The sequence below is a fragment of the Nakamurella multipartita DSM 44233 genome, from assembly GCF_000024365.1.
GTDB classification, from domain to species: domain Bacteria; phylum Actinomycetota; class Actinomycetes; order Mycobacteriales; family Nakamurellaceae; genus Nakamurella; species Nakamurella multipartita.
Map to the genome: position 1 here is coordinate 1 of NC_013235.1, position 230,686 is coordinate 230,686.

General features: G+C 71.2%; 199 protein-coding genes, 3 tRNA genes, 3 pseudogenes and 2 riboswitches (1 of these 207 cut by a window edge). Of the genes and pseudogenes, 123 read left to right on the forward strand and 82 right to left on the reverse strand.

The annotated features are described in order from the left end of the window. Positions 1 to 175: 175 nt before the first annotated feature. From dnaA to NAMU_RS00030, 5 genes are all read left to right on the forward strand, one after another. On the forward strand, positions 176 to 1,849 hold the full coding sequence (dnaA, locus tag NAMU_RS00010) for a chromosomal replication initiator protein DnaA (protein WP_012813914.1): 1,674 nt from the start codon (positions 176 to 178) through the stop codon (positions 1,847 to 1,849). Positions 1,850 to 2,435: 586 nt separating this feature from the next. Beyond that, positions 2,436 to 3,662 carry a DNA polymerase III subunit beta gene (dnaN, locus tag NAMU_RS00015; RefSeq protein ID WP_012813915.1) on the forward strand — a complete coding sequence of 409 codons (1,227 nt, stop codon included), beginning with the start codon at positions 2,436 to 2,438 and terminating at the stop codon, positions 3,660 to 3,662. A gap of 84 nt (positions 3,663 to 3,746) precedes the next feature. Continuing rightward, positions 3,747 to 4,652 (forward strand): phosphogluconate dehydrogenase (NAD(+)-dependent, decarboxylating), encoded by a 906-nt coding sequence (gene gnd / locus NAMU_RS00020; protein WP_012813916.1) that lies wholly within the window; start codon positions 3,747 to 3,749, stop codon positions 4,650 to 4,652. A 75-nt stretch (positions 4,653 to 4,727) separates the two neighbouring features. Continuing rightward, positions 4,728 to 5,870, forward strand: a complete 1,143-nt coding sequence (gene recF, locus NAMU_RS00025; protein ID WP_012813917.1) for a DNA replication/repair protein RecF — start codon at positions 4,728 to 4,730, stop codon at positions 5,868 to 5,870. A gap of 56 nt (positions 5,871 to 5,926) precedes the next feature. Continuing rightward, positions 5,927 to 6,493 (forward strand): DUF721 domain-containing protein, encoded by a 567-nt coding sequence (locus NAMU_RS00030; protein ID WP_012813918.1) that lies wholly within the window; start codon positions 5,927 to 5,929, stop codon positions 6,491 to 6,493. 66 nt (positions 6,494 to 6,559) lie between these two features. Here NAMU_RS00030 and NAMU_RS00035 read toward each other — a convergent pair whose 3' ends face one another. After that, positions 6,560 to 7,174: a hypothetical protein gene (locus NAMU_RS00035; RefSeq protein ID WP_012813919.1), complete on the reverse strand. Its 615-nt coding sequence runs from the start codon at positions 7,172 to 7,174 to the stop codon at positions 6,560 to 6,562. Positions 7,175 to 7,831: 657 nt separating this feature from the next. Here NAMU_RS00035 and gyrB point away from each other — a divergent pair. The 7 genes from gyrB (at position 7,832) to NAMU_RS00065 (ending at position 14,735) form a co-directional block, all read left to right on the forward strand. Next, complete coding sequence (gyrB, locus tag NAMU_RS00040) at positions 7,832 to 9,844, forward strand: DNA topoisomerase (ATP-hydrolyzing) subunit B (protein ID WP_012813920.1); 2,013 nt, start codon at positions 7,832 to 7,834, stop codon at positions 9,842 to 9,844. Between the two features lie 230 nt (positions 9,845 to 10,074). Continuing rightward, complete coding sequence (gyrA, locus tag NAMU_RS00045) at positions 10,075 to 12,510, forward strand: DNA gyrase subunit A (RefSeq protein ID WP_052308100.1); 2,436 nt, start codon at positions 10,075 to 10,077, stop codon at positions 12,508 to 12,510. Then, entirely contained in the window at positions 12,507 to 13,046 is a 540-nt protein-coding gene (locus NAMU_RS27970) for a DUF3566 domain-containing protein (protein ID WP_083785573.1), read from the forward strand. Before gyrA ends, NAMU_RS27970 begins: the two co-directional genes overlap by 4 nt. A 78-nt stretch (positions 13,047 to 13,124) precedes the next feature. Next, on the forward strand, positions 13,125 to 14,000 hold the full coding sequence (locus tag NAMU_RS00055; protein WP_012813923.1) for a bile acid:sodium symporter family protein: 876 nt from the start codon (positions 13,125 to 13,127) through the stop codon (positions 13,998 to 14,000). A 271-nt stretch (positions 14,001 to 14,271) separates the two neighbouring features. Continuing rightward, positions 14,272 to 14,345 (forward strand) — tRNA-Ile (locus tag NAMU_RS00060). 124 nt (positions 14,346 to 14,469) lie between these two features. Continuing rightward, positions 14,470 to 14,616 carry a DLW-39 family protein gene (locus NAMU_RS29675; protein ID WP_012813924.1) on the forward strand — a complete coding sequence of 49 codons (147 nt, stop codon included), beginning with the start codon at positions 14,470 to 14,472 and terminating at the stop codon, positions 14,614 to 14,616. Positions 14,617 to 14,659: 43 nt separating this feature from the next. Next, a tRNA-Ala gene (locus NAMU_RS00065) sits at positions 14,660 to 14,735 on the forward strand. Positions 14,736 to 14,766: 31 nt separating this feature from the next. On the opposite strand, the gene NAMU_RS00070 is transcribed toward NAMU_RS00065, so the two are convergent. Next, the gene (locus NAMU_RS00070) at positions 14,767 to 15,525 is read right to left on the reverse strand and encodes a triose-phosphate isomerase family protein (RefSeq protein ID WP_012813925.1); all 759 of its coding nucleotides are present in this window, start codon (positions 15,523 to 15,525) and stop codon (positions 14,767 to 14,769) included. 36 nt (positions 15,526 to 15,561) lie between these two features. Next, positions 15,562 to 16,848 carry a RuBisCO large subunit C-terminal-like domain-containing protein gene (locus tag NAMU_RS00075; protein WP_012813926.1) on the reverse strand — a complete coding sequence of 429 codons (1,287 nt, stop codon included), beginning with the start codon at positions 16,846 to 16,848 and terminating at the stop codon, positions 15,562 to 15,564. An 87-nt stretch (positions 16,849 to 16,935) separates the two neighbouring features. Between NAMU_RS00075 and NAMU_RS00080 the strand changes: the two genes are divergently transcribed. From NAMU_RS00080 to NAMU_RS00090, 3 genes are read left to right on the forward strand one after another with little or no spacing between them, the layout of a single operon-like run. Continuing rightward, complete coding sequence (locus NAMU_RS00080) at positions 16,936 to 17,670, forward strand: glutamine amidotransferase (protein ID WP_012813927.1); 735 nt, start codon at positions 16,936 to 16,938, stop codon at positions 17,668 to 17,670. Between the two features lie 3 nt (positions 17,671 to 17,673). Beyond that, the gene (locus tag NAMU_RS00085) at positions 17,674 to 18,018 is read left to right on the forward strand and encodes a hypothetical protein (RefSeq protein WP_012813928.1); all 345 of its coding nucleotides are present in this window, start codon (positions 17,674 to 17,676) and stop codon (positions 18,016 to 18,018) included. 49 nt (positions 18,019 to 18,067) lie between these two features. Beyond that, the gene (locus tag NAMU_RS00090) at positions 18,068 to 19,756 is read left to right on the forward strand and encodes a glycerol-3-phosphate dehydrogenase/oxidase (protein WP_012813929.1); all 1,689 of its coding nucleotides are present in this window, start codon (positions 18,068 to 18,070) and stop codon (positions 19,754 to 19,756) included. Positions 19,757 to 19,820: 64 nt separating this feature from the next. Here NAMU_RS00090 and NAMU_RS00095 read toward each other — a convergent pair whose 3' ends face one another. Further along, positions 19,821 to 21,164, reverse strand: coding sequence for an amidase (locus NAMU_RS00095; RefSeq protein WP_012813930.1), 1,344 nt, complete (start codon positions 21,162 to 21,164; stop codon positions 19,821 to 19,823). A gap of 292 nt (positions 21,165 to 21,456) precedes the next feature. Between NAMU_RS00095 and NAMU_RS00100 the strand changes: the two genes are divergently transcribed. From NAMU_RS00100 to NAMU_RS00120, 5 genes are all read left to right on the forward strand, one after another. After that, entirely contained in the window at positions 21,457 to 21,855 is a 399-nt protein-coding gene (locus tag NAMU_RS00100) for a hypothetical protein (protein WP_138179856.1), read from the forward strand. A 21-nt stretch (positions 21,856 to 21,876) separates the two neighbouring features. Further along, on the forward strand, positions 21,877 to 23,046 hold the full coding sequence (locus NAMU_RS00105) for a winged helix DNA-binding domain-containing protein (protein WP_012813932.1): 1,170 nt from the start codon (positions 21,877 to 21,879) through the stop codon (positions 23,044 to 23,046). An 85-nt stretch (positions 23,047 to 23,131) separates the two neighbouring features. Next, a complete protein-coding gene (locus NAMU_RS00110; protein WP_012813933.1) occupies positions 23,132 to 25,150 on the forward strand; it encodes an alpha/beta-hydrolase family protein in 2,019 nt (672 codons plus the stop codon). Positions 25,151 to 25,255: 105 nt separating this feature from the next. Beyond that, the gene (locus tag NAMU_RS00115; RefSeq protein WP_012813934.1) at positions 25,256 to 26,371 is read left to right on the forward strand and encodes a WD40/YVTN/BNR-like repeat-containing protein; all 1,116 of its coding nucleotides are present in this window, start codon (positions 25,256 to 25,258) and stop codon (positions 26,369 to 26,371) included. Next, positions 26,368 to 26,676, forward strand: coding sequence for a MoaD/ThiS family protein (locus NAMU_RS00120; protein WP_012813935.1), 309 nt, complete (start codon positions 26,368 to 26,370; stop codon positions 26,674 to 26,676). Before NAMU_RS00115 ends, NAMU_RS00120 begins: the two co-directional genes overlap by 4 nt. 46 nt (positions 26,677 to 26,722) lie before the next feature. On the opposite strand, the gene NAMU_RS00125 is transcribed toward NAMU_RS00120, so the two are convergent. Beyond that, positions 26,723 to 27,106, reverse strand: coding sequence for a hypothetical protein (locus NAMU_RS00125; RefSeq protein ID WP_012813936.1), 384 nt, complete (start codon positions 27,104 to 27,106; stop codon positions 26,723 to 26,725). Positions 27,107 to 27,215: 109 nt separating this feature from the next. On the opposite strand from NAMU_RS00125, the gene NAMU_RS00130 reads away from it, so the two are divergent. The 5 genes from NAMU_RS00130 (at position 27,216) to NAMU_RS26860 (ending at position 34,202) form a co-directional block, all read left to right on the forward strand. Beyond that, positions 27,216 to 28,115, forward strand: coding sequence for an AEC family transporter (locus tag NAMU_RS00130; protein ID WP_012813937.1), 900 nt, complete (start codon positions 27,216 to 27,218; stop codon positions 28,113 to 28,115). A gap of 84 nt (positions 28,116 to 28,199) precedes the next feature. After that, a complete protein-coding gene (locus NAMU_RS00140; RefSeq protein WP_281023790.1) occupies positions 28,200 to 29,090 on the forward strand; it encodes a neutral zinc metallopeptidase in 891 nt (296 codons plus the stop codon). A gap of 234 nt (positions 29,091 to 29,324) precedes the next feature. Next, entirely contained in the window at positions 29,325 to 31,796 is a 2,472-nt protein-coding gene (locus NAMU_RS00145) for a glycogen/starch/alpha-glucan phosphorylase (protein WP_052307715.1), read from the forward strand. A gap of 72 nt (positions 31,797 to 31,868) precedes the next feature. Beyond that, on the forward strand, positions 31,869 to 33,005 hold the full coding sequence (locus NAMU_RS00150; protein WP_012813940.1) for an OmpA family protein: 1,137 nt from the start codon (positions 31,869 to 31,871) through the stop codon (positions 33,003 to 33,005). A 354-nt stretch (positions 33,006 to 33,359) separates the two neighbouring features. Continuing rightward, a complete protein-coding gene (locus tag NAMU_RS26860; RefSeq protein ID WP_012813941.1) occupies positions 33,360 to 34,202 on the forward strand; it encodes a hypothetical protein in 843 nt (280 codons plus the stop codon). A gap of 50 nt (positions 34,203 to 34,252) precedes the next feature. Here the strand turns inward: NAMU_RS26860 and NAMU_RS00160 are convergent, their stop codons facing one another. The 3 genes from NAMU_RS00160 to NAMU_RS00170 form a co-directional block, all read right to left on the reverse strand. Further along, positions 34,253 to 34,924: an acetate uptake transporter gene (locus NAMU_RS00160; protein ID WP_012813942.1), complete on the reverse strand. Its 672-nt coding sequence runs from the start codon at positions 34,922 to 34,924 to the stop codon at positions 34,253 to 34,255. Positions 34,925 to 35,174: 250 nt separating this feature from the next. Beyond that, positions 35,175 to 36,800 carry an AMP-binding protein gene (locus NAMU_RS00165; protein ID WP_012813943.1) on the reverse strand — a complete coding sequence of 542 codons (1,626 nt, stop codon included), beginning with the start codon at positions 36,798 to 36,800 and terminating at the stop codon, positions 35,175 to 35,177. Between the two features lie 223 nt (positions 36,801 to 37,023). After that, the gene (locus tag NAMU_RS00170) at positions 37,024 to 38,223 is read right to left on the reverse strand and encodes an acyl-CoA dehydrogenase family protein (protein WP_012813944.1); all 1,200 of its coding nucleotides are present in this window, start codon (positions 38,221 to 38,223) and stop codon (positions 37,024 to 37,026) included. A 221-nt stretch (positions 38,224 to 38,444) separates the two neighbouring features. Between NAMU_RS00170 and NAMU_RS00175 the strand changes: the two genes are divergently transcribed. The 3 genes from NAMU_RS00175 (at position 38,445) to NAMU_RS00185 (ending at position 41,938) form a co-directional block, all read left to right on the forward strand. After that, positions 38,445 to 38,987, forward strand: coding sequence for a MarR family winged helix-turn-helix transcriptional regulator (locus NAMU_RS00175; protein ID WP_217180678.1), 543 nt, complete (start codon positions 38,445 to 38,447; stop codon positions 38,985 to 38,987). After that, positions 38,984 to 40,609 (forward strand): DHA2 family efflux MFS transporter permease subunit, encoded by a 1,626-nt coding sequence (locus NAMU_RS00180; RefSeq protein WP_012813946.1) that lies wholly within the window; start codon positions 38,984 to 38,986, stop codon positions 40,607 to 40,609. Before NAMU_RS00175 ends, NAMU_RS00180 begins: the two co-directional genes overlap by 4 nt. 234 nt (positions 40,610 to 40,843) lie before the next feature. Then, positions 40,844 to 41,938: an IS110 family RNA-guided transposase gene (locus tag NAMU_RS00185; protein ID WP_052307717.1), complete on the forward strand. Its 1,095-nt coding sequence runs from the start codon at positions 40,844 to 40,846 to the stop codon at positions 41,936 to 41,938. Positions 41,939 to 42,021: 83 nt separating this feature from the next. On the opposite strand, the gene NAMU_RS00190 is transcribed toward NAMU_RS00185, so the two are convergent. Beyond that, positions 42,022 to 42,525 carry a hypothetical protein gene (locus NAMU_RS00190; RefSeq protein ID WP_012813948.1) on the reverse strand — a complete coding sequence of 168 codons (504 nt, stop codon included), beginning with the start codon at positions 42,523 to 42,525 and terminating at the stop codon, positions 42,022 to 42,024. A 127-nt stretch (positions 42,526 to 42,652) separates the two neighbouring features. On the opposite strand from NAMU_RS00190, the gene NAMU_RS00195 reads away from it, so the two are divergent. Then, positions 42,653 to 42,910, forward strand: a complete 258-nt coding sequence (locus NAMU_RS00195; RefSeq protein ID WP_012813949.1) for a hypothetical protein — start codon at positions 42,653 to 42,655, stop codon at positions 42,908 to 42,910. 25 nt (positions 42,911 to 42,935) lie between these two features. Here the strand turns inward: NAMU_RS00195 and NAMU_RS00200 are convergent, their stop codons facing one another. The 4 genes from NAMU_RS00200 to hutU form a co-directional block, all read right to left on the reverse strand. Continuing rightward, positions 42,936 to 43,958, reverse strand: a complete 1,023-nt coding sequence (locus NAMU_RS00200) for a sensor histidine kinase (RefSeq protein WP_138179858.1) — start codon at positions 43,956 to 43,958, stop codon at positions 42,936 to 42,938. Further along, the gene (locus NAMU_RS00205; RefSeq protein ID WP_012813951.1) at positions 43,955 to 44,626 is read right to left on the reverse strand and encodes a response regulator transcription factor; all 672 of its coding nucleotides are present in this window, start codon (positions 44,624 to 44,626) and stop codon (positions 43,955 to 43,957) included. Before NAMU_RS00205 ends, NAMU_RS00200 begins: the two co-directional genes overlap by 4 nt. A gap of 107 nt (positions 44,627 to 44,733) precedes the next feature. Then, a complete protein-coding gene (locus NAMU_RS00210) occupies positions 44,734 to 46,053 on the reverse strand; it encodes a formimidoylglutamate deiminase (RefSeq protein WP_012813952.1) in 1,320 nt (439 codons plus the stop codon). A gap of 52 nt (positions 46,054 to 46,105) precedes the next feature. Beyond that, positions 46,106 to 47,761 (reverse strand): urocanate hydratase, encoded by a 1,656-nt coding sequence (hutU, locus tag NAMU_RS00215; RefSeq protein ID WP_012813953.1) that lies wholly within the window; start codon positions 47,759 to 47,761, stop codon positions 46,106 to 46,108. Between the two features lie 478 nt (positions 47,762 to 48,239). Here hutU and NAMU_RS00225 point away from each other — a divergent pair, with 478 nt between their 5' ends. The 19 genes from NAMU_RS00225 to NAMU_RS00315 all read left to right on the forward strand — a co-directional run bounded on the left by NAMU_RS00225 (position 48,240) and on the right by NAMU_RS00315 (position 72,055). Further along, positions 48,240 to 49,703, forward strand: a complete 1,464-nt coding sequence (locus NAMU_RS00225; RefSeq protein ID WP_012813954.1) for a multicopper oxidase family protein — start codon at positions 48,240 to 48,242, stop codon at positions 49,701 to 49,703. Then, positions 49,700 to 51,337, forward strand: a complete 1,638-nt coding sequence (locus NAMU_RS00230) for an FAD-binding oxidoreductase (RefSeq protein ID WP_012813955.1) — start codon at positions 49,700 to 49,702, stop codon at positions 51,335 to 51,337. The genes NAMU_RS00225 and NAMU_RS00230 overlap by 4 nt, the downstream gene beginning before the upstream one ends. A 72-nt stretch (positions 51,338 to 51,409) precedes the next feature. After that, positions 51,410 to 52,216, forward strand: a complete 807-nt coding sequence (locus tag NAMU_RS00235; RefSeq protein ID WP_012813956.1) for an IclR family transcriptional regulator domain-containing protein — start codon at positions 51,410 to 51,412, stop codon at positions 52,214 to 52,216. A gap of 152 nt (positions 52,217 to 52,368) precedes the next feature. Next, complete coding sequence (locus tag NAMU_RS00240) at positions 52,369 to 53,544, forward strand: CaiB/BaiF CoA transferase family protein (RefSeq protein ID WP_012813957.1); 1,176 nt, start codon at positions 52,369 to 52,371, stop codon at positions 53,542 to 53,544. Next, positions 53,537 to 54,397, forward strand: coding sequence for a citryl-CoA lyase (locus NAMU_RS00245; RefSeq protein WP_012813958.1), 861 nt, complete (start codon positions 53,537 to 53,539; stop codon positions 54,395 to 54,397). The genes NAMU_RS00240 and NAMU_RS00245 overlap by 8 nt, the downstream gene beginning before the upstream one ends. After that, positions 54,390 to 55,253, forward strand: coding sequence for a DODA-type extradiol aromatic ring-opening family dioxygenase (locus NAMU_RS00250; RefSeq protein ID WP_012813959.1), 864 nt, complete (start codon positions 54,390 to 54,392; stop codon positions 55,251 to 55,253). Before NAMU_RS00245 ends, NAMU_RS00250 begins: the two co-directional genes overlap by 8 nt. A 1-nt stretch (position 55,254) precedes the next feature. Continuing rightward, complete coding sequence (locus tag NAMU_RS00255; RefSeq protein WP_012813960.1) at positions 55,255 to 55,614, forward strand: hypothetical protein; 360 nt, start codon at positions 55,255 to 55,257, stop codon at positions 55,612 to 55,614. 24 nt (positions 55,615 to 55,638) lie between these two features. Next, a complete protein-coding gene (locus NAMU_RS00260; RefSeq protein WP_052307719.1) occupies positions 55,639 to 57,132 on the forward strand; it encodes an amidohydrolase family protein in 1,494 nt (497 codons plus the stop codon). Between the two features lie 217 nt (positions 57,133 to 57,349). Next, a complete protein-coding gene (locus NAMU_RS00265) occupies positions 57,350 to 58,327 on the forward strand; it encodes a quinone oxidoreductase family protein (RefSeq protein ID WP_012813963.1) in 978 nt (325 codons plus the stop codon). Between the two features lie 47 nt (positions 58,328 to 58,374). Beyond that, a complete protein-coding gene (locus NAMU_RS00270) occupies positions 58,375 to 58,629 on the forward strand; it encodes a type II toxin-antitoxin system VapB family antitoxin (protein ID WP_012813964.1) in 255 nt (84 codons plus the stop codon). Next, a complete protein-coding gene (locus NAMU_RS00275) occupies positions 58,626 to 59,027 on the forward strand; it encodes a type II toxin-antitoxin system VapC family toxin (protein WP_012813965.1) in 402 nt (133 codons plus the stop codon). The genes NAMU_RS00270 and NAMU_RS00275 overlap by 4 nt, the downstream gene beginning before the upstream one ends. A 397-nt stretch (positions 59,028 to 59,424) precedes the next feature. Continuing rightward, positions 59,425 to 62,850: a DEAD/DEAH box helicase gene (locus NAMU_RS00280; RefSeq protein WP_012813966.1), complete on the forward strand. Its 3,426-nt coding sequence runs from the start codon at positions 59,425 to 59,427 to the stop codon at positions 62,848 to 62,850. Between the two features lie 333 nt (positions 62,851 to 63,183). Beyond that, entirely contained in the window at positions 63,184 to 64,722 is a 1,539-nt protein-coding gene (locus tag NAMU_RS00285) for a PTS mannitol transporter subunit IICB (protein WP_012813967.1), read from the forward strand. Positions 64,723 to 64,951: 229 nt separating this feature from the next. After that, complete coding sequence (locus NAMU_RS00290; protein WP_012813968.1) at positions 64,952 to 65,389, forward strand: PTS sugar transporter subunit IIA; 438 nt, start codon at positions 64,952 to 64,954, stop codon at positions 65,387 to 65,389. 13 nt (positions 65,390 to 65,402) lie between these two features. Beyond that, positions 65,403 to 66,557, forward strand: coding sequence for a mannitol-1-phosphate 5-dehydrogenase (locus NAMU_RS00295; RefSeq protein WP_012813969.1), 1,155 nt, complete (start codon positions 65,403 to 65,405; stop codon positions 66,555 to 66,557). A gap of 102 nt (positions 66,558 to 66,659) precedes the next feature. After that, positions 66,660 to 68,906, forward strand: coding sequence for a 6-phosphofructokinase (locus tag NAMU_RS00300; RefSeq protein WP_012813970.1), 2,247 nt, complete (start codon positions 66,660 to 66,662; stop codon positions 68,904 to 68,906). A 68-nt stretch (positions 68,907 to 68,974) separates the two neighbouring features. Beyond that, positions 68,975 to 70,141 (forward strand): ATP-binding protein, encoded by a 1,167-nt coding sequence (locus NAMU_RS00305; RefSeq protein ID WP_012813971.1) that lies wholly within the window; start codon positions 68,975 to 68,977, stop codon positions 70,139 to 70,141. Then, complete coding sequence (locus tag NAMU_RS00310) at positions 70,138 to 71,208, forward strand: hypothetical protein (RefSeq protein WP_041368272.1); 1,071 nt, start codon at positions 70,138 to 70,140, stop codon at positions 71,206 to 71,208. The genes NAMU_RS00305 and NAMU_RS00310 overlap by 4 nt, the downstream gene beginning before the upstream one ends. Positions 71,209 to 71,269: 61 nt before the next feature. After that, positions 71,270 to 72,055, forward strand: coding sequence for a deoxyribonuclease IV (locus NAMU_RS00315; RefSeq protein ID WP_012813972.1), 786 nt, complete (start codon positions 71,270 to 71,272; stop codon positions 72,053 to 72,055). Positions 72,056 to 72,297: 242 nt separating this feature from the next. Here the strand turns inward: NAMU_RS00315 and NAMU_RS00320 are convergent, their stop codons facing one another. The 3 genes from NAMU_RS00320 to NAMU_RS00330 form a co-directional block, all read right to left on the reverse strand. After that, the gene (locus NAMU_RS00320) at positions 72,298 to 73,722 is read right to left on the reverse strand and encodes an FAD-binding oxidoreductase (RefSeq protein ID WP_012813973.1); all 1,425 of its coding nucleotides are present in this window, start codon (positions 73,720 to 73,722) and stop codon (positions 72,298 to 72,300) included. A gap of 154 nt (positions 73,723 to 73,876) precedes the next feature. Beyond that, a complete protein-coding gene (locus tag NAMU_RS00325; protein ID WP_012813974.1) occupies positions 73,877 to 74,155 on the reverse strand; it encodes a hypothetical protein in 279 nt (92 codons plus the stop codon). Between the two features lie 402 nt (positions 74,156 to 74,557). After that, positions 74,558 to 75,064, reverse strand: a complete 507-nt coding sequence (locus NAMU_RS00330; protein WP_012813976.1) for an NUDIX domain-containing protein — start codon at positions 75,062 to 75,064, stop codon at positions 74,558 to 74,560. 144 nt (positions 75,065 to 75,208) lie between these two features. Here NAMU_RS00330 and NAMU_RS00335 point away from each other — a divergent pair, with 144 nt between their 5' ends. Further along, the gene (locus NAMU_RS00335; RefSeq protein ID WP_012813977.1) at positions 75,209 to 76,198 is read left to right on the forward strand and encodes a cation diffusion facilitator family transporter; all 990 of its coding nucleotides are present in this window, start codon (positions 75,209 to 75,211) and stop codon (positions 76,196 to 76,198) included. Positions 76,199 to 76,212: 14 nt separating this feature from the next. On the opposite strand, the gene NAMU_RS00340 is transcribed toward NAMU_RS00335, so the two are convergent. Beyond that, positions 76,213 to 76,626, reverse strand: a complete 414-nt coding sequence (locus NAMU_RS00340; RefSeq protein WP_012813978.1) for a Fur family transcriptional regulator — start codon at positions 76,624 to 76,626, stop codon at positions 76,213 to 76,215. Positions 76,627 to 76,817: 191 nt separating this feature from the next. Here NAMU_RS00340 and NAMU_RS00345 point away from each other — a divergent pair, with 191 nt between their 5' ends. The 3 genes from NAMU_RS00345 to NAMU_RS00355 are packed head-to-tail and all read left to right on the forward strand — an operon-like array spanning position 76,818 to position 78,970. Continuing rightward, the gene (locus NAMU_RS00345) at positions 76,818 to 77,432 is read left to right on the forward strand and encodes a DUF2020 domain-containing protein (RefSeq protein WP_012813979.1); all 615 of its coding nucleotides are present in this window, start codon (positions 76,818 to 76,820) and stop codon (positions 77,430 to 77,432) included. A 58-nt stretch (positions 77,433 to 77,490) separates the two neighbouring features. Further along, complete coding sequence (locus tag NAMU_RS00350) at positions 77,491 to 78,027, forward strand: peptidylprolyl isomerase (RefSeq protein WP_012813980.1); 537 nt, start codon at positions 77,491 to 77,493, stop codon at positions 78,025 to 78,027. A gap of 28 nt (positions 78,028 to 78,055) precedes the next feature. Continuing rightward, entirely contained in the window at positions 78,056 to 78,970 is a 915-nt protein-coding gene (locus NAMU_RS00355) for a rhomboid family intramembrane serine protease (protein ID WP_052308103.1), read from the forward strand. Here the strand turns inward: NAMU_RS00355 and NAMU_RS00360 are convergent. Continuing rightward, the gene (locus tag NAMU_RS00360; RefSeq protein WP_012813982.1) at positions 78,948 to 79,400 is read right to left on the reverse strand and encodes a PH domain-containing protein; all 453 of its coding nucleotides are present in this window, start codon (positions 79,398 to 79,400) and stop codon (positions 78,948 to 78,950) included. The two genes, NAMU_RS00355 and NAMU_RS00360, sit on opposite strands and share 23 nt — an antisense overlap. 83 nt (positions 79,401 to 79,483) lie before the next feature. Then, the gene (locus tag NAMU_RS00365) at positions 79,484 to 79,771 is read right to left on the reverse strand and encodes a cell division protein CrgA (protein ID WP_012813983.1); all 288 of its coding nucleotides are present in this window, start codon (positions 79,769 to 79,771) and stop codon (positions 79,484 to 79,486) included. A gap of 181 nt (positions 79,772 to 79,952) precedes the next feature. Between NAMU_RS00365 and NAMU_RS00370 the strand changes: the two genes are divergently transcribed. From NAMU_RS00370 to NAMU_RS00380, 4 genes are read left to right on the forward strand one after another with little or no spacing between them, the layout of a single operon-like run. Continuing rightward, positions 79,953 to 80,681, forward strand: a complete 729-nt coding sequence (locus NAMU_RS00370) for a DUF881 domain-containing protein (protein ID WP_012813984.1) — start codon at positions 79,953 to 79,955, stop codon at positions 80,679 to 80,681. Further along, positions 80,678 to 81,538: a class E sortase gene (locus tag NAMU_RS00375; RefSeq protein WP_012813985.1), complete on the forward strand. Its 861-nt coding sequence runs from the start codon at positions 80,678 to 80,680 to the stop codon at positions 81,536 to 81,538. Before NAMU_RS00370 ends, NAMU_RS00375 begins: the two co-directional genes overlap by 4 nt. Before the next feature lie 11 nt (positions 81,539 to 81,549). Further along, the gene (locus tag NAMU_RS29680; RefSeq protein ID WP_012813986.1) at positions 81,550 to 81,705 is read left to right on the forward strand and encodes a hypothetical protein; all 156 of its coding nucleotides are present in this window, start codon (positions 81,550 to 81,552) and stop codon (positions 81,703 to 81,705) included. A 39-nt stretch (positions 81,706 to 81,744) separates the two neighbouring features. Next, entirely contained in the window at positions 81,745 to 82,389 is a 645-nt protein-coding gene (locus NAMU_RS00380) for an aminodeoxychorismate/anthranilate synthase component II (protein WP_041369534.1), read from the forward strand. 78 nt (positions 82,390 to 82,467) lie between these two features. Here the strand turns inward: NAMU_RS00380 and NAMU_RS31300 are convergent, their stop codons facing one another. The 12 genes and pseudogenes from NAMU_RS31300 to NAMU_RS00435 all read right to left on the reverse strand — a co-directional run. Further along, positions 82,468 to 84,075, reverse strand: coding sequence for a S1C family serine protease (locus NAMU_RS31300; RefSeq protein WP_281023791.1), 1,608 nt, complete (start codon positions 84,073 to 84,075; stop codon positions 82,468 to 82,470). A gap of 137 nt (positions 84,076 to 84,212) precedes the next feature. Next, a complete protein-coding gene (gene pknB / locus NAMU_RS00390; RefSeq protein WP_012813988.1) occupies positions 84,213 to 86,243 on the reverse strand; it encodes a Stk1 family PASTA domain-containing Ser/Thr kinase in 2,031 nt (676 codons plus the stop codon). Positions 86,244 to 86,394: 151 nt separating this feature from the next. Next, positions 86,395 to 87,543 carry a serine/threonine-protein kinase gene (locus NAMU_RS00395; RefSeq protein WP_012813989.1) on the reverse strand — a complete coding sequence of 383 codons (1,149 nt, stop codon included), beginning with the start codon at positions 87,541 to 87,543 and terminating at the stop codon, positions 86,395 to 86,397. An 18-nt stretch (positions 87,544 to 87,561) separates the two neighbouring features. Beyond that, positions 87,562 to 89,043 (reverse strand): peptidoglycan D,D-transpeptidase FtsI family protein, encoded by a 1,482-nt coding sequence (locus NAMU_RS00400; RefSeq protein WP_012813990.1) that lies wholly within the window; start codon positions 89,041 to 89,043, stop codon positions 87,562 to 87,564. Beyond that, entirely contained in the window at positions 89,040 to 90,503 is a 1,464-nt protein-coding gene (locus NAMU_RS00405; protein ID WP_012813991.1) for an FtsW/RodA/SpoVE family cell cycle protein, read from the reverse strand. The genes NAMU_RS00400 and NAMU_RS00405 overlap by 4 nt, the downstream gene beginning before the upstream one ends. Beyond that, a complete protein-coding gene (locus tag NAMU_RS00410) occupies positions 90,500 to 92,059 on the reverse strand; it encodes a PP2C family protein-serine/threonine phosphatase (RefSeq protein ID WP_012813992.1) in 1,560 nt (519 codons plus the stop codon). The genes NAMU_RS00405 and NAMU_RS00410 overlap by 4 nt, the downstream gene beginning before the upstream one ends. A gap of 79 nt (positions 92,060 to 92,138) precedes the next feature. Further along, a complete protein-coding gene (locus NAMU_RS00415; protein ID WP_012813993.1) occupies positions 92,139 to 92,609 on the reverse strand; it encodes an FHA domain-containing protein FhaB/FipA in 471 nt (156 codons plus the stop codon). Positions 92,610 to 92,645: 36 nt separating this feature from the next. Beyond that, positions 92,646 to 93,830: a DUF3662 and FHA domain-containing protein gene (locus tag NAMU_RS00420; RefSeq protein WP_012813994.1), complete on the reverse strand. Its 1,185-nt coding sequence runs from the start codon at positions 93,828 to 93,830 to the stop codon at positions 92,646 to 92,648. Positions 93,831 to 94,026: 196 nt separating this feature from the next. Further along, on the reverse strand, positions 94,027 to 94,665 hold the full coding sequence (locus NAMU_RS00425) for a YigZ family protein (protein ID WP_012813995.1): 639 nt from the start codon (positions 94,663 to 94,665) through the stop codon (positions 94,027 to 94,029). Positions 94,666 to 94,799: 134 nt separating this feature from the next. Beyond that, positions 94,800 to 95,996, reverse strand: coding sequence for a pyridoxal phosphate-dependent decarboxylase family protein (locus tag NAMU_RS00430; RefSeq protein ID WP_217180680.1), 1,197 nt, complete (start codon positions 95,994 to 95,996; stop codon positions 94,800 to 94,802). After that, entirely contained in the window at positions 95,972 to 96,166 is a 195-nt protein-coding gene (locus tag NAMU_RS30275) for a hypothetical protein (protein ID WP_217180682.1), read from the reverse strand. The genes NAMU_RS00430 and NAMU_RS30275 overlap by 25 nt, the downstream gene beginning before the upstream one ends. 5 nt (positions 96,167 to 96,171) lie before the next feature. Further along, positions 96,172 to 97,104, reverse strand: a pseudogene (locus tag NAMU_RS00435) (APC family permease); the annotation flags it as partial. Positions 97,105 to 97,346: 242 nt separating this feature from the next. On the opposite strand from NAMU_RS00435, the gene NAMU_RS00440 reads away from it, so the two are divergent. Then, complete coding sequence (locus NAMU_RS00440; protein WP_041368276.1) at positions 97,347 to 98,744, forward strand: IS110 family RNA-guided transposase; 1,398 nt, start codon at positions 97,347 to 97,349, stop codon at positions 98,742 to 98,744. A 76-nt stretch (positions 98,745 to 98,820) separates the two neighbouring features. Here NAMU_RS00440 and NAMU_RS00445 read toward each other — a convergent pair. From NAMU_RS00445 to NAMU_RS00450, 3 genes and pseudogenes are all read right to left on the reverse strand, one after another. After that, positions 98,821 to 99,354: pseudogene (locus tag NAMU_RS00445) on the reverse strand (APC family permease); the annotation flags it as partial. 284 nt (positions 99,355 to 99,638) lie between these two features. After that, positions 99,639 to 99,794: a hypothetical protein gene (locus NAMU_RS29685; protein WP_012813997.1), complete on the reverse strand. Its 156-nt coding sequence runs from the start codon at positions 99,792 to 99,794 to the stop codon at positions 99,639 to 99,641. A 118-nt stretch (positions 99,795 to 99,912) separates the two neighbouring features. Then, entirely contained in the window at positions 99,913 to 100,707 is a 795-nt protein-coding gene (locus tag NAMU_RS00450) for an SDR family NAD(P)-dependent oxidoreductase (protein WP_012813998.1), read from the reverse strand. A gap of 85 nt (positions 100,708 to 100,792) precedes the next feature. On the opposite strand from NAMU_RS00450, the gene NAMU_RS00455 reads away from it, so the two are divergent. Continuing rightward, the gene (locus NAMU_RS00455; protein WP_041368278.1) at positions 100,793 to 101,410 is read left to right on the forward strand and encodes a TetR/AcrR family transcriptional regulator; all 618 of its coding nucleotides are present in this window, start codon (positions 100,793 to 100,795) and stop codon (positions 101,408 to 101,410) included. Positions 101,411 to 101,477: 67 nt separating this feature from the next. After that, positions 101,478 to 101,560: transfer RNA gene (locus tag NAMU_RS00460), tRNA-Leu, on the forward strand. Between the two features lie 279 nt (positions 101,561 to 101,839). On the opposite strand, the gene NAMU_RS29010 is transcribed toward NAMU_RS00460, so the two are convergent. Further along, a complete protein-coding gene (locus tag NAMU_RS29010; RefSeq protein WP_138179860.1) occupies positions 101,840 to 102,958 on the reverse strand; it encodes a competence protein CoiA family protein in 1,119 nt (372 codons plus the stop codon). Between the two features lie 233 nt (positions 102,959 to 103,191). Here NAMU_RS29010 and NAMU_RS00465 point away from each other — a divergent pair, with 233 nt between their 5' ends. Beyond that, positions 103,192 to 104,178, forward strand: coding sequence for an alpha/beta hydrolase (locus NAMU_RS00465; RefSeq protein WP_012814001.1), 987 nt, complete (start codon positions 103,192 to 103,194; stop codon positions 104,176 to 104,178). A 4-nt stretch (positions 104,179 to 104,182) separates the two neighbouring features. Here the strand turns inward: NAMU_RS00465 and NAMU_RS27975 are convergent, their stop codons facing one another. After that, on the reverse strand, positions 104,183 to 105,820 hold the full coding sequence (locus NAMU_RS27975) for an ATP-binding protein (RefSeq protein ID WP_012814002.1): 1,638 nt from the start codon (positions 105,818 to 105,820) through the stop codon (positions 104,183 to 104,185). Between the two features lie 171 nt (positions 105,821 to 105,991). Next, entirely contained in the window at positions 105,992 to 106,969 is a 978-nt protein-coding gene (locus NAMU_RS00470; RefSeq protein WP_012814003.1) for a helix-turn-helix transcriptional regulator, read from the reverse strand. Positions 106,970 to 107,099: 130 nt separating this feature from the next. On the opposite strand from NAMU_RS00470, the gene NAMU_RS00475 reads away from it, so the two are divergent. The 6 genes from NAMU_RS00475 (at position 107,100) to NAMU_RS00500 (ending at position 112,648) form a co-directional block, all read left to right on the forward strand. After that, on the forward strand, positions 107,100 to 108,101 hold the full coding sequence (locus NAMU_RS00475) for an ATP-binding cassette domain-containing protein (RefSeq protein ID WP_012814004.1): 1,002 nt from the start codon (positions 107,100 to 107,102) through the stop codon (positions 108,099 to 108,101). After that, a complete protein-coding gene (locus tag NAMU_RS00480; protein WP_083785584.1) occupies positions 108,098 to 108,934 on the forward strand; it encodes an ABC transporter permease in 837 nt (278 codons plus the stop codon). Before NAMU_RS00475 ends, NAMU_RS00480 begins: the two co-directional genes overlap by 4 nt. 89 nt (positions 108,935 to 109,023) lie before the next feature. Further along, positions 109,024 to 109,998 carry an SDR family NAD(P)-dependent oxidoreductase gene (locus tag NAMU_RS00485; RefSeq protein ID WP_012814006.1) on the forward strand — a complete coding sequence of 325 codons (975 nt, stop codon included), beginning with the start codon at positions 109,024 to 109,026 and terminating at the stop codon, positions 109,996 to 109,998. 213 nt (positions 109,999 to 110,211) lie between these two features. Continuing rightward, entirely contained in the window at positions 110,212 to 111,048 is an 837-nt protein-coding gene (locus tag NAMU_RS00490) for a DUF2786 domain-containing protein (protein ID WP_012814007.1), read from the forward strand. Continuing rightward, positions 111,020 to 111,550, forward strand: a complete 531-nt coding sequence (locus NAMU_RS00495) for a TIGR04338 family metallohydrolase (protein ID WP_012814008.1) — start codon at positions 111,020 to 111,022, stop codon at positions 111,548 to 111,550. Before NAMU_RS00490 ends, NAMU_RS00495 begins: the two co-directional genes overlap by 29 nt. Before the next feature lie 90 nt (positions 111,551 to 111,640). Next, entirely contained in the window at positions 111,641 to 112,648 is a 1,008-nt protein-coding gene (locus NAMU_RS00500; protein WP_012814009.1) for a pirin family protein, read from the forward strand. Between the two features lie 137 nt (positions 112,649 to 112,785). On the opposite strand, the gene NAMU_RS00505 is transcribed toward NAMU_RS00500, so the two are convergent. After that, on the reverse strand, positions 112,786 to 112,971 hold the full coding sequence (locus NAMU_RS00505; protein WP_012814011.1) for a hypothetical protein: 186 nt from the start codon (positions 112,969 to 112,971) through the stop codon (positions 112,786 to 112,788). Positions 112,972 to 113,235: 264 nt separating this feature from the next. Next, complete coding sequence (locus NAMU_RS00510) at positions 113,236 to 113,610, reverse strand: ArsR/SmtB family transcription factor (protein WP_012814012.1); 375 nt, start codon at positions 113,608 to 113,610, stop codon at positions 113,236 to 113,238. A gap of 90 nt (positions 113,611 to 113,700) precedes the next feature. On the opposite strand from NAMU_RS00510, the gene arsM reads away from it, so the two are divergent. Beyond that, complete coding sequence (gene arsM, locus NAMU_RS00515) at positions 113,701 to 114,483, forward strand: arsenite methyltransferase (protein WP_012814013.1); 783 nt, start codon at positions 113,701 to 113,703, stop codon at positions 114,481 to 114,483. A 4-nt stretch (positions 114,484 to 114,487) separates the two neighbouring features. Here the strand turns inward: arsM and NAMU_RS00520 are convergent, their stop codons facing one another. Then, positions 114,488 to 115,168 carry an arsenate reductase/protein-tyrosine-phosphatase family protein gene (locus NAMU_RS00520; RefSeq protein ID WP_012814014.1) on the reverse strand — a complete coding sequence of 227 codons (681 nt, stop codon included), beginning with the start codon at positions 115,166 to 115,168 and terminating at the stop codon, positions 114,488 to 114,490. Positions 115,169 to 115,256: 88 nt separating this feature from the next. On the opposite strand from NAMU_RS00520, the gene NAMU_RS00525 reads away from it, so the two are divergent. Together NAMU_RS00525 and NAMU_RS00530 are read left to right on the forward strand one after the other, a co-directional pair. Next, positions 115,257 to 115,664 (forward strand): arsenate reductase ArsC, encoded by a 408-nt coding sequence (locus NAMU_RS00525; protein ID WP_012814015.1) that lies wholly within the window; start codon positions 115,257 to 115,259, stop codon positions 115,662 to 115,664. A 226-nt stretch (positions 115,665 to 115,890) separates the two neighbouring features. Beyond that, on the forward strand, positions 115,891 to 118,062 hold the full coding sequence (locus NAMU_RS00530; RefSeq protein ID WP_012814016.1) for a glutamine synthetase III family protein: 2,172 nt from the start codon (positions 115,891 to 115,893) through the stop codon (positions 118,060 to 118,062). A 162-nt stretch (positions 118,063 to 118,224) separates the two neighbouring features. Here NAMU_RS00530 and NAMU_RS00535 read toward each other — a convergent pair whose 3' ends face one another. Together NAMU_RS00535 and NAMU_RS00540 are read right to left on the reverse strand one after the other, a co-directional pair. Then, positions 118,225 to 120,639: a HelD family protein gene (locus tag NAMU_RS00535; RefSeq protein WP_012814017.1), complete on the reverse strand. Its 2,415-nt coding sequence runs from the start codon at positions 120,637 to 120,639 to the stop codon at positions 118,225 to 118,227. A 92-nt stretch (positions 120,640 to 120,731) separates the two neighbouring features. Next, positions 120,732 to 121,712 (reverse strand): NADPH:quinone reductase, encoded by a 981-nt coding sequence (locus NAMU_RS00540; protein ID WP_012814018.1) that lies wholly within the window; start codon positions 121,710 to 121,712, stop codon positions 120,732 to 120,734. A gap of 595 nt (positions 121,713 to 122,307) precedes the next feature. Here NAMU_RS00540 and NAMU_RS00545 point away from each other — a divergent pair. Next, positions 122,308 to 122,601 (forward strand): GlsB/YeaQ/YmgE family stress response membrane protein, encoded by a 294-nt coding sequence (locus NAMU_RS00545; protein WP_012814019.1) that lies wholly within the window; start codon positions 122,308 to 122,310, stop codon positions 122,599 to 122,601. A 260-nt stretch (positions 122,602 to 122,861) separates the two neighbouring features. Here NAMU_RS00545 and NAMU_RS00550 read toward each other — a convergent pair whose 3' ends face one another. Next, positions 122,862 to 124,415, reverse strand: a complete 1,554-nt coding sequence (locus tag NAMU_RS00550) for an IS1182-like element ISNml3 family transposase (protein ID WP_012814020.1) — start codon at positions 124,413 to 124,415, stop codon at positions 122,862 to 122,864. A gap of 99 nt (positions 124,416 to 124,514) precedes the next feature. Here NAMU_RS00550 and NAMU_RS00555 point away from each other — a divergent pair, with 99 nt between their 5' ends. The 3 genes from NAMU_RS00555 (at position 124,515) to NAMU_RS00565 (ending at position 127,602) form a co-directional block, all read left to right on the forward strand. After that, a complete protein-coding gene (locus NAMU_RS00555) occupies positions 124,515 to 125,414 on the forward strand; it encodes a Gfo/Idh/MocA family protein (protein ID WP_012814021.1) in 900 nt (299 codons plus the stop codon). Positions 125,415 to 125,447: 33 nt separating this feature from the next. Then, a complete protein-coding gene (locus NAMU_RS00560; RefSeq protein ID WP_012814022.1) occupies positions 125,448 to 126,965 on the forward strand; it encodes a dihydrolipoyl dehydrogenase family protein in 1,518 nt (505 codons plus the stop codon). A 73-nt stretch (positions 126,966 to 127,038) separates the two neighbouring features. After that, the gene (locus NAMU_RS00565) at positions 127,039 to 127,602 is read left to right on the forward strand and encodes an SHOCT domain-containing protein (protein WP_012814023.1); all 564 of its coding nucleotides are present in this window, start codon (positions 127,039 to 127,041) and stop codon (positions 127,600 to 127,602) included. Positions 127,603 to 127,642: 40 nt separating this feature from the next. On the opposite strand, the gene NAMU_RS00570 is transcribed toward NAMU_RS00565, so the two are convergent. Further along, complete coding sequence (locus NAMU_RS00570) at positions 127,643 to 127,864, reverse strand: heavy-metal-associated domain-containing protein (RefSeq protein ID WP_012814024.1); 222 nt, start codon at positions 127,862 to 127,864, stop codon at positions 127,643 to 127,645. A gap of 125 nt (positions 127,865 to 127,989) precedes the next feature. On the opposite strand from NAMU_RS00570, the gene NAMU_RS00575 reads away from it, so the two are divergent. Then, positions 127,990 to 129,945 (forward strand): M13 family metallopeptidase, encoded by a 1,956-nt coding sequence (locus NAMU_RS00575; protein ID WP_012814025.1) that lies wholly within the window; start codon positions 127,990 to 127,992, stop codon positions 129,943 to 129,945. Between the two features lie 36 nt (positions 129,946 to 129,981). Here the strand turns inward: NAMU_RS00575 and NAMU_RS26865 are convergent, their stop codons facing one another. The 5 genes from NAMU_RS26865 to NAMU_RS00600 all read right to left on the reverse strand — a co-directional run bounded on the left by NAMU_RS26865 (position 129,982) and on the right by NAMU_RS00600 (position 136,021). Further along, positions 129,982 to 131,313, reverse strand: coding sequence for a GGDEF domain-containing protein (locus NAMU_RS26865; protein WP_012814026.1), 1,332 nt, complete (start codon positions 131,311 to 131,313; stop codon positions 129,982 to 129,984). Positions 131,314 to 131,470: 157 nt separating this feature from the next. Then, the gene (locus NAMU_RS00585) at positions 131,471 to 132,532 is read right to left on the reverse strand and encodes an MBL fold metallo-hydrolase (RefSeq protein ID WP_012814027.1); all 1,062 of its coding nucleotides are present in this window, start codon (positions 132,530 to 132,532) and stop codon (positions 131,471 to 131,473) included. Positions 132,533 to 132,687: 155 nt separating this feature from the next. Then, entirely contained in the window at positions 132,688 to 133,944 is a 1,257-nt protein-coding gene (locus NAMU_RS00590) for a TerD family protein (RefSeq protein ID WP_012814028.1), read from the reverse strand. A 71-nt stretch (positions 133,945 to 134,015) separates the two neighbouring features. Beyond that, on the reverse strand, positions 134,016 to 134,234 hold the full coding sequence (locus tag NAMU_RS00595) for a cupin domain-containing protein (RefSeq protein WP_138179862.1): 219 nt from the start codon (positions 134,232 to 134,234) through the stop codon (positions 134,016 to 134,018). Positions 134,235 to 134,623: 389 nt separating this feature from the next. Next, entirely contained in the window at positions 134,624 to 136,021 is a 1,398-nt protein-coding gene (locus tag NAMU_RS00600) for an IS1380-like element ISNml2 family transposase (RefSeq protein ID WP_012814030.1), read from the reverse strand. Positions 136,022 to 136,196: 175 nt separating this feature from the next. On the opposite strand from NAMU_RS00600, the gene NAMU_RS00605 reads away from it, so the two are divergent. The 3 genes from NAMU_RS00605 to NAMU_RS00615 all read left to right on the forward strand — a co-directional run bounded on the left by NAMU_RS00605 (position 136,197) and on the right by NAMU_RS00615 (position 140,053). Further along, entirely contained in the window at positions 136,197 to 138,017 is a 1,821-nt protein-coding gene (locus tag NAMU_RS00605) for an amino acid permease (protein WP_012814031.1), read from the forward strand. Positions 138,018 to 138,074: 57 nt separating this feature from the next. Then, entirely contained in the window at positions 138,075 to 138,665 is a 591-nt protein-coding gene (locus NAMU_RS00610; RefSeq protein ID WP_012814032.1) for a hypothetical protein, read from the forward strand. Between the two features lie 68 nt (positions 138,666 to 138,733). Next, positions 138,734 to 140,053, forward strand: coding sequence for an ATP-dependent 6-phosphofructokinase (locus NAMU_RS00615; RefSeq protein WP_012814033.1), 1,320 nt, complete (start codon positions 138,734 to 138,736; stop codon positions 140,051 to 140,053). Between the two features lie 7 nt (positions 140,054 to 140,060). Here the strand turns inward: NAMU_RS00615 and NAMU_RS00620 are convergent, their stop codons facing one another. After that, positions 140,061 to 141,089, reverse strand: a complete 1,029-nt coding sequence (locus NAMU_RS00620) for a glutathione S-transferase family protein (protein ID WP_407669268.1) — start codon at positions 141,087 to 141,089, stop codon at positions 140,061 to 140,063. Positions 141,090 to 141,221: 132 nt separating this feature from the next. Here NAMU_RS00620 and NAMU_RS00625 point away from each other — a divergent pair, with 132 nt between their 5' ends. Further along, a complete protein-coding gene (locus NAMU_RS00625; RefSeq protein WP_012814035.1) occupies positions 141,222 to 142,319 on the forward strand; it encodes a carboxylate-amine ligase in 1,098 nt (365 codons plus the stop codon). Positions 142,320 to 142,338: 19 nt separating this feature from the next. Here the strand turns inward: NAMU_RS00625 and ku are convergent, their stop codons facing one another. Further along, entirely contained in the window at positions 142,339 to 143,292 is a 954-nt protein-coding gene (ku, locus tag NAMU_RS00630; RefSeq protein ID WP_012814036.1) for a non-homologous end joining protein Ku, read from the reverse strand. A 57-nt stretch (positions 143,293 to 143,349) separates the two neighbouring features. Between ku and NAMU_RS00635 the strand changes: the two genes are divergently transcribed. After that, positions 143,350 to 145,845, forward strand: coding sequence for an ATP-dependent DNA ligase (locus tag NAMU_RS00635; RefSeq protein WP_012814037.1), 2,496 nt, complete (start codon positions 143,350 to 143,352; stop codon positions 145,843 to 145,845). A 188-nt stretch (positions 145,846 to 146,033) separates the two neighbouring features. Here the strand turns inward: NAMU_RS00635 and NAMU_RS00640 are convergent, their stop codons facing one another. Next, on the reverse strand, positions 146,034 to 146,342 hold the full coding sequence (locus NAMU_RS00640) for a DUF1272 domain-containing protein (protein ID WP_012814038.1): 309 nt from the start codon (positions 146,340 to 146,342) through the stop codon (positions 146,034 to 146,036). A gap of 99 nt (positions 146,343 to 146,441) precedes the next feature. On the opposite strand from NAMU_RS00640, the gene NAMU_RS00650 reads away from it, so the two are divergent. The 4 genes from NAMU_RS00650 to NAMU_RS29015 all read left to right on the forward strand — a co-directional run bounded on the left by NAMU_RS00650 (position 146,442) and on the right by NAMU_RS29015 (position 148,907). Beyond that, positions 146,442 to 147,631 (forward strand): IS3 family transposase gene (locus NAMU_RS00650; RefSeq protein WP_086008611.1). Its coding sequence is split into 2 segments (ribosomal slippage): positions 146,442 to 146,720 and positions 146,723 to 147,631, totalling 1,188 coding nucleotides; the frame shifts between segments, so codons are not numbered across the junction. 171 nt (positions 147,632 to 147,802) lie between these two features. Continuing rightward, positions 147,803 to 148,243 carry an SRPBCC family protein gene (locus NAMU_RS00655; RefSeq protein WP_012814041.1) on the forward strand — a complete coding sequence of 147 codons (441 nt, stop codon included), beginning with the start codon at positions 147,803 to 147,805 and terminating at the stop codon, positions 148,241 to 148,243. 19 nt (positions 148,244 to 148,262) lie between these two features. Continuing rightward, positions 148,263 to 148,661, forward strand: a complete 399-nt coding sequence (locus NAMU_RS00660; RefSeq protein ID WP_012814042.1) for a hypothetical protein — start codon at positions 148,263 to 148,265, stop codon at positions 148,659 to 148,661. A gap of 90 nt (positions 148,662 to 148,751) precedes the next feature. After that, the gene (locus tag NAMU_RS29015; protein WP_138179865.1) at positions 148,752 to 148,907 is read left to right on the forward strand and encodes a fumarylacetoacetate hydrolase family protein; all 156 of its coding nucleotides are present in this window, start codon (positions 148,752 to 148,754) and stop codon (positions 148,905 to 148,907) included. Here the strand turns inward: NAMU_RS29015 and NAMU_RS00665 are convergent, their stop codons facing one another. Beyond that, complete coding sequence (locus NAMU_RS00665) at positions 148,908 to 150,110, reverse strand: FAD-dependent monooxygenase (RefSeq protein WP_012814043.1); 1,203 nt, start codon at positions 150,108 to 150,110, stop codon at positions 148,908 to 148,910. A 284-nt stretch (positions 150,111 to 150,394) separates the two neighbouring features. On the opposite strand from NAMU_RS00665, the gene NAMU_RS00670 reads away from it, so the two are divergent. After that, on the forward strand, positions 150,395 to 150,598 hold the full coding sequence (locus NAMU_RS00670) for a hypothetical protein (RefSeq protein WP_012814044.1): 204 nt from the start codon (positions 150,395 to 150,397) through the stop codon (positions 150,596 to 150,598). Positions 150,599 to 150,634: 36 nt separating this feature from the next. On the opposite strand, the gene NAMU_RS00675 is transcribed toward NAMU_RS00670, so the two are convergent. Beyond that, positions 150,635 to 151,072 (reverse strand): VOC family protein, encoded by a 438-nt coding sequence (locus NAMU_RS00675; protein ID WP_012814045.1) that lies wholly within the window; start codon positions 151,070 to 151,072, stop codon positions 150,635 to 150,637. Positions 151,073 to 151,149: 77 nt separating this feature from the next. Here NAMU_RS00675 and NAMU_RS00680 point away from each other — a divergent pair, with 77 nt between their 5' ends. Beyond that, entirely contained in the window at positions 151,150 to 152,610 is a 1,461-nt protein-coding gene (locus NAMU_RS00680; protein ID WP_012814046.1) for a cobyric acid synthase, read from the forward strand. Between the two features lie 53 nt (positions 152,611 to 152,663). Here the strand turns inward: NAMU_RS00680 and NAMU_RS00685 are convergent, their stop codons facing one another. The 3 genes from NAMU_RS00685 to NAMU_RS00695 all read right to left on the reverse strand — a co-directional run bounded on the left by NAMU_RS00685 (position 152,664) and on the right by NAMU_RS00695 (position 154,887). After that, complete coding sequence (locus tag NAMU_RS00685) at positions 152,664 to 153,377, reverse strand: DUF305 domain-containing protein (RefSeq protein WP_012814047.1); 714 nt, start codon at positions 153,375 to 153,377, stop codon at positions 152,664 to 152,666. Positions 153,378 to 153,454: 77 nt separating this feature from the next. After that, positions 153,455 to 153,877 (reverse strand): DUF6153 family protein, encoded by a 423-nt coding sequence (locus tag NAMU_RS00690; RefSeq protein ID WP_012814048.1) that lies wholly within the window; start codon positions 153,875 to 153,877, stop codon positions 153,455 to 153,457. A 23-nt stretch (positions 153,878 to 153,900) separates the two neighbouring features. Beyond that, a complete protein-coding gene (locus NAMU_RS00695) occupies positions 153,901 to 154,887 on the reverse strand; it encodes a Vgb family protein (protein WP_012814049.1) in 987 nt (328 codons plus the stop codon). A gap of 57 nt (positions 154,888 to 154,944) precedes the next feature. On the opposite strand from NAMU_RS00695, the pseudogene cobF reads away from it, so the two are divergent. Further along, positions 154,945 to 155,628, forward strand: a pseudogene (gene cobF / locus NAMU_RS30745) (precorrin-6A synthase (deacetylating)); the annotation flags it as partial. 47 nt (positions 155,629 to 155,675) lie between these two features. Here the strand turns inward: cobF and NAMU_RS00700 are convergent. Continuing rightward, entirely contained in the window at positions 155,676 to 156,896 is a 1,221-nt protein-coding gene (locus NAMU_RS00700) for an MFS transporter (protein WP_012814051.1), read from the reverse strand. 120 nt (positions 156,897 to 157,016) lie between these two features. On the opposite strand from NAMU_RS00700, the gene NAMU_RS00705 reads away from it, so the two are divergent. Beyond that, a complete protein-coding gene (locus NAMU_RS00705; protein ID WP_012814052.1) occupies positions 157,017 to 157,469 on the forward strand; it encodes a MarR family winged helix-turn-helix transcriptional regulator in 453 nt (150 codons plus the stop codon). Between the two features lie 219 nt (positions 157,470 to 157,688). Here the strand turns inward: NAMU_RS00705 and cobN are convergent, their stop codons facing one another. Further along, positions 157,689 to 161,327 carry a cobaltochelatase subunit CobN gene (cobN, locus tag NAMU_RS00710; RefSeq protein ID WP_012814053.1) on the reverse strand — a complete coding sequence of 1,213 codons (3,639 nt, stop codon included), beginning with the start codon at positions 161,325 to 161,327 and terminating at the stop codon, positions 157,689 to 157,691. A 240-nt stretch (positions 161,328 to 161,567) separates the two neighbouring features. Here cobN and NAMU_RS00715 point away from each other — a divergent pair, with 240 nt between their 5' ends. The 3 genes from NAMU_RS00715 to NAMU_RS00725 are packed head-to-tail and all read left to right on the forward strand — an operon-like array spanning position 161,568 to position 164,903. Next, positions 161,568 to 162,581, forward strand: a complete 1,014-nt coding sequence (locus NAMU_RS00715; RefSeq protein WP_012814054.1) for a protein kinase family protein — start codon at positions 161,568 to 161,570, stop codon at positions 162,579 to 162,581. Positions 162,582 to 162,609: 28 nt separating this feature from the next. After that, positions 162,610 to 163,584, forward strand: coding sequence for a hypothetical protein (locus NAMU_RS00720; protein WP_012814055.1), 975 nt, complete (start codon positions 162,610 to 162,612; stop codon positions 163,582 to 163,584). Continuing rightward, the gene (locus NAMU_RS00725; protein WP_012814056.1) at positions 163,581 to 164,903 is read left to right on the forward strand and encodes an adenylosuccinate synthetase; all 1,323 of its coding nucleotides are present in this window, start codon (positions 163,581 to 163,583) and stop codon (positions 164,901 to 164,903) included. Before NAMU_RS00720 ends, NAMU_RS00725 begins: the two co-directional genes overlap by 4 nt. 148 nt (positions 164,904 to 165,051) lie before the next feature. On the opposite strand, the gene NAMU_RS00730 is transcribed toward NAMU_RS00725, so the two are convergent. After that, on the reverse strand, positions 165,052 to 165,669 hold the full coding sequence (locus NAMU_RS00730) for an NUDIX hydrolase (protein WP_012814057.1): 618 nt from the start codon (positions 165,667 to 165,669) through the stop codon (positions 165,052 to 165,054). 160 nt (positions 165,670 to 165,829) lie between these two features. Here NAMU_RS00730 and NAMU_RS00735 point away from each other — a divergent pair, with 160 nt between their 5' ends. From NAMU_RS00735 to NAMU_RS00765, 7 genes are all read left to right on the forward strand, one after another. Further along, positions 165,830 to 166,744: a hypothetical protein gene (locus tag NAMU_RS00735; RefSeq protein ID WP_012814058.1), complete on the forward strand. Its 915-nt coding sequence runs from the start codon at positions 165,830 to 165,832 to the stop codon at positions 166,742 to 166,744. A 48-nt stretch (positions 166,745 to 166,792) separates the two neighbouring features. Beyond that, positions 166,793 to 168,019: a nitrite/sulfite reductase gene (locus NAMU_RS00740; protein ID WP_012814059.1), complete on the forward strand. Its 1,227-nt coding sequence runs from the start codon at positions 166,793 to 166,795 to the stop codon at positions 168,017 to 168,019. After that, positions 168,016 to 168,663 carry a precorrin-8X methylmutase gene (locus NAMU_RS29020; protein ID WP_012814060.1) on the forward strand — a complete coding sequence of 216 codons (648 nt, stop codon included), beginning with the start codon at positions 168,016 to 168,018 and terminating at the stop codon, positions 168,661 to 168,663. The genes NAMU_RS00740 and NAMU_RS29020 overlap by 4 nt, the downstream gene beginning before the upstream one ends. Before the next feature lie 53 nt (positions 168,664 to 168,716). After that, positions 168,717 to 170,201, forward strand: a complete 1,485-nt coding sequence (locus NAMU_RS00750; RefSeq protein ID WP_052308107.1) for a precorrin-2 C(20)-methyltransferase — start codon at positions 168,717 to 168,719, stop codon at positions 170,199 to 170,201. Further along, positions 170,191 to 170,553, forward strand: coding sequence for a YidH family protein (locus NAMU_RS00755; RefSeq protein WP_012814062.1), 363 nt, complete (start codon positions 170,191 to 170,193; stop codon positions 170,551 to 170,553). Before NAMU_RS00750 ends, NAMU_RS00755 begins: the two co-directional genes overlap by 11 nt. Positions 170,554 to 170,578: 25 nt before the next feature. Next, positions 170,579 to 170,914 (forward strand): DUF202 domain-containing protein, encoded by a 336-nt coding sequence (locus NAMU_RS00760; protein WP_012814063.1) that lies wholly within the window; start codon positions 170,579 to 170,581, stop codon positions 170,912 to 170,914. Positions 170,915 to 171,176: 262 nt separating this feature from the next. Then, a complete protein-coding gene (locus tag NAMU_RS00765; RefSeq protein ID WP_138179867.1) occupies positions 171,177 to 171,971 on the forward strand; it encodes a hypothetical protein in 795 nt (264 codons plus the stop codon). A gap of 11 nt (positions 171,972 to 171,982) precedes the next feature. Here the strand turns inward: NAMU_RS00765 and cobM are convergent, their stop codons facing one another. Next, positions 171,983 to 172,744 carry a precorrin-4 C(11)-methyltransferase gene (gene cobM, locus NAMU_RS00770; protein ID WP_012814065.1) on the reverse strand — a complete coding sequence of 254 codons (762 nt, stop codon included), beginning with the start codon at positions 172,742 to 172,744 and terminating at the stop codon, positions 171,983 to 171,985. Next, complete coding sequence (locus NAMU_RS00775) at positions 172,741 to 173,997, reverse strand: bifunctional cobalt-precorrin-7 (C(5))-methyltransferase/cobalt-precorrin-6B (C(15))-methyltransferase (protein WP_012814066.1); 1,257 nt, start codon at positions 173,995 to 173,997, stop codon at positions 172,741 to 172,743. Before NAMU_RS00775 ends, cobM begins: the two co-directional genes overlap by 4 nt. A gap of 138 nt (positions 173,998 to 174,135) precedes the next feature. Continuing rightward, positions 174,136 to 174,271: riboswitch (cobalamin riboswitch) on the forward strand. Positions 174,272 to 174,339: 68 nt separating this feature from the next. Here NAMU_RS00775 and NAMU_RS00780 point away from each other — a divergent pair. The 8 genes from NAMU_RS00780 (at position 174,340) to NAMU_RS00815 (ending at position 183,793) form a co-directional block, all read left to right on the forward strand. Continuing rightward, on the forward strand, positions 174,340 to 176,418 hold the full coding sequence (locus NAMU_RS00780; protein ID WP_041369569.1) for a magnesium chelatase subunit D family protein: 2,079 nt from the start codon (positions 174,340 to 174,342) through the stop codon (positions 176,416 to 176,418). After that, positions 176,418 to 177,035, forward strand: coding sequence for a cob(I)yrinic acid a,c-diamide adenosyltransferase (cobO, locus tag NAMU_RS00785; RefSeq protein WP_012814068.1), 618 nt, complete (start codon positions 176,418 to 176,420; stop codon positions 177,033 to 177,035). The genes NAMU_RS00780 and cobO overlap by 1 nt, the downstream gene beginning before the upstream one ends. A 4-nt stretch (positions 177,036 to 177,039) precedes the next feature. Then, a complete protein-coding gene (locus NAMU_RS00790) occupies positions 177,040 to 179,586 on the forward strand; it encodes a cobyrinate a,c-diamide synthase (RefSeq protein ID WP_012814069.1) in 2,547 nt (848 codons plus the stop codon). A gap of 60 nt (positions 179,587 to 179,646) precedes the next feature. Then, positions 179,647 to 180,804, forward strand: coding sequence for a uroporphyrinogen-III C-methyltransferase (gene cobA, locus NAMU_RS00795; RefSeq protein ID WP_012814070.1), 1,158 nt, complete (start codon positions 179,647 to 179,649; stop codon positions 180,802 to 180,804). 5 nt (positions 180,805 to 180,809) lie between these two features. Further along, positions 180,810 to 180,939: riboswitch (cobalamin riboswitch) on the forward strand. A 29-nt stretch (positions 180,940 to 180,968) separates the two neighbouring features. Further along, positions 180,969 to 181,190 (forward strand): CbtB domain-containing protein, encoded by a 222-nt coding sequence (locus NAMU_RS00800; RefSeq protein ID WP_012814071.1) that lies wholly within the window; start codon positions 180,969 to 180,971, stop codon positions 181,188 to 181,190. A gap of 13 nt (positions 181,191 to 181,203) precedes the next feature. Further along, on the forward strand, positions 181,204 to 181,995 hold the full coding sequence (locus NAMU_RS00805) for a CbtA family protein (RefSeq protein ID WP_012814072.1): 792 nt from the start codon (positions 181,204 to 181,206) through the stop codon (positions 181,993 to 181,995). After that, positions 181,992 to 183,029: a nicotinate-nucleotide--dimethylbenzimidazole phosphoribosyltransferase gene (gene cobT, locus NAMU_RS00810; protein ID WP_012814073.1), complete on the forward strand. Its 1,038-nt coding sequence runs from the start codon at positions 181,992 to 181,994 to the stop codon at positions 183,027 to 183,029. The genes NAMU_RS00805 and cobT overlap by 4 nt, the downstream gene beginning before the upstream one ends. Further along, complete coding sequence (locus tag NAMU_RS00815; RefSeq protein WP_012814074.1) at positions 183,026 to 183,793, forward strand: adenosylcobinamide-GDP ribazoletransferase; 768 nt, start codon at positions 183,026 to 183,028, stop codon at positions 183,791 to 183,793. Before cobT ends, NAMU_RS00815 begins: the two co-directional genes overlap by 4 nt. On the opposite strand, the gene NAMU_RS00820 is transcribed toward NAMU_RS00815, so the two are convergent. From NAMU_RS00820 to NAMU_RS00850, 7 genes are read right to left on the reverse strand one after another with little or no spacing between them, the layout of a single operon-like run. Next, positions 183,783 to 185,042, reverse strand: a complete 1,260-nt coding sequence (locus NAMU_RS00820; protein ID WP_012814075.1) for a TIGR02679 family protein — start codon at positions 185,040 to 185,042, stop codon at positions 183,783 to 183,785. The genes NAMU_RS00815 and NAMU_RS00820 overlap by 11 nt on opposite strands. Positions 185,043 to 185,050: 8 nt before the next feature. Then, a complete protein-coding gene (locus NAMU_RS00825; protein ID WP_012814076.1) occupies positions 185,051 to 189,280 on the reverse strand; it encodes a TIGR02680 family protein in 4,230 nt (1,409 codons plus the stop codon). A 29-nt stretch (positions 189,281 to 189,309) separates the two neighbouring features. Further along, on the reverse strand, positions 189,310 to 190,710 hold the full coding sequence (locus NAMU_RS00830) for a TIGR02678 family protein (protein ID WP_012814077.1): 1,401 nt from the start codon (positions 190,708 to 190,710) through the stop codon (positions 189,310 to 189,312). After that, entirely contained in the window at positions 190,707 to 192,260 is a 1,554-nt protein-coding gene (locus NAMU_RS00835) for a TIGR02677 family protein (protein ID WP_012814078.1), read from the reverse strand. The genes NAMU_RS00830 and NAMU_RS00835 overlap by 4 nt, the downstream gene beginning before the upstream one ends. A gap of 29 nt (positions 192,261 to 192,289) precedes the next feature. Continuing rightward, entirely contained in the window at positions 192,290 to 192,832 is a 543-nt protein-coding gene (gene cobU / locus NAMU_RS00840; RefSeq protein WP_012814079.1) for a bifunctional adenosylcobinamide kinase/adenosylcobinamide-phosphate guanylyltransferase, read from the reverse strand. A gap of 16 nt (positions 192,833 to 192,848) precedes the next feature. Then, on the reverse strand, positions 192,849 to 194,024 hold the full coding sequence (locus tag NAMU_RS00845) for an amidohydrolase family protein (protein ID WP_012814080.1): 1,176 nt from the start codon (positions 194,022 to 194,024) through the stop codon (positions 192,849 to 192,851). Further along, on the reverse strand, positions 194,021 to 195,379 hold the full coding sequence (locus tag NAMU_RS00850) for a type I glutamate--ammonia ligase (RefSeq protein WP_012814081.1): 1,359 nt from the start codon (positions 195,377 to 195,379) through the stop codon (positions 194,021 to 194,023). The genes NAMU_RS00845 and NAMU_RS00850 overlap by 4 nt, the downstream gene beginning before the upstream one ends. Before the next feature lie 80 nt (positions 195,380 to 195,459). Here NAMU_RS00850 and NAMU_RS00855 point away from each other — a divergent pair, with 80 nt between their 5' ends. Further along, positions 195,460 to 196,410, forward strand: coding sequence for a cobalamin biosynthesis protein (locus NAMU_RS00855; protein WP_012814082.1), 951 nt, complete (start codon positions 195,460 to 195,462; stop codon positions 196,408 to 196,410). A 24-nt stretch (positions 196,411 to 196,434) separates the two neighbouring features. Then, positions 196,435 to 197,328: a DUF427 domain-containing protein gene (locus NAMU_RS00860; protein ID WP_012814083.1), complete on the forward strand. Its 894-nt coding sequence runs from the start codon at positions 196,435 to 196,437 to the stop codon at positions 197,326 to 197,328. Positions 197,329 to 197,334: 6 nt separating this feature from the next. On the opposite strand, the gene NAMU_RS00865 is transcribed toward NAMU_RS00860, so the two are convergent. From NAMU_RS00865 to NAMU_RS00885, 5 genes are all read right to left on the reverse strand, one after another. Beyond that, positions 197,335 to 198,081 (reverse strand): cobalt-precorrin-6A reductase, encoded by a 747-nt coding sequence (locus tag NAMU_RS00865; RefSeq protein ID WP_012814084.1) that lies wholly within the window; start codon positions 198,079 to 198,081, stop codon positions 197,335 to 197,337. 16 nt (positions 198,082 to 198,097) lie between these two features. Then, positions 198,098 to 199,426 carry an MATE family efflux transporter gene (locus NAMU_RS00870; RefSeq protein WP_012814085.1) on the reverse strand — a complete coding sequence of 443 codons (1,329 nt, stop codon included), beginning with the start codon at positions 199,424 to 199,426 and terminating at the stop codon, positions 198,098 to 198,100. Positions 199,427 to 199,442: 16 nt separating this feature from the next. Then, the gene (locus tag NAMU_RS00875) at positions 199,443 to 200,831 is read right to left on the reverse strand and encodes a pyridoxal phosphate-dependent decarboxylase family protein (protein ID WP_012814086.1); all 1,389 of its coding nucleotides are present in this window, start codon (positions 200,829 to 200,831) and stop codon (positions 199,443 to 199,445) included. 43 nt (positions 200,832 to 200,874) lie between these two features. After that, the gene (locus tag NAMU_RS00880) at positions 200,875 to 201,324 is read right to left on the reverse strand and encodes an Hsp20/alpha crystallin family protein (RefSeq protein ID WP_012814087.1); all 450 of its coding nucleotides are present in this window, start codon (positions 201,322 to 201,324) and stop codon (positions 200,875 to 200,877) included. A gap of 239 nt (positions 201,325 to 201,563) precedes the next feature. Continuing rightward, entirely contained in the window at positions 201,564 to 202,778 is a 1,215-nt protein-coding gene (locus NAMU_RS00885) for an ROK family transcriptional regulator (protein ID WP_012814088.1), read from the reverse strand. A 71-nt stretch (positions 202,779 to 202,849) separates the two neighbouring features. On the opposite strand from NAMU_RS00885, the gene xylA reads away from it, so the two are divergent. The 8 genes from xylA to NAMU_RS00925 all read left to right on the forward strand — a co-directional run bounded on the left by xylA (position 202,850) and on the right by NAMU_RS00925 (position 213,225). Then, complete coding sequence (gene xylA / locus NAMU_RS00890; RefSeq protein ID WP_012814089.1) at positions 202,850 to 204,043, forward strand: xylose isomerase; 1,194 nt, start codon at positions 202,850 to 202,852, stop codon at positions 204,041 to 204,043. 185 nt (positions 204,044 to 204,228) lie between these two features. Next, entirely contained in the window at positions 204,229 to 204,630 is a 402-nt protein-coding gene (locus NAMU_RS00895) for a hypothetical protein (protein ID WP_012814090.1), read from the forward strand. A 313-nt stretch (positions 204,631 to 204,943) separates the two neighbouring features. After that, positions 204,944 to 205,978: a LacI family DNA-binding transcriptional regulator gene (locus NAMU_RS00900; RefSeq protein WP_012814091.1), complete on the forward strand. Its 1,035-nt coding sequence runs from the start codon at positions 204,944 to 204,946 to the stop codon at positions 205,976 to 205,978. 146 nt (positions 205,979 to 206,124) lie between these two features. Continuing rightward, a complete protein-coding gene (locus tag NAMU_RS00905) occupies positions 206,125 to 207,477 on the forward strand; it encodes an ABC transporter substrate-binding protein (RefSeq protein ID WP_012814092.1) in 1,353 nt (450 codons plus the stop codon). A 128-nt stretch (positions 207,478 to 207,605) separates the two neighbouring features. Continuing rightward, positions 207,606 to 208,553, forward strand: coding sequence for a carbohydrate ABC transporter permease (locus tag NAMU_RS00910; protein WP_012814093.1), 948 nt, complete (start codon positions 207,606 to 207,608; stop codon positions 208,551 to 208,553). Continuing rightward, on the forward strand, positions 208,550 to 209,464 hold the full coding sequence (locus NAMU_RS00915; RefSeq protein WP_012814094.1) for a carbohydrate ABC transporter permease: 915 nt from the start codon (positions 208,550 to 208,552) through the stop codon (positions 209,462 to 209,464). Before NAMU_RS00910 ends, NAMU_RS00915 begins: the two co-directional genes overlap by 4 nt. A gap of 15 nt (positions 209,465 to 209,479) precedes the next feature. Then, positions 209,480 to 211,807 (forward strand): alpha-xylosidase, encoded by a 2,328-nt coding sequence (gene yicI / locus NAMU_RS00920; protein ID WP_012814095.1) that lies wholly within the window; start codon positions 209,480 to 209,482, stop codon positions 211,805 to 211,807. Beyond that, positions 211,807 to 213,225, forward strand: a complete 1,419-nt coding sequence (locus tag NAMU_RS00925; protein ID WP_012814096.1) for a GH1 family beta-glucosidase — start codon at positions 211,807 to 211,809, stop codon at positions 213,223 to 213,225. The genes yicI and NAMU_RS00925 overlap by 1 nt, the downstream gene beginning before the upstream one ends. 39 nt (positions 213,226 to 213,264) lie before the next feature. Here the strand turns inward: NAMU_RS00925 and NAMU_RS26870 are convergent, their stop codons facing one another. From NAMU_RS26870 to NAMU_RS00940, 3 genes are all read right to left on the reverse strand, one after another. After that, positions 213,265 to 214,209: an alpha/beta hydrolase gene (locus tag NAMU_RS26870; RefSeq protein WP_012814097.1), complete on the reverse strand. Its 945-nt coding sequence runs from the start codon at positions 214,207 to 214,209 to the stop codon at positions 213,265 to 213,267. A gap of 231 nt (positions 214,210 to 214,440) precedes the next feature. After that, on the reverse strand, positions 214,441 to 215,229 hold the full coding sequence (locus NAMU_RS00935) for an LLM class F420-dependent oxidoreductase (RefSeq protein WP_041369587.1): 789 nt from the start codon (positions 215,227 to 215,229) through the stop codon (positions 214,441 to 214,443). Positions 215,230 to 215,308: 79 nt separating this feature from the next. Further along, complete coding sequence (locus NAMU_RS00940) at positions 215,309 to 216,961, reverse strand: FAD-binding dehydrogenase (protein ID WP_012814099.1); 1,653 nt, start codon at positions 216,959 to 216,961, stop codon at positions 215,309 to 215,311. Between the two features lie 305 nt (positions 216,962 to 217,266). On the opposite strand from NAMU_RS00940, the gene NAMU_RS00945 reads away from it, so the two are divergent. The 5 genes from NAMU_RS00945 to NAMU_RS00965 all read left to right on the forward strand — a co-directional run bounded on the left by NAMU_RS00945 (position 217,267) and on the right by NAMU_RS00965 (position 222,895). Beyond that, positions 217,267 to 218,706, forward strand: coding sequence for a GGDEF domain-containing protein (locus NAMU_RS00945; RefSeq protein WP_169312456.1), 1,440 nt, complete (start codon positions 217,267 to 217,269; stop codon positions 218,704 to 218,706). 14 nt (positions 218,707 to 218,720) lie between these two features. Continuing rightward, a complete protein-coding gene (locus NAMU_RS26875; protein ID WP_138179871.1) occupies positions 218,721 to 220,055 on the forward strand; it encodes a GGDEF domain-containing protein in 1,335 nt (444 codons plus the stop codon). An 88-nt stretch (positions 220,056 to 220,143) separates the two neighbouring features. Next, positions 220,144 to 220,485, forward strand: a complete 342-nt coding sequence (locus NAMU_RS27985; protein WP_012814102.1) for a GNAT family N-acetyltransferase — start codon at positions 220,144 to 220,146, stop codon at positions 220,483 to 220,485. After that, complete coding sequence (locus tag NAMU_RS00960; protein WP_012814103.1) at positions 220,485 to 221,945, forward strand: AI-2E family transporter; 1,461 nt, start codon at positions 220,485 to 220,487, stop codon at positions 221,943 to 221,945. Before NAMU_RS27985 ends, NAMU_RS00960 begins: the two co-directional genes overlap by 1 nt. Next, entirely contained in the window at positions 221,942 to 222,895 is a 954-nt protein-coding gene (locus tag NAMU_RS00965; RefSeq protein WP_012814104.1) for an SDR family NAD(P)-dependent oxidoreductase, read from the forward strand. The genes NAMU_RS00960 and NAMU_RS00965 overlap by 4 nt, the downstream gene beginning before the upstream one ends. A 19-nt stretch (positions 222,896 to 222,914) precedes the next feature. On the opposite strand, the gene NAMU_RS26880 is transcribed toward NAMU_RS00965, so the two are convergent. The 3 genes from NAMU_RS26880 to NAMU_RS00980 all read right to left on the reverse strand — a co-directional run bounded on the left by NAMU_RS26880 (position 222,915) and on the right by NAMU_RS00980 (position 225,084). Next, positions 222,915 to 223,649: a copper resistance CopC family protein gene (locus tag NAMU_RS26880; protein WP_012814105.1), complete on the reverse strand. Its 735-nt coding sequence runs from the start codon at positions 223,647 to 223,649 to the stop codon at positions 222,915 to 222,917. Between the two features lie 43 nt (positions 223,650 to 223,692). Beyond that, positions 223,693 to 224,244, reverse strand: a complete 552-nt coding sequence (locus NAMU_RS00975) for a DUF6474 family protein (protein ID WP_012814106.1) — start codon at positions 224,242 to 224,244, stop codon at positions 223,693 to 223,695. Positions 224,245 to 224,322: 78 nt separating this feature from the next. Beyond that, the gene (locus NAMU_RS00980) at positions 224,323 to 225,084 is read right to left on the reverse strand and encodes an SDR family NAD(P)-dependent oxidoreductase (protein WP_012814107.1); all 762 of its coding nucleotides are present in this window, start codon (positions 225,082 to 225,084) and stop codon (positions 224,323 to 224,325) included. Positions 225,085 to 225,144: 60 nt separating this feature from the next. On the opposite strand from NAMU_RS00980, the gene NAMU_RS00985 reads away from it, so the two are divergent. The 3 genes from NAMU_RS00985 to pruA all read left to right on the forward strand — a co-directional run bounded on the left by NAMU_RS00985 (position 225,145) and on the right by pruA (position 228,415). Then, positions 225,145 to 225,654 (forward strand): hypothetical protein, encoded by a 510-nt coding sequence (locus NAMU_RS00985; RefSeq protein ID WP_012814108.1) that lies wholly within the window; start codon positions 225,145 to 225,147, stop codon positions 225,652 to 225,654. A gap of 126 nt (positions 225,655 to 225,780) precedes the next feature. After that, on the forward strand, positions 225,781 to 226,728 hold the full coding sequence (locus tag NAMU_RS00990) for a proline dehydrogenase family protein (protein WP_041369600.1): 948 nt from the start codon (positions 225,781 to 225,783) through the stop codon (positions 226,726 to 226,728). 58 nt (positions 226,729 to 226,786) lie between these two features. Next, a complete protein-coding gene (pruA, locus tag NAMU_RS00995; protein WP_012814110.1) occupies positions 226,787 to 228,415 on the forward strand; it encodes an L-glutamate gamma-semialdehyde dehydrogenase in 1,629 nt (542 codons plus the stop codon). Between the two features lie 68 nt (positions 228,416 to 228,483). Here the strand turns inward: pruA and NAMU_RS01000 are convergent, their stop codons facing one another. Further along, positions 228,484 to 230,463 carry a putative bifunctional diguanylate cyclase/phosphodiesterase gene (locus tag NAMU_RS01000; protein WP_012814111.1) on the reverse strand — a complete coding sequence of 660 codons (1,980 nt, stop codon included), beginning with the start codon at positions 230,461 to 230,463 and terminating at the stop codon, positions 228,484 to 228,486. Between the two features lie 20 nt (positions 230,464 to 230,483). Further along, positions 230,484 to 230,686 carry the end of an Rv1355c family protein gene (locus NAMU_RS01005; protein ID WP_012814112.1) on the reverse strand. The gene runs 1,933 nt beyond the window's last position, so the window shows 203 of its 2,136 coding nt (coding positions 1,934-2,136); its start codon lies off the right edge, out of view; it ends in the stop codon at positions 230,484 to 230,486.

Below are 230,686 nucleotides of genomic sequence, written 5' to 3' on the forward strand. Positions count from 1 at the left end.
AAAGTTGTTAGCGTCCCTGCCGCAACGGCTCGGAACCACCGAGTCCCCCGGATGCAGACCTATCCCCGCGACGGTCGGTCGTGTGGGCCGTTTACCGTTCTCCCGGGTTGCCCACATCTGTGGACAATCGCTGTGGATGGCGTACGGGGGCGGCATAGGTGCAAGGGGTTAGCGAGTGAGTCATGAGGAAACCGACAACCAGCTTCTGCCGGTCTGGCGGTCGGTCGTGGCGGACCTGGAGCCCACCCTCTCGCAGCAGCAACGCGCCTGGCTCTCGTTGACCCAGCCGGTCGGGCTGCTCGGCTCGACCGCGCTGCTGGCCGCACCGTCGGAATTCGCCAAGGAAGCCATCGAGCGCAGCCTGCGGGATGCGATCGCCACCGCCCTGTCCCGCCATCTGGGTCAGCCGATCAAGCTGGCGGTCACCGTCTCCGAGGAGATGGAGCCCGTCGTCGAACCGGCCGATCGACGCTATCCCCGGGACCGGCCCCCGGCCGCGCCGACCGATTCCTTCCCCGGGCCGGTGAACGGATCGATCCATGGGGGCGGACCCGGGACGCCGAACGGCTCGGGCCTGAACGGGTCGACCGGCGGCGTCGGGATCAACGGGCGTCCGGGCGGATTCCGCGACCAGGGCGGCTTCGGCGGCCCGCATCGCGTCGGCTTCGACGGCAACGGCGCGACCGACACCGGTTTCGACGGCCCCGACGAGGACGAGGACGACGATCTGGACGCCGGCGACGCCGTCGCCACGGTCACCGAGATCTGGCCGACCTACTCCACCCGCCGAGACCAGGCCCCGCCGAACGCGGCCCAGAGCCGGCTGAACGAGAAGTACAGCTTCGAGACCTTCGTCATCGGCGCCTCCAACCGCTTCGCGCACGCGGCCGCGGTGGCCGTCGCCGAGGCCCCGGCGGTGGCCTACAACCCGCTGTTCATCTGGGGAGACTCCGGTCTGGGCAAGACCCACCTGCTGCACGGCATCGGGCACTACGCGCAACGGCTCTTCCCCGGGATGCGGGTCCGGTACGTCTCCAGCGAAGAGTTCACCAACGACTTCATCAACTCGCTGCGTGACGACCGCAAGGTCGCCTTCCAGCGCCGCTACCGCGACGTCGACGTGCTGCTGGTCGACGACATCCAGTTCTTGGAGGGCAAGGAAGGCACCCAGGAGGAGTTCTTCCACACCTTCAACACCCTCTACAACGCCAACAAGCAGATCGTCATCTCCTCGGACCGGCCGCCCAAGCGGCTGGAGACCTTGGAGGACCGGATGCGCACCCGGTTCGAGTGGGGGCTGATCACCGACATCCAGCCGCCCGAGCTGGAGACCCGGATCGCCATCCTGCGCAAGAAGGCCGCGTTGGACCGGATGAACGCCCCGGACGACGTGCTGGAGTTCATCGCCAGCCGGATCGAGCGCAACATCCGCGAGCTGGAGGGTGCGCTGATCCGCGTGACCGCGTTCGCCTCGCTCAACAAACAGGCCGTCGACCTCGCCCTGGCCCAGATCGTGCTGCGCGACCTGGTCCGCGACGCCGTGTCCAACGACATCGACGCGGCCACGATCATGGCGGTGACGGCGGAGTACTTCAACGTCACCCTGGACGAGCTGTGCGGGCCGGTGAAGACCAAACAGATCGCCATGGCCCGGCAGATCGCGATGTACCTGTGCCGCGAGCTCACCGACCTGACGCTGCCCAAGATCGGCGCGACGTTCGGCGGCCGCGACCACACCACCGTCATGCACGCGACCAAGAAGATCCGCACCGAGTTGGCCGAGCGTCGCCAGACCTACGACCACGTGCAGGAGCTGACCGCGCGCATCCGTGACCGCGCCCGTCGGTGACCTTTCCCTGCCGCTCTGTCCGATTCATCACCGCCGGCCGTCGCGCCGCCGCGGGTCCTGTGGGCACCCCGGATAACCATGCACAATCTGTGGACAACTCTGTGGACAGCTCGGCTCGCCACGGGGACAACATCCGGACCCGCTCCGGGCTCCACAATGCCGACCAGCTGTGCCCCCTGGTGTCCCCGGGCTGTCCACGCCGGCGACACGCCAGCCCGCCTGCGGCGACAGGCTCCCGTCCACACCATCCACACCGCCTACTACTGGTACTGGATTTATCTCTAGAAGAGATCCTTCAAACAACAGGGTTGGGGATGAACCGGAACGTGTGGTTCGGGACCGGCTCGGGCATCGGCCACCGCGGCGGTCCCTGGACCGCCGCCCGCGGTGCCGACCGGCCGGCAGCGCCCGGACCCGGTGACGGGAGCTCGGATCGGTGGTCGTACGGTGGACGCCCCTGCCTGCGCCGGTGCGCGGACACGGCGATCCGACCCCCGATCGCCTGCCCGACCGCCGACCGGCAGGTTCCGCCCCGCCAGCTCGCGCCCTCACCCCGGCGTCTGGGACTCGACCCATGGAGGTCCCGATGAAGTTCCGCGTCGCCCGCGACGATCTCGCCGACGCCGTCGCCTGGGTCGCCAAGTCGTTGCCGGCTCGTCCGCCGGTTCCGGTGCTCGGCGGGATCCTGCTCGAGGTCAGCGGCTCGACCCTGACCGTGGCCGGCTTCGACTACGAGGTCTCCACCCGGGCCACCCTCACCGTGGACACCCTGGACGAACTAGAACCGGACGCCCCCGGCGGCCCGGCCGGCACCGACCGGGTGCTGGTCTCCGGCCGGCTGCTCGCCGAGATCACCCGCTCCCTGCCGGCCAAGCCGGTCGACCTGGCCGTGCTCGGCCCCAAGGTCAGCATCGTGGCCGGGTCCGCCCGGTTCACCCTGCCGACCATGCCGGTCGAGGACTACCCGCCGTTGCCGCAGATGCCGGCCGCCTCCGGCACCGTGGACAGCGCCGAATTCGCCGAGGCCGTCGCCCAGACCGCGATCGCCGCCGGTCGCGACGACACCCTGCCGATGCTGACCGGGATCCGGGTCGAGATCGACGGCGACCGGTTGACCCTGGCCGCCACCGACCGGTTCCGGCTGGCCGTGCGTGAGCTGGGCTGGCACCCGGACCAGGAGAACCTCTCGACCGCCGTGCTGGTACCGGCCCGCACCCTGGCCGACGCGGCCAAGACGCTGGGCGGAGCCAAGCAGGTGACGGTCGCGCTCGGCGAGGGGCTGCTCGGCCTGGACGCCGGCGATCGGCGTACCACCGTGCGCCTGCTGGACGTCGAGTTCGTCAAGTACCGCTCGCTGCTGCCGACCTCGCACACCACCACCGTCGAGGTGCCGGTCGCGGCCCTCGGCGAGTCGATCAAGCGGGTCGCCCTGGTCACCGACCGCGGTCATCACCTACGGCTGCAGGTCGGCGAAGGGGCGCTGACGCTGACCGCCGGCGGCGACGACGAGGGTCGCGCCGAGGAAGACCTGCCGGCCGAGGTGGACGGCGAGGAACTGCTCATCGCGTTCAACCCGTCGTACCTGCTGGACGGCCTGGGCGTGGTGCACGCCGACACGGTCCGGCTCTCGTTCACCACCCCGGCCCGCCCGGCGCTGCTGGTGCCGATCGTCAAATCGGACGAGCCGGCCGAATCAGCCGAGGCCGCGGCCGAGGCCGCGGCGACGCCGGACATCGACGCCGATGGGGTCGGCTCCGACGAGGACACTCCGGCCTATCGCTACCTGGTGATGCCCGCCCGCCTGCCCGGCTGACCCTGCGCCGGACCTGGTTCGGCCCGACACTGTTCGTCACACACGATCCAGCCGTTGCTCTCGTCCTCTGGGGAAGGAACTCACATGCAGCTCGGTCTCATCGGTCTTGGCAAGATGGGCGCCAACATGGCCGAACGGCTTCGCCGGGATGGTCATCAGGTGGTCGGATTCGATCGCAGCCCGCAGGCCCCGCGGGACGTCGACTCGCTCGAGGGCCTGGTCGCGGCGCTGACCACGACCCCGCGGGTGGTGTGGGTGATGGTGCCCTCCGGTGAGCCGACCCGGGCCACCGTCGCCGCCCTCGGTGAGCTGCTCTCGCCGGGGGACATCATCATCGACGGCGGCAACTCCGAGTACGTCGACGACAAGGCCCATGCCGCCGCGCTCGCGCCCAAGGGAATCCGGTACCTGGACTGCGGCGTCTCCGGCGGGGTCTGGGGCATCACCGAGGGCTACGCCCTGATGGTCGGCGGCGACGCCGACGCGGTGGCCGTCGCGCAGCCCATCTTCGACTCGCTCAAGCCGCCGACCGGGGGCTTCGTGCATGCCGGACCGGTCGGGTCCGGGCACTTCGTCAAGATGATCCACAACGGGATCGAGTACGGGATCATGCAGGCCTACGGCGAGGGCTACGAGCTGATGAAGGCGGTCGACTGGGTGACCAACCCGGACGAGGTGATGGCCTCCTGGCAGAACGGCACGGTCATCCGGTCCTGGCTGCTGGACCTGCTGGTCCGGGCCTTGGACGCGGACCCGGGGCTGAGCCAGATCCGCGGCTACGCCCAGGACTCCGGCGAGGGCCGGTGGACCATCGAGGCGGCGATCGAGAACGCGGTGCCGATGCCGGTGATCACCGCCGCGCTGTTCGCCCGCTTCGCCTCGCGGCAGACGGACTCGCCGACGATGAAGGTGGTCGCCGCGCTGCGCAACCAGTTCGGTGGGCATCCGGTCGGCACCGAGGGTTCCGACGCCTCGGTCCCGATCGCCTGAGCGCCGGATCCGGCGCGCCCGTTCGCCTGAGCGCCGGATCCGGCGCATTGGCGCCGCTCCGGAAAGGGTGACGCGATGTATGTGCGCCACCTGGCGCTGACCGACTTCCGGTCCTGGCCCGCAGTCGACGTTCCCCTGCAACCCGGGGTCAACGTGCTGGTCGGTCGCAACGGGACCGGCAAGACGAACCTGATGGAGGCGTTGGGGTACCTGGCCACCCTCGGTTCGCACCGGGTGGCCACCGACGCCCCGCTGGTCCGGTCCGGCTGCACCCGGTCGATCCTGCGGGCGGCGGTGGTCTCCGGCGATCGTGAGCTGCTGCTGGAGATGGAGATCGCCCGGGACCGGCGCAACACCGCACGGATCAACCGGGCGCCGCTCACCCGGCCGCGGGACCTGCTCGGCGTGCTGCGCACGGTGCTGTTCGCGCCGGAGGACCTGGCCCTGGTCCGGGGCGATCCGACCGAGCGGCGCCGGTTCCTGGACGAGGTGCTGATGATGCGGGCGCCCCGGCTGGCCGGGGTCAAGGCCGACTACGACCGGGTTCTCAAACAGCGCAACGCCCTGCTCAAGACCGCCGGCGCGGCCCGCCGGACGGGCGATCTGTCCACCCTGGACGCGTGGGACGAACACCTGGTCGCCGCCGGCGCCGAATTGATCCACGCCCGGCTGGCCCTGGTCGCGCAGCTGCGGCCGCCGGTGACCGCGGCCTACGCCGACGTCGCCGGCGCCGATCAGGTGGTGGACCTGGTCTACCGCTCGACGGTTCCGCTGGGTCCGGACCCGGCGTCGGCGGCCGGCACGATCGCGGTGCCCGACCGGGCCGCGCTGGCCGAGGCGATGCTGGCCGAGCTCGGCCGGATGCGGAGCAAGGAACTGGAACGCGGCATCTGCCTGGTCGGTCCGCACCGCGACGACCTGGAGCTGCTGCTGGGCACCGACCCGGCCAAGGGATACGCCTCGCACGGGGAGTCGTGGTCGTTCGCGTTGGCGCTGCGCCTGGCGTCGTTCTCGTTGCTGCGTTCGGACGGGGTCGATCCGGTGCTGATCCTGGACGACGTGTTCGCCGAGCTCGATGCCGGCCGCCGCGGCCGGCTGGCCGAGCTGGTCGCCGGCGCCGAGCAGGTGCTGATCACCGCGGCGGTGGGCGCCGACGTGCCCGGCGCGCTGGGCGGGGTGCGGCTGGCCATCGGCGACGGGACCGTCGGGCCCGGCTGAACCCGACCGGCTCGTCGGGTACCGGCGCGTCGGCACGGCCGGGGGACAATGGTCCGATGCCCGAGGACCCCGCACCGCGCGTCCCCTCCGGTTCGGGACCGTCCGGTTCGGCCGGGCGCGGCTCGGACCTGGCCCGCGAGGCGCTGGCCGCGGCCCGGGCCAGCAACGCGGCCCGGCGCAAGGCGGCCGGCCGGACCCCGCGGACCGGATCCGGGTCGGCCGGCAATCTGCGCCGCCGCCGCTGGTCGGGCTCCGGCCCGGACGCCGCCCGCGATCCGCAGCCGCTCGGCCTGACCATGCGGTCCTGGGTGAAGGCGGCGGGCACCGGTGCCGATCTGACCAAGGCCACGCTCTTCGGCCGCTGGGAGAAGATCGTCGGTGACGAGGTCGCCCAACGATGCTCGCCGACCTCGCTGGTCGACGGCGAGCTGGTGGTGCAGGCCGAGTCCACCGCCTGGGCCACCCAGATCCGGATGCTCGCGCCCCAGTTGCTGGTCAAGATCAACGCCGAGCTGGGTCCCCGGACCGTGATCCGGATCCGGGCCAAGGGCCCGGCCGGCCCGTCCTGGCGGTTCGGCGAGCGGCACGTGCGCGGCCGTGGCCCTCGCGACACCTACGGCTGAGCGCTCGCGGTGCTGGTCGCCGGTCGCCGGCCGGCGGCGCGACGCCGCGGCGCGGTCACCGTGTGGTCATAGAGCGGGGCCGGTGCCCCCGCCGAACCACATCAGGTAGGCGCGGCGGTTGTACCCGCCGCTGAGCACGTTGCGCAGCACCCAGCGCACAGACCCGCGGTACCGGCCGACCACCGTCGCTGCGGCCGCCGGCGGCAGCTCGTCCAGCAGCCAGAAGTAGCGGTAGGCCAGCGCCGTCGGGTGCTGCGTGGGCAGATCACGCAGGGCGATCGGTGGCGCCGGGTCTGGTCGGCCGGTCGGCGGCGGGACGTCCGACCGGGCGGCGATGGCCGGGCCCAGGGCGGCCGCCGCCTGGCGCACGGTGCCCAGCAACGCCTCCCGGCGGCCCGGCTCTCGCGACCAGCAGCGCGATTCGTGACGCAGCCGGGACAGCGGGCCGGCCTGCCGTTCAGCGAGATCGGGGTCGGCCACCCGGATCTGGTCGACCAGGAAGCCGATGTGCGCGACCAGCGCGGCCCGGCGCACCGCGGTGACCGGCTCGGCCAGCACCCGGCTGAGCCGGTCCAGATCCCGTCCCACTGCGGCCAGCCCGACCGCTCGCAGCGCCGGGGCGCTCGGCGCGGATGGCGGGACGGACGGCGAGGCGGACGAAACGGTCAGGTCCAGGCTCACGTCGGGTGCGGTCCTTCCACGGATCCGGCGACGCCGGAGGGATGCTTGCTGGCGATGTAACTGGGTGCGGCTGTTCGAGCCGGGGAGGCGCACCGCTGATACGCCGAAGTTGGCCGCCGGGGCGATCCCACCATCGATCCGGAAAGTCGATCCGGTTCCGATCCGGCGGGGATTTCGGTAGGGATCGGACGGTCGATCCGATGGTGATCCGGCCGCCTTGGGGCCGGATCCGGCCCGCGCTCGACGGCCGGGCCGGGCCGACCCGAGCGGGTCGCCGCCAATGGCTCGATGCGCCATTGCCGGCCCGCCCACCGGCCAGTCACTATCAGCCCCTCGCGCCGGGCCCGCCACGGCATCCACAGATGCCGGTATTGCCGTCCTGGCCGCCCGCGTACCGGTAGACTCGGGAGGGTTTCGTCCGCAAAGGGCTCTCAGATCGCCGCTGACGGATCGAGCAGTTTCCTCGATCCGGGCCGGCCGACCGTCGTCGGCAGGTCGCCGGCGCGTCGGAGCCTTGCGCATGCGGGGCCTCCCGAGCGCTTGCGCCGGCCGATCGGAATCGCCTCCGGGCCCGACATTGGGTGCGGTGGCGGGCTCCGAGCGTCGACCGACCTTCCGTGCCCGGGCAGAGCGAGCACAGGAGCAACGGGTAGATCCGTGACGACGAAGAAGAACGAATACGGTGCGTCTTCGATCACCGTCCTGGAGGGTCTGGAAGCGGTCCGTAAGCGGCCCGGCATGTACATCGGGTCCACCGGCGAGCGGGGTCTGCACCACCTGGTCCAAGAGGTCGTCGACAACTCGGTCGACGAGGCCATGGCCGGGTACGCCGACCGGGTCGAGGTGATCCTGCGGGCCGACGGCGGCGTCACCGTCATCGACAACGGTCGGGGCATCCCGGTGGAGATGCACCCCAAGGAGAAGAAGCCGACCGTCGAGGTCGTGCTCACGGTGCTGCACGCGGGCGGCAAGTTCGACTCCGACTCCTACGCGGTCTCCGGCGGCCTGCACGGCGTGGGTGTCTCGGTGGTCAACGCCCTGTCCACCCGGCTCGACGTGGAGATCCACCGAGACGGCCACGCCTACCGGCAGTCCTACCGGTACGCCAAGCCCGGACCGCTGGAGACGATCGGGCCGAGCTCGCGGACCGGGTCGTCGGTCACCTTCTGGCCCGACGGGGAGATCTTCGAGACCGTCGAATTCAAGCTGGAGACCATCTCCCGCCGGTTGCAGGAGATGGCGTTCCTGAACAAGGGCCTGACCATCACCCTGCGCGACGAGCGCCGGACCGACGTCGAGCTGGAGGAGATCGCCGAGAGCGGTGCGAATGCCGTTCCGGTCGAGGCGGAGCCGACGACGCCGGCCAAAGCCTGGAAGCCGCTGGAGCGGACCTTCCACTACCCGGGCGGCCTGGTCGACTACATCAAGCACCTCAATCACACCAAGGACCCGATCCACCCGTCGATCGTCGGATTCGAATCCAAGGGCGAGACGATGGAGGTGGAGGTCGCGATGCAGTGGAACTCCTCCTACAACGAGTCCGTGCACTCCTTTGCCAACACCATCAACACCCACGAGGGCGGCACCCACGAAGAGGGCTTCCGCTCGTCGCTGACCTCGGTGGTGAACAAGTACGCGACCGACAAGAAACTGCTGAAGGAAAAGGACGACAAGCTTTCCGGCGAGGACGTCCGCGAGGGGCTGGCCGCGATCATTTCGATCCGGCTGCGCGAACCGCAGTTCGAGGGACAGACCAAGGGCAAGCTGGGCAACACCGAGGCCAAGTCGTTCGTCCAGAAGGCCTGCAACGAATGGATCGCCGACTGGTTCGAGCGCAATCCCAGCGAGGCGAAAACCATCATCAGCAAGGCGGTTTCCTCGGCCCAGGCGCGGGCGGCCGCCCGCAAGGCGCGGGACCTGGTCCGCCGGAAGGGGGCCCTGGAAATCGGCGGCCTGCCGGGGAAGCTGGCCGACTGCCGGTCCACCGATCCGAGCAAGTCCGAGCTGTACATCGTCGAGGGCGACTCGGCCGGCGGTTCGGCCAAGTCGGGCCGGGACTCGATGTTCCAGGCGATCCTGCCGATCCGCGGCAAGATCATCAACGTGGAGAAGGCCCGGATCGACCGGGTGCTGCGCAACACCGAGGTGCAGTCCCTGATCACCGCGTTGGGCACGGGCATCCATGACGACTTCGACCTGGCCAAACTGCGCTATCACAAGATCGTGCTGATGGCCGATGCCGACGTCGACGGCCAGCACATCCGCACCCTGCTGCTGACCCTGCTGTTCCGCTTCATGCGGCCGCTGGTCGAGGCCGGCCACGTCTACCTGGCCCAGCCGCCCCTGTACAAGATCAAGTGGAGCAAGGGTGCGCACGAGTTCGCCTATTCCGACCGCGAGCGTGACGGCCTGATCGCCGAGGGTGAGCGGGCCGGGCGCCGGATGATCAAGGACGAGGGTGTCCAGCGGTACAAGGGTCTGGGCGAGATGAACGCCAAGGAGTTGTGGGAAACCACCATGGACCCGGCCAACCGGTTGCTGCTCCAGGTGACCCTGGAGGACGCGGCCACCGCGGACGAACTGTTCTCGGTGCTGATGGGCGAGGACGTCGAGGCGCGGCGGGCATTCATCACCCGAAACGCCAAGGACGTCCGGTTCCTGGATCTGTGAGTCGGCGAAGGCGGCGCGGTATCGATTGTGTGAACGAGATGCGATCCCGGTCACAGCAGATGAGTCCCGCCGCCTCCCATTCGGGTTATTCGAAGCTATGCACAGTAATCATCCACATGTGGATATGTCCCCCGTCAGCGTGACGGTTTCGTGATATTCGGAGGTCGCACGTGACAGGACCCAACAGCGGCGAACACGATCGCACCGAGCCGGTCGATATCCAGCAGGAGATGCAGCGCTCGTTCATCGACTACGCGATGAGCGTGATCGTCTCCCGCGCGCTGCCCGACGTGCGGGACGGGCTCAAGCCCGTGCACCGTCGGGTGCTCTACGGGATGTACGACTCGGGTTTCCGGCCGGACCGCTCGACGGTGAAGTCCTCCCGGGTGGTCGGCGACGTGATGGGTAACTATCACCCGCACGGTGACTCCCCGATTTACGACACCGTTGTCCGGATGGCCCAGCCGTGGTCGCTGCGCTACCCGATGATCGACGGGCAGGGCAATTTCGGGTCGATGGGCAATGACCCGCCCGCGGCCATGCGGTACACCGAATGCCGGCTGACCCAGCTGGCGATGCTGATGCTCGACGGCATCGGTGAGAAGACCGTCGACATGGTGCCCAACTACGACAACAAGACCGTCGAGCCGACGGTCCTGCCGGCGCGCATCCCCAACCTGCTGGTCAACGGCTCGTCCGGGATCGCGGTCGGCATGGCCACCAACATCCCGCCGCACAACCTGCGCGAGGTGGCCTCGGCCGTCGTCTGGTTCCTGGAGAACCCCGAGGCCAGCCCCGAGGAGCTGCTCGAAGCGTCGATGGAGCGGATCCAGGGGCCGGACTTCCCGACCGGCGCCCTGATCGTCGGCAAGGACGGCATCGCGGATGCCTATCGCACCGGCCGCGGCTCCATCCGGATGCGGGCCGTGGTGAACATCGAGGAGGACGCCAAGGGGCGCACCATCCTGGTGGTCACCGAACTGCCCTATCAGGTGAACCCGGACAACCTGGTCGAGGCGATCGCCGGCCTGCACAAGGACGGCAAGATCGCCGGCATCGCCGACATCGCCGACGAGTCGTCCGACCGGATCGGCATGCGGCTGGTCATCACCCTCAAGCGGGACGCGGTGGCCAAGGTCGTGCTGGCCAACCTGTTCAAGCACACCGCGCTGCAGACCTCGTTCGGCGCAAACATGCTGGCCATCGTCGACGGGGTGCCCCGCACCCTGCGGCTGGATCAGATGATCAGCCTGTACGTGGCCCATCAGGTCGAGGTCATCGTCCGCCGGACGCAGTACCGCTTGGACAAGGCCGAGGAACGGGCCCACATCCTGCGCGGCCTGGTCAAGGCCCTGGACATGCTCGACGAGGTCATCGCCCTGATCCGTCGCTCGCCCTCGGCCGAGGAGTCCAAGGCCGGCCTGATGGAGTTGCTGGACGTCGACGAGATCCAGGCCACCGCCATCCTGGACATGCAGCTGCGCCGGCTGGCCGCCTTGGAGCGGCAGCGGATCATCGACGAGTTGGCCGAGCTGGAGCGGGTCATCGCCGACCTCAAGGACATCCTGGCCAAACCCGAGCGGCAGCGGGCGATCATCCGTGACGAGCTGACCGAGGCTGTGGACAAGCACGGCGACGACCGGCGCACCCGGCTGGTGCCCTACGACGGTGACGTCTCCGTCGAGGACCTGATCGCGGTCGAGGACGTGGTGGTCACCATCACCCGGACCGGTTACGCCAAGCGGACCAAGACCGATCTGTACCGGGCCCAGCGGCGCGGCGGCAAGGGCGTGCAGGGCGCGGCGCTCAAGCAGGACGACATCGTCGCCCACTTCTTCGTCTGCTCCACCCACGACTGGATCCTGTTCTTCACCAACAAGGGGCGGGTCTACCGGGCCAAGGCCTACGAGCTGCCGGAGGCGAACCGCAACGCGCGCGGCCAGCACGTGGCCAACCTGCTGGCCTTCCAGCCGGACGAGCGGATCGCCGAGGTCATCCAGATCCCGCACTACCAGGCCGCGCCGTACCTGGTCCTGGCGACCAAGGGCGGGCTGGTCAAGAAGAGCGAGCTGGCCGCGTTCGACTCCAACCGGGCCGGCGGGATCGTGGCAGTCAACCTCCGCGACGACGACGAGCTGGTCGGAGCGGTGCTCTGCGACGCGAATGCCGATCTGCTGCTCATCTCGGCCGAGGGTCAGTCCATCCGGTTCCACGCCACCGACGAGACGCTGCGACCGATGGGTCGGGCCACCTCGGGCGTGCTGGGGATGCGATTCAACGCCGGCGATGAACTTCTGTCGATGTCAGTCGTCTATGAAGGGGCGCAGGTGCTGGTCGCGACCGAACGCGGCTACGCCAAGCGCACCGATATCGACGAATACCCGGTCCAGGGCCGCGGCGGAAAGGGCGTCTTGACAATTCAATACGACCGCCGTCGTGGCAAGCTGGTGGGCGCCCTGATCGTCGATCTGGATACCGAGGTGTACGCCATCACCTCCGGCGCCGGGGTCATCCGGACGCAGGCGCGCGAGGTGCGCAAGGCGAAACGACAGACCATGGGAGTGCGCTTGATGAACCTGTCCGAGGGGGACAGCCTGGTGGCCATCGCCCGGAACGCCGACGACGCCGACACCGTCGACAGCGGCCCGGCCGGGGGTTCGTCGTGACCGCGCCGTCCGGTTCCGGTTCGGCACCGGCGGGCTCACCCGCCGGTACGGCGCCCGGCCCCAGCAGTTCGGGGCCGGCCGCGGGGGCGCGCTCCGGCTCGCCCACGCCGCCCCCGCGCCGGGCCGGCTCCGAGGCGGCCCGCCGGGCGAAGGCCCCGCGCCGTCCCCCGCGCCTGGCGTCGCTGCAGCTCAAGCGGGTCGACCCGTGGACAGTGCTCAAGATCAGCCTGATCGTGGCCATCGTGATGTTCTTCGTCTGGATGATCGCCGTCGGCATCCTGTACCTGACGATGGGCGGGATGGGGGTCTGGTCGCGGATCAACGACACCTTCTCCACCCTGACCTCGTCCCCGGATGTGCAGGCCGCGGGCAAGACGGACCTGATCACCGCAGGCCGGGTGTTCGGGGTGACCGCCATCGTCGGTGCCATCAACATCGTGCTGTTCACCGCGCTGGCCACCGTCGCGGCGTTCATCTACAACGCCGCGGCCGCCATGTCCGGCGGTGTCGAGCTGACCCTGGGCGAACGCGACTGACGTGAGACCGGTGCGAGTTCACGCCTAGTCTGTTGGCAGTTGCGAACTTCGACCGTTTCATAAGGCAGACTCTCGGGCATGGGTTCGATCTTCACCACGATCGCTCTGCCGGTCGCCCTGGCCATCGTCATGTTCGGACTTGGCCTGGGGCTGACCCGGCAGGACTTCGGGCTCATCCTCAAACACCCCAAGGTCACGCTGGTCGCCCTGGCCTGTCAGGTGATCGTGATGCCGGTGGTCTGTTTCGGTCTGGTGCTGGCGTTCGGCCTGCCGCCGGAACTGGCCGTCGGCATGATGCTGCTGGCCGCAGCGCCGGGCGGGACCTCGGCCAACCTGGTCAGCCACGTCTTCCGCGGTGACGTCGCCCTCAACATCAGCCTGACCGCGGTCAATTCGGTGCTGGCCCTGGTCACCCTGCCCGTCATGGTCAACCTGTCCGCGCAGTACTTCGACGTGCAGAGCGTGCAGATGGGTTCGCCGTTCCAGGTGGTCCGGGACGTCTTCGTGATCGTCCTGCTGCCGGTGATCCTGGGCATGCTCACCCGGGCCTGGCGTCCGGGCTGGGCGCAACGGATGGACCGTCCGGTGCGGCTGGTCTCGGCCGTCATCCTGGTGCTCGTGCTGCTCGGCGCCATCGCCGCGAACTGGGACCTGCTCCGGGTCGAGTTCGGCCGGCTCGCCATGATCACCGTGTTGTTCTGCCTGATCAGCTTGAGCGTGGGGCTGCTGGTCCCGCGCTGGTTCGGCGCCACCCGCCGGCAGTCGATAGCCACCTCGTTCGAGATCGGCATCCATAACGCCACCCTGGCGATCGTCGTCGCGCAGACGGTCCTGAACTCGGTCGAGCTCTCCCTGCCGGCCGCCGTCTACGGCGTGCTGATGGTGCCGTTGGCCCTGGGTTTCGGTGCCCTGCTGCGCACCCGCGTGCGGCTGCGCCCCGATCCCGTCGTCTGACTCGGGGTGGGCCCGCGGATGACGCCGTCGCGTTGATCAAAGTGTCGTTTCCCTGGTCATTTTGTCCGGTTTCTTGAGCCTTCGATCAGCGCGGCCGCGGCGTGGCCAAGGTACGGGCAAGGTGCCGTCCCAGCCCGGCCCAGGGGTCGGGCGACCTCTGACCGGAAGCGATTTGGGACGTTCCCGCCGGTGCGGTAAGTTGTAAGGCCGCGGTGCCGGTCGGATTTTGACGCGAACCTGGTGCCGCGATTGTGTGTCACAGCAGTGCAGCGGGCCTATAGCTCAGACGGTTAGAGCGCTTCCCTGATAAGGAAGAGGTCGGAGGTTCAAGTCCTCCTAGGCCCACCCTGGCACCCCCCGCCGGCGGCTGTCCCGCCTGGTCACTTGTCCGGTGCGCTACGGTCGACACCGGCGCCCGGTGATGTCGGGTCCGGCGTTTCCGTGTCGAGCCCCGTGATGGATGGTGGATATGAAGAAGATCCTGCTGCTGCTGGCGGTTCTCGGCGGCATCGCGTTCCTCGTCCAGCGGCGCCGGCAGGCGGCCGCGGCGGAGGCGGCGCTGTGGGACGAGGCGACCAAGCCCACCAGCACCGGCTACCCCGGTCCGGCCAGCTAAACTTCCGACTCGCCGGGTCGGTCCGGATGGACCCGGCAAGCCCGGGGACGTAGCTCAATTGGCAGAGCACCGCCTTTGCAAGGCGGGGGTTGAGAGTTCGATTCTCTTCGTCTCCACCACGCGATCACCGGCTCGGCGAGCCGGCCGCTCTCAGCGTTCGACTTCGTCCAGCACGGCCCGCACGGCCTGTGGATCGTGCGCGAACCGGCCCAGGAACATCCCGTCGACCGCGTCGACGATGGTGGGCAACAGACCGGGTCCGGCGCTGCCGCCGTAGATCACCGCGGCGTCCGGGAACAGCGGGTCGGCCCGCAGATGCTCGCGCAGCGCGCCGCAGACCGCCCGAACGTGCTCCGGCGGGGCCGGGGTCGGCGCGCCGATGGCCCAGACCGGCTCGTAGGCCACGATCAGCCGGCCGCCGGTGCCGGCCGCCCGCGCCGGGGCCAGGGCCCGTTCCAGCTGATCCAGGCACACCTGGACGGCGAGCTCGGCCGGCCCCTGGTCGGGCTCGCCGACGCATTCCACCGGCGCCAGCCCGTGCCGCAGCGCCGCATGGGTCTTGCCGGCCACCATCTCGTCGGTCTCACCGAACAGCGACCGGCGTTCGGCGTGCCCCACCTCGGCCAGCGTGCAGCCGAGCTCGGCCAGCTCGGCCGCGCTGACCTCGCCGGTGAACGGTCCGGAGTCGGCCCAGTGCAGATCCTGGGCCCCGACCGCGATCCCGGCCGGCCGGGCGATCTCGACCACGGCCGGGATGCTGGGGAACGTCGGGATGACGAAGAACTCGACGGCCCCGCTCACGGTCGCGGGATGCTCGGTGCAGATCGCCGCGACGGCCCGGACCCAGTCCAGGGTTTGCCGGTGCCCGAAGTACATCTTCAGGCTGGAGCCGATGAGCAGCCGCGCCATGAGCGTTTCCCTTCCTCGGATCGGACGGTGACCGGGTCAGACGGTGGTGCCGAACCGGTCCAGGGCGCGACCCAGCGCCGGGTGTTCCTGCCCGGCCTCCACGACCGATCGTCCGGCCATCACCGCGTCGATCGCCTGGCGCATGGCGTCGGCCCCGGCCGCCGCGCCATCCGGATGCCCCTGGATCGCCCCGCCGGCACCCAGGATGATGTCCGGGCCCAACTCGTCGACGTAGGTCTGCACGGTCCCCGGGTGCACGCCACCGCCGACCACCGGGAAGGCCGGCGCGATGTGCGGTCGGCTCAGCTGCAGCTGCTGGACCATCTTCAGGTACTGCAACCGGCGCAGCGGGTAGCCGCCGTAGGGGGTGATGGTCAGCACCATGTCGCCGCCGGCCAGCCGCGGCAGCATGCCCAGGGCGATCGGCGCGGACAGGCCGGTGCCCGGGCCCTCGAAATACGGGGTCACCCCGGCGTAGTGGGCCAGGATGGGCACCCCGATCGACTCGGCCAAGCTCTGCAGGGAGCCGAAACCCGCACTCGCGTAGGCGATCATCACGGCCCGGGCGCCGGCATCGACGGCCCGCCGGGCGGTGTCGAGCATCCGGTCGGGCCGATCGGTGACGTTGGGGATGTAGACCACGTCGCGGCCGGTGACGTCGCGGGCCCGGTCGGCGGCGGCCAGGTAGGCCTTGACCCGGTCGACCACCGGCGAGAACGGCGGGTTGCCCAGCAGCTCGTCGTCCTTGATCAGGTCGACCCCGCCCAGGGCGGTGTCGTAGAAGATCGCCGCGCCCTGCTCGGGGGTCAACCCGGTACAGGGCTTGATCATGTTCAGCACCAGCGGTCGGTCCCGCACCCCGACGAGCTCGCGGACGCCCTCGATGCCGAACCGCGGGCCGACCAGCTCCTGGGCCAGCGAGTCCGGGATCTCGATGTCGACCAGCTTGGCCTGGACCGAGGTGGAGATGTCGTTGCCGATGCAGGTGGCCAGCATCATCGGGATGGACGCGCCGAAATTGACCGTCGGCAGGGCGATCTGGATGAAGTAGCCGCTGGTAGCCTCGGCCTGGGTGGACAGGTCGACCGGTGGGGCCTCGAGCACCTTGACCACCCGGCCGCGGTGCCGGTCGCGCATCTCGTCGGTCACCCCGGGCACCTCGATCCAGGTGCCGATCGTCTGGCCGACCGCGTACCCGGCCGCCTTGCCCAGCACGTCCGCCTCGGCCGGCATGGACAGGTAGTAGGTGGCCAGCAGGTAGTCCGCCCCGCGGATGGTCTCGCTGAGGCTGAACATGTCCCCGAACTTGCTGCGCGCAGGCACGACGGTGCAGTTCCCTTCGTTGATTCCCGTTGGCCAGACATGTCTAGCCATGTCTAGACAGATAGCCTATCGATATCTTCGTCTCTCGTGAAGCCCTTCCTGCTCCTGGCCATCCGCGCCGAGCACGTCGCCGCCGACGACGAGTATGCGGCGATGCTGCGCCGGACCGGCCTGCCCGAGCACGAGCTGGTCCGGATCCGGCTGGAACGTCAGCCGTTGGGCGGGATCGACCTGGACGACTGGTCCGGCGTGATTCTGGGCGGCGGGCCCTACCAGGCCAGCGATCCGCCGGAGACGAAATCGGCCACCCAGCACCGGGTGGAGGCCGAGCTCAGTGCCCTGCTGGACGAGGTCGTCGCGCGCGACTTCCCTTTCCTGGGTTGCTGTTACGGGATCGGCACGCTGGGCCGGCACCAGGGGGCCGTGGTCGACCGGACCTTCGGCGAACCCATCGGCGGGATCCGGGTGCGCGTCAACGACGCGGGCCGCAGCGATCCGCTGCTGGCCGGCGCCGGTCCCGAATTCGGCGCCTACGTCGGGCACAAGGAGGCCATCCGCGAGTTGCCAACGCACGCGGTGCCGCTCGCGTCCTCGGCTGATTGCCCGGTGCAGGCGTTCCGGGTCGGCACCCGCGTCTACGCCACCCAGTTCCACCCCGAGCTGGACCTGGACGGACTGGCCACCCGGATCGAGGCGTATCGCTATGCCGGCTACTTCCCGCCCGAGGAGGCGGACGCGGTGCTGGCCGCCGCTCGGGCCAGCGGCATCACCCAGACCCCCAACCTGCTGGGCCGATTCGTCGAACTCTTCGCCCGGGACTGACCGATGGACCTGGCCGAACGGGTGGACCGGGCGGTGCGCCGGATGCCGCCGGGCGTGCGCGCGCTGACCGCCAGCCAGGGCGATCGCACCGTTGCCCACCACTGGTCGCCGCCGGAACCGACCGATCTGCGTTCGCTGACCAATGGGTATGGAATCTGGAGTTGCGGGGACGGACGGTACTTCGGTGACGGAACCGGCGGCCAGTACCTGGTCGTCGATCCGGAGCGGGAGCTCGCGGTCACCGTGCTGTCCGGCGATTCGCACATGGACGCCATCCAGGACGCTCTCGCCCCGCTGGTGCGGCGGGCGGCGCCGGCCGTCTCCCGCCCGCCCGGCGACGGTGGTTGACTGGCCGGGCAGCTGACCCAGCAAGGCCACCGACGTCCGAGGACGAGTCATGTCTGACCCCATGAGCACCACCGATCCCAGCCGCCTGAACCGGGCTCAACGCCGGCGCAGCCTGGACCGGGCCACCGGCGACCAGTACGACGTGCTGGTCATCGGGGCGGGGGTGACCGGTGCCGGGTGCGCCCTGGACGCCGCGACCCGCGGCCTGCGGGTGGTGCTGGTCGAGGCCGGGGACATCGCCATCGGCACCTCGTCGCGGTCCGGCAAGATCTTCCACGGCGGGCTGCGCTATCTCGAGCAGTACAACTTCGGCCTGGTCGCGCACGCCATCGTCGAGCGGGACCTGCAGGTCAAGACCCTGAGCCCGCACCTGACCCGGCCCGAGCCGTTCCTGTATCCGCTGAGCAAGCACTGGGAGCGCCCGTACGCCGGGGCCGGGATCCTGCTGTACGACATCTTCGGCCTGCGCGGCCGCGGCGTGCCGCGGCACCGGCACCTGACCCGCGGCGGGGTGATCCGGCACGCCCCGTCGATGGATCCGGACGTGATCACCGGCGGCATCCAGTACTACGACGTGCGGATGGACGACGCCCGGCACACCCTGACCGTCGTGCGCACCGCGGCCGCCTTCGGCGCCGAGGTCATCACCGACGCACCGGTCGTCGAGCTGCTCACCGCCGGCGACCAGGTCGTCGGCGCGGTGATCACCGACGGGCCGGGCGGGGCCCGGCACGAGATCCGGGCGAAGGTCGTCGTCAACGCCGCCGGCTCGTGGGCCGCCGACCTGCAACAGCTGGCCGGGCGGCACACGTTCGACGTGCAGCCGTCCAAGGGCGTGCACCTGCTGCTGCGGGGCGACGCCATCGACGCCGCCACCGGGATCCTGGCCCGGGCCAGCGATTCGGTGATCATCGCCCGCCGCTGGTGGGACTACTGGCTGGTCGGCACCACCGACACGCCCTGGGACGGTGATCGGGGCTCGCCCCGTCCCGAGGTCGACGACGTCGAGTACCTGCTGCGCGAGCTCAACCACTTCCTGCGCCGCAAGGTGCAGCCGGACGATGTGCTCGGGGTCTACGCCGGGGTCCGGCCGCTGCTCCGGCCGGTGGCGACGGGCGCCGACACCGACACGACGTCGGCGCTGTCCCGGGACCACTCGGTGATGCCCGGCCCGGACGGCCTGATCACCATCGTCGGCGGCAAGTACACGACCTACCGGTTGATGGCCCAGGACACCATCGACGCGGCGGTGGCCACCGGCCGGCTCGGTGACGTCCCGGCCGGCATCACCACGACGACCCCGCTGCTCGGCGCGGCCGGCTGGGCCGGGTTGCGCAACCGGGTCGGCGCCCTGGCCGCCGAGCACGGCCTGAGCGCCGCGCAGATCGAGCGGCTGCTGAGCCGGTACGGCAATCAGATCCACGACGTGCTGGCCGCGGGCGCCGACGACCCCGCGCTGATCGTCCCGCGGCCGGACTGGGCCGGGTACCTGCCGGCCGAGCTGCGGTATGCGGTGACCGCCGAGGGCGCGCTGACCCTGACCGACGTGATGATGCGGCGGACGCACCTGGCCATCGAACTGCCCGACGGCGGCCACGACGCCGCACCGGCGGTGGCCGAACTGCTGCGGCCGGTGGCCGGCTGGGACGGGCCCGCGGCGGACCGCCAGGTGGCCGCCTACCGGGCGGCGGTCGCGGCCGACCGAGAGGCGCTGCACACCGTGCAGGCCGGCCGCTGACCGGACCTGAATCGGGAACCTGAATCGGAGTCCGACCGGTCACCGATGGGTCCGGCGCCGCCGGTCAGGCGGGCCGCCAGGCTCGTTCCAGGGCCGCGGCGACGTCCAGCACGCCGCGCTCGGCCACCCGAACGCCGACGACCTGCACGCCGATCGGCAGCCCGTCCACCGGCGCCGGGACCGACACCGCCGGCCAGCCGGTCAGGTTGAACGGGGAATTGAGGGCGAGCAGGGCCGGCCGGACCGGCACGTCGGTCCCGTCGATCCGGGTGGTCGGGGCGCCGATCGGGGTGGCCCGGATGCGGGTGGTCGGGAGCACCAGCACGTCGACCCCACCCCCACCGGCCCCCCCGCCGGCGCCGTCGAGCGCGGCCCGCAGCGCAGCCACCAGCCGGTGGCGCGTGCGCTGCGCCCCGATGTACTCCCGGGCCGGCCGGTCGGCGAAGCCGAGCAGCCGTTCGCGGATGAGCGGCTGGTAGTCCTGTCCTCGCTCGGCCAACCATCCGGCGTGCGTGGTGTAGGCCTCGTTGCCGACGATCACCGGGTAGGCCGCGACCAGCTCCTCGATCATCGGGGTGCGCACCGCCACCGGTTCGGCGCCGGCCGCGGCCAGCACCTCGACCGCGGCCGTGGCCCACGGGTCGATGGCCGGATCGGCCGCCCGCCAGTAGTCGTCGACGAGCACGCCGACCCGCAGTCCGGCGATCCGGGCCCCGGCGTCCGCGGTTCCGCCCAGCACCGACCAGGCCAGCTGCGCCGCGGCGACGTCGGTGGTCAGGAACCCGACGTGGTCCAGGGACTCGGCCAGCGGGAACACCCCGTGGGTGCTCAACCGGCCGTACGTCGGCTTGAGCCCGACCACGCCGCACAGCGCGGCCGGCGTCCGGACGCTGCAGCCGGTGTCGGTGCCCAGCGCCAGCGGCAGGTAACCGGCGGCCACCGCGGCCGCCGATCCGGACGACGAGCCCCCGGTGATCCGGGTCGGATCGTGCGGGTTGTGCGCGGGCCCGGTGGCGGCCGCGTCGCCGGTGGGACCGTGCGCGAACTCCTGGGTGTGCATCTTGGCGACGACGATCGCACCCGCCGCCCGCAGCGCCGCGACCACCGGGGCGTCGGCGTCGGCCGGCGGTGCGTCGTCGAGCACGTGCGACCCGCAGCGCGTCGGCAGGCCCTGCACGTCAATGAGATCCTTGACCCCGACGGCGATTCCGTGCAGCGGGCCACGCCAGTGCCCCTGGGCCGCCTCATCGGCCAGCCGGCTCGCCTGGGCCCGGGCCCGGTCGGCGTTCAGGGTGATCACCGTGTTCAACCGGTCCCCGGACAGGCGAGCGAGCACGTCGTCGACGTGCTCGGTCGGTGACAGCTCACCGGAGCGGAAGGCGGCCCCGAGGCCGACGAGGTCGTTCATGGCCCCCACTGTGCCCGATGGTCCCCGGGCTGGTCCCGCGTGGGCCCGATCGCTGGGCGCCGTGTTCATCGTGAAACATCGTGAAACGGTTCGCCCCGGACTGGTTCGCCCGGCCGGCGCCCGCCCGGGCGGGGGCCCTCCGTCGCCGCACATCCGCACCGCCGACCCGGCCACAGGTTGCTGTGACGAGGGCAACAGGCGGTTCACCCAGGAGAAACATTCCCGTATTCGTCCGAAAGCGATTCTCGTTCACTCTGAATCGGAAGACGAGATGTCACGAAAGGGGCAACCCGTGAACGTGCCGGAGAATTCGAACGAGCAAGGTCTTCCGTCGATGGTCGCCGAGCCGATCGGTGAGGCAAAAAGCAGTGGGCTCAGCGCCTTTGGTCGTTCCGTCCCCGGTTCGACGAGCCCGGTCCCGGCCGCGGAATCCGCGACCGGACGGCCGGCCGACCGGCCGCGCCAGTTACGCATCGGGGACCGGGTTCGGTCATTCGTCGACGATGTCTGCGTGAGTGTCGGGCTGACCGGATTGGTGGTCAATGTGGCCCCCCCGCGTTATGGCGCGCCGGCCCGGGCCCGAATCCTGTGGGACAACGAGACCGTCTCCATGGCCGATGCCCACACCTTCGAGGTCCTCGTCGAGGGCGAGGCGACCGCGGCCCAGGACGACGACTCCCGCGTCGCCTGACCCCACAGGTAGCGTCGGGCGGTGGCCCTGACCCACCGCCAGCTCAACCGCGCCACCCTGGCCCGGCAACTGCTGCTCGGCCGGGAGCGGTGCGGCGTCGCCGACGCGGTCGGCCGGGTCGTGGCGTTGCAGGCGCAGGACGCCGCCTCGCCCTACCTGGCTCTGTGGAACCGGATCGAGGCTTTCGACCCCGACGATCTGACGGCTGCGTATGCCGACCATCGGGTGCTCAAGGCCCCGCTGATGCGGATCACCCTGCACGCCGTGCGGGCCGAGGACTATCCGGCGTTCCGGCGGGCCATGATCAGCTCCCTGCGCGCCTCCCGCGTCGGCGACCGGCGCTTTCGCGGGCTCGGCATCGCCGTGGAGCAGGCCGACGCGCTGGTGCCCGACTTGCTGACCTTTTTGCGCGAACCGCGCACCAACGCCGAGATCGACGGTTGGGTGCGGCAGCGGTGCGGCGAGCTGCCGGCGCCCGGGGTGTGGTGGGCGCTGCGGACCTACGGACCGTTCGTGCATGCCCCGACCGGCGGCCCGTGGTCGTTCGGGCCGCGCCCGGCGTACCGCGCGGCCCCGGCCGTCCCTCTCGGCCGTCATCTCGGCGGAACCGATCAGGCCGGCGATCGCACCGGTGAACAAGCCGCGATCCGGTCGCTGATCGGCCGTTATCTGGACGGTTTCGGACCGGCCGCGATCGCCGACATCGCCCAGTTCACGCTGCTGCGGCGCAGCGTCATCCGGGACGCGGCGGCCACCATGGACGACCTGGTGGCGATGACCGGGCCCGAGGGCGGTGCGCTGCTGGACCGGCCGCCGGGCCCGCTCCCGGATCCCGACACCGTGGCCCCGCCGCGCCTGCTGGGCATGTGGGACAACGTGTTGTTGGCCTACGCCGACCGCAGCCGCCTGATCCCGCCGGCCTACCGGCGCCACGTGATCAAACAGAACGGTGATGTGTTGCCTACCGTGCTGATCGACGGTCAGGTCGCCGGGACCTGGCGGCCGGTCGACGGCCGGATCGAGATCGGAGCCTTCCACCCGCTGACCGAACCGGACTGGGCCGCCCTGGAGGTCGAGGCCGCCGCCCTGCACGCGATGCTGGCCGACCGCGAACCGCCGATCTACCGGCGCTTCGCGCACTGGTGGGTCAAGGGTCTGCCGATCGAGCAGACCCGCCGATTGGCCGGATGACCCGATTCGAACGGTGCCGACGCGCCGCGGACCCGAGAGGATGCCCGAGCCACCTCGGGCACCGAGCGTTCGGAACGGGAGCGTCATGGGACTGCAGCAGTGGGCGGCCAAGCTGGCCGGGCCGGGCGATCAGACCGGCCTGCTGGTCGCGGCGGCCATCGCGCCGGGCACGTTCGAGCCGTCCCTGGTCCCGCGCAGCCTGCCGGACCAGGCGATCGTCACCGGTATCGGCACCACGCTGTCCTACGTCCTGACCGTCGCCACCCAGGACAGCATCGAGGCGTTGGCCTCGGGCCTGGCCGGCCGGGTGGGTCGCGGCAGCGCGCCCACCCGGCAGCGGCGGGCCGCGCTGCTGATCGACCTGGCCGTCATCCCTGTCGGGCTGGCCGCCGCCGGGGCGCTGCGCCGCCGGCCGCAGGAGTCCACCCTGCGCGGGGTGGCCCGGCAGGTCGCCTGGCGGACCGGCGTCACCGGCCTGGGCGCGAGCCTGTTCACCCTGACCGAACTGGGCCTGACCGCCGCGGACGGCGCGCTGGGCGCCGGCGGCCGGATCGCCCGGATCCCGCTCGGTGCGCCGGTCGGTCTCGGTGTCGGGCTGGCCCTGGAGGCCTACCGGCGGCGCGGCCTGCCGGCCGAGCCGGTCACCACCGACGCGCCGGCGACCGAGCCGCTGCGGGCGGCGGTGGCCAGCGTGGGCGTGGTCGGGATCGTCTCGGTCGGCGCGCTGGCCCAACGGCTGCTGGCCGACGGCACCGCCGCCCTGCTGGCCGGCGTGCTGCCGGGCGGCCGGGTGGTGTGGCGGCCGATGGGACACGTGCTGACCCTGGCCGCGGTGGCCGGGGCGGGCACCGTCCTGTGGCACCGGGCGATCCGGTCGATCGAGGCCGGCACCAACGTGATCGAGCCGATCATCGACGACGAGGGCGGCCGGCGATGGGTCGGCGAGCACGCCAGCGGGTCGGCCAACAGCCTCATCCCGTGGGCCACGCTCGGCCGCGAGGGTCGCCGGCACGTGCTGCTCTACCCGCGGCCGCAGCCGGTCCGGGACCTGCCGGTGAGCCTGCCCGACCTGGCCATCAGCTCGGTGATGGGCGAGCCGGCCGCCGCCGAACCGGCCCTGGTCTACGTCGGGCTGGACAGTGCGCCGACCGCCCAGGCCCGGGTCGACCTGGCCCTGGCCGAGATGGATCGGGTCGGCGCCTGGGACCGGTCGCTGATCATGCTCTGCTCGCCCACCGGCTCGGGCTACCTGAACTACTGCGCGACCGCCGCGGCGTCCTACCTCACCCGCGGCGACCTGGCCATCGTGACGATGCAGTACTCCAAGCGGCCGTCGCCGCTGTCGCTGTTCAAGGTCAAGGATGCCCGCGAGCAGAACCGGTTGCTCTGGCTGGCGATCAGCGCCCGGCTGCGGGAGCGGTCCGGTCCCCGACCCCGGGCGGTGCTCTTCGGGGAGAGCCTGGGTGCTCACACCAGCCAGGACGTGCTGCTGCACTGGGGCACCCTGGGACCGCAGGCCCTGGGCATCGATCGGGCGTTGTGGATCGGCACGCCGTACGGCAGCGGCTGGATGCACCAGGTGACCGGCGAACCCCGACCCGACGTCGACCCGAACCTGGTCGCCATGGTGAACGACTTCGAGCAGCTGCAGGCGCTGCCCGAGAGCCATCGGGCCACCCTGCGGTATGTGATGGTCAGTCACGACAACGACGGCGTGACCAAGTTCGGCGCCGACCTGCTCACCCGCCGCCCGGCCTGGCTCACCGACGCGCGGCCGGCGGTGCAGATCGTGCCCGGGGCCAGCCCCCGCGGGATTCCGGCCCGGCTGCGATGGCGGCCGATCACCTCGTTCCTGCACGGGCTGATGGACATGAAGAACGCCCAGAAGATGCAGGGTTACCGGGCCTGGGCCCACGACTACCGTCCCGACATCGCCCGATTCGTCGCGCAGGTCTACGACCTGCCGGCCACCCCGGCGCAGCTCGCGCGGATCGAGACCGCGCTGCAGGCCCGCGAGGAGATCCGGGACCGGCTGCTCTCCCAGCATCTGGACGCGATGACCCCATCCCCCGATCGGTTCGTTCCTCCGGCGCCCGAGCGATGAGAACGAGCTCCCGTCGGGGTCTATGGGAGGGGCCGGCCGACGGCTAGCCTCGATCGTGGACAACGACGCCTGCCCGGTTCGGCCCGGGCGGTAAAGGAGAGTCCGATGACCGGAGTACGAGTCCTGGTCGGCACCCGCAAGGGCGCCTTCGTGCTGACCGCCGACGGGTCGCGCCGCGACTGGCAGGTCAGTGGGCCGCATTTCGCCGGCTGGGAGATCTATCACGTGGCCGGGTCGCCGGCCGAACCGAACCGGCTCTACGCCTCCCAGTCCAGCGGCTGGTTCGGCCAGGTCGTGCAACGCTCCGACGACGGCGGCCGGACCTGGGCCCCCCAGCCCGGCACCTTCAGCTACGAGGGCGAAGTGGGCCCGCACCAGTACTACGACGGCACGCCCCGGCCCTGGTCGTTCACCAGGGTCTGGCACTTCGAACCCACCCGGGAGGACCCGGACACGGTGTACGCCGGCGTCGAGGACGCCGCGCTGTTCCGGACCACCGACGGCGGTGCGAGCTGGCAGGAACTACCCGCCCTCCGGCAACACCGGACCGGCCCCGACTGGGCCCCCGGCGCCGGCGGGATGTGTTTGCACACGATCATTCTCGACCCGAAGAAGGCGGATCGGATCTACGCGGCGATCTCCGCGGCCGGGGTCTTCCGCAGCGACGACGCCGGCGCGAGCTGGCGGCCCATCAACCAGGGCCTGCATTCGGAGGGGATCCCGGACCAGCAGGCCGAGGTCGGCCACTGCGTGCACCATGTCGCCCAGCATCCCGACCGGCCGGACGTGCTGTACATGCAAAAGCACTGGGACGTCATGCGCAGCAATGACTCCGGTGAGTCATGGACCGAGATCAGCGGAAACCTGCCGACCGACTTCGGCTTTCCGATCGCCGTGCACGCCCACGAGCCGGACACCGTCTACGTGCTGCCGATCACCAGCGATGCCAACCACGTCGTGATGGACGGCAAGCTGCGGGTCTACCGCAGCCGCACCGGCGGCCACGAGTGGGAGCCGCTGACCGCCGGGCTGCCCCAGCAGAACTGCTACGTCAACGTGCTGCGGGACGCGATGGCCGTCGACACCCTGGACGAGTGCGGGCTGTACTTCGGCACCACCGGCGGGCAGGTCTACGCCTCGGCCGACTCCGGCGACAGCTGGGCTCCGATCGTCCGCGACCTGCCGGCGGTGCTGTCGGTGGAGGTGCAGACGCTGCCATGACCACCACCGCGATCAGAGTGATCCTGCCCGCCCATCTGCGGGAGCTGGCCCATGTGCACGGCGAGGTCGAACTCGACGTCGACGGACCGGTCACCCAGCGCAGCGTGCTGGATGCGTTGGAGGCCCAACTGCCGGTGCTGGTCGGCCGGGTGCGCGATCACCAGACCCAGCAGCGTCGGGGCTTCGTCCGCTTCTACGCCTGCCAGGAGGATCTGTCCCACGAGCCGCCGGACGATCCGTTGCCGGCGGCCGTCGCCCAGGGCCAGGAGCCGTTCATGATCGTCGGTGCGATGGCCGGCGGCTGAGCGCACCGAGCGGCCGGCCATCGCCGCGCTCACCCGAGACCGGCCGTCACAGCAGGCGGGGCTGGCTCTCGGCCGGGTCGGCGGGACGCTCCGCGCCGGCCGCGGTGGCGGCCTCCAGCAGGTGCCGGGCGCGCCGGCCCAGGTCGCCGAGGTCGACCCGACCGGCCTCGGCGGCCTTGGCCAGGCGTTCGGCCAACTCCAGGGCCTCGTCCAGCAGGTACGACTGGGCCGCGCGTTCCTGGCCCATGTCGCCCAGGATCGTGCGCTCGGTCCGGGACGCGATGATCGGGTTGCCCAGGCCGTCGACCCAGACCTGCGTGCGCCGGCCCTCGCCCCGGTCCTCACCGCGGATCGGTTCGAGCGCGAAGATCTTGTCCGATCGGGCGTACTTGCCGAAGCCGAGAAACACCATGTGCGGGTCGGTCGCCATGACTCAGCGTATCGGCGGGCCGGATCGCCCACCCAGCGGAACTCGGTCGGCGTCCGGGCGGCCTCGTCCACGATGATCGACCGGTGACGGTCGGGACGGGTCCACGCTAATGGGCGAGACCCTGCTCAAGGTCCTGCCGGTCATGCTCGGCTTCGTCGGGGGCTTCCTGCTGCGCCGATTCCGGGTCGCCGAGCCGCGCGACGGTGACTTCCTGTTCCGGCTGGTGTTCTACGTCTGCGTGCCGGCGCTGATGTTCGCCTCGCTGTCCACGGTGCAGATCACCGCCGCGCTGGCCGTGTTCCCGCTGTCGTCGGCCCTGTTCACGCTGGTCGGGTTCGTGCTGGCCCTGCTGACCGCGCGCCGGCTGCACTGGGACCCGACCCGGTCGGCGGTGCTGATGTGCGGCTGCATGATCGCCAACAGCGGCTTCGAACTGCCGTTCATCCAGGCCCTCTACGGCGCCGAAGGGGTCGTCCGGATCGCCGCCTTCGACGCGATGAATACGGCCCTGACCTTCAGCTTCGCCTACCTGGTGGCCGTGCGCGGCAACCCGAACCGGCGCCGCGGCGGCGGGGCCATGATCGGCCGGTTGGCCCGCAGCCCGGCCCTGTGGGCGATCGCGCTGGGCCTGGCGGTCAACCTGATCGCGGTGCCGGTGCCCGCGCCGATCCACGACTCGCTGGCGGTGTTCGGGGCGGCGACCGGGTTCATCATCCCGTTGGCCGTCGGCATCCTGTTCCAGCCCTCGGGCGGTCAGGTGGGCAAGGCGGCGGTGATGGTCGGCGTCCGGCTGGCCGCCGGCCTGCTGGTCGCGGTCGGCCTGGTCCTGGCCTTCGACCTGCAGGGGCTGGACCGCACGATCATGCTGCTGCTCGGGATCGCCCCGATCGGGTTCTCGACCGTCACCTTCGCCTCCCTGGAAAAGCTCGGCGAGAAGCTCGCGGTCACCGCCTTGTCGTTGTCCCTGTCGCTGAGCCTGGTGCTGTCGATGGTCGTGACGGTGATCTGAACGGCCTCGCGGCCGATCACCACCACTCTTTCGGATGAAGAAGCCACGTTCAGACGCAGCGAACCACTACTGCCCGATCATTCATTGCAGCGGTGCGGGTCGATCGGGGGTGCATCGGTGGGACGTCCCAGACTGATGGCAACAGTGCTGCCGAGGGGGCTGGCGCTGAGCGTGGTGGCGATCGTGGGCCTGGCCGGATGCAGCCAGTCGACGACCGGAACCCCCGCGGCCGGTGCACCCGCGACGTCGTCGTCGGCCGGCCCGACGAGCAGCTCGGATCCGACCACGAGTGCCGCGGTGGGGGTGGCGGTGGACGCCGGCGTCGTCGAGACCTCCGTCCTGCGGCCGATGCAGGTCGAGTCCGACGACTTCTGGGAGGAGATCCTCGCTCTGGCCGGCTCGTCGGCCGGCGTCAGTGCGCCGATGTCGTTCCTGGCCGAATCGGAAACGCTCGACTGCGGCGGCGTCGCCCTCAGTGGCACCGACCACTTCGGCCCCACGTATTGCGCGGCGCAGGATGAGATCGTCGTCTCGGCGACGTTCATGGCCGATCTCGGTGCTTCCCAGGTCCTGCAGGCCGACGGGACGTTCGTCGACCCGGCGGATGACGTCGGGGTCTACTTCCTGCTCGCCCACGAGTGGGGCCACAACATCATCGGCGAGTTGGTCGCCGAGAAGCAGGCCGATCTCACCCTGGTTCCGTCCCAGCAGGTCGAGCTGGCCGCGGACTGCCTGGCCGGGCTGATGATCGCGGGGGTGCCGCGGGTGTTCGCGGTGAAGGACACCGAGGCCGTGCTCGGGTACGTGCCGGTCGTCGGGGAGCGCTTTGCCGGGATCTCCGGCTCGCCGGCCGCGCGCCAGGCGGCCATCGAGGTCGGGCTGGCGCCCGACTACGAGGACCGGGCGCAGTTCGTGACCGGTCTGGACCAGTGCCTGTCCAGCCAGGCACCCCAGCTGGCCAAGGCGCTCGGGTAGCCCGTCCGCTCAAACGGTCGCGCCGACCAAAACCGTGGCCCTCGTCACACCGACGAGTGTCCCCACCCACGGGGCGACCTCCGGCGCACCGCGCGGGACCGGCCCGCGACCACCCGGTCGGCCGGCCAGTGTCGCCGGTGACGACGACGTGCGCGTGCCGGCGACCCGAATTCGACGCCCGGATCGGGTCGTTGTTACCGCACGCGTCACAAACCATGGCTACTATCCGCGCTCGTGACTAAATCGAGTCGACCCGCGATCGTGCCGTCCGACCTCGACGATGTCGAGCGGTTCACGGAGGAGTTCCTCAAGCGCCTGCAGTTCGGGCAGGGCGTCGCGCTGCCGCGGGCGACCAAGAACGATCTCTATTACGCGCTCGCTCGTACGGTTCGCCAGCAGCTGATGGCCCGCTGGTTGGAGACCGTGCAGCGACAGATGCAGGCCAAGGCCAAGGTCGTGGTCTACCTGTCCGCCGAGTACCTGCTCGGCCGGCAGCTGGACAACGCCCTGCTGGCCTCCGGGCTCACCGACACCGCCGAGGCGGCGATCGACGGCCTGGGCCTGGACATGCAGACCATCCGGGACACCGAGGTCGAGCCGGGCCTGGGCAACGGTGGCCTGGGCCGCCTGGCCGCCTGCTTCATCGACTCGCTGGCCACCCTGCGGATCCCGGCCATCGGTTACGGCATCCGCTACGAGTACGGCATCTTCCGGCAGACCTTCGAGGACGGCCACCAGGTCGAGCAGCCCGACTCGTGGCTGACCCTGGGTTCGCCCTGGGAGTTCCCGCACCCGGAAATGGGCGTCAAGGTCCCCTTCGCCGGCCACACCGAGAAGTACCTGGGCGAGGACGGCCGGGAGCGCACCCGGTGGGTCAACGACTGGGAGGTCATCGGGGTCCCCTACAACTACATGGTCCCCGGCTACCGCACCGGCAACGTCAACACGCTGCGGCTGTGGAGCGCACGCGCCACCCAGGCGTTCGACCTGCACGTGTTCAACAACGGTGACTACCTGCAGGCGGTCCGCTCGCAGGCCTTTGCCGAGAACATCAGCAAGGTGCTCTACCCGGAGGACTCCACCCCGCAGGGCAAGGAGCTGCGGCTGCAGCAGCAGTACTTCTTCGTCGCCTGCTCGCTGCGCGACTTCCTGACCAACGTCATGGGCCCCGGGTTCGACCCGCGCAAGCTGCCCGAGCGGGTGATCTTCCAGCTCAACGACACCCACCCGGTGATCGCCATCCCCGAGCTGATGCGCATCCTGGTCGACGAGAAGGACATCCCCTGGGACGAGGCGCTGGACATCTGCCGCCAGTGCTTCGCCTACACCTGCCACACCCTGCTGCCCGAGGCGCTGGAGGTCTGGCCGGTCGAGCTGCTGGGCCGGCTGCTGCCGCGGCACCTGGAGATCATCTTCCGGATCAACGACGACTTCCTGGCCGAGCTGCGCGAGGCGTACCCGGACGACGAGCTGCGGGTCCGCAGCATGTCGATCATCCAGGAGCACCCGGAGCGGGCCGTGCGGATGGCCTACCTGGCCACGGTCGTCGGCGCCAAGGTCAACGGCGTGGCCGAGCTGCACAGCCAGCTGCTGCGGGACAAGGTGCTCTCGGACTTCTCGGCGTACTGGCCGGACAAGTTCACCAACGTGACCAACGGGATCACCCCGCGCCGCTTCATCGGCCTGGCCAATCCGGCCCTGACCGAGCTGATCACCGACACCATCGGCGACGGCTGGCTGCGCGATCTGGGCCGGCTGGTCGAGCTGGAGCCGCACGCCGACGACCCGGCCTTCCTGGACGCCTTCGCCGCCATCAAGGTCGGCAACCGCAAGCGGCTGGCCGGCCTGCTGGAGCGGCGGGACGGCATCGTGCTGCCGCAGGACGCCATGTACGACGTGATGGTCAAGCGACTGCACGAGTACAAGCGGCAGACACTCAAGCTGCTGCACATCGTCACGCTCTACCAGCGGCTGCAGGAGAATCCGGACCTGGACATCGTGCCCCGGGTGTTCCTGTTCGGGGCCAAGGCGGCCCCCGGATACTGGATCGCCAAGCAGACGATCGCGCTGATCAACGCGGTCGGCCGGGTCATCGACAACGACCCGATCGTGGCCGGGCGGCTCAAGGTCGCCTTCCCGGCGAACTACAACGTGACGCTGGCCGAGACGCTGATCCCGGCGGCCGACCTGTCCGAGCAGATCTCGCTGGCCGGCAAGGAAGCCTCCGGCACCGGCAACATGAAGCTGGCCCTGAACGGGGCGCTGACCATCGGCACCCTGGACGGCGCCAACGTGGAGATCCTGCAGGCGGTCGGCGAGGAGAACTTCTTCCTCTTCGGGCTGACCGAGCCGCAGGTGCATGCCATCTACGAATCCGGATACCAGCCGCGCGAGTATTTCCAGAACAATCCGGAATTGCGCAAGGCCCTGGGGGCGATCGCCTCGGGCGCGTTCTCCGACGGCAATCGGGAGGCGTTCGCGCCGATCGTCGACTCGCTGTTGCACGAGGACCGGTTCCTGGCCCTGGCCGACTACCAGAGCTACATCGAGGCGCAGGATCGGGTCGATCTGGCCTACCGGGACACCCGGGCGTGGAACCGCAGTGCGGTGCTCAATGTGGCCCGTTCCGGCTTCTTTTCCAGCGACCGGTCGATCCAGGATTACCTCGACCGGATCTGGAATGCCTCACCCGTGGACGCCAGCTGACGGAAGGTTCATTGCGGTTGAGGGATCTCTCAACTCCGGTTCCGGGCCCCCATTCGTGGCTAGCCTGAGGCCATGAGCCGGAGACGAACGCCCCCGACCCTGCCCGTACGCCTGCCCATCCTGGCCGCCGCGGTCGCCTTGCTGACGCTCACCGCGTGCAGTTCGGGCGGCTCGAGCGGATCCGGCGAGTCGTCGGCGGCGCCGACCAGCGCGGCGCCGGTGACGGTGGCCGGCAGTGTGGTCAGCACCGCCGGCTCCTCGAACGAGGCGCAGATCGTGGTGCCCGAGGTGGTGGCCGCCCAGTGGGCGGCCCTGGGCTCGGGCAACGGCGTCGAGTGGGTCGCGGTGGCCGGTGACGGCACCACCAGCACCACGCCGGTGGCCGTCGCGGACGCGGACGCCACCTCGGCGTTCACCGCGCAGCTCAACGCCCTGCAGGCCGCGTCCCCGGGCCGGGATGCCCTGGCCGGCCTGGATGCCGTGGCCTCGCCGGCCGGCTCCCCGGTCTGGGTCTTCTCGCCGCTGCTGGACACCCAGGGCGCGTTGGACATGAACCTGCTGGCCTTCGACCAGTCGCCGCCCGATGTGGTGAGCGCCGCGACCGCGTCCGGGGCTCTGCCCGACCTGACCGGCCGTGAGGTCAACTTCGTCGTCACCCCGGTCGCCGGGCAGCAGAACGCGCTCTCCGACGTCCAGGTGGGCTACCAGCACGCCATCTGGGAGGGCATCGCGACCGCCGCCGGCGCGTCCACCGTCACCTTCTACGACGGCACCGGGACCGGCGCCGGGACCGGCACCATCCCCGCGGTCGCCACCCCGGACCCGACCGACAAGATCTCCTCCGAGGGCTCCGGCCCGACCCGGACCTGCACCCTGCCCACCCCGGCGCTGTTCCTGCCCAACCAGGCCGCGCTCATCGACAAGGCGGCCACCCTGACGGCGCTGAGCGAGTGTGTCGGCACCGTGGACCCGAGCACCAAGATCAGCGTCGAGGGGCGCACCGCGGCCGTCCCCGGTGGGGATCCCCAGGGCGCGATCGACCTGTCCACCCAGCGGGCCACCGAGGTGGCCGTGCTGCTGCAGGAGGTCGGGGTGCCGGGCGAGAACATCACCTCGGTGGTCGGCCTGGGCGACTCCTCGCCGCTGGTGCAGCCGGCCAGTGATCCGGAGAACCGCTCCGTGGTGGTCACCTTCACCTCCACCGGCTGATCGCCGGAAAAACACCGATCAACGGTCCGGCACAATCGCCGGCGGGGCGGATGCATTCGCGAGAATGCATCCGCCCCTCTTTTCTGTCCCCGACAGGCGCATCGGCGAACGGGTGGCCACAGCCCATCCGGCGCCAATAATCGGGGATCAATGGGCGATGGCCGATTACTGCGCGTGGTCCGAGCCGAACCCGTCCGGCCCCAAAGCGTGAAACCGTTCGACGCGACTTCCCGGATGGGCGACCTGGCTGCATTGGATTGCATATCATCACCGCCGGCCCCCGTGGCCGTCGCTGCACCAGTGCACCACGGTCCCAACGGAGGGAATGAAAGTGCTCAGGATTTCGCCTGCCGGGTGGCAACCCGGGAATTCGAGGTCGATTCGACGTGCGCGGCCGGCGCGGGCGTCCGGTCGACCGACGCGAACGGCCTGATGGGGTACCCGCCCGTCGAGACCGCCCGCCGCGCTGGCGGCGACCGCGGTCCGACGCCCCCGGCGAGCACCCGATCGCCGGCGAATCCGGCGCCGGCGGCTCGGCCCGCCCGCCCGGGCAACCGGGGCGAGAAACTGCGGCTGACGGTCGCCCTGCTGCTCACCGTCGGTGCCGTCGTGCTGCTCGGCACGATGGACGACTCGTCGGACTCCGCGCAGGCCGGTGCGGTCCGGTGCGAATCGAGCGACCCGGTGGCCGACCTGAGCCCGGTGCAGAGCCGCAACGCGCGGATCGTCACCGGGGTCGCCCGGGAGCGCGGACTGGATCAGCCGGCCGCCGAGATCGCGGTGGCGACCGCCCTGGCCGAGACCGGCCTGATCAACTTCGCCAACGACGGCACCTCCGAGCTGTACGCCTCGGAGATCAACCGTCCACTCACCGACATCGAGCGGGAGGTGGCGCGGCGGTCATTGGACTACCCGCACGACGAGGTCGGCAACAACCTGGACTCCATCGGCCTGTTCCAGCAGCGCCCGACCACCGGGTGGGGGGCGCCGGAGAAGCTGATCGACCCGGCATCGGCGGCCGGCCTGTTCTACGACAAGCTGCTGCGGATCGAGAACTGGCCGTCCGGGGTGCCCTGGCAGGTTGCCCAGAAGGTGCAGAGCTCGCCGTCGGCCAACGGCGAGATCTACCAGGCCGCCTACGCCCGTGCGGTGACCGTGGTCGGCGCCCTGTGGGCCGAGTCCGGCTGTCCGGCCTGACCGGGCGGCGCCCCGATGGTTCCGGTGCGCCGCCCGGGCCCATGGTGCGCTCAGCCCACCAGTGACTTGTTGGGCAGGACCGGCCGGCCGAAGGTGGAGCTGAGCACGCCGGCCAGGCACAGGTACCAGGCCATCGCTCCGGCCAGCAGGCCGGCGAAGCCACCGGCCCGGGTCAGGCCGGTGATGCCGTTGAGCGCGCCGAATCCGAGCAGGAAGAACGCCACCACGACGACCGCGAACAGGGCGGCCAGCACCGCGGTGGTCCGCAGCGAGCCCAGGAACATCAGCACGGTGAAGATGCCCCAGCAGATCAGCAGCCAGCCGGCGGCGACACCGTGCTGCTCGGCCGGGATGCCCCCGGCGTAGAAGGTCAGGTAGGCCCAGAACGAGAGCCAGAAGGCGCCGTAGGACGTGAACACCGTCGCGCCGAAGACGTTGCCCTTCTTGAATTCCCACATGCCGGCCAGCAGTTGGGCGAGGCCGCCGTAGGCCAGGGCCACGCCGAGCACGACCGGTTCGGCGGCCACCGGCATCAGGCCGGAATTGGCCAGGCTCAGCAGGAACGTGGTGAGCGCGAAGGCGGCCAGCCCCAGCGGGGCGGGGTCGGCGATCAGTTGGACCTGGGCCGAGGCCATCTCCCGGGCCTGGGCGACCCGTCCGGCGGTCGGGTCGGCGAGGTCGGGCATCAGGTCGGCATTGGGGTGGTCGACGATCGTGGTCATGAGCTGACTCCTGGGTTGGGGGGAGCTGCGGATGGGGTGCGGCCCGGATCGGGCCGGTCTTGGCGAGCGCTCGAGTGTCGCGCGGATCAACTGCGGCTGCGCGGATGAAACAGCAGTGCTTGTGACGCCTGGGACGGGAGTCGACGACTTGATCCGCGCAGGGGGTCTGTCGGCGCCGCCGCCAATGCGGTGGATGGGCCGGATCGGCCGGAGTTCGGCCCGCGGCGCCGCTGGGGCGCCGCGGCAGCGGCTACGGGGCGGTGGCGAGCACGCGAGCGGCCGGGTCGGTCGCCCGCAGCTCGTTCTTGCGGATCTTGCCGGTGGCGGTCCGGGGCAGGACGTCGACGAAGATCACCTCGTCCGGCACCTTGAACTTGGCGATCAATCCCTTGACGTGGTCCAGGATCGCGGCCGAGCTGACCTCGACGCCCGGCCGCACGACGACGAACGCCCGCGGCCGTTCGCCCCACTTCACGCTGGGCATGCCGATCACCGCGGCCTCGGCCACGGCCGGATGGGAGAGCACGGCGTTCTCGACCTCAATGGTCGAGATGTTCTCGCCACCGGAGATGATGATGTCCTTGGCCCGGTCCTTGAGCTCGATGTACCCGTCGGGGTGCATCACGCCCAGGTCGCCGCTGTGGAACCAGCCACCGCGGAACGCCTGCTCGGTGGCCGCGTCGTCCTTGAAGTAGCCGGCCATCACATTGTTGCCGCGCAGGACGATCTCGCCGATCGTGATGCCGTCCGCGGGCACGTCGACAAGTTGCTCGTCGACCACCCGGGCCGACTCGGCCTGCAGCATGCCCACGCCCTGCCGGGACAGTCGCCGGGCCCGATCGGCCGGCGGCAGGTCGTCCCACTCCCGCTGGTACTCGCAGATGGTGAACGGCCCGTAGACCTCGGTGAGCCCGTAGACGTGCACCACGGTCACGCCCAACCGGTCGAGCTTCTCGATGACCGTCGGCGACGGCGGTGCCCCCGCGGTGGTGATCCGCATCGGCCGGTCCAGCGGATGGGCCTGCCCGGCGTCGGCGATGATGCTGCACACCGTCGGAGCGCCACACAGGTGGGTCACGCCGAGCCCGTCCAGGGCCGACCAGACGGCGTCCGCCCGGACGGCGCGCAGGCACACGTGAGTGGCGCCGGCGCCGGTGACCGCCCAGGGGGTGCACCAGCCGTTGCAGTGGAACATCGGCAGCGTCCACAGGTAGACCGAGTCCCCGGTGAACTGGTTGTGCACGATCTCGCCGAACGAGTTCAGGTAGGCGCCGCGGTGGGTGTACATGACGCCCTTGGGTTTTCCGGTGGTCCCCGAGGTGTAGTTGATCGAGATGACGGTCCGTTCGTCGGCCACCGTCCACGGCAGCGGGGCGGCGGCCGGGTCGGCCTCGGCCAGGAACGAGGCGTACGACTGCTGGCCGACATCCAGGCCGCTGGCGGCCAGACCGAATTCGGCGTCGGCGATCTCGATCACCCCGGTCAGGGCGGGCGCGGCGGCCAGCGAGTTGCCCACCGTGGCGACCAGCTCGGCGTCCACGAACAGCAACTTGGCCTCGGAATGGTTGAGGATGTAGTCGATCTCGGCCTTGGCCAGCCGGGAGTTCAGGGCCACCAGCACTCCACCGGCCAGCGGCACCGCGAAGTGCGCGATGAGCATCTCGGGCACGTTGGGGGCCAGGAACACCACCCGGTCGCCCGGCTCGATCCTGGCCCGCAGCGCCTGCGCGAGACGTTGGGCGGCGTCGGCAAATTCGGCGTAGCTGTAGCGGCGGGCGCCGTAGACGATGGCCGGTTTGGTCGGATACACCTCGGCCGAGCGCTGCAGGAAACGCAAGGGGGTGAGCGGGGAATCGTTGGCGGTGGAGCTGATCATGACGGGACTCCTTTGTCGGGCTGATCGTCGGTCGGGCTGATCGTGTGGTCGGGCCGATCGGTCGGGGGACCGGTCGGGATCGGTCAGGGGATCGGTCGGGAGATCAGGACTGCGCGGATGAAGTCGTTGACTCAAGGCCCATGCGTCACATCCGGGGCCGGATGATCCGCGCGGCGGTAGTTGATCCGCGCGGTCAGGCGAAGGCGGTCGTTGATCCGCGCGGTCAGGCGAAGGCGCTGATGCCGGTCAGGTCGCGACCGATGAGCAGGGCCTGGATGCTCTCGGTGCCCTCGTAGGTGTGCAGGGACTCGACGTCGGCCATGTGCCGGATGACGTGGTTCTCCAGCAGGATCCCGTTGCCGCCGAGCATGTCCCGGGCGATCGCGGCCAGCTCGCGGGCGCCGCGGGTGTTGGTGTACTTGGCCAGCGCGGCCTGGGTGGGGGTGAGGGTGCCGGCCTGGTCCAGGGCGGCCAGGTGCCGGCAGGTCAACTGCATGGTGGTCAGGGTGGCCAGCATCCGGGTCAGCCGTTCCTGCACCAGCTGGAACGAGGCCAGCGGTTTGCCGAACTGGATGCGGGTCCGGGAGTAGGTCAGCGCCGCCTCGAACACCGCGGTGGCGTGCCCCAGCGCGGCCCAGGCGACTCCCAGGCGGGTGGCCAGCAGCACCCGGGAGGCGTCCTTGAAGCTGTGCGTGCCGGGCAGCACCGCGTCCAGCGGCACCCGCACGTCGGTCAGCGTGATGTGGGCCTGATGGATGGCCCGCAGCGAGGCCTTGCCCCGGATCGTCTCGCCCCGGTACCCGGGGGTGTCCTGCTCGACCAGGAAGCCGCGGACGTGACCCTGCTCGTCGCGGGCCCAGACCACGGTGACGTCACCGACCGAACCATTGCCGATCCAGCGCTTGCACCCGTTGATCACCCAGCCGTCACCGTCACGGACCGCGGTCGTCTCCAACGCCACCGAGTCCGAACCGTGAGTCGGTTCGGTGAGGGCGAACGCGCCCAACTTCTCCCCGCGGGCCAGCGGGACCAGCCACCGCGCCTGCTGCTCGGCGCTACCGAACAACGCGATGGAGCGCAGGGCCAGACCGCCCTGGACGGCAATGACGGTGCCCATCGACCCGTCTCCGCGGGAGATCTCCATGTTGACCAGGCCGGCGGCCAGCGGCGACATCGGCGTCAGGCCGGGTCCGACCACCCCGTCGGTGAGCAGGTCCAGCTCGCCCAGCCGGCGGGCCAGGTGAAGCGGGTACTCGCCCTGGTCCCACGCCTGGTTGACCTCGGCCAGGGTGTCCTCGGCGAAGGTCCGGGCCCGCTTCCAGAACAGCCGATCCGCCTCGGGAACGTCGGCGAAGACCGCGTAGTAGTCGGTGTCCAGGGCGGTCGGGGGGCTGTCGTGGTCGGGCGCCGTCGGCATGGTCATCAGCGGGATCCTCGTCGTCGAGTGGGAGTGAAGCGGGGGAGCGGCTGGACTTCTCTATAGTGACTGAGACTGAGTGCCAAGACAATGGAATCGCGTCTCATGTGAGCAGACCCACGTGGGTACCGATGAGTGCCGGGGGGTGGCCGAGTCGACTACGGGTGCGGATCAGTGGCCCGATCGTGATTGACGTCAATAGTTGCGTGGGTGATACCTTCACGTCCGTGAAAGCAACCTGTGCCGAGGTGCTGCTGGACGTCCTGGAGGCGTTCGTCGGGCATCTGCACTGCGGCGCCCAGAACGGGGGCATCGACGCCCTGCGGACCGCGGACCTGACGTTCTCGCAGATCCGCACGCTGCTCACGCTCACCCAGAACCCGGAGCCGGTGCCGATCCACGAGATCGCCACCAGCCTGGAGCTGTCCGTGGCCACCGCCGGTCGCAACGTCGATCAGCTGGTGCGGGCCGGCCTGGTCGAACGGCACGAGGACGATCTCGATCGCCGGATCAAACGGATCTCGCTGAGCCCCGCGGGGCTCGACCTGATCGCCACCTTCAAAGCCGGGCAGCGCCGCTCGGCCCTGCGCATCCTGTCCGCCGTCGGCGTCGACGAGACTCGACGGCTGATCGATGCCCTGCGGCCGGTCGTGGAAAAACTCGGTTGCCCGAGCCGGCCCCACCCGGAAGCCTCGCTCCCGGAAACGCCGCGGCCGCAGACCCCGCAGCCATCCCCGTTCCCCCCGTTACGGCAGGAGATCCCTGTATGAGTCCCAAGCATGCCGCCCCCGAACCCGGGGCGGTCGACGGGAGCGCCCCGCCCCCCCAGTTGACCAAGAACCAGTTGACCAAGAACCCGGCCCCCACCCCGGTCGCTGCCGACGACGACAAGCTGGACGGCACCGTCTGGCGGATCGCCGGCGTCGTGGTCCTGGGCGCGATCATGTCCATCCTGGACGTGACCGTGGTCAGCGTTGCGCTGCCGACGTTCCAGACCACCTTCGACGCCAGCTACGCCACCGTCGCCTGGACGATGACCGGCTACACGCTGGCCCTGGCCACCGTTATCCCGCTGACCGGCTGGGCGGCCGACCGGTTCGGCACCAAGCGCCTGTACATGCTGGCGTTGACGTTGTTCCTGCTCGGCTCCATCGCCTGCGGTCTGGCCTGGAGCATCGAGTCGCTCATCGCCTTCCGGGTCCTGCAGGGCCTGGGCGGCGGCATGTTGATGCCGCTGGGCATGACGATCATGACCCACGCGGCCGGCCCGCACCGGATCGGCCGGGTGATGGCCGTGCTGGGCGTGCCGATGCTGCTCGGCCCGATCTTCGGCCCGATCCTGGGTGGCTGGCTGATCGAGACCGCCAGCTGGCATTGGATTTTCTTCATCAACGTGCCGATCGGCATCGTCGCGCTGATCGCCGCCTGGCGGGTGCTGGCCAAGGACGAACCGTCGCCGTCGGAATCGTTCGACTTCGTCGGCATGCTGCTGCTCTCGCCCGGTCTGGCGCTGTTCCTGTTCGGCGTCTCGACCATTCCCGAGGAAGGCACCTTCGCCTCGGCCAAGGTGATCATCCCATTGGTGGTCGGGCTGCTGCTGATGACCGGCTTTGTCTTCCACGCCCTGCGCCGCCAGGATCACCCGTTGATCGACCTGCACCTGTTCAAGCGCAAGCAGATGTCGGTCTCGGTCATCACCATGTCGCTGTTCGCCATCGCGTTCTTCGGCGCGATGCTGCTGCTGCCCACCTATTTCATCCAGGTCCGGGAGGAGAGCACGCTGACCGCGGGGCTCCTGCTGGCTCCGCAGGGCATCGGCGCCATGCTGACCATGCCGATCGCCGGTCGCCTGACCGACAAGATGGGTCCGGGCAAGTTCGTCATCACCGGCCTGTTCCTGATCCTGATCGGGATGAGCGTGTTCACCCAGATCAGCTCGACCACGCCGATTCCGCTGCTGCTCGGGGCGCTGTTCATCAACGGCCTGGGCATGGGCATGACGATGATGCCGATCATGACGGCGGCCCTGGCCACCCTGCGGCACGCCGAGGTGGCCCGGGGCTCGACACTGATGAACATCGTGCAGCAGTCGGCCGCCTCGGTCGGTACCGCGGTGATGTCGGTCATCCTGACCAACCAGTTCCTGAGCAAGCCGGCGATTCAGGCGGCCAAGGCCGCTCAGGAGAATCCGGCGGCGATGGCCAACGTGCCGCCGGACGTGCTGGCCCAGGCCAAGGCCCAGGTGCAGGAGCAGATGGCCGAGGCCTTCGGCACCACCTTCTGGGTGGCGCTGGCCATCCTGGTGGTCACCCTGATCCCGGCGTTCATGCTGCCCCGCAAGGCCCGGGAGACCGTCGGCGAGGAGCCGGCGGCGCCGGTGGTCCTGCACTGACAGTGAGGATGTAGGGGTGGATCGCCGTCGAGCTTCGGCTTGACTCGTGCCCTGACTGACCGTGGTGTCCTGAACGGGATGTGTCGGCCGGGGTTCGGCGGCGATCTCGGCACCTGCCGGACGGGCGTCGTGACCTTATAGGAGCCTGGCCAGAGGCCCCGTCACTGTCTTGTCCGCCCGCCCGACCGGCGCGTGCCGCCCTTCCCGGTTCAGCGACAGGACGGCAGGTCAACGATGACAGCAGTACAAGCGGAGCGACAAGCAGACTCATCGGCGGTCGAGGTGGTCGGCGGTGTGGACACCCATAAGGACACCCACACCGCGGCAGCGGTGGACACCGCGGGGCGGGTGTTGGGGTCGGCCCAGTTCCCCACCGACGCCGCCGGCTACCGGGCGTTGCTACGGTGGCTGCGCGGGTTCGGGACGCTGCTGCTGGTCGGTGTCGAGGGCACCGGTGTCTACGGGGCCGGCCTGGCCCGATTGCTGGCCGCCCAGGGCGTGGCCATGGTCGAGGTCGACCGGCCCGACCGCAAGGCCCGCCGGTGGCAGGGCAAATCCGATCCCGTCGATGCCGAGGCTCCGGCCCGGGCCGCGTTGGCCCGGGTGCGCACCGGGCTGCCCAAGCATCGAGACGGTCGTGTCGAGGCGCTGCGGGCATTGCGGGTGGCGCGCCGTTCGGCCGTCGGGCAACGCGCTGACGTGCAGCGACAGATCAAGGCGCTGATCGTCACCGCACCGGAATCGCTGCGCGCCCAGCTGCGGGCGTTGCCCGACCGAGAACTGATCAAGGTCTGCGCCGACCAGCGGCCGGACCGTGCCGGTGCCGGCGATCCGGGCACGGCCACCAAGATCGCGCTGCGCTCTCTTGCTCGGCGCCACCGGGCGCTCAGCGTCGAGATCGCCGATCTCGACGAGCTGCTCGGTCCGCTCGTGGCCCAGATCAACCCCGGGCTGCTCGCACTCAAAGGCATCGGTCCCGACGTGGCCGGGCAGATGCTCGTCACGGCCGGCGAGAATGCCGACCGCCTCACCAACGAGGCCGCCTTCGCGATGCTGTGCGGCGTGGCGCCCTTGCCTGCTTCGTCGGGCAGGACGACCCGGCACCGGCTCAACCGCGGCGGAGACCGAGCCGCCAATAGCGCACTCTGGCGCATCGTCATCACCCGCATGGCCACCGACCAGAGAACCAAGAACTACATCGCCCGACGCACCGCCCAGGGGCTGACCAAGCCCGAGATCATCCGCTGCCTCAAGCGATATGTCGCCCGAGAAGTCTTCCTCGCGCTTACGTCCGCGTCCGCAGAAAAACGACCCGCCAAAGCAGCTTGACAACCATAGGAGCATCCCCCGATCCGGATCGCCGGCGGCGGGCCCGTTCCCAGTGGGGGCGGGCCCGCCGTCGTCCACCGCTGTCAGCGCTTGATCTCCACCAGCAATACCCAGGCGTTGGTCATGCAGGCGAAGGTGCCGGTGACGAACGTGGCGGCCAGCCAGTACAGGCCACCGCCGGCCTCGACGGCCAGGCTGATCCCGGCCACGATGAGGGTCGCGCACGGGATCAGCATGACGAGCAGCGGCTGCACCCGGTACATGAAGGCGTTGAGCTGCGGGTCGGCGTCGTTCCGGGGCCGCAGCGCGGTCGCGCTGAAGATCGTGACCGTGACGCCCATCAGCGCGATCTCGGCTCCGAGCAGCCACAACGGCTGGCCGGGCACCAGCACGACCATGCCGGCCAGCAGCAGGACGCCCAGCATCACCACGGTCGACGCGGCTCGACCGGGCAACCGGCGCATCCGGACGATCTCGTCGACGTTGATCGACAGGGCGACGAAGAACAAGCCGGCCAGTGCGGCCATCGCGCCGACGACGGCGACCATCAGCTCGGTCCAGGGTTCCACGTCGTAGGCGACTGACATCGGCTCATTCTCGACCACCGGCCGGTGCCCGGCCGGACCGGACAGGGCTCCAGCGGCCAGCGGTCTGAGAATCCTCTGATCCCATCGGTGCCACCATGGTGGGAGCGACCGACGGAGGGTGCAGGACATGGCAGCAACGGTGACCCGACGGTCCCTGCGTCGGGTCCGCTCCGCCGGCCGCCACACCTACCGGTCGCTGCGCCGACACCGGATGGTGACCCTGGTCGCCGCGGTCTGCGCGGCCCTGATCCTCACCGCCTTCGCGGCCACCGCCGTCGGGCCCGGGGGTCCGCCGGGACCCTGGGGTCCGCCGGCCGCGCAAGCTCCCGGGCACGGTCCGATGATGGGCGGCGGGCCCGACGGCATGGGTCCGCACCGGCACTGACCGCCTCGGTCCGAGCCCGAACGAGTCAGGATCGAATCGGCAGGACGAGTTCGGCCCGGGCCCCGCCGGTCGGGGCGGGCCCCAGCGTCAGAGTTCCGCCGTGCGCGCTGGCGACCTCCTGGACCAGGGCCAGCCCGAGGCCGAAGCGCCGTCCGCCGGGGCCGTCCGCGGCGCGCGGCCCGCGGGCAAATCGCCGGGTCAGCTCGGCCGGGTCCAACCCGGCCAGGCCCTCCCCGGAATCGGTGACGGCCAGCACGACATGCTCGCCGCGGACGTCGACCGCGAGCTGCACCCAGCCGCCCGGCGGGGTGTGCCCGAGGGCGTTGTCGACCAGGGCGGCCAGCGCCCGGCGCAGCGCGACCCGCGATCCGGTCACCCAGACCCCCGGCGGCCCGGCCACCGAGATCTGCACCTCACGGGCCTGCGCGAGCACGGCCATGGACCGGGCGATCTCGTCCAGCAGCGCGCGGACCTCGATCGGTTCCCCGCGACCGGGATCGGCGGTCAGCACGGCGCTGGCCAGCAACTCGTCGACGATCTCGCCCAGGACCCGGCTGTCGTCGAGCAGTTGGCGCATCGCCGGCAGCGCCGGATCCTGCGGCTCCATCCGGCGGGCGATCAGCTGAGCGCGGGTGTGCATGACGGTCAGCGGGGTGCGCAGTTCGTGTCCGGCGTCGGCGACGAACCGGCGTTGCCGGGCCAGTGCCTCACCCAGCGGCGCGACCGCCCGGCGCGCGATCAGGAACCCGGCGACGCCGGCGATCGCCACTCCGATCACTCCCGCGACCAGCAGGGTGCTGCGCAGGATCTCGTCGTCCCGGTCGGGGCCGCCGCCGTGTTCGGGGCGGCCGCGGCCCAGCAGCGGGCTCAGGGCCAGGGTGGTCAGCCCGGCGAGCACCACGACCACCGCGCTGGCCGCGGCGATCTGCCACCCCATACGCAGGGTGGCCGACCGCAACAGGGCCTGGTCGGGATCACGAGGTGGGCGCGACCGGACCGGCGGGGTCGAGGACGACGACGGGGGTGGGGGTGGGGGTGGGGCGGTCACGAGATCGTGCCCAACCGGTAGCCGACGCCGTGCACGGTGGTCACGCAGTCGCGTCCGAGCTTGCGCCGCAGGTAGTAGACGTAAGTGTCGACGCTGCCCGGGTCGTCGGCCGGGTCGAACACCGCGGCCAGCAGCTGCGGCCGGGTGAATACCTGCTGCGGACGGCGGGCCAGCACCTCCAGCAGCGCCGCCTCTCGCCCGGACAGGTCGACCACCTGCCCGCCGCCCACGACCCGGCGGCCAGTGACGTCGAGCCGGCGCCCGCCCAGGTCAAGTTCGGTGGCCTCGTCGACGGTGCGCCGCAGCAGTGCCCGCAACCGGGCCAGCAGCTCGTCCACCTCGAACGGCTTGACCAGGTAGTCCTGCGCGCCGGCGTCCAGGCCCTCGACCCGGTCGGCGACCGCGGCCCGGGCGGTCAGGATCAGCACGGGCGCGGCCACCCCGCGCTGCCGCAGCCGGCGCACCAGATCGACGCCTTCGATGGCCGGCAGGCCCCGGTCGATCACCATCAGCGCGTAGTCCCGGGTCAACCCGGCGTGCAGCCCGGCCTGTCCGTCCCGGGCCAGATCGACCGTGTAGGCCTCGTCCAGCACCTCCTGCAGCAGCGGGCCGAGTTGACTGTCGTCCTCCACCAGCAGCAGCCGCGGCTTGTCGCCGGTCGCCGTCATCGTGCGCGCCACCCTCCGCCGGCCGCCGATCGGCCCCGCCGGGTCCACTGTGCCTCGTCCGAATCAGAAGCATCTCAGGATCGGACCGGCTCGCACCGGCCAGGAGGTCACCGCCAGAGGGGCTCGATGGCGGCGCCCAGCAGCGCGCCGACATCGCCGAGCCGATGCCGGCCGCCGGTCACCACCGGTTGTCCGTCCACCACCACGGTGTCCACGTCGGCGGCGGTCGCGGCCAGCAGGATCTGCGCGGGGTCGGCGCCGGCAGTGCGGGCGGTGTCGGTCCGGACGGCGACCAGGTCGGCCCGCCCGCCGACGGCCAGGCTTCCGGCGTCGGTCCAGCCCAGGCTGTCGTGGCGAGTGGCCGCGGTCAGCAACTGCTCCGGACTGAACCGGCCGCGATGAAGGGTGGCCAGCCGCTCGTGCATCTCCAGCGCGCGGGCCTCCTCGATCAGGTCGATCACCGCGTGCTGGTCCGACCCGAGACTGAGCGGTGCGCCGGCATCGAGCAGGGCGCGGGCCGGGCCGATCCCGTCGGCCAGGTCCCGTTCGGTGGTCGGGCACAGGCAACAGGTGGTCCCGGTCCGGCCGAGCGCGGCGATGTCGGACGCCGTCAGGTGGGTGGCGTGCACCGCCGAGGTCAGTGGGCCGAGAACCCCGGCCTCGTCGAGCAACTCGGTCGGTGTGCGGCCGTAGAACGCCAGGGCGGCCTGGTTCTCGGCCGGCTGCTCGGACAGGTGCACGTGCAGCGGCCGTCCGTGTGCGGCCGCGGCCACCACCGGCAGCGCCGCCCGCGGCACGGCCCGCACCGAGTGCACCGCCGCGCCGATCCGGACCGACTCGGCGTCGGCCAGCCGGGCCACCCGGGCGGCCCACCCGTCGGCGTCGCCGTCGGTGAACCGCAGCTGCTCCGGCCCTAGCTCCAGGTGCCCCGGGGGCCCCAGACCGCCGGCCAGGTAACAGGTGTCGAGCAGGGTCAGCCGGATTCCGGCCTCCGCGGCGGCCTGGATCAACGCCGCGCCCATCGCGTTCGGGTCGGCGTACCGGCGGCCGCCGGGGGCGTGGTGCAGGTAGTGGAACTCGCCCACGGTGGTGATCCCGGCCAGGGCCATCTCGGCGTAGGTGGCCTGGGCCAGGGCCAGGTAGGAATCGGGATCCAGGGCCGCGGCGACCCGGTACATACCCTCCCGCCACGTCCAGAACGTGCCGCCGCCGCGGTGGGTGCGACCGCGGAGCGCCCGGTGGAAGGCGTGGCTGTGCGCGTTGGCCAGGCCGGGCAGGACCACGCCGGACAGCCGGGTGGCGCCGGCCGGTGGGCGGCTGCCGGTCCGGATCGCGGTGAACCGACCCGCGGCCACCTCGAACGTCACGCCGGCGGCCGGGCCGTCCGGCAGCAGCGCGTGGCCGGCGAAGTAGGCGGCCGGGCTCACCCGGCCGCCTCGGTCGCCCCGAGGCCGGCGAGCCGGCCTAACCCGCCCACGGTCAGCCCTCCTTCATCGGGATGCGCACGCCCTGGTCGGCGGCGACCTGCTCGGCCAGCTCGTACCCGGCGTCCACGTGCCGGATCACGCCCATGCCCGGGTCGTTGGTCAGCACCCGGGCCAGCTTCTCGGCGGCCAGCGCCGTGCCGTCGGCCAGCGAGACCTGGCCGGCGTGGATGGACCGGCCGATGCCGACGCCGCCGCCGTGATGGATGGACACCCAGGACGCGCCGCTGGCCGTGTTGATCAGCGCGTTGAGCAGCGGCCAGTCGGCGATCGCGTCCGACCCGTCGGCCATCGACTCGGTCTCCCGGTAGGGCGAGGCGACCGACCCGCAGTCCAGGTGGTCCCGGCCGATGACGATCGGCGCGGACAGCTCGCCGGACGCGACCATCTCGTTGAACCGCAGGCCGGCCCGGTCCCGCTCGCCGTAGCCCAGCCAGCAGATCCGCGCCGGCAGACCCTGGAAGCTGATCTTCTCGCGGGCCCCCCGCATCCACTTCTGCAGGCGGTCGTTGTCCGGGAACAGATCCATCACCGCCTGGTCGGTGGCGTAGATGTCCTTCGGGTCGCCGGACAGCGCAGCCCACCGGAACGGCCCCTTGCCCTGGCAGAACAGCGGCCGGATGTAGGCCGGTACGAAGCCGGGGAAGTCGAAGGCCCGCTCGTAGCCCCCCTGCCGGGCCTCGTCCCGGATGCTGTTGCCGTAGTCGAAGACCTCTGCGCCGGCGTCCTGGAAGCCGACCATCGCCTCGACGTGGCGGGCCATCGACTCCCGGGCCCGGTCGGTGAACTCCTCGGGCTTGCGCTCGGCATAGTCGGGCCAGTCCTCGATCGAGACGCCGGCCGGCAGGTACGACAGCGGGTCGTGCGCGCTGGTCTGGTCGGTGACGATGTCGATGTCCACCCCGCGCCGCAGCAGCTCGGGAAAGACCTCCGCGCAGTTGCCGACCAGACCCACCGACCAGGCCTTGCGCTGCGCCTTGGCCTGCAGCGACTTGGCGATGGCGTCGTCGATGTCGACCGCGATCTCGTCCAGGTAGCGGTGCTCGACCCGGCGCTGCAGTCGGGACTCGTCGACGTCGACGATCAGGCAGGCGCCGCCGTTGAGGGTGACGGCCAGCGGCTGGGCGCCACCCATGCCGCCGGCTCCGCCGGTCAGCGTGAGGGTGCCGGCCAGCGTGCCGTTGAACCGCTTCTCGGCGATGGCGGCGAACGTCTCGTAGGTGCCCTGCACGATGCCCTGGGAGCCGATGTAGATCCACGAACCGGCCGTCATCTGGCCGTACATGGTCAGGCCCAGCTTCTCCAGCCGGCGAAACTCGGGCCAGTTGGCCCAGTCCGGCACCAGGTTGGAGTTGGCCAGGATGACCCGCGGCGCCCACTCGTGGGTGCGCATGACCCCGACCGGCCGGCCGGACTGGACCAGCATGGTCTCGTCGGCCTCCAGCGTGGTCAGCGTGCGGACCATCGCGTCGAACGAGTTCCAGTCCCGCGCGGCCTTGCCGGTGCCGCCGTAAACGACCAGATCATCGGGTCGCTCGGCGTTCTCCGGATCGAGGTTGTTCATCAGCATCCGCAGCGGAGCCTCGGTGGTCCAGGACTTGGCGGTCAGGCTGGTCCCCCGGGGGGCGCGGACCGGACGGGCACCTTCCATCGACGCATTCCTTTCTCTTGCTGATCTCGCTGATGTCATCGATCTCGCCGATTTGCTTGTCCCGTTCATGCAAGCAGCCGACGCCGGGGTGCCGACAGGTCGCGCCCGTGGGTTGTGTCCGGTATCCCGGACAGGACCGGACACCGCAGGGCTGGCCGAGCGACCTGGGCGGCGCCGTGATTAAGCTCCTCCCACTCACCGGACTGTGGTCCCGACCTGGTGATTCCGACCGAGCACAAGGGTGTGGGGAGAGGCTGCTGTGTCCGACATGTGGTCACGCCGTCGTGTTCTCAAGTGGGGGGTGGCCCTGAGCGGGGTGCCCCTGATGATGGCCTGCTCGCCGTCGTCGCCACCGTCACCGGGCAGCGGGTCGACAGCGTCGGCGAGCACCGGACCGGCACCGTCGTCGGGCCTGTCGGCGGCCGGATCGGTTCGCTCGACGGCCATCCGGCGCAGCGAGAACGGGGTGCTGACCACAATGCTGACGCCGTGTCCGGCCGCGGTCGACATCGGTGCGCCGCAGCCGATCACCACCTGGGCCTACGACGGTCTCATCCCCGGTCCGACCTGGGAGATCAACCCCGGTGACGTGCTCCGGGTGGAGCTGGTCAACGACCTGCCGACCGATCCGGCCGGCAGCGGCGCGGCGAGCGCGCCCCCGTCCGGGAGCAGCACCGATCCGTCGGCGAGCAGCGCCGACCACAGCGGCCACGACATGGGCGGGGACACCATGCCGATGGACCGGCCGCACCAGTGGACGACGACCAACCTGCACTACCACGGGATGCACGTCTCCCCGGAGGGCAACGGCGACGACGTGTTCCTGACCGTCGAGCCCGGCGAGCGCTACCAGTACGAGATCGAGGTGCCGGCCGACCATCCCGGCGGCCTGTTCTGGTACCACCCGCACCGCCACGGCGGCGTCACCCAGCAGATCCGCGGGGGGATGGCCGGAGCCATCGTCATCCGCGGGTCGATCGACGAGGTTCCCGAGATCGCCGCCGCCGCCGAACAGTTGATGGTCATCCAGGCCATCGAGGTGGACCAGAACTACGCCGTCGCCGCGCCGATCCCCGACCCCACCTCGAGCGAGGCGTTCTTCCCCCGCAACCAGATCCTGTACCCGATCAACGGCGGGCTGTCCCCCACGCTGACCATGCGGCCGGGCGAGGTGGTGCGGTGGCGCATCCTCAACGCCGCCGAGGGCAAGTTCATCAACCTGGTCGCCGACGGCCTGGAGTTCCACGTGATCGCCTGGGACGGGCTGAATCTGGCTGCTCCGGAACAGGTCTCGAACCTGTTCCTGTCGGCCGGCAACCGGGTCGACGTGCTGGTGCGGGCGGTCGCACCCGGCACCGTCGCGCTGCAGTGCACACCCAGCTCCAGCCAGAAGCCGGGCACCCAAGGAGTTCCCGGTTCCACCGACGGCCTGCCGCCGGAGCTGGTGACGCGGCCGATCGCCACCGTCGAGGTCGCCGGCGATCCCGTCACCATGGCCCTGCCGACCGAGCTGCCGGCCTGGGACCAGGAGATCCTGCCGATCGCGCGGACCCGCGAGGTCACCTACTCGGTGGAACGCGACGGCACCGAGTTCGAGGACTTCGGCGTGGACGGCCAACAGTTCACCGCGACCAACCCGCCCTACCAGGTCAAGCTGGACACCGCCGAGGAGTGGACGGTGATCAACGGGCTGGACGGGAAATACCCGCAGCACGCGCACGTCTTCCACATCCATGTCAACCCGTTCAAGATCACCAAGATCAACGGCCAGGTGCTCGACAAGCCGCTGTGGCGAGACACTTTCATCCTCACTGGGACCAACGGCGACTCGTTCACCTTCCAGACGAACTTCCTGGACTTCACCGGGAAATTCGTCGACCACTGTCACATCGTCAGTCACGAGGACCTGGGAATGATGGAAACGATCGAGGTGGTCCGGTGACCGAGCGGGCCAGTGGCGCCATCAACCGCCGGCAGATCCTGCAGCTGGGCGCCACCGGTGCGCTGACCGGTCTGCTCGCCGCCTGCACCTCGACCGAGACCCCGTCCGGGTCCAGCACCTCGGCCGGTCCGGCCGACGCGACCGGTGGCAGCGCCGTCCCGTCGGCCGACCCGGAGTGGACGACACCGACGACCACGGCCGCGCCGACCATGGTTCCGCCGGACCCGGTGACCGAGGCTGCGGTCCAGGACCTGCGGAGCCGGCTGACCGGAACCGTGCTGTCGCCCCTCAGCGTGGACTACCCGTTCACCGCGCTGTCCACCAACACCCGCTATCTCGACCAGCGCCCGGCCGTCATCGCCCGCTGCCGGGATGAGGCCGACGTCGTCACCGCGGTGAACTGGGCCCGGGAGCACGGGTTGACGGTCGCCCCCTACGGCGGCGGCCACAGCTACGCCGGCCTGTCCACCACCTCCGGCCTGTTGCTGGACATCGGGGCGATGAACTCCGTCACGGTCGATCTGTCCGCCGGCACCGCCTCGGTCGGCGCGGCGGCCCTCAACGGCGACGTCCTGGACAAGACGATCAACACCCCGTTCCTGCTGCCCGGTGGCACCTGCCTCGGGGTGGGCACCGGGGGTCTGGTGCTGGGTGGCGGCATTGGCTACAACACCCACTGGGCCGGCCTGACCTGCGATCACCTCACCGCGACCCGGGTGGTGCTGGCCTCCGGCGAGGTCGTGGACGCCGACAGCAGCCAGCACAGCGACCTGTTCTGGGCCTGCCGTGGCGGCACCGGCGGCAACTTCGGGCTCAACACCTCGTTCCAGTTCGAGCTGGTCCGGGCGCCGGAGACGGTGGTCTACTTCCGCTACGACTATCGCGGCGCCGACGCCGCCACGGCCATGCTCGCCGCCGTCGACGCCCTGGCCCAGACCGCGCCGGCCGGGCTGAACATGAGTTCCAGTGCGCAGGCCACCCCGGTCGGTGCCGGTGGGCCCCGGGAGGCCATCGACGCGTTCGTCCGCGGTCAGTACGTGGGCACCGTCGACGAGGCCCAGGACCTGCTGGCCCCGTTCGTGGCGTTGTCCCCGGCCACGTCGGCGCTGCAGGAGCGACCGTTCTGGCAGGTGCAGCAGCAGGTCTGGCCGTCGGCCAACCCGGCCCCGCACTCCTGGGGTGACTGGTCCCGCTATACCCGGGAGGCGCTGCCCCAGGACCGGGTGGCCAGGATGGTCGACCTGCTCGCCGAGTGTCCGGTGCGCACCGACTCGTCCAACGGAGCCTTGTGGTTCCTCGGTTGGGTCGGCGGGGACGTCGTCGGCAAGTTCGGTCGGACCGACACCGCTTACGTGCACCGCGGGTCGCCGCTGCTGTTGCGGCCGACCCCGGTCTGGGAGACCAGCGACCCGGCCTCGGTCGGTCAGGACCTGCTCGACTGGACCGCGGCGCAGATCGACATTGTCGCCGACGTGACCCCGCAGGAGAGCTACCAGAACTTCCCCAACCGGCTCATCCCGAACCCGCTGCAGCAGTACTTCGGCGAGAACCTCGACCGGCTGATCGCCGTGAAGAGCACCTATGACCCGACCAGCCTGTTCACCAACGAGCAGGGCATTCCGGTGCGGGCATAGTCGTACGACTGTCCGCCAGGCGGTCAGCGACGTAGAGTGCCCGGGTCACGAGCGTGTCATGAGGGGAGGGCCATGCCGAGGGAAGGCACCGGACCCGACTTCATCGAGGCCCTTGCCCGCGGGCTCGAGGTGATCGCCGCGTTCGCCCCGGGCCGGCCGGTGATGTCGCTGTCCGAGGTGGCGACGGCGACGGGTCTGGCCCGGCCGACGGCCCGGCGGATCCTGCTCACCCTGTCCGAACTGGGCTATGTCCGCGCCGCGGCCGGTGGCTTCGCGCTGACCCCCCGGGTGCTGGAGCTGGGGATCGCCTACGTGCGCTCGATGGGGCTGTGGGACATCGCCCGGCCGCACCTGGAACGGCTGGTCGAACGCACCCACGAGTCCTCCTCGATCGCCCAACTGGACGGCTCGGACATCGTCTACGTGGCCCGGGTGTCGGTGCCCAAGATCGTCACTTTGTCGGTGGAGATCGGCACCCGGTTCCCGGCGCTGCCCACCTCGCTGGGAAAGGTGCTGCTGGCCGACCTTTCCCCCGACGAGGTGGACCGCATCCTGGCCGAACCGTCCCGGTCGAGCGTGACGCCGCGTTGGCGACCGGACCGGGACGAGCGGGACGCTGTGCTGCGGGAGGTGCGGGCCCGCGGCTGGGCACTGACCGACGAGAAGCTGGCCCTGGGCATCCGCTCGGTCGCCGCGCCGTTGCGCGACGGATCGGGCCGGGTGATCGCCGCCGTCAACGTCAACGCGCACGCCGCCGAGACCAGCGTCGAGCAGTTGATCGGCCAGCACCTGCCGCTGCTGCTGGCCACCGCCGGCGAGATCAGCGCCGACTTCGCCCGGCGCGCGGCCGTCCCGCACGTCACCCGGCCCGCCTCCTGAGCCACTGGTCGGTGGGCGATCCCGGCGACCGGGGTTGTCACCCCGAATTCACAGCCGCCCGGGCCACCGGGAGGTCTTGACAGCACCCCAACAGTCGGGCACCGTCAGCAGCGGACAGTTGTCCGCACAGCGGCAGATGGAGTGGTGCCATCGTGGATGTGCCGTCGCCGACGGATCGGCCGGGCCCCCTGGCCGGGATCGTGGTGGCCGACTTCTCCCGGGTGCTGGCCGGCCCGTACGCCACGATGCTGCTGGCCGACCTGGGTGCGGACGTGATCAAGGTCGAGGGTCCGGGCGGCGACGACACCCGCAGCTGGGTGCCACCCACCCGCGACGACGTCGGCACCTACTACCTGGCCGTCAACCGGAACAAGCGGTCGGTCGTGCTGGACCTCAAGGACACCGGCGACCGGGCTCTGGCGCACGAGCTGTCCGCCCGGGCCGACGTGTTCATCCAGAACTTCAAGCCTGGCGGCCTGGCTCGGTTCGGCCTGGACTACGAGTCGGTTCGCGGCCGCAACGAGCGCATCATCTACTGCTCGATCAGCGGGTTCGGGGCGGACAAGGGCGCCAACCTGCCGGGCTACGACCTGCTGGTGCAGGGCATGTCCGGGCTGATGAGCCTGACCGGTGCGCCCGACGGGCCGCCCTTCCGGTCGGGCATCTCGGTCTTCGACGTGATGACCGGTCTGCATTCGGTGATCGGCGTTCTCGCCGCGCTGCACCACCGCGACCTGACCGGGCAGGGCCAGCACATCGAGACGAATCTGCTGTCCAGCGCGCTGTCGGCGCTGGTGAACCAGAGCTCGGCGTACGTGGCCGGCGGGGTGGTCCCGGCCCGGATGGGCAACGCGCACCTGAGCCTGTTCCCGTACGAGCCGCTGGCCACCGGTGACGGCGAGCTAATCGTGGTCGCCGGCAACGACGGTCAGTTCCGCCGGCTGGCCGAGACGATCGGCCGGCCGGAGCTGGCCGACGATCCGCGCTTCGACACGGTCGGCCGGCGCAACGACAACCGCGAACAGCTGCGGCCGTTGCTGCTCGAGGCGTTGTCGGCCCGCACCGCGCAGGAATGGTTCGGCCTCTTCACGGCCGCGGGCCTGCCGTCGGGGCCGATCAACACCGTGCAGGGTGGCGTCGAACTGGCCGAATCCCTGGGCCTGCAACCGGTGGTTCAGGTCGGCGAGGCGCAGGTGCCCTCCGTCCGCAACCCGATCCGGCTCTCCGCCACCCCGCCGGACTACCGCTACGCCCCACCGGCGTTGGACGAGCAGGGCGAGGAACTGCGGCGCTGGCTGCGGGAACCGCGACGAGGCTCCGATGGCTGAGCCGCGGCCCGGCCCGGCCGAACCCCCGGTCTATCCGACGGCCCTGGGTGCCAGCAGCCTGCACCGGATCACCCTGCTCGGCCAGGATCTGGCCGATGACGTGATGGGCTCGGTTGGATTCGGCGAGCTGGCCTTCTGGCTGGCCACCCAGCGCCGGCCCACCCCGGGGCAGACCCGGGTGTTCGAAGCGGTTCTCGCCGCGCTGGCCGACCACGGTTTCACGCCGACCGCCATCGCGGCCCGGCTGACCTACCTGTCCGCGCCCGACTCGGTGCAGGGCGCCCTGGCCGCCGGGCTGCTCGGCGGCGGTTCCCGCTTCCTGGGCGTCACCGAGGACTGCGGCCGGTTCCTGCACGAGGTGCTCATCGGGGTCGAGGGCCCGCTGCCGGACGACGACGCCGGGTGGGACCAGTTGGCCCTGACCACCGTCACCCGGCAGCGGGAGCGGAAGCAGTTCGTCCCCGGACTCGGTCACCACGTGCACAAGCAGGGCGACCCTCGCACCCCGCGCCTGTTCGCCATCGCCGCTGAGGAGGAGCTGGTCGGCCCGCACCTGGCCCTGTTCGCGGCGATCGGCCGGGTGCACCCACAGGTGCTGGGAAAGACGTTGCCACTCAACGGGGCCGGCGTGTGCGGGGCCGCGCTGGCCGACCTGGGCCTGCCGCTGGAGCTGCTGCGCGCCTTCGCGTTGCTGGCCCGGACGGCCGGATTGATCGGCCAGCTGGCCGAGGAGCTGCGGCACCCGGTGGCCAACCAGATCTTCCTGTCGGTGGACCTGAACAATGCCTCCGTGCCCCCGGATCCGTACGAACCGCCCGTCCTGACCCACGAATCCGGAGGTGCGAATGGCTGAGATCGCCGCCGTCATCGCGTCCACCCACCACCCGTTCTACCTGCGCGCCAGCACGTCGACCGGGGCCGACCGGCCGCCGTTCGCGGACGAATGGGTGGCCAAGGTCGAGCGGTTCCGGGAGACGTTGACCGCGGCCCGACCCGACGTGCTGGTGATGGTCGGCAGCGATCATTTCCACCAGCTGTGGCTGGACAACATGCCGCAGTTCCTGGTCGGCAAGGCGCCCTGGTTCGACGCCAACTGGTACAACGAGGAACGCGAATTCGGGCTGCCGCGGATGCGCCTGCGCGGGCAGGAGGAACTGGCCGCGCACATCCTGCGCGACGGTCTGGACCGCGGGTTCGACCTGGCGTTCAGCAACGAGCTGCGCATCGATCACAGCGTCACCTGCCCGATCATCACGCTCCGGCCGCAGGCCGACCTGCCGATCGTGCCGGTCTACACCAACATCTTCGCCCCGCCACTGCCGCAACCGAAGCGGTTCGTCGCGCTGGGCCAGGCGCTGCGGGAAATGGTCGAGTCCTGGGACAGCGACCAGCGGGTGGCCATCATCGGCACCGGGCACCTGTCGCTGGAACTGGGTGGACCGCGCCAGTTCGGGGAGCACGGGCCGGACCCGGAGTTCGACCGCAAGGCGGTCGAGTGGATCGCGACCGGCGACATCGCCGGCTGCCTGGCCGAAGTCACCCTGGACAGCCTGCATGAGCCGGGCAACGCCACTCACGGCTTCATGGATTTCATGCTGATGATGGGCGCGGCCGGTGAGGGTCGAGCAGCCGATTACGTCGACTCGCTGGACCTGTTCCACACGATGGAGGCCTACTTCACCTGGTATCCGAACGGAGTGCCGGCCTGAGATGAGCAAGTACCTGCTGGACAAGTTCCTGTTCACCGTCGACCGTGACCCCGAGCTGGTGGAGCGGTACCGCGAGGACCCGGCCGGCACCGTCGCCTGGTGGGAGGCCGAGCGGGCCAACGTCATCCTCAACTGTCTGGAGGCCGAACGGTCGACCTGGCTGGCGTTCTCGGACGAGGAGCGGCGCGCCCTGACCGAGCACGATCACGTCGCCCTGTTCCAGCTGGGCGCGCATCCGTTCCTCACGCTGACCCTGTTCATCGCCATGTTCGAACGCGACCACGGCCCGCTGGAGTACCAGCTGGCCTACGGCGCGGCGATGAAGCACCTGACCCTGCCCTACCCCGACATCACCACCTGAGCCGCACGAGAAATGTGCCCTTCAATGACGAATCCCCAGACGAATCCCCAGTCCGACCCCGATTCCCTGGTCCTGCGCGGCGGCACCGTGCTGACCATGGACAAGACCCACACCGTGCTGGAAGGCGCCGACGTGCTCGTCGTCGGCGACTCGATCGCCGCGATCGGCGTGGGACTGGACGTGCCGGCCGGGACGATCGAGATCGACGCCGGCGGCGGCATCGTCATGCCCGGCATGATCGACACCCACCGGCACATGTGGCAGACCGCGATGCGCGGGTACGGGGCCGACTGGACCCTGACCCAGTACTTCGTCTGGTACTACCTCGAGCACGGCCGCAAGTTCCGCCCGCAGGACGTCGCCGCCGGCAACCGCCTGGCCGCCCTGGAGTCCCTCGAAGCCGGGGTCACCACCGTCGTGGACTGGTCGCACGGGCTGCAGACGGTCGAGCATGCGCAGGCCGCGGCCGACGCCCTGCAGTCGGTGCCGGGCCGATACGTGCTGGCCTACGGCAACATTCAGGCCGGCCCGTGGGAATGGACGGCCGACCCGGCGGTGCGGGCCTTCCTGGAGCGCTACCGGGACGGCGCCGGATCGCTTAACGGCGTGCGGCTGGCCTTCGATGTGACCGGCGACCCGGCGTTCCCGGAGCGGCCGGCCTTCGAGGTGGCTCGCGAGCTCGGGCTGGCCGTCACCACCCACGCCGGAGTCTGGGGGGCGACCGGCGACGACAGCATCCGGCAGATGTACGACGGCGGGTACATGCAGCCCGAGACCGTGTACGTGCACGCCGCGTCGCTGTCCACCGACTCCTACCACCGGATCGCCGCCACCGGCGGGTCGATCTCGGTCTCCACCGAGTCCGAACAGAGTGCCGGACAGGGCTACCCGCCCACCTGGCAGGTGCGCCGGCACGGGATCCCGGTGTCCCTGTCGATGGACACCAGCGTCTGGTGGAGCGGCGACCTGTTCTCGGCGATGCGCACCACCCTGGGCGCCGACCGCTCGCGGGAGCACTTCGAGGCGCACCTGAAGGGCGAGACGATCACGCACGCCGGGCTCCGGGCCGAGCACGTCGTCGACTGGGCCACCCGCGGCGGCGCCCGGGCCCTGGGCCGGGACGACCTCGGCAGCCTGGAGGTCGGCCAGAAGGCCGACGTCGTGCTGCTCAAGAACGACCACTCGACCGTGTCCTTCCCGGTGCTGAACCCCTACGGGCACGTGGCGTTCCAGGCGCAGCGGGACGACGTGCACACCGTCGTGGTCAACGGGGCGCTGGTCAAGCGCGACGGCCGGCTGGTCGACGTCGACCTGGCCGCCGTCCGGCGGGAGATCGAAGCCACCGTGGAATACCTGCGCAGCGAACTCGGGGAGCCGGCCTGGACGGCCGGCATGTACCCGGACCAGGCGGCGGTCGAACGGCTGGAGAACCCCTACCAGTACACGGATTTCAAGTCGGAGACGACGACCGTGGCCCGCGAGGAGGCATTCCGCGCGGAACTGGAGGATCGCCGGTGATGCCTGTCGATCTCGACGGGTGGGGCACTGCACCGCAACGGTACGGGCGCAGCGCGCACCGGACCCGGCGGCGCGAGGGGGGACCGTCGGGGGTCCTCCTGGCGCGGCCGGACACCGTCGTCGCCCGGCGCCGCTCCCACCGGCCCGCGGATCCCCGCGGGGCGCTCCGTGCGGCCCGGACGCAGTTGGCCGGCGGCCCGGTGGGGGTGTCGTGGTGATGGCACCACCGGAGACGGGGCCGGCCGCGTTGCTGCACGAGCCCGGGGCCGCGCCCCGCTACGGCGAGCACGCCCGGCCGGCGGCGACGGGCGAGGAGGTGCTCATCCGGGTCTCCGCGGCGCCGATCACGCCGTTGGACCGGCTCTGCGCGACGGGCCGCTCCTACTTCGGCGCCCCGGCCACCCCGTACGTGCCCGGCGTGCAGGGCGTCGGCGTCGTGGAGGCCGGGCCCGTGCCGGCCGGCACACCGGTGTGGTTCGCCACCGCGGCCGGGATGCAACCGGGGGACGGCAGCATGCGGGCCTGGGCCTGCGCGCCGCTGCACGACGTGGTCGCACTGCCCGCCGGAGTCGACCCGGTGCTGGTCGGTGCGCTGGGATTGTCGGCGGTGGCCGCCTGGATGGCGATGACCGGACCCGGGGAGCTTGCGCCCGGGGATCGGGTGACCGTGCTCGGCGCCGGCGGGGTGGTCGGTCAGGCGGCCATCCAGCTCGCCCGGCAGGCCGGTGCGGCGCGGATCGTCGCCGTCGCCCGATCCGGCGCCGCCCGCGAGCAGGCGCTGCGGCTGGGTGCCGACGCCGCGGTGGCGATCGAGGCGGACGACGACGTCGATACGCTCGCCGCCCGGTTGACCGCAGCCGCCGACGGGCCGGTCGACCTGGTGCTCGATCCCCTGTTCGGGATCCCGGCCGCCGCCGCCCTGCGCACGCTGCGGGTCGGTGGCCGGCTGGTCAACCTCGGCAGCAGCGCCGGCGAGACCGCACCGATCGACTCCTCGACGTTGCGCAGCCGTCAACTGCAGATCCGCGGATACACCAACAACGAGTTGTCCACCGCACAGCGCCGGGAAGCATTGCTGCACGTCGCCACCCAGGTCGCCGCCGGCCGCCTGGCGGTCGAGCATCAGCCGGTGGCGCTGGCCGACGTCGCCCAGGCGTGGGACCGGCCGGGTCCGCGGGTCGTCCTGGTGCCCTGACACCTTTCCTCCCCCGGGTCCAGTTTTCCTCCCGGTATGGTGGAAAAGTGGTGTTGAACATCAAGGATCCGGAAACCGATCGCCTCGCGCGCGAATTGGCCGCCGAAGCTGGTGAATCGCTCACCGTGGCCACCCGCCGGGCGATCGAGGAGCGACTGTCGCGTCTCCGCGCTCGGAAGCGCGCGAACGACCCCGATCTGGGTCTGGATGAGTTCATCCGACGAGGACGGGAACGTGCGGTGCTCGATGAGCGCTCGCCCGACGACATCATCGGGTACGACGAGCACGGCCTTCCTCGGTGAGTCCTGTCGTTCTCGACACCTCGGCCGTCGCCGCCGTGATCTTCGGTGAACCGGACGCCGAAGCCTTTGCCGCGGCCCTGACGCGCCATGGCGGTGAACTCAGCATCAGCGCCGTCACCCGCGTCGAACTCGAGATCGTCCTCGAGGCGAGGCAGGGATCCGAGGCGGTGTCCGACGCGGAGGCGATGTTCGACCGGCTGGGCGTCATCACCGAGCCGGTGGACGCCGCCCAGGCCGGCGCGGCCTTCGCGGCGTGGCGGCGGTTCGGGAAGGGCCGCCATCCCGCCGGTCTGAACCTCGGCGACTGTTTCAGCTATGCGCTCGCCCGAGCGGCGGGGGCGCCGTTGCTGTTCAAGGGCAACGACTTCGCTCAGACCGATATCGCCAGCGCGCTGTGACCGCGACCCCTGGCCGCAGACCGAACAAGGTCGGAGGCCCACCTTCACCTGGACTCGACTCCGCTCGGGACACCTTCACTCCGCCTTGGGGTTGCTTACTCCATGTCGATGTGGAGGAGGGAACACCGACCAGGCGCGGACTTGGCTGATGCGGAGTGGGGTCCGGCCCGGTGGCCCAGAGGGCGTTGGGCACCCGCGGGACGTCGCCGTGCCTTTCTTACTCAGTGACCTCCGTCGAGCGCCCACGACCCCCGTCGACGACACCACACCGGCGCCGATCCAGCCGGGCCGCACGAACCCGGCCTGTCGACCGGGCACTGTCGGACCCGGCTCCTACAGTCCCCACCAGGTCGACACCGTGGTGGCGACACGAGCGGACCGGGAACGGGGGACGAGCATGGTGGGCGAACCGGCCGGGCACGGGCGAGCGCACTGGCGAGGATCCTGGCCGGCGGCCACCGCCACCGATCATGGCTTGGCCTGGCATGTCGGGGATGTCGTCCTGGGCCGGGCCCGGACCGTGCTGGCTCACGGTGGCGTGCTCACCTGCACCCAGACCCGGCCCGGTGAACTGCAGGCCACCGTCAACGGCACCCGGCCGTGGCCCTACCAGGTCGGCGTGTCCTTCGTGATGTCCGGCGGGCGGGTGGGCGCTTTCGAAGGGGAGTGTGATTGCCCGGTCGAGCTGGACTGCAAGCACGCGGTGGCCGCCCTCCTGCACTACCTGGGCAGCCCGGATGGTCCCGGAGGTCGGGCGCTGTCGGTCATCGACTCCGGCGTCGACTCCGCCGATCAGAGCCAGGAGATCGACGAGGATGCCGCGCCCGGTTGGGAACAATCGCTGACCCAGCTGCTCGGGGCCTCGCGCAAGCCGCGGGTCGATCGGGACCGCGTGCACACCCTGCTGGCGCTGCAGGTCAGCGTCGCGCTGCATCCGTCGTCCGGCCCGTTCGGCGGCGCCGGCGTGCGGATCCGCCCCATCCAGTTCAACGCCCGCAACCGGTGGGTGAGCACCGGGGTGTCCTGGCGCGACCTGCGCTACGGCTACTACACCGCCCAGTACCGGCCCGAGCAGCTTGAATCCCTGCGCGGGGTCGCCGACCTGGAGCTGCGCCGCAACCCGCAGCAGGCCCTGACCACCTGGATCGGGCTGGACGGGCCCGGTGGTTCGCAGCTGTGGGATGCGCTGGCCGACGCGCAGCAGGTCGGAATCGATCTGCTGCTCGACGGGGCGCACACCCCGGTCGAACTGTCCGCGGATCCGGCCGAGATCGCCCTGGACCTGGTGCGGGCCGACACTCTGCGGGTCCGGCCGATCCTGCGGCTGGGCGAGCGGATCCTGGACCCCGACACCACCGCGCTGATCGGTCAGCCGGCCCACGGCCTGATCCTGGGTCTCGCGGCGGACCGCCCGGCAACCCCACCGATCACGGTGGCGCGGCTGCGTCGGCCCTTGACCGCCGACCTGGCCGGCATGCTTGACGCGGGCACCATCGAGATCCCGGCGCCGGACGAGAGCCGATTCCTGGCCGAGTATCTGCCCGGATTGCGCCGGCGCATCACCGTGCTTTCCAGCGACAGCTCGGCCCCCCTGCCCGAACCGTCGCCGCCGCGCGCGGTGCTGACCGTCACCCGTGGACCGGGGCACCGGGTGGCGCTGCACTGGCAATGGCAGGACGAGTCCGGACGCCGCCGTGACCTGGACGACCGCCGCGGCATCATTGCCTCCGACCGGACGGCGATGCGGCAGACGATCGAGGCGCTGCTGGCTACCGAGGTGCTGCCGGACGACGCCATCGGGTCCGGCCCGGACGGGCCGCAACCGCAGACCCGGCACCTGCTGCTGGGCGCAGCCGCCGTCCACTTCATGACCAGCGCCTGGCCGATCCTGCGGTCGCGGCCCGAGCTGCTGACCGAGCTCGACGGCCCGGATGCGGAGCTGGAGTACCGGCCGGCGTCCGGGCAGCCGGAGCTCGACCTCGGTGGCCATGACGACGGTGATGATGCGGGCAGTGACGAGGACGGTGACGAAACCGCTGCCGCCCGGGACTGGTTCGGGCTGTCGGTGCGGGTCAGGGTCGACGGGCAGGACGTGCCGTTTGAGCTGCTGTTCCGGGCCCTGGCCGGCGAGGACTCCCTGCTCATCCTGCCCAGTGGCACCTATCTGGACGTAGCCGACCTGGACGGCCGGTGGAACCGGCTGCGCGAGTTGATCGAAGAGTCCCGGGCGATGGACGACGCCGGCCCCGACGAACTCCGGATCAGCCGGCACACGGCGTCGCGCTGGGCCGAGCTGGAGGACACCGGCCTGCTCGGGCCGAGGGCAGCCGCCTGGCGAGAGCGGATGCGGGCCCTGGCCGTGGGTTCCGGCGAGCGGTACGCCGCGGGTCCGCTGCCGGCTGGGCTGCAGGCGCACCTGCGCAGCTATCAGCGCGAGGGCTTGGACTGGCTGCGCGAGCGCTTCGACCAAGGACTGGGTGGCGTCCTGGCCGACGACATGGGCCTGGGCAAGACCGTGCAGATGCTCGGTCTGATCGCGCACGCCCGGGAGCAGGATCCGGCCGGTCCGCCGCTGCTGGTCGTGGCGCCGACCAGCGTGATCGGCAACTGGGTGGCCGAGGCCGCCCGGTTCACCCCCGACCTGCGGGTCGTTCCGGTGACCACGGGCGGGGGTCGCCGCGGCCGTCCGCTGGCCGAGGTGATCGGGGGTGCCGACCTGGTCGTCACCTCCTACCAACTGTTCCGGCTGGGCGCCGACGAATACCGGGAACTGCCCTGGACGGCGTTGATCCTGGACGAGGCCCAGTTCGTCAAGAACGTGCAGTCCAAGGGTTTTCGGTGCGCCCGTGACTTTCCCGCGGCGGTCACCTTCGCGGTCACCGGGACCCCTCTGGAGAACAATCTGATGGAGTTCTGGGCGCTGCTGGCCGTCGCGGCGCCCGGGCTGTTCCCCGACTCGCGCCGATTCACCGAGCACTACCGGCTGCCGATCGAACGCGGTGGCGCGACGGAGCGGCTGGACCAGTTGCGGCGTCGGGCCGCGCCGTTCCTGCTCCGCCGGACCAAGGAGCAGGTCGCTCCGGAGTTGCCACCGAAGGTCGAGCAGGTCATCGAGGTCGACCTGAGTCCGCGACACCAGCAGGTGTACCAGCGGCATCTGCAGCGCGAGCGGCAAAAGATCCTCGGGCTGCTGCAGGACAAGCGGTCGCTGGACGACCACCGGTTCCAAATCCTGCGTTCGCTGACCCTGCTGCGGCAGCTGAGCCTGGACCCCTCACTGGTGGACGAGAGCTACCGGGACATCCCGTCCAGCAAGCTGGAGGTGGCCATCGACCGGATCTGCGAGATCGTGGAGTCCGGTCACCGGGTGCTCGTCTTCAGCCAGTTCACCCGGTTCCTGGCCCGGGCCCGGGATCAGTTGCATCACCTGGGCATCGCGCACTGCCTGCTGGACGGCCGGACCAAGGATCGTTCGGCCGTGGTCGAGGCGTTCCGGACGGGCGTGGCGCCGGTCTTCCTGATCAGCCTCAAGGCCGGCGGGTTCGGCCTGAACCTGACCGAGGCCGACTACTGCATCCTGCTCGACCCGTGGTGGAACCCGGCCGCCGAGGCCCAGGCCATCGACCGCGCGCACCGGATCGGCCAGACCAAGAACGTGATCGTTTACCGCTACGTGGCCCGGGGCACGATCGAGGAGAAGGTGATGGCGCTCAAGGCCGGCAAGGCCAAGCTGTTCGACGACGTGCTCGGCGCCGCCGCCGACGCGGGCCGGTCGGCCGGGTCACCGCTGAGTGCGGACGAGATCCGCGGCCTGCTGGAGTGAGGCCGCCGGAACGACCCGGACTGACCCGGAAACGATCTGGAACGATCTGGAACGATCTGGTTAGACCTGGAATGACCTGGAATGACGCAGCCCTCCCAAGATCGCGATGCGGTCTCGGCTGTGTCGCGATTCGACCGGTATTGGCCGCACTGACCAACTGGTCTTGATAACGGTGTCGGCAGTGGTGAATTCCTTCCGCCCGACCCCCTTGCGAATTCGCTGAGCGGGTTTATCGTGAGCCCGTCCGGAGCCCCGGTCCGTCTCCGGCGAAACAGTGAAGGAGACAGCGTCGACCGATTTTTCGTTGGCCTGCCAAAGAGGGAGAGGCACATCGTGACAGCTGACGCGAGCGCAGCCGGAACCACCAGCAAGACGTCGAGTACCCGAGTAGCGGTCCAGAAGTTCGGCACGTTCCTGTCCGGGATGATCATGCCCAATATCGCGGCGTTCATCGCGTGGGGTTTGATCACTGCTCTGTTCATCGAGAAGGGGCCGTTCCCGATCGCGGTGATCGGCGGGTTCGGGGTGGACGACGCGGGGGATCCGAATCCGGGGTTGGTCGGGCCGATGGTCCGGTACATGTTGCCGATCCTGATCGCGGCGCAGGGCGGCCGGATGATCTACGGGGTGCGGGGCGCGGTGGTCGCGGTCGTCGCGACGATGGGCGTGATCATGTGCACGCCGCAGCCGATGTTCCTCGGCGCGATGGTGATGGGCCCGTTGGCGGCCTGGTTGATGAAGAAGTTGGACTCGGTCTGGGACGGCAAGATCAAGCCCGGTTTCGAGATGCTGGTCAACAACTTCTCCGCGGGTTTCCTGTCCGCCGGTTTGGCCATCGCCAGCTTCTACGTGTTCGGGCCGATCATCGAGGGTCTGTCCTCGGCGTTGGGTACCGGGGTGGACTGGCTGATCTCGCACAGCTTGTTGCCGCTGGCCAGTTTGATCATCGAGCCGGCCAAGGTGTTGTTCCTGAACAACGCGATCAACCATGGGGTGTTGACCCCGCTGGGGATCAACCAGTCGGCCGAGACCGGGCAGTCGATCCTGTTCCTGCTGGAGGCCAACCCCGGTCCGGGTGTCGGTCTGCTGATCGCGTACTCGATCTTCGGGACCGGTCTGGCCAAGAGCACCGCCCCGGCCGCGGCGATCATCCAGTTCTTCGGCGGGATCCACGAGATCTACTTCCCGTACGTGCTGATGAAGCCGCTGACCCTGATCGCGACGATCGCCGGCGGCATGGTCGGCATCTTGACCCTGACCATCTTCAACGCCGGTCTGCGGGCGCCGGCCGCGCCCGGGTCGATCATCGCGGTGTTGATCCAGACACCGGGCAGCAGCCTGGTCGGGGTGTTGTTGTCGGTGACGTTGGCCGCGGTGACCAGTTTCGTGATCGCCTCGATCATCCTCAAGGCCAGTAAGAAGACCGAGGAGAGTGGTGATCTCGCGCAGGCCACGGCCAAGATGGAAGGGATGAAGGGCAAGAAGAGCGCTGTTTCCGGGGTGCTCACCGACATCGAGGCGCAGAAGGAGGAGGCCGACGAGGCCCGCGAGGCCGCGACCCGGTCGGCGCCGATCCACAAGATCGTGTTCGCCTGCGACGCCGGGATGGGTTCGTCGGCGATGGGTGCCTCGGTGCTGCGGAACAAGATCAAGAAGGCTGGGTTCGCCGACATCACCGTGGTCAACGTGGCCATCGCGAACCTGGTCGACGATGTCGATCTGATCGTGACCCATCAGGACCTGACCGCCCGGGCTCGGGACAAGGCCCCCCACGCCCAACACGTCTCGGTGGCCAACTTCATGAACAGCCCCAAGTACGACGAGATCGTCGACGAGCTGCACGTCACCAACCCGCAGGGCAGTAGCGCCTGATTCGACCGGTCCGGCACCCCGGGACCCAACCGCGGTCCCGGGGTGCCGCCGTGTTCACGCCACGGTTCGACCCGGGCGGCAGGGCGCCGACGGTGCCCTGCGCGGGTCGACGTTCTGTGCCATTGTCGGAACCGACCGAACTCACGACGGGCCGGCCAACGGCCCGCCGAGCAACCCCGGCCGCCATCACGGCGTGGGCCGACGAGCCGACAAGCGAGGAGCCACCGGTATGGGCGACATTCTGACCGCGTCCCAGATCAAGACCCCCGGCACCGCCACGAACAAGGACGAGGCGATCCGGGAAGCCGGTCAGATCCTGGTCGATTCCGGCGCGGTCGGCCCCGAGTACATCGACGCGATGTTCGAGCGGGAGAAGTCGGTGTCCACCTACATGGGCAACTTCCTGGCCATCCCGCACGGCACCAACGAGGCCAAGGACTCGATCAAGGCCTCCGCCCTGTCGGTGGTGCGCTACGAGAACCCCATCGACTGGGACGGCAACGAGGTCCGCTTCGCCATCGGCATCGCCGGCTACGAGGGCGGCCACCTGGAGATCCTGGGCAAGGTCGCGATCATCTTCTCGGACATGGACGAGGTCGACAAACTCGTCGCCGCCGGATCCAGCCAGGAGATCTTCGACCTGCTCAACGCGGTCAACGAAGACTGACCGAGGAGTCGACATGAGTCCCACAGCCGTCCATTTCGGCGCGGGCAACATCGGGCGCGGGTTCGTCGGCCTGATCTTGCACCGGGCCGGGTACGAGGTGGTCTTCGCCGACGTCGCCGAGACCCTCATCGATGCCCTGCAGGTGACGCCCAGCTATCAGGTCATCGAGGTCGGGCTCGACTCGCGGACCGAGCGGGTCGACAACTACCGGGCGATCAACAGCCGCAGCCACGACGCCGAACTCGTCCGCGAGCTCGCGGCGGCCGACATCGTCACCACCGCGGTCGGTCCCACCGTGCTCAAATTCGTGGCGCCAACCATTGCCGCCGCGCTGCTCAAGCGGTCCGCCGATCAGCCCCCGCTGGCGGTGATGGCCTGCGAGAACGCGATCAACGCCACCGACGTGCTGGCCGGGCACATTCGTGAGCACTGCTCGGACGAGGAATGGGCGGCGATCACGCCCAAGGCGGTCTTCGCCAACACGGCGGTCGATCGGATCGTGCCGGCCCAGGCGGCCGACGCCGGGCTCGACGTCACCGTCGAGACCTACTTCGAGTGGGCGATCGAGAGCCCGCCGTTCGGATCCAACCCGCCGGAGATCCCGGACGCGACCTGGGTGCCCGACCTGGCGCCCTACATCGAACGCAAGCTGTTCACCGTCAACACCGGTCACGCGACCACCGCCTATCACGGCCGGCTCCGGGGAATCAGCAAGCTCTCCGACGCGCTGGCCGACGAGCAGGTGCGGGCGGCGGTGGAGGGCGTGCTGGGCGAGACCAAGGCGCTGCTGGTGGCCAAGCACGAGTTCAGCGACGAGGCCCAGCAGGCCTACGTCGACAAGATCCTCACCCGTTTCGCCAACCCGCATCTGCCCGATACCACCGAGCGGGTCGGCCGGCAGCCGCTGCGCAAGCTGTCCCGCAACGAGCGGCTGATCGGTCCCGCGGCCGAACTGGCCGAACGTGGCATCACCCCGCATCACCTGCTGGCTACCGTCGATGCGGCCCTGCAGTTCGACGTCCCGGAGGACCCGGAGAGCGTCGAGATGCACGAGCTGCTGCGCACGCTGAGCCCGGCGGAGGCCACCGAACGGATCACCGGCCTGACCCCTGAGCACCCCTTGTACGCCGAGGTGCTCGCCGTGGTCGGCAAGCGCGTCACCGTATGATCTGGGCGCCGTAACCCGCCGGAGTGGCCGACCGGTGTCGTTCGGCGCCGGGGTGGGACGGACTGTGGCCAAGTGGTTGAACGAGCAGATTCGAGGTCCCGCATGACCCCGCCGAGCCCCGCCAAGCGCCGCCTTGCCGTGATGACCAGTGGTGGTGACGCGCAGGGCATGAACCCGGCCGTGCGCGCCGTGGTGCGGACCGCCCTGCATTACAACGCGGACATCTACGCCATCTACGAGGGCTACCGGGGTCTGATCGAGGGCGGCGACCGGATCCGGCCGGCGACGTTCGACGATGTCAGCGGCATCCTCAACCGGGGCGGCACGGTGATCGGCACGGCTCGGTCGCTGGAGTTCCGCGAGCGGTCGGGGCGGCTCAAGGCGGTGCACAACCTGGTCGAGAAGGGCATCGACCGGCTCGTGGTGATCGGCGGCGACGGCAGCCTGTCCGGCGCCGACCTGCTGCGCCGGGAATGGTCGTCGCTGATCAACGAGCTGGTCGAGACCGGCAAGATCGACCAGGAGACGGCCGACCGGCACCCGGCGCTGATGATCACCGGTCTGGTCGGGTCGATCGACAACGACATGATCGGCACCGACATGACGATCGGCGCCGATTCGGCGCTGCACCGCATCGTCGAGGCGATCGACTCCATCTCCAGCACCGCGGCCAGTCACCAGCGCAGCTTCATCGTCGAGGTGATGGGCCGGCACTGCGGTTACCTGGCCCTGATGAGCGCGATCGCCGGCGGGGCCGATTACGTCTTCATCCCGGAGAACCCGCCCGCCCCGGGCTGGGAGACGCATCTGTGCGCGCAGATCAGCAATGTCCGGGCCTCCGGGCGCCGCAACAGCATCGTCGTGGTCGCCGAGGGCGCGCAGGATTCCGACCACAACCCGATCGACAGCGACTACATCCGCCAGGTGCTCGAGGATCGGCTGGGGGAGGACACCCGGGTCACGATCCTGGGCCACGTCCAGCGCGGTGGTGCGCCCAGCGCGTTCGACCGCTCGATGAGCTCGCAGCAGGGCTTCGCCGCCGTCGAGGAGGTCCTGTCGGCCACCGCGGACACGGTGCCCTCGATCATCGGCGTCCAGCACAACCGGGTGGCCAAGGCGCCGTTGATGGAAAGCGTGGCCAAGACCCATGAGCTGGCCAGCCTCATCGCGGCCAAGGACTACGACACCGCGTTGACCCTGCGCGGGGACAGCTACACCGAGCTCTCGCACGTCTTCCATTCCATCTCGCACGCGCTGCCCGGGGTGCGGCAGAAGACCAAGTCCAGCCGCATCGCCGTGCTCAACGTGGGCGGGTTGGCCCCGGGCATGAACGCGGCCGCCCGCGTCGCCATCCGGCTCGGCCTGCACCGCGGGCACACCATCCTGGGGGTCAAGGGCAGCTTCGCCGGCCTGGCCGAGGGTGACGTGCAGGAGATGCAGTGGGGTGACGTCGAAGGCTGGAGCAGCCGGGGCGGGGCCGAGCTGGGCATCAGCCGTAAGGTGCCCACGGTCCGGGACCTGTACGCGATCGGCCGCGGCCTGGAGACGCACGGCATCGACGGGTTGGTCATCATCGGCGGGTGGGACGCCTTCGAGTCCGCCCACACCATGTGGCGGGAACGGGACCGCTACGAGGCGTTCAAGATCCCGATGATCTGCCTGCCGGCCAGCATCGACAACAACCTGCCGTACTCCGAGCTGTCCATCGGCGCGGACAGCGCGCTGAATCTGATCGTCGATTCCATCGACCGGGTCCGCCAGGCCGGGGCCGCCCAGCGCCGGGCCTTCGTGGTGGAGACGATGGGCGGCAACTGCGGTTACCTCGCCTTGCTGGCCGGCCTGTCCGGCGGAGCGGTCCGGGTCTACCTGCACGAGGAGGGCATCACCCTCAAGGATCTCTCGGTTGACGTCGAGCGGATGGTGGACAGCTTCCGGGCCGGTCAGCGCCTGTTCATGGTGGTGGCCAACGAAAAGGCCAGCCCGATGTACACCAGCGACTTCCTGTGCCGGCTGTTCGAGCAGGAGAGCCAGGACCTGTTCGACGCCCGCAAGGTGGTGCTCGGACAGACCCAGCAGGGTGGCACACCGTCGCCGTTCGACCGGATCCTGGGCACCCGGCTGGCCGCGCACGCCATGGACTGGATCAGCAACGAGATCGACCGCAGCCGGGCCGACAACGCCGTGATCGGCACGATCAACGGTTCGGTGAAGGTCATGTCGATGCGTCAGGCCGAAGATCTGGCCGACTGGGAGAACCGCCGCCCGTTGAAGCAGTGGTGGATGGACCTGCGGCCGATCCTGGACGTGCTGGCCCAGCGGCTCCCGGTGGAGCAGACCCGCACCTTCTGATCGTTCCAGCAGGACTCTTTCTTACACTTCTTACTGTAAGAAGCGTGAGAAAGAGTTATTCTGAGTCCGTGCAGCTTTCCGGGCGTCCGTTGTTGGACAACGCCGCCGACCAGCGATTGTTCGTCGGCCGTGCCCAGGAGATCGATCGCATCGAGCGCTCGCTCGGGGCGGGACTGAACTGCCTGCTTACCGGGGTGGCCGGCAGCGGGAAGACCTCGTTGGTCCGCGCCGTGATGTTCCGGGCGCACCGGGCCGGCCGGCGCGCACCCCGGTACTACGTGCGGGGCGGGGCGGCCCGGACCGCGGCCCAGCTGCTGGCCGAGGTGGTGGGGGTCGTTCGCGGCGGAGCCCGGTCCGCGGCTGCGGCGCCGGACGGCGACCCGCTGACGCTGTTGGACGAGCTGGCCGAGGTGCTGGAGGTCGATGCACTCGACGGGCTCGATCCGGATGCGGACCGCGAGGACGAGTTGGGGCAGCCGACCCGCCCACCCGGCCCCCCGGTGCTGGTGATCGACGACGTCACGGCGGCGGCCGGGGCCCAGCTGTTCGGGGCCCTGCGCGACGAGGTCTGGCAGCTCGGCGCCCTCTGGTTGGTGACCACGACGCCGGCCCAGGCGCTGGACCTGGTCCGGCCGCCGGCCGACGTCTTCTTCGAGACCCGGGTGACCCTGGATGCCCTGGACGGGCCGGAGGTGGCCGACCTGCTGCGCCGCCGACTCGATCCGGCGGGATCGGCCGCGGTGTCGGGCGAGCCGTCCATCGACCCGGCCGAGCTGGTCGACGCCGTGCTGGCCGGCCGCCCGGACACCCCGCGGCGGGCGTTGGAGGCGGCCCGTGAATGGGTCACCAACCCCGGTGTCGGACCCTCCGGGTTGACTGTGGCGCAGGAACACCGGGCTCGGGCGGAGGCGCTGGAGAACGTGAGCCGGCCCGCCCGGATGCTGGCCCAGGAGCTGGAGGCGATCGGCTGGGCCGCCGCGTCGGACGAACGGCTGCTCGACCGGTTGGGCTGGACCCGGACCAGGGTGATCCAGGTGATCGGCGAACTACGGGACGAGGGGCTGGTACAGATGCGGGAGGAACGACGCGGCCGGGGCCGGCCGCGCAAGCTGTTCCGGGTCGTGCCGGCGGCGGAGTTCACCCCGCGGTCCGACCCGGCCGGGGACCCCGTGGACAACCCGGACACCACCGGAACCCTCGCCCCCGGGACTGACCCGGCGGCGGTCCGCCGGTGACCCGCGAAGACCTGGAGCTGCTGCACGACGCGGGGGCGTTCAATCCCTCACCCCGGCAGCAGACCCTGTACGCCACGCACGTGCCGTTCGACACGATGACGGCCTCCCGCGGGTGCGAGCGGGCGCTGGCGGCGGCGCTGCGCCGGCACGAGCGGGTCGCCCTGCTGGGCAACAGTGGCGCGGGCAAATCCAGCGTCATCGCGGCCACCCTGCACCCGCTGGTGGAGGACCTGGTGCCGCTGCCGCTGCCGGTGGCGGTCGAACGGCCCGAGGTGGCCGGTGACCCCGTCGCCTTCGTCCGCCACCTGGTCCAGGTGGTCAGCCGGCTGGTGCAACGCTCCGTGCCGGAGCGGGCCGGGCAGGCCCGCCGGATCGAGAAGGAGACCCGGCCGAAGTACAAGCGGGCCAAGGCGGTCAGCGTCGCCCCGGGCCTGGTCGGCATCTCGGTGCGGCTGGCCTACGAGCTCGACGCCGCCGTGCAGGAACCCAGCACCACCAGTGACCAGGTGATGGACCAGGGCCGGCAGATCCTGGACCTGTTCCGCGCCGACGGGCTGACCCCGGTTCTGGTGCTCGACGACACCGACCGCTGGCTGTCCGCGCCCTGGCTGCCGGACAACCGGGCCGTCCGGTCTGCCTTTTTCGCCACCGTCCCCCGGCTGCTGGCCGAGGAACTCGACAGCGCGGCCGTCATCGCGGTCCATCCGACCTACGTCGACGACGACGCCTACCGGGCCGCCCGCGGTTTCCTGTCCCGGACGATCGCCGTGCCGGCGGTGCCCTCGGCGGGCGCCGTGGCGGCCATCCTGCAACGTCGGATCGCGCTGGCCCTGGACGGCCGCGGCACGGCCGCGGACCCGGACGCCGACGGGGTCGATCTGACCGAAATGCTGGACAGTGCCGCCCTGGTCAGCCTGTTCGACTACTACACGGGCCGGCCCTCGGACGTGCGGCGCAACCTGCTGCTGGTGGTGCAGGCGGCCCTGACCCTCGCCGTCGACGACCCCGACGCCGCCCGCATCGAGCGGCGTCACGTCGAGCTGGCGATCGCCGAGGGCGCCGGCTGATCGACCCCACTCGCGAGCCGCCGGGGCCGGCGGTGTCGGACCTCGGCGCTACTCTCGCCGCATGGTGATGCTGGGAGTGCATGTCGGAGCCCGGGAGGACGACGGCGACCCGGTCGCGGAAGCGGCCGCGTCCGGCGCGGACGGGGTGCAGGTCTTCCTGGCCGACCCGCAGGGCTGGAAGACGCCCAAGGCCCACCCGCACGCGGAGGCGATGCGGGCGGCCGGGCTGACGGTGTTCGTGCATGCGCCCTACATCGTGAACGTGGCGACCACCAACAACCGGATCCGTATCCCGAGTCGCAAGCTGCTCGCGGCGCACGCCAAGGCCGCCGCCGAGACCGGCGCCAGTGGGCTCATCGTGCACGGCGGGCACGTGCTGGCCAAGGACGATCCGCAGGTCGGGTTCGACAACTGGCGCAAGGTGTTCGAGCGGCAGGCGCAGGAGGGTGGCTTCCCGGTCCCGGTGCTGATCGAGAACACCGCCGGTGGGGACAAGGCGATGGCCCGGACCCTGGAGGAGATCGCCCGGCTCTGGGATGCGGTCGGCGAGTTCGACGCCGGGTTCGTCCTGGACACCTGCCACGGCTGGGCCGCCGGACTGGACCTGAGCAGCGTCGTCGACGACATCAAGGCCATCACCGGACGGATCGACCTGGTGCACGGCAACAACTCCCGGGACGAGGCCGGCTCCGGTCGGGATCGGCACGCCTCGTTCATCGACGGCGAGATTCCCGCCGCTGTGTTGGCGGACGTGGTGCGGGCGGCCGGCGCCCCGGTGATCCTGGAGACCCCGGGCGGCCCGGACGAGCGGGCCCCGGAAATCCAGTTCCTGCGCTCCTCCCTCTGATCCGGCCCTCTGATCCGGCCCTCTGATCCGGCCCTCTAGTCCGGCCCTCTGATCCGGGCCGAGCACGACAGCGTCCCGACGCCGTGGGCAGTGGCGTCGGGACGGTCACGTCGGACCCGGAGGGTCCCGTCATATATGGGCACCTGCGCGGCGAGGCCGCATCGGTGAGTGCACGGGAGCGGTATTGCGATTCAGGTGATGCGCGGATTCACGGTGACGCGCGTGGGGGACGCGGCGGTCGATCAGAAGAACTCGTCCTCGACCTCGTAGGTGCGGCGCACCGGGTGGTTGCCGAGCAGGACCCCTTGCGGGTCCAGCGCCGACTTGAGCGCGACCAGCCGGCCGTAGTTCACCGGGTCGAAGCCGGCCGCCGTCTCGGTCTGGTTCTCCTGGAAGTTCAGGTAGGTGCGGCCGGAGCCGAACGGCGCCAGCGCGGCGGCGAAGGCCTGGGCGTCCCGTCGTCCGGCGGCCGCCATCTCCGGCGTGGCCGCCAGCGCCCCGCCGAAGGCCAGAAACGCCCCGGGCATGGTCGGCATGGCCCCGGCGCCCGGGTGCGGGCGAGCCAGCGCGCCACCGAGCTGACGCAGCTCATGCATCATCAGGCTGGATCCGGACCCGGGTCGGGCCAGGTCCAGGAACGTTTCGATGGCCGCCTCGGGCATCGCGTCCAGGATCGCCGTGTCCGACACCGACGGCATGGGGCTGTCCGGATCCATGTGCAGGCCGCTGAGCGTCTCGACCGGCACCCGGGCGAAGGTGTCCACCTCGGGCTGCAGATCCCGCAACGGGGCAAGGATCTCGGCACTGCGGGCGTCGGAGGCCAGCACCGCGCCGTCGATGATGAGCAGGCTACGGCCCCGGAACGGGGCGGGGATCTCGGGCAATGGCGGCAGGCTCATCACGCGCAGCGAGGTGGTGACCTCGTCGGGCGCGTCGCCGGCCCACTGGACCCACCGCCGCAGCACGGGTTCGGCCATCGCGGCATCCCAGACCAGCATGCCGGCGACCGTGGTGGCGAACGGGAAGGTCCGGAATTCCAGTGCGGTGACGATGCCGAAGTTGCCGCTGCCGCCCCGCAGCGCCCAGAACAGCTCGGTGTTCTGCTCGGCATCGGCGCGCACCAGCGCACCGTCCGCGGTGACCACCTCGACGGCGGTGACGTTGTTGGTCTGCAGGCCCAAGGCGCGGGCGTACCAGCCGAGCCCGCCGCCGAGGGAGTAGCCGGCGATGCCGACGTCGGGGGCGGAGCCGTGCAACACGGCGCGGCCGTGCGCGGCGGCCGCGGTCACCGCGGTCAGCCACAGCGTGCCCCCGCCGACCCGGATGCCCTGGCGGTCCGGGTCGACCTGGACCGAGTTCATCGCGCCGGTCCGGACGATCACCACATCGTCCAGCCGGCCGAGCGGCCCGGCGTTGTGTCCGGTGGTCTGGGGGGCCACCCGCAGACCGGCCGCCGCCGCCGCGCGCACGACCTGTGCGGTCTGCCGGGCATCGGCCGGTCGGGCGACGGCCGCCGGGCGCTGGTCGACCGCGAGATTCCAGGCCTGCCGGGCGGCGTCGTAGCCGGGGTCCCCGGGCAACTGGACGTCGCCGGCGCACAGGCCGCGCAGCGAGTGGGCCACCGCGCGGTCCTGGATGCGGGGCCGGGCGAGGTGGTGGATGGTCATGGTGGAGTCCTCCAGTGGCGTTCTCGGTGAGTACGTTCACTGTGGATCCGGGCCCTTAAGGGCCACTGATGTCCGGCTTAAGCCCGACATCGGGCCCGGCACAAGTCGGCGTCAAGCGCCGACCCGTGCCGGTTACCGAATGAGTGCGTGGTGGTTAACAAGTGGCGGGCCGGTTGGCCAGCACCCGGGACAGCCGCTGGCTCAGCCGCAGCAGTCCGGACGTGATCATGACGTCGACCTGGTCGTCGGCCACCGCGAAATGCTCGGCGATCCGGCGCCGGGTGAAGCTGAGCAGCCCCGGGTCCAGGTCGACGCAGAAGGCGGCGCCGGCGACTCGTTCGGTGGCCACGGGCAGGCCGGCCCGCGGGTCGGCGGCAGTTTCGGTCGGGCGGTTCGTCAGGTCGGTCGGGATATCGAGCAGGAGTGCAGTCATCGGGTGGACCTCAATTCGTGATGGATGACGGTGGACAGATCGACCGTGCTCAGGACACGAAGAGGGTCGTCACCCCCAGCACCAGGGCCAGGCCGAGCAGGGAAGCCACGGTCACGACGAGGTCGGGCGCGGCCTTGTACATCTCGCGAATGGAGTTCATAGCGGGTCTCTCCTTGGTGGATTCAAGCGTGTCCACGAAGGCTGCTCTGTCTTCGTTGCTGTCTTAGCTACTGTTGTTGTCACTGTCTTCGCTGCGTTTATTTCCGCTGGTCAACACATCTGTATCGATCCAGTAATTCCAGTGTACGCAAGAGATGCGGCGAATCGCCCGGACCGCCGGTGCATGTGACCGCCCTCATGCCCGGCCAGGCTCCGGCGGCCGGCCCCTGCGCTGCCCGGCGATCAGGTCAGGGGCACCCGTTCGACCAGCCGGGCCAGGAACACGACCTGGCCCTTGACCAGCTTGCTGGCCGCCGTCGGCAGATCGAACCATTCGGCCCGATCGACTTCGGGGAAATCCTGGAAGCGGCCGGAACGCGGCGGCCATTCCAGGCTGAAGGTGTTGCTGACCGCACGGCCGGCGTCGAAGTCGCCGGCCCGGGCGAAGACGGTCACCGTCTTGCCGCTCTGGCGGGCCGACCCCAGCTCGATGGTGGCGCCGTCGGGCGGCGCCGAGCCGAGCTCCTCGGTGAACTCGCGGACCGCCACCGCGGCCGGGTCCTCGCCCGGTTCGAACTCACCCTTGGGGATCGACCAGGCGTGCTCGTCCTTGCGGGCCCAGAACGGTCCACCCATGTGCACCAGGAGCACCTGTACCTGATCCTGGACGGCCTGATCCTGAACGGCTTGATCCTGGACGGACCGGTCCCGGGTGACCCGGTACAGCAGCAGACCGGCGCTGAGCTTCATCCGACCCCCTCGCCGCACGCTCGTCCGCGAGCATCGCGGTATTTTCACCCAAGCTAGTTGGCCCAGCTCGCGCGGCCGCCCGCAAGGGACGAGCGGGCCGGCGTCGTCGTCGTCGGCTCGGCCGGCCAAGCGGAGGGTGCTCGGATGTCAGCCCACGGCGCCGGCCCCGGCGAGCACCCGCCCGTCGTCGCGCTCGGCGATGCGTTCACCGGCGAGAAATCCGAGAGCACCCTGACGGTGTTGATCGCGTTCGGGGCCAACTTCCTGGTGGCCGTGGCCAAGACCTGGGCCGCGGCGTTGACCGGCTCGGCGTCGATGGTGGCCGAGGCGGCCCATTCCTGGGCGGACACCGGCAACGAGATCTTCCTGATGATCGCGAACCGGCGGGCCCGCCGGCCGGCCGACCCGACACACCCGTTGGGGTACGGCCGGGAGGCCTACGTCTGGTCGATGTTCGCCGCCCTCGGCTTGTTCGTCGCCGGGTCGGCCGTGTCGATCACCCACGGCCTGCACGAGCTGTTCGATCCCGAGCCGGCGACCGACTTCGTCATCGGCTACCTCGTGCTGGGCCTGTCCTTCCTGCTGGAGGGCACCTCGTTCCTGCAGTCGGTCCGGCAGGCCCGGCGGGAGGCGGCGACCGTGCATCGCGACGTCATCGCGCACGTGCTGGCCACCTCCGACCCGACGCTGCGCGCGGTGTTCGCCGAGGATGCGGCGGCGCTGACCGGGTTGGTGATCGCGGCGACCGGACTGGGCCTGCACCAGGCCACCGGGTCGGCCACCCCGGACGCGATCGGCTCCATCCTGGTCGGCGTCCTGCTGGGCGTGGTGGCCATCGTGCTGATCGACCGCAACCGGCAGTTCCTGGTCGGCATGCAGGTCAGCGAGCCGGTCCGGGTGGCCATCGTCCAGGCGTTGCGGGCCCTGCCCGAGGTGTCCCGGGTGACCGCGCTGCGGGTGGAGTTCATCGGGCCGCGTCAGCTGTACCTGGTGGCCGATGTCGATCTCACCGGCGAGGACCCCGAACCGGTCCTGGCGCTACGGCTGCGGGCGTTGGAGGCGCGGATCCGGGAGTCGCCGGCCGTCGTGGATTGCACGTTGAGCCCGTCCGCGCCGGACGAACCCGATCTGTAGGTCCGGTCGAGGGGTCAGCCGGTGTTGGCCTCGACCCGTGGGGCCGCACACGCGGGGCACACCCCGAACAGCTCGACCTCGTGGTTGATGTCGGAGTAGCCGAACTCGGCGGCCACGGTGCGGGCCCATCGCTCCACGCTCGGTGCCTCCACCTCCTGGGTGCGGCCGCACACCCGGCAGACCAGGTGGTGATGGTGCCGCGGCTGCGCGCACTGCCGGTAGAGCACCTCGCCGGACGGGGTGCGGACCGTGTCCAGATCGCCGCCGCCGGCCATGTCCTGCAGGGCCCGGTACACCGTGGCCAACCCGATCGAGGATCCCGACCCACGCAGGGCGGTGTGCAGTTCCTGGGCGGACAGGAACTCGTCGGTTCCTTCGAGCGCCTGCAGGATGGACGCGCGCTGGGCGGTGTTGCGGCGTTGGGCCACGGCCGTGACTGACCTTCCTCGCGAGTCCGAGCGGGGCGGATGACCGGTTCGGGTGCCGGATCACCGGCAGGTCGAGGGTACTCGGGCAGGATGGGGAACCAGGGCTGTTCGCATCAGGTGGGATGGCAGTGGGTTGACAACGGTCCCAGGCCGTCGGGGCGAAGGGGTGGTGGATGAGGCGCGGGGGACGAATGCGGGGATGGGTCATCCTCGCGGCGGCGGCGCTGTCGGCGCTGGTGACGGGCTGCGCGGGCGGTGGGGCGGCCGGGTCCGGCACCTCGGCCGCCTCGACGATCACCATCACCGAGGGCACCCGGACCGCGGTCCGGTCGGTGACCGTGACGCCCGAACCGTCCGCCGCGCCGGCTGCGGGCGCCGCCTCAGCGACTGCGCCGCCGGCCACCGACGAGCCGGCGCCCGTCGCCGGGACCTGTCCCTACCTGTCCGACGACACGGTGGCCGACATCAACGGGCAACGGACCGGCGTCACCACCGTGATCGAGGTGGACCCGCACCCCATCTGCACCTTCACCCGCAGCGACGGCGGCTGGCTGGCCACCGTCCGGATCGTGCAGGCGGACAGCCCGGCCGCGGCCGCCGCCGCCGTCGACCAGCATGTGCCGGTCGAGTCGAGCAACCCGGCCGACGATCCGGCCGGCTGGACCGGCGGCTCGATGGCCACCGGCGACGGATCGGTCTACGCCGTCGCCAAGGGATCGGTCGCGGTGATCGCCGAGGCCAACCAGCCGCAGTCGATCAAGGGCCGGCAATTGGCCGTGACGGCCATCGCCAACCTGGGCCTGTGATGCCGGGTCGGGCGGACCGGAGACGGGCCCACCGCGCTCCGTGGCAGGATGGTTCCTCGTGAGCGACCTTTACGCGACCCTGCACACCAACCGCGGCGACATCCGGATCGAGCTGTTCCGATTCCAGGCGCCCAAGACCGTCAGCAACTTCGTCAAGTTGGCCAAGGGCACCGCGAAGTACACGACCAAGAATGCCTCCGGCGGCACGGAGGGCCCGTTCTACGACGGCGCCATCTTCCACCGGGTCATCGAGGGTTTCATGATCCAGGGCGGGGACCCCACCGGCACCGGCTCCGGCGGACCGGGCTACCAGTTCGCCGACGAGTTCCACCCGGAGCTGAGCTTCAACAAGCCGTACCTGCTGGCCATGGCCAACGCCGGGCCCGGCACCAACGGTTCGCAGTTCTTCGTGACGGTCGGCCCGACGCCGCACCTGAACCGCCGGCACACCATCTTCGGTGAGGTCGCCGACCAGGCCTCCCGCGACGTCGTCGACGCGATCGCGACCACCCGCACGGACCGGTTCGACCGTCCGGCGGAAGACGTGGTGATCAATTCGATCACCATCGAGGACCCGGAGGAATCCGCGAGCTGACGGGGTCGCGAGCGCGATCCCCGTGAGCATGTCCGCGCCGGGGCCGGCGTCCGCCGGCCCGCCCATGGCGCCCTGCACCTGGCACCCGGACCGGTTGACGCCGCTGTCCTGTTCCCGCTGCGGGCGGCCGGCGTGCCCGGAGTGCCTGACGCCGGCCTCGGTGGGCTTCCATTGCCGCGAGTGCGTGGCCCAGGGGCAGGCGGCCACCCGGCCGCCGCGCACCATCGCCGGCGCCCGGCTGGGCGACAAGCCGGTGGTCACCTTTGCGTTGATCGCGGTGAACCTGGCGTTCTTCCTGGTCACCGCGCTGCAGTCGCGCTCGGCGATGGATCTGTCGTACTCCGAGCTGTACCTGCGGGGTGGCCTGATCCCGGCCGAGGTGGCCTCCGGCGAGTACTGGCGACTGCTCACCTCCGGCTTCCTGCACGGCAACCTGGTCCACCTGGCCACGAACATGCTGTCGCTGTACTGGCTGGGGATCCCGTTGGAGCGCATCCTGGGCCGCGGCCGGATGCTGACGATCTATCTGATCAGCCTGCTGGGCGCCTCGGTCAGCGTGCTGCTGTTCAGTGCCCCGGTCAGCCTGACCATCGGCGCCTCCGGGGCGGTCTACGGCCTGATGGGCGCGCTGCTGGCCACCTTCCGCCGGCTGCGGCTCGACCTGCGCCCGTTGGTCGTGATCCTGGCCCTGAACGTGTTCATCACCTTCTCCTACCCGGGCCTGTCCTGGCAGGGGCACCTGGGCGGATTCGTGGCCGGCGCGATCGTCGGCGCGGCGATGGTCTTCCCGCCCCGGGCGAGCCGGGCCGCCTGGCAGTGGGGGATCAGCATCGGGCTGGTGGTCGTGCTCGCGGGGCTCACCGTCGTGGCCGCCGACCGGATCGGTGCCTACTACTGCCTGTACCAGGTGGCCGGACAGGTCAGCTGCGTGCCGGCCCACTGAGGTCGTCGCGGCCCTCGAACCAGCCGGTGAGGTCGGCCAGCACGGCGTCGGGTTCGGCGCCGAGGTCGAGGCGCCCGTAGAGCAGCAGCTCGCCGTCGACCAGGTCGATCTCCAGCGTGGCCGTCCGCATCCGCCGGGTGCGCCCGCACTCGATGGACCGGACCATGGACCACGGCACGATGCGAGCACCGCCCGCCCCAGCGATCAACAGTCCGCGCGGTCCGGCGACCAGCCGCCGTCGCCGGCCGACAAGTGCCAGCACCAGCAGGACCACACCGACCAGCCCGTAGACCAGCCGGTCCATCGGGTCGGTGTCCAGAACGGCGGCAGCCGCGGCCGCGAGCGCCACCACCATCAGTCCGATGAGGATCCCGCTCGGTGGGCGCCAGGTTCGGGCGCCCGGGCCGGGGAAGTCGTTGTCCCCACTCATCCACAGCTACCGGGGGTTATCCACAGGAGCTGTCCACAGTGGGGATGAATCACACGCGTGTGGTTTACCCGCCGGGGCGGCGGTCAGCGCCACCGCATCGTCATCAGCAGGCCGGCGATCATCAACGTGAAGCCGATCGCGAAGTTCCAGTTCCCCAGCCCCGAGATGAACGGGATGCTGGCGCCCCAGAGGTAGTAGACGACCAACCAGACCAGCCCGAGCACCATCAGCCCGAGCATGATCCCGATGTACAGCGGCGAGGACGGGGCGGCGACGTGCGCCCGCGCGGCCGCCGCAGCGGCCTCGTTGGCCTGGGCCGACGCACTCGCGGAACTGGACGCAACCTTCTTGCGAACCTTGGACTTGGGCACCTGATCCTCCTGCGTGCGTCACCGGGGGCCGGTCCGTTCGGACATCACCGCGGCTGTATGTCTGCCCCTCTAGCCTACGGTGTGCCAGGCCCGATGCCTCGGGTCGGCGGATCGCCCGGCCAGCCGCCGGGGCGGACGCAGACGGATCCGGGTCGGGTGGGGACGGGAGCATCGAGTCAGCGTGAGCAAGCGAGCCCTGGGATGGCGGGTGGGCGCGGTCGCCAGTTGCCTGGTGGCCGGGCTGCTGATCGGCGTGCTGCACGGGTACGCCAACGGTCAGGACGTCGGCACCCGGTCGGTCGACCTGTCGGTGGTCGTCCGGGACGCCCAGGAGCGGGTGTTGGCCGCCGACGCCAAGGCCGCGGCGCTGCAGCAGCAGATCGACCAGGCCGCGGCCGGCGACGTCTCGCCCCAGGTCGAACAGGCCCGCGCCGGGGTCGACGCCCTCGAGCCGGCCGCGGGATTGGTCCCGGTCGTCGGGCCGGGCCTGCGGGTGTCGATGTCCGACGCCCCGCGGGACTCGGACGGCAACTACCCGGCCGGCGTCGATCCGGATGATCTGGTGATCCACCAACAGGATGTGCAGGCGGCGGTCAACGCGTTGTGGGCCGGGGGGGCCGAAGCAATGATGATCATGGACCAGCGGGTGCTGACCACCTCGGCGGTGCGCTGCATCGGCAACACCCTGCTGTTGCAGGGCCGCACCTACTCGCCGCCGTTCGTCATTACCGCGATCGGTGACGAGGCCAAGATGTCGGCCGCGCTGGACGCCGAACCCGGGGTCCGGCTGCTGCTGCAGTACGTCGACAAGTACAAGCTCGGTTATGAGGTCACCGCCCTGGACGAGGTCGAGCTGCCCGCCTACGACGGGCCGATCCGGATGAAGGCGGCGACGGAGGCGGGCCGGTGACCGCTCCGCGTGGGCCGGTCACCGCTTCCGGTGGGCGCAGCGTCGGGCGCACGCTGATCCGCGGGGCCGGCGAGGTGCTGATCACGCTGGGCGTGGTCGTGCTGTTGTTCGTGGTCTACGAGGTCTACATCACCGACCTGTTCGGCGAGCGCAAGCAGGCGCAGGCCACCGTCGCGGTGGACCGCGTCTGGGCGGATGCCGAGGCGACCGCCACGGTCGTCGCGCAGGCCCCCGACCAGCTGGCGACCGACCCGCGTGAGCGGGTTCCCCGGTACGACACCGTGACCGGCGAGGGCTTTGCCAAGATTCGGATCCCGGTGCTGGGCGTCGATTACGTGTTCACCGTCGTCGAGGGCACCGACCCGGACGACCTGTACATCGGCCCCGGCCACTACCCGGAGACCCAGCTGCCCGGCGAGCAGGGCAACTTCGCGGTCGCCGGGCACCGCGTGTCCAAGGGGTCGCCGTTCAACGACCTGGGCCTGCTGCACTCGTGCGACGCGATCGTGGTGGAGACCCAGGACGACTGGTTCGTCTACCGGGTGCTGCCGATGGCCGAGGAGGAGGCGACCTGGGCCAGCACGCCGCGGGCCCGCTGTGGCGGGGTCGGGGTGCAGGCCGGGGCCTACGCCGGGGTGTACGGCCGGGAGATCACCCTGCCCAGCGACTACGCGCAGGTCCTGCCCGTCCCGACGGTGCTGTCGACCACGGTGCCGCCCGACGCGCAGCGGTTGATCACCCTGACCACCTGCCATCCGCAGTTCTCCGACGCCGAGCGGATGATCATCCACGGGGTGCTGGTCACCAGCTACGCCAAGGCGCCCGGTTTCCTGCCGCCCGAACTCGCCGAGACCTGACAGGTGGACTGATGTACGCGTGGATCTGGCGGCACCTGCCCGGACCGACCGCCGCCCGGGCGGGGATCTCGGTCGTGCTGTTCCTGGCCGTGGTGGCCCTGCTGTTCTTCGTCGTGTTTCCCTGGCTGGAGCCCTACCTGCCGTTCGACCGGGTCACCACCGGCTGACCCGCACGACGGCGCCGCGCGGTGTGCGACGCTGTCGGCGTGACTCGCATCCTGGTCGTCGACAACTACGACTCGTTCGTGTTCAACCTGGTCCAGTACCTGGAGCAGCTCGGCGCCGAGTGCGTCATCCGCCGCAACGACGCCGTCGGCACCGACGAGGTGCCCGCCCTGCAGGTCGACGGCATCCTGCTCTCACCGGGCCCGGGCACCCCCGCGGACGCCGGCGTCACCGAGCAGATGGTGCGCTGGGCGGCCGGCCGGCTCCCGGTGTTCGGGGTATGCCTTGGTCATCAGGCCATCGCCGAGGTCTACGGGGCCACGGTGGACCGGGCCGAAGAGCTGCTGCACGGACGCACGTCGCTGGTCGAACACCACGGCCAGGGAGTGCTGACCGGGTTGCCCAATCCGTTCACCGCCACCCGGTACCACTCGCTGGCGGTCGTCGACGGGACCGTGCCGTCCGAGCTCGAGGTCACCGCCCGCACCTCGGGCGGGGTGATCATGGGCCTGCGGCATCGCGAGCACGCGATCGAGGGGGTGCAGTTCCACCCGGAGTCGGTGCTGACCCAGGGCGGCCACCGGATGCTGGCCAACTGGCTGGGCGAGTGCGGCGACCGGGCCGCCGGCGAGCTGGTTCCCCCGCTCGAGCAGGACGTGGAACGCCTGCGGCTGTCCGCCCGGTAGCCGGGCCCGAACAGCAGCCGGACAGCAGGAAGCCCGCGACCCTGGGGGGAGGTCGCGGGCTTCCTGGTCGGAGACGGGTCAGTTGGCGTTGGCCGACCCGAGGGTGACGTTCACGGTCTGCGAGTTTCCGTTGCGGTCGATCGTGATCGTGGTGGTGCCGTTGGGGGCCTGCGCCCGCACGGCGGCGATGAGCGCGTCGGCGCTTTCGATCTTCACGTCACCGATGGCGGTGACGACGTCGCCCTTCTGCAGTCCGGCCGCATCGGCGCCGCTGCCGGGGGTGACACTGTCGATCTTCGCGCCGGTGGTGATCTGGCTGTTGCCGTCGGTGGCGTCGCCGACCGCCGCGCCGAGCACCGCGTGGGTGGCCTGGCCGGTGTCGATGATCTCCTGCGCGATCCGCTTGGCCTGATCGATCGGGATGGCGAAGCCGACGCCGATGGACCCGGACTGGCCGCTCGAGGAGTCCGACAGCGAGGCGATGGCGGAGTTGATGCCGATGACGCTGCCGCTCATGTCGACCAGGGCGCCGCCGGAGTTGCCCGGGTTGATCGCCGCGTCCGTCTGCACGGCGTTGATCACCGTGTCCTGCGACTGGGTGGACTGGCCCTCGGCGGCGGTACGCACCGGCCGGTTGAGCGCGGACACGATGCCCGAGGTGACGGTGGCCGACAGGCCCAGCGGGGACCCGATCGCCACGACCTGCTGGCCGACCTGCAGGTCCGAGCTGTTGCCCAGGGCGGCCGGGGTGAGCCCGGAGACCCCGTCGGCCTTGATGACGGCCAGGTCGTCGGTGGCGGTCTTGCCGACCACCTTCGCGGCGGCGGTGGAGCCGTCGTTGAACCGCACCTCCAGGTCGGTGGCGCCCTGCACGACGTGGTTGTTGGTCAGGATCAGACCGTCGGCGGTCAGGATGATGCCGGAGCCTTCACCGCCGCCCTGGCTGGAGGTGGCCAGCACCGACACGACCGACGGCAGCACCTTGGCCGCGACCTCCTGCACGGAGCCGGCCGGGGCGGTCAGGTTCTGCGAGACCGGGGCGCTGGTGTTCAGCCGGGACAGCGAGCTGTCGGAGGCGGCCGAGTTGCTGCTCTCCCAGGCCGACCCGGCGTAGCCGCCGGCGAACCCGGCGATCAGGGCCAACGCGGTGGTGGTCGCGACGATGAGCGAGGTCTTGCGGCCGCGCGGCTTGGCCGCGTCGTCGGTCGCAGTCCCGGGGGCGACCGACGTGGTCGGGCCGGTGTAGCCGCTGCGCGGGTAGGACGAGTAGGCGTCCTGGCCGGGGGTCCGGGGCAGCGTCTGGGTGTAGGTGGAGGTGGGCGCCGAGGCCGGACCATGACCGCCGGTCGGTGCACCGGTCGGCCCGCCCCAGTTCTGGCTGGACCAGGCGCCGCTGGGCCGAGGCTGCCACCACGACTGGTCGCCGGCGGCCGAACCCGGATGGGTCGAGGCGTCGGCGGGGGTGTTGGGGTGACCAGGGGTCTGACTCCACGCCTGCGGCCGGGGACCCTGCGGGTACCCGGCCGGGCGCGGACCGGCCCCGGACGACGCGGTCGCGGACGCGCCGGTCGGCGTATCGGTGGGCGACGGGGCCGAGTAACGAGGAGTGGCGGAGGGTCCGGTGCCCGTGGTGTCCGGAGTGCCGGTCGGCCGCTCGCCGGCGGGCGGTGTCATGTCCTGGCTCATGGTGTTCACCCTGCCGGAGCACATTGTGGAAACCTTGAGCGACGACAGGGCCGGACGGGTGAGTACCGGGCCACTTTCCTGTGAATCGGCGAAGAGCCTGGTGAGCGCCGGTCGACGGGCGACCGGCGCTCACCGTGTCACGGCGTGGCCGCCGCCGGCGGCGTGGCGGCCGGTGGTGTCGCGGGCGACGGCGTCGCCGGGGGCGTCGTCGTCTCCGGGGTGGGCGTCGTCGGCGTCGTCGGAGGAGGCGGCGGAGCCACGCCGACCACCACCCGCACCGCCGTGCCCTTGGGCACGGTCGACCCCGAGCTCGGGTTCTGGCTGATGATCGCGCCGACCAGGCCGGGGTTGGTGACCTCCTGGGTGGTCTGCCGGAGGGTGTCCGCCCCGCCCGTCCAGCCGCGGGCCTGCAGTGCGGCCACCGCCTCGGCCGGTGTGCTGTTGACCAGGTTCGGCATCACCATCAGGTTGCCGTTGGACACGGTCAGGGTGACCGGCGTGCCTTCCTGCACCCGGGTGCCGGCGGCCGGGTCGGCCGCGATGACCTCGTTGGCCGGTTGCGCCGAGTCCGCGGTCTGCGAGACGACCTGCAGCTTGGCATCGGTCAGGATCTGGGTCGCCTCGTCCAACGACTTGCCGACCAGCCCGTCGGGGATCTGCACGACCTGCAGACCCGTGCCCACGGTCACCTTCACCACCGTGCCCGGCGGCACCTGGGCCTGGGCCGCGGGGTCCTGGGCCAGGGCCTTGCCCTTGTCGGCGTCGGAGGAGGACTGGGGCACCTCCTCGTACTGCAGGTTGGCCGCATTGAGCGCCTTCTTGGCCTCCTCCGGGGTGTAGGTGACCACGTTGGGCACTGCGATCAGGCTGACCCCCTTGCCGATCTCGAGGTTGACGGCGGAGTCCTGGGCGACCTGCGTCTGGCTGGACGGCCGCTGGTTGACGACCTTGTCCTTGTCGGCGTCGCTGGACTCGGTGGGGGTGACGGTGCCCAGGGTGAGCCGGCTGTCCCGCAGCTTGGCGGTCGCCTCCTCCAACGACATCCCGGACAGGTCGGGGACGGCGACCAGGGCGGCCGGCGGCGGCGCGCTGATGACCCGCAGGGTCAGCCAGATCGCGCCGGCGATCAGCGCGGCACACAGCAATCCGATGCCGATGAAGCCCCAGACCCGCTTGGACCGGTCGGCCTCCTCGGGCTCCCAGTCGTCGTCGGTGGCCGCCCGGGTGGGCGGCGCCAGCAGCGGCGGGGACCCGGCGCCGACCCGGGCCGGCGTGGCCCGCATCAGCTCGGTCCGCTCGTCGTCGCTCATCAGCGGAGTGGCCTGGACGGCCTGCCCGGACAGTGCCCGGACCAGATCCGAGCGCATGTCGGCGGCCGTCTGATAGCGGTTGAGCGGGTTCTTGTTCAGCGCCTTGAGGACGATGGCGTCCATTTCCTTGGGCAGCCCCGGCCGGACATCGCTGGGGGCCCGGGGGGCCTCCCGCACATGCTGGTAGGCGATGGCGACGGGGGAATCGCCGGTGAACGGCGGCTCCCCGGTCAGCAGCTCGAACAGCACGCAGCCGGTGGCGTAGACGTCGGAGCGGGCGTCCACCGCCTCGCCGCGGGCCTGCTCGGGCGAGAGGTACTGGGCCGTGCCGATCACGGCAGCGGTGGCCGTCATCGTGGCCTGGCCGTCGGAGACGGCCCGGGCGATGCCGAAGTCCATCACCTTCACCGCGCCGGCCCGGTTGAGCATGATGTTGGCCGGCTTGATGTCGCGGTGCACGATGCCGTGCCGGTGCGAGAAGTCCAGGGCCGCGCACACGTCGGCAACGATCTCCATCGCCCGCCGGGGGGCCAGCGGGCCCTCCTTCTTGAGCACGTCACGCAGGGTGTCGCCGTCGACGAACTCCATCACGATGTACGGGATGGTGCCGGAATCGTTCTTGGTCTCGCCGGTGTCGTACACGGCGACGATGGCCGGATGGTTCAGCGAGGCCGCGTTCTGCGCCTCCCGGCTGAACCGGGCCTGGAAGGACGGGTCCCGGGCGAGGTCGGCGCGCAGCACCTTGATGGCCACGTCCCGCCCGAGGCGTAGATCCCGGCCGCGGTGCACCTCGGACATGCCGCCGAAGCCGAGGGTGTCCCCGACCTGGTAGCGGTCGCCGAAGAGATATCCCGTCATCGATGTCGTTTCCTGTTGCATGTTCTGGTGCGTTTCCGGGGGGTCGGGTCGGTCGGCGAGGTCGGCGCGGGCGCCCTGCCGAGGATGCGTGACAGGCGCCTGGGGTTGCGCTGCTCGGGTGATCGATCGGGCGACGGAACGGTCATCCTCATCACATCGCCATCGAGCCGAAGACGGCGTTGAGGACGACCAGCACGAGTCCGGCCAGCAGCAGGATCAGCACCGCCAGCAGCACGGACAGGCCGGTGCGGCGCCCGGACGAGCGGCTCACCGGGGCCGGGGTGGGCGGCGGTCGGTACTGCGGCGGAGGTGCCGACCGAACGGCCGGCGGGGTCATGGTCGGCGCGGCCGCGCGGGTCGGCCGGGCCGGCGCCGGGGACCGCGGCGCCGCCGGCCGGGCGGCGTTGGCCGGAGCGATCGGCGCGATCAGGGTGGGCCGCGGCGCGGGGGGGCGTGGCTCGGGCCCGCCGCTGCGCAGCTGACCGGCCGCCCGGGCCAGCGCCTCACCGTTCGGGAAGCGAGCCGCCGGGTCCTTGGCCAGCATCGCCATCACCAGGCGGGCGATCGGCGCGGGTACGTCCTCGGGCAGCGGCGGTGGCGCCTCGCGGACGTGGGCCAGCGCGATCGCGACGGTGTTGTCGCTCTGGAACGGCAGCCGGCCGGACAGGCACTCGTAGGCGACCACGCCCAGCGAATAGATGTCGGAGGCCGGCGTGGCGTCCCGGCCGGCGGCCTGCTCCGGCGAGATGTACTGGGCGGTGCCCATGACCATGCCGGAGCGGGTGACCGGGGCCTCGTGGGCGACCTTGGCGATGCCGAAGTCGGTGATCTTGACCTGGCCGCCGGGGGTGATCAGCAGGTTGCCCGGCTTGATGTCGCGGTGCACCAGGCCCTGCCCGTGCGCCTGCTGCAGGGCGTGGCCGGTCTGCTCCAGCACGTCCAGGGTGCGACCGACGGACAGCCGGCCGAGCCGGTTCAGCACGCTGGACAACGACTCGCCGCTGATCAGCTCCATCACCAGGTAGGCGGTGCCGGTCAGGTAGTGGTTGCCGCCGGAGACCTCGCCGTAGTCGTAGACCGCGCAGATCCCCGGATGGTTCAGCGAGGCGGTGATCCGCGCCTCGGTGCGGAACCGGCCCAGGAACTCGGGGTCACCGGTCAGCTCGGGCCGCAGGATCTTGCAGGCGACCACCCGGGCAAGCCGCACGTCGTCGGCGGCCCACACCTCGCCCATGCCGCCGACCGCGATCCGCCGGGTCAGGCGGTAGCGCTGCGAGAGCATCACCCCGGGCGCCGTCATCGGCGGGCCTCGTTCATGTCAGGACCCACCGGCCAGGGCGGCGGCGATCACGGAGCGACCGACGGGGCCGGCGACCCGGGCACCGGTCGCCTCCACGCCCAGGTCGCCACCGTTCTCGACCAGCACGGCCACGGCGACCTTCGGGTTGTCGGCCGGGGCGAACGCGACGTACCAGGCGTGCGGGGGCGTGTTCTTCGGGTCGGTGCCGTGCTCGGCGGTTCCGGTCTTGGACGCGATGACCAGGTCGGCGATGCTGCCCGAGAGCGGCGTCTGCTTCTCCGACTCGATCATCATGTCCTTGAGCTGGTCGGCGACCGGAATCGGGATCGCCTGGCCCAGCGACTCCGGCTGGGTCTGCGAGATGACCGTCAGGTCCGGCTTGGTGGTCTGCGCGATCAGGTGCGGGGCCATCTGGTCGCCCCGGTTGGCGATGGTCGCGGTCACCCAGGCCATCTCGAACGGGGTCACGGCCACGTCCCGCTGCCCGATGCCGGTCTGGGCCAGGGCCGCGGTGTCCGGGATATCGCCGAGCCGGGAGCCGACCACGTCCATTCCGACGTCGACGCCGTCACCGGTGACGCCCAGCGCCTCCGCCTGCTTGCGCACGACGGGCGCGCCCAGGCTCATCGCCACCTCGGCGAAGGCGGTGTTGCACGAGTGGGCCAGGGCCTGGGTCAGGGTGACGTCCTCGCCACCGGCATCGGCGCAGGTCTCGCCGCCGAAGTTGGACAGCGTCGCCCCACCCGTCCCGGGCAGGGTGATGGTCGGCTCACCGGTGACCGTCGTCTGCGGGGTGTAGCCGTTCTGCAGCGCGGCCGCGGCGATGACCAGCTTGAACGTCGAGCCGGGCGGGTAGACCGCGGACACGGCCCGGTTCAGCAGCGGGCTGGGATCGGCGTTGACCAGGTCGTTGTAGGCCTGCCGCTGGGTGGCGTCCGAATGGCTGGCCAGCGGGTTGGGGTCGTAGGACGGGGTGGACACCATGGCCAGGATGTTGCCGGTGGACGGCTCCATCGCCACCACCGCGCCGACGTAGCCCTTGTCGGCCATCGCCGAGTATGCCGCCTGCTGCACGGCCGGCACCAGGGTCAGCTGGACGTTGCCGCCGCGTGGGTCACGGCCGGTGATCAGGTCGGAGAGCTGGCCGGCGATCAGTTCGGGGGCCTCCCCGGACAGGATCTCGTTCTGGTTGCGTTCGATCCCGGTGGGCCCGTACCGCATCGAGTAGTAGCCGACCGGATGCGCGTACGCGGCCCCTTCCGGGTAGACCCGCTGGTAGCTGTACTGGTCGTCGACCGGGTCGGACCGGGCCAGCACCACCCCACCGGCCGCGGTGATCTGGCCGCGCTGACGGCTGTACTCGGCGACCAGCGTGCGTTTGTTGTTCGGGTCGGCCCGGTAGTCGTCGGCCTTGATGACCTGGGTGTAGGCGATGTTGGCCAGCAGCAGCACAACCATCACGATGACCGCGGTGCCCAGCCGGCGCAGCGGGCGCTTCACGACCGTCCGCCCGCGCGCTGGGCCGCCGGGACGGCGGGCACCATCTGGGTGTGCGCCTCGTCCAGGGGGACCTCGGGGGTGGGCGCGGGCCGCACCGGCTCCGGCGGACGCCGCGACGAGTCGGAGATGCGCACCAGCAGGGCCAGGATCACGTAGTTGGAGAGCAGCGAGGAACCACCGTAGGACAGGAACGGGGTGGTCAGTCCGGTCAGCGGGATGAGCCGGGTGACGCCGCCGACCACGATGAACATCTGCAGGGCCAACGAGAACGACAGCCCGCCGGCCAGCAGGGTGCCGAAGCCGTCCTTGGCCGCCAGCCCGGTGCGGATGCCCCGCGCGGTCAGGATCAGGTAGCACAGCAGGATGGCGGTGACGCCGACCAGACCGAGCTCCTCGCCCAGCGCGGCCATGATGAAGTCGGTCGAGGCGAACGGCACGATGTCCGGACGGCCGGCGCCCAGACCGGTGCCGAAGATGCCGCCGGTGCCCAGACCGAACAGCGACTGCACCAACTGGTAGCCGTTGCCCAACGGGTCGGCGAACGGGTCGAGCCAGATGTCCACCCGGACCCGGACGTGACTGAACATCCGGTAGGCCAGGTAGGCCCCGGCGGAGAAGCCGAGCACGCCGATGATCAGCCAGGACACCCGGCCGGTGGCCACGTAGATCATGGCCAGGAAGGTGCCGAAGATCAGCAGTGCGCTGCCCAGGTCCTTGCCCAGGACCAGGACGCCGAGCACCAGCAGCAGCGCGACCAGCAGCGGCCCGAGGTCTCGGCCCCGGGGCAGGACCAGGCCGAACACCTTCTTGCCGGCGGTGGAGAGCACGGTGCGCTTGGAGACCAGGAAGGCCGCCGCGAAGATGATCAGGGCGATCTTGGCGAACTCGGCCGGTTGGATCGAGAACAGCCCGGGGACACGGATCCAGATCTTGGCCCCGTTCACCTCGGACAGGCTGGACGGCAGGAGCGCGGGAATGATCAGGAACACCACACCGACCAGGGCCAGCGTGTACGCGTAGGACTGCAACACGGTGTGGTCGCGCACCACCAGCAGCACGACGAGGAAGAACACCAGCGCGACCGCGGTCCACACCAGTTGCAGCGAGGCCTGCGGGGTCGGCACCTCCTCGCCGCGGTTGATCGCGCTGATCTCCCGGGCCAGGTCCAACCGGTAGATCATGACCAGCCCGATGCCGTTGAGCAGGGCGACGATCGGCAGCAGCAGCGGGTCGGCGTAGGGCGCGTAGCGGCGGATCAGCAGGTGGGCGACGGCCAGGGCGAGCAGGTACCCGCCGCCGTAGTAGGCCAGGCTCCAGCTCAGGGTGCGGCTCTGGTTGAGCTCGACGATGACCAGCGCCGAGGTGACCACCACCGCGGCGAACACGAGCATCCAGAACTCGGCGGTGCGCCCGGTCCGGATCGGCCGGGCGCCCGCCGTTGCGTCCGGACGCCGACTCACTTGGGCACCCGGCAGGTCACGCCGGGCTCCAAGGCCCTGGTGGACAGCGGTGTCCCGCTCGTCGCCGTCCCGGTGGTGGTCGACAAGGCCGTCCCGGTGTCTGTGCTCACCCCGCTGGGCGCGGGCGAGGCGGTCGGGTTGGCCGGGGTCGACGGCGGCGCCGCGCTGGCTCCGGGCACGAGCGGGGTGACGGTCGTCGGCGTCGTGGTCAGGGTCGGGATGGCGGTCGGGGCTGCGGTGGGGGTGGTGCTCGGCTCGGTCACGGTGGGGCAGATGGGCAGCATCTGGCCGGCCAGCCGGGCGATGACCGCGCGGGCGTCGTCCAGGCTGCCGGCCTGGATGCCGGCTACCACCTGATCCCGGGCGGCCGGGACGAGATCTTCGACCATCAGCGGGGCGCAGCCGTTGAGCCCGGGCTGGCAGGAGCCCTCTTGCACGCTGGAGAGCCCGAAGCCCAGCACGGAGCCATCCACCCCGCGGTAGACGACCACCTGACCGGCGCTCTCGCCGACGAAGTATTGGGTGCGCACCCACAGGATCGAGCCGATCAGGCCGGCGACCCCCAGCACGACGATGACCGCGACCAGGACCAGGGTGGTCCGGCGCCGTCGACGCCGGGCCGGTGGGCTGTCCGGGTCGGGGCCGCTGGTCGCGATCGGGGCGGTGATGTCCTCGTCCGGCGGCATGAACTCGGCCGGCGCGGCGGCCTCTTCGGGTATGCCGGGCAGCGGGATCCGCGGCATCTCGGCCGTCATCCGGATGGAGGGCAGTGCGCCGATCGGTCCGGTGGCGTCGGGGTCGAGCGGGGGCGCGGCCAGCGCCGTCGGGCCGTCACCCAGGCCGGTGTCCATGACGTCGGCGACGATCACCGTCACGTTGTCCGGGCCGCCGCCGGCCAGCGCGAACTGCACCAGCGCATCGGCGGCCGCCCCCGGGTCCGGGTCGGCCAGGGCCTCGGCGATCGCCTCGGCGGAGACCACCCCGGACAGCCCGTCCGAGCAGATCAGGTACCGATCACCGACGCTGACCTCACGAATGGTCAGGGCCGGGTCGACCTCCGTCCCGTTGAGGGCGCGCAGCAGCAACGAACGCTGCGGATGGTGGCTCGCCTCTTCCTGGGTGATCCGGCCGTCGTCGATCAGCGACTGGACGAAGGTGTCGTCGTGCGTGAGTTGGTGCAGGATGCCGTCGCGGTACAGGTAGGCCCGGGAGTCGCCGACGTGCGCCATGGCCAGCCGGCCGCCGTCGAACAGCAGGGCGGTGACGGTGGTCCCCATGCCGTCCAGCTCGGGGTTGTCGTGCACCACCGCGGAGATCGACCGGTTGCCCTCGCGGGTCGCCTTGGCCAGCGCGCGCAGCAGGTCGCCGCCGGGATCGCGCGCGTCCAGCGGCACGAAGGCGTTCACCACTAGCCGGGAGGCCATGTCGCCGGCCGCGTGGCCGCCCATGCCGTCGGCCACCACCAGCAGGGTGTTGCCGGCGAAGACCGCGTCCTGATTGCTCGCGCGGACCAGGCCGCGGTCGGTACGGGCGGCGTAGGCCAGTTGATGGGTCATCCGGGAGCCTCTCGGATGACGTGGGCACCCCGGGTGGGATGGTCCCGCGGGCAGGGTGGGGTCGGGCGCCGGGGCCGGGTCATGGTCGTAACTCGATCACGGTACGGCCGATCCGGATGGGCACGCCCACCGGAACCGGGGTCGGTGTGGTCACCCGGACCCGGTCGAGATAGGTGCCGTTGGTCGATCCGAGGTCCTCCAGGTAGTACTCCTGCCCCTGCTGGGTCAGCCGCGCGTGCCGCGAGGAGGCGTAGTCGTCGTCCAGCACCAGGGTGGAATCCTCGGCCCGGCCGATCAGGATGGGCCCCGGGCCCAGCCGTAGCCGGGTGCCGGCCAGCGAACCGGCCGTCACCACCAGCGTGCTCGGCTGCAACCGGCCCTGCGGCACCTGCGCCACGGCCGCCTGCCCGCCGCGGCGCCGCCCGCCGTCGGTCCGGGGTTCCCCGGCGTACCGCAGATCGGTCCGGATCACCCGGATCGCGGCCAGCACGAACAGGCAGAGCAGGACCAGGAAGCCGATCCTGGTCAGCTGGAGGATGAGTGCGGGCACCGTGGGAAACCTGGTTCGCTGTCCGGGGGCCGGACTTCAGTACCGGCTCGAGAAGACGACCGTGGAGTGACCGATGTGGATCACGTCGCCGTCCGCCAGTTGCCAGGTCTGGACCGAGGAACCGTTGACGGTCGTGCCGTTGGTCGAGCCCAGGTCGTGCAGCACCGCGGACTGCCCGTCGAAGTAGATGTCCACGTGCCGGCGCGACACCGAGGTGTCGGCCAGCCGGAACGAGGCGTCCTGACCGCGGCCGATGACGTTGGACCCGCGCTGCAGCTGATAGCTGCGGCCGGAGCCGTCGTCGACGGACAGGGTGGCGGTGATCTCCTGCGGTCCGGCGGCGGGCACCCCGTAGTTCTGTCCCCAGTTCGGCTGGGCCGGCTGCTGCGGGTAGTTCTGGTATCCGGGCTGGCCGTAGCCCTGCTGGTAGTCCGGCGGCGGGTAGCCCTGCGGGTAGCCGGGCTGCTGGTAGCCGCCGCCCTGGTCCCAGCCGCCCGGTCCGGACGGGTACTGCGGGGCGTTCTGCTGGGGGCCGTTCTGCTGGGGGTAGCCGGGCGGCGGCTGCTGGCCGTACTGCTGCTCCCACTGCTGGCTCTGCGGGTCCCAGCCGCGCTGGCCGTAGCCGGGTGCGTCATAGGGCTGGGGCGGGTAACCGGGGTTGGCCTGGCCCTGGTCCGGACCGTAACCGGGCTGCTGGCCGTACTGATTCGGGCTGCCCGGGTAGGACCGGCCGTCCGGTTCGCGCCGGTCGCCCTGGTCCGGGGACCGTCCCTGCGAATCGCGCCCGTAATCGCCTGGCTGCTGACTCATGCGCCCCACTCCTGCCCTTGCCTGCGATGAACGTCGACCGACATCAGGATCGACGAACGAGCTGATGCGGAACTGCCCGGTGTGCAGGGCCTGGGACTGTTCCAGCGTCACCGAGATGTCGCCGAACGTCTGCCATCCCTGCTGGTTGAGATACTCCCGGATCATGTCCGACAGTGCAGTGGCGACACTCTCGTCGGCTGAACTCAGGCCCTGCTGATCGGTCGGTCCGAGTGAGACCTTGTAGTGATTGGGCGCGACCGCGACGGCCCCCTGGTGCTGGACGTGGTCGGCGGCCTCCCGCTGGAGGGCGTCGGCGACCTCGGCCGGCTGGACCTTGCCGCCGAACAGGCGCGCGAAGGTGTTGCCGACGGCGCCTTGGAGCTTGCGCTCGAAGGTCTGGATGACGCCCATCGACACCTCCTGCCTCGTTCGTCCCGCGGCCCCGGACGGCGATTGTCGCTGCTCGGGGCATGCGGATGACCGATCACGGCCCAGCCTTGATCGTAGTGGTGACGCCTTCGACCGGTCGCGGTTGCTCCTGCTCGCCCGGCCGTTGCCGTTCCGTGACCCGCCGGACCGGTCGGTGCGGGCCCGTTTCCGGTCGGGTTCAGGCGAGATCCGGTCGGGCCGGCGGCACGGCCCGCAGGCTCTGCGATCCCTCGACCAGGTCGGCCGAGCCCCCGCTGAACTGGGCCAACCAGCGGCCCAACGCGGCCCGGCCGGCGGTCGGCACCAGCAGGTGGACGGTGACCCGCGCGGCGTAGTCGATGCCGGTGATCTCGGCGCCGGCCGAGCGCAGGCCGTGCTCGAGCCGCCCGGCCGCGGCGTGCTCGACCGTGACCGTCAGCTCGGTGTGCGGGACCAGATCAAAGACGCCGATCGCGTCCAGGGCCTCGCTCACGCTGCGGCCGTAGGCCCGGACCAGGCCACCGGCGCCCAGCTTGACGCCGCCGAAGTACCGGGTGACCACAGCCACCGTGTTGGTGATCTCGCGGGCGGTCAGCACCTGCAGCATGGGCACCCCGGCGGTGCCGGCGGGCTCGCCGTCGTCGTTGGAGCGCTGCTGCTCGCCGTGCGCTCCCGTGCGGAAGGCGGTGCAGTGGTGAGTGGCCGACCAGTGTGTGGACCGCACCTGCTCGATGAAGGCGGTGGCCTGCTCGGCGCTCTCGGCCGGGCTCAGGGCACAGATAAAACGCGAGCGCTGGATCTGCAGCTCGTGGGTGCCGGCCCGGCGGATCGTCCGCATGCGGGCGACGGTAACCCGCGCGGATCAACATCCCCTGCGCGGCCGAAGTCGTTGACTTGCGGCTCAGGCGTCACATTCGGGGGGAGGTTGATCCGCGCGGGCGGAGTTGATCCGCGCGGGTAGGGGCGGGGCGGTCAGGCGGTGCGGTCGAGGATCTGCCGGACCAGTTCCATCGGGGTGTGCGGGTGCAGGAAGGCGAACCGGCCGACCGTCTCGCCCTCCCACTTGCTCGGCGGGATGAACGCGATGCCGTCGCGGTGCAGGGTGGTGGCCCACTCGTCGTAGTCGGCCGGGCTCCAGCCGACCCGGCGGAACAGCACGACGCCCAGGTCGGGTTCCCGGATGAGCTCCAGGTGCGGGGTGGCGGCGATCAGCTCGGCGGTCTGCCGAGCCAGGTCGACCGCGACCTCGATCGCCGACCGGTAGGCGTCGATGCCGTGCACGGCCAGCGAGAACCACAGCGGCAGCCCGCGGGCCCGCCGCGTCAGGTGGTAGGCGTAGTCGGTCGGGTTCCACTCGCCGGCCGGGTCGTCGGTGTGGATGACGTCCAGGTAGGACGCGTCCTGGGTGTGCGTGGCCTTGGCCAGCGCCGGCTGCCGGTAGAGCAGGGCGCAGCAGTCGAACGGTGCGAACAGCCACTTGTGCGGGTCCAGGATGAACGAATCGGCCAGCTCCAGACCCGCGTACTTGGGCTTGAGCGAGTGGGCGAAGATCCCGGAGCCGCCGTAGGCGCCGTCCACGTGGAACCACCAGTCGTGCTCGCGAGCGATGGCGCCGACGCCGGCCAGGTCGTCGACGATCCCGGCGTTGGTGGTGCCGCTGGTGGCGACGACGGCGACGACATCGCTCGGGTCGGGATCGGCCGCGATCGCCGCCCGCACGGTCGGGCCGGTCAACCGGTGGTCAGGCGTGCGCACCACGAGCGCATCCATCTCCAGCAGGCGCAGGGTGTTCACGATCGAGGAGTGCGCGTCCTCGCCGACCACCACCCGCGGCCGGCGTCCGGCCAGGGCGTCGCCCAGCCGATGCTTGCCGGTCTCCCGGGCCACGGCCAGCGCGGACAGATTCCCGGCCGAACCGCCGGAGACGAAGCAGCCGCCCGCCCCGGCCGGCATGCCGGCCTCGTCGGCGATGACCCGCAGCGCGCTGTTCTCGGCCGCGATCGCCCCGGAGGCCTCCAGCCAGGAGATGCCCTGGATCGAGGCGGAGGACACGACCATGTCGAACAGCAGGCTCGCCTTGGTCGGCGCGGCCGGGATGAAACCGAGGAACCGGGGGCTGTCGGCCGAGATGATGCTCGGCGCGATCACCGACGAGTAGACGCCGAGCACCTCGTCCGGCGGCCGCGGGTGTCCCGGATCAGGCCGTCGAGCTCGAAGGACAGCTCCTGGGCCGATCGGGTGCCGCGGTCCAGCGGGACCGGCGTCATCCGCAGCCGGTTCTCGGCGTAGGCCAGGATGCTGCGGACCATCGCGTCGGTGGTCTGGTTGACGGAGTGCATCGGGTTCAGTCCTTGTTCTGATCGGTGTTCGGGCGGGCGGGCGGTTCGGGCGCCCGTTCGGTGGCGTCGACGGTGAGTGGAGTGGGGGCGGCCAGCAGGCCGGCCCGCTGATGCCGGCCGAGGCGAGAGTGCCGGATCCCGTATGCGAAGTACCAGATCAGGGCGACGGCCACCCAGCCCAGGAAGACCAGCAGGGTGATCGGCCGCAGGTCCTTGATGATCCACAGGCAGCCGAGCGCGGACAGGATCGGCGTCACCGGATACAGCGGCACCCGGAAGGTGCGCGGCAGCGAGGGTTCCCGATGACGCAGCACCATCACCGCGATCGAGACGACCAGGAAGGCGACCAACGTGCCGACGCTGGTCATCTCGGCCAGGAAGCTGATCGGCACGAATCCGGCCAGCAGCGCGATGACGGTGGCGACCACGACGGTGTTGGCGATCGGCGTGCGGGTGCGCGGGTTCACCTTGTGGAACAGCTGCGGGACCATCCCGTCGCGGGCCATGGTGAACAGGATGCGGGTCTGCCCGTAGATGACGACCAGGGTGATCGAGAAGATCGAGATGACCGCGCCGGCCGCGAGCACGGTGCCGGGCCAGGACGCGCCGACGATGGTCTCCAGGATCTGGGCCAGGCCGGCCTCCTGACCGTCGAACTGCTGCCACGGCTGCGCGGCCACCGCGACCAGGCTGACCAGGATGTACAGGCCGGTGATGGTGACCAGGGCGATCATGATCGCCATCGGCAGCGTTCGGTGCGGGTTCTTGACCTCGTCGCCGGCCGTGGAGACGGCGTCCAGCCCGATGAACGAGAAGAAGATGATGCCGGCCGCGGCGGTGATGCCGGCCATCCCGAACGGGGCGAAATCGGCCAGGTTGTCGGTGTTCCAGCCGGTCAGGCCCACCCCGATGAACAGCAGCAGGATGGCGATCTTGATCAGTCACCCTGTCCCTTCCGGTGACGCCACGACGGCGTGAAAATGGGAGGTGGGTTGCCTGTCGACGCCGATTCGTTCGCTTGAGCTTCGAGCCCGTTGATCAGTCTGGCGCCGGGGCCCGACCTTGACGGGTCACGCACTGTTGCTTCGAGCACGCCGGTCAGATTTTCGGTTCCCGACCGAGGCCCCCGGGCAGCCCGCCGTGGCGGTGGTGCACCTCAGGGAAGGAGCGACGCGGTGTGATGACCAAACAGGTCGAGGAGATCCTCGACGAACCCCATGAACAGATCGTGCAGCGGGTCTGCGCGATCGACGTGGGCAAGGACTCGGGCACAGTCTGCGTTCGCGTACCAGCCGCGTCCGGGACGGGTCGGCGAGTGAGCAAAGTCTGGGACGTCCCGGCCCGAACCAGAGCGGTCCTGGGCCTGGCCGCACAGCTGTCAGACCAGGGCATCGAGAAGGTGACCCTGGAATCGACTTCGGACTACTGGCGGATCTGGTTCTATCTGCTGGAAGCTCATGGCCTGGACGTGCAGTTGGTCAATGCCCGCGATGTCAAGAACGTCCCCGGTCGCCCCAAAACGGACAAGCTGGACAGTGTGTGGTTGGCCAAGCTCACCGAGAAGGGGCTGTTGCGTCCATCGTTCGTGCCATCAGCGCAGGTCCGGCAGTTGCGCGACTACACCCGGATGCGGGCCGATCTGACCGGCGACCGGACCAGGTACTGGCAACGGCTGGAGAAGCTGCTGGAGGACGCCCTGATCAAGGTCACCTCCGTGGCGAGCAGGATCGACACCCTGTCCGTCCGGGACATGATTGAGGCCCTGATCGCGGGCCAGCGGGACCCGCGGGTTCTGGCCGGCATGGCCCGCGGCCGGATGCGGCTCAAGTACGCCGACCTGGTCGAGTCGCTGACCGGTCAGTTCGACGATCATCACGCCGAGCTGGCCCGGATGCTGCTGCATCAGATCGACACGCTGACCGATCAGATCGACGTCCTGACCGCACGCATCGAGGCACTCCTGGCCAGCTTGCCGGCCGGTAACACCCCCGATCCGGACCGCCCCGCACCGGATGGCCAAACTCGGCCCGGTACGAGGGCTAACGCACCCGCCGACGAGGCGGCCCAGCGCCGGACACCGCCGACGGCCGCAGACATGATCAAGATCCTGGACCAGATACCCGGGATCGGCCCAAGCAACGCACAGGTCATCATCGCCGAGATCGGGCTGGACATGAGCCGGTTCCCGACCGCTGGCCATCTGGTGTCCTGGACCCGGCTGTGCCCCCGCACGATCCAGTCCGGGAAACGATCAACAACCGGTAAGACCGGCAAGGGCAACCGTTACCTGCGCGCCGTGCTTGGTGAAGCGGCCGCGACCGGCGGCAAGACCCAAACCTTCCTGGGAGAACGCTATCGACGCCTGATCAAACGCCGCGGCAAACTCAAAACGATCGTCGCCATCGCCCGATCCATCCTTGTCATCATCTGGCACCTGCTCGCCAACCCCGGCACGACCTTCCACGACCTCGGCGTCGATTTCAACGACCACCGCATCGACATCGGACGCCGAACCCGTAACCACGTCCGGCAACTCGAAGCCCTCGGCTTCAACGTCACCCTGACCGCGGCCGCCTAAACCCGACACCCACCCAACCCGATGGTCACCACCACGGGTCACCCTTGGCTGCCCAACGGCACGTTGATTTTCCGGTCAGCACCATAACCGCGTTGACCTTCGCCGATTCGCTGGCCCCGCGGATGAGCAGCAGCGCGCACAGCCCGATCAGGATGACCGCGGGCAGGTTGACCAGGCCACCTTCTTCGGGCGCGTTGGACAGCGCTTCCGGGATGCGCCAACCGAACAGGTTGTTGAGCAGTTCGTTGAGGTATTGCGACCAGCCGACGGCAACAGCTGCTCCGGATACGCCGTATTCCAGCAGCAGGCAGGCGGCGACGACCATCGCGACCAGCTCACCCATGGTCGCGTAGGCGTACGAGTAGGACGAGCCCGAGACCGGGACCGCGCCGGCCAGTTCCGCGTAGCAGACGGCCGTCAGGCCGGCCACCACCCCGGCGATCACGAACGACCAGATCACCGCCGGCCCGGCGATCGGCACCGCCTCGGACAGGACGAAGAAGATGCCGGTGCCGATGGTGGCGCCGATGCCGAAGGCGGAGAGCTGGAACAACCCGATGCTGCGGGTCAGTTCGCTCTGGCCGGTCTCCGATCCGGATTCGGCCTCCATCTGCGTGACCGGCTTGCGGCGAAGCAGCTGGCGGGCCAGCGTCGGCCGGGACGGGTTCGTCAAGGGCGCTCCCAGGGTGCGCCGGTCGCGTCCTTGCGACCGGGGGGTGGGCGAATTCGCCGGTGCGGCAGTCCGGCGAGCGGTGGGGGTCGAGCAGGGGTGGCCGACGGCCCGGGACCCGGTCAGCGGGTGGGCGGGGTCAGCTCAGGACGCCGGGTCAACAGACCACGGACGGAACAGCAGGATGAGCGGGGCGGTGCGATGCCGGCGGGGCCGGCGTCCGGTCACCAGATGGCGACGGCCTGGCTCCCGAACAGCCGGAAGCGCTCCGGACGGGCCGGCAGGGTCAACGCACCACGGAACTTGGCGACGATCGCCGGGCGCTGCGGGACGAACGCCAGGGCAGCGCCAGACTTCGTCGGTCGCGGGGTGGTTGACATGGTGCGCAGATCCTGACAGAAGATCCGGCCTCATACCACCCCTTCAACCGGAAATTCTGTGGTGATCTGCGTCAAGTCTCTGGGAACTCGGCGGTGGCCGCGCCGCTGATCCGCTCGGTCAGCGAGCTGGTCGGACGGTGCGCTCGGCGACCCCGATCACCAGCCGCTCCGGGGAACGCGGCGACACCCACGCCATCAGGGCGTTGCGGCGGCCGTCGACGACGCTGGGTCGCCCCTGGGCCAGGGCCCGCAGGGCGGTGCCGACCACCTGTGCGGTGCTGCGCCGCGGGCCGACCGCGGCGTCCTCGTCGGCGACCTGGAAGAACTCGGTGTCGGTGGCACCGGGGCTCAGGGCCAGCACGGCGACACCGGAGCCCTTGGTCTCGGCCCAGAGGGCGCGGCTGAAGCTGAGCACGAACGCCTTCGTCGCTCCGTAGACGGCCATGTGCGGCACCGGTTGGAACGCCGCGGTGCTGGCCAGGTTGATGACGGCGCCGGCCTTTCGTTCGACCATGCCCGGCAGCAAGCGGCTGGTCAGGCCGACGACCGCGTCGACGTTGAGTGCCGTCATCGCCTCCAACCGCTCCGGCGGGGTGTCGACCAGATCCCCATGCGCGCCGAAACCCGCGTTGTTGACGAGGATGTCGACGGTGACCTGGTGGGTGGTCAGCTTGTCGGCGAGGTCGGCGGTTGCGCCCGGGCGGCCCAGGTCGTGCGGCAGGACCAGGGCGGTGACCCCATGGGTGTGCCGGAGCTCGTCGGCCAGCTCGGTGAGCCGGCCCCGGGAGCGCGCGGTCAACACGAGATCGCATCCGCGGCGGGCGAACTCGTGCGCGAACTGGCGGCCGATGCCCGACGAGGCGCCGGTGATCAGCGCGGTCCGGCCGGTCAGGTTGTTCAGATCAAGTGCCACGACGAGCCTCCGAATGTGTTAGCGGTGTCAACATGGGGAGCGTAGGACGCCAATGTTAGCGATGTCAACATGCGAGGATGGGGTCATGACGCGGGCCGGTCGAGCGAGCTACCACCACCCGGATCTGCGGGCCGCGCTGCTCGAACACGGCATCGCGCTGGCTCGCGAGGGTGGGCCGGAGGCGGTGTCGTTGCGCGACGTGCAGCGGCGGGCCGGCGTGAGCAATTCGGCGGCCTACCGGCATTACGCCGACCGGGCCGCGTTGCTGGACGCGATCGCCGAGCGGGCCAACGCGGACCTGAGCGGCCGGATGCAGGCCGCGCTCGACGCGGTCCCGGGCGACCTGTCGCCGGTGGACGCCGCCCGGGCCCGGCTGCGCGGACTGGGCCGGGTCTATGTCGGTTTCGCGTTGGATGAGCCGGGCCTGTTCGCCACCGCCTTCGGTGACCGGGACAAGGACCTGCTCGTCCACCAGCACGCCGGTGACGACCCGTATGTGCTGCTCGGGCGCTGCCTGGACGACCTGGTCGCGGCCGGTGGGCTCGAGCCGGGGCATCGCCCCTGGAGCGAGGTCGCGGCGTGGTCGGCGGTGCATGGCCTGGCCGTGTTGCTGGGCGGTGGCCCGCTGCGAGGGATGGCCCCGGCCGACCGGGAGGCGGTCATCGAACGGGTGTTGGACGTGCTGATCGCCGGGCTGACCTGAGCCCCAGGGGCGGAAGCCGAAAGGTGGTCGGAGGCCGGTCCGGCGCGTGCTAGCCTATTTCGCGCCAGGGCAAGTGGCGAAATGGCAGACGCGCACGGTTCAGGTCCGTGTGTCCGAAAGGACGTGGGGGTTCAACTCCCCCCTTGCCCACTCTGGTTGAGACAGACGATCAAGGCCCCGCCGGCGTTCGCGCCGCGGGGCCTTTGTCGTTGCTGGTCCGGCCTCGCCGTCCCAAGGTCCGCGGTGGCGCGACCTGGTGGATGACTCGAAGTGATCGTCCGCAGGGACCCGGCGGCGCATCCAGGACCGGGATCTGCCGGCCGTGCCGACTGCCAGGGTCGAGCGGGAAGGGGCGCGAATCGCCCGTACGCCACCGGCCGGATCATCAGGTGCCGGACGCGCGAGCATCTCGTGCGGTTCGTGTATCTCCTACACACCTGTAAGCCATGTCCGGAATCGGCGGAACCAGCCACGTTGTGTCGAGCCGCTCATGACCGACGGCGTGGGCGGGTCGACCTTGTGCGTCAACTCCGCCTGGGAAACGGCGTCTGCCGAGCCGGATGCCGGGCGGCTTGGGAAATCTTCAGGACCTGGGATTGAGGGAGCGGCCGCGACCGGGGGCGTGTCCGTCGGTGGCGCTTGGTCGGCAACGGCTAGTCGATCGGTCGCGACAAGAGCGGGCCACGCCTGAAGTGTGGGCGCGGGAACGCGGAGTTTCACTCTGGCTCGTGCCGCCCGCATCTGCTCGACCTCGTCAGGTCGTGCCCATCCGGAGCCGTACTTGAAGCCGACTTCGCGTGGTCCGAACCAGCGCCGTCTCCCGTCGAGCACCTCGCGAAGGAAGGTCTTGGCGTCGTAGTTTCCGGCGCTCACGAGAGTGAGGCCGTCGGCGCTGGGTCGCATCACCGTCGCCCCGATCGACAGCCAGACTCGATCGGAGTGGCCAGGATTCCACGGAGTGGCCGAAACGTGACGGCTGCCCTCCTCAAAGACCCGGACACGGGCGGCGGGCTGGCGAAACAGCTCCTTTGCCGCCTTCTGGCTCGACGCACTCTCCGGTAGGAGCCAGAGGACGTTTGCGCCGGTGGATTGGCGGGCCCGCGAGCGGTCGGCGAATGCGGTGGGCCATCGTTGAACCTCGATCGCCAGTGGCGGCGTGTTGTGGACCCAGACGTCGGCACGTGACTCGTAGTGCTCCTGGATCGCGGAGTGTCCGAGGTCTCCACACATTTCGGCGAGACGCTGCTGCAGCCAGCGATGCTCAGCGGAAGGAGGCCCACCGCTCTGCGCACGTCCGAGGGCATGCCCGCAGTCCGATGTCCCCGGCCGATTCCGGAGGAAGCGTGTTCCTGTCTTCCGCACCTCGACCGCGACCAGTTCCGCCCGACAACCCGGCTCCGGGCAGATCAGGTCGCCCAGGGGAAGTTTGTCGTCCCCGTGCATGAGCTTCCAATCGTCGTCGTCATAGACCCAGAGCGGGTGGGAACGCTGCACATCGCGGCGCATCGCATGCTGCTTCGTTCGCTGGGCATGGTCCCCGTGATTCATCGCCCCATCGTCGCGGCCGTATCTGACACTGACGACGCTGGCGCCTGGTCGTCACCGGGGCACGGGCTGGTGCCACGAGAGGTCGGCCACCTCGGGCGGTCTTCGGCCGGGAGCGTGCCTCCTGCCGACCGCAGGCCTGATGCGATCGGTACACCCGGGCCGGCCGTCGCGCTGCGCGGTCCGCGGCGGGGGCGGGTTCCGGGCATGCTCTGTGCTGTGAATCGGATGCTGTCATGACGTTCGCCGGCGGGTTCCGGCTGGCCATCGGCCTGCTGCTGACCGTCGGCACCCTCGGGGTGCTGTTCACCGCGCTGGATCCGATCTGGAACGGGCACCCCGCCTATCCGGCGACCCTGCTGGTCGGGACGGCCGTCGGGTTGGTGCTGATCGCGTCGGCGTTCTGGTCGCAGGGCCGGCCGGACGATCTGCCGACCGGTCAGGAGGTGACGCCGGCACGGCCGCCGCGGTGGCGGCGGGTCCTGCGGATCACCGGACGGGTGGTCGGCGCGGTGCTGGTCGTCGTCGTGCTGGCCATTCTGGTCTGGCTGCGCCCGTTCCCGGCCGGGGCGGGCGCACGGTCGGCCCTGACCGCCGATGCGTCCGTCACCGTCGTGGACCGGCCGACCAGCATCGAACTGGTGCCGGCCGGCACCCCGGACACGGCGCTGGTGTTCGTGCCCGGCGCCCGGGTCGACGCCCGCGCCTACGCCCAGATCCTGCGTCCGGTGGCCGAGGCCGGCCACCTGGTCGTCATTCTCAAGGCGCCATTCGGGATGGCGATCGCCCAACCGGGCCAGGCCGGCGGCGTGATCGAGGACCACCCGGAGATCGGCACCTGGGCCGTCGGCGGTCACTCCCTCGGAGGCGTCGTCGCGTCCTGGTACGCCCAGGATCATCCCGACCAGATCGACGGGCTGCTGCTGTTCGGCTCCTACTCCGATCGGGACCTGTCGGCGCGCACCGACCTGGCCGTCGAGTCGGTGTGGGGCAGCAACGACGGGCTCACCACCCCCGACGACATCGACCGCACCCGGGGCAATCTGCCGGCGACGACCGAGTTCACCGAGATCGTCGGCGGCGTGCACGCCTACTTCGGCGACTACGGCGAGCAGCCCGGGGACGGCTCACCGCAGATCGACCGGGACCAGGCCACCGCCGAGATCAGCGCCGCCGCGGTCGATTTCATGAACGGGTTCGGGGGCGCGAGGTCTGGTCGCTGATTGGCTACTTCTCGGCGAGCGTGTAGAAGGTTCCACGACGGGAACCATGCCGAACAAGAAGGCCGTCGTTGGTGAGCTCCGACAAGAGCCGAAGCGCGGCTGCGCGGTCAAGTCCTGTGCGCTCGCGGACCGATTCGTTGGTAATTGGAGCCGACTTGGCAAGGCCAATGACCAAAGATCGCAGGTCGTCCTGGGCAAGACCTAGTCCGGGAGGGGGTGCCAACTCGTGGGCTAACGAGTAGGTGGCGCCCCCGCGCTCTCCGTGCTGCTGTACGTATCCCATGGCCTTCAATCGACCCAGAGACGCTCGCGCATGAGTGCTGTCCACCCCTAACAATTCCCGCGCGACGGTGTTGGTGAGCAACTCACCTCGGGCGGCATGGACAAGCAAAAGGCGATCGTCGGGTCGGATGGATCCGCGGCGTTCGATCTCTGCCAGCCATGCACGTTCAGGGGGCGAAACAGCACTCCCTAAGGGCAGTACAACCTCGACATGGTGCCCATCGGTATCGAAGATCGGCTGGTTGAGCATCGCAGCAGCCATCTCATCTTGCATGACATCGACACCGCGCCCAGCGTCCTCAGCCAGACGCATCGCTCGTAGGATTCTGATGACAGTAGCGTTCCTCGAGGCGTTCTGTTGTCGCATATTGGCGATCGTCACTGGTTCGGGTAGGCCGCCTGGTGACTTGATGGTTACTCGATCCCGATGAATCTCGACTCGGATGGACTGACGTGCGCTTTCGTACGATCGATGGGCAACTGCATTTGCCAAAGCCTCACGGAGTACTGGTTGTGGAATACGTGGTAGTTCATGGCGGTAAAGTCCAAGGATGACGATATCCGAGCCGAGTTCTTTCATGATGTGTTCTGTGGCGTCTCCGACCTGTTGGTCCGCAGGGCCGGAGAATTCTATTCGAGAATCATACTCCTCGCCCGGATTTCTATAGCGGAAGATCTCGATGTAGGCTTTTCCGAGAACGTCGGCGGGCCGGGGAAGGAGGTAGAGAGCGCCGGCTACCGTCAGCGGGCTCCGTTCGGTGGGTGTGTCAATCAAACCGCCTTCGAACAATCGCGCCAATGTGCCCTCGGATCCCCAGCCGAAGGTCTCGATAAGTTTCGTGACTAGATTGGGATCGGCCGCTCCGATCAGCGTGTTGACAGGTGTTTGCTCGAAGCGGGTCAGAGCGCGTCCGGAAACAAAGACGGCGAGCTCATTCCCCATGAGGGCAGAGTTCATCGCTCCGCGACGTATGAGAAGTCGTCCGTCATGCATCTGCGCAAAGCCTTCGCGCCGTCGGTGGACGGCGAGGGCGAGAACGTGACGATCTTCGACTTGGAGCACATGTAGTTCGTATCGTCCTGGGTCGCGAACGGCTGCAACCGCCCGATGGATGCGTGCCTGTGTCTCGCCGTCGGAGCCAATGCCGGTTACTCGGCCCGTGTCGTTGACACCAAGGAGGACGACACCTCCGTTCGCGTTGGAGAACGCAGCGACGGCCTCTGCGACCTTGGACTCCGGGATCCCTTGCTTGAACTCGACGTAATCCCCCTCGCTGGGGAACGCCCGAGCGAAGTCGGCCTGACTGAGCACCATTGGAGCCTGGGCCGGTCCGAGCTCATGGAACAGTGGATATGCCATACTTGTTGCACCTCGTCACGTCGCGAAACAAGTATGGCATAACTCACGTGTTCGTTGCTCGATCGGCACGACGACGGCGGTCGGTGAGGGAAGTCGTGGGTACCTGTCGGACCCCCGAGGGTTCCAGGCAGCCAACAGCGGGGTCGGGTCGCTGACCTTCGAATGCCCGGGTCACGACCCGGCGGCGGCCAGGAACCGGCGGCCCAGGCGGGTGGCGGCCGCGCGGAGCTCGTCCGGGCCGACGATCTCCACCGGGACCTCCCACCAGGACACCCAGGCGGCCAGCCGTTCCCACGACCAGGACCCGCTGACCACCCGGGTGAGCTCCGGCCCGAGCGGCTCGACCACCGACTGCCGGCCGGCCCACGGGTGCACCTCGGCGGCCGGCGCGTGGATGACGAACTCGCCGCGGCAGGGCCATTCGCGGCCGCGGAAGGCGTCCTGCAGGTAGGAGGCCACGTCGCCGCCGGGCAGCGCGCGCGGCGTGAACCGGGGTCCGGTCGGCGTCTTCGGGGTCATCCGGTCCACCCGGAAGGTGCGCCAGTCCTGGCGGTCCAGATCCCAGCCGACCAGATACCAGCGACCGCTCCAGGTGGCCAGCTGATGCGGCTCCACCCGGCGCGGCGGTTCGGCGGCCCGCTCCTCGCCCGTCCAATTCGGCCGCTCGTACTCGAATCTGAGCACCTCACGAGCCCGGACCGCGCTGCCGACGGCGATGAGAACGGTGGAATCCACCCGGGGCCGCTCCCGGTCCGTGGGCACCGCGGTGACCTGCAGGGCGTCGACCCGCCCTCGCAACCGGGCCGGCATCACCTGGCGCACCGTGGCCAGCGCCCGCAAGGCGCCCTCCTCGATGCCCGAGACGCTGGCCGATGCGGTCTGCAGCGCCACGGCGACGGCCACCGCCTGCTCGTCGTCGAACAGCAGCGGGGGCAGCTCGGCTCCGGCGTCCAGCCGGTAGCCACCGTCCGGTCCCTTCGTCGCGCGGACCGGATAGCCCAGGTCGCGGAGCCGGTCGACGTCGCGGCGCACCGTCCGCGGGCTGACCTCGAGCCGCTCCGCCAGCACCTCACCGGGCCAGTCCCGGCGGGCCTGGAGCAGCGAGAGCAGGCGGAGAAGGCGGCCACTGGTACCCGGAGCATCGCTCATGAGGATCAGGATGCCCGCAATGGCGGACAGAAAGTGACCTGTACCAGGGTCATGCTGAACAGGTCCCGCCCACCACTGCGCCGACCCGGCGCGGTCCGGGAGCACCCATCCACGAGCACCGGGAGCCCGCATGATCCGCACCCGAAACCTGACCAAGGATTTCGTGGTCAGCCGCATCAAGACCGTGCACGCCGTGCGCGGCATCAGCCTGGACGTCGAGGACGGCGAGCTGATTGCCGTGCTCGGGCCGAACGGGGCCGGCAAGACCACCACCATGCGGATGCTGACCACCCTCATCGAGCCGACCTCGGGCTCGGCCAGCGTGGCCGGGCACGACGTCGTCACCGAGTCGGCCCGGGTGCGCTCGTTGATCGGGTACGTCGGGCAGGGCAACGGTGCCGGTCACATGCAGCGGGCCGTCGACGAGCTGTACAGCCAGGGCCTGATCTACGGCCTCGACCGCCGGGCCGCCCGGCGCCGGGCGGGTGAGCTGATCGAAGCCCTGGACCTGACGGCACTGGCCACCCGGAAGGTCTCAAGCCTGTCGGGCGGCCAGCGGCGCCGGTTGGACGTCGCGATGGGCCTGGTGCACAACCCGTCCCTGCTGTTCCTGGACGAGCCGTCCACCGGTCTGGACCCGCACAACCGGGCCAACCTGTGGGACCACATCCTGCAGATGCGACAGCGGGCCGCGATCCCGATGACGATCATGCTGACCACCCACTACCTCGACGAGGCCGACTCGATGGCCGGCCGGGTCGTCGTGGTCGACAACGGACAGGTGATCGCCGATGACACCGCCGAGGCGCTCAAGGCCGACCTGGCCGGCGACCGGGTGCAGGTCGGCCTGGACGGGCCGGCCCGGGTCGCCGACCTGGCCACCCTGATCGCCCGGGCGCCCGGCTGCCGGGACGTCGTGATCGACGGGGCCACCGTGACCGCGCGGGTCGCCGACGGGCCGCGCACCCTGCCCGACGTGGTGCGCGCGGCCGACCGGGCCGACCTCACGGTCGCCAGCGCACAGGTGTTCCGCCCCACCCTGGACGACGTCTTCCTGTCCCTGACCGGACGCAGCCTGCGGGAGGCCGAACTCGGTCAACCCACCGACGAGACGAGGAGCCCGGCCGCATGAGCGCCCCCACCACCACCACCACATCGACCCCGGCCACCGCGACGCCACCCGTCGGCGGCGCGCGCAAGCTGGTCCGCGACACCCACCTGGTGATGACCCGCGAATTGCGACCGGTGCTGCGGGACCCGTTCTCGGTCATCTTCGGGATGATCCAGCCGCTGGTCTTCCTGGCCCTGTTCGGGCCGTTGCTGGTCGGATCACTCGGCGGGCAGGCGCAGACCACCGTCGGGGACAGCGTCTGGCAGTGGTTCGTGCCCTCGATCCTGGTGATGACGGCCCTGTTCGGCACCACCACCGTGGGCGCCAACCTGCTGTTCGAGTTCCAGACCGGGGCGCACGAACGGATGCTGGTGACGCCGCTGTCCCGGCCGTCGCTGCTGATCGGCCGCGCGCTGAAGGAGATGGCTCCGCTGGCCGCGCAGGCGGTGATCATCGTGGCGGTGATGATCCCGTTCGGGTTCACCCTGTACCCGGCCGGCGCCCTCGTCGGGTTCCTGCTGCTGGCCGTGTTCGGCATCGGCATCGGCTCGCTGAGCTACGCCCTGGCCATCGCCGTCCGCAAGCAGGAGTGGATGTTCTGGGCCGTGCAGCAGACGGTGATCTTCCCGCTGATGATCCTGTCCGGCATGCTGCTGCCGCTGGAGACCGGGCCGGGCTGGATGCAGGTGGCCGCCAAGTTCAACCCGCTGACCTACCTGGTCAACGCCGAACGCGCGCTGTTCGCCGGCGACGTCGGGTCCGCGGCCGCGGCCTGGGGCTGGGTGGCGGCCCTGGGCACCGTGGCCGTCGGGCTGGCGGTCGGCATCCGGTCGATGCGGCGCAGCGCCGGCTGACCCGCGCATCCGGCCGCCCGGCGGGTCCGGTAAGCCTGGTGGCGCACGCGCCAGCGTGAGCGCAACGGCGACTGGGTAAGGATCGTGGCATGGCACGGATACCGCAGGCCCTGACCGGGGCGGCCGACCGGGTGCTCGACGCCCTCGTCGTGCCCGGTTACAGCAAGATCGGGGTGGCGGCGCGCCGGCACTGGTGGCCGGCCGACCCGGTCCCCTTCGCCCGCCGGGTCGACGTGGTGGTCACCGGGGCCAGCTCCGGCCTCGGTGCGGCGGCCGCGCAGGGGTTGGCGGCGCTGGGCGCCCGGATCCAGATGGTGGGACGCAAGGCCGCGCGGCTGGAGTCGGCCGCCGACCGGATCCGAGCGGCGGTGCCGGACGCCGAGCTGGTCGTTCGGGAGGCCGACATCAGCGACCTCGGCTCGGTGCGCGCGCTCGCCGCGACCCTGCGCGAGGAGTTGACCGACCTGCACGGACTGGTGCACTGCGCGGGTCTGATGCCGCCCGAGCGCACCCTGACCGACGAGGGGAACGAGCTCGCCTTCGCCACCCACGTGCTGGGACCGTTGCTGCTGACCACCGAGCTGCGGCCGCTGCTGGCCGCCGACGGCGACGGCCGGGTGGTGTTCGTGTCCTCGGGCGGGATGTACAGCGCCGCCCTGTCCGACGACTTCGATTCCAGCCAGGGCGAGTACAAGGGTGTGCGGGCCTACGCCCGGACGAAGCGGATGCAGGTGACCCTGACCGAGCAGCTCGCCCTGACCTTCGACCGGATCGACGACCCGGTCGTGCACAGCATGCATCCGGGTTGGGCGCAGACCCCGGGCGTCACCGACTCGCTGCCCGGGTTCGACAAGGTCGCCAAGCCCATCCTGCGCACCCCCGACCAGGGCGCGGACACCATCGTCTGGTTGGTCGCGGCGGCCGAGCCGAGCCGGTCGTCCGGCCGCTTCTGGCACGACCGGCGGGTCCGTCCGACCCACTACCTGCCGTGGCAGCACGACGACCCGGCGATCCGGGCGACGCTGTGGCGGGAGTCGCTGTCCCGGACCGGCGCGACCCTGTAACCCGGAGAGCTCCGGTTCGGGCGGGCCCGGCCATTACGCTCGGCGCGGTCGGCGGAGTTTGGCGGACCGGTCTTCGAACGTGTGATCGGTACTGTCGGTGCCCGATGGCAGGCTGTCGGCGACCCGGAAACCACCGGGTGGGTGCGACCGATCGGGGATGAGGCGAGGGATGAGCGGGCGGCGGCAGGATCCGATCAGTGGTGGTGACCGGCGTTGAGCGAGAAGGACCTGGCCCGGATCGCCGCGCTGCTGCGCAAGGCCGAGGGGACCGACAACGACCACGAGGCGGACGCCTTTCTGCAGGCGGCGCAGCGGCTGGCCACGCTGGCCTCGGTCGACCTGGCGATGGCCCGCTCGCATACCCAGCGGCAGGAACGGCGGCCGGTCCCGACCCAGCGGGCCATCGTGATCGGTGAGTCCGGCAAGCGCGGGCTGCGCACCTACGTCGAGCTGTTCCTGGCCATCGGCCGGGCCAACAACCTGACCTGCGACATCGCCCGCGATTCGACCCGGGTGCATGCGTTCGGCTTCGACACCGACATCGACATGGCGCAGACCCTGTACGCCTCGCTGGTGGTGCAGATGGTCCGGGCCTCCGACGCGTACATCAAGTCCGGTGACTACGCCGTGGAGAAGGTGATCAAACGGGTCGCGGTGACGACCCCCGGCCGGTCCGGCGGGTGGCGGCAGGAGTACCAGTACGTGGAGAAGCCGGTGCACGCCACCACCGCGCGGATCAACTTCCAACAGGCCTTCGCGCACCGCATCGCCGCCCGCCTGGCCCAGGCGCGGCAGGAGACCGAACAGCAGCTGATCGCCGAGCAGCCGGACGAGCAGGGTCGTGGGGTGGCGTTGGTCCTGCGCAACCGCGAGGTCGAACTGGCCGATCACTACCGGGCCCACTCGCAGGCCCGCGGCACCTGGTCCGGCACCCGCGCGGCGGCCGGCCAGGCCGAACGCTCCCGCCGGGCCGGTGATCGGGCCGGGCGGCGGGCGCGGCTGACCCCGGAGAAGGCGATCGGTGGGCAGCGTGGGGCGATCGACGGCTGAGACGGCGCCCCGCGACGGCCAGCGGGCCAAGGTCTACGAGGCCGAGCATCTGGTGCACCGGATCTTCGACCGGTCCGCCGAGTACCCGGTGGTGCAGATCGCCGGGTCGCAGCTGGTGCTACCGCCGGAACGGCGTTTCGGCTCGGTGCCGGCCGTGCAGGTTTACGTCCGCCGGGTGCTCGACCTGGGCTGGGTGCGCGCCACCTGGCCGCGGGCGACGGTGCCGGTCCGGGTGCGCGAGCGGGCCGGCTCCACCCAGGCGCACTACGAACGGGCCGGGGCGGTCATGGCCGTGCCGGGGTACCGGACCGGGTCGGGGTGGGCCCTGCGGGAGCTGGTGATCCTGCACGAGCTCGCGCATCACCTGGCCGATCAGGTCGAACCGGCGCACGGCGGGCCGTTCGTGGATCGGCTGCTCACCCTGGTCGACGGGGTGATCGGGGCCGAGGCGGCGCTGCTGATGCGGATCACCATGCTGGACGCCGGGGTGGCCATCGGCTGAGCTCGACCGGCCGGGCCGTGCGGCGGTCCGCCCAGGAGTCCGCTGGCCGGGTCCGGCCCGGCCGGGGCGGATCGGACTATCCTCGCCGGGATGACGAACGTCGAAACCGACCCCGCCGAACTCGTCTGCCGCAGCGGAGCCAGCGGCTCCGGCGCGGCCGGACCGGTCGAGATTCTCGAACCCCGGGACGTCCCGCTCGGCGGGATCCGGGCCATGACGGTCCGGCGCACCCTGCCGCTCAAGCAGCGGTCGCTGATCGGGGCCTGGTGCTTCGCCGACCACTACGGCCCGGACCGGGTGGCCGACAGCGGCGGCATGGACGTCGCCCCGCACCCGCACACCGGTCTGCAAACGGTGAGCTGGCTGTTCGAGGGCGAGATCGAGCACCGCGACTCGCTCGGCTCACACGCGATGGTCCGACCCGGTGAGCTCAACCTGATGACCGCCGGCCAGGGGATCTCGCATTCCGAGGTGTCAACGCCGGCCACCCAACTCCTGCACGGCGTCCAGCTGTGGGTGGCGCTGCCCGACGCGGCCCGGCAGATCGCGCCGTCCTTCGAGCACGTCGTGCCCGACGACGCACGCGACGGTGACGTCCGTTGCCGGGTGTTCATCGGCTCCTGGCTCGGGCTCTCCTCGCCGGCCACGGTGCACTCGCCGTTGCTGGGCGCCGAGCTGGTGCTGGCCCCCGGCGCCCGCACCGAGTTGCCGCTGACCGCCGAGTTCGAGCATGGCTTTCTGGTCGACTCCGGGGACGTCCGGGTGGACGGTGCGCCCGTCGGCCGGGCCGCGATGGCGTACCTGCCGCCCGGCACCCGCACGGTGTCGTTGAGCAACGGGGCCACCCCGGCCCGCTTGGTTCTGCTCGGCGGGGAGCCGCTGCGCGAGGAGATCGTCATGTGGTGGAACTTCATCGGCCGCAGCCACGACGAGGTGGTCGCGTTCCGGCAGCAGTGGCAGGACGAGATCGCCGCTTTCGCCGCCGGTTCCGCGCCCGTTACCCGCTTCGGCCGGGTGGTCGGCTATCCCGGCCGGCCGTTGCCGGCCCCGGAGATGCCGGCGATCCGCCTGCGGCCGCGCCCGTCGCCCGGTCGCTGACCCACTCAGGGCTCCGGATGGGCCGGGGTCGAGCCGGCGGCGGTCGTCGACCGGGCCGGGCCGCGATTGGCCAGGTTGACAAAGATCGCGATCGCCATGCTCACGCCCTCGGACCAGGTCACACGGGCTGCTGCCGGTCAGGCCCTGGGTTCGGCAGAGTCCTGCGTGGCCAGGGCGAGGATCTCCGGGAGCCGGTCGAGGCCCACCCCGGGCAGGACGAACAGCTTGCCGTCGCTTCGCCGGATCCGGATCGGATCCCCCGGAGCCGGCTGGAAGACCATGGTCACATCGACCCAGCGGATGGTGGTGAACCGCCGGACCACCGGACCTCGGTGGCGGTGACAACGACGACCGGAATGCACCAGGCGAGCGCCAGCAGGGCCACCCCCGAGGCCAGCCAGGGCCAGGCCCCCCGGACTCCAGTGGCCGACCGAGGAAGATCCAGACCAGGCCGACGACCGTCGCGCCGATCCGGTACAGCCGGGACGGCCAATACCACCCGATCGCCCGTTCGCGCCCCTGACTGCCCCCCATGATCGCGACGCTACGGCAGGTTTCTGCCCGTGGCGCGGGCATGGGCGGGGTGCCTACTCCGGAACGCCGGCCGGGGTGATCGCGGCGGCGACGGCGGCCAGCGCCCCCGGGATAAGTGAGAAGTAGGCCCACTTGCCACGTTGCTCCCGCGTCAGGAGCCCGGCGTCGGTGAGGACCTTGAGGTGATGCGAGACCGTCGGCTGGCTCAACCCGAGGGGCTCGATCAGATCGCACACGCAGGTCGCGCCGCCGACCGCATTCGCCGCGATCATCGAGACCAGCCGCAGCCGGTTGGGTTCGGCCAGCGCCTTGAGGACGCCGGCCAGCCGGTCGGCCTCGGCCGGGTCCAGGACCCGCCCGGGGGGCGGGCTGCAGCAGGCCGCCAGATCGGTCAGCGGGAGCGCCGGCCGGGCTCGGGTCGTGGTCACGCAGCCATCCTGCCAGATGTATTGACAGTCGTCGATGTGTGCTGCATGCTCGACATATCGATGTACGTCAATGTGTTGGAGGCGAGCGGGATGGCGACGGTGGATGAGGATCTGCGGGATCAGGTGCGGGACCGGTACGCGCGGGCGGCGCTGGCGGTGACCGCGCCGGCCGGGGCGGCCGACTGCTGCGGCGGCGGGTGCGGGGCGACCGTGCTGGACGACCCGGACGCGCCGTTCGGGGCCGGCCGGTACGAGCCGGAGCAGACCTCGGAGCTGCCGCCGGAGGCGGTGCTGGCCAGCCTGGGCTGCGGGAACCCGCTGGCCGTCGCCGAGCTCCGGGCCGGGGAGCGGGTGCTCGACCTCGGCTCGGGGGGCGGGATCGACGTGCTGCTGTCCGCGAAGCGGGTCGGGCCGACGGGGTTCGCCTACGGGCTGGACATGACCGACGAGATGCTGGTGCTGGCCAGGGCGAACGCGGCCAAGGCCGGCGCCGCCAACGTGGAGTTCGTCAAGGGGCACATCGAGGACATCCCGTTGCCGGACGCCGCGGTCGACGTGGTGATCTCCAACTGCGTGATCAACCTGTCCGTGGACAAGCCCGCGGTGCTGGCCGAGATGTTCCGGGTGCTGGCCCCGGGTGGTCGGATCGGCATCTCCGACGTGGTCGCCGAGGACCATCTCAGCGTCGCCGACCGGGCCGAACGCGGCTCCTACGTCGGCTGCATCGCCGGTGCGCTGTCCCGCCAGGAGTACCTGGACGGGCTGGCCGCCGCCGGCTTCGTCGACGCCGACGTGACCTTCACCCACGAGGCCGCACCGGGGCTGCACGCGGCGATCATCCGGGCCCGTACGCCCCGGCCGGCCGGCTCGTAGGACCTCAGTCGGCGGCCAGAGTGCGGACGCGACGGTCGATCTCGTCACAGGCGGCGTCGAACGCCGCATCGGTCCCGACCCGCACCGGATCCGGGATCGACCAGTGCAGCCGGGGCCGGGCCGGGTCGAGCTCCTCGTGCGCGCTGTCGCAGACGGCCACCACCAGATCGGCCGGCTGCACGACCTCGTCGATGTGCGCGGTGCGGGCTCGCCCCAGCCGCAGGCCGTGTCGGCGGCCCGCGGCGACCGCGCCGGGATGCACCCGTGGCGCCGGATGAGTTCCGGCGCAGGCCACCGGGATTTCGCTGACCCGGGCCCAGCTCGCGGCGGCCAGCTGGGAACGGGCGGAGTTGTGCGTGCAGACGAACACCACACGGGGTCCGGTGGGCAGCGGGACCCGGCTCGCCGGGTCGATCGGTCGGGCCAGGGCCTGGACCAGCGGATCGTCCAGCCGCAGCTGCACATAGGTCCGGCGCCGGTCGCCCTCGGACTGGACGCGGCCGATCACCCCGGCGTCCTGCAGCACCCGCAGGTGATGGGCGAGCAGGTTCGTCGGCAGACCGAGCGCGGCGCCCAGCTCGCCGGGCGAGGCGTCCCCCGGGAGTAAACGATCCACGATCGCCAACCGGGCCGGCTCGCCCAGCGCGGCGTGCATCCGGGCCCGCCGGGTCAGCTGTTCATCCATCGATCACCTCCATGACAATTGACTCAAGTATCGTTGAGATACTTGCTCAGGCCAACCCGTGGCCGATCTTGACCCGATGGAGGCGGCCATGTCCGACCGGCCCAGTGTCCTTTTCGTGTGCGTGCACAACGCCGGCCGCTCGCAGATGGCCGCCGGATTTCTCACCGCCCTCGCGCACGGTCAGGTGGAGGTCCGCTCGGCCGGATCGATGCCCGCGGACCAGGTCAACCCGGTCGCGGTGCAGGCCATGGCCGAGGTCGGAGTCGACATCGCCGACCAGCAGCCCAAGATCCTGACCACCGACGCGGTGCAGGCCTCGGATGTCGTCATCACCATGGGCTGCGGCGACGCCTGCCCGATCTTCCCCGGAAAACGCTACGAGGATTGGAAACTGGACGACCCGGCCGGGCAGGGGATCGACAGTGTCCGACCCATCCGGGACGACATCCGCACCCGGGTGCTGGCCCTGATCGACGAGCTGCTCCCCGCCCAGTGACCGCTCAGTGACCGCCCGGCCCTGGCCGTGGTGGGTGGCCGGCGTGCGGGTCCGGCGGGGCTCCTGATCGCCCGAATGGCGAAAACAGTGTTTTCCCGCCGATAAGGAAGTCGAAACACCCGCGTGACGGGCGGGTGCGACCGTCGGTCGGCGCACTGGGCCCGGTGGTCCCGTGCGCCGACGGCCTGCGCACGGTGGGTCGGGATGACCCTCAGGAGATCACAGTATGAGCGGTAGTCAGTCACGTCGCCAGGCGATCAACGCGGTCACCGGGTATCAGGTGCCCGATAAGGACTTCACCGAGCCGCTGGGAGAGCTGTTCGGCCGCAACACGTTCAGCCCCGCGGTGATGAAGTCGCGGTTGCCCAAGTCGGTCTACAAGTCGGTCATGTCGACCATCGACAAGGGCACGCCGCTGGACCCGACGGTGGCCGACGTCGTCGCCTCGGCGATGAAGGACTGGGCCCTGGAGAACGGTGCGTCGCACTACGCGCACGTGTTCTACCCGCTGACCGGGCTGACCGCCGAGAAGCACGACTCGTTCCTCTCGCCCGAGGACAGCGGCGCCTCCATGGCCGAGTTCGCGGGCAAGACGCTGATCCAGGGCGAGCCGGACGCCTCCAGCTTCCCCAACGGCGGCATCCGCAACACGTTCGAGGCCCGCGGGTACACCGGATGGGACGTCACCAGCCCGGCGTACATCCTGGAGAACCCGAACGGCAACACCCTGTGCATCCCCACCGTGTTCATCTCCTGGACCGGTGAGGCGCTGGACAAGAAGACCCCGCTGCTGCGCTCGCAGCAGGCGATGAGCAAGCAGGCCGCCCGCGTGCTCACGCTGTTCGGCCACGACGACATCGACACCGTCGTGTCCTACGCCGGGGCCGAGCAGGAGTACTTCCTGATCGACCGGCATTTCTACTTCTCCCGCCCGGACCTGATGTCCAGCGGCCGGACCCTGTTCGGCGCCAAGCCGGCCAAGGGCCAGCAGTTCGACGACCACTACTTCGGCGCCATCCCGGAGCGGGTGCTGGCGTTCATGATCGAGGTGGACCGGGAGCTGTTCAAGCAGGGCATCCTGGCCAAGACCCGGCACAACGAGGTCGCCCCGGGCCAATTCGAGATCGCTCCGCTGTTCGAGAAGGCCAACCTGGCCCACGACCACCAGCAGCTGATGATGACCACCCTGCAGCGGGTGGCGCAGCGCTACGGCATGGAGTGCCTGCTGCACGAGAAGCCGTTCGCCGGCGTCAACGGCTCGGGCAAGCACGTCAACTTCTCCATCGGCAACGGCAACCAGGGCAACCTGCTCAACCCGGGCGACACCCCGCACGAGAACGTGCAGTTCCTGGTGTTCTGCGCGGCCGTCATCCGGGGCGTGCACAAGTACGGCGGCGTGCTCCGCGCCGTCGTCGCCTCGGCCCGCAACGACCACCGGCTGGGCGCCAACGAGGCCCCGCCGGCGATCATCTCGATCTTCCTGGGCGAGCAGCTGGCCGATGTGTTCGACCAGATCGCCGCGGGCGCGCTGACCGGCTCCAAGCCGGCCGGCACGCTGACCCTGGGTGTGGACACCCTGCCGCCATTCAAGGCCGATCCGGGCGACCGCAACCGGACCAGCCCGTTCGCCTTCACCGGCAACCGGTTCGAGTTCCGCGCGCCCGGTTCCTCGCAGTCGATCTCCGGACCGATGGTCGCGATCAACACGATCCTGGCCGACTCGCTGGACTACATCGCCACCGAGTTGGAGGCCCTGATCGAGGGCGGCATGGAGTTCGACGCCGCGGTGCAGAAGGTGCTCAAGGACATCATCACCGAGCACGGCGCCGTGGTGTTCAACGGTGACGGCTACGCCGACGCCTGGCAGGTGGAGGCGGCCGAGCGCGGCCTGCCCAACCTCAAGACCACCGTCGACGCGCTGCCCCAGTTCGACCGGCCCGAGGTCAAGGACCTGTTCGAGAAGTACGGGGTGCTGTCCAACCGGGAGCTGGCCAGCCGGCTCGAGGTCTACCTGGAGCAGTACGCGCTCTCGGTGATGCTCGAGGCGTCCGAGACGCTGGAGATCGCCAAGACCAAGATCCTGCCGGCGGCCATCCGCTACCAGGGTGAGCTGGCCGGCGCGGCGATGAACCTCAAGGCCATCGGCATGTCCTTCGACTCGCCCACCCTGGACGCCATCACCGCCTCCGTCGGGGCGCTGACCAGCGGCATCACCGGGCTGGAGACCGCCCTGGGCATCCACGCCGGCGAGTCCTCGATGGAGGAGGCGGTCTACGCGATGGAAAAGCTCATCCCGGCCATGGCCGCCGTCCGCGCCGCCGCCGACGAGCTCGAGGGCCTGGTGGCCGACGACACCTGGCCGCTGCCGACCTACCAGGAGATGCTGCACATCCTGTAACGGCCGCCGCACCCGCGCGCTGCATTACCCGGGCTGCAGTACCCGCGTGCCCCGTTCCGAGTTGATCATGGCGATCTCTGTTCGACTCGCCGGCGACACGCCGAGCGAGCGACAGAGATCGCCATGATCAACTGCGGGGGGAGTGGGGCGGCCCGGCCCACCTCAGGCGGCGGGTTCGCGCAGCCGGGCCAGCACCGACGGCAGCTCGCCGGTGTGCACGACGGTGAGCCGCTGGGTGGTCCGGGTCAGCGCCACGTACAGATCGGACAGGCCGCGCCCGGACTCGGCGATGATGCCGGCCGGGTCGGCGACGATCACGCTGTCGAACTCCAGGCCCTTGGCCTGCATGACGGTCAGCACGACGACGTGCCGGCGCAGGTCCGGGGCCGGGTCGATGGTCTCGAACAGCGACGGTTGCGCATTGGCCGAGGCGGTGCCGGGGGCGCCGGTGCGGGCCTGCTCGACCGCCTCGGCGACCGCGGCGTACCGGGCCCGGGGCACCAGCACCGCGATCGTGCCCGGCTCGTCGTCCTCCTCGCGGACCAGGTCGACCACCTGGGCGGCCAGATCGGCCGAGGCTACCCGGCGATGCGTCGGGCGGATGCCCGCCTCCCGCACCGAGCGCGGCGCCGTCAGGTTCGGATCGATCGCCATCAGCACCGGCTCGGCCACGGTCATGATCTCGGCCGGGGTGCGGTAGTTCACCGTCAGCTCCTCGACCTGGAAACGCCCCCGCACGTACGGGCGCAGCATCCGCGACCAGGACAGCGCGCCGGCCGGATCGCTGGTCTGGGCCAGATCGCCGACCAGGGTCATCGACCGCATCGGGCAGCGCCGCATCACCATTCGCCAGGCCATCGCCGAGAGCTCCTGCGCCTCGTCCACGATGACGTGCCCGAACGTCCACTCCCGGTCGGCGGCGGCCCGCTCCGCGGTGGAGGTCCAGTCGGCCACCTCCTCGTGCAGCCGGGACAGCGTCTGCGCGTTGACCATGCCGACCATGCTGTGCAACCCGACGTCCTCGGGATCCAGGTCGTCGTTGGCACCGAGCAGGTCGAGCACCTCGGCCGCGTACCGGTCGTCCGCGTCGGCCGCGGTGGTCGAGGCCGGCAGGGTGCCCAATAGCTCGGCCGCCTCGTCCAGCAGCGGCACGTCGGCGGCGGTCCAGGCGGCCGGATCGTCCGCGCGCAGCAGCAGCGCCCGGTCGCGCGGGGACAGGCTCTCGGCGGCGAACTCGAGCCGGGACGCCGAACCGAGCAGGTCGGCGAGCAGCCGGGGCGCGGTCAGTGCCGGCCACAGGTCGCGCAGGGCCACCCGCAGCCCGTCGTGTTCCATCAGGTCCTGCCGGATCGCGTCCAGATCGTCCGGGGTGGCCAGGCTCTGGCCGTCGGGCCCGGTGCCCAGCCGGGCCGCGACCTGCCGGACCAGGCCGTCGATCACCCGGCGCAGGAACACCGGGCGGGCCTGGTTGTGCGGTCGGCGGGAGGCCCAGGCCCGGTCCCGGGCGGGCGTCAGGATGGCGCCGTCGAGCACCAGCCGACTCTGTGGGGCCCCGTCGAACGGCACGGCGATCGGCGTCCGGGGCAGTGCCTGGCGGTGCAGGACCGCGTTGGCGATGACCGTGGTCATCGCCGTGCGCCCCTTGACCCGGGAGGTGTCCGGGTCCTCGATCGCCTGGGCGGACACCCCGGGGAACAGGTCGCCGATGGTGGACAGCACGACCGCGTTCTCACCCAGGGCCGGCAGCACCTGACCGATGTAGGTCAGGAAGGTGCGGTTCGGCCCGATGATCAGCACGCCGCGCTGCTGCAGCTGCTCGCGGTGGTTGTAGAGCAGGTACGCGGCCCGGTGCAGCGCGACCGCGGTCTTGCCGGTGCCCGGCCCCCCCTGCACCACCAGGATCCCGGCCAGCTCGGTCCGGATGATCCGGTCCTGCTCGGCCTGGATGGTGGCCACGATGTCCGACATCCGGCCGGTGCGGGGCGCACGCAGGGCGGCCAGCAGCTCGGCTTCCCCGGCCGGCCCGGAACCGGAGGCGCGGGCCGCGGCCAGCGCCTGCGGATCGGTCAGGTCCAGGTACTCGTCATTGGCCGATTCGACCCGCCGGCGCCGGGTGGTGATGTAGCGGCGCCGGCGCAGCCCCAGCGGGTTGGCCGCGGTGGCCACGTAGAACGGCCGCGCCGACGGCGCCCGCCAGTCCATCAGCAGCTGCCGGTGATCGCCCTCGTCGTCGAAGATGCCCATCCGGCCGATGTGCATCGACTCGCCGTCGGTCCGGTCGATCCGGCCGAAACACAGCCGGTCCTCGGCTGCGTTCAGCGCGACCACGGCGGCCGCGTGGTTGGCGTAGGCCAGGTCGCGTTCGACCCGCCCACCGGGGGTGTTGTCGCTGCGGCTGATGTAGCGATCGCGCAGCTCGACCCGTTCGGCGCGCAGGTCGTCCAGCCGCCGGTACAGGACGTCGATGACCGCCTGCTCCTGCGCCACCGGATCGGCGGCGGGTTCGACCTCGATGGTGTCCGCCGGGGAGCGACCGGCCGGGGGGCCGTCCGGGGACGGGTTGTCGGAGTCTGACACGCGGGACCTTCCGTTTCACCGGTGCTTGCGCTCGCGCAAGCCGGACAGAACAGGCTACTCCCGGACCTCACTCCGCGTGGGTGCGCCGCTGGTCACACCAGCAGCAGCAGCCGGCCGTCCACCGGCCCGGACTCCATCCGCGCGTGCGCCTGCGCGGCCTGGGCCAACGGCAGCCGGTCGGTGATCCGGGTCGTCAACTCGCCGGCCGCCAGCATCGCGTTGATCAGCTCGGCGGCCTGGGCGAACTCGGCGGCCGAGGCCCGGCTGATCACGAACCCGTCGATGGTGACGTCGTGGGTGTACAGGGGAGCCAGGTTCACCGTGACCGGGGAGCGGGCAGCGGTGACCAGCATCCGGCCGCCGGGTCGCAGCACGTCGGCGGCGACCGCGGTGTCGTTGGTCCCGGAGGTGTCCCAGTAGACGTCGACGCCGTTCGGGGCGGCCGACCGGATGCGCTCGGCCAGGTCGGCGGCGCGATAGTCGACGACCGCCTGGGCCCCGGCCGCCCGGCAGCGGTCGGCATGGTCGTCGCGGGCCGAGGCGATCACCCGGACCCCGGCCCGCGTGGCCATCTCGATGGCGGCGATGCCGACATTGCCGGCCCCGCCGCCGACGAAGACCGTCCAGCCCGGCCGGATCCTGGCCCGCAGGAACCAGCCCAGGTAGGCGGTGACGGCGGGGTGGGCGACGGCGACGGCCAGCTCGGGGTCGACCCCGGCCGGCAGCCGGTACAGCCGATCGCGGGCGACCACGGCCAGCTCGGTCGCCGCGCCCTGCCGCCCGGCGTGCCCCAGACTGTTCGCCCAGACCGGGTCGCCCACAGCCAGATCCCTGACCGCTGAACCGATCTCGGCGACGGTGCCGACCAGATCACGGCCCACGATGAACGGCAGCGGGATGGGCGTGTCGTACCGGCCGCTGCGCACGTAGGTGTCGACCGGGTTCACCGAGACGGCGGTGACTGCGACCAGCACGTCGTCCGGGCCGAGCTCGGGCACGGGCAGGCGGCCCAGCCGGATCGAGTCGGCCGGACCGCGCTGATCGACATAGGCGGCGAGACGAGTCGCGGGCATGGGCAGATCCTCACATCTTCCGGTGGCGGGTGCTCAGTGCACCGCCGGGCCCGGCCCACCAGGCCCGGCCGCGGGGGCGAAATCGCTTGAACACCAGTTATTGTCCGCCACTCCGGGGTCCGGCACCGTCGTCCGGGTGGTCGATGCCACGGGCGATCCGGCGCTCCATCGATCGGTGGAGCCCCCTGTCGTCCGGCCCGCTCGTCCGGTCCGGGGATCCCCGAGGTGGCGGCGTCATCGCCCCGGCGATGGTCGGGACGCCGCCCCGATCACGTGTAGCGTCGGTCGGGTAGCCCATGCGGATCTCTCGTCCGGCCTGCGCGTTCCGCCGCCCGGCCAGGTGCTCATCTCACCTTCTCTAGCCGCCGACGGGGCACGTCGTCGCTACACCGCCGGACCGATACCCCTAGCACAACGGGGGGCCCGTGCAGAGTCGGAGCCGGGCGACATCCCCCATCGCAGGCTCCGGGAAGACGTGTGCGGCGGTCGATCCGCCCCTCCACGACGAGGACGTCATCCGGTCGGCGTCGACCGACCAGCATCCCTACGGCTCGCGGCCTCGCCGCGCGCCATCAACGAACTCGAAGGAACAGACATGACCATCACCGGAATCATCAGTGCCATCGTCATCGGCGCGATCATCGGCGCCCTCGCGCGCCTGATCCTGCCGGGCAAGCAGGACATCCCGATCTGGCTGACCATCGTGGTCGGCGTGGTGGCCGCCTTCGTCGGCACCTTCCTGGCCCGGGCCCTGGGCGTGCCCACCCAGACCGACGGCATCGACTGGCTCGAGCTGCTCGTCCAGCTCGTGGTCGCCGTCATCGCGGTCGCGGCGGTCGTGGCCTTCGGTCGTCGCCGCTCCGGCCTGCGCAGCGGCACGCGCAGCTGATCCGAACGGGAAGGCCGGGACTGACCGGCCTTCCCGTGCCGGCCCGGACGCTCGGGCCCGACGTCGGAACCGCCCCTAGGACGCTCCTGAATAACGGTCACTTGTGGGTTCGGGAGTTCGCTTTGGGACAGTGGGAGCGTTCGCGCGTGATCGGGCTGTCAGGCGTGGTCCTGAGTCGTCGCCCGGCCCTGGATGATTCTCCTGACTGATCGGAGGGACGGGCCGTTGCTCACGGCCCGGTGAGGTCTCGTGCCGGCCGGTCAGGCCGGTGCAATGGTCCACGTCCCGCTCACCCGCGTCAGCCCGAGGGTGAGCATTCGCCTGAGGTTGATCGCAGCGGCGCGGTGGTGCCACCAGTGGTCGTTCTTGGCGACGCCGCGGTAGCGGACTTTGCGGTTGCCGCGGACCAGCCAGGAGATCGATCGTTCGACCATCGGCCGGTGCCGTCGGTAGACCTGTTGGAAGTCCTCGGTTTCCGCTTGTCGACGGGCCGCCCTGAGCAGGCTTTCGTACTCGGTCAGCTTCAGCGATCGACCGGCGTCGCTGGTCGTGCATTGGGCCCGGAGCGGGCAGCCGCGGCAAGCCGCTCCGAAGGTGACGGACCATTGCGCGGTGATCGACCGGGTCACCCCGTTCGGGCAGGTGGCCGTCCTGGCCTCGGGGTCGACGGTGAAGTCGTCCAGGGTGAACCCGCCCGGCACGGCCGACCGCAGCGGGAACGGCTTGATCAACGCGATGTGCCCGGCATGGTCCAGTTCGGCCCGCGCGGATCCCGATCCGTACGCCGAATCGGCCAGCACGTGCAGCTTTTCGGTCTCCTGTGCCAGCAAGGTGGGTCCAACCTCGGCGTCGCTGTTGCCGCGTCCGCTGGCCATGGTCACCGCGCAGGCGGTGACCAGACCGGTGTCGGGTTCGACCGCGATGTGTGCCTTGAACCCGTCCTGCCGCCGGTGGACGGTCTTGTGGGCGTGCCGCGCCTCCGGGTCCACGGTGGAGATCACCCGGTCCGGGGCGACCCGCTGCGCGATCCGCCACCGTCCGTCGGTGCCGTCCGAGCCCTCGACCGGTTCCACGTCCTGCCCGGCGACCAACGCCAAGAGGGCGACCGCGTCCGCCGCCTTCGGTCCGAGCTCCTGGTCGGGCAGGTGTCCCAGCACCCGATGCGCGTCGGTGACCAGCGCATCGACAAGGGCCTCGCGGGCCTGCTGATCGTTCCAGGCGATCGCCGGTTTGCCCGGGTCGTCATAGTCGTGAGCCGAGCAGTGCTCGCCGACGACCTCGGCGGCGCCGGGTACCTCGCGGCGGACCCGGCGGATCGCCGCGATCAACTGGGTGACCGTGTCCTGGGTGGCGACCGCGTCGTCCAGGATCGTGGAATCCAACGCTCGCCTGCTCTTTCCAGCCAGCACCCCGGTCTGGTCCACGACCTGGCGGACCGCGTCGAAGATCCGGTTCGGCGACTGCGAAGCGGCCAGCCGACGCCGCCAGTACGTCAATGTCGTGGCATGGAACGCCGCAGCGGTCACCGGTAACCCGCACGCTGCCTTCCACCGCAGATCGAACGTCACCGAGTCCACCGTGTCCGCGTCGGACAGGCCGTGCAGAGCCTGCAGCACAATCACCGACGCCATCACGTCGGCCGGCACTGACGGGCGGCCCCGACCCGACGGAAACAGATCCGCGAACATGCCGTCCGGGAACACCTCCCGACGGTGCGCGGCCAGAAACGCGAACACGCTGCCCGGCTTGAGCAGCCCACCGACTACCGACTCGGCATCCAACAACTCACGCTGATCCCGCGACCGACCCTGCACACCAAGATCATCCCGAACCCACAAGATCAACAGGGGCCGACATACGGATAATTCAGGAGCGTCCTAGACTCACGCGGACACCGCAGAAAAGGGGCAGGCATGCGCTTCGGACTCGTCGGCACCGGGCCCTGGGCCGGGATCGCCCACGGACCAGGACTTCTCGCCTGCCCGGAGGTCGAGCTGGTCGGCATCTGGGGTCGGGACCCGGCCAAGGCGGCGGCCCTGGCCGATGAGTTGGGTCTGGCGCTCGGGGCCGCCTATCCGGATGTCGATGCGCTGCTGGCCGACGTCGATGCGGTGGCCTTCGCGGTCCCGCCGTCGATCCAGGCGGAACTGGCCCTGCGGGCGGCGCGGGCCGGCAAGCATCTGTTGCTGGACAAGCCGATCGCCCTGGACGTGGCCGCGGCCGATGCGCTTGAGGCGGCCGTCGCGGCCAGCGGGGTGGCGTCGCTGGTGTTCTTCACCGATCGTTTCGTCGACACCTCCCGGGACTGGTTCACCCACGTCCGCGCCACCGGCGGCTGGCGAGGCGCCTGGTTCCGCTGGCTGAGCACCCTGCAGGCCCCGGGCAATCCGTTCGGCGGCTCGGCCTGGCGGCGGGAGCAGGGGGCGTTGTGGGACACCGGTCCGCATGCCCTGTCCACCCTGACCGGCGCCCTCGGACCGGTCGCGCGGATCACCGCCGTGGCCGGCGACGGGGACCTGGTCACGCTGATCGTCGGGCACGAGTCGGGCGCCACGAGCACCGTCGTGCTCAGCCAGTTCGCGCCCCCGGCGGCCGCCTCCTTCGACTGCACGCTCTGGGGCGAGGCCGGGCTGGTGCCCATGCCGCCGCGCCCGGACGGCCGGATCGTGGAGATCTACGCGACCGCGGCCGGCGAGCTGGTGCGCAGCGCGACCGGTGGTCGCCCGACCGACGCCGACGTCCGGCTGGGGGCCACCATCACCCGGCTGTTGGCCGACGCGCAGGCACAGCTCAACCGCCCGTCGTCGACCTGACGCGGTGTCGGGGGTCGCGGCTACCGTGGCGCCATGACCTCCCCCGAGCCCGCGCGCAAGGCGGCCGACCTGGCCGGTGAGTCCGACGTCTACGACGTGGTGGTGATCGGCGGTGGTCCGCCCGGGGAGATCGTCGCCCAGTACGCGATCGCCGACAGCACCCGCACCGCGGTGATCGTCGAGCACGAACTGCTCGGCGGCGAGTGCTCCTATTGGGCCTGCATGCCCAGCAAGGCGCTGCTGCGCCCGGTCGAGCTGCTGGACGCGGCCCGGCACATGCCCGGTGTCGCCTCCCTGGTCGCCGGCCGCACCATCGACGTGCCGGCCGTGCTGGAGCGCCGTGACGGGTTCACCAGCCACCACGACGACAAGTACCAGGTGCAGTGGGCCAACGACACCGGGATCGGGGTCGTCCGCGGGCACGGCCGGCTGGCCGGCCCGAAGCAGGTCGAGGTGACCGGCGCCGACGGCGCCACCCGGATCATCACCGCGCGGCACGCGGTGGTGCTGGCCACCGGGACGACCGCCAGCGTGCCGGACCTGCCAGGGCTGCGGGCCGCGCTGCCCTGGACCTCGCGCGACGTCACCAACCTGCATGAGGTGCCCCGGCGGGTCGCCGTGGTCGGTGGTGGGGTCGTCGCCTGCGAGTCGGCCAGCTGGCTGCACGGGCTGGGCGTGCAGGAGTTGACCATCCTGGTCCGTGGCGGGGGGCTGCTCGACCGCAACGAGCCGTTCGCCGGCGAACTGGTGGCCCAGGCCTTCCGGGACGCCGGGGTCAAGGTCCTGCTGCACACCGGTCTGGATGAGGTCCGGCGCGCCGACCCGGCGGCCACCGGTGAGGGCCGCACCCACGGCGGTGAGGTGACCCTGCGGTTCGGCGACCAGACCCTGGTGGTGGACGAGCTGGTGGTCGCGGCCGGGCGCACCCCGGCCAGCGCCGACCTCGGACTGGACGCGGTGGGCGTGGACGTCGGCGCCAGCCACGGGTTCGTCACCACCGACGACCAGCTGGCCGTGCGGGGCGTCGACGGGCAGTGGCTGTACGCGGTCGGCGACCTGACCGGCCGGGCGCTGCTGACCCACATGGGCAAGTACCAGGGCCGCATCTGCGGGGCGGTCATCGCCGCCCGGGCCGAAGGTCGCCCGACCGACGGGTCTCGGTTCACCGACTTGGCCGACGACGGCCGGGTGCCTCAGGTGACCTTCACCGATCCGCAGGTCGCCTCCGTCGGCCGGTCCGAGCGGCAGGCTCGGGACGCCGGCCTGGATGTCGAGGCCGTGGAGTACGACATGGCCGGCTTCGCCGGGTCCTCACTGCTGCGGGACGGGTACGTCGGTCGGGCCAAGCTGGTGATCGACCGAACCACCGACACGCTGATCGGCGCCACCTTCGTCGGGGCCGAGGTGGCCGAGCTGGTGCACGCCGCCACGGTCGCCGTGGTCGGTGGGGTGACGCTGGAGCAGCTGTGGCACGTCGTCCCGTCGTACCCGACCATGAGCGAGATCTGGCTCAAACTGCTCGAGGCCCGCAGCGCCGGAAAAGCCCATTGACCAGCGCCGACCGGCCGGCGCTCGAGTGGGATAGTAGAGGCGACCGACCAGGCCGATCCGAGCGGAGCGGGGCATGACCGGATTCCTCGGCAAGTGGCTCAAGATGCCGACGCTGGGCGAGCGGCTGCGCGCTCAGGGGGTGCGCGACGACCTGGTGCGGGCGGCCGAGCGCACCGCATTCGGGCGGCAGACCGACCGGGAGCTGCCCCGGCTGGCCGAGCTGCTCACCGACCAGGAGGTGGTCATCCAGCTGGTCGAGGGTCGCTGGAACAAGAAGATGGGCCTGTTCGCCCTGACCTCCCGGCGGGTGCTGTTCGTGCCCGGCGGCGACGCGCCCTACGGGGCCGAGGTGCCGCTGACCGAGGTGGTGTCGGTGGAGTCGGGCAAGGCCAAGGGCATGGGCACTGTCGAGGTCCGGACCGAGTCGTCCCGACTGCAGGTCGATCAGATCCTGGGCACCCAGGCGGACACGTTCGCGGCCAACACCCGGGCGGCGATGACGCCGGCCGGCGACGGGCCGGCGGTCTACCGGGACCCGTTGCAGGAACTGGCTGAACTGCGCGCCCTGCACGCCGCCGGTGCCGTCAGCGATGAGGAGTTCGCCCAGCGCAAGATCCGGCTGATGGACGAGATCTGACCGGGCCCAACCGGACTCGGCCAGATCCCCGGTCGGTGGGTCAGCTGGCCAGGGCGTAACCCGCCTCGTCGATGGCGTCGCGTACGGCCCCCGCCAGCAGCGGTGCGTCGCTGACGATGGTGACCACGGAGATGTCGCCCGGTCGCAGTTCGATGTCCACCGACCGCACGCCCTCGAGCCGGCGCACCTCTTCGGTCACGGCGACCACGCACTGGTCGCAGGTCATCCCGGTCACCCGATATCTGGCCGTGTTCTCGCTCATGGGATTCCTCCTCGTCCTGCTGTGCCCCCGCTCTTGGGGCCAACCACGGCCACCGCCGCGGCATTCCGGCCGCCGCGTAGCGTGAATCGCGGTAACGAGGCCGAACACGCTTGAGGAGTTCACCGATGACCGCATCCCCCGCGGCCGATGTCATCGTCCCGCGACCGCAGGACGACCTGTTCCGGCACGTCAACGGGCCCTGGTTGGCGACCGCCGAGATCCCGGCCGACCGGTCCGCCGACGGCGCCTTCTACCAGCTGCGCGACGAGGCCGAAAAGGACAGTCGGGCGATCATCGAGGACGCCGCCGCCGCGGCCGACGGCGCCGAGCCGGGCAGCCCGGTGCAGCTGATCGGCGACCTGTACCGCAGCTTCATGGACGTCGAGGCGGTGGAGCGGCAGGGCCTGGCGCCGATCGCCGCGCGGCTGACCGAGGTCGAGGGTGTGGACAGTCCGGCCGCGCTGATGCGGACCCTGGGCCGGCTGCGCCGGTCCGGCGTCGGCGGCGCGTTCGCCATCGACGTGGACACCGACCCGGGCGACCCCGACCGGTACGTGCTCAACCTCTACCAGGGCGGCATCGGCCTGCCGGACGAGTCCTACTACTCCGACGCGGCGCACGCCGACGTGCTGAGCGCCTACGCCGCGTTCCTGCCGAGCATCCTGGAACTGGCCGGGATCCCGGAGAGCGCTGGCGCCGGTGCCGCGGTGGTCGAGCTGGAGACCGCGGTGGCCGCCGGGCACTGGGACCGGGTCCGCTCGCGCGACAGCTCGCAGACCTACAACCCCAAGGATCGGGCCGGCCTCGACGCGCTGCTGCCCGGCCCCCTCTGGGACGCCTGGTTGGACGGGCTGGGCGCCGACCCGTCGGTGCTCGATCAGGTCGTCGTCCGCCAGCCCGACTACTTCACCGCGCTGGCCGCGCTGCTCACCCCGGACCACCTGCCGGCCTGGCGGGCCTGGTTGAGCTGGCAGATCGTGCGGTCCCTGGCCCCGCTCGGGCCGGCCGAGCTGGTGGAGAAGAACTTCGACTTCTACGGCCGCACCCTCTCGGGCACCCCCGAGCTGCGCGAGCGGTGGAAGCGCGGCGTCGGCTTCGTCGAGATGGCGGCCAACGAGGCGGTCGGCCGGCTGTACGTCGAGCGGCACTTCCCGCCGGAGTCCAAGCGCCGGATGGACGAGCTGGTGGCCAACCTGCTGGCCGCCTACCGCACGGAGATCGGCAAGCTGCCTTGGATGGGGGAGCAGACCCGGGCCCGGGCGCTGGAGAAGCTGGACGCCTTCACTCCCAAGATCGGCTATCCGGCCCGCTGGCGGGACTACACCGCGCTGACCGTGGCCGCGGATGACCTGATCGGCAACGCGGCTCGGGCGGCCGCGTTCGAGCTCGACCGTGAGCTGGGCAAGCTGGGCGGCCCGGTGGACCGCGACGAGTGGTTCATGTCGCCGCAGACCGTCAACGCCTACTACAACCCGGGCATGAACGAGATCGTCTTCCCGGCCGCGATCCTGCAGCCGCCGTTCTTCGACCCCGAGGCCGACGACGCGGTGAACTACGGCGGCATCGGCGCGGTGATCGGTCACGAGATCGGGCACGGCTTCGACGACCAGGGCTCCAAGTACGACGGGCGGGGCGCCCTGCAGGACTGGTGGACTCCGGCCGACCGGGCCGCCTTCGAGCAGCTCACCGGCCGGCTGATCGACCAGTACTCGGCGCTGGAGCCGAAGAACACGCCCGGTCATCACGTCAACGGGGCGCTGACCATCGGCGAGAACATCGGCGACGTGGGCGGGCTGGGCATCGCCTACCAGGCGTGGCGGATCTCGCTGGGTGACCAGTCGGCGCCGGTAATCGACGGGCTGACCGGGGCCCAGCGGTTCTTCCGCTCGTGGGCGACCGTGTGGCGGCTCAAGATGCGCGAGGCCGAGCAGGTCCGGATGCTCTCGATCGACCCGCACTCACCGGCGGAATTCCGGTGCAACCAGGTGGTCCGCAACATCGCCGAGTTCCACGAGGCCTTCGACACCCGGCCCACCGACGGGCTGTGGCTCGACGAGCAGGACCGGGTGCGGATCTGGTAGCCGGTCCCCGCCAGGACGCCGGTCGGCCGGCGACCGTCAGCCCCACCGGCGCTGGCGTTCGCCGTCCTCCGAGTACTGCGCGCGGTGGGCCGACCGGTTCAGCTTGGCGTCCCAGGTCGTGCGCACCCCGCTGTCGATGTCGGCGGCCGGGGCGGCGATCCGGACGGTGTTGCGACCCTCCAGCTTGGCCCGGTAGAGCGCCTGGTCCGCGCGGGCCAGCACGACGGCCAGCTCCATCGGGGTATTGCCCGCCTCGACCACGGCCACGCCGATGCTGACGGTGACCGGTTCGGGCAGGCTCGCCGATGCCGCGCTCACCGAGGTGAGCAGCCGTTGGGCCACCAGCTCGGCCTCGGCGGCCACCGTGTCCGGCAGCAGGATGCAGAACTCCTCGCCGCCGAACCGGGCGGTCAGGTCCTTGGGTCGCACGTTCGAGGTGATGATCTGGGCGACGTGCTCGAGGGCGTGATCGCCGCCCAGGTGACCGTGCCGCTGGTTGTAGAACCGGAAGTTGTCGATGTCGGCGAAGATCACCGCCCAGGAGCGGCGGGCGGCGCTCATCCGCCGGATCTCCTCGACGGCCAGCCGCTGCCAGGCGTTGAACACCAGCAGGCCGGTCTTGGGATCACGGGTGGCCCGCTCCTGCAGCGGGCGGTGCAGCACGGACTGCTGCAGGAAGCCGTAGACCGGGATCAGCAGCAGCACGAACCACGGGGCGTTGGCGCCGAGCAGCCCGGTGAGCGCACCGATGGTCAGCACCCCGGCCTCGGTCAGGTAGAAGGCCGGATCGGCCAGGGTGCGCCGGAGCCAGACCTCGTCCTGCGCCGTGTTCAGCCAGCCGGACATGCCCAGCATGGCCGATTCAACGGCGAGGAAGGTCAGGATCGCGGCGACCATGATCAGCACCCCGGGCAACCCCGAGGTCAGGGTCGGCGGGGTGCCGTCCCCGCCGGGGGGCGTCACGATGATGGTGGCGATGGCGCCCGCGCACACCAGGAAGCACGCCGATGCGCACCACTTCCACAACGTGACCCGCATACCGCGCCAGCGGGCATGCGCGTAGATCAACGCCACCACCGGCAGCAGGTAGAAGGTCGGGAGCAGCACCGTGGCGGCCATCGGCCAGGCGGACAGCGCCTTGTGCGGCCGCTGCTGGGCGACCCGGCCACCCTCGAACAGCCGGCCCAGTTCGACGTTGATCACGCTGCCGATGACCAGGGCCAGCGCGGTGACGATGTCGGTGAGCTGCCAGACCGGGTCCGGCCAGATGGACAGGGCCAGGGCCAGCCCGACGGCCAGTACGGCGGAGAGCAGAACCCAGACCCGGGCACGCCACGGAGCCGCAGCAAACTCCTGCAGAGCCGTCACGCCATCATCCGCCTCACCCCGCGTACACGATGGGACCCGGAAAGCTGCGGGTCACCACCCCATTGTCCCACCCGCGGTAACCGTATCCGCACGGCCAGTCATATGAGCCACCCCGGTACGGACGGTCACCGGGGTGGACCGGACGGCCGCAGCCTGCTCATTCGACCGGGACGTCCCACCATCCGTCCGTGGTCGTGATGTCGTTCGGTACGACTCGTTCACCCGGCCGTGGCGCGGCGATGCGGATGTCGGTGCCGGCCGCCCGCAGCCGATGCATCGGCTCGGCCCACGAGTGCAGCGCGAGGTCGAAGGTCGCCCAGTGGATGGGGATCATCAGCGCGCCGCCCAGGTCCCGGTGGGCGGTGGCCGCCTCCTCCGGGTGGAGGTGGATGTCCGGCCACTGATCGCCGTAGGCGCCGATCGGCAGGATGGTCACGTCGAACGGACCCCACTGCCGGGCGATGTCGGCGAACGCGGTGGTGTACCCGGTGTCGCCTCCGAAGTAGACCCGGTGCTGCGGGCCGAGCAGGGCCCAGGAGCTCCACAGGGTGGTGTTGCGCCGCAGCCCGCGACCGGAGAAGTGCCGGCCCGGAGTACAGACGATCTCCAGGTCGCCCACGGTCGTGCTCCGGGTCCAGTCGAGCTCGACGATCCGGTCCTCGGGCACGCCCCAACCCCGCAGGTGGGCACCGACCCCAAGAGGCACCACGAACGGCGCGGTCTGGGTGCTGACCAGCGTGCGAATGGTGGGCAGATCGAGGTGGTCGTAGTGGTCGTGCGAGATGACCACCGCCGACAGGGCGGGCAGCTGAGCCAGCGCGATCGGCATCGGATGCAGGCGGGCGGGGCCGATCGTCGCCGACGGCGACACCCGCTGCGACCACACCGGGTCGGTCAGCACGAAATGCCCGTCGAGCTCGACCAGCGTGGTCGCGTGGCCCAGCCAGGTCACCGCGAGCTCGCCCGCCTGGCTCGCCGGCGGGGCGGTGACCAGCGGGATCGTCATCGGGGGGTGGCCGTTGCGGTGCCGGAGCAGCTCCGGCAGCAGCCGCAGCCCCTGTCGCAGGCCGAACACGTGGGCCGGTTCGACGTTGCTGAACGACGTCCCGTCGAACCGGGAAGAGCCCTCGGCCACCGGCCGGATCTCGTCCGGGCCGGCCCCGATGGCGGTGGGCAGCCCGCGGGCCGCGCGGCCCAGGGTTCGGGTCAACGCGGTCATGGAGATCGCGGCGATGGCCAGGACCGGCCAGGTCAGCCGGCGCGCGGTTGGTCGGCGAGCGGCGGGAGGTTGATGCGTCACCCGTCCAGTGTGCGGCCGGATGCTGTGGGGCCGCTGGGAGGGCCGGTCGCAACGGGCCGGCTGATGCCGGCCGGCTACTTGAACGCGTTCACCGGGCCGGCATCCATCTTCACGATCAGCTCGCCATCGACGACGGGCCGGTTCTCGCTGCCCTGGGCCGAGTAGAGCTCGAGGAACTGGATCCGCACCCCGTCCGGGTCGTTGATGATGATCCCGGGGACGCAGGTGAACACGGCGTCGTCGGCCGAGGCGTTGCTGGCGTCGATGGTGACGGTGTCCCCGCCGCCGTTGTCGATCGACATCGCCACCTGGTAGCGGCGGAACGAGCCGGAGCCGTTGGACTGCGCCGAGTAGACCACCGGCACCACCGCCGCGATCTGCGGGTTCAGGGTGATCTCGATGGTCTCCTGGCCGACGGCCGGCTCGTCCGCCTTCTTCCGGCGCCAGCCCTTGCTGGCCGTCTGGGTCCGCCCGATGTCTCCGCTGTGCCGGACCGCGCCGTCCCCGGTGGCCAGCCGGAAGTCGTTCTTGTCGACCTGGGTGCCGAAGGTGGAGACCGTCTCGGTGCGGCCGTCCCGGTACCGGACCAGCGCGAAGATGTCGTAGTCGGTGGCTCGCGGCCAGGTGCAGGTGGCCACGATCCGGGGCGTCTTGGTGATGGTGACCTGCTCGCCCTTGCGCAGGTTGATCGCGCCGGTGCGCTTGCCCAGATCGATCGCCTCGATGCCCGGCTTGCGCAGATTGATGGCCGGTGCCGGGGCTTGGGGTGGCGGAGCCGGGGCGGGCGGCGCGGCGGCCGGGCCGGCCAGGTGCTCGCTTGCGCCGCTGCCCTCGTCATCGACGTCCTCATCGACTTGGACGCCGTGCGCCCGGACCAGGGCGGCGAAGCCCTCGGTCCAGCCGGCGGAGACGTTGCGCAGCTTCCACTGCCCGGCCCGGCGGTACAGCTCGACCAGGACGACCGCCCGTTCGGAGGTCAGCCCGGTCACCAGCGCCTGCGTCCCTGGTCCGGCGCCTGGCTGGATGCCCACGCTCAGCGGACGGGCCGACAACGGGGCCGGATCGGCGTCGTCGGCGACGGCGGCCACGACCACCTTGGCCACGTCGGACGGGACGGCCACCAAGTCGACCTCGACCCGGTGGCCGCCGATCGCCACCCCGGGCACCGTCGGGTTGTTGAAGAAAACGAAGTCGTGATCGCCGCGGACCCGGCCGTCCTCGGTGACGAGGAAGGCCAGCACGCTGGCCTCGGTGGACAGGCCCTGCACCGCCACTACGGCGCGGTCGTGGGTCCAGGGGGTGTTGGCGCCCCTGGTGAGGCTGTCGGTCATGCGGCACTCCTCCGGTTCGGGTCCGGCAACCATCGTGCCGGCCACGACCGGCCGGCGACGGTCAGTGACGGTCAGCGCCGGCGAACCGTGCGGATCACGACCGGGACCGATCCGGGATTGACCAGCCGGCGCACGGGCAGGCCGGCCAACCACAGGATGTCGCCGGCTCGGCAGGTGTGCCGGGCGCCGCTGTCCAGCTCCAGCAGCACCTCGCCGGACTCGACCACGACCAGGCAGTCGTGCCAGTCCGCCGGCCGGTAGGGGCGGGCCTCACCCGGTGCGATGCGCACGGTCCGTCGCCGGAACGGCCGCCCTCCCGTGGGTGGAGGGACGGCCGGCTCGTCGGCGATCGGCATCCGCATTGGTATCGGTACCGCCCCGTCCGTCGTCGGTGCGCCCGCCCCGGGCCCGCTCGCTACAAAGACCGGGTCCGGACCGCGGATTCATCGCTGGGCTGGGCCGAATGCGCGGTGCGCTTGCCAGGGGGCCCGGCCCGGCGCACAGTTAGCCTCGATCTTTCTTCCGGTGGTCGGGCGGCCTCGTAGCCGTTCCTCATGATCATTTTTGTCCTCCTCTGTTGATCATGGGTTGGCTGCTGAACCCGTGGTCGCCTGGGTGGGCGCCGGGTTCCACTGCCCGGTTCGGGTCCTTGGTCGGAGATGGTGGTCGGGTCGGTGGGTCAGGTCAGTTGCGGCAGGTTCCGCAGCCGGGCCAGGCCGTGCAGGAGGAGGTCGCGGTGGGGTGCGTGCGCGGACAGGCGGAGCCAGGTACGGCGGGCTTTGCGGCCGATCCGGGCGGCGACGCTGAACAGTCGGTGCCGCAGCTTCTTGGGCTCCCAGGTCCGCGCCGGGGTGCCGGTGAAGGCGAGCATCTGCATCCATGCGGTCAGTTCGGTGGCCAGTTGCACGACCGCGATCCACACTTGATTCTGGGCAAAGTCGTTGAGGGGCAGGTTGTTCAGGCCGGTGTCCTTCGAGTTGCGGATCCGGTCCTCGCAGCGGGCGCGGCGCCGATGCCGCAGTTCCAGATCCGCGAGCTGTCCGCCTTTGGTGTTCGTGGCGAACGCGGTGAGCCGGTTGCCGTTCGAGTCGGTGAACTTCAGCTGGGCACCGGGATGGGGTCGTTCGGCGCGGACGATGACCCGCATGTCCTTGGGCCAGCCCTTGAGCTTGAGGACCCCGGTCAGTTCGGCCACCCAGGCCCCGTCCCGGGGCTCCTGGTCGGCGTTGTACGCGGGTGTCCACGCCGCCTCCGGCAGGGCGTCGACCTTGGCGGTGATGTCGGTGGTCAGGGTGAACCCGACCGAGTACTGGACCCGTTGCCGGGCCATCCAGTCCACGAACTCGTGGGTTCCGCCGGCCCCGTCGGTGCGGACCAGCACACCGCGGCCGGGCCGTCGGTCCGCCGTGGTGCAGGGCAGTTGCGCGAGCGCGGCCTTGACCACGCTGATGTGGTCGGCTGCGGTGTTGGAGCCGGCGTTGCCCGGCCTCAGCAGCATCGCCAGGGGTTCACCGGTGCCGTCCGGGCCGTGGTCGGCCCACGCGCCGATCGGGTGGAACCCGAAGCCCTTCTTGAATGTTGCTGCTGCCAGCTGCTTTTCGGAGTGCGCGGTGACCAGGGTGGCGTCCACGTCGACGACCAGCGGCGCCTTCGCCGACCGGTCATGGTTCGGTGCGGCGGGTCCGGCCAGCTTCCACGCCCGGGCGCGGGCTGCCGCCCGCGCGGTGTCGATCGCCTTCAGCGCTGCCGTCGCGTCCGAGGCGAGGGTGTCGATCAGCCGGGACACAGTCGGGTCGGACGCCACATGACCGAACACGGCGGGCTCGGCCCGCAGTTGGGCGATGTCGGCCAGGCAGTCACCGCCGATCGCCAGCGAGATCGCCAGGTCGAGCAGGATCTTGCCCGGGTCGTGCACCGCCATCGGCTTGCGCCACGGCCTCAACGCCGCCGACAACCCACGACCCAAACCGACCCTGTCCGCGGCCAAGGCCAGCAGCACCGACCCGCCGTGGGACACCACCCGCTTGCCGGTGGCATCGACTCGGAGCGACGGGTACAGCCCGGTAGACTTCCGCATCGGAAAGGTGCTCCTGGTTCTGGTTCGATTGGTCCCTCAGCAAGACCTATCTTCCCAGGTCAGAGCACCTTTCCTCATGATCAACACTCTGCCGATCAGAATTACGATGAAAGCGGCAGGTTAGCGCACCCGACCACTCCTGGTTCTTGGTCTGTCACTGATTGTGAGGCTTTCGATGGCCGGCTCTCCCGAATTGCACAAAGGACTGAACCAGCGGCACCTGACCATGATCGCCATGGGCGGCGTCATCGGGGCCGGCCTGTTCGTCGGATCCGGCGCGGTCATCAACGACGCCGGTCCGGGCGCGTTCCTGAGCTACGCGTTGTGTGGCGTGCTGATCGTCATGGTGATGCGGATGCTCGGCGAGATGGCCGTGGCCAACCCGTCGACCGGCTCGTTCGCCGACTACGCCCGGCGCGCTTTGGGCGGCTGGGCGGGCTTCTCGGTCGGCTGGCTGTACTGGTACTTCTGGGTCATCGTCGTCGGGTTCGAGGCGGTGGCCGGCGCCAAGATCCTGCAGTACTGGATCGACGTCCCGCTCTGGCTGCTCTCGTTGCTGCTGATGATCCTGATGACGGCGACCAACCTGTTCTCGGTCCGCTCGTTCGGAGAATTCGAGTTCTGGTTCGCCGGAATCAAGGTCGCCGCGATCGTCGTGTTCATCGTGCTCGGCGGGTTGTACGTGCTGGGCATCTGGCCCAACAAGAGCATGGACTTTTCCAATCTGTGGGCGCACGGCGGGTTCTTCCCCAATGGCCTGGGCGCGGTGTTCTCCGGCATCGTCGTGGTCATCTTCTCGATGGTCGGGGCGGAGATCGCAACCATCGCGGCCGCCGAATCCAAGGATCCGGCCCGCTCCATCGCCAAGGCGACCAACTCGGTCATCGTCCGGATCGCCATCTTCTTCGTCGGCTCGGTGTTCCTGCTGGCGGTGATCCTGCCGTGGAACTCCAACGAGCTGGGCCAGTCGCCGTACGTGAGCGCATTCAAGGTGATGGGCCTGCCCTACGTCGACCACCTGATGAACGCCGTAGTGCTGACCGCGGTGCTGTCCTGCCTGAACTCCGGGCTGTACACCGCATCCCGGATGCTGTTCGTGCTGGCCGCCCGGCGCGAGGCACCGGTCGCGCTGATCACCGTGAACGGCCGCGGGGTGCCGATGTGGGCCATCCTGACCTCGACGGTGGTCGGCTTCCTGTGCGTGATCGCCGCGGCGATCTCCCCGGACACCGTCTTCCTGTTCCTGCTGAATTCCTCCGGCGCCATCATCCTTTTCGTCTACCTGCTGATCGCGATCTCCCAGCTGATCCTGCGTCGACGGACGTCGGAGGACAAGCTGCAGGTCAAGATGTGGCTCTACCCGGCGCTGACCATCCTGACCATCGCCGCCATGCTCGCCGTGCTGGTGCTGATGTACCTGGAGGAATCCACCCGGCCGCAACTGCTGCTCAGCGTGTTGGCCTGGGCCGTGGTGCTGGTGCTGTACGCGGTGACCAAGTGGCGGGGCGGATCGGTGGGCCGGGACTTCGACGCGGCCCCGGCTGACGGGGGCACCCGGGTGCTGGTGCTGGCCAACGAGACGGTGGGGGCCGGCGAGCTGATCGACGAGCTGCGCACGATCGACCAGCAGGGCCAGGCGCAGTACTTCGTCTGCGTGCCGGCCAATCCGGTCGACACCGGTCAGGCCGAACACACCGGGGCCGTCTGGGTCTGGCAGGAGACGGTCAAGGCCGCGCAGGGCCGGCTGGACAGCACCCTGGAGACGCTGCGCGGACACGGCCTGTCGGCCGACGGTGAGCTCGGCGACCACCGGCCGATGGTCGCGTTGGGCGCGGCCGTCACCGAGTTCAAGCCCGACCGGATCGTCATCGCCACCCATCCCGACGTGCACTCGGCCTGGTTGCGGCAGGACGTCGTCGACCGGGCCCGCAAGGCCTACCCGAGCATCCCGGTCCGGCACATCGTCGCGCACGTCACCGAGCACCCCGGCGTCTGAGGCGTGACCCGACGCGGCGCTCGCCTACCGTGGAGGGATGAACGCAGGGCGGGCAGCATGCTGAAGTTCGACGGTGCGATCGCCGGGATGGGCACCGCGTCCGGCACCCGGATCGTGGTGGGCATGTGGCCGCTCTCGCCGTTCGGGCCGGTGACCGACGTGATGCTGGAACGCCCGGACGGGCGCCGGGTGCTGCTCGCGCCGACCGACGAGTTCGCCGACTTCCTGCGGGCCGAGTACCGGTTCGACGAGGTGCGGGTCTCCCCGGTGCTGCGGATGCGCGACGGCCGCAAGTGGATGATTGCCTCCGACGACCTGGCGTTGACCTTCGAGGTCGGCGGCCGGTCGGCGTGGGGCCTGCTGCTGTTGGCCGTCCCGCGCACGCTGGCCCGGTCGCGCTGGTGGGCGGGCACGGTGAACCCGATCGCGCGGGCGGCCAAGGGCGTGCGCACGCGCGGCCGCACCCTGGCCGGTCGCCGGGAGTGGTACTGCGCGCAGGACATGCGGCACATCACCTCGGTCGATGCCCGGTTCGACGGGGTCGACCTGGGCGAGCTGCAGCCCGTGGACCCGGCCGTCGGGTTCGGCTTTTCCTCGGTGCCGGCCTCGCCCAGCCTGGTCCGGGTGCTCTCGCAGATCGCCGACTGACGCGCCCGCCGCGCGAGTGTTGCGCGGGTGACACACGCCGGTCACAGGCTCGGTGAACCATCGTCCGCATGGTGACGCTCGCCGATCTGCAGGTGCGACAGCTGGGTGAATGCCGCCATGAGTCGCCGCTGGCCAAGTACATCGCGGCCCGCCGGACCAACGATCACTACGTCGATGAGAGCGACCGGGTGCTCTTCGACGACACCGTGCACCTGGTCCAGGATCACGGCGTCCCGCTGACCGAGCTGCCCACGCTCGAGCCCGGTGGGCCCCGCCGCCAAGTGTTCTTCCCGCCCGGCCGCACCAAGGTCGGCATCGTGACCTGCGGTGGCCTGTGTCCCGGGCTCAACGACGTGATCCGCGGGCTGGTCATGGAGCTCAACACGCACTACGGGGTCACCGACGTCGTCGGCTTCCGCAACGGCTACGCCGGGCTGGTGCCGGCCCACGGGTACGAACCGATCGCCCTGACCACCGAACGGGTCGCCTCGATCAACATGCAGGGCGGCACCATCCTGGGCACCTCCCGCGGCGCCCAGGACAGCGAGGTGATGGTCGACCGGCTGGTCGAGCTGGGCATCGACATCCTGTTCGTGATCGGCGGCGACGGGTCGATCCGCGGCGCCAGCAAGATCGCCGCGGTCGCCCGGGGACGCGGCCTGGACCTCTCGGTGATCGGCATCCCCAAGACCATCGACAACGACATCCCCTTCATCGGGCAGAGTTTCGGATTTCAGACGGCGTTCACGGTGGCCGCCCAGTCGATCGCCGCGGCGCAGGTGGAGGCCCAGTCGGCGGTCAACGGGGTCGGCCTGGTCCAGCTGATGGGCCGGCACGCCGGATTCATCGCCTGCTATGCCGCGCTGGCCAACCACCACGCCGACTTCGTGCTGATCCCCGAGGTGCCGTTCGCGCTGGACGGGGAGTCGGGCTTCCTGGCCGCGTTGCAACGGCGGGTGGCCGAGCGGGGCAGCGCCGTGGTCGTGGTGGCCGAGGGCGCCGGTCAGGACCTGATGGCCGACCGGGCCGGCACGGACGCCTCGGGCAACCGCAAGCTGGGGGACATCGGGCGGTACCTCGAGGCGGCCATCGTCGGTCACTACCGCGCCCTGGGCCGCGAGCTGACCCTCAAGTACCTCAAGCCGAGCTATTCGATCCGTTCGGTGCCGGCCAAGGCCTTCGATTCGGTCTACTGCGTCCGGCTGGCCCAGGCCGCCGCGCACGCCGGGATGGCCGGCCGCACCGACATGGTCGTCGGCCGGCGGCACAACCGGTTCGTGCACGTGCCGATCGACATCGTCGTCTCGCACCGCAACGAGGTCGCCCCGGACGGCGACCTGTGGCTCTCGGTGCTGGAGTCGACCGCGCAGCCGCCGGAGATGCGCTGACCGGTCGCTACCGGGCCCCGTCCCGCTCGATCGTCCAGTCGGCGGTGCGCATCTCGTCGACCGGCGGGGTCGGCGGCGCGGTACCGTCCCCGAACGGCCGGCCGCCCAAAGCTTCTCGGCCGTGCGGGGTGAACCAGTTGGCCAGGTCGGGGCCGTCGGGCACGATCCCGGTCGGGTTGATGCCGGTGTGTACCTGGTAGTAGTGCCGCTTGATCTGCACGAAGTCGATGGTGTCGCCGAAGCCCGGGGTCTGGAAGAGATCCCGGGCATAGGCCCAGAGCACCGGCATCTCGGCCAGCTTGCGCAGGTTGCACTTGAAATGCCCGTGGTAGACCGGGTCGAAGCGGGCCAGCGTGGTGAACAGCCGCACGTCCGCCTCGGTGATGGTGTCGCCGACCAGGAATCGGCGTTCCCGCAGCCGGTCCTCCAGCCAGTCCAGGGCGTCGAACAGCCGGGTGAACGCCTTGTCGTAGGCGTCCTGGTCGCCGGCGAAACCGCACCGGTAGACGCCGTTGTTCACCTCCGTGTAGACCCGGCGGTTGACCTCGTCGATCTCGGCCCGCAGCGGCTCGGGGTAGAGCACGGGCGCGCCCGGCCGGTGGAACTCGGTCCACTGGGTGGACAGATCCAGGGTGAGCTGCGGGAAGTCGTTGGTGACCACGGCCCCGGTCCGCTCGTCCACGATGGCCGGCACGGTGATCCCGCGCGGGTAGTCCGGGTCGCGGGCGAAATAGGCCTGCTGGAGCCGTTTGATGCCCAGCACCGGATCCACGCCGCCCGGGTCGAGGTCGAAGGTCCAGCTCCGCTCGTCGTGAGTGGGCCCGCAGACCCCCAGGGACAGCACGCTTTCCAGGCCGAGCAGACGTCGGACGATGGTGGCGCGATTGGCCCACGGGCAGGCCCGGGAGACCACCAGCCGGTACCGTCCGGGCTCGACCGGATATCCATCCTGCCCGTCTCGGGTGATTCGGGTGGTGATGTACCGACTGTCGCGTTCGAAGGCTCCCTGGCCGACGCCGGTGCTGTCCACCACGATGGCGACCACCCTTTCTTCAGGCTTTTCAGGACGGCGGATGGGTCGCCGTCCATTGTGCTGTACCCGAAGTCACGTCTTGTATCCGAAACTCTCCGGCAATCAAGCGCGCGCCCGGTGGGGGAGACTGGTCCGGTGGCGCGGACCGTCGGGGTGGAAGAAGAACTGATGCTGGTCGACCCGGTGTCGGGGACCCCGGCGTCGGCCGGGGACGTCGTGCACGAGGCCGCGGTGGAGGCGCTCGGCGCCGCGGCCGACCACCTGGTGGAACGCGAGTTCAAGATGGAGCAGACCGAGATCGGGTCGACGCCGACCATCGACGTCGCCGCGCTGGGCACCGAGCTGCTCGCGGTCCGGCGGACGGTGGCCGCCGCGGCCGGCAGCACCGGGGTGCACGTGGTCGCCGTCGCCACCAACCCGTTCACGGTCAACCCCACCCTGACCAAGAACGAGCGGTACGCCCGGATGGCCGAGATGTTCGGCATCATCGCCGCCCAGCAGCTCACCTGCGGCCAGCACATCCACGTGGCCATCGAGTCCCCCGAGGAGGGGGTCGCCGTGCTGGACCGGATCCGCGGCTGGCTGCCGCTGCTGGTGGCGATGTCGGCGAACTCGCCGTACTGGCAGGGCCAGGACACGGGCTACGCCAGCTACCGCTCGATCGCCTGGGGGCAGTGGCCGACCGCCGGCCCGACCGAGAGCTTCGGCACCGTCGAGGGTTACCACCGGGCCATCAGCGACCTGCTGGCGACCGGAGCCGCGATGGACGACGGGATGATCTACTTCGACGCCCGGCTCTCGGCGTCCTACCCCACGCTGGAGATCCGGGTCCCCGACGTCTGCATGGACGTACGCGACTCCACCCTGATCGCCGCGTTGGCCCGCGCGCTGGTGGACACCGCCGCGACGCAATGGCGGCACGGCCATCCGGTGGACCCGATCCGGATCGAGGTGCTGCGCGGAGCGGCCTGGCGGGCGGCCCGGTTCGGGCTGCAGGGTGACCTGCTCGATCACCGCACCCGCGAGCTGGTGCCGGCCTGGGCGATGATCGACGCCCTGGTGCAGCACGTCCTGCACGCCCTGCGCGCCAACGGCGACCTGGATTTCGTCCTGGCCGGGATCGAGGACCTGCGCCGCCGGGGCACCGGAGCGCAGGTGCAGCGGACCGAGTTCGCCCGCCGCGGGCTGCTGATGGATGTGGTGCAGCTCGCCGCTCAGCGCACCCTCGAGTAGTCCGCGCGGACCTATGGGCTCAGCCGGTCTTGCGGGCCGGTGAGCGGCGGCGGGTGGGCGGCTTGGCCTCGTCCTTGTCCTGGTCGCCGGTCTCGTCGGTGGCCTTGGTCCTGGTCTTCGCCGAGCTCGTGCGCGGGCTCTTTTTTGGGCTGTCGTCCGCGCCGTCGCCGCTGTCGTCGCCGGTGCTCGCGCCGGCCTTCTTGTGCCGCTCGACGCTGCGCTGCAGCGCAGCGAGCAGGTCGACCACCTCGGCATCCTCGCCTTCGTCCGGCTTCTCGGGCGTTTCGAAGGCCTCGCCGCCCTCGAGTTTGGCCTCGATGAGCTGCTGCAGCTCCTCGCGGTACTCGTCGGTGTAGTCCTCCGGGTGGAAATCGTCCGCGAAGCTGTCCACCAGCATCGAGGCCATCTTCAGCTCGGCCGGTTTGATGCTGACGGACTCCTCCAGCGACGCGAACTCGGCGGCCCGGACCTCGTCCGGCCACAGCAGCGTCTGGATCACCAGCACGTCGTCCCGAACCCGGAGGGCGGCCAACCGGGTCTTCTGCCGGAGGGCGAAGTTGACGATGGCGATCCGGTCGGTCTGTTCCAGGGTCTGCCGCAGCAGCACGTAGGCCTTGGTCGAGGTGGAGGCGGGTTCCAGGTAGTACGTCTTGTCGTAGAGCACCGGATCGACCTGGTCCGAGGGCACGAAGCTGACGACGTCGATCTCCCGGCTGGAACTGGCCGGCAGCTGGGCGAAGTCCTCGTCGGTGAGCATGATGGTGCGGCCGTCGTCGCTCTCGTAGGCCTTGGCGATGTCCGCGTACGGGACCTCCTCGCCGTCCAGATCACACACCCGCTTGTACTTGATCCGGCCACCGTCCTGGGCGTGGACCTGGTGGAACCGGATGTCCTTCTCCTCGGTGGCGGAGTAGAGCTTGACCGGCACGTTCACCAGTCCGAACGCCACGGAACCTTTCCAGATCGATCGCATGTGCCCATGATGAACCCTTCGGCACCGGGCAGCCAGGCCCGGGGGGAGGTGATCACGATGGCCGCAGACAGCGCGACGGTCGAGGTGGACGGTCACCGGATCGCGTTGACCCATCTGCGCAAGGTGCTCTATCCGGCCAGCGGCACCACCAAATCGGAGGTGATTGCCTACTTCGCCGAGGTCGCGCACGCGATGATCCCGCACCTGGCCGACCGTCCGGTGACCCGCAAACGGTGGCCCGACGGGGTCACCACCGCGCCGTTCTTCCACAAGGACCTGCCCAAGGGCACGCCGAGCTGGGTGCCGCGGCGGACCATCCGGCATTCCGACGGGCCCAAGGACTACCCGCTGGTCGACTCACCGGCCACGCTGGCCTGGTTGGGACAGATCGCCGCCCTGGAACTGCATGTGCCGCAATGGACCTTTGGGTCCGCGGCGGCGTCGGTGGCCGGGGGTGATGGTGAGATCACCGAGGCCGTCTTCGATGCCGTGCATCCGAACCGGTTGGTGTTCGACCTCGATCCGGGACCGGGGGTCGAGCTGGTCGACTGCGCGCACGTCGCCCGGGCCGTCCGCGAGCGGATGGGCGGCGCGGCGCTGGTCCCGGTCACCAGTGGTTCCAAGGGGATCCATCTCTACGCCTGGCTGGACGGGTCGCTGACCTCGGACGACGCTTCGGCCTACGCGCGGGAGATCGCCGAGGCGATCGAGCAGGACATGCCGGATCTGGTGGTCTCCCGGATGGCCAAGTCGCTGCGCCGCGGGAAGGTGTTCATCGACTGGTCGCAGAACAACGGCTCCAAGACCACCATCGCGCCCTACTCGTTGCGCGGGCGGGAGCACCCCACCGTGGCGGCCCCACGGACCTGGGAGGAGCTGGCCGACCCCGAACTGCGGCACCTGGAGTACACCGAGGTGCTCGAACTGCTGGCCGCCGCGCCGGATCCCATGCAGGGCCTGGAGGACGGCGACAACGACGGCGCCGAGACTCGCGGCGGCTCCCGGCGGCGGGGGCGCGGGCCGGACACCAAGCTGGACACCTACCGATCCATGCGGTCGGCCGACAAGACCCCGGAACCGGTGCCCGAGCCGGGCCTGCTGCCGCAGGGAGACGACGACACGTTCGTCATCCAGGAGCATCACGCGCGGCGACTGCACTACGACTTCCGGCTCGAACGCGACGGGGTGCTCGTCTCCTGGGCCGTGCCGAAGGGGGTGCCGGAGAGCACCGGTCGCAATCATCTGGCCGTGCACACCGAGGACCATCCGATGGACTACGCCGACTTCGCCGGCGAGATCCCGCACGGCGAGTACGGCGGCGGCACGGTCAGCATCTGGGACCGCGGCACCTATGCCACCGAGAAATGGCGTGAGGACGAGGTCATCATCGTGCTGCACGGCGGCAAGGCCCGCGGCCGCTACGCGCTGATCCGCACCGGTGGCAAGAACTGGCTGATGCACCGGATGAAGGACCAGAGCCCCCAGCCCAAGCAGTACGACGACCACCGTCCGGCCACGCCCACCGCCCCGGTCACCGCCCGGCCGGCCCCGGCCCGGTCGACCCGGCCCGAGCCGCCGAAGGATCTGCGGCCGATGCTTGCCACCGCCGGCTCGGTCGAGGACGTGGCCGACGAGCGGCGCTGGCGGTTCGAGGGCAAGTGGGACGGTATCCGGGCCATCGCCACCGTCGGGCCGTCGGGATTGACCCTGCGCAGCCGGCTCGGCAACGACGTCACCCCCACCTATCCCGAGCTGGCCGTGCTGGCCGAGCTGCTCGACGGGCACAGCGCGGTGCTCGACGGTGAGATCGTCGCCCTGCAGGACGGGCGGACCAGCTTCCACGAGATGCAGAAGCGGATGAACGTGCAACGGGCCAGGGACGTGGCCCGGGTGATGCGCGACGTGCCGGTGCAGTTCTGGATCTTCGACGTGCTCAACCTGGACGGCATCTCCCTGCTGGACAAGCGCTATGACGATCGCCGCCGGATCCTGGAGGCGCTGCCGTTGACCGGCGGGGTCTGCCTGGTGCCGCCGCAGCTGGCCGGTCCGGCGCGGGATGCGCTGCGCGGCAGCGCCGACCGGCAGTGGGAGGGCATCGTCGCCAAGCTCGGCGATTCGACCTACCAGCCCGGCCGCCGCTCCCACTCCTGGCTCAAGATCAAGAACTTCCTCGACCTGGAGGTGGTGGTCGTCGGCTGGTCACCCGGCACCGGTCGCCGGGAGGGGACCGTGGGGGCGCTGCTCCTGGCCGTCCCGGACGGCGCCGGAGGCCTGCGCTACGCCGGCAAGGTGGGCACCGGCTTCACCGATGCGATCCTGGACCAGCTGATGCAGGCGCTCGCCCCGCTGCGCGCCGACCGCTCGGCCGTCGCCGATACCATCCCGAGAGCCGATGCGGCCGGAGCGATCTGGGTCCGCCCCGAACTCGTGGGCGAGGTCAAGTACGGCCAGTGGACCCCCGAGCGCCGGTTGCGCGCCACCAGCTGGCGAGGCCTGCGGCCGGACAAGACGGTCGCCGACCTCATTGCCGGCTCCGCCCCGCCCCCTTCCTGAAGCCCGCCCCTTTTCCTGAAGCCCGCCCCTTTTCCTGAAGCCCGCCCCTTTTCCTGAAGTTGATCATGGCGATCTCTGCTCCGCTGTCGGCGTGTCGTCGGCGAGTCGAGCAGAAAACGCCATGATCAACTTCCTGATGGGGTGCATGGGGGGGCGACCGGGTGCGGGCGGCCCGCTCGGCAGCCGGCTCACCGGGCGGCCGGGTCGATGCCGGCCAGCGCGGCCGAGAGCTCCTGCGCCTGCACCCAGCTAAAGGACATGTGCACCCGACGGGTCGAGGCCGGGCGTTGGGCCACGGACAGGCCCGGTCGCCATTCAGTGGCGGGCCGGATCGGCCGGGGCACGAAGCCGCCCCCGCAGTTGGGGCAGACATTGCGCAACCGGTCGACGCACGCGGAGCACCAGGTGCATTCATAGCTGCAGATCATGGCGTCGGTCGCGGCCGGCGGCAGATCCTTGTCGCAGCCCTCGCAGTTGGGTCGCAGTTCGAGGGCCATTGGTCGGCATCCCTTCGGTCGTGGGTCGGAGGGGTCTGCCCCGAGTTCAGTTGACACCTGACCTCTGAGGTTTCGGCCTCAGACGGAAGGATGTCTTTCGTGGCTAAGCCCTATCCCAAGGAGTTCCGCGACGACGTCGTGGCCGTGGCCCGCAAGGGCCAGGCGACGCTGACGCAGATCGCGAAGGACTTCGGCATCTCCGAAGGCTCGCTCGCGAACTGGATGAAGCAGGCCGACATCAAGGACGGTCGCCGTCCCGGTCTCACCGACGTCGACCGTGCTGAGCTTCGCGAGTTGAAGAAGCGCAACCGCCTCCTCGAGCAGGAGAACGAGGTCCTGCGTAGGGCAGCGGCCTACCTGTCGCAGGCGAACCTGCCGGGAAAATAGTCTTCCCGCTCGTCCGAGAGATGGCTGCGACCGGCGCCCCGATCAGGGTGCCGGTCGCGGTGACGTTGCGGGTGCTCGGCCTTTCGCGGGCCGGGTACTACAAGTGGCTCAGCGACCCCGTATGCCAGCGGGACTACGACGACGCCCACCTCATCGACAAGCTCTACGACCTCCATGGCGACGATGCGACGTTGGGCTACAGGTTCCTCACCGACGAACTCGAAGACGAGCACGGCATCCAGGTCGGGGAGAACCGGGTGCACCGCCTGTGCCGCATCGCCGGCATCACTGCCAGCCACCACAAGAAGCGCTCCAAGACCGGCTCGACCGGCCCCGCGCCACACGACGACCTCCTCGCGGTCGTCGACGAGCACGGCGTCGTACGTCACGAGTTCCTCGCCGACGCCCCGAACAAGGTGTGGCTGTGGGACATTTCCGAGCACCCCACCCGCGAAGGCAAGCTCTACATCTGCGCGATCAAGGACGTGTGGTCGAACAAGATCGTGGGCTACTCCATCGACTCCCGGATGAAGTCGTCCCTGGCGCGGGCCGCGATGCGCAACGCGATCGCGCTCCGCAGCCCGGCCGGGACAGTCTGTCACTCCGACCGAGGCGGTCAGTTTCGTGCCAAGCGGACCCAGCGGCTGCTGGCGAACAACGACCTGGTGGGGTCGATGGGCCGCTCCCACGGCGCCGGCGACAACGCCAGCATGGAGAGCTTCTTTTCCCTGCTGCAGAAGAACGTCCTGAACACCCGCCGTTGGGACACCCGCGACGACCTCCGCCTCGCGATCGTCACCTGGATCGAAACCAAGTACAACCGACGACGCCGCCAGCGGGCCCTCGGCAAGCTCACCCCGGTCGAGTTTGAGATGATCTACAAGGCCGCAGAAGCGGCCTGACTACTGCAAACCCCGAGTGTCAACCAGACCGGGGGCAGACCCGAGCCCTGCTCCGTTCCAGAGTGCCGCCGAGAGGTACCGGGTCTGCATCGGGGGTCCGCAGGACGTTTGACGCGCCAACGCCGGGGCACAGGAAACAAGTCAGGGAAGCGAGCGGAGTTGAGGTTCACGATGATCGATGTCGAGCGCACATTCGAGGTGCGGCAACCTGTTTCGGTGGTCGTCGACTACCTCAAGGACTTCAGTCGCGCCGAGGAATGGGATCCGGGCACCAAGAGCTGCACCCGGACCGACAGTGGGCCGGTCCAGGTCGGATCGACCTGGCACAACGTGTCGGTGTTCAAGGGCAAGGAGACTGAACTCGAGTATCGGCTCGCTGAGTTCGACACCGGCCGGCTCCGGTTCCAGGGTGAGAACAAGACCGCTAGCTCGACCGACACCATCACCGTGCAGGCCACCGACACGGGAAGCGCCATCACCTATCACGCGCAGATCGAGTTCCACGGGCTGGCCAAACTGGCGACGCCGTTCCTCAAATCCGAGTTCGAGGAACTGGGCGACAAGACGGTCGCTCAGATGACGAGCGTCATCAACGGGTTGCCCAGAGCCTGACCGGGCAGAGGTCGCTACCGTGACCGCGGATGCATTCACCCGGGCTCCGTTCGGTCCGCTCAAGTGGGCGGCTCTGGCCGTGGCCGCGGTGGGCATCCTGGTCGTGCTGATGTGGTCGGACCAGGGTTGGCTCGGGCCGACGGTGGGGTATGCACTTGTCATCGGGCTGGTGGGCAGCGTCCCGATGGGTCGCGTCATCGGCAAGCATCCGCGGACGGCCCAGCTTTCCGGTGGTCTGCTGATCATCGCTCTGGCCGTCTGCGTGATGGTGAGCTCGCAGTCCCGGGAATGGGGGCAAGGGGTGTTCATCGCGCTGATGGGCATCCTGATCCTGGTGCAAGGGATCTTTCCGCGGTTGCGCACCTGGCGACTGGGGAAGGACCCCAACAGGACACGCCCACCGTTCACGGCGCGCTGACCGGCCGGTCGCCGGCGCACCCCAGCCCTCCTGCGGCGGGGCGGGATGATCAGCGCCAGGGCGGCGGCGACCTCCTCCCGCTTACCCCGGATGGCCGCTGTCATCGGTTGCTCAACCTCCAGCGATCTCGCCGCGGGCCGGGCGCAGAGGCTGCAGCCCGGCGACGTCGTCGAGGTCGAGGTCGACCGGCTCGGCGTGCTGCGTACCGTCATCGTCGGACCGCAGGAGCGCAAGGCCGGCTCCTGATCAGGACGAGCGCGTCGTCTCCAGGTGCCGAAAGTCGGGCAGTTGCAAGCGATCCGCGGGTGGGGCGAACATCCGCCGGCGCACCGGCGCGAACGCGGGCGAGCCGGCCAGACGCAGCGCCGTGCGGAAGGCGGCCAGGCCGGGCCGCGAACGGGGGTGCGCCAGTCGTGGGGTGCCCGGCGGCAGATCCTGGGCCTGGTCGACGTACGGGCGCATCACCCGTTCGTACGCGGCCAGACCGTCCTGATGATGCACGTGCGCGGCCAACTCGCCGGCCAGCACGTAGGCGCCGACGACGGCCAGGCTGGTCCCCATGCCGCTCACCGGGGTGGCGCACCAGGCGGCGTCGCCGAGCAGCACGGTCCGTCCGTTCGACCAGCGGTCGGCCCGGATCTGGCGCAGCCGCTCCACGTACAGATCGTCGGCGTCGGCCAGTCCGGCCAGGACCCGTCCGGCGGGCCCGCCGGCGTCCCGGAAGCGTTCGGTCAGTTCATCTTTCGGCGACCCTAGGTCCGGATCGGAGTCGACCCGGGCGTCGGACAGGAACGACAGGGACACCCGGATGCGCCCGAGGTTGTCCGGCCGCAGGCTGATCGTGCGGCCACCGAGCGCGTTGTACCAGCGCCACCAGTCGTCGTCGGCGGCGCTGCGCTCGACCGAGTAGTAGGCGATGGTCAGGCCCAGCGATCGTTCGGTGATGGCCGTATTGACGATGGAGTCCCGGCTCCTGGAATTGACGCCCTCGGCGAGCACGACGAGGTCGAACGACTCCGACCCGCCCTGATCGAAGGAGACGGTCACCTCCCGCTCGCCGTCGCGTACCTCGGCGATGCGATGGCCGAACCGGTAGTCCGCGGCGCCCCGGGTCTGCTCGTACAGCAGAGACGCCAGTTGCCCGCGCAGGATCTCCCGCTCGGCGGTGGCGCCCTCGGTGTCCGAATGCGTCACCGGGAACTCGGCCACCGAGTGGCCGGCGCCGTCGATGAAGCGGGTGCCCTGCTCGCCGGTGCTTCGCGCGGCCACCTCGTCGTCCAGACCCATCCGCCGAACCACCTCGCGGGCTGCGCCGCGAATATCGACGTTCTGACCCTCGGTGCGCAGGGTGGGGGACCGCTCGACGACGGTGCACGCGAATCCGTATCGCTGCAGCCACCAGGCCAGGCTCGGGCCGGCGATGCCGGCGCCGGAGATGAGAACTCGCATGGGCTTCACTCCTGAGTGGTCACCCGCTGGTGGGCGGTTCAATCATGGCGCGCCCAGGTGACTCGGATGAAAGACGGTCGAACGCGGCTGCGGGTGCGAACACCGATGCATGACCCGACCGCTCGCGTCCACGCCCCCAATGCTGGAAGTCCCTCCGGCCACGTCAGAAGCCGGGACGGCCATGACCGGCCGTCGGAGGACAATCCGTACCGCACGTCTTGACCGGGGCGATCCGGCGGCGGAGGCTGAGCTGGCTGGTTGTGCACCGTGGGGGGAGCCGCTCGATGATGACGGGACTGATCGTTCTCGCGGCCTTGCTGCTGGTGGTGGGGCTGCTGTGGTACCTCTGGCGACATCGAACGGGCTCCTTGGCCAGGGGCATCGCCGCGGCCGGGGCCACGTACAACGAGTTCAACGGGCAGGGTCGGCCGCCCGAGATGTCGACGTCCGCCACGTTGGACGGGCGGGATCGTCCGCCTGCGGTCTGATCGAGATCGTCGGCAATTCCCAGGGGCGATCGTTGCTCAGCCCCTCGTCAGCTCCTGGGCGAACATCACGATGATGCCACTGGGCCCGCGGACATAAGTCAGCTTGTAGATGTCCTCATAGGTCGCCACACCGCGCAGCGGATGGCAGCCGTGCCGCGCGGCGATCGCCAACGCCTCGTCGATGTCGTCCACGGAGAAGGCGACCCGGTGCATGCCGATCTCGTTGGGTTGGGTGGGTTCGGTTTCGATCGCGTCGGGGTGGATGTACTCGAACAGCTCGAGACGGCCATTCCCGTCTGGTGTTTGCAGCATCGCGATCTTGGCGTGGTTACCGTCGAGGCCGACCGCAGTATCGGTCCATTCCCCGCTGACCGTGTCCCGCCCCAACACGGTCAGGCCGAGGTCGGTGAAGAAGGCGATCGTCGCCTCGAGGTCGCGCACCGCGATGGCAACGTTCTCCAGTTTGATAGCCATGCGTTGAACGCTACCGAGCGAGGCGACCCTGGACATCCTTCCGACGGGCGGTGCCGTCGCACGACTAGGGTGTCCGGGTGCTGGCTCGTGACCTTCAAGCCCGCGGCTTGCTCATCGCCGGTACCTCCTCGGACGCCGGAAAGTCGCTGGTGACGGCCGGCATCTGCCGGTTCCTGGCCCGGCAGGGGCTGCGGGTTGCGCCCTTCAAGGCGCAGAACATGTCGAACAACTCGATGGTCTGCGCGGACGGCAGCGAGATCGGCCGGGCGCAGTACCTGCAGGCCCAGGCGGCCGGCGCGGTGCCCGAGTCGGCGATGAACCCCGTGCTGCTCAAGCCCGGCTCGGACCGGCGTTCTTTCGTCGTGGTCCGGGGTCGCCCGGCCGGCACGCTGGAATCCGGTGAGTTCGCTTCCGGCCGCAGACATCTCGCCCAGGCAGCGTTCGCCGCCTACCGCGAGCTGGCCGGGCGTTACGACGTCATCGTCTGCGAGGGCGCGGGGTCGCCCACCGAGATCAATCTGCGCGCCGGCGACTACGTGAACATGGGCCTGGCTCAGGAGTTTTCCCTGCCCGTGGTGGTGGTCGGGGACATCGACCGGGGCGGCGTCTTCGCCAGCCTCTACGGCACCGTCGCCCTGCTCGACGCGGCCGACCAGGCGCTCATCCGGGGGTTGATCATCAACAAATTCCGCGGGGACGTCGACCTGCTGCGGCCGGGCCTGGACCGGATCGCCCAGCTGACCGGGGTGCCCGTGCTCGGCGTGCTGCCCTGGCTGACCGAGGTGTGGCTGGACGGTGAGGACACGCTGCAGGTCGGCCGGTGGGGTGCCCCGATCGGTGGGCCCGAGCCGCGGCTGCGGGTCGCCGCCCTCCGCTTCCCCCGGCTGTCCAACGTCACCGACCTCGACGCGCTCGCCTGCGAGCCCGGGGTCGAGGTGACGATGACCGCCGATCCCGGCACGATCCGGGCCGCCGATCTGGTGGTCCTGCCCGGGTCCCGCGCCACCGTGGCGGACCTGACCTGGTTGCACGCCAGCGGACTGGCCGACGCGGTCCGGCAGGCGGCCGGGCGGGGCACGCCCGTGTTGGGCATCTGCGGCGGCTTCCAGATGCTCGCCCGGACCATCGACGACCCGGTCGAGTCCGGCGCCGGGCCGGTGTCCGGGCTGGGGTTGCTGCCGGTCGACGTCGCGTTCGCCCCGGACAAGAGGCTGGGCACCCCGGCCGGCGACTGGCAGGGGCACCAGGTCCGCGGGTACGAGATCCACCACGGGGTGGCCACTGTCGCGCCGGGCGGCGGGGACGAGTCTTTCCTGGGCGGGGTTCGGGTCGGCTCGGTCTGGGGCACGATGTGGCACGGTGCGTTCGAGAACGACGACTTCCGTCGAGCCTGGCTGCGGACGGCCACCGAGGGACGATTCCACGCGGACGCCGCAGCTCCCGGCTTCGGGGCCCGGCGCGAGGCCATGCTGGACCGGCTGGCCGATGCGGTGGCCGAGCACCTGGACACCGACGCGCTGTTGGCGTTGACGCGCTGATCCCGCCAGGGCCGGACGGCGCCTCCGGGCACCGTCCGGCCTGCTCGGGGCCGCTACAAGGCAGCGAGCATCTGCTGCATCTGCGCGATCTCGGTGGTCTGCCCGCTCTTGATCGACTCGGCCAGGGCCAGGGTCGCCGGGTTCTGGCCCCGGGCGATCTCCACCTCGGCCATCTCGATCGCACCCTGGTGGTGGGCGATCATCTGCTGCAGGAAGAGCTTGTCGAACTCGACCCCGGTGGCCGCGCGCAGCGCGTCCATGTCGGCGTCGCTCATCTGCATCATCTGGCCCATGCCGAAATCGTCGACGGAGGGGCTCGCGGCGGTTTCCTGCGGTCCGCCCATCGAGCCCATGTCGTGACCGCCCATGCCGGAGTCCGCGTCGGCTCCGGTGCTCATCATGGGCATGGTCGCATCCCACGCGACCAGCCAGCCCTGCATCTGCTCGATCTCCGGTCCCTGGGCGGCCTTGATTTGGGTGGCCAGGTCCTTCACCGGTTGGGTGGACGCCTGCGCCAGCGCCAGTTCGGACATCTCGATGGCGCCCTCGTGGTGCGGGATCATCATCGTCGCGAACATGACGTCGACGGCGTTGTGCTCGGTGGATTCGACGGCCGCGCTGCCGTTGCCGGCGGCCGTGGCGGCGGTCTCGGATGTGGTGCTGGGGGCGGTGCTTCTGGTGGCGGTGCCGGTCGAACTGCTCCCGCAGGCGGCCAGGCCGAGAGTGAGGGCCAGCGCGAACGCCGCGCCCAGAACGCGTTTGGTCATGGAAAGACTCCTTGGAGGTGATCGGGGCGGAAAAAGGCAGCGTCGGCGGCCGTTCCGGTCGGAACGGCGGAGACGGCCTATACCCGAATCACACCGAGGGCGAGGCGAGGGCGTCCGCGGGGCGGGCCTCGCCGCCGCATGTCGAACAGCGCCCGCCGGGCCGAGACCGGTCCGGGGGCGGTGACGGTCGCGTTGCGCCGGGCCAGCGCGGCCAGCAGGAGCAGCACGCCACCGACGACCAGGAACAGGATGCAGCCGGCCATGTCGCCGTGCTCGGAGCTTGGCGGTTCCGCACCCACCCAGGCCGTCACGAACGCCTCGGGAGCCATCACCGGCTCGGCCATCGGGTCGGCCGTCATGCCGTGGTGGGTCCCGGCGGCCGTCGGCAGGCTGCCGTGCCCGGGCCCGTCGCCGGGAGTCAGCACGTGCATCGCGAAGATCCCGGCGATGACGGCCAGCAGCAGCGCCCAGCGCACGGGGGACTGCCGGCCGGTCGTCACCGGACCATCATCCCACCGGGTGATCACGGTCCGGCGACGAACTCCAGTCGCCCGAGGGTGGGCGCACCCCGGTTGGTGAACCAGAGCGAGGCGCCCGGACCCGGTTTGAGGTCGAACGGGGCGGCGATGCTCGGCGAATGGTGATCTTCGACGGTTCCGGACTCGGGGTCCACCCGGAGCAGGGCGTTCCGGCCCGTGTCCACCAGCCAGATGGCGCCGTCCGGGCCCAGGGTGTTGCCGTCGGGGGCGTCGAACGCCGGCCCGGTGAAATGTCGCCAGGTGCCCGACGGGTCCGCCGGATCGAACCGGGCGATGCCACCCGGGTTGCGGGTGGTCAGCCACAGCCGGCCCGCCTCATCCATCGCCCAGGCGCGCAGGGCCGGCTCGCCCGGCGGAGCGAACATCCGGATCGAACGGCCCGGGTCGGGGTCCAGGGGATCGAGCGAGCCGATCCCGGGCCGGCCGGTGGTGGTGAACCACAGCCGGCCGTCCGCCGCCGGGAAGATGGCGGCGGGCAGGTCGAGCGATGGATGGGTGATCACCCGCACCGACCCGCCGGGGTCGTCGGCGAAGGGGTCGATCGAGGCCAGGGCACTGGCGGCGCGGAGGCTGACCCAGATCCGGCCGTCGGCGGCCGACTTGATCGCGACCGGATTGGCGATCCCGGGCGCGCTCACCGCGGTGAGCGTGGCCTGCGGATCGGCGGCCGACGGGTCGATGCGGCCGATCCGGTCGGCGCCGGGACAGGTGAACCAGATCCGGCCGTCGGCCCCGGGGAAGAGGTTGGCCGGGCCGCGCAGTTCGCCGGCCGGGTCGAGGAAGGTCCGGATCACGCCGGTCGTCGGGTCGAGCCGGCCCACCCGGTCCGTGCCGGGCGAGGCGAACCACATGCAGCCGTCCGGGCCCTGGATGATCCCGGTCAGGGAGGCCAGCTCCCCGGCCGGATCGGCGAACGAACCGATCCTGAGCTGCGGGCCGGCCGCCCGGTCACTGTTCGAGCTGCCGTCCACCCGTCACCTCTCCCTGCCCCGAGTTGGGCCGATGGTAGCCACCGGCACAATCGGCGGGTGCGCACCCTGGAGATCATCGGCATCGGTATGGGCGACCCCGAGCAGTTGACGCTGCAGGCGGTGGCCGCTCTCGGCCGGGTCGACGTCGTCCTGCTGGTCGACAAGGGCGAGACCACCAGGGATCTGGTCGATCTGCGGGCGCAGATGATGGCCCGGCACGGCCGGCCCGACCTTCGGGTCGTCCCGATCCCGGACCCGCGGCGCGACCGGCAGAGTCCGGACTATCAGGGTGCGGTGCGTGACTGGCACCAGCGCCGGGTGCTGGCCTACGAGCAGGCGCTGCTGGACCACGTCGCGCCCGACGGCTGCGCGGGCATCCTCGTTTGGGGCGATCCGGCGCTGTACGACAGCACCATCCGGATCGTCGACGGAATTCGCGAGCGGGGGATCGTGCCGCTGGCCGTGCACGTCCGCCCGGGGATCAGCGCGGTGCAGGCCCTGGCGGCCGCGCACGGGGTGGTGTTGCACGGCATCGGCGAACCGGTGGTGATCACCACCGGTCGCCGCCTGGCCGAGGCGATCGCCGGGGGAGCGCCCACCGTGGTGGTGATGCTCGACGGCGATCTGGAGTGCCGCACCTGCACCGGTCGGGGCCTGGAGATCCTGTGGGGCGCCTACCTGGGCGATCCCCGGCAGACCCTGATCCGGGGCCCCCTGGACGAGGTGATCGACGAGATCGTCGCCGTGCGGGCCCGGTTGCGGGCCCGGCACGGCTGGATCATGGACACCTACCTGCTGCGGTCCTCGGTCCCGACCGGCGCCGTCGCGGCGGGGACGGGTGCCGGCGCGGTGAGCGCCGGCACCGGTCGGGGCGCGGTCCGGGCGGCGACCACCATCACCACCAGCGCGGCCGCGGTGATCGCGGCGCCGGCCCAGATCGGTGAGGTGTAGCCCAGTCCGGCTCCGATGGTCAGGCCGCCGGCCAGCGCACCCAGGGCGTTGCCGAGGTTGAACGCGGCGATGTTGCCGGCCGAGGCCAGCGACGGTGCCTGCGCGGCGTAGGTCATCACGCGGGTCTGCAGGCCGGGCACGGTGGCGAAGCCGAACCCGCCCATCAGGAAGATCATCACCACGGTGCCCCACGGGCTCGTCGCGGCCAGCGCGAACCCGACCAGGACCAGCACCAGCCCGGCGAGGATGACGATCAGGCTGCGGTCCAGCGCGCGGTCGGCGAACCGGCCGCCCAGCACATTGCCGACGAGCAGGCCGGCCCCGAACAGCACCAGCAGCCACGGCACCGTCGACGACGCGAACCCGGTCACCTCGGTGAGCGTGTAGGCGATGTAGGTGAACGCCCCGAACATGCCGCCGAAGCCGAGCACGGTCACCGCCATCGACAGCCACACCTGCCGGTCGCGCAGCGCGCCGACCTCGTCCCGCAGGCGGGTAGGCACGTGCCGGCCGCGATCCTGCGGTACCAGGGCGAGCACGCCGACGAAGGCGACCAGGCCGATGACGGTGATCGACCAGAACGTGGCCCGCCAGCCGAACTGCTGGCCGATGAAGGTGCCCAGGGGGACGCCGAGAACGTTCGCCGCGGTCAGCCCGGTGAACATGATGGCCACCGCCCCGGCCTTGCGGGCGGGGGCAACCAGATCGGCCGCGACGACCGCGCCGATGCCGAAGAAGGCGCCGTGGCACAGCGCCGCGACGATCCGGCCGGCCATCATCACCGAGTAGGTGGGGGCCAGCGCACTGATGGCGTTGCCGATGACGAACAGCACGAGCAGTCCGAGCAGCACCCGTTTGCGAGGCAGCCGGGTGGTCGCGGCGGTCAGCCCGAGCGCCCCGACGATCACCGCCAGGGCGTACCCGGTGATGAGCCAGCCCGCCGCCGCCTCGCTGACGCCGAAGTCGGCCGCGACCTCGGGCAGCAGACCCATGATGGTGAATTCGGTCAGGCCGATCCCGAAGCCGCCGAGCGCGAGGGCGATGAGTCCCGCAGGCATCGCGAACCTCTTTCGTGTGAGTAGATGGAACGCGTACGCTGGTAGTTGCAAACGCGTTATATCGACTCTTGCACGCGCGGATACCCCGCGCAAGCAACTATTAGGGTGAGGTGGGTCTCGATGGGCATCGGCGACGACGCCGTCCAGGTGCGCGCCCAGGGCTGGCGCACCCTGGCCTCCCTGCACGGCCTGATCGAGTCCCGGCTGGAGCGGGCCCTCGGCGCCGCCGCGGACCTGTCCGTCGTGGAGTACACCGTGCTGGACGCGCTGAGCCGGCAGGACGGCTGGCACATGCGGATGCAGCAGCTGAGCCGGGCGGCCGCCCTGTCCCCGTCCGCGACCACCCGGCTGGTCAACCGGCTCGAGGACCGCGGCCTGCTCACCCGGATCCTGTGCGCCGACGACCGTCGCGGCATCTACACCGAACTCACCGCGGCCGGGCGGGATCTGCTCGACCAGGCCCGACCCGTGCACGACGACGTGCTCCGGCAGGCCCTGGCCGAGGCGGCCGGCGTCCCCGAACTCACCCCGTTGGTCCGCGCCCTGCACGAGGCCGACGTCTCCGTCGGCTGAGGTCCGTCGCTCACCGGCCGGCGGGGGCTCCGCTTCGCGCCACGAATCCGCAGGTCGCGCCGACCTTTGCCGGCGCCAACCGCGCAAATGAGGCGCGAAGTACGGGGAGGTCGAATCGGCTCCCCGCGCGGGTCACCCCACGGCCGCACGGCGAGTGGGGTGATCACCACGTGCTTGATAACGGTGAAAACCCCGGGGACTCGTCACCGTCGGCTCGGGTCAGCTGTCCTCCAGGTCGCCCTCCACGTCCAGGTAGACCTGCGCGAGTTCGGCCAGCAGATCGGGGTCCGGTTCGGCCCACAGGCCCCGGTCGGAGGCCTCGGTGAGGCGTTCGACGATGCCCCGCAACGCCCACGGGTTGGCGTGCTTGAGGAACGCCTGGTTCTGCTCGTCCAGCACGTAGGTCTGGGCCAGCGACTCATACATCCAGTCGGCGACGACGCCGGCGGTGGCGTCGTAGCCGAACAGGTAATCGACCGTGGCGGCCATCTCGAAGGCGCCCTTGTAGCCGTGCCGGCGCATCGCCGCGATCCAGCGGGGGTTGACCACGCGGGCCCGGAACACCCGGGCCGTCTCCTCGGTCAGCGACCGGGTCCGCACGGCGTCCGGGTTGGTCGAGTCGCCGATGTAGGCGCGTGGTGCCTGCCCGGTCAGGGCCCGGACCGTGGCGACCATGCCGCCGTGGTACTGGAAGTAGTCGTCGGAGTCGGCGATGTCGTGCTCGCGGGTGTCGGTGTTCTTGGCCGCCACCGCGATCCGCCGGTAGTTGATCTGCATGTCCTCGGTGGCGGCGGCCCCGTCCAGGCCGCGGCCGTAGGCGAAACCGCCCCACGCCGTGTACACCTGGGCCAGATCGGCGTCGTCGCGCCAGTTCCCGGACTCCATCAGCGGCAGCAGCCCGGCTCCGTAGGCGCCGGGGGCGGAACCGAAGATCCGGGTGGTGGCCCGCCGTTCGTCACCGTGCTCGGCCAGGTCGGCCCGGGTGTGCGCGCGCACGTAGTTGATCTCGTCTGGCTCGTCCAGGGCGGCGACCAACCGCATGGCGTCGTCGAGCATGGTCACCACGTGCGGGAAGGCGTCCCGGAAGAACCCGGAAATCCTGACCGTGACGTCGATCCGGGGCCGGCCGAGCTCGGCCGCCGGGATGACCTGCAGATCGGCGATCCGGCGGGACGCCTCGTCCCAGACCGGGGCCACCCCGATCAGGGCGAGGACCTCGGCGATGTCGTCGCCGGCGGTGCGCATCGCCGAGGTGCCCCAGACCGACAGCCCGACCGAGCGGGGGAATTCCCCGGTGTCGGCGCGGTAGCGGGCGACCAACGAATCGGCCATCGCCACGCCGGTGTCATAAGCCAGCCGGGACGGCACCGCCTTGGGGTCGACGGAGTAGAAGTTGCGGCCGGTGGGCAGCACGTTGATCAGCCCGCGCAGCGGCGAGCCGGACGGGCCGGCCGGAATGAAGCCGCCGTCCAGGGCGTGCAGCACCGAGGTCAGCTCGTCGGTGGTGGCCGCCAGCCGGGGCACGATCTCGGTGGCCGCGAACTCCAGGATCCGGCCTATCGCCGGATCGGCCTGTCCCAGTTGGCTTTCGACCACCATGGGGATGGCCTCGACCGCCCACCCGGCGGCGTCGGCGGCCTGCACCAGCGCGCGGGCCTGGGCCTCGATCGCATCCACGGTGCCCAGGTCGGCGTCGTCCTTGAGGCCCAGGGCCGACCGCAGGCCGGGCAGCGCGTTGGACCGGCCGCCCCACACCTGGGCGGCGCGCAGCATGGCCAGCACCAGATCGACGCGCTGGGAGCCGGCCGGCGCCTGGCCCAGCACGTGCAGTCCGTCCCGGATCTGCGCGTCCTTGATCTCACACAGCCAGCCGTCGACATGCATGATGAAGTCGTCGAACTCGGCGTCCTGCGGCCGGTCGGCCAGGCCCAGGTCGTGGTCCATCTTGGCCGCCTGGATCAGCGTCCAGATCTGCGCCCGGATGGCCGGCAGCTTGGCCGGATCCATCGCCGCGATCGTCGAATGTTCGTCGAGAAGTTGCTCCAGCCGGGCGATGTCGCCGTACGACTCGGCCCGGGCCATCGGCGGGATGAGGTGGTCGACGATGACCGCGTGGGCCCGCCGCTTGGCCTGGGTGCCCTCGCCGGGGTCGTTGACCAGGAAGGGATAGATCAGCGGGACCGAGCCCAGGGCGGCGTCCGTCCCGCAGGTGGCGGCCATGCCGACGTTCTTGCCCGGCAGCCACTCCAGGTTGCCGTGCTTGCCAAGGTGCACCAGTGCGTGCGCGCCGAACTCGTGCTCCAGCCAGCGGTAGCAGGCCAGGTAGTGGTGCGACGGCGGCAGATCGGGATCGTGGTAGATAGCGATCGGGTTCTCGCCGAACCCGCGGGGCGGTTGGACCAGGATGACGACGTTGCCGGCCTGCAGGGTGGCCAGCACGATCTCACCCTCGGGGTCGGCCGACCGGTCCAGGAACAGCTCCCCGGGCGGCGGCCCCCACGCCTGGACGACCGCCTCCTGCAGCTCGTCCGGGAAGGCGGCGAACCACTCCCGGTAGCGGGCCGCCGAGATCCGCACCGGATTGCCCGAGAGCTGTTCGCTGGTCAGCCATTCCTCGTCCTGCCCGCCGGCCGCGATCAGCGCGTGGATCAGCGTGTTGCCGGCGGTGGTGTCCGGCTCCTCGCCCTCCACCGGGTCCAGGATGCCCAGGCCGGGCAGGTCGCCGACCTGGTAGCCGGCGTCCCGCATGGCGCGCAGCAGGCGGATCGCGGACACCGGGGTGTCCAGGCCGACGGCGTTGCCGATCCGGGAATGCTTGGTCGGATAGGCCGACAGCACCAGGCCCACCCGGCGGTCGGCGGCCGGGGTGTGCCGGAGCCGGGCGTGGGCCGCGGCGATGGCGGCGACCCGGGCGCAGCGTTCCGGGTCGGCGACGTAGCGCGGCAGGCCGGCGTCGTCGGACGGGTCGGTCTCCTTGAACGAGAAGGGGACGGTGATGATCCGGCCGTCGAACTCGGGGACCGCGACCTGGGTGGCCACGTCCAGCGGGGACAGCCCGTCGTCGGAACCGGCCCAGGCCTCCCGTGACCAGGTCAGGCACAACCCCTGCAGGATCGGGATGTCCAGGGCGGCCAGCGCACTGACGTCCCAGCCGTCGTCGTCGCCGCCGGCGGACGCGGTCGCCGGGGTGGTACCCCCGGCCGCGAGCACCGTGACGACCAGCGCGTCCAGGGTGCCCAACGCCGCCAGCAGGTCCGGCGGGGCGGTGCGCAGCGACGAGCAGAACATCGGCACCCCGACCGCGTCCCCGGTGGCGTCGACGGCGTCGGCCAGCGCGTGCACGAAGGCGGTGTTGCCGGAGGTGTGGTGGGCGCGGTAGATCAGGATGCCGACCCGCGATTTCCTGCTCTGATCGGCGACGTCCGCGCGGTCCAGGTATCCCCAGCCGGGGATGGTGACCGGCGGGTCGAATCCCTCGCCGGTCAGCAGGACGGTGTCGCTGGCGAACGCATGCAGCTGCCGCAGGTTGGCCGCGCCGCCTTCGGTGAGGTACTGGTGCGCCTGCGCGGCGATGCCGATCGGCACGGTGCTCAGCCGCATCAGCTCGGCGTCGGGCACCTGCTCCCCGCCCAGCACGACCGTCGGCAGGCCGCGGGCGGTCAACGCGTCCAGGCCGTCCTGCCAGCTGCGGGCGGTGCCCAGGATCCGCACGATCACCAGGTCCACGTCGTCCAGCAGCGCCGGGAGGTCGGCGGCCACGTCCAGCCGGGCCGGGTTGGCCAGCGCCCAGTCGGCGCCCGACGCGCGCGCCGAGAGCAGGTCGGTGTCGGACGTGGACAGCAGGGCGAGGCGAGGCATGCCTCCACTCTGGCAGCCGCCGGTCCGGCTTCACCCTCCGGCCTGCGCGTGTCCCGGTTCGTCCAAGGCGCGGCTGTCCCCCCACCCCCTCGCCCCGCCGCGCGCCCCCCGCGCGCCGACTTGCCACAGACGCACCGCTGCGTCGGCTCCAGGCGTGCGGATGAGGCAAGTCGACGGGTGGAGGCGTCCGTCGCTTGGCGCAGACTTGCGCTTTCTAATTTAGTCGTGCAGACTAGAAATATGACCACGACAGAGGAAGCCCGGGCCGCGGTCCTGGGGGCCACCCGCCCCGAGGATGTGTTCGGACCGGCCGGTATCGATGACGCGACCCGGCGGGCCGCCCGGCGGACGTTTCGTCGCATCGCGTTCCTGGTCCACCCGGACCGGGCCGGCGAGGCCACCGCGTTCGCCCGGCTGGAGCAGCTCTACCGGGACTGGCAGGCCGTGGCGGCGCCCGCCGCCACGGCGGGCCCGGTCGTCATCACCGGCCGGGTCGATTCCTACGTCGTCGACGAGCTGATCGCCCAGGGCAGCGTCGCCAGCGTGTACCGCGGCGGCGGCGTGGTGCTCAAGATCGCCCGCCGGTCGGCGTCGAACCCGTTGCTGGACGGCGAACGCCGGGCCTACCGGGCGCTGGGCGAGATGCTGCGCGACCAGGAGTGGTTGCGGCCGTACTACCCGCGGCTGGTCGATGTCGCCGCGCTGGGTGACCCGAGCGGACCGCCGCGGCAGGTCAACGTCTTCGCGGAACTGACCGGCTTCGTCACCCTGGCCCAGGTGCGTCGGGCCTTCCCGGAGGGCCTGGACGGCCGGGACTGGGCCTGGATGTACCGGCGGCTGCTGCGCGCGGTGGCCGGCGCCCACCTGGCCGGCGTCGTGCACGGCGCGATCGTGGCCGACAACGTGCTGATCCAGCCGGACGAGCACGGGGTGGTCCTGGCCGGCTGGTCATTCGCCACGCCGGTCGGGCGGCCGCTGCCCGCGCTGACCAAGTCGGGCCAGTACCCGCCGGAGGCCCTGGCCGGACGGCCGGTCGACGGCAAGGCCGACATCCACCAGCTGCACACCCTGATGCTCGACCTGCTGGCCCCGACCGAGGACGCCCAACGGGCCTACGCCCGCCTGTGCCGGCAGGACAACCCGCGGATGCGGCCCACGGCCGCCGCCCTGCTCGAGGAATACGACGAGTTGATCGGCCGGCTCTACGGCCCGCGCCACTTCCGACCGTTCACCGTACCGACCACTGCGGTTTGAAACCGCGCCTCACCGAAAGGATCTCATCATGGGACACGGAGCCTGGGACGACAACGCCTACCGCGCCGCCGCCACCTTCCGCCGGGCCACCGGCAAGGCCGACTTCGCCTACAGCGCGCAGATGCGCCACCGGCCGGCCCGGCAATGGAAGGCCGCCCCCGAACTCGACCCCCACGGCGTGACCGTCCGCGAAGCCCGGGACGGCGCCGACCACCCGAACTCGACCCCGATCGTCGTGCTGTTCGACGTGACCGGTTCGATGGGCGTGGTGCCGCAGATCATGCAGCGCCGGCTGGCCGAGCTGCTGGGTCTGTTGCAGCGCAAGGGATATGTGCAGGATCCGCAGATCATGTTCGGTGGCATCGGCGACGCCGACTGCGATCGGGTGCCTCTGCAGGTCGGCCAGTTCGAGTCGGACAACCGGATGGACGAGCAGCTGCGCACCATGTTCCTGGAGGGCGGCGGCGGCGGCCAGAAGAGCGAGTCGTACGAACTGGCCACCTATTTCATCGCCCGGCACACCGCCACCGACGCCTGGGACAAGCGGGGCCGCAAGGGCTACCTGTTCCTGATCGGCGACGAGATGAACAAGCGGGGACTGCGCGCCGAGTACATCCGCCGGGTGATCGGCGACCAGGTCGGCGAGGATCTGAGCACCGAGGCGATCTACCGCGAGGCGCAGCAGCGGTGGGAGACGTTCTTCGTGCTGCCCCGGCAGACCGCCTACTACGACGACCGGCAGGTCAACGAGCACTGGCGAAACCTGCTGGGGGAGCGGCTGCTCCGGTTGGAGGAGCCGGAGGCGGTGTGCGAGCTGATCGCGCTGACCGTCGGCCTGCTGGAGGACTCGATCGACCTCGGCGAGGGGCTGGCCGACCTGGCCGACGTCGGCAGCCCGCACGGTGCGACGGTCGGCCAGGCGCTGGCCACCCTGGGCGCCCGGACGGTGGACACCCCGGCGGCGCTGCCCGGCGGCCTGGACGTTGCGGACGACCTGCGATGATCCCCGACGATCAGTCCGTCATCGTGGTCGGGCTCGGCTTCGGCGACGAGGCCAAGGGCGCGACGGTCGATTTCCTTTGCTCGGCCGGCAATGTCGCCGGCGTCGTCCGCTTCAACGGGGGCGCGCAGGCGGCCCACAACGTCGTCGTCGACGGGCGGCACCACACGTTTCGCCAGTTCGGCTCGGGCACCTTGGCCGGGGTGCCGACCTTGCTGAGCCGGTTCGCTCTGGTGGAGCCGATCGGCCTGGCCGGGGAGGCCGAGGAACTGGCCGCGCTCGGGGTGCCCGATCCGCTGAGCCTGATCACGGTCGACCCGGACGCGCTGATCACCACCCCGGTGCACGTGGCCGCCAACCGGACCCGGGAGGACGCCCGCGGTGCCGGCCGGCACGGGTCGACCGGACTGGGCATCGGCGAAACCGTCTGGTACGACCTGGCCACCACCCGCCGGGCGCAGGCCGGGGAGCGGGTGGAGAACCTGGTCGCACCCGCGACGGCGACGGGTCGGGCGCTGCGGGTGCGGGATTGCCTGGAACCGGTGACGCTGCGCCGCCGGCTGGACGAGCTGGTCCGCTTCTACGAACCGCTGCTGGCCGCAGGTGCCCACGGCCACGACGGTGTCGAGGCGATGGCCGACCTGCTGACCGCGTTCGTCGGGGCCGTGCGGATCGCGCCGGCCGGCCATCTGAACGAGCTGGCGAGCCGGGGCCGGCTGGTCTTCGAGGGGGCCCAGGGGGTGCTGCTGGACGAGTGGCGCGGCTTTCACCCACACACCACCTGGAGCACCACCACACCGGCGAACGCGCAGGCGTTGCTCGCCGAGGCCGGCTTGCCGCGTGGGTACGTGCTCGGCCTGACCCGGGCGTACACGACCCGGCACGGCGCCGGCCCGCTGCCCACCGAGGATCCGGCGTTGCTGGCCGTTGCCGAACCGTTCAACGGCAGCGGCATCTACCAGGGTGGTTGGCGGGCCGGGCATCTCGACCTCGTCGCGCTGCGCTACGCGGTCGAGGCGATCGGCGGGGTGGACGGGCTCGCGGTCTCGCACCTGGACGTCGTGGACGACCCGGGGACGCCGGCCGTCCGCGCGGTCGGGGCGTACGAGACGCCGCGCGGGCTGACCGATCGGCTGCCGGTCGGCGCGTTCGGCGACCTGGCCCACCAGCAGGAGCTGACCGACCTGATGCACCGGGCGAGCGGCACCGGCCGGGAGCTGCGCGACAGCCGGGACGCGGTCGTCACCCTGGAGCGGGCGCTGGGCGCCCCGGCCCAGGTGCTGGCGTTCGGGCCCGGCCGGGCGGACCGCAAGGTCGCCTGATCGAGCCGGGCCCGCGGGGGTGGCCCGCCCCGCGGGGGTGCCCCCGCGCGGATGAAGTCGTTGACTTGGGCCCCACCAGTCACATCGGGTGCGAGTTGATCCGCGCCGGCGTAGATGATCCGCGCGGGCAGGGGGGTGGGGGCCGGGGTCAGGGGGTGGGGGAGGGGGACCAGGCCCAGATGGTGCTGGGGCGGCCGCGGCCGGTGGAGGCCTGCCGGTCGGTGCGGTGCAGGCCGGGGATGGTGGCGAGGGTGCGGTTGAGATTGCCGCGGTCGGGGGCGGCGCCGGTCAGGGCCTGGTGCAGGGCGAGGGCGTCGGTGACGGGGAACTCGGCGCCGGTGAGCAGGCGGGTGAACGAGGGGTCCCGCCAGAGCATTCCGGCCAGCAGGGGGCGGCAGTCGGTCACGATCCGGTCGTGGTCGAAGGCCAGCGGTGGTCGCTCGTCCCACCCGGACCACCGGGCGGTGCCGATGTCGTCGGTGACCGCCCAGGTGGCCACGGACAGGGTGGGGCCGCGGGGATCGCGGCTCGGCTCGTCGAAGGTGATCAGCTGGCCGGATCCGCGGGCCGTCAGCTGCACCTTGGCCAACGCCCGGGCGGCCGCGTCCCGGATCCGCTCACCGCGCAGCAGCAACACCCCGGGCAGGGCCGGCCACCCGGCGAACGGCTCGAGAGTGCGCTCGTGCAGCCCCAGCCGCAACTGGCGGAGCGCCCGGTCGTAGCGCAGGACCAGCACATCCACCGAGACGTGCGAGGTCGGCTCCACCGGCTCAGAGTAGCCAGGCGGCAACCGATTCGGCGTCAGGGCCGAGAGTCGCCGAGCCGGCACGTGTTCCGCAGCCGGTTGCCGGCGACCGGGCTGGCGTCGGTGAGTCGCTGACCGGGTGGATTTCCGCCCGCCCTGCGGTCGTGACAGGGTCGGACCGATGAGCCCGCGCAGCGGTCCAAGCCGTGGACGTCGCACCCGCCGGTGCGCCGTCCTGCTGGTCGCGGCCACGACCGTGGCGCTGGGGCTCACCGCGGGGCCGACCGCGCCGCCCGCCGCCGCCGGCCTACCGGACCTGCAGCAGGTGGTGGATGACGAGGTCATGCAGGCGTCCGAACAGGGGATCGAGCAGAGCGTCGCGGTGGTCGACCGGGCGACCGGAGCGATGGTGGCCAGCGCCGGCGGCCGGGACCAGTACATCTCCGAATCCATCGTCAAGCTGTTCACGGTGGCCTACTACGAGGTCCAGAATGCCGGCCACCCGGACCCGGCCCTGTCCGCCCGACTCCGCACGATGATCGTCGAGTCGGACGACGCCATTCAGTCCGCCCTGTGGTCGACGGCGATCGTGCCGGCGATGGCCGCACGGTACGGGCTGAGCGACACCGAGAACGGTCCGAGAACCGATTCGCAGGACTGGGGGTGGGAGTTGATCACCGCCGACGACGAGGCGACCTTCCTGTACCGGATGGCGAACGATCCGCTGGTCGCCCCGCTGCTGATGGACGCGATGGCCCACGTCCAGCCGGTCGGCGCGGACGGCTTCGACCAGGACTTCGGCCTGAACGCGCTGCCCGGCGACCACGGGTCGAAGCAGGGCTGGACCGACATCGGAGCGGGGCCGCCGCTGCAGATTCACTCGGTCGGCTGGACCGATCGGTACTTCGTGGCCATCCTGCAGACCTCCGACACCGCCGACGACGACGCTCTGCGTGACCAGTCCACCGCCACCGCGACCGCGATCCTGGCCGCGGAGAGCGGGCTGAGCCCCGGGTTCCTCCGGCTGCGCGCCGGCGTCGTCGACGTGGCGTGGTCGCTGGTCGACGCGGTGACCGGGACTGCGACCGGAAGGTGACCGGCTCGCCCGGCCGGAGCGGGGCCGGCCGCATGACACCATGGCCCGATGACCAGTCGTGCCGATCCCGACCGCTGCCCCGGGGTGCTCCGGCCGCACGCGGCGCAGGACGGGGCGCTGCTGCGGATCCGCATCCCCGGTGGCCGGATCGGGGCCGCCGCGCTGCGGGCCTTGAGCCAGGCGTCGACCGAGTACGCCGACGGGGACGTCGGGCTGACCTCCCGGGCCAACCTGCAGCTGCGGGCCGTGGCGACGACGGCCGATGACACCGTGGCGCCCGGTCTGGTCGACGCGTTGGCCACGGCCGGATTGCTGCCGCACCCCACGCATGATCGGGTGCGCAGCATCGCCTGCTCACCGCTCACTGGCCTGATCGGTGGTCACGCCGACCTGCGGCCGCTGATCGATGAGCTGGATGCGGCGCTGTGCGCGGCGCCCGAGCTGGCCGCGCTCCCCGGGCCGTTCCGGTTCGGGCTCGACGACGGGCGCGGCGACATCGGGGTCGACGCCGACCTGTCCGCGCAGGCGCTCGACGCGACCCACGCCCGCATCTGGGTGGGCGGCCTTTCCGGTCCGCGGGTGCCGCTGCCCGAGGTGGTGCCGACCCTGATCGAGCTGGCCCATCGGTTCGTCCGGCAGTGCGCCACCGGGCGGCCCGCCTGGCACGTCCGGGAACTGCCGCGGGGTGGGGCCGAGCTGCTGGCCGGGCCCGAAGTGACGCCCGCCGCCCGGCTGGGTCCGGGCGCTCCGGCTCCCCTGGGGGCGCTGGCCCAGGCCGACGGCCGGGCGACGGTGTCCGTGCTGGCCCCGCTGGGCCGGCTCACCCCGGCCCAGGCCGGTGCGCTGGCGGATGCCGCGAACGGCGGCGAGCTGGTGGTGACCCCGTGGCGGGGGGTGCTCGTGCCGGACCTGGACCCGGCGGCGGCCGCCCTGGTGATCGACACGCTGATCGCCGTCGGCCTGGTCGCCGACGGCGGATCGCCATGGCGCGGCGTCACCGCCTGCGCCGGGGCCCCGCGCTGTGCCCGCGGCACGGGGGACACCGAGGCATTGGCCCGTCAGGTGGTCGCCGCCTCGACCCGATCGGTGTCCGCGGGGCCGGTGCATGTGGCCGGCTGCGCCCGGTCGTGTGGCCGGCCGTCGGTCGCCCACACACTGGCCGTCATCGACCGCCGGCGGGTCCACATCCAGGGCCCCGCCGACCCGGCGGACGACCAGCCGCTGGACCATGCCGCCGCTGCGGTGGCCGCCACTCGAGCCGGAGCATCCCGATGACCACGCGACCATTGCGCCGCTACGCCTACTGCGCGGACGGCCCCGAGATCTACCGGGAGTCGTTCGCGATCGTGCGGGCCGAGACCGACCTGTCCGGGATCCCGGCCGACGCCCGCCACCTGGCGGTGCGCATGGTGCACGCCAGTGGGCAGCCGGACCTGGTGCAAGACATGCGTTTCCACCCAGATCTGGTCTCCGCCGGCCGGGCCACGCTGCTCGCCGGGGCACCGCTGTTCGTGGACTCGATGATGGTTTCGGCTGGCATCACCCGGTCCCGGCTGCCGGCCGGCAACGAGGTGATCTGCCATCTGCGCGATCACCGCGTCGAGCAGTTGGCCGCCGCCTGGGGCACGACCCGGTCGGCTGCGGCGGTCTCGTTGTGGGGCGACGAGCTCGAGGGGGCGGTCGTGGCCATCGGGAACGCGCCGACGGCCCTGTTCCACCTGCTGGAGTGGATCTGCGAGGGCGGCCCGCGGCCGGCCGCGATCATCGGCGTGCCGGTCGGCTTCGTCGGCTCGGCCGAATCCAAGCAGGCACTGATCGAGCACGAGGCGGGCATTCCCTACCTGGTGGTGACCGGCCGGCGCGGGGGCGCGGCCATCGCCGCGTCGGCCGTCAACGCGCTGGCCGGAGGACCGTCGTGACGGCGCCCGGCCGGTTGTACGGGGTCGGCCTCGGCCCGGGCGATCCGGAGCTGATGACGGTCAAGGCGACCCGGTTGATCGGCTCGGCGGACGTCATCGCCTACCACTCGGGCACCCACGGCCGCTCGATCGCGCGATCCATCGCCGTGGACCTGCTGCCGCCCGGCGTCATCGAGGAGCCGCTGGTCTACCCGGTGACGACCGGACCGAGCAGCCACCCCCTCGGCTATCGCGGGGCCGTCGACGACTTCTACGACGAGTCGGCGCAGCGTTTGGGCGAGCATCTGGCCGCCGGCCGCACCGTGGTCGTGCTGTGCGAGGGCGACCCGATGTTCTACGGCTCGTTCATGTACCTGCACGATCGGCTCAGCCCCCGGTTCCCGACCCAGGTGGTACCCGGGGTGACCTCGGTGGCCGCGGCGACCGCGGCGGCGGCGATGCCGCTGGTCCGGCAGCAGGACGTGCTGACCATCCTGCCCGGCACCCTGCCGGTGCCGGAGCTGGCCCGGCGGCTGGCCGACACCCAGGGCGCGGCGATCATGAAGCTGGGCCGGACCTTTCCGGCCGTGCGCGAGGCGCTGCGGCAGGCCGGCCGGCTGGACGAGGCCCTGTACGTGGAGCGCGCGTCGACCCGCGGCCAGGCACTGATCCCGGTCAAGGACGTGGATCCGGCGACGGTGCCGTACTTCTCGATCATCATCGTGCCCGGGGACGGCCGGGACCGGGTCGCGCCGGTCCGGCCCGTCACCGATGCGGCGGCCGAGCTGCTGGTGGTCGGGTTGGGGCCGGGGCCGCAGGGCTGGGTCACCCCCGAGGTGACCGCCGCGCTGGCCGGGGTCGATCACGTCGTCGGGTACGCCCCTTACGTCAACCGGGTGGCCCAGCGAGAAGGGTTGCAGCGACACGCGTCCGGCAACACCGTCGAGCTGGACCGGGCCCGGCTCGCGTTGACCCTGGCGGCCGCCGGCGAGCGGGTGGCGGTCGTGTCCGGTGGTGACGCCGGGGTGTTCGGGATGGCGGCGGCGGTGTTCGAGGCCGCCGAGGACCCGCAGTACCGGGCGGTGCCGATCCGGGTGCTGCCCGGCGTCACCGCGGCCCAAGCAGTCGCGGCCCGGGCGGGCGCGCCGTTGGGCGCGGACTACGCCGTCGTCTCGCTGTCCGACCGGCTCAAGCCCTGGTCGGTGATCGAGGACCGGCTCCGGCACATCGCCCGCGCCGACCTGGCGCTGGCCATCTACAACCCCGCCTCGCGCGGCCGCACCCGGCAACTGGCCGACGCGCTGGCCGTGCTGCGGCAGGAACGCGAACCCGACACCGTGGTGGTCGTCGGCCGTGACGTCGGCCGGGACGCCGAATCGCTGCGCTGCACGACGCTGGCCGAACTCGACCCGGCCACCGTCGACATGAAGTGCCTGCTGCTGATCGGGGCCGGCGGGACCCGGCGCACCCCGGCCGGTCAGGTGTGGACGCCGCGGTGGGTGCCGGCCGAGACCGACGCGCCCGTCACCCGGTTGGACGCGAGCGGCCATGGCGGGTAAGCGTTTCCCGAACTGGGTCTACGGCCGGGGCGCCGATCCCGACCCCCGGTTCAGCCTGGCCAACGAACGAACCTTTCTGGCCTGGATCCGGACTTCGCTGGCGCTGATCGCCGGCGGCATCGCGGTCCACGCCTTCCACCTGCAGGTCCCCGACGAGCTGGGCACGGTCGCCGCCATCGCGCTGGTGGGTCTGGGCATCGCCGCGGCCGTCTCCGGCTGGCTGGGGTGGATGCGGACCGAACGTTCCCTGCGGGAGGGCACGCCGATGCACGGCGCCGGGCTGGCCACCGGGATGACCGTGGTCTTCCTGCTGGTCGTGATCCTGTTGGCGGTCGGGATCTTCGTCCTGTGACCGGGCCCGGGTGGTCGGTGCGCCGATGAGCACGCCCGAGCTGTTCGACCGGGGCCTGCAGCCGGAACGGACGCTGCTGGCCTGGCGGCGCACGTGTTTGGCCCTGGCCGCGGCGATGGCGGTCGTGATCAAGTTGCTGGCCTTCGAGTCGGACACCGCGACGGTCCTGCTCGCGGTGGTCGGGTTGGCCGTGCCGGCCGTCGCCTGGTTGCTGGCCGCGGGTCGCTACCGCCGGTCGCATCGCCGGTTGACCCGCGCCGACCGCGACCCCGAACTGCCGGCCGGTGGGTCGGCCACCGCGGTCGCGGCGTTGGCCGCGGTGCTGTTCGGGGGGCTGGCGCTGATGCTGGTGCTGCGCTGATTGCTCGGCGTCCAGCCCGCCCACCAGGACGGAAGCGTTCGATTGCCCGAAGGTCTGCCCTTTGGGCGGCGACCACCGGCCCCGCGAGGTCGACACTGAAGCCGGGACCACTTCGCTGATGCGGTGGGCCGGTCGGTGATTGCGGGGTGCGCATGAGGGTCCGCTGTGTGGTGCCGACCGCCGTCCTCGGCCGATGACCGCGCGGCGGGTCCATCGGCAGCATGGCGACTCCACCGAGGACGTCGGGCCATCGCCCGGGTCTGTGGCGAGACCCGGAACCCGGGCCGATTCCCTTCCGGCGCTGCAACGACTGGCCGGCAACGCGGCCGTCCGCTCCTTGCTCACCGGCGCCGGCCGGCCCGGCGTTCGTACCTCCGTGCCCGGTCTGCCACCCGTCCAACGGACCCCGGCGGGTGGCCCCAATCCGCTCCCGGCCGCACCGACGCTGACCGAGGGGCAATACGCGGCCTGGCTTCGTCGGCATCCCCGGTACGAGCCCCGAGTCGGCGGCACCTGGGAGCCGGACTTCCTGGTCAAGCGCTACACCCCGGCGTGGTTTGCCGCGCAGGGCTACGTGTTCGGGCTTCGGCTCGGACCATTCGGGAACGTCGACATCGATGTGTGGATCGACGATCGGGGCGCGGGCCGGGAGTACCGGGTGATTCGCTGGACGGACGGTGCCGGATCGGCCGGATCGGGCCCGGACCCCGGGGGTGCGGACAAGGACCATCCCAAGCCCGGCGATCAGGAGAGCAAGCTCAGCGATCGGGAGAAGGGCACCGATCTGCCGGTCTCGATCGATCCGAACGCCGATTACGACAAGCTGTTCGGCCGACCGGTCGGCCGGACGGAGAACATCGACGCGGCCTTCGGCGAGGGCACCATGGTGCTGCACGAGGACGGATCCCTGGTCCTGCATCTGAAGGAGGGCGGGCAGTACGTCTTCCGACCAGTACCCGGTGGTCGGTACGTCGTCTACGACCCGAAGGGTCGCCGGCTCTCGCAGGTGTACACCCTTCCGGCCAGTGACGTCCCCGACGTCGACGACGATCTGTAGCGGGGTCGCGGTCAGGTCCGGTCGCGGCACCGCTCGGCCGAGTACAGGTGCGACTCGATCGGGTCCGGCCCGGCCGCGGGACCGGCCAGGGCCGGCCCGACCATGATCACCGCCGCCTGCCGCAGGCCCGCCGCCTCCACGAGATCGGCGATGCCGGCGAGGGTATCGCGCAGCACCAGCTCGTCGGCCTGGGTCGCCCGGGAGACGACGGCGGCGGGGCAGTCGGCGCCGTAGAACGGGATCAGCCGTCGCACGAGCTCCCGGGTGCGGGTGATGGCCAGGTGCAGCACCAGCGTCGAGCCGGTGGCGGCGAAGCGTTCCAGCTCCTCGGTAGCGGGCATCGGGGTGGATCGGGCCTGGGTGCGGGTCAGCACCACCGACTGGGTCACCCCGGGCACGGTCAGCTCCCGGCCGAGCAACGCGGCGGCGGCCGCGTAGGCCGGCACCCCGGGGGTGACGTCCCAGGGCACGCCGGCCGCGTCCAGGCGCCGGGTCTGCTCGTGCAGCGCCGAGTACACCGAGGGATCGCCGGAACACAGCCGGGCCACGTCGTGCCCGGCCCGATGCGCGGCCACCAGCGCATCGATGATCTCCTCCAGGGTCAGTCCGGCGGTGTCGATCAGCTCCGCGCCGTCCGGGCAGTGGGCGAGAACGTCAGCGGTGACGTAGGTTCCGGCGTACAGGCAGACGGGCGCGGCGGCCAGCAGCCGGGTCGCCCGCACGGTGAGCAGATCGGCCGCACCCGGCCCGGCCCCGATGAAGTGCACGGTCATCCGGTCGACTCCTTGGTCACGGCCCACTGCACGATCGGCCGGGCCGGCGCCCAGCCGCGGAACGAGCCCAGCGGCTCCACGCGCTCCACCGACAGCCGGATCAGCTCGCCGCCGACCCGTGCGTGCCAGTCGACCAGGAGCCGTTCGGTCTCCAGCGTCACCCCGTGCACCACCAGGCGTCCACCGGAACCCAAGACTGCCCAACAGGAGTCGAGCAGTCCAGGGACGGTGGCGCCGCCGCCGACGAACACCGCGTCCGGGGCAGGCAGGTCGGCCAGGGCGGCCGGAGCCGCTCCGGTGACCACCACGAGCCCGGGCACCCCCAGCGCCGCGGCGTTGCCGCCGATCCGGGCCGCGCGGGCCGGGTCCCGTTCGATCGCCACGGCCCGGCAGCGCGGGTCGACCCGGGACCACTCGATCGCCACCGACCCGGCCCCGGCGCCGACATCCCAGAGCAACTGACCGGGAGCCGGAGCCAACCGGGCCAGGGCCGATGCGCGGGCGTCCCGCTTGGTCAGCTGCCCGTCGTGATCGAACGCGTCGTCCGGCAGGCCACCGACGAGCGGCCGGGGTGGGGTGCCCGGGACGGCCACGCAGTCGATCGCCAGGATGTTCAGGCGGCTCACCGGGCCGCGAAAGTCGCTGGCGATCAGGTCGATTCGGCTCTGCTGCGGGCTGCCCAGGTCGCCCAGGACGGTCAGCCGGGACGGGCCGAAACCGGCCTCGGTGAGCAGCGCGGCGACCGCGGCCGGGGTGCGCTCGTCCGCGGAGAGTGCCAGCACCCGCCGGCCGGGCGAGAGCACCCGGCGCAGGGTGGCCAGATCCCGGCCGACCAGGCTGACCACGTCGACACCGGCCAACGGCCAGCGCATCTCGGCCGCCGCCAGCGAGACCGAGGACACCGCCGGGTGAATCCGTACCCGCGCCGCGCCCAGCAGCTCGACCAGGGTGCCGCCGATGCCGGACAGCAACGGATCACCGGAGGCGAGCACCGCGACCGGACCGGCCGGCGAATCGGACGAGTCGAGCAGGTCCAGGAGTCCGGCACGCAGCGGCGTGGGCAGGTGCAATCGCCGTTGGCCGGGCTGCTCGGGCAGCAGCGCCAGCTGGCGCGCGCCGCCGATCACCACCGCGGCCCGGGTCAGCACCGCGCGGCTGTGGGGGGACAACCCGTCCCATCCGTCGGCGCCGAGCCCGACCACATCCACCCCGACATCCTTGACATCCAGACCGACATCCACGGCGACATCCATGCCGCCGTCGATGGTGCACGCGTCGGACCGGGGTGAGGTGGTCCGGGGTGAGGTGGTCGGGAGTGGGATGGTCACCGCCAGATTATTGGCGACCGGCGGGCAGGGCCAGGACGCCGTCCGGCCGAGGCGCGCCGCTGTGCCATCATCGGGGGCGACGGTCGGGGATGGAATCCGGTGCGAATCCGGAGCGGTCCCGCCACTGTGACCAGGCTGAATCGGCGTCGAGCCGAGCCGGCCCGGGAGTCAGGACTTTCGCCGCCGTCTCGCGACCGCCCCCGTGGTCGCGGACAGGCAGGCGCGGGCGTGGACACCCGCACGAGTCGAGAGGCGGCCGCTGCCGCGATGCGCACGTTCCCGTTCACCGCCGTCGTCGGCTCCGACGACATGGCCCTCGCGCTGATCCTGACCACCGTCTCGCCCGAGGTCGGCGGCGTGCTGGTGCGGGGAGAGAAGGGCACCGCCAAGTCGACCATGGTTCGCGCGCTGGCCGGACTGCTGCCCGCGGTCGACGTCATCGAGGGCTGCCGGTTCTCCTGCGACCCGGCCGACCCCGATCCGGCCTGCCCGGACGGCCCGCATCCGGCCGGTGCCCCGGCCACCACCCGCCCGGCCAAGCTGGTCGAGCTGCCGGTCGGCGCGACCGAGGACCGGGTGATCGGCTCGCTGCACCTGGAGAAGGCGCTGACCGCCGGGGTCACCGAGTACGAGCCCGGCCTGCTGGCCGCCGCCCACCGTGGCCTGCTCTACGTCGACGAGGTCAACCTGCTGCACGACCACCTGGTCGACCTGCTGCTGGACGCCGCCGCGATGGGCCGCGGCACCGTGGAACGCGAGGGCGTGTCGATCGCCCACGCCGCCCGGTTCGTGCTGGTCGGCACGATGAACCCGGAAGAGGGCGAGCTGCGCCCGCAGCTGCTGGACCGCTTCGGGCTGACCGTCGAGATCGCCGCCCCGCGGGACCCGGCGGTGCGGGCCGAGGTAGTGCGGCGCCGGCTGGCCTACGACGCCGACCCGGACACCGTCGCCGCCCGCTACGCCGACGCCGAGGCGGACCTGGCCCGACGCATCCGGTCCGCCCGGACCGGGTTGCCCACGGTGGTGCTGGGCGACGGCGCCTTGACCAAGATCGCTCAGGTCTGTGCGTCGTTCGAGGTCGACGGCATGCGCGCCGACCTGGTCACCGCCCGCGCCGCCGTCGCGCACGCCGCCTGGCACGGCCGCCGCTACGTCACCCGTGAGGACATCCGGGCCGCCGCCCGGCTGGCCCTGCCGCATCGGCGCCGCCGCAACCCGTTCGACGCGCCGGGGCTGGACGAGGAGCTGCTCGACCGGATCCTCGGCGACGACGAGCCCGACCCGCCGCCCCCGGGACCGGAGGTCGACCCCAGCCCGCAGGCGCCGGCCGACGCCGGGTCCGAACCGGCGGACGGCCCCCGCACCGAGGCCGGCTCCGACGCTGACTCCGGCTCGGACTTTGACTCCGGCTCCGACTTGGAACGGGTCGAGGAACCGGCGACCGCCCAGGCCGCCGACCCGGCAACCGAACCAGACCGGGCCAGCAACCCGACCCCGGCCACCGGCCCGGCCCCCGCCGGAACCGTGTCCGGCACCGGACAACCGTTCCGGCCCAAGCTGTTCACCGTCGCCGGGGTCGGCGCCGGGGAGCCGGGGCGGCGCTCCCGCGCGATCACCAGCAACGGCCGGACCGTCGGCGCCACCCCGTTCGTCGGGCGAGGTGGCGCGGTGCACCTGACCGCGACCGTCCGGGCCGCCGCCCCCCATCAGCGTCGCCGCGGCCGCACCGGGCCGGGCCTGCTGGTCGGCCGGGACGACCTGCGGCTGGCGGTCAAGCAGGGTCGCGAGGCCAACCTGGTGCTGTTCTGCGTCGACGCCTCCGGGTCGATGGCCGCCCGCGCCCGGATGGAGGCGGTCAAGGCCGCCGTGCTGTCCCTGCTCACCGACGCCTACCAGCGGCGGGACAAGGTCGGGCTGGTCACCTTCCGCGGGGGCGCCGCGGACCTGGCGTTGCCGCCGACGTCGTCGGTGGAGGCGGCCGCGCGGCGGCTGGAAATGCTGCCGGCCGGCGGTCGCACCCCGCTGGCCGAGGGCCTGCTGTGCGCGGCGCACACCCTGCGGGTGGAGCGGATCCGGGACCCGCGGCGCCGTCCGCTGCTGGTCGTCGTCACCGACGGGCGGGCCACCTCCGGACCGGATGCGGTGGCCCGGTCCCGCCGGGCAGCCACCGCGCTGGCCGCCGAAGGGATCGCCGCCCTCGTCCTGGACTGCGAGACCGGCCGGTTCCGGATGGGACTGGCCGCGCGGCTGGCCGAGCACCTGCAGGCCGACTACGTGCCGATCACCGACGTCGCGGCCTCCGTGCTGACCACCTCGGTGGCCCGTCACCGGGCGCGGGTGGCCTGATGCCCCAGGCGCAACCGCTCGTCGTGCCGGCCGACGGGCTGACCACCCGGCAGCGGCGCAACCGGGCGCTGCTGATGGTGCACACCGGTGACGGCAAGGGAAAGTCGACCGCGGCGTTCGGCATGGCCCTGCGGGCCTGGAACCAGGGCTGGTCGGTCGGGGTGTTCCAGTTCGTCAAGTCGGCCAAGTGGCGCATCGGCGAGCAATCGGCCCTGGAGGCGCTGGACGGTGTGCACGCGCAGACCGGCGCCGGCGGACCCATCGAGTGGCACAAGATGGGCTCGGGCTGGTCGTGGCTGCGCCGCGACGCCGACACCGCCGACGACTATGCCGCCGAAGCGGCCGAGGGCTGGGCCGAGATCAAACGCCGGCTGGCCGCCGGCGCGCACCGGCTGTACGTGCTGGACGAATTCACCTACCCGATGAAGTGGGGCTGGGTCGACGTCGACGACGTGGTGGCGACGCTGGCCGGCCGGGCCGAGGGCCAGCACGTGGTGATCACCGGCCGGGCCGCGTCGCCCCGGCTGATCGAGGCGGCCGACCTGGTCACCGAGATGACCAAGGTCAAGCACCCGATGGACGCCGGGCAAAAGGGCCAGCGGGGCATCGAGTGGTGACGCCGTGACGAGCCTGCCCCGGGTGGTGATCGCCGCCCCGGCCTCCGGTCACGGCAAGACCACCGTCGCGGCCGGGCTAATGGCCGCCCTGGTCCGGGCCGGACACGTGGTGTCGGGGCACAAGATCGGGCCGGACTACATCGACCCGGGCTACCACGCGCTGGCCACCGGCCGCCCCGGCCGCAATCTCGACCCGCACCTGGTCGGCGAGGACCGGCTGGTCCCGCTACTGCTGCACGGCGCCGCGGTGCCCCGACCGGCCGACATCGCGGTGGTCGAGGGCGTGATGGGCCTGTTCGACGGGGCCATCGGCCGCGACGGCTTCGCCTCCACCGCGCACGTCGCCACCGTCATCGACGCCCCGGTGGTCCTGGTCGTCGACGTGTCCGCGTCCGCCCGCACCATCGGCGCCGTCGTGCACGGCCTGCGCGGCTTCGACCCGGCGGTGCGGGTCGCCGGGGTGATCCTGAACAAGGCCGGCTCGGCCCGGCACGCGCAGGAGGCCCGGGACGCGGTCGAACGGATCGGCGTGCCGGTGCTCGGCGTCCTCTTCCGCGACGACGGGATCAGCGCTCCCTCAAGGCATCTCGGGCTGGTGCCGGTGGCCGAACGGGACGACGCCGCCGTCGTCCTGGACCGGCTGGCCGGGCAGATCGCGGCCCGGATCGACCTGGCCGCCGTCGTGCGGATCGCCCGGTCGGCGCCGGACCTGGCTGCGGCTGCGTGGGCGCCGCCGCCGCGAGTCCCCATCGACGGGCCGGCGCCGGTGATCGCGGTGGCCGGCGGGCGGGCCTTCACCTTCCGGTACGCCGAGACCGAGGAACTGCTGGCCGCCGCCGGCTGCCGGCCGGTCGTCTTCGACCCGCTGGCCGGTGAGGCGCTGCCCGATGGCACCGCCGGGCTGTACCTGGGCGGCGGTTTTCCCGAGGTGCACGCGGCCGAGCTGGCCGGCAACGCGGCCCTGCGGGCGAGCATCACCGCGGTCATCGGGCGCGGGCTGCCGACGGTGGCCGAATGCGCCGGCCTGCTGTACCTGTGCCGCAGCGTCGACGGCGCGCCGATGCTGGGCGTGATCGACGCCGCCGCGACCATGACCGCCCGGCTCACCCTGGGCTACCGCGCTGCCGTCGCGCCGTCCGGCAGCGTGCTGGCCGGGGCCGGTCAGGCCGTCACCGGGCACGAATTCCACCGCACCACCGTCGATCCCGGGTCGGGCGCGACCCCGGGCTGGCTGATCGACGGGGCCGGGCACGGCTTCGCGCTCGACCCGGCCGGCACCGGCACGCCGACCGTGCACGCGTCCTACCTGCACACCCACTGGGCCGGGCAGCCGGAGCTGGCGGCCCGGTTCGCCGCCGCCGCGCACGCCTGGACGGGGAGTGAATCCCCTACGGCGCGGATCCGGCCCTGCCCGCCGCACACCCTTCATCCGAACCCGCCGCCGGTCACACCGGAGCCGAATCTGTTGCATCACGGTGATCTCGAGGTCGGGCCCGGCCTGCTCGACTTCGCCGTCAACGTCCGCTCGGCCGCACCGCCCGGTTGGCTGGCCGAGACGATCGCGGCGACCATCGCCGACCTGGGCCACTACCCGCGGGCCCAGGCGGCGACCGAGGCCCTGGCCTGGCGGCACGGCCGGCCGGCCGAGCAGGTGCTGCCCACCGCGGGCGGCGCCGAGGCGTTCACCCTGATCGCCCGAGCCCTGCGACCCCGGCGACCGGTCGTCGTGCACCCCCAGTTCACCGAGCCGGAGGCGGCGTTACGGGCCGCCGGACACGTCGTCGACCGGGTCGTGCTGCGGGCCGCCGACGGTTTCACCCTGCCCGACGGGGCCGTGCCCGCGGACGCCGACCTGGTGATGATCGGCAACCCGACCAACCCCACCGGCGTGCTGCATCCGGCGGCCCGGCTGCGGGCCCTGCTCCGGCCCGGCCGGGTCGTCGTGGTCGACGAGGCGTTCATGGACGCCGTCCCCGGGGAGCCGGAAACGCTGGCTGCGGACCAGGTTCCGGGGCTGCTGGTGCTGCGGTCGCTGACCAAGACCTGGGGGATCGCCGGGCTGCGGGCCGGCTACGTCGTCGGCGACGCCGAGCTGATCGCCCGGTTGGCCGAGCACCAGCCGCCCTGGTCGGTGTCCAGTCCGGCCCTGGCCGCGATCACCGCCTGCTGCGCCGATGACGCCGTGGCCGAGGCCGCGCTCCTGGCGTCGGCGGTCGACGGGCCCCGGGCGGTGCTGATCGACGGGCTGCGCCGGCTCGGCCTGAGCGTGCCCGGCCACCCGGCCACGCCGTTCGTGCTGGCCGACACCGCCCCCGTGATCCCGTCCGGCGCGCCGCCGGGCTGGATCCGGGACGCGCTGCGGGAACGGGGGATCGCGGTCCGGCGCGGGGACACCTTCCCGGGCCTGGGGCCGACCTGGATCCGCGTCGCGGTCCGGGACGCGCACCTGATCGGCCGCCTGCTCGATACCCTCTCCGACGTACTGACCGCCTCACCGCACCCCCCGAATGGAGTTGATCATGGGAAGAATGCCGTTTTGCCGGGCCGATAACGGGCTTCTCCCCATGATCAACACCAGGATGGGTGGGGCGGATGGAGTGGGCGGGGTCGGGTGGGCGGCGTGACCGGGGCGAGCGGGTTCGGGGCGCTGCTGCCGGTGGCCGGCCGCGCGGTGCTGATCACCGGCGGCGAGGAGGGTGCGCTCGGCCGGATCGCGGCCCTGCGCGAGGCCGGGGCCGACCTGCACGTCGTCGCGCCCACGGTGGCCGCGTCCGTGCTGGACCTGGCCGAACGGGGACTGCTGCGCTGGGACGCCCGGCCGGTCGAGCCGGCCGACGTGGCCGCCGCCTGGCTGGTCGTGCTGGCCGGCGCCCCCGAGGTCGATGCCGCGGTGCGCGGGTGGGCCGAGCAGCACCGGACCTTCTGCCTGGACGATCCGGCCGACCCCGCCGAACCCACCGCTCCGGCGAGGGGGTCCGCCGGAGTCGGGCAGGTGATCCTGGTCGGCGGTGGGCCCGGCGATCCGGGCCTGATCACCGTGGCGGGTCTGGCGGCGGTGCGAGCCGCGGACGTCGTCGTCACCGACCGGCTCGCTCCGTTGGCCGTGCTGGACCAGGTCCGGCCGGGCACCGAGATCGTCGACGTCGGCAAGATCCCCCGGGGCCGGTTCACCCCGCAGGAACAGATCAACGCGATCCTGGTCGAGCACGCGCGGGCCGGCCGAACGGTGGTGCGGCTCAAGGGCGGCGACAACTTCGTGTTCGGTCGTGGCGGCGAGGAATGGCAGGCCTGCGCGGAGGCCGGCATTCCGGTGCGGGTGATCCCGGGGGTGAGTTCGGCGGTCGCCGTGCCCGCCCTGGCCGGGATCCCGCTGACCCACCGCACGGCCAACCAGGGGTTCACCGTGATCACCGCGCACGTGCCGCCGGGCGATCCTCGCTCGACCCTGGACTACGCCGCCCTGGCCCGGTCCGGTACCGCGCTGGTGATCATGATGGGGGTGGCCACACTGGGGGCGGTGGCCGCCGAACTGATCGGACACGGCCTGGACCCGGCCACGCCCGCGGCCACCGTCGCCGACGGCGGATTGCCCGAGCAGAGGGTGGTTCGCGGCACGCTGGCCTCGATCGCCGACGACATCGCCGTCGCCGGTCTGAAGGCGCCCGCGATCACCGTCGTCGGGTCGGTCGCCGCGTTCGACCCGTCGGCCGGGGGCGCCCCGGTCGAAGCCCCGGGGGGCCCCGCGCCCGGCGGCGCCGGCCCACGTTGACCGCAAGATCACCGGGCAGCTACGGTCATCGGGTTCCAGCGGTTTCGGGAAGCCGGTGCAAGTCCGGCGCGGTCGCGCCACTGTGAGACCCGAAAGGGTCGAGTCAGACCCCGATGCCGTCCGGCTCCGTCGAGTGGGGGCGCATCAACCCCCGAGGAGGTCTCATGTCCCAGGCCGCTGCTGCATCGATTCCGGTGCCCACGTTGGCGATTCCCGTCATTCCCGTCCGGCAGATCCTGCCGTGGGCGATGTTCGTCGGGTTGCTCGCCCTGATCGCGCTGTACTTCGTGTCGTCCGAGCAGGGCGCCTTCGCGGTGTTCGCCGGGACCGGCATCCACGAATGGGTACACGACGGGCGTCACCTGCTCGGCTTCCCCTGTCACTGACCCGGGCGAAACAATGCTGACTGCACGGACTTTCCTGGTCCGCGGATTGCTGGCCGGCCTCATCGCCGGCATCGTCACGTTCGGCGTGGCCTACGTCATCGGGGAACCGCCGGTCGATGCCGCCATCGCCATCGAGGAAGCCGGGAGCCCGGCCGCCGACAGCCACGACATGGCCGGCATGACGCAGGGCGAGGGTCACTCGCACGGCGACGAGGCCGAGGTCTCCCGCTCGACCCAGTCCACCTGGGGACTGGCCACCGCGACGATCCTGTTCGGGGTGGCCCTGGGCGGGATCGCCGGTCTGGCTGCCGCTTTCGCCTGTGGCCGGCTCGGGCGGCTCGGCCCCCGGGCCAGTTGCGTGGTCGTCGCGGCCACCGGATTCGTGGCGATCTACCTGGTGCCGTTCCTGAAGTACCCGCCCAACCCACCGGCCGTCGGCAACCCGGACACCATCGGCCCGCGGACCGCGTGGTACTTCGGGATGCTCGCCGTGTCCGTGGTCGTCGCCGTGGCGGCTATCGTGCTGGCCCGCCGGCTGGCGCCGCGCCTGGGCAGTTGGCACGCCGGGTTGGCCGCCGGCGGTGGCGCGTTGGCGATCGTGCTGGCGACCGCCTGGTTGTTGCCGACGGTCGACGAAGTACCGGCCGGTTTCCCGGCCGATCTGCTGTGGCAGTTCCGGATGTCGTCGCTGGCCGTCCAATTCACCCTCTGGGCCGTGCTCGGCATCGCCCTGGCCAGCATGATCGGCGTGGTCACGGACCGGACCGCGCAGGCGGCCCGCCCCCTGACCGGCGCCGCGGCGTGAGCCCGGTCGTCCCGCCGTCGGCCGAGGTCGCCGCTCAGGCCCGGCACTGGGTCGACTCCCTGGCCAAGCCGGTCGGGGCGTTGGGTCGGCTGGAGGACGTGGGGATCTGGTTGGCCGCCTGTCAGGGCTGCTGCCCCCCGGAGCCGTTGCGCGACATCCGGGTCGTGGTGTTCGCCGGTGATCACGGTGTCGCCGCGCACGGGGTGTCGGCCTACCCGAGCGCGGTGACCGCGGCCATGGTGCGGCTGTTCCACACCGGCCGCGCCGGCGTGGCCGTCCTGGCCCGGCAGCACGGGGTTCGGTTGCGGGTGCTGGACATCGCCGTCGACGACGACCTGGTCGGCCTGCCGGCCGACGTCGGCGCCCACAAGATCCGTCGATCCTCGGAGCCGATCCATCTGTCCGACGCGCTGACCGTGGCGCAGGTCCGGGCGGCCGTCGGTGCCGGGCGGGCGGTGGCCGAGCAGGAGTGTGGAAGCGGGGCGCAGCTGCTCATCTCCGGTGACATGGGCATCGGCAACACCACGCCGTCCGCGGCGTTGATCGCCGCGATGCTCGGATTGCCGGCCGAGGACGTGACCGGCCGGGGCACCGGCATCGACGGCGCCGCCCTGGCGCACAAGCGAGACCTCATCGCGCAGGCCCTGTCCCGGATGGGTGATCGACGGGCTGCCCCGCTGGATCCCGTCGATCTGCTGGCCGGGCTGGGTAGCGCCGACATCGCCGCCTCGGCCGGTTTCATGGCCCGGTCGGCCGACCTGGGCGTGCCGGTCCTGCTCGACGGGGTGGTGTCGGTGGCCGCGGCCATGGTCGCCGACCTGCTGGCGCCCGGGGCGGCGCGGTGGTTCGCCGCCGGGCACCGGTCCACCGAACCGGCTCAGTCCGCCGCGCTGGCCAAGTTGGGCCTGGAGCCCCTGCTCGATCTGGGCATGCGCCTGGGTGAGGGCAGCGGCGCGGTGGCCGCGGTCCCGCTGGTCCGATCGGCGGTGCTGATTCTGCGCGAGATGGCCCAGCTCGCGGACGTGGTGGGGTGAATCCGACGGCCGACGGGCTGCGATTGGCCGTCGGCACCCTGACCGCGGTGCGGGTACGCCCGCCCGGCCGGGTCGATCGCCCGACCGCGCGGGTGGCGATGGTGCTGGCCCCGGTCGCGGTGCTCCCGTTGGGTGGGCTGGCCGCGGCGGTCGGCGGGCTCGGGGCGCTGGCTGGCCTGGGGCCACTGGTCGTCGCTGCTTTGACCATCGGGGCGGTCGCGCTGGGTTCCCGCGGCCTGCATCTGGACGGGCTGGCCGACACCGCCGACGGCCTGGGCTCGGGCTACGACCGGACCCGGGCGCTGGAAATCATGAGGCGCGGCAACGTCGGGCCGATGGGGGTCACCACCCTGGTCGTCGTGCTGGTGGCCCAGATCGCGGCGACCGCCGCGATGCTTGCCCGGCCGGGCGGTTTCGTGCTGGTCGGGGTGCTGGTCTGCCTGTCCCGGTCGGCGCTGCTGCTGGCCTGCGCCCGCGGGGTGCCGCCGGCCCGGCCCGACGGGCTGGGCGCGATGGTCGCCGGGGTGGTGCCCCGCGCCGGTACGGTGGCCGGCCTGCTCGTGACCGCCGGGATCGCCGCCGCGGTCGTGCCGATCGCCGGGTCGGCCTGGTGGTGGGGTCCGCTGGCTGTGCTGGTGGCCGGGTTGGCGGTGGCCGGGCTGCTGACGCGCTGCGTGCGCCGGTTCGGCGGGATCACCGGCGACGTCATGGGGGCGACGATCGAGATCGCCCTGCTGGCGCTGCTGGTCGTGCTCAGCCGCTGAGCGGCTTTTCTCGGCCGCATTCGGCGAGATCGGCGAGCAGGATGTCGACCATCCGCTCCTCCATGACCGCCCGTCCGGTGGTCGCCATCAGCGACTCCAGCGCGGGGTCCCAGGGCGATGCGGCCGGCGCCCCGCGGAGCGGCTCGGTCGGTAAACCGGTGGCAGCCAAGCCCCGTTGGTAGTCGTCGCTCGACATCCGCCACGGGCGGGCCCGGTACCGGGTGATTGCTTCAGCGGTCGTCCGCAGCCCCGTCCAATCGAAGTCGCCGCGCCAGTGGACGACGCCGGTGGCTCCGGCGACCAGGCGGTGGCAGGCGGCGGACGGTACGCCTTCACTGCAGATCAGCGGTGGGTGGGCCGGGCTCCACTCGCCGACGGCCGCTCGGAGCACGGCCGGGTTCTCGCAGACGAACACCCGTGGCGCGGTCAGCGTCACCGGCGCGGCGGTCAGCTGGTGCAGGGTGAGCCGGAACGGGATGCCCAGCTCCGCCGCCCCGTGCAGCCAGGACGCCACCGCATGGTGTTCCAGCGGACGGACGCCCAGGACCAGCACCTGGCTGGCCAGGTCGTCGACGATCACGCCCGCCGCCTGCCACCGGGCCCGTCGTTGGGCCGCCGTCGTCGGTGCGTCGACCCCGTGGGCCCGCGCCAGCGCGCGCAGCACCAGCCCGGCGACCGGACTGCCGGAGAGCGCCTTGGTGTGGCCGGTCGCCCGTTCGGCCAGAACTGGGAGGGCGACGCCCGTTGCGGGCAGCAGCGCGAGCACGTCGACGGCCTGCGCCAGATGTCCCGCGTCGCCCCGGTGGACCAGCCGGGTGACGGTGCCGTCGGCAATGAGGTCGTCCAACCAGGGTTCGAACCAGGGCTGGTCGAGGAGCCGACCGGCCCGTTCCCTGGCCTGCCGGACGGCGGTTTGCCGGGCGGCCGCATCCTGGTCCCGTTCGGCCGGCCGGTCTCGCAAGGGGCCGTCGACGGCGATGACCGCATCGGTCAGGGAGAGCGCGAACGCGCGATGCAGGGCGGCGTCCAGGGCAGCCAGGGGCAGGCGAACGGATCTGACCCCGGGCGGCCGATGCGAACCGGTGAGTCCGATGACCAGCTTGCGCTCGGCCTCGGTCGGGTCCTTGACCGTCAGCGACCCGGTCAGCGCGCCTCCAGTTCGCTCCAGACGGGCCCGGGCCAGCCGCAGGATCCGCGGCCAGGGCGGCTCCCGCAGCGCCACGACGGGTTCGGGCGAGGGTGCGCTCATCCGGCGGGTCAGTCCGGGCCGAGAAGTCCGGACCCGTCCGAAGGCCGACGTCGGGAACCTGGTGACCCCAGCGCGGCGGCGAGATCATCACCGGCTTCGGTGATCCCGGCATCAGAGAGGATCTCCGAACCATCCCAGACCAGCAGCAGTGAGCTCACGGCATGTTCAAGTGCGGAGTGAGCCAGATCGTGGTGTGCGCAGCCGGGCACCGTCGGGTAGGTCGCCCACAGGTCGTACCCGGTCATGAACAGGTCCAGGTCGAACTGGGTGGTCAGACCGAGCAACTCGCTGCGTCCGGCGTCGTCGATGCCGGCGAACGCCTCGTCCAGGGCCAGCAGCCGCGGGCAGTGCGGCTCGGCCGACGACAACATGACGTGGGCCGCAGCGAACAACGGCAGGTGCAGCGACACCGACTGCTCGCCTCCGGACAGCGTGCTGTGCCGGGCCTGGGTGAGCCGGTCCTCCTGACCGTCCGGCCCGACCAGAGTGAGCACGAAGGTGCGCCATCCGCGGTAGTCCAGCGCCTCGGCCAGGATGTCGGGATAAGGCCGATCCTCGCGCTGGGCTCGCAGATCTTTGATGCGTCCGGCGAAGTGGGCTCGCATGATCGCCAGTTCGTCCACGGACAGCGCGCTGGCCTCACGTTCCAGGAGGCGGGCCACTTCTCGCTGGGCCGGGTCCAAATTGTCCGCCTGCGCCCAGGAGATGCCGACGGTGGCACCGGAGGACATCCGCCGGCCGCGCATCTCGCGGTTCATCTCGGCGACCAGATCGCGTGCCTCGGTGGTCCTCTCGTGTATCTGTTGGGCCAGCCGGCCCAGCAGGGCGTCCTCCAGGATCCGTTGCTCGGACTCGCTGAGCAGGGCCTCCTGCTCTCGCCGGGCGGCGGCGATCCGGCGCGCGAAGTCACCGATCGAGGTGTATCCCTGCTCGTCGGAGACCTTGACCACGATGACGTCCTCGACCGGCTCCCAGTCGGGCCGGAAATCATGACCGGCGCTCGCGAGCTGGTCCTGGAGCAGGGTCAGCGACGCCGCCACCCGGGTACGGCTGGACTTGAGCGAACTCTCGTTGGGGCGCAGGTCTCCGGTGGCCGCCAAGACCTCCCGGAGCAGGGTCGTCACCGCGGCAGGCAGGGCGTCGATGATGTGATCGGCGTCGGCCGGGAGCGCGTCGGTGGCGGTGGCGACCAACGCGGTTGGATCGGGCCATTGCTCGCGAGCGGTCGGCCAGGCGGGCGTGGTGCTCAACCGCAGGACGTCGGCGACGTCGGGCCGGCAGTAGGGCCGCAGCCGCAGGCAGTCCCGTTGGGCCTCGACGACGGCGTTGGCCAGCGAATCGACGGCGCCTTGGGCGGCGCCGCGCCGCTCGCCGGCGGCGTCCCGGGCGTCGCCGTGGGCCTGCTCGGCGACGCGTTCCGCGGTCCGGGCATCGCGGTGCTCGGCGGTGGCCCGATCGATCTGCCCGTCGAGTTCGTCGACGGCGACGCCGACCGCGGCCCGCAGGGTTCTGAGCTCCTCCTCTCGAGCCCGATGACCGGTGCGGGAGAGCTCAGCCTGTTCGGCGGCCTCGGCCAGCCGATCCCGCGCCCGGATCAGCTCTTCGACCGCGGTGTCCCGCGCCCGGCGGCGCTCGGTGGCGGTGGTTCGGGCCCCGCCCAGCTCCGCCCCCGCCCGTCCGAAAAGGGCGACCGCGGCGGCGATGCCGTCGACCAGGTCGGGTTCGGCCGGCATCGATCGAGCGGCGGCCAGCCCGAGCAGGGCATGGTGCCGGTGGTGATGGGCGGCGATGGCCTGATCGAGATCGCTTCGGGCGTTGTCCACCTCGCCGTGGACCGCCCGGGCCGCGGCCGATTCCCGCTCGACCCGCCGGATGGCTGTGGTGAGCGGTCCGGTCGTCGGGAGGGCGGAGCGCGCCTGGTCGACCGCGTCGAGCATCGCCTGCAGCGCTCCGATCGCCGCCCCGGTGGCGTCGACCTGAGCGAGGACGTCGGCGATCTGCCGATCCAGGGCGGCCAATCGCTGGGCCCGGCGTCGAGACCGGGCCGTTGCACCGATGTACTCGGCGTGGGCCTTGCGGTGCGCGCCCAGCTGGAGCCCCTGTCGGAATCGTCCCAGCCGATCGATGGTCGGTGCCGCTCCTGGTCCCGATCCGGAGGGCTCGCCGACCGCGATCGAGGCGAGCACCGCCTCGATGGTCGAGATCCCTAGTGCGCCATCGGTTTCGGCAACCAACAGGGTGCCGAGCGGGGAGACGCGAGGGCGTTGCTCGGCCGGCAGCGGCAGCAGCACCGCGTCGGACTCGCCGGGATCGGCCGACCCATCCGGACCGATCCAGGCATCGAGCAGGTTGGCGGCCTCCAACGCGGCCTCGACCGCGGCCGCAGTGTCGTCATCGATCCCCGGGGCGAAATCGATCAACGCCCACAACGGGGCGCCGACCCGACCGTCCCTTCGCCCGGTGCGGGCCGCGAAGGCCGGGGGTGCCTGGTCCTGTTCTTCGGCGACCCGGGTCCGATCGGCCCGGATCGCGGCGAGCTGATCGCCCAGGAGGTTCAAGGTGTCGCCGAGCCGCCTGACCTCATCCCGGCGTGTCTGCCGGGCGTCGGCGATCTGCGCATCCAGGACGGCGGACAGCGGTGTGCTGCCGGACTCCCCGGCCCTGTCCACCGAGTCGACCAGGGCGGCGTGCACCGTGTCGGCCAGCCTGGGCGCGCCTGCCAGGCTGTCCAGTAGCGGTCCTCGCGAGCTGATCCAGTCCGCCAGCACCAGCTGGACCCGATCCCGCTCGGCGACGACGGCGGCCTGGGCCGCCATCAGGGCGGATTCGACGGCCTCCAGCCGCTCCTGGGCCCGGTCAAGGCGGCGTTGGGCCAGGTCGCGTTCGCGAGCCGCTTCGGCCACGCCGGCCATCGCGACCCGGACGGCCGCGACGTCGTCCTCTCGGGCCGTGATGCGCGCGGCCACCCGCTGGTCCAGGTGCTCGTCATCGACCTGGTCGTTGGTGTCCCAGTCGATGCCGGCGTCCCGGGCGGCCTCGGACAGCTCCGCGGCTCGCCGGCTGACTGCGGATAGCGCGTCTTCGTAGGCGGCTGCCGTGCCGGCTCGGGTCCGTTCTCGCTGCGCCGAGTCGGCCTCGGCCTGATCGCGGGCCTGGGCGTCCCGGTTGGCCGCCCGGCCCAGGTCGGCCGTGGCGTCCGCGAGCCGGTTGAGCTGCTCGCGGTCGCGGTAGGCCGATGAAGCCTTGAGCGAGTCCAGCCGGGACGTTGCTTCTTGCAGCCGATCCCGGGTCGCAGAGAGGTGCTGCTGCGCGGCGTCGCGGGCGGCGGCGGCCCGGTCTCGGGCGGCGAGCGCCGCGGTCAGGCTGACCCGAGCGGCGTCGATCGCCTCGAGCCGTACCGTCAGCCGGTCCGCCTCGGCGCGCGCGTGCGTGCGCAGGTAGGTGGTGTACCCCACCAGAAAAGCCGCCGCGGCGGCGTCGGCCTGGACCAGCCCGGACAGGGTGCGTTGGACGTTCTCCATGTCGCTGAAGGAATGGGCGGCCTCATCGACCAGGTGTTCATCCAGCGGGCGCAGACCGTCCGCCAACGCCCGGGACAGGCCTTTGGGGTCCAGATTCTTGGCCAGTTGGGGGCGGCGCAGCGTGAGCAGCAGGGTCAGCATCTGCTCGTACCGGCCGATGCCCAGGCCGAACAGCCGGGCGTCGACCGCGGTCCGATGAGCGAGCGGGCGTTCGGCCATCGTGGCCGGGAGGTGGTCCACCTCGGCCTCGAGCTGCCGTTTCGTCAGCGGCCGATCGTCCTCGCCGATCAAAGAGAAGTCGACGCCGACCTGGCCGTCGACCACGAAGTACCAGCGGGAGACCCGTTCGTGGTGACGCTGCGCCCGCAGTCCGGCGCCGATGGTCACCACTTCTCCGGCCGGATTCCCCGCTCGGCGGAACTCCATCCAGACGTACCCGTAGGCCGCTTCCTGGCCGCGGTAGAGCAGGTTGGCCTTCATGGTGCGCTCGTCACCGGCGAACGGGTTGAGTCGGCGCGGTTCGATTCGGCCATCCAGAACGAACGGGAACAGCACCTCAAGGGCCTTGGTCTTGCCCGATCCGTTCGGTCCGCGCAGCACCAGCCGGCCGTCGGCGAAGACGAACTCGTCGTCGCGGTAGTCCCACAGATTCACCACACCGCACCGGGTGGGCCGGAATCGGTCCGTCCTGGGCTCGGTGGCGCCGGAGTCCGTCACGCCCGATGACGGTAACAGGCCCGGCCCCGTCAGTCCTCCAGGTCGAACAGCCCGGCCGGGCGGTCGGTGGGCCGCACCGTGACCACGGCATTGCGGTAGCGGGCCAACAACGGCCGGGCCAGCACCCCGCCCGGCACCCGGATCACCATCTCCAACTCGGCCAGCAGCTCCAGCGCCGTTTGCAGCAGGCGATCCGGATCGGCCACAAATGCGGCCGACAGCGCCGTGCCGTAGGTGCCGATCAGGTCGCCCACGGCCGCGCGCAGCCAGCCGTCCTCCAGGAAGGGGTAGGCCGTCGGGGCCGCGTGGTCGTTCTCGTCGTCGTTGTCATCGCTCTCGACACCGTCTGGCTCCCGGTCGTCGCCGTCCTCGGCGAGCTGGGCGACCAGGTTGGCCCGGGGCAACGCCGCATCAAGGGAGTTCACCCATCGCTCGCTCCGGGCCGTATCGGCGGTCAGCTCGGTCAGCGGGGCCTGGTCCGGATCCACGACGCGGTCGGCGATTCGGTTGGCCAGTAACAGCGCCATCTGCGCTCGGGTGCCCGAACCAGGGAACCGGCGGTCCGAGAACATGCCTGAGACGTCCAACAGGGCAACGCCCTCGCTGCGTCGTTCGATGGAAAGGCCGGTCATTTCGGCTACTTCGGCGGTCGGTCCGGGGGCGCGCAACATGCCTCGATCGGCCGCGTCGAGATCGGCGTAGTAGACCACCGGTTGCTCGACCAGCGCGCGCCGGACGCGCTGGGCCGATTCTCGGCGGCGGGTGTCCCGGCTGACCCCCTGCGGCCGGTGCAGCAATGCGCGCGCCGTGCCGATGTGCTGTAGGACGGGCGAGGGACGATACAGGGCGCGCAACACGTCGCGGTCGATGTCGTACAACGCCTCGCCGACCGAGGGATCGTCGACCCAGCGTCGAGCACTGCCGTCGGCCAGCCGGATCGCCCCACGGGCTTCGAGCCACCCGGCGGCATCGACGAACCCGGACCGGTCAGGGTGCCGATCCAACGAGAGCTCCAGGCCGTCGATCCGTTCAGCCTCGGCCGCGACCCGTTCGGCAAGTTCCGATAGTGCGATCTGGGTACCGGCGCGCCCCAGCACGGCCAGCGCCAGGCAGAGATAGGCATATCGGCGCCGATCGAACGGTCGGTCGAGCTGGGCGCCGGCCAGCGCCGGCTGGCTCGCATCGAAGGCGTCCCGCACTCGGGAAAGCCGGGCCGTCGTCGACGTCAGCTCCAGGCGGTAGCCGAACAGGTCGGCCAGTTCCGTGCGCAGCGGCACCGCCCATCGCCGAACCAACGGCAACGCTTCCGCATTCGGGTAGCTCGCCGTGATCAACGGCCAGGTCAGCAGGACCCGGGCGGCCCGTTGGTAGGCGGCGCGTTCCAGCAATGTGACCGCGGCGCCGCTCGGCTGGTCGAGCGGGCTGTTCATCGTGATCCGACCCGATCAGGGCCGGACGCGCTGACCGTCAGGGCCATTCGATCCAGCCGCAACACCCCGCGGACGGTCTCGACCGCGGTCGACTGCTCCTGCGGGACAAGCGTGAGCCGGACCCCGAGCGTCGAACCGGTCGCCGGCACCCGCCCGGAGACTGGCACCCTGGCACCCAGGGCGACGTCGAGCAGTGAGAACAGCAGTGCAGTCTCGGGTTCGGAGAGGATCCGGCCGGCCAGCGGTGAGCTGGTCAGAGACCCCGCGGCCCCGGTGCGGGCCGACCGGTCCGCCAGCTGAGTTGCCCGCAACCGTCGGCGCCCGGCCTCGTTGCGGTCGAGCCGGGCCGGTGGCCCTGGGCTGCCCTGCTTGCCCGATTCCACCAGGGTGCGAGAGAGCTCGACCGGGTCGGCCTCCCACCAGGTGCGGCGGGTCGGAATCAGCTCGGGATCGGGGTGGACCACGCTGACGTGGCGTGGCCGGCTCAGGTCGAACGCGGCGACGAACAGCGCATGGGCGGAGGGCAGGTCGGTCGTGGCCGCGAACCAGGCGGCCAGGTGGCGGAGCTGGCTCTCCCGGTTGACCCCGCCCAGCCGGGCCTCGGTCACCCGGCGGAGCAGGGCCAGGACGGCGGCGACCGCGCTGATCGTGGCATCTTGCAACCGGTCGGCCTCGCTGCGGTGCGTTTCGCCGGGCACGGCGACGAACCAGTGCACCAGCCCGTCCCATCGCTGCCGCCAGTCCTGGAGTCGATCGGCCGGGCTGCGAAAGATCCGCTCATCGGCTTCGGCGGCCAGCTCGACCAGCCGGTCCACCCCGCTGTCCCGCACCGCCTGCACCGCGGCCGTCAACCGCGGCGCGAAGCGAGCCAGCTCGGTGGAGAACTCCCGCAGGTGGGCGATGAGCGCGTCCTTGTGGGTCAGGAACAGCTCGGCGCTGCTGTCCGTGCTCTTGGACAGATCCGAGAGCATCAGGTAGAACCGGGCGGCTCGTTCGGCCATCTCGCCCAATACCGAGTCGAGCCGGTTCAGCTTGCGATAGACCAGGTCGGCGTCACCGGCCCGATTGGCGGCGGCCAAGTCGAGCAGGTCGGTGAGCAACTCGGGCAGCACCAGGCGGGACAAGGTGGCGTCGTCCAGCCGGGCGCCCAGCACGTCCTCCACCGCTCGATAGGCGCGATAGCCGGCCTGATTGAACTGGTAGACGTAGTGCCGGTTGCGATACTCGGCCAGCGTGGCGGCTCGGGCCCCGTCGTAGCTGCGGTCCAGGACCTGCCAGCCGTACAGCTGGTCGAGCAGGGGATTGACCTCGTCCGGGGCGAGCGCCGGGACCGCGCCGCTCGGATGGTCCTGGGCCAGCGAGGCCAACGACGCGCTCACTTCGGCGGCGTGCTGCAGCACCACGTAGTTGGCCCGGCTGCGCTCCATGGCCCGCAGCACCCACAGGTAGGAAATGCTCTTCTCCGCCGTCGTGAACGCGAACAGCCGTAACCGCTCGCTATCGGTGAACCCGGGATTGAACGTCGCCGGGATGGCGTCGGGCTCGCTCACCCGGCCGAGCCTACGGCTGGGTTCGGCCGTCACAGCCGCAGCGTCCGCCCGGCGACGACCAGCAGCACGTCGTCGCTGGCCGCCGCGATCCGCTGGTTGACCCGCCCGAGCAGGTCGCGGAAGGTGCGGCCGGACCGGTGCTCGGGCACCACGCCCCAACCGACCTCGTTGGTCACCGCGACCAACGGCCCGGGATGGGACCGCCAGGCCCGCTCGAGATCGTCGAGCTGCCGGTCGAAGTCGGGTTGCCATTCGGCCAGCCGCCGATCCCAGGTGCCGAGCTGGTCGACCACCGCGGTCACCCAGGTGCCCAGGCAGTCGATCAGCACCGCGGCCCTTTCCTGGCCGAGCGCCCGGGCCAGGTCGGTGGTCTCGACCGTTCGCCAGTGGGATGGACGCTGCGCCCGGTGGGCGTCGATCCGGTCGGCCCACTCCGGGTCGACGGATCGATCGGGGACCGGCCCGGGGGCCAGGTAACTGACGGCCGGACGATCGGCCAGCAGGTTCTCGGCCACGCGGGACTTGCCCGATCGGACGCCGCCGGTGACCAGGGTGCGGCGGGTCGAAGTCACCGCTCGACCGTACCGGTCACGCCGCCCACGACGGCCCGTCGGCCGGCAGTCGGTAGACCCGGCGGGCGTTGTCGGCCCCGATCATCCGGGCCACCCGGGCCGCGTCGGTCGCCGACCAGTCACCCTCGCGCACCCACCGGCCAAGTGTCCGGGCCATCCCGCGGCGCCACAGCACGGCGCCCAACAGGTGCAGTTCCGGCGGGCCGCAGGCGTCGGAGGAGTAGAGCTGCTTGGCGAACGGGGCGAGTTCCAGTGACTCGGCGACCAACTCGACCGAGCGGACACCGAGATGGTTGATGGCCAGACCGACATCGAGATAGACGTGGCCGAACGCCTGGGCGAGGTACCCGGCCGCCCGGTGATAGGGGTAGCAGTGCAGCAGGACGATCGGGACGGTGCGTCTTGCGTGCAGCAAGGGCACCAGGAGCAGCGGGTCGGCGGTCCGCAGGTCCAGGTCCCGGTCGCCCAGTCCGACGTGGATCTGCACGGGCAGGCCGGCGTCGGCGGCCGCGTGCACGCCGAACGCGATGATCGTGGGGTCGTCGACCCGCACCGTCGGGGAACCGGGCAACGGCGCGGCGGCCCGGCCGACCGCCGCATCGGAGGGTCGCGACCAGTCGATGTCCAGGCCGCACCGGTACGCCGCGACGGTCTTCGCGGCGACCACGGCCGGGCCGGCGGCGGCCAGCCGAGCGCGGAACTCCTGCGCCCAGGACGGTCCGGAAATTCCTTCTGCGAGCAGGGTTTCGGCCAGCGACTCCAGCCGCAGCACCTCGCCGGCGACCCCACCCGCCCAGTGCGCCAGTTGCCGGGGCGGGCACAGCCGATCGGTCCAGAAGCCGGAGTCCACCAGCCAGGTCGACACCCCGGCGGCGGGCAGCATGGCCCGGGCCAGCAGCTCTGGGGTCATGGTCGAGCGCCGATGCCAGTACTCGTCGGCGTCGACCGCGGGCGGTAGGTCGAGCTGCGGTGCACACCAGCGGCGCACGGCAAACCCGAGCTGGCTGTCGAACTGCGTCATGAACGCTGGAATCGGATCGGCCGTAGCCTCGTTCAGCGATTCCTCGAACCCGGCCCGATCCAGCTCTCCGGTGAAGCAGCCGTGGACGTGATGGTCGATCAGGGGCTCGGCCAGCGCGGCCGCTACGTCGTCGTCGACGCCCGAAAGCCCTTCGAGGAAAGCGGCGCTCACCCGCTGAACGCCTGCCGGAAGGCGGCCGCGACGACGTCGGGATCGGCCCCGGAGTAGGCCTGCAGCTCGTGCCGCCGCACGGCCAGGGTGCCGTCGACGACGACGTCACCGAGCAACCGGCGGGCCAGCGACGAGCGGTCCAGGGCTGCCAGGGCGGCCGCCTGATCGGCGGCCAGGGCCAGCGCGGATCGTCGCTCGGCGGTCAGCTCGACCGGATTGACCGGCACCTCGTCCGGCAAGGCCAACTGCCGCTCGATGCCGTCCAGGGCCGACCCCAGCAGGGCCGCCGCGGCCAGGTACGGGTTGGCACTGGCGTCGACGACCTTCACCTCGACGGAGGCGCCATGCGGGTTGCCGGGGGTGGCGGCCACCAGGCGGATCGCCGCCTCCCGATTCTCCAGACCCCAGCAGGCAAAGGCGCCGGCCCAGTTGCCGGGCCGCAGCCTGGTCGAGGACACCGCCGACCCGGCCAGCACGGCCTGCACGCCGGGCAGGCCGTCGATCAGCCCGGCGATCGCGGCCCCGCCGGCGGGGTGAAGCCCGTGCGGTCCGGCCCCGCCGGACAGCAGCGGTCCCTCGCCGTCGGTCAGGGAGAGATGCAGGTGCGCACCGTTTCCCGCCCCGCCGGCGAACGGCACCGGCGAGAACGAGACTCCGCAGCCGTGCCGGGCCGCCGCCCGCCCGATCAGCAGCCGGGCCAAGACCGTTCGATCGGCCGTGGTGAGCGGGTCGGCCGGGGGCAGCGAGATCTCGAACTGGTCGGCGCCGTACTCGGCGTGCAGCTGTTCCAACGGCATCCCGGCGCCGTCGAAGCTGTCGGTCAGATCGGTCAGCAGCGGGGCGATGTCCAGCAGGGGCCGGGCGCCGTAGCCCTGCCAGGTCGGCCCGATCCGGGCGGCCCCGTCGGGTCGGGTCAGCACGAATTCCAGTTCCGTCCCGGTCCGGGCGGCCAGGCCGGCGGCACCCAGCGCGTCGACGACCGCGCGCAGCCGCGCCCGCGGGCAGCCCACGAACGGTGTCCCGTCCTGCTCGCAGAAGTCCGCCGGCGCCCAGGCCACCCCGGACTCCAGGACGGTGGTGGCGGCCGGGTCGATCCGCAGGCGCAGGTCGCCGACCACGCCGAACCGGGCGGTGAACGCGATGGACATGTCGACGCCGAACGCCAACCAGGACGGCGAGGCCCCCATGCCGGCCGTCACGAAGTCCGATAATCTCTCCACTGGAACACTTTTCGCGCGGATGACGCCGGCGTAGTCGACCGCGGTGCCGACCAGCAGCCGCACCGACCGGTCGTGCAGCCGGGCGGCGGTGGACGGGACGGAACCACCGACGAAACGGGTGCTCGATTCGATCATGAGGGCTCCCAGTGTCGACCGTCGGTGATCCGACCGTAGCGCTCGGCCAGCCGCCATGGGAGGCCTCCTATAGTCGGCGGGTGAAGTCGACGAGCGCCCGCGCGCTGGGCCTGCTCCTCGGATACGGCGCCGACCTGATGCTCGGGGACCCGCGCCGGGGGCACCCGGTGGCCGGGTTCGGCCGGCTGGCCGCCGCACTGGAACGGCGGACCTACCGCGATTCCCGGGCCGCCGGGGCCGGTCATACCGCGGTGCTGGTGATCGGCACGGTGTCGGCGGGGATCGCCGCCGAGCGGGTGGCCCACCGCTCGCCGATCATCCGGGTCGCGCTGACGGCGGCCGCCACCTGGGCCGTGCTGGGCGGCCGCTCGCTGCGTCGGGAGGCGAACGCCGTCGCCACCCGCCTGGCGGCCGGGGACCTGCCCGGCGCCCGCCGGCAGATCACCCACCTGGTCGGCCGGGACCCGGCGACGTTGGACCAGGCCGGAATCGCCCGGGCCTGCGTGGAGTCGGTCGCCGAGAACACCTCCGACGCGGTGGTGGCGCCCCTGCTGTGGGGGGCGATGGCCGGGGTGCCCGGCCTGCTCGGGTACCGGGCGGTGAACACCCTGGATGCGATGATCGGCCACCGCTCACCTCGATACGCCCGGTTCGGCTGGGCGGCCGCCCGGCTGGACGACGCCGCCAACCTGGTGCCCGCCCGGCTGTCGGCCGCCCTGGCCGCCGGGCTGGCTCCGACCGTGGGCGGCTCGGTACGGGCCGCGCGGCGGGCGGTCCGCCGGGACGCCGGCCACCACCCCAGCCCGAACGCGGGCCCGGTGGAGGCCGCGTTCGCCGGGGCGTTGGGCCGGACCCTGGGCGGGGTGAACGTCTACGGCGGCACCGTCGAGGACCGCGGCACCCTGGGTGACGGGCCCGCCCCCCGCACCACGGACATCGCCCGTGCCGTTCGGCTGTCCGCGGCCGTGGGCGCCGGCGCGCTGGCGGTCGCCGCCGGGTGGGCCTTCTCGATCGGCCCCCGGGCCCGCTGATCCGGATCGGGCCTATCGTGAATCATGTCGCTGACGACCGGAACCAGCCCGGTCGGACCCCGCCCGGCCGGGCGGTTCAACAAGCCGATGCCGGATTCCGCCGGCCTGTTCTACCTGGAGCCCTGCCGCCCGCGGATCCGCGGCCAGTCCGGTGACGTCATCGTGGTGGACAGCACCGCGGCGTCGCTGCTGCACGAGCACGGGCAGCTGCCGGTGCTGTACTTCCCGGTCGATGATGTCCGTACCGATCTGCTCGAGCCCAACGGCACCCGTGCGCACAGTCCGGGCAAGGGGGAGGCGACCGGGCTGCGGCTCTCCGTGGGCGACCGGGTGGTGCAGGACGCCGGTTGGCGGTTCGACCAGCCGGAGTGGGACGCCCTGGCCGGACTGATCGCCTTCTACCTGCCCGCCATGACGCAGTGGTGGCAGGAGGACGAGCCGATGCCGGGGCATGCCCGCGATCCCTACCACCGGATCGAGGTGCTCGATACCTCCCGTCGGGTAAGGGTTCTCGTCGAGGGACGGGTGCTCGCCGACACCACCCGAGCCCGGGCGCTGTTCGAGAGCGGGCTGCCGACCCGCTGGTACATCCCGCCGCGGGACGTCGATGCGAGCCTGCTGGCGGACAGCGCGACCCGGACGACCTGCGCCTACAAGGGCCAAGCCAGGTACGTGAGCATGCGCGTGCGCCCGGACCAACCTGACGACAAGCAGCCCGACCTGGCCTGGATCTACGACGAACCGCTGCCCGACGCGGCGCGCGTCGCCGGGTACGTCTGCTTCTGGAACGAGCGGGTCGACCTGGAGATCGACGGTGAGCCGGTGCCGCGTCCGGTCACCGAATTCCTGGGCGGACCGACTCCGCTGCTCGGTCTGCTGCCGCCGGCCATGCTGGAGCGCCCGCGACCGGCCGACTGACCGGAATCACCGGTCGATGCGGCGCCGGGCCCAGTCCACGGCCCTGGCCACGTCGTTCACGTTCGCCACCCCGGCGGGCGGGGCCGGCCGCCGGACCACGACCACCCGCGCCCCGACCCGGTCGGCGGCCACAAGTTTGGCCTGCGTCATCGCCCCACCCGAATCCTTGGTGATGACCACTTCGATCCGGTGCTCGCGCATCAGCGCCTGCTCGCCGGCCACGGTGTACGGGCCGCGCGAGGTCACCACGGCCCATCCGGCCGGCAGCGGGCCGGTCGCCGGCTCGACCAGGCGGACGAGCACGAACGGCGCCGCCAGGTCGGCGAATGCGCGCAGGGTGGTGCGGCCGGTGGTCAGCAGCACCCGGTCGCCGCGGGCGGCGGTGGCCGCCTGCGCGTAGTCGTCCACCCACTGCCAGGTCGGGGCGAGCGGGTGGCCGGTCCACCCGGGGCGGGCCAACCGCAGTAACGGGACCTCGGTCCGGCGGCAGGCGACCGCGGCCGAGGCCGAGATCGCTTGGGCGAAAGGGTGGGTGGCGTCGACGACGGCCCTGATGCGGTGCGCGTGCAGGTAGTCGGCCAACCCGGCGGCGCCACCGAAGCCGCCGATGCGCACCTCACCCGCCGGCAGCGCCGGGTCCCGCACCCGGCCGGCCAGCGACGACACGGCGGGCACGCCGGCCGCCAGCAATCGGGCAGCCAGGTCGCGAGCTTCTCCGGTGCCGCCGAGGATCAGAACGGCGGGGGCAGGCACCCGGGCAGACTACCGATCACCGGACGGCGCCGGTGATCAGCCAACGATCCCCGCGATACCGCCAGCCCAGGGTCACCGCCCGGGCGCCCATGAAGACGATCGAGAACGCCACCCACAGCCAGACCAGACCGGCGCTGCCGCCGGGCGCCCACATCGCGACCGCCCACGCCGCCGGCAGGTAGACGACCAGCGTGAGCACGCCGGCCCAGGCCAGGTAGACGCCGTCGCCGGCGCCGATCAGTACCCCGTCCAGCACGAACACCCACCCGCACAACGGCTGCGAGACGGCGACCACGATCAGCGCCGCGCCGACGGCGGTGCGCACCTCGGGGTCGGGGGAGAACGCGGCCCCGGCGAAGGTGTGGATGAGCAGCACCACGATGCCGATGGCCACACCGGCCCCGACGCCCCACCGCAGCATCACCCCGGTGAAGCGGCGCGCGGCCGCCTGGTCCCCCTCGCCGAGGGCCTTGCCGGTCAGCGCCTGCGCGGCGATGGCCAGCGCGTCCAGACCCAGGGCCAGGAAGTTCCAGATGGACATGACGACCTGCTGCGCGGCCAGCACGGTGACTCCCTGCCGGGCGGCCACGGCGGTGGTGACGATGATCGCCGCCCGCAGGGTCAGGGTGCGGACGAACAGCGGCACGCCCGCCCGTCCGGCGCCGCGGATGTGCCCGGCGTGCGGTGTCAACGCGACCCCGAGCCGCCGCGCGCCGCGGGCCACGATGACCACCAGCACGGCCGCCATTGCCGTTTGGGTCAATGCCGTGCCGATGGCCGAACCGGCCACGCCCAGCCCGATTCCGTAGACCAGCAGCACGTTGAGCCCCATGTTGACCATGGCTCCGGCCCCGGCGACATACAGCGGGGTGCGGGTGTCCTGCAGCCCGCGCAGCACGCCGGTGGTGGCCAGCACGGCGAGCATCGCCGGCAGGCCGAGCAGGGACCAGCGCAGGAAGACGATCCCGAAGTCGGCCACCGCCGTCGTGCCGCCGAAGAGGTCGATCAGCCACGGCGCCAACGGCCAGCCGACCGCCAGCACGGCCACCCCGATGATCACGGCCAGGTACAGCCCGGCGATGCCGAAGGTCAGTGCATCGGCGGGACGGCCCGCACCCAGGGCCCGGGAAACCTGTGCGGTCGTGCCGTACGCCAGGAACACCGACAATCCGACGAGGGTGCCCAGGATGACCGAGGCGATGCCCACGCCCGCCAGCTGAGCAACTCCGAGGTGACCGACGATCGCCGCGTCGACCAGCAGGAAGATCGGCTCGGCCAGCAGCGCACCCAGCGCCGGAACCGCCAGCCGCAGGATTTGCCGGTTGAGCCCGGACTCGCGCGCCATCGAGGTCCCGGGCCGCTCAGAGCCCGGCGGCCAGGCGCAGGACGGCCGCGACGCTGCGGTCGATGTCGTCCTCGGTGGTGGAGTGGTTCGACACGGAGATGCGCATCAACCGTCGCCCACGCCAGGTGGTCCCGCCCAGCCAGCAGGTGCCCTCCCGTTGCACGGCGTCGATCACCGCGTCGGTGCGCTCGTCGGAGCCGAAGTCGGCCAGCACCTGGTTGAGCACGACGTCGTTGACGATCTCGACCCCGCCGGCGGCCAGCCCGTCGGCGAACCGGCGGGCCAGCGCGCAGCACCGGGCGACCAGGTCGGCCACCCCGGTCTCACCCAGCTCGCGCAGGGCCGCCCACACCGCGAAACCCCGGGCTCGGCGCGAGGATTCGAGCACGTAGTCGGACGGCGACCCGGCCGTGCCGGCCCCGGTCAGGTAGGCCGCCGAGTACGATGCGGCCGCGACGTGCGCCGACGGATCGGCGCAGAAGACCAGGCCGCAGTCGTAGGGCACGTTGAGCCACTTGTGCGCGTCGGTGCACCACGAGTCGGCCAGCTCGATGCCGTCGGTCAGTGCGCGGGTCTGCGGGCAGGCCGCTGCCCAGAGACCGAAGGCGCCGTCGACGTGCACCCAGCTGTGCTCGACCGTGCGGGCCAGCCCGATCGCGGCTCGCAGGTCGTCGCAGGCGCCGGTGTTGACGTTGCCCGTCTGCAGCACGACGATCGTCGGCATGGTCGGCTCGTCGGCCAGAACCTTTGCCAGGTCATTGATGTCGATGGCCCCCTGCGGGCCGGCGGCGACCGGTCGAACGCTGGCGTTGCCCAGGCCGAGCAGCCGCAACGACCGGTCCACCGTGGCGTGCCGCTCCACTGACGCGACCACCCGCACCCGGGGCGACCCGGCCAGACCGTCTCGCTCGACGTCCCACCCGGCGGCGGCCAGTACCTGGTGCCGGGCGGTCGCCAGCCCGACGGTGTTGGCCGACTGCGCGCCGGTGCCGAAGCCGACGGACGCCGACGCCGGGATTCCGAGCAGCTGCTTGCACCAGCCGCCGGCCACCTCCTCCACCACACTCGCGGCGGGGGAGGAGATCGCGTTGAACGCCACCTGGTCCCACCCGACGGCCAGGATGTCCGCCGCCGTGGCCGCCGGCAGGGACCCGCCGATCACGAACCCGAAGAACCGCGGGCCGGCCGTGGCCACCAGGCCGGGATCGGCGGCGACGACGAGGTCGTCGATCACCCGGTCCGGCGACGTCGGCCCGGCCGGCAGCGGCCCACCGAGGGCGGCCAGCAGGGCCGCCCGATCGGCCGGGCCGGCGACCGGGCGGTGCGGCAGCCCGGCCCGGTAGTCGATGACGGCCTCGGCGGCCGTACGGATCAGGTCGGCGACGGATCCCGGTTCGTCGGTCATGCCCGGGGACGCTACGCCCCCGGGCATGACCGGCCCGCGCGGCTCAGCTCGCGGCGACGGCCTGGGGCTCGACGACGGTGCGGTCGCCCCCGGTCCGGATCTGCACCCGCCGCGGCTTGGCCTTGTCGGCCACGGGAATAGTCACGGTGAGCACGCCGTTCTCGTAGCTCGCGCTGATGCCGTCCGTGTCGATCCCGTCGCCCAGCGACAGCTGGCGCAGGAAGCTGCCGGTGAACCGTTCGCTGGCGATCCACTGCACGCTGTCCTCCGAGCGAGCGGTGCGCTCGGCCTTGATGGTGAGAGTGTTGTTGTCGATACCGATGTCGATCGACCCCGGGTCGACGCCGGGCAGATCGGCGGTCAAGATGTAGTGATCCCCGGCCCGGAACAGATCCATCGGCATGAACGCCGGGGTCCGGCCGTTGGGCACGGGCAGATTGGACAGTCGCGACGCGAGCCGGTCCATGTCACGGAACGGATCGAAGCCAAGCACAGCGACCACCTCCTGGACATCCTGGGCGACCCGCCACCCTGGCGATCGCCATCAGCTGTGCACCTCCATTATTAGCACTCGACGACCGAGAGTGCCAACCGTTCGGCACCTGGACTTGCAGTTGATCATGGGCGAAAGGTCGTTATCGGGGCCGGATATCGGCACTCTTCCCATGATCAACAGCAGGGGCGGGGGCAGGGCAGGGGCAAGGCGGGGCGGGGGCAGGGCAGGAGGGTGAGCTACTGGTGCATCCAGCCGCTGGGGTGGTCAATCACCTGGCTGAGCACCGCGGACGCCGCTCCGGTCACCGCCGCGGCCTCCCGGACCACCGCGGCCCGCACCCGCATGGGCGACCAGGGCGCGGCCAGCACCCGTTCCTGCAGCACCTGCTCGATACCGCTGACCAGCTGGTCGTAGAGCCCGGCGTACAGCCCGCCGAGCACGACGGTCTCGACGTCGACCAGGTTGACCGCATTGGCGATCGCGGTGCCCAGGGTCCGCGATCCCATGGCGAACGCGGCCACCGCGGCCGGATCGCCGGCGGCGGCCGCCAGCTGCAGCTGCTCGATCGGCAGGCTCACGTCCAGGCCGGCGGCCCGCATCAGCGCGTCCTTGCCGGCGTACTGCTCCAGGCATCCGGTGGCCCCGCACCGGCACCGCGGGCCGTCGGGATCGATTACGGTGTGGCCGATCTCGCCGCTCCATCCGTGTCGCCCGCCGAAGACCGAGCCGTCCAGGACCAGCGCCCCGCCGATGCCGACCTCGCCCGAGAGATACAGGAAGGTGTGCGGGCCGTGGGCGCGCAACGCGTCCGACTCGGCCCGGGCGGCCAACGTCGCCTCGTTGTCCAGCACCATGGCCAGCTGCGCAGCCCCCAGCTCGGCTCGAAACACCTTGGCCACGTCCACGTCTCGCCAGCCCAGGTTGGGCGCCAGGCGCACCGGGCCGGTCGGCCGATCGACCAGGCCGGGGATGGCCAGCCCGGCCCCGGCGATCTGCACGCCCGGGTCGACCGCTCCGGTCGCCGTCCGGAACAGACCGACCAGCTCGGGGATGACGGTGGCCGGGTCGCTGTGCCGGAAGTTGGCCGCCCGGACCTGCTGGTGCAGCACGCGGCCGGCCAGGTCGATCACCCGCACGCTGAGGTAGTCGACGTTGATCTCCATGCCGACCGCGGCCAGCGTGCCGGCCGCAGCGACCAGCGGAACGGCGGGCCGGCCGGCTCGCTGGGACATCACCGGCGGCAGTTCGGTGACCAGGCCGGCCTCGATCAGGGCATCGGCCAGCGAGCTGACGGTGGCTCGGGTCAGCCCGGTGGTGGCCGCGATGTCGGCGCGCGACGGCGGGGTCGAGGCGTCGACGATGATGCGCAGGACCAGTCCTAGATTGTGCTCGCGCAGGTTGGACTGGCGGATCGCCAGGGCGCCGCGCGCGGTGGGCGAACGAGGTGCCATGGGGTTGACCTTAGCGGGTTTGTCAGATAAGTTCATTCAAAGAACAAAACGGCGCGACGAAGGAGTCTCCCATGGTCCGTGCGGCAACCCCCGACGATCGTTTCTCGTTCGGCCTGTGGACGGTGTCCTGGCAGGCCCGCGACCCCTTCGGTGACGCCACCCGGCCGGCGCTTGACCCGGTGGAGGCGATCGGCAAGCTGGCCGAGGCCGGCGCGTGGGGCGTCACCTTCCATGACGACGACGTGGTGCCGTTCGGCTCCGACGACGCGACCCGCGACCGGCTGATCACCGCCTTCCGGGATGCCTGCACCGAGCACGACGTGACCATCGAGATGGTCACCACCAACCTGTTCACCCACCCCGTCTTCAAGGACGGCGGCTTCACCTCCAACGACCGTTCGGTCCGCCGGTTCGCGCTGCGCAAGGTGCTGCGCAACATCGACCTGACCGCCGAGCTGGGGGCCAAGACGTTCGTCATGTGGGGCGGCCGGGAAGGCAGCGAGTACGACGGGTCCAAGGACGTCAACGCCGCGCTCGACCGGTACGCCGAGGGCGTGGACACGGTGGCCGCCTACATCAAGAGCCGCGGCTACGACATCAAGATCGCCCTGGAGCCCAAGCCGAACGAGCCCCGGGGTGACATCTTCCTGCCGACCATCGGGCACGCGCTTGGCTTTATCGCCAAGCTCGAGCACGGCGACATCGTCGGGCTGAACCCCGAGGTCGGGCACGAGCAGATGGCCGGGCTCAACTTCACCCAGGGCATCGGGCAGGCGCTGTGGGCCGGCAAGCTGTTCCACATCGATCTCAACGGCCAGCGGTCCATCAAGTACGACCAGGACCTGGTGTTCGGTCACGGCGACCTGCTGTCCGCGTTCTTCACCGTGGACCTGCTCGAGAACGGCTTCCCCAACGGCGGTCCCCGCTACGACGGTCCGCGGCACTTCGACTACAAGCCCTCGCGCACGGACGGCTTCGACGGCGTGTGGGCCTCCGCCCGGGCCAACATCGCCACCTACCTGCTGCTCAAGGAGCGGGCGCTGGCCTTCCGGGCCGATCCGGAGGTGCAGGCCGCGCTCGAGGCGTCGGGTCTGTCCGAACTGGCCGTCCCGACCCTCGCCGCCGGCGAGAGCATCGAGGACCTGCTGGCCGACGAATCCGCGTTCGAGAGCTACGACGCCGACAAGGCGGCCGAGCACTCCTACGCCTTCGTGCACCTGAACCAGCTCGCGGTCGAGCACGCCCTGGGTGCCCGGCTGAGCTGACGCCGGCCGCGATCACTCGTGCGCACGTCGCGCCGGCCCAGCCGGCGCGGCGTGCGCATTCTGCGGCTCCCGGCGGAATGGAAATTCCCGAGAACCGTTTGCTGATGCCCCCCCGTACCCCTTGGCAAGCCGGCTTGTCCCGGGCGCCGCAAGCGCCGACATCCCAACCAAGGGGGAACCTTTCGATGGCAACCGCCAGCAACGTCAACCTGACTCTCCTGCGCAACGTGGCCAACGCCAACGCCACGGTGACGTACACGGTCAACTGGAGCGCGTTCGACCAGGCGTCGAACCTGCAGTACGTCGAGAGCGTCCGCTTCATCGGCGACGACACCGGCCAGGACGGCGACACCGGTCCGGTCGGCGACGACCCGATCAGCATCGGGCTGAACTTCTCCACCCTGCTCAGCGCCAACGGCCAGGCGACCACGTCCCGGACGCGGTCGTTCACCTTCCCGTGGGCGAACCTGAACGAGGACGACGTCCCCATCCTGGGCAACACCGACGACGAGATCCGGGCCGTGGTGACGCTGATGCCACAGTTGCCGGTGACTGTCACCACCGAGAGCAACCTGGTGACCGTCTGATCAACCGCCTCGGGCACGACCGGGCCGCCGCTCCCGCCACGGGAGCGGCGGCCCCGTCGTCGGCGGGGCCGGTGCTGCTTTACCAATCCGTGACAAATTGGGTCTTGACTCGATTGGTTTGTTTGCCCAATACTCAAATCTATCGAAGCGCTTCGACAACCGGAGCCGATCGGTGACGAATCGAAGCCCACGTGGTTCGGTTCACCCGGTGAATCCCGCCCGCACGTTCGGCGGTACGGTCAGCGGCGTCGTCGAAGCGCTTCGATAGCGAGATCGGACAGGACCGGTCACCGACAAGGAGGCGGGAGGTCGCATGGCCACAATGCAGGACGTCGCGAACCTCGCCCAGTGCTCGCTGAGCACCGTGTCCTACGCGATCAACAACACCCGCCCGATCTCGGCGGCCACCCGTCAGCGCATCGAACAGGCCATGCGCGAGTTGGACTTCCGGCCGAACCAGATCGCCCGCAGCCTGGCCAGCCGGCGCAGCAACATCCTGGCCTTGACCTTCCCCGGAACTGAGAACACCCTGGGCAGCACCATCATGGAGTTCGTCACCGGCGCGGCCCAGGCCGCTCGGGAGCGCGGATTCCACCTGGTGGTCTGGCCCTACGCCCCGGCGCAGGCCGACGAGATGCTGCAGATGAGCCGCCAGGGCCTGGCCGACGGGATCATCGTGATGGAGGTCCGCCGGGACGATCCGCGGGTCCGCCTGCTCGACGAGCACCAGTTCCCGTTGACGATGATCGGCCGTGCCGAAGACGGAACCGACAGCCGTTGTGTCGATGTTGATTTCGAGCAGACGGCGGAAGCCGCCGTGGCCCACCTGGCCGAGCTGGGGCACACCGACATCGTCCTGCTCAACCACTCGGCGGACAGCCGGGACCACGGCTACGGGCCCACGCTGCGGATCGCCGAAGGGTTCCACCGGGTGATGGGCCGGCGTGGTCTGACCGGCCAGGTCCTGTGGTGTGACGAGACGCCCGCGGCCGGCCGGCGGGCTATCGACGAACTGACCGGCCGTTGGCCGGCGGTCACGGCCATGGTGGCGATGAACGAGCACGCCGTGATCGGGGCGGTGGGCGGGCTCGCCGGCCGCGGAATCGCCGTGCCCCAAACGTTCTCGGTGCTGTCCATCGTGACCAGCCCGCTGATGGCCCAGATGGCCGAGCCGGCCCTGACCATCCTGCACTCACCCGGTGCCGACCTCGGCCGGCTCGGTGTGCAGAACCTGCTCGACCAGCTCGACGGGCGCCGGCCCGCCCCCGCACCCACGCTGTTGCCCTGTCGATGGGAGGCGGGCCGCAGTACCGGGCCCGTCCCGCCGGTCATCCACCGGCCTCGCTGACCACATTCCGTCCCGACCACTTCGCTCGTCGCACCGTCTCGACCCGTACGGCTTTCCGCATTTGCCTTGCCCACTCGGTCCTTGTACGGCCCTGCACCCACGGCGATGGCGCATGCCCTCGACCGCCCAACCCCACTGGAGGACAGATGTTCCGTCGCCGAAGCCGGACGACCACGATCGCGGCGGCCGCCGCGGCGGTGGCCGTGTCGCTCACCCTCGCCGCCTGCAGCGGCTCCAGCTCGTCCGGATCCGGATCGAGCCCGGAGGCCGGGTCGGGGTCGGCCGCCGCCGAGACCGGCACGCTCAAGCTCTGGCACTACGAGAGTGCCAACGGGGCAATGGGTATCGCCTGGGACAAGGCGATCGAGATCTTCAAGACCGAGCACCCGAACGTCCAGGTCGACTTCGAACGTAAGGCGTTCGAGCAGATCCAGCAGAACGCGGGCATGATCCTGAGCTCCGACGAAGGCCCGGACATCATGGAGTACAACAAGGGCAACGCCACCGCGGGCCTGCTGGCCTCGCAGGGCCTGCTCACTGACCTGACCGAGCAGGCGCAGAGCCGCGGCTGGGCCGACAAGCTCGCGCCCAGCCTGCAGACCACCGCCCGCTATGACGAGCGGGGCGTGATGGGGTCCGGCAACTGGTACGGCGTGCCCAACTACGGCGAGTACGTGATGGTCTATTACAACAAGGACGCCTTCTCGGCCAACAACATCGCCGTGCCGACCACGATGGACGAGTTCACCGCGGCCATGGACACCTTCGTCGCCGCCGGCACCACCCCGATCTGTATGGCCGGCGCCGAGTACCCAGCCGGTCAGCTGTGGTACCAGCTGGCGCTGACCCAGGCCGACCGATCCTTCGTCGACGACTACCAGCTGTACAAGAACCCGGTGGACTTCCAGAACGGCCCGACCGCCAAGGGCGCCGAGCTGTTCGACCAGTGGGTGCAGAAGGGCTACCTCGCCAAGGATTCCGCGTCGCTGAAGGCCGAGGACATGGGCACCGCGTTCATCGGCGGCAAGTGCCCGATCATGATCTCGGGCAGCTGGTGGTTCGGCCGGCTCAAGGACGAGATCAAGACCTTCGACTGGGGCACCTTCCTGTTCCCAGGGGCGAAGCTGAGCCTGGGCTCGTCGGGCAACCTGTGGGTGGTCCCGCAGGCCAGCCAGAACAAGGACCTGGCCTACGACTTCATCGACATCACCATGCGGCCCGAGGTGCAGAACCTGCTCGGCAACTCCGGTGGCATTCCGGTGGCCGCCGACCCGTCCGCCATCACCGATCCGCAAAGCGCCGAGTTGATCAAGAACTTCAACACGCTGGCCGGCAATGACGGCCTGGCGTTCTACCCCGACTGGCCGGTGCCCGGCTTCTACGACGTGCTGGTCTCGGCCTTCCAGTCGGCGATCAACCAGTCCAAGACCCCCGCCGAGGTGATGACGGCCATCGAGGGTCCGTACACCGAGGGCGTCGCGAGCGTCCAGGCCGGCTGACCGTGACCCGGCCCCGCGCGGATGAACTCGTCAACTCCGGTCCCACCAGTCACATTGCGCGCGAGTTCATCCGCGCCGGCGAAGTTGATCCGCGCGGGGACCGGGGGATCGTGGAGAGGAGATCGACCGTGACCGACCTCGCGGCACACGACGCCGATTCGCCGAGGACGCCCGCGCCGGCCCGGCAACGGCGGGGCGGCTACTGGTGGTACCTGGTGCCCGGCGCGATCGGCTTCGTCGCCGTCATTCTCGGGCCGCTGGTCTACAACGTGTACCTGTCGCTGACCAAGTGGTCCGGCGTCGGCAGCCCGCGCTTCATCGGGTTGACCAACTACATCCGGCTGATGGGCGACAGCGTCTTTTGGACCTCGTTCAAGAACTCGGTCGCGATGATCATCGCGATGGTGGTGATCCCCACCCTGATCGGGCTGATCCTGGCCTCGGTGCTGTTCGACTACCTCGGAAAGCGTTTCGGCGCGGCCAGTATCAGCGTGCTGCGGGCGGTGTTCTACCTGCCGCAGGTGCTGCCGGTGGTGGTCGCCGGGATCGTCTGGGGATGGATCCTGCGGCCGGACGGCGCGTTCAACGCGATGCTGGACGCGGTCGGCCTGTCCGGGTTCACCCGGGACTGGCTCGGCGACCCGAACACCGCCCTGCCGATGGTCATGCTGGTCATGGTCTGGGTGCAGATCGGCTATCCCGTCGTCATCTTCATGTCGGCGCTGGGCCGGGTCGACCCGGAGATCTACGAGGCGGCCGAGATCGACGGGGCCGGCTACTGGGCCCGGTTCACCGCGATCACCCTGCCGCAGATCCGTCCGGAGACCTTCGTGGTCGCCCTGACCTGCACCATTGCCGCGCTCAAGGTGTTCGGCCCGATCTACGCCCTGACCCGCGGCGGGCCGGAGAACGCGACCAACGTGCCGTCGTACTTCGCCTACTACACGTTCTTCAAGAAGCTCGACGTCGGCTACGGCGCGGCCATCGCCACCGTGCTGACGATCATCATCGTGCTCGTCGCGGTCGGCATCATGCGCTGGCAGGCGCACAGCGAGAAGAAGGAGTTGAGCGCATGAGCGTGCCCGTTCTCGCCCGGGCCGGCGACACCGTCTCGGCCGGGCAGCGGCAGGCCGACCGGCGCGCGGTCCGCGCCCGGGACCGGTTCCATCGCGGACCGGGCCGCTGGATCGTGCTGGCGATCATCGTCGCCGGCGCCGCGCTGATGCTGGTGCCGTTCGCGCTGATGCTGCTCAACGCGTTCAAGTCGCCGGCCGACTACTCGACCAACGGCCCGCTGAGCTGGCCGACCGAGTTCTACACCAAGGGCCTGACCACCTACTGGACCGAGTCGGACTACCCGCTCAAGCTGTGGAACTCGACCCTGATCGCCGGCACGGTGGCCGTGGCCGCGGTGCTCATCTCGCTGCTCAACGCCTACGCGATCGGCGTCGGGCGGGTCAAGGGCCGGCTGTGGATCGTCGCGTTGTTCCTGCTGGGCAACATGATCCCGCAGGAGGCGCTGGTCTACCCGCTGTACTTCCTGGCCAAGGAGGTCGGCCTCTACAACACCAAACTCGTCGTCATCATCATCTTCACGGTCATCCAGAGTGCTTTTGGCACTTACCTTCTCGCCTCGGTGCTGGGCACCTTCCCGAAGGCCCTGCTGGAGGCGGCTGCCCTGGACGGGGCGAGCCGCTGGCAGATCCTGTGGAAGGTCGTCTTCCCGATCGTGCGGCCCACCCTGTCGGTGTTGCTGATCTTCTTCTTCATCTGGACCTGGAACGAGTTCTTCATCCCTCTGGTCATGCTCATCGACAACGCCACCCAGACGGTGCCCGTCGCGCTGGCCTCGCTCCAGGGTGACCGGCTGATGGACGCACCGACCACCAACGCCGGAGCCCTGATCAGCCTGATCCCGGCGGTCATCTTCTTCCTGATCTTCCAGCGCACGCTGACCCGCGGGGTCACCGCCGGCGCGATCAAGTAACCCGAGGACACGATCATGAGATTCAGCGACGGCTACTGGATGGTGCGCGAGGGCTTCCAGGTCCGCACCGCCCGCCAGGTCCGCGACGTCGAGGCGACCCCCACCGAGCTGTCGGTGCTGGCCGCGACCCGGACGATCAACAGCCGGGGCGACACCCTGAACACCCCGACGGCGACCATCACCCTGTCCACCCCGGCCGAGGGGGTGATCCGGGTGCGCATCGAACACCACGCCGGCGCGCGGGACCCGGGCCCGGAGTTCGCCCTGCCGGGTGCCACCGAGCGCCGGCCGCAGATCCGGATCGAGGCCGATCACGCGAGCCTGGACGCGGGCGGCCTGACCGCCCGGATCCGGCGCGACGGTCCGCTGCGGCTGGACTTCGAGGCCGGCGGCCGGGTGCTCACCGGCGCCGACGCGACCAGTGTCGGCCTGGCCACCGGACCCGACGGCACGCCCTACGTATTCGCCCAGTTGGGCCTGGACGTCGGCGAGGTGGTCTACGGGCTCGGTGAACGCTTCGGCCCGTTGGCCAAGAACGGCCAGAGCGTGGACATCTGGAACGCCGACGGGGGAACCAGCAGCGAGCAGGCCTACAAGAACGTGCCGTTCTTCTGGACGAACCGGGGTTACGGCGTCCTGGTCAACCACCCCGAGCTGGTCTCGTTCGAGATCGGGTCCGAAGTGGTGTCCCGTACCCAGTTCTCGGTCACCGGCGAGCATCTGGAGTACCTGGTCATCCTCGGTCCGACGCCCAAGGAGATCCTGCGCCGCTACACCGCGCTGACCGGCCGCGCCCCCCGAGTCCCGGAGTGGACCTTCGGCCTGTGGCTGAGCACCTCGTTCACCACCGCCTACGACGAGCGGACCGTGAGCTCGTTCATCGACGGCATGGCCGAGCGCGAGATCCCGCTGAGCGTCTTTCACTTCGACTGCTTCTGGATGCGCGAGTTCCGCTGGTGCGACTTCGAGTGGGACCCGCGAACCTTCCCCGAACCGGAGGCGATGCTGGCCCGGCTCAAGGCCCGCGGGCTGCGGGTCTGCGTGTGGATCAACCCGTACATCGCGCAACGGTCGGCCCTGTTCGAGGAGGGTCGGGCCAAGGGGTACCTGGTCACCCGGGCCGACGGCAGCCTGTGGCAGTGGGACCTGTGGCAGGCCGGCATGGCCCTGGTCGACTTCACCAACCCGGCCGCCGCGCAGTGGTATGCCGGGCATCTGGAGCGGCTGCTCGATCAGGGGGTGGACGCGTTCAAGACCGACTTCGGCGAGCGCATCCCCACCGATGTGGTCTGGTTCGACGGCTCGGACCCGGACCGGATGCACAACTACTACACCCACCTGTACAACCGCACCGTCTTCGAATTGCTGGAGCGGCGTCGGGGCCGGGGCGAGGCGGTCCTGTTTGCCCGGTCGGCCACCGTCGGCGGCCAGCAGTACCCGGTGCACTGGGGTGGGGACTGCGATTCCACCTATGCCTCGATGGCCGAGACGCTGCGCGGTGGTCTGTCCCTGGCCGCCTCCGGGTTCGGCTACTGGTCGCACGACATCGGTGGGTTCGAGGGCACCCCCGACGCCGGGGTATTCAAGCGGTGGCTGGCGTTCGGGCTGCTGTCCAGCCACAGCCGGCTGCACGGCTCGGATTCCTACCGGGTGCCCTGGGCGTTCGACGAGGAGGCCGTCCAGGTCGCGCGCCGGTTCACCCGGCTGAAGATGACGCTAATGCCGTACCTGCTCGGCGCGGCCCGCCAGGTCACCGAGGAGGGAACCCCGATGATCCGGCCGATGGTCATGGAGTTCCCCGACGACCCGGCCACCGAGTACCTGAGCACCCAGTACATGCTCGGCGACGCGTTGCTGGTCGCCCCCGTGTTCCACCCCGACGGCGACGTGCGCTACTACGTGCCCGCGGGTACCTGGACCGGTCTGCTGGACGGGCGCACCGTGGTCGGCCCGCGCTGGGTGCACGAGCGGCACGGCTTCGACAGCCTTCCCCTGCTGGTCCGGCCGGGTTCGGTGATTCCGATCGGCGCGCGGTCCGACGGTCCGGAGTACGACTACGCCGACGGCGTCGCGCTGCACCTGTTCGACCCGGCGGCGCTGACCGACCGCACCGTCCGGGTGCCCACCGCCGGCGGGGCCGCGGTGGAGTTCCGGATCCGCCGGGAGGGTCGCCAGCTGACCGTCTTCGGCCCGGATCCGGCCGAACACTCGTGGTCGGTGGTGTGTGCGGCGGCCGAAAAGGCCGATGGAAGCGCTTCCACAAGGGCAGCGGAGTCGGCTAGCGTCTGCATGACGCTGCCCGGCCCGGTGGCCGAGCCACTGCCGCCTCGGAAGGATTCCTGATGACCAGTACGCCGCGCACATTCCCCGAGGACTTCTTGTGGGGGTCGGCGACCGCGTCGTACCAGATCGAGGGAGCGGTCACCGAGGACGGCCGCGGGCCGTCGATCTGGGACACCTTCAGCCACACCCCCGGCAAGACGATGAACGGCGACACCGGTGACGTCGCCGACGATCACTACCACCGGTGGTCCGCCGACCTGGACCTGATCAAGGGGCTGGGCCTGCAGGCCTACCGGTTCTCGCTGGCCTGGCCGCGGATCCAGCCGACCGGGTCCGGGGCGGTCAACGCCAAGGGCGTCGACTTCTACTCGCGGCTGGTCGACGGTTTGCTCGAGCGCGGGGTCAAGCCCGTCGTCACGCTGTACCACTGGGACCTGCCGCAGGCCCTGGAGGACGAGGGCGGCTGGACGAACCGGGACACCGCGTTGCGGTTCGCCGACTACGCCGCGCATGTCGCCGGAGCGCTCGGGGACCGGGTGGAGATGTGGACGACCCTGAACGAGCCATGGTGCTCGGCGTTCCTGGGCTATGCCTCGGGCGTGCACGCGCCGGGCCGCACCGATGGGGAGGCGGCGCTGCGGGCGGCGCACCACCTGAACCTGGGCCACGGGCTGGCCGGCCGGGCGGTGCGCGAGGTACTCGGGGCCGACACCAAGTTGTCGGTGACGCTGAACCTGCACGTGACCCGGCCGGTCGACCCGGACTCGGCCGCCGACCGGGACGCGATCCGGCAGCTGGACGCGGTCGGCAACCGGGTCTTCCTGGGTCCGATGCTGGACGGCGCCTACCCGGCCGACCTGCTGGCCGACACCGCGTCGGTCACCGACTGGTCGTTCGTGCGGGACGGCGACGAGGCCGCCTGCGCGGTCCCGATCGACGTGCTGGGCATCAACTACTACTCGACCTCCCGGGCTCGCCGGCACACCGGCGACGGGCCGATGGAGCACGCCGACGGGCACGGGGACACCGGCTTCAGCCCGTGGGTGGGGGCGGACGACATCGAGTTCCTGCGCCAGCCCGGGCCGTACACCGCGATGGGCTGGAACATCGACCCGTCCGGCATGCTCGAGCTGCTCACCGACATCAGCACCCGCTACCCGAGCGTGCCGCTGATGGTCACCGAGAACGGCGCGGCCTTCTACGACACGGTGAGCGAGGACGGCCACGTGCACGACGCCGACCGGGTCGCCTACCTACACGGGCACATCGACGCGGTCGGCCAGGCCATCGACGCCGGGGCCGACGTGCGCGGCTACTTCCTGTGGTCGCTGCTGGACAACTTCGAATGGGCCTGGGGCTACGACCGCCGCTTCGGGATCATCCGCGTCGACTACGACACCCAGGAGCGCACCGTCAAGGACTCGGCCACGTGGTACTCCCGGCTGATCGCCACCCGCGAGCTGCCGCCGGTCGACTGACCGGGCCCCGGCCGGGTGCGGGGTGGGGGCGCGGGCGAATCAGTTCGCGCCGAGGAAGCCCGCCGCCGCGACGCCCAGGATGCCGGTCCACGACCCCAATACCGCCGAGCTGCCCGGGGCGGCCCGCACGGTCCACCCGGGCAGGTCGGCGGCGAAGTCCTGGACCGCGGCCAGGGTGGTGCCGGACTCGTGCTTGCCGTGCCAGGCCTCGACGGGCACCCGGATCGCGCCCGGGTCCAGCACCCACGCGGGTGAGGTCACGGACCGGGCCGGGGCGGTCCAGTCGGGATTGATCTGGGCGGCATCGGCGGCGACGGAATCGCGGAAGTCGGACTCCATCCACCGGTCGCCCAGCACCTCGGCGGCCTTCGGGTCGAGCCGGTCGAGCATCCGGCGCCACGTCGATTCCAGGGTCAGGTCGGCGTCCTTGCCGGCGGTCCGGACCCAGCAGGCCAGCGGACCGGCCCAGCTCTGGCCGGTCCGGCCCCGCGGGTGCAGCAGCGACCGGCGGCGCGACTGCCGGCCGGGCAGCCGGACCGAGACCGCCGAGACCGACGTCACCAGGGTGGGGTAGCGGGCCGCGAAGGCCAACGCGTCGTCGGCGCCGCGCCCGATGCCGATGACGGCGACGCGGCCGACGGCCAGCGTCTCGACCAGTCGCCGCAGATCCTCGGCCGGCTGCTCGGTGCCGCCGAACCCGATCGGGTCGGACGCGCCGATGCCGGGGCGATCGATGGCCAGCAGCCGGATGGCCGCGGGCAGCGCGCTGTCGTGCAGCAGCCAACCGGGGGCCAGCCGGGACGAGCCGGTGTCCGGGACCAGCACGCACGGCAACCCCCGGGGGCTGCCGTACTCCGCCCAGGCCATCGCTCGCCCGTCGGGCAACCGCAGCGCGGCGTGCGGAGCATGGTCAAGGAGCGGAAGCAGAATGTCGTCGTCGTCGTAGACGTCCGGCTGCAACCGGCCCTCGTGCAGTGCCGTCATGATGTGTTGATCCCCTCGCCCCGTCGTCGGTCGACGGGCAGTCGCCTACCCCGTGGAACCGCGACTGCCCCCCGAACGACAACCCCTGTGGAGTGCGGCTCGCAGGCGCGCACGGCTCACGCTGCCTTTATATGCGCTCCGGAGGGCATTGGTACCCGTTTCGATACCGATCTGTGACGTGACAATTCGGTGAACGTGACCTGGACGGCCCGGTGGCGAGCGGCCAGTTGATCACTGTCCGCGGTCGGCGTTGCGTGAATCGCGCCACTTGACCCATTCGGGGATGACGCTGAGGTCATAGTCGGGTCCGGACACACCGATGGTGAACAAGGTGACCCCCAGGTCGAGCAGAGCCTGCGCGTCCGGACTACCCCATCGAGGAGCGGCCGTGGATCGCTCGATCTCATTCGGGTCGCGGCCGACGACGGCACAGTGCTCGGCCAGGATCGCGGCCTTACGGGCCTGGGTGTCGGGGCCACCGAACGCGTGCCAGATGTGGGCGTAGCGGGCGACGTGCCGCAGGGTCTTGCGCTCACCACCGCCACCGATCAGCACCGGGATGGGGCGGACCGGCGGCGGGTTGAGCCGCTCCCACCGCGCGGTGATCCGGGCCAGGCCGTCGCCGAGCAGGCTGAGCCGGCTGCCGGGCGTGCCGAAGTCGTAGCCGTACTCGTCGTAGTCCTTTTCGAACCAGCCGCCGCCGATGCCGAAGATCAGCCGGCCCCCCGAGATGTGGTCGACGGTGCGGGCCATGTCGGCCAGCAGATCCGGATTGCGGTAGCCGCCACCGGTGACCAGGGCGCCGATCTCGACCCGCTCGGTCTGCTCGGCCCAGGCCCCCAGCATCGTCCAGCATTCGAAGTGCTTGCCGTCGGGGTCGCCGGTGAGCGGGAAGAAGTGGTCCCAGTTGAACACGATGTCCACGCCGAGGTCCTCGGCCCGCAGCAGCGCGTCGCGCAGCTGGGCGTAGTCGGCATGCTGGGGCTGGAGCTGGATCCCGATGCGGATCGGCCTGGTGATCGTCATGCGGACCATCCTGCCCGCGGCCCGGTGCGGGCGGTGCGGTTAGACGGGGGCAGTGCGGTCGGGTCGGCGTCGGTCAGACGGCACCGGCGGCGGCCCGGCCGGCGATGCGGCCGGAGAACAGGCAGCCACCCAGGAAGCTGCCCTCCAGGGCCCGGTAGCCGTGCATGCCGCCGCCGCCGAACCCGGCGGCCTCGCCGGCCGCGTACAGCCCGGGCACCACCTGCCCGTCGGGCGCCAGCACCCGGGCCGACAGGTCGGTCTCCAACCCGCCCAGGGTCTTGCGGGTGATCACCGTGAGCCGCACCGCGATCAGCGGACCGTGTCCGTCGGCCAGCAGCTCGTGCGGGGGCGCCACCCGCATCTTGCGGTCACCGAGATAACGGCGGGCGCCGGCCACGGCGACGAGCTGAGGATCCTTGCCCAGGCCGGTGCGCACCTGGTGATCGCGCAGCCGGATGAGCCGCTCCACCTCGTCGGCGTCCACCAGATCGGCCCCGACCAGCGCATTCATCTTGGCCACCAGCTCGGGCACGGTCGGCGCGGTGAGGAAGTCGACGCCCCGGTCCAGGAAGGCGCGCACGGGCGGGGTGATCTTGCCGCCGGCCCGGGTGGTCAGCAGCAGCTTGAGCGACCGCTGGGCGAAGTCCGGGTTCTGCTCGGAGCCGGAGAGCCCGAACTCCGGTCCGATCGTGTCCAGATCGAGGATGAACCACGAGTGCGAATGCCCGGTGCCGACGATGTGCCGCAGGGCGCCCAGGGCGTCGAAGCCGGGGAACAGCGGGGCCGGCAGCCGCCGGCCGAAGGCGTCCAGCCACAGCGGGCTCGGCCCGGACAGGATCCGGATGCCGTGCCCGGACCACACCGGAGCATGGTTGTGCACACCCTCCGGGTAGTGCCACATCCGATCGCGGTTGATGACCCGGCCGCCGGCCCGCTCGGCCACGTCCAGCATCAGGCCGTCGGTCGAGTCGGGCACCCCGGAGAGCATCTGGGCCGGGGCCGCGTCCGGGCCGCCGGGCCAGTACCGGCGGACCAGGTCGTGGTTGGCGCCGATCCCGCCGGAGCAGACGATGACCGCGGACGCGGTCACCGCGAAGTCGCCCACCACCGCCCGCGACGAGGGTGCCCCGCGCTCGGCGGTGGTCGGCTCCAGGATCTCCCCGGACACCCCGATCACCCGGCCGCCGTCGACGATCAGCTCGGTGACCCGGTGCCGGTAGCGCAACCGGATCCGCCCGTCGCGCACGTGGGCCAGCACCCGGTTGACGAAGGGGTCGACGACGCCGGGTCCCGAACCCCAGGTGAGATGGAAGCGCGGCACAGAATTGCCGTGCCCGCCGACCTCGTACCCGCCGCGCTCGGCCCATTGGACCACCGGGAACAGGCCGATGCCCTGCGCCTTGAGCCAGGATCGCTTCTCGCCCGCCGCGAACTCGACGTAGGCCCGGGCCCACTCGCGGGGCCAGTGATCCTCCGGACGGTCGAAGCCGGCCGATCCCGACCAATCCTCCCAGGCCAATTGAAACGAATCCTTGATGCGCAACCGGCGCTGCTCGCGCGAGTTGACCAGGAACAGCCCGCCGAGCGACCACCAGGCCTGGCCGCCCAATGCGGCCGAGCCTTCCTGATCCAGCACGACGACCGACCGGCCGGCGTCGGCCGCCTCGGCCGCGGCCACCAGGCCGGCCAGACCCGCTCCGACGACAACCAGATCCGCGTCCGCCATGCCGAAACCCTGCCACACCGGGCCGGACGGCGGGTCGGGTATCACGGCCGCCGGAATCTACTCCCACGGAGGGAACGCACCTCCCGATCGGCGCCCGCCCGGCCGCACGGTTTCGCGGCCTGGCCACCCGGGCCCCACGCAACGAAACCAGAGTCAGGCAAAAGAGTGATGAGACCGCGTGTCGCAACGAGCAGGACGGACCCTGCGTGATGGAGAAGGGCTCTGCTCACCCGCGCGAGTCATCGCCGCCCGCGATCGGACGAGTACGATCTGTGGTCGAGCCCTTGGGGAGGGGTGAGGGGATCTTGAGTCGAGCAACACCCGCCATCGCCTGGGCTCCGCTGCGAGCCACTCCGGTGCGCTTTCGCGCCTTGCTCGCCCTCGGGGCCGCCGTGGTGGTGGTCGGGTACGTCGTGGTGTTGCTCCGGCCCACCGATCCGGACCTACCGCAGGTGCTCGTCGAACCCGGTTTCCTCATGCTCGCCGCGCTCGTGCTGCTGGCCGATCTGTACCCGCTGGTCCCGTCCATGCGGGACGTCCGGTCGAAAGTGACCTACTCGTGGTCGGCGGCGCTGTCGTTGGCCGCGGTGCTGGCCTTCGGTCCGGTCGCGGCGGTGCTGTTCCTACTTTCCGGCTGCACGGCCGCGCTCTCGCGCGGGCGCGCCCGCTGGTGGTTGGTCGCCCTGAACACGGTGGCCATGGGGCTGATCGGGCTGACCATGGCCGCGCTGTCCCGCTTCGCCGACACCTTCGATCCGCTGATGCCGCCCGGGGCCTGGCCGCTGGCCTGCTGGGGCCTGCTGATGGGCGCACTCGTGGTGGGCATGGCCGCCGGCATGACCGGATGGGCGCAGTTCGAGCTGGGCGTGCACGAGTGGCGGGCTCAGCGGGCCTGGTTCAACAAGAGCGTGCGCATCTGGGGCGTCAGTCTGATCGCCGCGCCTCTGCTGGCCTCGCTCGCCCTGTACGGCTGGTGGGCCCTGCCCTCGATGGCCGTCGTGATCATCTCGCTGAACCGGCTGTCCAGCACGATGTACCGCAGCACCGCCGCCTCGCGGACCGACCCGCTGACCGGCCTGGCCAACCGGCTTCGGCTCACCCGGGTGCTGTCCGGTCGGATCGCCGACCTCGGGCCGGGTGAAGAGGTTGCCCTGCTGCTCGTCGACCTCGACGGGTTCAAGCAGGTCAACGACACCCACGGCCACCTGGTCGGCGATCAGGTGCTGGGCACCGTCGCCGCCCGGCTGCAGGCCGCGGCCGGGCCGGTCGACCTGGTCGCCCGCTACGGCGGTGACGAGTTCGCGATCGTGCTGGCCCCGGGGCTGACGACCGAGCGGATCGGTCGGGCCGCCCAGGAGTACCGGGACGCGCTGGCCGAACCCATCGTCGTCGGCGACCTGACGATCCGGATCGGCGGATCGGTGGGCATCGCGACGACCGCGGACCCGGCGACGGACGTGCTCGGCCTGCTGGCCAAGGCCGACCTGGACATGTACCGGATGAAGCGGGATCACGGCCGGCGGGTCGAGCGTCGAGGACAGGGCCGGGTCGAACCGGCCGCGCCGGACATCGAGACGGCGGCGGCGGCCCCCGCCGCGGCGCCGCCGGTCCGCCCGCCGATGTGGTCGGTGAGCGTGCAGGGCGGCGCCTCGGCTCCGGTCGACGGCTGGCCGGGGGTCCGCTGGTCGTCGTCCTCGGGAGGGGTCGCGCTGGCCCCGGGTCAGCGGGCGCGTACGGCGGTATGACCGAGCACAATCCGATGACGGCGCCGCTGCGCCGGATACCGGTCCGTTTCCGCTGGTGGTTGGCCGGCTGCCTGGTCGCGCTGGTCGCGGCGTTCTCCTTGCTGCACGCCTTCGCCCCCGGACCGGATGTCCCGGAGATCATGCGCCAACCCGGGGCGCTGCTGCTGCTGGCCCTGATCGTGCTGGCCGACCTGCATCCTGCGCTGCCGTGGATGCGGTCCACCAACCCGTTCGACGAGTTCATCTTCTCCACTCCGCTGGCCATCGCCGCGCTGCTGGTGTTCGGGCCGCACGCCGCGATCATGTTCGTGATCGCCGGGTTCGCCATGACCGTGGCCCTGGGCATGCGTTGGTGGCGGGTGGTGCTCAACGCGGCGCTCTGGGGAGTGCAGGGCGCCGCGGCCGCCGGCGTCCTGGCCGTGGTGTGGGCCGCCGCGGGCTGGGACAACGAGGTGCCGGCCGAGGCGATGATCCCGATGACGATCGTGCTGGCCGTGATCATCGAGGGGCTCAACATCGCCCTGGTGATGACCTCGCAGTGCCTGGCCGGGGCGACCACGCCCCGGGCGTACCTGGCCGACTGGCGCAGCCAGGTCGCCATCGGCACGCTGGATCTCACGGCGCCCATTCCCGCGGCGCTGGCGGCCGCTCAGCCGGCCCTGCTGCCGCTGCTGGCGGTGGCCATGGTGGCCGCGCAGGCGGGCCTGAGCGCGGTGACGTCGCGGACGGCCCAGGCCGGCACCGACCCATTGACCTCGGTGCCCAACCGCGCCTACCTGCTGGCCCGGATCAAGTCCCGGCTGGCCGGGACCGAGGATGCCCGCGACCCGGTCACCGTGCTGCTCGTCGACTTGGACCGGTTCAAGCAGATCAACGACGAGCTCGGCCACCTGGTCGGTGACCGGGTCCTGGTCGAGGTCGCCCGCCGGCTGGAGGAGTCCACCCGGTCCAGCGACGTCGTCGCCCGGTTCGGCGGCGACGAGTTCGCGGTGCTGCTCTCCGGCGGGTCCGGGCAGCGCAACGCGCAGGAGGTGGCGGCGCGGATCCGGACCGCGGTCGCCCGGCCGATCCACCTCGACGGGCGGTCGGTCCAGGTCGGAGTCACCATCGGCTGGGCGCTGGCCGAGGGGCACGACACCGATCCGTTGGCACTGCTGCACCGGGCCGACGCCCGCCTGTACGCGGCGAAGGCGGCTCGCAGTCCCGCGCCGGCACCGCTCGCCGAGCCGCTCCCGGCCCGCCCTGAGGCGTCGCCGGTCACCGACTTCCGTGGACCGATCTGGTCCGGTACATCGGTGCGCTCGTCCCAGGCGCATGATGGGGATGCGTCGGCGGCCACCGCTTCGTGACCCTCGACGAGCAAAACGCCACGGATGTGTCACGATTCCAGCGGCCGCGACAGCGGGTCGCGACACCATTTGTTCAGAAGGGGTCGGGATGTCCGATCAGAGCACCCAGGATCTGGCCAACCTCGAGCCCCTCGGGGCCGGGCCGACGCGGACCCGGGAGATCGAGCACCTCAAGTCCCACGGACGGTTCGCGTTGATGATCGACGGCCGCGAGGTGGCCGTGGTCGATTACCGCCGGCTGCCCGGCAAGTGGAACATCGTGCACACCTATACCGAGCCCGCCTCCCGCGGGTATGGGGTGGCTTCCGACCTGATCCGCGAGGTCCTCAATGCGGCCCGCGAGGAAGGCGTCACGGTAATCCCGACCTGCCCGTACGTGGCCTGGTGGATCGGCGAGCATCGCGACTACGAAGATCTTGTCGCCACCTGATGCCGTCGCGGGGGTCGGAGGACAGGTCGGGGCCTGAGCAGGCGCCCGACGACGGGGCTGGCGCCGACGCCACGAACGGGCTCGGATCGGAAGCGGCGCTGGACGCTGCCATCGACGACGCCCTCGCCGAACTGCACGGCACCGCCGGGCACGACGCGGCCGGTCGAGACGGCGCCGGCCGGCCGGTCGCCGCTTCGCCGTCGGCGGCCGCGGGCGATGCCTCCGAGGTCCTGGGTTCCGGGCCCGACGGGCACGCCGCCGACGGATCGGGCGACCCGACGCAGACCGAACGTCGGCGTCGCAGCCGGGCCGGGCTGCGCACGGCGGTGCAGACGCTGACGGCCCGCATGGTCTCCGAGCGCGCGGTACAGGCGGCCGCGGCCGCCTCGGCCAGTGCCGAGGCGGCCCAGGCCGCGGTCGAGCAGGGACGCGGGCGGGACCGGCCCTCGCCGTTCCAGTGGGGTTTCTTCGGCGGGCTGGGCGTGCTCATCGCCTATATCACGTTCCTGGTGCTGGACAGCATCCGGGACACCCTGGTGATGATCGCGATCGCCACCCTGCTGGCGATCGGGCTCGACCCGCTGGTGTCCGCGATGACCAAGCGGGGGCTGCGCCGCGGCGCCGGCGTGGCCGTGGTGTTCCTGGGCCTGCTGCTGGTGATCGCTGCCGCGATCTACGCGATCATCCCGCCGATCATCAACGAGGTCGGATCGTTCGTCGCTACGGTGCCCACGCTGATCAACGATCTGCAGACCAACGACACCGTGCAGGGCCTGGATCAGCGGTTCGGCCTGCTGGAGGCCCTGCGCAACTCCAACATCGTGCAGAGCCTGGGCAGCGGTGCGGCCGGCGGGATCCTCTCGGCCAGCTTCACCGTCGCCACCGTGTTCGCCGACCTGCTGATCGTGCTGATCCTGACCCTGTATTTCCTGGCCGGGTTCCCGCGGATCAAGGCGGCGGGCTACCGGCTGGTGCCGGCCTCGCGCCGGGTCCGGGTCAGCGACCTGGGTGACCGCATCCTCAAGCAGATGGGCGGGTACCTGTCCGGGGCCACGATCATCGCCATCCAGGCGGGTCTGGTCGCCGGCATCTTCTCCTCCATCATCGGCCTGCCCTATCCGTGGGCGATCGGCCTGGGCGCGGCGGTGCTGGACTTCATCCCGGTGGTCGGCCCGATCATCGTCGGCGTGTCGATCACCCTGATCGGCTTCACCCAGGGCCTGGGGATCGGCATCATCTCGGGCGTGTTCTACCTGTGCCAGCATCTGTTCGAGGCGTACTGGTTGTATCCCCGGGTGATGCGACGCACGGTCAACATCTCCACCGGCGGGGTCGTCGTGGCGATCCTGATCGGCGCGTCGCTGCTCGGGGTCACGGGCGCGATCCTGGCCGTGCCGGTCGCCGCCGCCATCATGCTCATCGTCCGGGAAGTGATCATGCCGATGCAGGAGAGGTCGTGAACCAGAAGGGGACGCCGGGGGGCGGCGGCGCGGCGAATCGCTGGCGCAGCATCGGCCTGCCGGACCAGATCGGCCGGCGGGCCATCGTCACCGGGGCCAACACGGGGCTGGGCTTCGCCGCCGCGAAGGCGCTCGCCGGGGCCGGCGCGGACGTCGTGCTGGCGGTGCGCGACCTGGACCGCGGGGTGGCGGCCGCCCAGCGGATCCGGGATGCGCTGGACGAGGCCAAGGTCCGCGTCGTGCACCTGGACCTGGCCAGACTGGCCTCGGTCGCCGATTTCGCGGCCACCCAGTGCGCGCAGGGTCCGGTCGACATCCTGATCAACAACGCCGGGCTGATGCTGGTGCCGCGCCGCGAATTCACCGCGGACGGGTTCGAGGCCCAGATGGGCGTCAATCACCTGGGCCACTACGCGCTGGTCGCCGGGCTGCTGCCGGCGCTGGAGCAGGCCCCGGCGGCGCGGATCGTCGGAGTCACCTCGCTGGCCGCGCGCCGCGCCCGGCGGCTGGACCAGCGGCTCGGTCTGGATGGCGACTACCGCCCGATGGGGGCCTACAGCCAGTCGAAGCTGGCCGTCGGGCTGTTCGCCGTGGAACTGGACCGGCGACTTCAGGCGGCCGGTTCCCGGGCACGCTCGCTGCTGGCCCACCCCGGCTGGTCGGCCACCGCGGTGGCCCAGCCCGAGGACGGAGCCGGCCGGAAGGTCGTGTTCTCCCGGCGGGCCACGGCGCTGTTGGGCAGCTCGCCGGCCTCCGGTGCCCGGTCCGAAGTGGCCGCGGCGACCTTCCCGGATCTGCCGGGCGGTTCGCTGGTCGGGCCCCACTTCCTGGTCCGCGGCGCGCCCAGGGCGCGTCCGGCACCCAAAGCGATGACCGATCCGGCTCAGGCCGGCTGGCTGTGGTCGCGGTCGGCCGAGCTGACCGGGGTGGAACCGCTCCCCGGCTCCTGACCGCCCGGGCGGCCGACGCTCAGTTGCGCTCGCCGGAGCGGGCGCGGGCCGAGGCCTCCATCCGACGCCGCACCACCAGCGTGGCCAGGAAGGCCAGCGCGACGAACAGCACGACCAGCAGCCACTGCCACGCCGACCATCCGGTGGACGAGTTCCCGGCCGGCGCGACCGAGTCGGTGGAGGTCGTGCCCGCTGTGCTGGACACCGCACTGGCCGCTGTGCTGGACACCGTGCTGGTCGCGGCACTGCTCGGCGTGGTGGCGCCGGCCGCTGTGCTCGATCCCGCGGCCGGGGACGTGCCGGTGGACGTGGCCGGGGCGGGCGCCGGGGCGATGGCCTGGGCGGCCAGGGTGAAGCTCAAGGTGCCCTCGACCGGGTGGCCGTCGTCGGACACCACGCGGTAGGCGACGGTGTACGTGCCGGCGACCGGCAGGGCGTTGACCGCATTGCTCAGCCGCGTGCCGTCGACGGTGGGCGAACCGGACTGGTAGGTGACGCCGTCCGGACCGGTCACGGTGAGCACCGGTTCGAAGTCGGCCAGCGGGTCGTCGAAGGTGAGGGTGACCGTGGTCGGGGCCGCGGTCAGCACCGCACCGTCGGCCGGGTCGCTGCCAATCAGCGTGGTGTGGGCCAGCGCAGGGCCGGCCAGGCCCACCGTGACCAGCGTGGACACCACCAGGAGCAGGAGCACCCGCCGGAACAGGCGGGCGGGGCCTGACCCGATCACGCCGGCGCCGGCAACAGGGAACGACATCGGATCCTCAAGGTTCGGGCCGGGCGACGGGCCGGCGCGGAAGTCAGGCGGCCCGCGGTCCGACCAGGTGGGCCATCAGCTGGGCGTCGACATCGTCCAGATCGGCCGCCACGGCGCGCAGGGCCGAGCGCCGGGTCGTCGACGGCATGGACGCGGTCGCCGTGGTCGCCGCGGACAGCTCACCCAGCCGGGCGGTCGTCCGGTCCACGAACCGGGCCACTGCCGGGTCCGTGCCCCGCCGCGACCGCAGGTCGTTCAGGGCGGTGCGCAGACCGACGATCCGGGCCTGCACGGTGCCCGCGGGGCCCCGGTAGATGGCCACGTCCTCGACCGGCACCCCGAGCTGACGGGCCCGCCGTTCGTCCAGCACGCCGCGCACCCCGGTCGAGGCTCGCAAGGTGCCGGCCGCCACCGCGGGTCCGACGATCTTGGCGGCGAGCAGCATCCGGCGCAGCGCCTTGGGGTCGCTCAGGACCCCGACCAGGCCGGCCGAGCCGGCCGCCCGCCGACCCCGGCTGCTGGTGCCCGACTTCGCCGCGGACGTGCCGGTGGACCCACTCGCGGCCTTCTTGCCGGACTTGCGACGCAGCGCCACGCCTGCTCCCTCCTCGCGCCGGCGACGCCGGCGTTTTCCTCAGCCTAGCGTCGGCCCGCCCGGGCGTCCCGCCGCCGGTCAGCGCGGCGGCATGCGCAGCGCCCCGTCCAGCCGGATCACCTCGCCGTTGAGGTAGTCCAACCCGGCGATGGCCAGGACGAGCTGGGCGTACTCGTCAGGTCGACCCAGCCGCGACGGGTGCGGCACGCCGGCCGACAGGGTCGCCCGGAACTCCGGGGTGATCCCGGCCAGCATCGGGGTGTCGATGATGCCGGGAGCGATGGTGACCACTCGGATGCCGTACTGGGCGAGGTCGCGGGCGGCCGGCAGGGTCAATCCGACGACGCCGCCCTTGGACGAGGCGTAGGCGGCCTGGCCGATCTGACCGTCGAACGCGGCGACCGACGCGGTGTTCACGATCAGTCCTCGCTGCCCGTCCGCGTCGAGCGGGTCGGTGTCGGCCATCGCCGCGGCGGCCAGCCGGAGCACGTTGAAGGTGCCGACCAGGTTGACCTGGATCACCCGGGCGAACATGTCCAGCTCGTGCACCCCGGACCGGGACAGGATCCGGCCGGCGGTGCCCAGGCCCGCACAGTTCACCGCGACCCGCAGCGGGCCGTCGCGGCCGGCCCGCTCGACGGCGGTCTGCACCTGCTCGGGTGCGGTGACGTCGCCGGGGAGCGCGATGACCCCGGCCGGCGGGGCCGGTGCCCGGTCCCAGGCAACGGCCAGATCCAGGCCGACCACCGCGGCCCCGGCGCCGGCCAGCGCCGCCGCGGTGGCCGCGCCGAGCCCGGAGGCGGCCCCGGTGACCAGGGCGGACGAACCGGTCAGCTCCATCGGCGTTCCCTTCGGGAAAGTTTCAGTGGGCCTTGAGCACCCGTTCCTAGGTTGATCGCTGTGAACACGGACAGCAACCCGGACCAGACCGAGCACCGTCATGCGCGCCGGCTGGCGGTCCTGGAGGCCAGAGTCGACGAGCTGGACGCGGCCGCCCGCCGGGCCCGATCACTCGGGCCGATCCTCCTGCTGGTGCTGGCCAACGTGACGCCCCTGATCGTCGCGACGCCGCGCAACGACCCCGGCGAGGGATTCACGCTGTTCCAGGTGCTGCGCGGAGCACTCGACGGCGGCGGCCCGGCGAGCCTGTGGTTCGTGCTATTGACGATCGCCGGCCTGGCCTCGGCCGTCGCCGCCGCCCGGCTGGGCGGCGCAGCGCCGAGCCGGGGGACCCGGTGGTTCGCCCAGGGGGTGGCCGCCGTCCTGCTCGTCGGCCTGCTCGTGGTGACGATCCTGGCCGCGTCCGCGGGATCGCGGTCGGCGTCGTTCACCGCCGTGAGCCCGGCCGCCGTGCTCGCCGCCGCGGCCGCCGTCTGGCTGATCATCGGCGCGCGCAGCACCCGACCCTGAGCCTGCCCCGGCCGTGACGCGCGCGGTCGCCGTCCGTGCTTCGATGGTGACCAGGCCGGGGTTCCGGATCCGGTCAGCCGGGTCGCGCGGATGGCACCGGCCGGGCGGCGGAGGGTGAACATGTTCCTGTTGCGCAAGCCGATCCTGGCCCTGTCCGGCAACACCGCGGTGCGGGACGCCCTGACCAGCACCTCGCTGACGGCTTCGGTGGTGGACCGGTTCATCGCCGGGGAGACCACCGCGGACGCGGTGGCCGCGGTCAGCCGGCTCCGTCCCGACGGGCTGCAGGTCAGCCTCGATCATCTGGGCGAGGACACCACCGACCGGGCGACGGCGGATGCCACCGTCGAGGCGTACCTGCAGCTCATCGAGGCGCTGGCCGCGGCCGGTCAGGTGGCCGGAGCCGAGTTGTCGGTCAAGCTCTCGGCCGTCGGGCAGGCCCTGATCGCCTCCCCGGACCTGCCGGCCGGTGGGAACGCCTACGCCCTGGCCGGGGCCAGGCGGATCACCGACGCCGCCTACGCCGCCGGTGCCCGGGTGAACCTGGACATGGAGGACCACACCACGGTCGACCAGACCCTGGAGGTGCTCTTCGAACTTCGCCGGGCCCACCCCGACGTGGGTGTCGCCATCCAGGCGATGCTCCTGCGCACCCCGAAGGATCTGGCCGAGCTGACCGGGCCCGGATCGCGGGTCCGCCTGGTCAAGGGGGCCTACCACGAGCCGGCCGAGGTCGCCTACACCGATCCGGCGCAGATCGACCTGGCCTACGTGCGGGCGATGAAGCTGCTCATGCACGGCAAGGGTTACCCGATGATCGCCTCCCACGACCCCCGGCTGGTGGCGATCGCCGACCGGTTGGCCGCCGACGCCGGCCGGAGTCCGGACCGTTGGGAGCACCAGATGCTCTATGGGATCCGGCCGGACGAGCAACGCCGGCTGGTCGCCGCCGGCAAGCAGGTGCGGGTGTACGTGCCCTACGGCTCGGACTGGTACGGCTACTTCACCCGGCGGCTGGCCGAGCGCCCGGCCAACCTGCTGTTCTTCCTGCGCTCGTTGACCTCCAAGGGTTGACCCGGACCCCTGGCCTCGGATCGGCCGCTCTGCTCTCCCGCCCGTCGAAAGGACCGTCATGGACGCCGTGACCCACCCGCCGCTCCCGGTGAACGAACCGGTCCTGAACTACGCGCCGGGGTCGCCGGAACGGGCCACCCTGCTGGAGGCGTTGGCCGGCTTCACCGGGCCGATGGAGCTGGGTGCAGTCATCGACGGGGCCGTCCGGGAACCGGGCGGGGCCCCCTTCACGGTGGTGGCGCCGTTCGACCACGGCCGGGTGCTGGGCACCTCGGCGCATGCGGTGCAGGACGACGCCCGGGCCGCGGTCGCCGCGGCGCTGGCCGCCGCGGCCGACTGGCGGGCGATGGACTTCGACTCGCGCGCGGCGATCCTGCTGCGGGCGGCGGACCTGCTGGTCGGACCGTGGCGCGCCCGGATCAACGCGGCCACCATGCTCGGGCAGGCCAAGACCGCCTACCAGGCGGAGATCGACTCGGCCTGCGAGCTGGCCGACTTCTGGCGGTTCAACGTGCACTTCGCCCGGCAGATCCTGGCCGAGCAGCCGATCGCCAACGCGGCCGGGATCTGGAACCGCACCGACCATCGGCCGTTGGAGGGCTTCGTCTACGCGGTGACGCCCTTCAACTTCACCGCGATCGCCGGCAACCTGCCGACCGCTCCCGCGCTGATGGGCAACGTGGTGGTGTGGAAGCCGTCGACCACCCAGCAGCTGGCCGCCTCGCTCACCATGCAACTGCTGATCGAGGCCGGCCTGCCGCCGGGCGTGATCAACATGCTGCCGGGTACCGGGCCGGAGATCTCGGAGGTGGTGCTGGCCCATCCCGAGCTGGCCGGTATCCATTTCACCGGGTCGACCCGGGTGTTCCAGCAGCTCTGGTCGGCGGTCGGGGCGAACATCGGCGGGTACCGCTCCTACCCCCGGCTGGTCGGGGAGACCGGGGGCAAGGACTTCGTGGTCGCCCACCCGTCCGCCGACGTGGACGTGCTGCGCACCGCACTGGTCCGGGGCGCCTTCGAGTACTCCGGCCAGAAGTGCTCGGCCGCGTCCCGCGCGTACCTGCCCGCCTCGCTGTGGCCGGCGCTCAAAGACGGCCTGATCGAGCAGACCGAGGCGCTGACCGTGGGCTCGGTGGAGGACCTGACCAACTTCACCAGCGCCGTCATCGACGACCGGTCCTTCGGCCGGCTCAAGGCGGCCATCGACCGGGCGCACGCGACCGACTCGGTCACCGTGCTGGCCGGCGGCCGCTACGACGACGCCCAGGGGTACTTCGTCCGCCCGACCCTGCTGCTGGGCACCGACCCGCGGGACGAGGCCTTCTGCACCGAGTACTTCGGCCCGATCCTGTCGCTGTACGTCTACCCGGACGCCGAGTTCGACGCCGTGCTGCGCGAGGTGGACCAGGCCTCGCCGTACGCCCTGACCGGCTCGATCATCGCCCGGGACCGCGCCGCCGTGGCCCGGGCCAGCGCGGCCCTGCGGTACACCGCCGGCAACTTCTACATCAACGACAAGCCCACCGGGGCGGTCGTCGGGCAGCAACCGTTCGGCGGCGCCCGCGCGTCGGGGACCAACGACAAGGCCGGGTCGGCCGCGAACCTGCTGCGCTGGACCTCGCCCCGCTCGATCAAGGAGACGTTCGTCGCGCCCACCGCGGTGGGCTACCCGCACCAGGCACAGTGACCTGCCGTCCCCCGCTGTGACCCCGAAGCCGACCCTGCCATGACCCCGCAATGATCCGGCAGTGACCCTCAGCCGCCGCCTGGCGGGTGGAAGCGGCGGGCGGCGGTGGTCGGCGCCGCCGGGCCGTCGAACCCGGCCGCCGGCCGCAGCACCCGCAGGGCCGCGGTCTCCACGGTGTCTCCACTGTCCAGATCGACCATCGGCGGGCACACGCCGGTCTGGATCATCTGCTCGATCTCCGCGGGCGGGCGCGGACCGGCGAACAGGAAGCCCTGGGCCCGCGTACAGCCCAGGTCGACCAGGGTGGATGCGGCGATCTCGGTCTCCACACCTTCGGCGACCAGGTCCAGGCCCAGGGAGCGGGCCAGACCGATGATCGACTGCACGATCGCCAGGTCGTCGAAGTCGGTGCCCAGATCCCGGACGAAGCCGCGATCGATCTTCAGGACGTCCGCCGGCAGCGACTTGAGCTGGGCGAAGGAGCTGTAACCGGTGCCGAAGTCGTCGATGGCGATCTTCACGCCGATCCGCTGCAGGCCGCGCAGGGTGGCCAGCGCCTGGTCGGTGTCCCGGACCAGCGCCTGCTCGGTGATCTCCAGGGTCAGCCACTGACCGTCGAGTTCGTGGTCGGCCAGGGTCTTGGCGACCGTGGCGACGAAATCCAAGGTGATCAGCTGAGCGGGCGAGACGTTCACGCTCATGCCCAGCCGCCGCTCGGGATAGTGCAACTGCCACTCGCGCAGCTGCCGGCAGGCCTGCCCGAGCACCCACCGGCCCAGCTCACCGGCCAGGTTGGTGGCCTCCACGACGTCGATGAACGCGCCCGGCTGCAGCAGTCCCAGCGTGGGGTTGGGCCAGCGGACCAACGCCTCCACGCCCAGGATCCGGCCGTCCCGCAGGTCGACCTCGGGCTGGTAGTGCAGGACCAGCGCGCCGTGCCGGATCGCGGTGCCGATGTGCAGCTCGATGTCGGTGCGGATCTCGTTGGCCCGGCGCATCTGGGCCGAGAAGACGCCGATCTCGTTGCCGCCGCGGCTCTTGGCCTCCAGCATCGCCTGGTCGGCCTGGTTCATCAGCTCGGAGGCCGACGTCTGGCCAGGCTGGCCGAGGGCGACGCCGATGCTCACGGCCCGGCTGACCTCCTCGCCGCCGACCAGGATGGGCTGGTTGGCCACCTGACGCAGCTTCTCGGCCAGGGCCCGGGCGGTCGCCTCGTCGGTGGGCCCGCCCATGATCACCACGAACTCGTCGCCGCCGAGCCGCGCCACCATGTGCCGGGCGCTGATCCGCTCGCGCAGCCGGCCGGCCAGGATCTGCAGGTATTGATCGCCGGCCGCGTGTCCGAAGAAGCTGTTCAGCGCCTTGAGCCGATCGACATCCATGAAGATCAGCCCGACCGGATCGCCGGTGCCGGGCTCTAGCCGCTGGGTGATCTCCTCGACCAGGAACCGGCGGTTGGCCAGGTCGGTCAGCTCGTCGTGGAAGGCCTGGTGACGCAGGCGTTCCTCGGCGTCCACCCGGGCCTGCAGCTGGGCCAGCAGTCCGGCGACGGCCCGCAGCGCATTGATCTCGGCGTCGGTCCATTCCCGGTCGCCGTACTTGACGAAGCCCAGGACGCCCATGGTGTCGTGAGTGCCCAGCATGGGCACGACGGCCAGGGAGACGCCGATCTGCACGCCGGACGCGCGGCGGACCAGCTCCTGGTAGTCGGAATCGTCGACCTCGGCGCCGAACAGTTCGCCGGGTCGGGTGATCGTCACGTGCGAGAGGGTTTCCGAGGCCGCGAACGTGGGATCGGCCCCCTCGAAGTAGACCAGGGCGAGCGGATCGGGGTCGGGGACGTCGATGCGGGGCGGCCACTCGGCGACCAGCAGGCTGGCGTGGATCTGGTGGTCGTTGCGACGCAGGAAGCTGGTGTCGACGCCGAAGTAGTCGACCAGTTCCCGCAGCAGATTCTGGGTCGCGCCGCGCAAGGACACCGCAGTGACACCCATGAGGTCGGTGGCCGCCTGCGTGACCAATTCCTCGAGGCTCTGCTTGGATGGCATCCTGGCGGTCCGTTCTGGCGTCAGTTGGTCCCGACAGTATTCTCCGATGAAATCACGACTTCCGACAGGGGTCGACGTAGGCTCCGCGGCGCTTCCTGCGGATCGTGCACGAAGCGCATGATCAGCACGGGAGCCTGGCTTTCCGCAATGCCGACGATCTCGTTCATTCTGCCCTGCAAATCCGCCAACTCGCCGGTTGAATCCGGCGCCAGGGTGGCCAGGT

Excerpts from the sequence above, each read along its gene's own strand:
- NAMU_RS00525 (WP_012814015.1), top strand. The coding sequence starts at position 115,257 with ATGTCCGACCGGCCCAGTGTCCTTTTCGTGTGCGTGCACAACGCCGGC.
- NAMU_RS00775 (WP_012814066.1), bottom strand. The coding sequence starts at position 173,997 with ATGGATGTCGCCGTGGATGTCGGTCTGGATGTCAAGGATGTCGGGGTG.
- pruA (WP_012814110.1), top strand. The coding sequence starts at position 226,787 with ATGGACGCCGTGACCCACCCGCCGCTCCCGGTGAACGAACCGGTCCTG.
- NAMU_RS00055 (WP_012813923.1), top strand. The coding sequence starts at position 13,125 with ATGGGTTCGATCTTCACCACGATCGCTCTGCCGGTCGCCCTGGCCATC.
- NAMU_RS00315 (WP_012813972.1), top strand. The coding sequence starts at position 71,270 with ATGGTGATGCTGGGAGTGCATGTCGGAGCCCGGGAGGACGACGGCGAC.
- NAMU_RS00070 (WP_012813925.1), bottom strand. The coding sequence starts at position 15,525 with ATGGCGCGGCTGCTCATCGGCTCCAGCCTGAAGATGTACTTCGGGCAC.
- NAMU_RS00780 (WP_041369569.1), top strand. The coding sequence starts at position 174,340 with ATGCGCACGTTCCCGTTCACCGCCGTCGTCGGCTCCGACGACATGGCC.
- NAMU_RS00805 (WP_012814072.1), top strand. The coding sequence starts at position 181,204 with ATGCTGACTGCACGGACTTTCCTGGTCCGCGGATTGCTGGCCGGCCTC.
- NAMU_RS00705 (WP_012814052.1), top strand. The coding sequence starts at position 157,017 with ATGGGCATCGGCGACGACGCCGTCCAGGTGCGCGCCCAGGGCTGGCGC.
- NAMU_RS00895 (WP_012814090.1), top strand. The coding sequence starts at position 204,229 with ATGGCAACCGCCAGCAACGTCAACCTGACTCTCCTGCGCAACGTGGCC.
- NAMU_RS00470 (WP_012814003.1), bottom strand. The coding sequence starts at position 106,969 with ATGAGCGATGCTCCGGGTACCAGTGGCCGCCTTCTCCGCCTGCTCTCG.
- xylA (WP_012814089.1), top strand. The coding sequence starts at position 202,850 with ATGGTCCGTGCGGCAACCCCCGACGATCGTTTCTCGTTCGGCCTGTGG.
- NAMU_RS00395 (WP_012813989.1), bottom strand. The coding sequence starts at position 87,543 with ATGACGGCGCCCGGGGTGATGCTCTCGCAGCGCTACCGCCTGACCCGG.
- NAMU_RS00095 (WP_012813930.1), bottom strand. The coding sequence starts at position 21,164 with ATGAACGACCTCGTCGGCCTCGGGGCCGCCTTCCGCTCCGGTGAGCTG.
- NAMU_RS00655 (WP_012814041.1), top strand. The coding sequence starts at position 147,803 with ATGATCGATGTCGAGCGCACATTCGAGGTGCGGCAACCTGTTTCGGTG.
- NAMU_RS00700 (WP_012814051.1), bottom strand. The coding sequence starts at position 156,896 with ATGCCTGCGGGACTCATCGCCCTCGCGCTCGGCGGCTTCGGGATCGGC.
- NAMU_RS00665 (WP_012814043.1), bottom strand. The coding sequence starts at position 150,110 with ATGCGAGTTCTCATCTCCGGCGCCGGCATCGCCGGCCCGAGCCTGGCC.
- NAMU_RS00420 (WP_012813994.1), bottom strand. The coding sequence starts at position 93,830 with ATGGGCGTCATCCAGACCTTCGAGCGCAAGCTCCAAGGCGCCGTCGGC.
- NAMU_RS00125 (WP_012813936.1), bottom strand. The coding sequence starts at position 27,106 with ATGGCGACCGACCCGCACATGGTGTTTCTCGGCTTCGGCAAGTACGCC.
- NAMU_RS00440 (WP_041368276.1), top strand. The coding sequence starts at position 97,347 with ATGACCAAACAGGTCGAGGAGATCCTCGACGAACCCCATGAACAGATC.
- NAMU_RS00570 (WP_012814024.1), bottom strand. The coding sequence starts at position 127,864 with ATGAGCGAGAACACGGCCAGATATCGGGTGACCGGGATGACCTGCGAC.
- NAMU_RS00750 (WP_052308107.1), top strand. The coding sequence starts at position 168,717 with ATGACGGTCAAGGCGACCCGGTTGATCGGCTCGGCGGACGTCATCGCC.
- NAMU_RS29020 (WP_012814060.1), top strand. The coding sequence starts at position 168,016 with ATGACCACGCGACCATTGCGCCGCTACGCCTACTGCGCGGACGGCCCC.
- NAMU_RS00545 (WP_012814019.1), top strand. The coding sequence starts at position 122,308 with ATGACCATCACCGGAATCATCAGTGCCATCGTCATCGGCGCGATCATC.
- NAMU_RS00575 (WP_012814025.1), top strand. The coding sequence starts at position 127,990 with ATGACCGCATCCCCCGCGGCCGATGTCATCGTCCCGCGACCGCAGGAC.
- cobN (WP_012814053.1), bottom strand. The coding sequence starts at position 161,327 with ATGCCTCGCCTCGCCCTGCTGTCCACGTCCGACACCGACCTGCTCTCG.
- NAMU_RS00115 (WP_012813934.1), top strand. The coding sequence starts at position 25,256 with ATGACCGGAGTACGAGTCCTGGTCGGCACCCGCAAGGGCGCCTTCGTG.
- NAMU_RS00590 (WP_012814028.1), bottom strand. The coding sequence starts at position 133,944 with ATGACCGACAGCCTCACCAGGGGCGCCAACACCCCCTGGACCCACGAC.
- NAMU_RS30275 (WP_217180682.1), bottom strand. The coding sequence starts at position 96,166 with ATGCACTCCGTCAACCAGACCACCGACGCGATGGTCCGCAGCATCCTG.
- NAMU_RS00170 (WP_012813944.1), bottom strand. The coding sequence starts at position 38,223 with ATGACCATGCCGACGGCGCCCGACCACGACAGCCCCCCGACCGCCCTG.
- NAMU_RS00110 (WP_012813933.1), top strand. The coding sequence starts at position 23,132 with ATGGGACTGCAGCAGTGGGCGGCCAAGCTGGCCGGGCCGGGCGATCAG.
- NAMU_RS00360 (WP_012813982.1), bottom strand. The coding sequence starts at position 79,400 with ATGAGTGGGGACAACGACTTCCCCGGCCCGGGCGCCCGAACCTGGCGC.
- NAMU_RS00760 (WP_012814063.1), top strand. The coding sequence starts at position 170,579 with ATGAGCACGCCCGAGCTGTTCGACCGGGGCCTGCAGCCGGAACGGACG.
- NAMU_RS00615 (WP_012814033.1), top strand. The coding sequence starts at position 138,734 with ATGGTGACGCTCGCCGATCTGCAGGTGCGACAGCTGGGTGAATGCCGC.
- NAMU_RS00830 (WP_012814077.1), bottom strand. The coding sequence starts at position 190,710 with ATGAACAGCCCGCTCGACCAGCCGAGCGGCGCCGCGGTCACATTGCTG.
- NAMU_RS00185 (WP_052307717.1), top strand. The coding sequence starts at position 40,844 with ATGACAGCAGTACAAGCGGAGCGACAAGCAGACTCATCGGCGGTCGAG.
- NAMU_RS00475 (WP_012814004.1), top strand. The coding sequence starts at position 107,100 with ATGATCCGCACCCGAAACCTGACCAAGGATTTCGTGGTCAGCCGCATC.
- NAMU_RS00960 (WP_012814103.1), top strand. The coding sequence starts at position 220,485 with ATGCCGTCGCGGGGGTCGGAGGACAGGTCGGGGCCTGAGCAGGCGCCC.
- NAMU_RS26870 (WP_012814097.1), bottom strand. The coding sequence starts at position 214,209 with ATGACGGCACTGCACGAGGGCCGGTTGCAGCCGGACGTCTACGACGAC.
- NAMU_RS00980 (WP_012814107.1), bottom strand. The coding sequence starts at position 225,084 with ATGGAGCTGACCGGTTCGTCCGCCCTGGTCACCGGGGCCGCCTCCGGG.
- NAMU_RS00635 (WP_012814037.1), top strand. The coding sequence starts at position 143,350 with ATGGCCGCAGACAGCGCGACGGTCGAGGTGGACGGTCACCGGATCGCG.
- arsM (WP_012814013.1), top strand. The coding sequence starts at position 113,701 with ATGGCGACGGTGGATGAGGATCTGCGGGATCAGGTGCGGGACCGGTAC.
- NAMU_RS00720 (WP_012814055.1), top strand. The coding sequence starts at position 162,610 with ATGGGACACGGAGCCTGGGACGACAACGCCTACCGCGCCGCCGCCACC.
- NAMU_RS00800 (WP_012814071.1), top strand. The coding sequence starts at position 180,969 with ATGTCCCAGGCCGCTGCTGCATCGATTCCGGTGCCCACGTTGGCGATT.
- NAMU_RS00915 (WP_012814094.1), top strand. The coding sequence starts at position 208,550 with ATGAGCGTGCCCGTTCTCGCCCGGGCCGGCGACACCGTCTCGGCCGGG.
- NAMU_RS00265 (WP_012813963.1), top strand. The coding sequence starts at position 57,350 with ATGGCACCACCGGAGACGGGGCCGGCCGCGTTGCTGCACGAGCCCGGG.
- NAMU_RS00565 (WP_012814023.1), top strand. The coding sequence starts at position 127,039 with ATGACCGGATTCCTCGGCAAGTGGCTCAAGATGCCGACGCTGGGCGAG.
- gnd (WP_012813916.1), top strand. The coding sequence starts at position 3,747 with ATGCAGCTCGGTCTCATCGGTCTTGGCAAGATGGGCGCCAACATGGCC.
- NAMU_RS00205 (WP_012813951.1), bottom strand. The coding sequence starts at position 44,626 with ATGACGGCGACCGGCGACAAGCCGCGGCTGCTGCTGGTGGAGGACGAC.
- NAMU_RS00640 (WP_012814038.1), bottom strand. The coding sequence starts at position 146,342 with ATGGCCCTCGAACTGCGACCCAACTGCGAGGGCTGCGACAAGGATCTG.
- NAMU_RS00085 (WP_012813928.1), top strand. The coding sequence starts at position 17,674 with ATGGACCTGGCCGAACGGGTGGACCGGGCGGTGCGCCGGATGCCGCCG.
- NAMU_RS00610 (WP_012814032.1), top strand. The coding sequence starts at position 138,075 with ATGCTGAAGTTCGACGGTGCGATCGCCGGGATGGGCACCGCGTCCGGC.
- NAMU_RS00235 (WP_012813956.1), top strand. The coding sequence starts at position 51,410 with ATGCCGAGGGAAGGCACCGGACCCGACTTCATCGAGGCCCTTGCCCGC.
- NAMU_RS00940 (WP_012814099.1), bottom strand. The coding sequence starts at position 216,961 with ATGGCGGACGCGGATCTGGTTGTCGTCGGAGCGGGTCTGGCCGGCCTG.
- NAMU_RS00485 (WP_012814006.1), top strand. The coding sequence starts at position 109,024 with ATGGCACGGATACCGCAGGCCCTGACCGGGGCGGCCGACCGGGTGCTC.
- NAMU_RS00425 (WP_012813995.1), bottom strand. The coding sequence starts at position 94,665 with ATGCGGACGATCCGCCGGGCCGGCACCCACGAGCTGCAGATCCAGCGC.
- NAMU_RS00410 (WP_012813992.1), bottom strand. The coding sequence starts at position 92,059 with ATGACCCATCAACTGGCCTACGCCGCCCGTACCGACCGCGGCCTGGTC.
- NAMU_RS00295 (WP_012813969.1), top strand. The coding sequence starts at position 65,403 with ATGAGTCCCACAGCCGTCCATTTCGGCGCGGGCAACATCGGGCGCGGG.
- NAMU_RS00500 (WP_012814009.1), top strand. The coding sequence starts at position 111,641 with ATGACGAACGTCGAAACCGACCCCGCCGAACTCGTCTGCCGCAGCGGA.
- NAMU_RS00280 (WP_012813966.1), top strand. The coding sequence starts at position 59,425 with ATGGTGGGCGAACCGGCCGGGCACGGGCGAGCGCACTGGCGAGGATCC.
- NAMU_RS00330 (WP_012813976.1), bottom strand. The coding sequence starts at position 75,064 with ATGAAGCTCAGCGCCGGTCTGCTGCTGTACCGGGTCACCCGGGACCGG.
- ku (WP_012814036.1), bottom strand. The coding sequence starts at position 143,292 with ATGCGATCGATCTGGAAAGGTTCCGTGGCGTTCGGACTGGTGAACGTG.
- recF (WP_012813917.1), top strand. The coding sequence starts at position 4,728 with ATGTATGTGCGCCACCTGGCGCTGACCGACTTCCGGTCCTGGCCCGCA.
- NAMU_RS00300 (WP_012813970.1), top strand. The coding sequence starts at position 66,660 with ATGACCCCGCCGAGCCCCGCCAAGCGCCGCCTTGCCGTGATGACCAGT.
- NAMU_RS00150 (WP_012813940.1), top strand. The coding sequence starts at position 31,869 with ATGAGCCGGAGACGAACGCCCCCGACCCTGCCCGTACGCCTGCCCATC.
- NAMU_RS00245 (WP_012813958.1), top strand. The coding sequence starts at position 53,537 with ATGGCTGAGCCGCGGCCCGGCCCGGCCGAACCCCCGGTCTATCCGACG.
- NAMU_RS00180 (WP_012813946.1), top strand. The coding sequence starts at position 38,984 with ATGAGTCCCAAGCATGCCGCCCCCGAACCCGGGGCGGTCGACGGGAGC.
- NAMU_RS29685 (WP_012813997.1), bottom strand. The coding sequence starts at position 99,794 with ATGTCAACCACCCCGCGACCGACGAAGTCTGGCGCTGCCCTGGCGTTC.
- NAMU_RS00530 (WP_012814016.1), top strand. The coding sequence starts at position 115,891 with ATGAGCGGTAGTCAGTCACGTCGCCAGGCGATCAACGCGGTCACCGGG.
- NAMU_RS00195 (WP_012813949.1), top strand. The coding sequence starts at position 42,653 with ATGGCAGCAACGGTGACCCGACGGTCCCTGCGTCGGGTCCGCTCCGCC.
- NAMU_RS00165 (WP_012813943.1), bottom strand. The coding sequence starts at position 36,800 with ATGATCAGCTCCACCGCCAACGATTCCCCGCTCACCCCCTTGCGTTTC.
- NAMU_RS29015 (WP_138179865.1), top strand. The coding sequence starts at position 148,752 with ATGGCCGCTGTCATCGGTTGCTCAACCTCCAGCGATCTCGCCGCGGGC.
- NAMU_RS00885 (WP_012814088.1), bottom strand. The coding sequence starts at position 202,778 with ATGGCACCTCGTTCGCCCACCGCGCGCGGCGCCCTGGCGATCCGCCAG.
- NAMU_RS00030 (WP_012813918.1), top strand. The coding sequence starts at position 5,927 with ATGCCCGAGGACCCCGCACCGCGCGTCCCCTCCGGTTCGGGACCGTCC.
- NAMU_RS00320 (WP_012813973.1), bottom strand. The coding sequence starts at position 73,722 with ATGACCATCCACCACCTCGCCCGGCCCCGCATCCAGGACCGCGCGGTG.
- NAMU_RS26880 (WP_012814105.1), bottom strand. The coding sequence starts at position 223,649 with ATGTCGTTCCCTGTTGCCGGCGCCGGCGTGATCGGGTCAGGCCCCGCC.
- NAMU_RS00905 (WP_012814092.1), top strand. The coding sequence starts at position 206,125 with ATGTTCCGTCGCCGAAGCCGGACGACCACGATCGCGGCGGCCGCCGCG.
- NAMU_RS00860 (WP_012814083.1), top strand. The coding sequence starts at position 196,435 with ATGTCGCTGACGACCGGAACCAGCCCGGTCGGACCCCGCCCGGCCGGG.
- NAMU_RS00685 (WP_012814047.1), bottom strand. The coding sequence starts at position 153,377 with ATGACCAAACGCGTTCTGGGCGCGGCGTTCGCGCTGGCCCTCACTCTC.
- gyrA (WP_052308100.1), top strand. The coding sequence starts at position 10,075 with ATGCAGCGCTCGTTCATCGACTACGCGATGAGCGTGATCGTCTCCCGC.
- NAMU_RS00560 (WP_012814022.1), top strand. The coding sequence starts at position 125,448 with ATGACCTCCCCCGAGCCCGCGCGCAAGGCGGCCGACCTGGCCGGTGAG.
- NAMU_RS27975 (WP_012814002.1), bottom strand. The coding sequence starts at position 105,820 with ATGGCATATCCACTGTTCCATGAGCTCGGACCGGCCCAGGCTCCAATG.
- NAMU_RS00925 (WP_012814096.1), top strand. The coding sequence starts at position 211,807 with ATGACCAGTACGCCGCGCACATTCCCCGAGGACTTCTTGTGGGGGTCG.
- NAMU_RS00130 (WP_012813937.1), top strand. The coding sequence starts at position 27,216 with ATGGGCGAGACCCTGCTCAAGGTCCTGCCGGTCATGCTCGGCTTCGTC.
- NAMU_RS00325 (WP_012813974.1), bottom strand. The coding sequence starts at position 74,155 with ATGACTGCACTCCTGCTCGATATCCCGACCGACCTGACGAACCGCCCG.
- NAMU_RS00850 (WP_012814081.1), bottom strand. The coding sequence starts at position 195,379 with ATGATCGAATCGAGCACCCGTTTCGTCGGTGGTTCCGTCCCGTCCACC.
- NAMU_RS00600 (WP_012814030.1), bottom strand. The coding sequence starts at position 136,021 with ATGCGGAAGTCTACCGGGCTGTACCCGTCGCTCCGAGTCGATGCCACC.
- NAMU_RS00585 (WP_012814027.1), bottom strand. The coding sequence starts at position 132,532 with ATGACCGCGTTGACCCGAACCCTGGGCCGCGCGGCCCGCGGGCTGCCC.
- NAMU_RS00225 (WP_012813954.1), top strand. The coding sequence starts at position 48,240 with ATGCTGACGCCGTGTCCGGCCGCGGTCGACATCGGTGCGCCGCAGCCG.
- NAMU_RS31300 (WP_281023791.1), bottom strand. The coding sequence starts at position 84,075 with ATGAGCCAGGACATGACACCGCCCGCCGGCGAGCGGCCGACCGGCACT.
- NAMU_RS00875 (WP_012814086.1), bottom strand. The coding sequence starts at position 200,831 with ATGACCGACGAACCGGGATCCGTCGCCGACCTGATCCGTACGGCCGCC.
- NAMU_RS29675 (WP_012813924.1), top strand. The coding sequence starts at position 14,470 with ATGAAGAAGATCCTGCTGCTGCTGGCGGTTCTCGGCGGCATCGCGTTC.
- NAMU_RS27985 (WP_012814102.1), top strand. The coding sequence starts at position 220,144 with ATGTCCGATCAGAGCACCCAGGATCTGGCCAACCTCGAGCCCCTCGGG.
- NAMU_RS29680 (WP_012813986.1), top strand. The coding sequence starts at position 81,550 with ATGTACGCGTGGATCTGGCGGCACCTGCCCGGACCGACCGCCGCCCGG.
- NAMU_RS01000 (WP_012814111.1), bottom strand. The coding sequence starts at position 230,463 with ATGCCATCCAAGCAGAGCCTCGAGGAATTGGTCACGCAGGCGGCCACC.
- cobO (WP_012814068.1), top strand. The coding sequence starts at position 176,418 with ATGCCCCAGGCGCAACCGCTCGTCGTGCCGGCCGACGGGCTGACCACC.
- NAMU_RS00335 (WP_012813977.1), top strand. The coding sequence starts at position 75,209 with ATGTCAGCCCACGGCGCCGGCCCCGGCGAGCACCCGCCCGTCGTCGCG.
- NAMU_RS00870 (WP_012814085.1), bottom strand. The coding sequence starts at position 199,426 with ATGGCGCGCGAGTCCGGGCTCAACCGGCAAATCCTGCGGCTGGCGGTT.
- NAMU_RS00735 (WP_012814058.1), top strand. The coding sequence starts at position 165,830 with ATGAGCCCGCGCAGCGGTCCAAGCCGTGGACGTCGCACCCGCCGGTGC.
- cobM (WP_012814065.1), bottom strand. The coding sequence starts at position 172,744 with ATGACCGTGCACTTCATCGGGGCCGGGCCGGGTGCGGCCGATCTGCTC.
- NAMU_RS00540 (WP_012814018.1), bottom strand. The coding sequence starts at position 121,712 with ATGCCCGCGACTCGTCTCGCCGCCTATGTCGATCAGCGCGGTCCGGCC.
- NAMU_RS00465 (WP_012814001.1), top strand. The coding sequence starts at position 103,192 with ATGACGTTCGCCGGCGGGTTCCGGCTGGCCATCGGCCTGCTGCTGACC.
- NAMU_RS00190 (WP_012813948.1), bottom strand. The coding sequence starts at position 42,525 with ATGTCAGTCGCCTACGACGTGGAACCCTGGACCGAGCTGATGGTCGCC.
- NAMU_RS00715 (WP_012814054.1), top strand. The coding sequence starts at position 161,568 with ATGACCACGACAGAGGAAGCCCGGGCCGCGGTCCTGGGGGCCACCCGC.
- NAMU_RS00250 (WP_012813959.1), top strand. The coding sequence starts at position 54,390 with ATGGCTGAGATCGCCGCCGTCATCGCGTCCACCCACCACCCGTTCTAC.
- NAMU_RS00555 (WP_012814021.1), top strand. The coding sequence starts at position 124,515 with ATGCGCTTCGGACTCGTCGGCACCGGGCCCTGGGCCGGGATCGCCCAC.
- NAMU_RS00255 (WP_012813960.1), top strand. The coding sequence starts at position 55,255 with ATGAGCAAGTACCTGCTGGACAAGTTCCTGTTCACCGTCGACCGTGAC.
- NAMU_RS26875 (WP_138179871.1), top strand. The coding sequence starts at position 218,721 with ATGACGGCGCCGCTGCGCCGGATACCGGTCCGTTTCCGCTGGTGGTTG.
- hutU (WP_012813953.1), bottom strand. The coding sequence starts at position 47,761 with ATGGAAGGTGCCCGTCCGGTCCGCGCCCCCCGGGGGACCAGCCTGACC.
- NAMU_RS00355 (WP_052308103.1), top strand. The coding sequence starts at position 78,056 with ATGTCCGCGCCGGGGCCGGCGTCCGCCGGCCCGCCCATGGCGCCCTGC.
- NAMU_RS00480 (WP_083785584.1), top strand. The coding sequence starts at position 108,098 with ATGAGCGCCCCCACCACCACCACCACATCGACCCCGGCCACCGCGACG.
- NAMU_RS00605 (WP_012814031.1), top strand. The coding sequence starts at position 136,197 with ATGGCCGGCTCTCCCGAATTGCACAAAGGACTGAACCAGCGGCACCTG.
- NAMU_RS00090 (WP_012813929.1), top strand. The coding sequence starts at position 18,068 with ATGTCTGACCCCATGAGCACCACCGATCCCAGCCGCCTGAACCGGGCT.
- NAMU_RS00260 (WP_052307719.1), top strand. The coding sequence starts at position 55,639 with ATGACGAATCCCCAGACGAATCCCCAGTCCGACCCCGATTCCCTGGTC.
- NAMU_RS00755 (WP_012814062.1), top strand. The coding sequence starts at position 170,191 with ATGGCGGGTAAGCGTTTCCCGAACTGGGTCTACGGCCGGGGCGCCGAT.
- NAMU_RS00725 (WP_012814056.1), top strand. The coding sequence starts at position 163,581 with ATGATCCCCGACGATCAGTCCGTCATCGTGGTCGGGCTCGGCTTCGGC.
- NAMU_RS00160 (WP_012813942.1), bottom strand. The coding sequence starts at position 34,924 with ATGACCACGATCGTCGACCACCCCAATGCCGACCTGATGCCCGACCTC.
- NAMU_RS00290 (WP_012813968.1), top strand. The coding sequence starts at position 64,952 with ATGGGCGACATTCTGACCGCGTCCCAGATCAAGACCCCCGGCACCGCC.
- NAMU_RS00740 (WP_012814059.1), top strand. The coding sequence starts at position 166,793 with ATGACCAGTCGTGCCGATCCCGACCGCTGCCCCGGGGTGCTCCGGCCG.
- NAMU_RS00900 (WP_012814091.1), top strand. The coding sequence starts at position 204,944 with ATGGCCACAATGCAGGACGTCGCGAACCTCGCCCAGTGCTCGCTGAGC.
- NAMU_RS00345 (WP_012813979.1), top strand. The coding sequence starts at position 76,818 with ATGCGGGGATGGGTCATCCTCGCGGCGGCGGCGCTGTCGGCGCTGGTG.
- dnaN (WP_012813915.1), top strand. The coding sequence starts at position 2,436 with ATGAAGTTCCGCGTCGCCCGCGACGATCTCGCCGACGCCGTCGCCTGG.
- NAMU_RS00520 (WP_012814014.1), bottom strand. The coding sequence starts at position 115,168 with ATGGATGAACAGCTGACCCGGCGGGCCCGGATGCACGCCGCGCTGGGC.
- NAMU_RS00670 (WP_012814044.1), top strand. The coding sequence starts at position 150,395 with ATGATGACGGGACTGATCGTTCTCGCGGCCTTGCTGCTGGTGGTGGGG.
- NAMU_RS29010 (WP_138179860.1), bottom strand. The coding sequence starts at position 102,958 with ATGAATCACGGGGACCATGCCCAGCGAACGAAGCAGCATGCGATGCGC.
- NAMU_RS00820 (WP_012814075.1), bottom strand. The coding sequence starts at position 185,042 with ATGAGCGCACCCTCGCCCGAACCCGTCGTGGCGCTGCGGGAGCCGCCC.
- pknB (WP_012813988.1), bottom strand. The coding sequence starts at position 86,243 with ATGACGGGATATCTCTTCGGCGACCGCTACCAGGTCGGGGACACCCTC.
- NAMU_RS00675 (WP_012814045.1), bottom strand. The coding sequence starts at position 151,072 with ATGGCTATCAAACTGGAGAACGTTGCCATCGCGGTGCGCGACCTCGAG.
- NAMU_RS00120 (WP_012813935.1), top strand. The coding sequence starts at position 26,368 with ATGACCACCACCGCGATCAGAGTGATCCTGCCCGCCCATCTGCGGGAG.
- yicI (WP_012814095.1), top strand. The coding sequence starts at position 209,480 with ATGAGATTCAGCGACGGCTACTGGATGGTGCGCGAGGGCTTCCAGGTC.
- NAMU_RS00455 (WP_041368278.1), top strand. The coding sequence starts at position 100,793 with ATGACGCGGGCCGGTCGAGCGAGCTACCACCACCCGGATCTGCGGGCC.